Annotated in this window: 200 protein-coding genes, 3 tRNA genes and 3 pseudogenes (2 of these 206 cut by a window edge); 104 read left to right on the top strand and 102 right to left on the bottom strand. The window is 67.7% G+C overall.

Annotation, left to right across the window (positions count from 1 at the left end; translation table 11 throughout):
* On the bottom strand, positions 1-293 hold the start of the coding sequence (locus tag ACMGFE_RS06960; protein ID WP_436924347.1) for a DUF7504 family protein. The gene continues 379 nt to the left of window position 1, outside the view; only the first 293 of its 672 coding nucleotides appear in the window; its start codon is at positions 291-293; its stop codon lies off the left edge, out of view.
* Positions 294-561: 268 nt separating this feature from the next.
* Between ACMGFE_RS06960 and ACMGFE_RS06955 the strand changes: the two genes are divergently transcribed.
* Positions 562-1,125, top strand: a complete 564-nt coding sequence (locus ACMGFE_RS06955) for an NUDIX hydrolase (protein WP_436924346.1) — start codon at positions 562-564, stop codon at positions 1,123-1,125.
* Positions 1,126-1,179: 54 nt separating this feature from the next.
* Here the strand turns inward: ACMGFE_RS06955 and ACMGFE_RS06950 are convergent, their stop codons facing one another.
* The 4 genes from ACMGFE_RS06950 to pyrB form a co-directional block, all read right to left on the bottom strand.
* Positions 1,180-2,007 carry an alpha-amylase family protein gene (locus tag ACMGFE_RS06950; RefSeq protein ID WP_436924345.1) on the bottom strand — a complete coding sequence of 276 codons (828 nt, stop codon included), beginning with the start codon at positions 2,005-2,007 and terminating at the stop codon, positions 1,180-1,182.
* 283 nt (positions 2,008-2,290) lie between these two features.
* Entirely contained in the window at positions 2,291-3,121 is an 831-nt protein-coding gene (locus ACMGFE_RS06945; protein WP_436924344.1) for a manganese catalase family protein, read from the bottom strand.
* A 109-nt stretch (positions 3,122-3,230) separates the two neighbouring features.
* Positions 3,231-3,692, bottom strand: a complete 462-nt coding sequence (gene pyrI / locus ACMGFE_RS06940; RefSeq protein ID WP_436924343.1) for an aspartate carbamoyltransferase regulatory subunit — start codon at positions 3,690-3,692, stop codon at positions 3,231-3,233.
* A complete protein-coding gene (gene pyrB / locus ACMGFE_RS06935) occupies positions 3,689-4,603 on the bottom strand; it encodes an aspartate carbamoyltransferase (RefSeq protein ID WP_436924342.1) in 915 nt (304 codons plus the stop codon). Before pyrB ends, pyrI begins: the two co-directional genes overlap by 4 nt.
* A gap of 561 nt (positions 4,604-5,164) precedes the next feature.
* On the opposite strand from pyrB, the gene ACMGFE_RS06930 reads away from it, so the two are divergent.
* Positions 5,165-6,688, top strand: coding sequence for a hypothetical protein (locus ACMGFE_RS06930; protein WP_436924341.1), 1,524 nt, complete (start codon positions 5,165-5,167; stop codon positions 6,686-6,688).
* A 562-nt stretch (positions 6,689-7,250) separates the two neighbouring features.
* Here ACMGFE_RS06930 and ACMGFE_RS06925 read toward each other — a convergent pair.
* Positions 7,251-7,391, bottom strand: a complete 141-nt coding sequence (locus ACMGFE_RS06925; protein ID WP_436924340.1) for a hypothetical protein — start codon at positions 7,389-7,391, stop codon at positions 7,251-7,253.
* 202 nt (positions 7,392-7,593) lie between these two features.
* Complete coding sequence (locus ACMGFE_RS06920; RefSeq protein WP_436924339.1) at positions 7,594-8,364, bottom strand: DUF7537 family lipoprotein; 771 nt, start codon at positions 8,362-8,364, stop codon at positions 7,594-7,596.
* Between the two features lie 385 nt (positions 8,365-8,749).
* On the opposite strand from ACMGFE_RS06920, the gene ACMGFE_RS06915 reads away from it, so the two are divergent.
* Positions 8,750-9,394, top strand: coding sequence for a MinD/ParA family ATP-binding protein (locus ACMGFE_RS06915; RefSeq protein WP_436924338.1), 645 nt, complete (start codon positions 8,750-8,752; stop codon positions 9,392-9,394).
* Between the two features lie 28 nt (positions 9,395-9,422).
* On the top strand, positions 9,423-10,052 hold the full coding sequence (locus ACMGFE_RS06910) for an RAD55 family ATPase (protein ID WP_436924337.1): 630 nt from the start codon (positions 9,423-9,425) through the stop codon (positions 10,050-10,052).
* 677 nt (positions 10,053-10,729) lie between these two features.
* On the opposite strand, the gene ACMGFE_RS06905 is transcribed toward ACMGFE_RS06910, so the two are convergent.
* Complete coding sequence (locus ACMGFE_RS06905) at positions 10,730-11,248, bottom strand: NUDIX hydrolase (RefSeq protein WP_436924336.1); 519 nt, start codon at positions 11,246-11,248, stop codon at positions 10,730-10,732.
* A 126-nt stretch (positions 11,249-11,374) separates the two neighbouring features.
* Here ACMGFE_RS06905 and ACMGFE_RS06900 point away from each other — a divergent pair, with 126 nt between their 5' ends.
* A complete protein-coding gene (locus tag ACMGFE_RS06900) occupies positions 11,375-11,773 on the top strand; it encodes a DUF7522 family protein (protein ID WP_436924335.1) in 399 nt (132 codons plus the stop codon).
* Positions 11,774-11,795: 22 nt separating this feature from the next.
* On the opposite strand, the gene ACMGFE_RS06895 is transcribed toward ACMGFE_RS06900, so the two are convergent.
* Positions 11,796-12,815, bottom strand: a complete 1,020-nt coding sequence (locus tag ACMGFE_RS06895) for an FKBP-type peptidyl-prolyl cis-trans isomerase (RefSeq protein WP_436924334.1) — start codon at positions 12,813-12,815, stop codon at positions 11,796-11,798.
* Between the two features lie 90 nt (positions 12,816-12,905).
* Here ACMGFE_RS06895 and ACMGFE_RS06890 point away from each other — a divergent pair, with 90 nt between their 5' ends.
* Positions 12,906-13,913, top strand: a complete 1,008-nt coding sequence (locus tag ACMGFE_RS06890) for a TIGR03557 family F420-dependent LLM class oxidoreductase (RefSeq protein WP_436924333.1) — start codon at positions 12,906-12,908, stop codon at positions 13,911-13,913.
* A 58-nt stretch (positions 13,914-13,971) separates the two neighbouring features.
* On the opposite strand, the gene ACMGFE_RS06885 is transcribed toward ACMGFE_RS06890, so the two are convergent.
* The 4 genes from ACMGFE_RS06885 to ACMGFE_RS06870 all read right to left on the bottom strand — a co-directional run bounded on the left by ACMGFE_RS06885 (position 13,972) and on the right by ACMGFE_RS06870 (position 17,479).
* Positions 13,972-14,547: a flavodoxin domain-containing protein gene (locus ACMGFE_RS06885; RefSeq protein ID WP_436924332.1), complete on the bottom strand. Its 576-nt coding sequence runs from the start codon at positions 14,545-14,547 to the stop codon at positions 13,972-13,974.
* A gap of 102 nt (positions 14,548-14,649) precedes the next feature.
* Positions 14,650-15,576 carry an SMP-30/gluconolactonase/LRE family protein gene (locus ACMGFE_RS06880; RefSeq protein ID WP_436924331.1) on the bottom strand — a complete coding sequence of 309 codons (927 nt, stop codon included), beginning with the start codon at positions 15,574-15,576 and terminating at the stop codon, positions 14,650-14,652.
* Between the two features lie 3 nt (positions 15,577-15,579).
* Complete coding sequence (locus ACMGFE_RS06875; protein WP_436924330.1) at positions 15,580-16,545, bottom strand: mannonate dehydratase; 966 nt, start codon at positions 16,543-16,545, stop codon at positions 15,580-15,582.
* A gap of 67 nt (positions 16,546-16,612) precedes the next feature.
* On the bottom strand, positions 16,613-17,479 hold the full coding sequence (locus tag ACMGFE_RS06870) for a CAP domain-containing protein (RefSeq protein ID WP_436924329.1): 867 nt from the start codon (positions 17,477-17,479) through the stop codon (positions 16,613-16,615).
* A gap of 183 nt (positions 17,480-17,662) precedes the next feature.
* Here ACMGFE_RS06870 and ACMGFE_RS06865 point away from each other — a divergent pair, with 183 nt between their 5' ends.
* From ACMGFE_RS06865 to ACMGFE_RS06825, 9 genes are all read left to right on the top strand, one after another.
* On the top strand, positions 17,663-18,688 hold the full coding sequence (locus ACMGFE_RS06865; protein WP_436925153.1) for an SGNH/GDSL hydrolase family protein: 1,026 nt from the start codon (positions 17,663-17,665) through the stop codon (positions 18,686-18,688).
* 51 nt (positions 18,689-18,739) lie between these two features.
* A complete protein-coding gene (gene cyaB / locus ACMGFE_RS06860; RefSeq protein WP_436924328.1) occupies positions 18,740-19,336 on the top strand; it encodes a class IV adenylate cyclase in 597 nt (198 codons plus the stop codon).
* A 66-nt stretch (positions 19,337-19,402) separates the two neighbouring features.
* Entirely contained in the window at positions 19,403-20,605 is a 1,203-nt protein-coding gene (locus ACMGFE_RS06855) for a methionine adenosyltransferase (RefSeq protein WP_436924327.1), read from the top strand.
* A 118-nt stretch (positions 20,606-20,723) separates the two neighbouring features.
* Positions 20,724-21,941, top strand: coding sequence for a tRNA sulfurtransferase (locus ACMGFE_RS06850; protein ID WP_436924326.1), 1,218 nt, complete (start codon positions 20,724-20,726; stop codon positions 21,939-21,941).
* A 24-nt stretch (positions 21,942-21,965) separates the two neighbouring features.
* Complete coding sequence (locus tag ACMGFE_RS06845; RefSeq protein ID WP_436924325.1) at positions 21,966-22,595, top strand: DUF5804 family protein; 630 nt, start codon at positions 21,966-21,968, stop codon at positions 22,593-22,595.
* An 82-nt stretch (positions 22,596-22,677) separates the two neighbouring features.
* Entirely contained in the window at positions 22,678-24,249 is a 1,572-nt protein-coding gene (locus ACMGFE_RS06840; protein WP_436924324.1) for a M61 metallopeptidase family protein, read from the top strand.
* Between the two features lie 85 nt (positions 24,250-24,334).
* Entirely contained in the window at positions 24,335-25,093 is a 759-nt protein-coding gene (locus ACMGFE_RS06835; RefSeq protein ID WP_436924323.1) for a hypothetical protein, read from the top strand.
* Positions 25,094-25,137: 44 nt separating this feature from the next.
* Positions 25,138-25,221 (top strand) — tRNA-Ser (locus ACMGFE_RS06830).
* Positions 25,222-25,890: 669 nt separating this feature from the next.
* On the top strand, positions 25,891-27,057 hold the full coding sequence (locus tag ACMGFE_RS06825; protein ID WP_436924322.1) for a hypothetical protein: 1,167 nt from the start codon (positions 25,891-25,893) through the stop codon (positions 27,055-27,057).
* 63 nt (positions 27,058-27,120) lie between these two features.
* On the opposite strand, the gene ACMGFE_RS06820 is transcribed toward ACMGFE_RS06825, so the two are convergent.
* The 4 genes from ACMGFE_RS06820 to ACMGFE_RS06805 form a co-directional block, all read right to left on the bottom strand.
* Entirely contained in the window at positions 27,121-27,468 is a 348-nt protein-coding gene (locus ACMGFE_RS06820) for a hypothetical protein (RefSeq protein WP_436924321.1), read from the bottom strand.
* Between the two features lie 69 nt (positions 27,469-27,537).
* Complete coding sequence (locus tag ACMGFE_RS06815; protein WP_436924320.1) at positions 27,538-28,293, bottom strand: metallophosphoesterase; 756 nt, start codon at positions 28,291-28,293, stop codon at positions 27,538-27,540.
* Positions 28,293-29,987 carry an RPA family protein gene (locus tag ACMGFE_RS06810; RefSeq protein WP_436924319.1) on the bottom strand — a complete coding sequence of 565 codons (1,695 nt, stop codon included), beginning with the start codon at positions 29,985-29,987 and terminating at the stop codon, positions 28,293-28,295. The genes ACMGFE_RS06815 and ACMGFE_RS06810 overlap by 1 nt, the downstream gene beginning before the upstream one ends.
* The gene (locus ACMGFE_RS06805) at positions 29,984-31,255 is read right to left on the bottom strand and encodes a Single-stranded DNA binding protein (protein WP_436924318.1); all 1,272 of its coding nucleotides are present in this window, start codon (positions 31,253-31,255) and stop codon (positions 29,984-29,986) included. The genes ACMGFE_RS06810 and ACMGFE_RS06805 overlap by 4 nt, the downstream gene beginning before the upstream one ends.
* 168 nt (positions 31,256-31,423) lie before the next feature.
* Here ACMGFE_RS06805 and ACMGFE_RS06800 point away from each other — a divergent pair, with 168 nt between their 5' ends.
* The 4 genes from ACMGFE_RS06800 to ACMGFE_RS06785 all read left to right on the top strand — a co-directional run bounded on the left by ACMGFE_RS06800 (position 31,424) and on the right by ACMGFE_RS06785 (position 33,960).
* Positions 31,424-31,879 carry a hypothetical protein gene (locus ACMGFE_RS06800; protein WP_436924317.1) on the top strand — a complete coding sequence of 152 codons (456 nt, stop codon included), beginning with the start codon at positions 31,424-31,426 and terminating at the stop codon, positions 31,877-31,879.
* A gap of 61 nt (positions 31,880-31,940) precedes the next feature.
* Positions 31,941-32,603 (top strand): 2,5-diamino-6-(ribosylamino)-4(3H)-pyrimidinone 5'-phosphate reductase, encoded by a 663-nt coding sequence (locus ACMGFE_RS06795; protein ID WP_436924316.1) that lies wholly within the window; start codon positions 31,941-31,943, stop codon positions 32,601-32,603.
* Between the two features lie 140 nt (positions 32,604-32,743).
* Entirely contained in the window at positions 32,744-33,541 is a 798-nt protein-coding gene (locus ACMGFE_RS06790) for a helix-turn-helix transcriptional regulator (RefSeq protein WP_436924315.1), read from the top strand.
* Between the two features lie 239 nt (positions 33,542-33,780).
* Complete coding sequence (locus ACMGFE_RS06785) at positions 33,781-33,960, top strand: hypothetical protein (RefSeq protein ID WP_436924314.1); 180 nt, start codon at positions 33,781-33,783, stop codon at positions 33,958-33,960.
* A gap of 73 nt (positions 33,961-34,033) precedes the next feature.
* Here ACMGFE_RS06785 and ACMGFE_RS06780 read toward each other — a convergent pair whose 3' ends face one another.
* From ACMGFE_RS06780 to ACMGFE_RS06770, 3 genes are all read right to left on the bottom strand, one after another.
* Entirely contained in the window at positions 34,034-34,324 is a 291-nt protein-coding gene (locus tag ACMGFE_RS06780; RefSeq protein WP_436924313.1) for a DUF7545 family protein, read from the bottom strand.
* A 170-nt stretch (positions 34,325-34,494) separates the two neighbouring features.
* Positions 34,495-35,553, bottom strand: coding sequence for an NAD(P)/FAD-dependent oxidoreductase (locus tag ACMGFE_RS06775; protein ID WP_436924312.1), 1,059 nt, complete (start codon positions 35,551-35,553; stop codon positions 34,495-34,497).
* Positions 35,554-35,695: 142 nt separating this feature from the next.
* On the bottom strand, positions 35,696-36,400 hold the full coding sequence (locus tag ACMGFE_RS06770; RefSeq protein ID WP_436924311.1) for a DUF2270 domain-containing protein: 705 nt from the start codon (positions 36,398-36,400) through the stop codon (positions 35,696-35,698).
* Between the two features lie 159 nt (positions 36,401-36,559).
* On the opposite strand from ACMGFE_RS06770, the gene ACMGFE_RS06765 reads away from it, so the two are divergent.
* From ACMGFE_RS06765 to ACMGFE_RS06740, 6 genes are all read left to right on the top strand, one after another.
* Complete coding sequence (locus ACMGFE_RS06765; RefSeq protein WP_415382142.1) at positions 36,560-36,844, top strand: DUF357 domain-containing protein; 285 nt, start codon at positions 36,560-36,562, stop codon at positions 36,842-36,844.
* A gap of 132 nt (positions 36,845-36,976) precedes the next feature.
* On the top strand, positions 36,977-38,608 hold the full coding sequence (locus ACMGFE_RS06760; protein WP_436924310.1) for a type II/IV secretion system ATPase subunit: 1,632 nt from the start codon (positions 36,977-36,979) through the stop codon (positions 38,606-38,608).
* A complete protein-coding gene (locus ACMGFE_RS06755; RefSeq protein ID WP_436924309.1) occupies positions 38,605-41,073 on the top strand; it encodes a type II secretion system F family protein in 2,469 nt (822 codons plus the stop codon). The genes ACMGFE_RS06760 and ACMGFE_RS06755 overlap by 4 nt, the downstream gene beginning before the upstream one ends.
* 70 nt (positions 41,074-41,143) lie before the next feature.
* A complete protein-coding gene (ligA, locus tag ACMGFE_RS06750) occupies positions 41,144-42,865 on the top strand; it encodes an ATP-dependent DNA ligase LigA (RefSeq protein ID WP_436924308.1) in 1,722 nt (573 codons plus the stop codon).
* Positions 42,866-42,981: 116 nt separating this feature from the next.
* Positions 42,982-43,728 (top strand): MBL fold metallo-hydrolase, encoded by a 747-nt coding sequence (locus ACMGFE_RS06745; protein WP_436924307.1) that lies wholly within the window; start codon positions 42,982-42,984, stop codon positions 43,726-43,728.
* A gap of 129 nt (positions 43,729-43,857) precedes the next feature.
* Positions 43,858-44,598, top strand: coding sequence for a CPBP family intramembrane glutamic endopeptidase (locus ACMGFE_RS06740; RefSeq protein WP_436924306.1), 741 nt, complete (start codon positions 43,858-43,860; stop codon positions 44,596-44,598).
* 37 nt (positions 44,599-44,635) lie between these two features.
* On the opposite strand, the gene ACMGFE_RS06735 is transcribed toward ACMGFE_RS06740, so the two are convergent.
* On the bottom strand, positions 44,636-45,727 hold the full coding sequence (locus ACMGFE_RS06735; RefSeq protein ID WP_436924305.1) for a DNA topoisomerase IV subunit A: 1,092 nt from the start codon (positions 45,725-45,727) through the stop codon (positions 44,636-44,638).
* A 2-nt stretch (positions 45,728-45,729) separates the two neighbouring features.
* Positions 45,730-48,159 (bottom strand): DNA topoisomerase VI subunit B, encoded by a 2,430-nt coding sequence (locus ACMGFE_RS06730; RefSeq protein WP_436924304.1) that lies wholly within the window; start codon positions 48,157-48,159, stop codon positions 45,730-45,732.
* Between the two features lie 256 nt (positions 48,160-48,415).
* Here ACMGFE_RS06730 and gyrB point away from each other — a divergent pair, with 256 nt between their 5' ends.
* The 3 genes from gyrB to ACMGFE_RS06715 all read left to right on the top strand — a co-directional run bounded on the left by gyrB (position 48,416) and on the right by ACMGFE_RS06715 (position 55,274).
* Positions 48,416-50,335, top strand: coding sequence for a DNA topoisomerase (ATP-hydrolyzing) subunit B (gene gyrB, locus ACMGFE_RS06725; RefSeq protein ID WP_436924303.1), 1,920 nt, complete (start codon positions 48,416-48,418; stop codon positions 50,333-50,335).
* A 76-nt stretch (positions 50,336-50,411) separates the two neighbouring features.
* Positions 50,412-52,970 (top strand): DNA gyrase subunit A, encoded by a 2,559-nt coding sequence (gyrA, locus tag ACMGFE_RS06720; RefSeq protein WP_436924302.1) that lies wholly within the window; start codon positions 50,412-50,414, stop codon positions 52,968-52,970.
* 135 nt (positions 52,971-53,105) lie between these two features.
* Complete coding sequence (locus tag ACMGFE_RS06715; RefSeq protein ID WP_436924301.1) at positions 53,106-55,274, top strand: DUF7282 domain-containing protein; 2,169 nt, start codon at positions 53,106-53,108, stop codon at positions 55,272-55,274.
* A 35-nt stretch (positions 55,275-55,309) separates the two neighbouring features.
* Here ACMGFE_RS06715 and rocF read toward each other — a convergent pair whose 3' ends face one another.
* On the bottom strand, positions 55,310-56,224 hold the full coding sequence (rocF, locus tag ACMGFE_RS06710; RefSeq protein WP_436924300.1) for an arginase: 915 nt from the start codon (positions 56,222-56,224) through the stop codon (positions 55,310-55,312).
* 97 nt (positions 56,225-56,321) lie between these two features.
* Positions 56,322-57,242 (bottom strand): NAD-dependent epimerase/dehydratase family protein, encoded by a 921-nt coding sequence (locus tag ACMGFE_RS06705; protein WP_436924299.1) that lies wholly within the window; start codon positions 57,240-57,242, stop codon positions 56,322-56,324.
* Between the two features lie 178 nt (positions 57,243-57,420).
* On the opposite strand from ACMGFE_RS06705, the gene ACMGFE_RS06700 reads away from it, so the two are divergent.
* From ACMGFE_RS06700 to ACMGFE_RS06690, 3 genes are all read left to right on the top strand, one after another.
* On the top strand, positions 57,421-57,954 hold the full coding sequence (locus tag ACMGFE_RS06700; protein ID WP_436924298.1) for an HTH domain-containing protein: 534 nt from the start codon (positions 57,421-57,423) through the stop codon (positions 57,952-57,954).
* Positions 57,955-58,126: 172 nt separating this feature from the next.
* Complete coding sequence (locus ACMGFE_RS06695; RefSeq protein WP_436924297.1) at positions 58,127-59,290, top strand: NAD(P)/FAD-dependent oxidoreductase; 1,164 nt, start codon at positions 58,127-58,129, stop codon at positions 59,288-59,290.
* A gap of 728 nt (positions 59,291-60,018) precedes the next feature.
* A complete protein-coding gene (locus ACMGFE_RS06690) occupies positions 60,019-61,395 on the top strand; it encodes a hemolysin family protein (RefSeq protein ID WP_436924296.1) in 1,377 nt (458 codons plus the stop codon).
* Positions 61,396-61,425: 30 nt separating this feature from the next.
* Here ACMGFE_RS06690 and ACMGFE_RS06685 read toward each other — a convergent pair whose 3' ends face one another.
* The 5 genes from ACMGFE_RS06685 to ACMGFE_RS06665 all read right to left on the bottom strand — a co-directional run bounded on the left by ACMGFE_RS06685 (position 61,426) and on the right by ACMGFE_RS06665 (position 65,466).
* Positions 61,426-62,307 (bottom strand): nucleoside phosphorylase, encoded by an 882-nt coding sequence (locus tag ACMGFE_RS06685; RefSeq protein WP_436924295.1) that lies wholly within the window; start codon positions 62,305-62,307, stop codon positions 61,426-61,428.
* Positions 62,304-62,693: a cytidine deaminase gene (gene cdd / locus ACMGFE_RS06680; RefSeq protein ID WP_436924294.1), complete on the bottom strand. Its 390-nt coding sequence runs from the start codon at positions 62,691-62,693 to the stop codon at positions 62,304-62,306. The genes ACMGFE_RS06685 and cdd overlap by 4 nt, the downstream gene beginning before the upstream one ends.
* Positions 62,694-62,786: 93 nt before the next feature.
* The gene (locus tag ACMGFE_RS06675) at positions 62,787-64,139 is read right to left on the bottom strand and encodes a phosphopentomutase/phosphoglucosamine mutase (protein ID WP_436924293.1); all 1,353 of its coding nucleotides are present in this window, start codon (positions 64,137-64,139) and stop codon (positions 62,787-62,789) included.
* 172 nt (positions 64,140-64,311) lie between these two features.
* On the bottom strand, positions 64,312-65,043 hold the full coding sequence (gene psmB / locus ACMGFE_RS06670) for an archaeal proteasome endopeptidase complex subunit beta (protein ID WP_436924292.1): 732 nt from the start codon (positions 65,041-65,043) through the stop codon (positions 64,312-64,314).
* Between the two features lie 126 nt (positions 65,044-65,169).
* Positions 65,170-65,466: a hypothetical protein gene (locus tag ACMGFE_RS06665; protein ID WP_436924291.1), complete on the bottom strand. Its 297-nt coding sequence runs from the start codon at positions 65,464-65,466 to the stop codon at positions 65,170-65,172.
* A 216-nt stretch (positions 65,467-65,682) separates the two neighbouring features.
* On the opposite strand from ACMGFE_RS06665, the gene ACMGFE_RS06660 reads away from it, so the two are divergent.
* Positions 65,683-66,042 (top strand): DUF555 domain-containing protein, encoded by a 360-nt coding sequence (locus ACMGFE_RS06660; RefSeq protein ID WP_436924290.1) that lies wholly within the window; start codon positions 65,683-65,685, stop codon positions 66,040-66,042.
* A gap of 21 nt (positions 66,043-66,063) precedes the next feature.
* Here ACMGFE_RS06660 and ACMGFE_RS06655 read toward each other — a convergent pair whose 3' ends face one another.
* From ACMGFE_RS06655 to ACMGFE_RS06625, 7 genes and pseudogenes are all read right to left on the bottom strand, one after another.
* Positions 66,064-66,966, bottom strand: coding sequence for a phosphoribosyltransferase HisG-related protein (locus ACMGFE_RS06655; RefSeq protein WP_436924289.1), 903 nt, complete (start codon positions 66,964-66,966; stop codon positions 66,064-66,066).
* Between the two features lie 82 nt (positions 66,967-67,048).
* A complete protein-coding gene (locus ACMGFE_RS06650; protein ID WP_436924288.1) occupies positions 67,049-68,242 on the bottom strand; it encodes a hypothetical protein in 1,194 nt (397 codons plus the stop codon).
* A 141-nt stretch (positions 68,243-68,383) separates the two neighbouring features.
* The gene (locus ACMGFE_RS06645; RefSeq protein ID WP_436924287.1) at positions 68,384-69,238 is read right to left on the bottom strand and encodes an MBL fold metallo-hydrolase; all 855 of its coding nucleotides are present in this window, start codon (positions 69,236-69,238) and stop codon (positions 68,384-68,386) included.
* Positions 69,239-69,339: 101 nt separating this feature from the next.
* Positions 69,340-69,456: pseudogene (locus tag ACMGFE_RS06640) on the bottom strand (YlbF/YmcA family competence regulator); the annotation flags it as partial.
* Between the two features lie 212 nt (positions 69,457-69,668).
* A complete protein-coding gene (locus ACMGFE_RS06635) occupies positions 69,669-70,067 on the bottom strand; it encodes a YlbF/YmcA family competence regulator (protein ID WP_436924286.1) in 399 nt (132 codons plus the stop codon).
* 79 nt (positions 70,068-70,146) lie between these two features.
* Complete coding sequence (locus tag ACMGFE_RS06630) at positions 70,147-70,578, bottom strand: hypothetical protein (RefSeq protein ID WP_436924285.1); 432 nt, start codon at positions 70,576-70,578, stop codon at positions 70,147-70,149.
* 99 nt (positions 70,579-70,677) lie between these two features.
* Complete coding sequence (locus ACMGFE_RS06625) at positions 70,678-70,956, bottom strand: hypothetical protein (protein WP_436924284.1); 279 nt, start codon at positions 70,954-70,956, stop codon at positions 70,678-70,680.
* Between the two features lie 144 nt (positions 70,957-71,100).
* Between ACMGFE_RS06625 and ACMGFE_RS06620 the strand changes: the two genes are divergently transcribed.
* From ACMGFE_RS06620 to ACMGFE_RS06610, 3 genes are all read left to right on the top strand, one after another.
* On the top strand, positions 71,101-71,235 hold the full coding sequence (locus ACMGFE_RS06620) for a hypothetical protein (RefSeq protein ID WP_274322857.1): 135 nt from the start codon (positions 71,101-71,103) through the stop codon (positions 71,233-71,235).
* Between the two features lie 133 nt (positions 71,236-71,368).
* Positions 71,369-72,424, top strand: coding sequence for a diphthamide biosynthesis enzyme Dph2 (dph2, locus tag ACMGFE_RS06615; protein ID WP_436924283.1), 1,056 nt, complete (start codon positions 71,369-71,371; stop codon positions 72,422-72,424).
* Positions 72,425-72,562: 138 nt separating this feature from the next.
* A complete protein-coding gene (locus tag ACMGFE_RS06610) occupies positions 72,563-73,192 on the top strand; it encodes an METTL5 family protein (protein WP_436924282.1) in 630 nt (209 codons plus the stop codon).
* An 85-nt stretch (positions 73,193-73,277) separates the two neighbouring features.
* Here ACMGFE_RS06610 and ACMGFE_RS06605 read toward each other — a convergent pair whose 3' ends face one another.
* On the bottom strand, positions 73,278-74,972 hold the full coding sequence (locus tag ACMGFE_RS06605) for a rhomboid family intramembrane serine protease (protein WP_436924281.1): 1,695 nt from the start codon (positions 74,970-74,972) through the stop codon (positions 73,278-73,280).
* Positions 74,973-75,253: 281 nt separating this feature from the next.
* Here ACMGFE_RS06605 and ACMGFE_RS06600 point away from each other — a divergent pair, with 281 nt between their 5' ends.
* Positions 75,254-75,583: a DUF5789 family protein gene (locus ACMGFE_RS06600; RefSeq protein WP_436924280.1), complete on the top strand. Its 330-nt coding sequence runs from the start codon at positions 75,254-75,256 to the stop codon at positions 75,581-75,583.
* A gap of 44 nt (positions 75,584-75,627) precedes the next feature.
* Here the strand turns inward: ACMGFE_RS06600 and aglJ are convergent, their stop codons facing one another.
* Positions 75,628-76,692 (bottom strand): S-layer glycoprotein N-glycosyltransferase AglJ, encoded by a 1,065-nt coding sequence (aglJ, locus tag ACMGFE_RS06595; protein ID WP_436924279.1) that lies wholly within the window; start codon positions 76,690-76,692, stop codon positions 75,628-75,630.
* 113 nt (positions 76,693-76,805) lie between these two features.
* Entirely contained in the window at positions 76,806-76,979 is a 174-nt protein-coding gene (locus ACMGFE_RS06590; RefSeq protein WP_436924278.1) for a DUF8595 family protein, read from the bottom strand.
* Between the two features lie 86 nt (positions 76,980-77,065).
* On the opposite strand from ACMGFE_RS06590, the gene ACMGFE_RS06585 reads away from it, so the two are divergent.
* From ACMGFE_RS06585 to ACMGFE_RS06575, 3 genes are all read left to right on the top strand, one after another.
* Positions 77,066-77,929, top strand: a complete 864-nt coding sequence (locus tag ACMGFE_RS06585) for a TrmB family transcriptional regulator (protein WP_436924277.1) — start codon at positions 77,066-77,068, stop codon at positions 77,927-77,929.
* A gap of 203 nt (positions 77,930-78,132) precedes the next feature.
* Positions 78,133-79,275: a glycosyltransferase family 4 protein gene (locus tag ACMGFE_RS06580; RefSeq protein WP_436924276.1), complete on the top strand. Its 1,143-nt coding sequence runs from the start codon at positions 78,133-78,135 to the stop codon at positions 79,273-79,275.
* 105 nt (positions 79,276-79,380) lie between these two features.
* On the top strand, positions 79,381-80,247 hold the full coding sequence (locus tag ACMGFE_RS06575; protein WP_436924275.1) for a hypothetical protein: 867 nt from the start codon (positions 79,381-79,383) through the stop codon (positions 80,245-80,247).
* A gap of 34 nt (positions 80,248-80,281) precedes the next feature.
* Here the strand turns inward: ACMGFE_RS06575 and ACMGFE_RS06570 are convergent, their stop codons facing one another.
* From ACMGFE_RS06570 to ACMGFE_RS06560, 3 genes are read right to left on the bottom strand one after another with little or no spacing between them, the layout of a single operon-like run.
* Positions 80,282-81,007 (bottom strand): DUF2334 domain-containing protein, encoded by a 726-nt coding sequence (locus ACMGFE_RS06570; protein ID WP_436924274.1) that lies wholly within the window; start codon positions 81,005-81,007, stop codon positions 80,282-80,284.
* On the bottom strand, positions 81,007-82,533 hold the full coding sequence (locus tag ACMGFE_RS06565; protein ID WP_436924273.1) for a sulfatase: 1,527 nt from the start codon (positions 82,531-82,533) through the stop codon (positions 81,007-81,009). Before ACMGFE_RS06565 ends, ACMGFE_RS06570 begins: the two co-directional genes overlap by 1 nt.
* Complete coding sequence (locus tag ACMGFE_RS06560; RefSeq protein ID WP_436924272.1) at positions 82,533-83,507, bottom strand: alkaline phosphatase family protein; 975 nt, start codon at positions 83,505-83,507, stop codon at positions 82,533-82,535. The genes ACMGFE_RS06565 and ACMGFE_RS06560 overlap by 1 nt, the downstream gene beginning before the upstream one ends.
* Positions 83,508-83,746: 239 nt before the next feature.
* On the opposite strand from ACMGFE_RS06560, the gene ACMGFE_RS06555 reads away from it, so the two are divergent.
* From ACMGFE_RS06555 to ACMGFE_RS06540, 4 genes are all read left to right on the top strand, one after another.
* Positions 83,747-85,186, top strand: a complete 1,440-nt coding sequence (locus tag ACMGFE_RS06555; protein ID WP_436924271.1) for a lipopolysaccharide biosynthesis protein — start codon at positions 83,747-83,749, stop codon at positions 85,184-85,186.
* 111 nt (positions 85,187-85,297) lie between these two features.
* Complete coding sequence (locus tag ACMGFE_RS06550) at positions 85,298-87,160, top strand: ArnT family glycosyltransferase (protein ID WP_436924270.1); 1,863 nt, start codon at positions 85,298-85,300, stop codon at positions 87,158-87,160.
* Positions 87,161-87,165: 5 nt separating this feature from the next.
* Positions 87,166-88,272, top strand: a complete 1,107-nt coding sequence (locus ACMGFE_RS06545) for a sulfatase-like hydrolase/transferase (RefSeq protein WP_436924269.1) — start codon at positions 87,166-87,168, stop codon at positions 88,270-88,272.
* A gap of 76 nt (positions 88,273-88,348) precedes the next feature.
* Positions 88,349-90,142: a carbamoyltransferase family protein gene (locus ACMGFE_RS06540; RefSeq protein ID WP_436924268.1), complete on the top strand. Its 1,794-nt coding sequence runs from the start codon at positions 88,349-88,351 to the stop codon at positions 90,140-90,142.
* A gap of 37 nt (positions 90,143-90,179) precedes the next feature.
* Here the strand turns inward: ACMGFE_RS06540 and ACMGFE_RS06535 are convergent, their stop codons facing one another.
* Positions 90,180-91,253: a DUF2304 family protein gene (locus tag ACMGFE_RS06535; RefSeq protein ID WP_436924267.1), complete on the bottom strand. Its 1,074-nt coding sequence runs from the start codon at positions 91,251-91,253 to the stop codon at positions 90,180-90,182.
* A 213-nt stretch (positions 91,254-91,466) separates the two neighbouring features.
* Here ACMGFE_RS06535 and ACMGFE_RS06530 point away from each other — a divergent pair, with 213 nt between their 5' ends.
* The 4 genes from ACMGFE_RS06530 to ACMGFE_RS06515 all read left to right on the top strand — a co-directional run bounded on the left by ACMGFE_RS06530 (position 91,467) and on the right by ACMGFE_RS06515 (position 95,964).
* Complete coding sequence (locus ACMGFE_RS06530) at positions 91,467-92,363, top strand: polysaccharide deacetylase family protein (protein WP_436924266.1); 897 nt, start codon at positions 91,467-91,469, stop codon at positions 92,361-92,363.
* On the top strand, positions 92,360-93,484 hold the full coding sequence (locus ACMGFE_RS06525; protein ID WP_436924265.1) for a lysylphosphatidylglycerol synthase transmembrane domain-containing protein: 1,125 nt from the start codon (positions 92,360-92,362) through the stop codon (positions 93,482-93,484). The genes ACMGFE_RS06530 and ACMGFE_RS06525 overlap by 4 nt, the downstream gene beginning before the upstream one ends.
* Positions 93,485-93,598: 114 nt before the next feature.
* On the top strand, positions 93,599-95,146 hold the full coding sequence (locus ACMGFE_RS06520; RefSeq protein WP_436924264.1) for an alkaline phosphatase family protein: 1,548 nt from the start codon (positions 93,599-93,601) through the stop codon (positions 95,144-95,146).
* A gap of 53 nt (positions 95,147-95,199) precedes the next feature.
* Positions 95,200-95,964, top strand: a complete 765-nt coding sequence (locus ACMGFE_RS06515) for a YqjF family protein (protein WP_436924263.1) — start codon at positions 95,200-95,202, stop codon at positions 95,962-95,964.
* Positions 95,965-95,997: 33 nt separating this feature from the next.
* On the opposite strand, the gene ACMGFE_RS06510 is transcribed toward ACMGFE_RS06515, so the two are convergent.
* Together ACMGFE_RS06510 and aglG are read right to left on the bottom strand one after the other, a co-directional pair.
* Entirely contained in the window at positions 95,998-97,149 is a 1,152-nt protein-coding gene (locus ACMGFE_RS06510) for a glycosyltransferase family 4 protein (RefSeq protein WP_436924262.1), read from the bottom strand.
* A gap of 81 nt (positions 97,150-97,230) precedes the next feature.
* Positions 97,231-98,160 (bottom strand): glucosyl-dolichyl phosphate glucuronosyltransferase, encoded by a 930-nt coding sequence (gene aglG, locus ACMGFE_RS06505; protein WP_436924261.1) that lies wholly within the window; start codon positions 98,158-98,160, stop codon positions 97,231-97,233.
* A gap of 203 nt (positions 98,161-98,363) precedes the next feature.
* Between aglG and ACMGFE_RS06500 the strand changes: the two genes are divergently transcribed.
* The 10 genes from ACMGFE_RS06500 (at position 98,364) to ACMGFE_RS06455 (ending at position 112,459) form a co-directional block, all read left to right on the top strand.
* The gene (locus ACMGFE_RS06500; RefSeq protein ID WP_436924260.1) at positions 98,364-101,495 is read left to right on the top strand and encodes an oligosaccharyl transferase, archaeosortase A system-associated; all 3,132 of its coding nucleotides are present in this window, start codon (positions 98,364-98,366) and stop codon (positions 101,493-101,495) included.
* A gap of 231 nt (positions 101,496-101,726) precedes the next feature.
* Positions 101,727-102,785 carry a DUF7973 family transport facilitator gene (locus tag ACMGFE_RS06495; protein ID WP_436924259.1) on the top strand — a complete coding sequence of 353 codons (1,059 nt, stop codon included), beginning with the start codon at positions 101,727-101,729 and terminating at the stop codon, positions 102,783-102,785.
* An 86-nt stretch (positions 102,786-102,871) separates the two neighbouring features.
* A complete protein-coding gene (locus ACMGFE_RS06490; protein ID WP_436924258.1) occupies positions 102,872-103,477 on the top strand; it encodes a helix-turn-helix transcriptional regulator in 606 nt (201 codons plus the stop codon).
* A gap of 88 nt (positions 103,478-103,565) precedes the next feature.
* Positions 103,566-103,640 (top strand) — tRNA-Glu (locus tag ACMGFE_RS06485).
* A gap of 214 nt (positions 103,641-103,854) precedes the next feature.
* Entirely contained in the window at positions 103,855-104,721 is an 867-nt protein-coding gene (locus tag ACMGFE_RS06480) for an amidohydrolase family protein (protein WP_436924257.1), read from the top strand.
* A 150-nt stretch (positions 104,722-104,871) separates the two neighbouring features.
* Positions 104,872-107,130: an NADP-dependent malic enzyme gene (locus tag ACMGFE_RS06475; protein ID WP_436924256.1), complete on the top strand. Its 2,259-nt coding sequence runs from the start codon at positions 104,872-104,874 to the stop codon at positions 107,128-107,130.
* Positions 107,131-107,525: 395 nt separating this feature from the next.
* On the top strand, positions 107,526-108,410 hold the full coding sequence (locus ACMGFE_RS06470) for an NAD(P)-dependent oxidoreductase (RefSeq protein ID WP_436924255.1): 885 nt from the start codon (positions 107,526-107,528) through the stop codon (positions 108,408-108,410).
* Between the two features lie 117 nt (positions 108,411-108,527).
* Positions 108,528-109,517, top strand: coding sequence for a hydroxyacid dehydrogenase (locus ACMGFE_RS06465; protein WP_436924254.1), 990 nt, complete (start codon positions 108,528-108,530; stop codon positions 109,515-109,517).
* A 152-nt stretch (positions 109,518-109,669) separates the two neighbouring features.
* A complete protein-coding gene (locus ACMGFE_RS06460; RefSeq protein ID WP_436924253.1) occupies positions 109,670-110,332 on the top strand; it encodes a helix-turn-helix domain-containing protein in 663 nt (220 codons plus the stop codon).
* Positions 110,333-110,575: 243 nt separating this feature from the next.
* On the top strand, positions 110,576-112,459 hold the full coding sequence (locus ACMGFE_RS06455) for a PAS domain-containing sensor histidine kinase (protein ID WP_436924252.1): 1,884 nt from the start codon (positions 110,576-110,578) through the stop codon (positions 112,457-112,459).
* A gap of 142 nt (positions 112,460-112,601) precedes the next feature.
* Here the strand turns inward: ACMGFE_RS06455 and ACMGFE_RS06450 are convergent, their stop codons facing one another.
* The 6 genes from ACMGFE_RS06450 to ACMGFE_RS06425 all read right to left on the bottom strand — a co-directional run bounded on the left by ACMGFE_RS06450 (position 112,602) and on the right by ACMGFE_RS06425 (position 119,339).
* A complete protein-coding gene (locus ACMGFE_RS06450; protein ID WP_436924251.1) occupies positions 112,602-113,534 on the bottom strand; it encodes an ABC transporter permease in 933 nt (310 codons plus the stop codon).
* Positions 113,531-114,442 (bottom strand): ABC transporter ATP-binding protein, encoded by a 912-nt coding sequence (locus ACMGFE_RS06445; RefSeq protein WP_436924250.1) that lies wholly within the window; start codon positions 114,440-114,442, stop codon positions 113,531-113,533. The genes ACMGFE_RS06450 and ACMGFE_RS06445 overlap by 4 nt, the downstream gene beginning before the upstream one ends.
* Positions 114,426-115,823: a nitrous oxide reductase family maturation protein NosD gene (gene nosD / locus ACMGFE_RS06440; RefSeq protein WP_436924249.1), complete on the bottom strand. Its 1,398-nt coding sequence runs from the start codon at positions 115,821-115,823 to the stop codon at positions 114,426-114,428. The genes ACMGFE_RS06445 and nosD overlap by 17 nt, the downstream gene beginning before the upstream one ends.
* 3 nt (positions 115,824-115,826) lie before the next feature.
* A complete protein-coding gene (locus ACMGFE_RS06435; RefSeq protein WP_436924248.1) occupies positions 115,827-116,663 on the bottom strand; it encodes a hypothetical protein in 837 nt (278 codons plus the stop codon).
* Positions 116,664-116,793: 130 nt separating this feature from the next.
* Positions 116,794-118,788 carry a TAT-dependent nitrous-oxide reductase gene (gene nosZ / locus ACMGFE_RS06430; RefSeq protein WP_436924247.1) on the bottom strand — a complete coding sequence of 665 codons (1,995 nt, stop codon included), beginning with the start codon at positions 118,786-118,788 and terminating at the stop codon, positions 116,794-116,796.
* 2 nt (positions 118,789-118,790) lie between these two features.
* Positions 118,791-119,339, bottom strand: coding sequence for a plastocyanin/azurin family copper-binding protein (locus ACMGFE_RS06425; RefSeq protein WP_436924246.1), 549 nt, complete (start codon positions 119,337-119,339; stop codon positions 118,791-118,793).
* Between the two features lie 201 nt (positions 119,340-119,540).
* On the opposite strand from ACMGFE_RS06425, the gene ACMGFE_RS06420 reads away from it, so the two are divergent.
* Positions 119,541-119,615: transfer RNA gene (locus ACMGFE_RS06420), tRNA-Glu, on the top strand.
* Between the two features lie 265 nt (positions 119,616-119,880).
* Here ACMGFE_RS06420 and ACMGFE_RS06415 read toward each other — a convergent pair.
* Positions 119,881-121,425, bottom strand: coding sequence for a DUF1508 domain-containing protein (locus tag ACMGFE_RS06415; protein ID WP_436924245.1), 1,545 nt, complete (start codon positions 121,423-121,425; stop codon positions 119,881-119,883).
* Between the two features lie 193 nt (positions 121,426-121,618).
* Between ACMGFE_RS06415 and ACMGFE_RS06410 the strand changes: the two genes are divergently transcribed.
* The 5 genes from ACMGFE_RS06410 to ACMGFE_RS06390 all read left to right on the top strand — a co-directional run bounded on the left by ACMGFE_RS06410 (position 121,619) and on the right by ACMGFE_RS06390 (position 125,982).
* Positions 121,619-122,695, top strand: a complete 1,077-nt coding sequence (locus tag ACMGFE_RS06410) for an aminotransferase class I/II-fold pyridoxal phosphate-dependent enzyme (protein ID WP_436924244.1) — start codon at positions 121,619-121,621, stop codon at positions 122,693-122,695.
* 175 nt (positions 122,696-122,870) lie between these two features.
* Positions 122,871-123,245 (top strand): translation initiation factor IF-5A, encoded by a 375-nt coding sequence (locus tag ACMGFE_RS06405; protein WP_415382035.1) that lies wholly within the window; start codon positions 122,871-122,873, stop codon positions 123,243-123,245.
* 1 nt (position 123,246) lies between these two features.
* A complete protein-coding gene (gene speB / locus ACMGFE_RS06400) occupies positions 123,247-124,053 on the top strand; it encodes an agmatinase (RefSeq protein WP_436924243.1) in 807 nt (268 codons plus the stop codon).
* Positions 124,054-124,151: 98 nt separating this feature from the next.
* The gene (locus ACMGFE_RS06395; protein WP_436924242.1) at positions 124,152-125,132 is read left to right on the top strand and encodes a DUF8528 domain-containing protein; all 981 of its coding nucleotides are present in this window, start codon (positions 124,152-124,154) and stop codon (positions 125,130-125,132) included.
* Positions 125,133-125,214: 82 nt separating this feature from the next.
* Complete coding sequence (locus tag ACMGFE_RS06390) at positions 125,215-125,982, top strand: Nif3-like dinuclear metal center hexameric protein (protein WP_436924241.1); 768 nt, start codon at positions 125,215-125,217, stop codon at positions 125,980-125,982.
* A gap of 11 nt (positions 125,983-125,993) precedes the next feature.
* Here the strand turns inward: ACMGFE_RS06390 and ACMGFE_RS06385 are convergent, their stop codons facing one another.
* A complete protein-coding gene (locus ACMGFE_RS06385) occupies positions 125,994-126,317 on the bottom strand; it encodes a tRNA-binding protein (RefSeq protein WP_436924240.1) in 324 nt (107 codons plus the stop codon).
* A gap of 195 nt (positions 126,318-126,512) precedes the next feature.
* Between ACMGFE_RS06385 and ACMGFE_RS06380 the strand changes: the two genes are divergently transcribed.
* Both ACMGFE_RS06380 and ACMGFE_RS06375 read left to right on the top strand, forming a co-directional pair.
* Positions 126,513-127,700, top strand: coding sequence for a redox-regulated ATPase YchF (locus ACMGFE_RS06380; protein WP_436924239.1), 1,188 nt, complete (start codon positions 126,513-126,515; stop codon positions 127,698-127,700).
* 83 nt (positions 127,701-127,783) lie between these two features.
* Positions 127,784-128,359, top strand: coding sequence for a SprT-like domain-containing protein (locus tag ACMGFE_RS06375; RefSeq protein ID WP_436924238.1), 576 nt, complete (start codon positions 127,784-127,786; stop codon positions 128,357-128,359).
* 56 nt (positions 128,360-128,415) lie between these two features.
* Here the strand turns inward: ACMGFE_RS06375 and ACMGFE_RS06370 are convergent, their stop codons facing one another.
* On the bottom strand, positions 128,416-129,492 hold the full coding sequence (locus ACMGFE_RS06370) for an SDR family oxidoreductase (protein WP_436924237.1): 1,077 nt from the start codon (positions 129,490-129,492) through the stop codon (positions 128,416-128,418).
* A 2-nt stretch (positions 129,493-129,494) separates the two neighbouring features.
* Entirely contained in the window at positions 129,495-131,075 is a 1,581-nt protein-coding gene (locus ACMGFE_RS06365) for a succinic semialdehyde dehydrogenase (protein ID WP_436924236.1), read from the bottom strand.
* 110 nt (positions 131,076-131,185) lie between these two features.
* On the opposite strand from ACMGFE_RS06365, the gene ACMGFE_RS06360 reads away from it, so the two are divergent.
* Together ACMGFE_RS06360 and ACMGFE_RS06355 are read left to right on the top strand one after the other, a co-directional pair.
* The gene (locus tag ACMGFE_RS06360) at positions 131,186-132,226 is read left to right on the top strand and encodes a deoxyhypusine synthase (protein ID WP_436924235.1); all 1,041 of its coding nucleotides are present in this window, start codon (positions 131,186-131,188) and stop codon (positions 132,224-132,226) included.
* 136 nt (positions 132,227-132,362) lie between these two features.
* Positions 132,363-133,871: a phosphoenolpyruvate carboxykinase (ATP) gene (locus ACMGFE_RS06355; RefSeq protein WP_436924234.1), complete on the top strand. Its 1,509-nt coding sequence runs from the start codon at positions 132,363-132,365 to the stop codon at positions 133,869-133,871.
* A gap of 206 nt (positions 133,872-134,077) precedes the next feature.
* Here ACMGFE_RS06355 and ACMGFE_RS06350 read toward each other — a convergent pair.
* The 3 genes and pseudogenes from ACMGFE_RS06350 to ACMGFE_RS06340 all read right to left on the bottom strand — a co-directional run.
* Positions 134,078-134,193 (bottom strand): annotated as a pseudogene (locus ACMGFE_RS06350) (ABC transporter ATP-binding protein); the annotation flags it as partial.
* 44 nt (positions 134,194-134,237) lie between these two features.
* Positions 134,238-135,251 carry an RNA 3'-terminal phosphate cyclase gene (rtcA, locus tag ACMGFE_RS06345; protein WP_436924233.1) on the bottom strand — a complete coding sequence of 338 codons (1,014 nt, stop codon included), beginning with the start codon at positions 135,249-135,251 and terminating at the stop codon, positions 134,238-134,240.
* A gap of 239 nt (positions 135,252-135,490) precedes the next feature.
* On the bottom strand, positions 135,491-135,775 hold the full coding sequence (locus ACMGFE_RS06340) for a hypothetical protein (RefSeq protein WP_436924232.1): 285 nt from the start codon (positions 135,773-135,775) through the stop codon (positions 135,491-135,493).
* A gap of 491 nt (positions 135,776-136,266) precedes the next feature.
* Here ACMGFE_RS06340 and ACMGFE_RS06335 point away from each other — a divergent pair, with 491 nt between their 5' ends.
* Positions 136,267-137,685, top strand: coding sequence for an FAD-dependent oxidoreductase (locus ACMGFE_RS06335; protein ID WP_436924231.1), 1,419 nt, complete (start codon positions 136,267-136,269; stop codon positions 137,683-137,685).
* Between the two features lie 10 nt (positions 137,686-137,695).
* On the opposite strand, the gene ACMGFE_RS06330 is transcribed toward ACMGFE_RS06335, so the two are convergent.
* Positions 137,696-138,325 (bottom strand): class I SAM-dependent methyltransferase, encoded by a 630-nt coding sequence (locus ACMGFE_RS06330; protein ID WP_436924230.1) that lies wholly within the window; start codon positions 138,323-138,325, stop codon positions 137,696-137,698.
* A gap of 268 nt (positions 138,326-138,593) precedes the next feature.
* Between ACMGFE_RS06330 and ACMGFE_RS06325 the strand changes: the two genes are divergently transcribed.
* Both ACMGFE_RS06325 and ACMGFE_RS06320 read left to right on the top strand, forming a co-directional pair.
* Complete coding sequence (locus ACMGFE_RS06325; RefSeq protein ID WP_436924229.1) at positions 138,594-138,788, top strand: cold-shock protein; 195 nt, start codon at positions 138,594-138,596, stop codon at positions 138,786-138,788.
* Between the two features lie 147 nt (positions 138,789-138,935).
* Complete coding sequence (locus ACMGFE_RS06320; protein WP_436924228.1) at positions 138,936-139,775, top strand: ion transporter; 840 nt, start codon at positions 138,936-138,938, stop codon at positions 139,773-139,775.
* A 9-nt stretch (positions 139,776-139,784) separates the two neighbouring features.
* Here ACMGFE_RS06320 and ACMGFE_RS06315 read toward each other — a convergent pair whose 3' ends face one another.
* The 3 genes from ACMGFE_RS06315 to ACMGFE_RS06305 form a co-directional block, all read right to left on the bottom strand.
* On the bottom strand, positions 139,785-140,093 hold the full coding sequence (locus ACMGFE_RS06315) for a hypothetical protein (protein WP_436924227.1): 309 nt from the start codon (positions 140,091-140,093) through the stop codon (positions 139,785-139,787).
* Positions 140,094-140,579: 486 nt separating this feature from the next.
* On the bottom strand, positions 140,580-141,566 hold the full coding sequence (locus ACMGFE_RS06310; RefSeq protein WP_436924226.1) for an LLM class flavin-dependent oxidoreductase: 987 nt from the start codon (positions 141,564-141,566) through the stop codon (positions 140,580-140,582).
* A gap of 78 nt (positions 141,567-141,644) precedes the next feature.
* Positions 141,645-142,682, bottom strand: a complete 1,038-nt coding sequence (locus ACMGFE_RS06305) for an alpha/beta hydrolase family protein (protein ID WP_436924225.1) — start codon at positions 142,680-142,682, stop codon at positions 141,645-141,647.
* Positions 142,683-142,854: 172 nt separating this feature from the next.
* Here ACMGFE_RS06305 and ACMGFE_RS06300 point away from each other — a divergent pair, with 172 nt between their 5' ends.
* The gene (locus ACMGFE_RS06300) at positions 142,855-143,889 is read left to right on the top strand and encodes an SGNH/GDSL hydrolase family protein (RefSeq protein ID WP_436924224.1); all 1,035 of its coding nucleotides are present in this window, start codon (positions 142,855-142,857) and stop codon (positions 143,887-143,889) included.
* A gap of 57 nt (positions 143,890-143,946) precedes the next feature.
* Positions 143,947-144,720 (top strand): IclR family transcriptional regulator, encoded by a 774-nt coding sequence (locus ACMGFE_RS06295; RefSeq protein ID WP_436924223.1) that lies wholly within the window; start codon positions 143,947-143,949, stop codon positions 144,718-144,720.
* 36 nt (positions 144,721-144,756) lie between these two features.
* Here the strand turns inward: ACMGFE_RS06295 and ACMGFE_RS06290 are convergent, their stop codons facing one another.
* Entirely contained in the window at positions 144,757-146,661 is a 1,905-nt protein-coding gene (locus ACMGFE_RS06290) for a DUF8034 domain-containing protein (RefSeq protein ID WP_436924222.1), read from the bottom strand.
* A 107-nt stretch (positions 146,662-146,768) separates the two neighbouring features.
* Here ACMGFE_RS06290 and dgoD point away from each other — a divergent pair, with 107 nt between their 5' ends.
* Both dgoD and ACMGFE_RS06280 read left to right on the top strand, forming a co-directional pair.
* Positions 146,769-147,944 carry a galactonate dehydratase gene (gene dgoD, locus ACMGFE_RS06285; protein WP_436924221.1) on the top strand — a complete coding sequence of 392 codons (1,176 nt, stop codon included), beginning with the start codon at positions 146,769-146,771 and terminating at the stop codon, positions 147,942-147,944.
* A gap of 117 nt (positions 147,945-148,061) precedes the next feature.
* The gene (locus ACMGFE_RS06280; protein WP_436924220.1) at positions 148,062-149,186 is read left to right on the top strand and encodes an enolase C-terminal domain-like protein; all 1,125 of its coding nucleotides are present in this window, start codon (positions 148,062-148,064) and stop codon (positions 149,184-149,186) included.
* 97 nt (positions 149,187-149,283) lie between these two features.
* On the opposite strand, the gene ACMGFE_RS06275 is transcribed toward ACMGFE_RS06280, so the two are convergent.
* The 3 genes from ACMGFE_RS06275 to ACMGFE_RS06265 form a co-directional block, all read right to left on the bottom strand.
* Positions 149,284-151,440, bottom strand: coding sequence for a hypothetical protein (locus tag ACMGFE_RS06275; RefSeq protein WP_436924219.1), 2,157 nt, complete (start codon positions 151,438-151,440; stop codon positions 149,284-149,286).
* 170 nt (positions 151,441-151,610) lie between these two features.
* A complete protein-coding gene (locus tag ACMGFE_RS06270) occupies positions 151,611-152,330 on the bottom strand; it encodes a ThuA domain-containing protein (RefSeq protein ID WP_436924218.1) in 720 nt (239 codons plus the stop codon).
* A 170-nt stretch (positions 152,331-152,500) separates the two neighbouring features.
* Positions 152,501-152,806, bottom strand: a complete 306-nt coding sequence (locus ACMGFE_RS06265) for a HalOD1 output domain-containing protein (RefSeq protein ID WP_436924217.1) — start codon at positions 152,804-152,806, stop codon at positions 152,501-152,503.
* Between the two features lie 719 nt (positions 152,807-153,525).
* On the opposite strand from ACMGFE_RS06265, the gene ACMGFE_RS06260 reads away from it, so the two are divergent.
* Positions 153,526-154,767: a mandelate racemase/muconate lactonizing enzyme family protein gene (locus ACMGFE_RS06260; RefSeq protein ID WP_436924216.1), complete on the top strand. Its 1,242-nt coding sequence runs from the start codon at positions 153,526-153,528 to the stop codon at positions 154,765-154,767.
* A 157-nt stretch (positions 154,768-154,924) separates the two neighbouring features.
* On the opposite strand, the gene ACMGFE_RS06255 is transcribed toward ACMGFE_RS06260, so the two are convergent.
* On the bottom strand, positions 154,925-155,869 hold the full coding sequence (locus tag ACMGFE_RS06255) for a dihydrodipicolinate synthase family protein (RefSeq protein ID WP_436924215.1): 945 nt from the start codon (positions 155,867-155,869) through the stop codon (positions 154,925-154,927).
* Between the two features lie 47 nt (positions 155,870-155,916).
* Positions 155,917-156,861, bottom strand: a complete 945-nt coding sequence (locus ACMGFE_RS06250; RefSeq protein WP_436924214.1) for a dihydrodipicolinate synthase family protein — start codon at positions 156,859-156,861, stop codon at positions 155,917-155,919.
* 184 nt (positions 156,862-157,045) lie between these two features.
* Here ACMGFE_RS06250 and ACMGFE_RS06245 point away from each other — a divergent pair, with 184 nt between their 5' ends.
* From ACMGFE_RS06245 to ACMGFE_RS06230, 4 genes are all read left to right on the top strand, one after another.
* Positions 157,046-158,182, top strand: a complete 1,137-nt coding sequence (locus ACMGFE_RS06245) for a mandelate racemase/muconate lactonizing enzyme family protein (protein ID WP_436924213.1) — start codon at positions 157,046-157,048, stop codon at positions 158,180-158,182.
* Between the two features lie 78 nt (positions 158,183-158,260).
* A complete protein-coding gene (locus tag ACMGFE_RS06240) occupies positions 158,261-159,487 on the top strand; it encodes a pectinesterase family protein (RefSeq protein WP_436924212.1) in 1,227 nt (408 codons plus the stop codon).
* Positions 159,488-159,552: 65 nt separating this feature from the next.
* Entirely contained in the window at positions 159,553-160,392 is an 840-nt protein-coding gene (locus tag ACMGFE_RS06235) for an NAD-dependent epimerase/dehydratase family protein (protein WP_436924211.1), read from the top strand.
* Positions 160,393-160,732: 340 nt separating this feature from the next.
* On the top strand, positions 160,733-160,996 hold the full coding sequence (locus ACMGFE_RS06230; RefSeq protein WP_436924210.1) for a hypothetical protein: 264 nt from the start codon (positions 160,733-160,735) through the stop codon (positions 160,994-160,996).
* Between the two features lie 18 nt (positions 160,997-161,014).
* On the opposite strand, the gene ACMGFE_RS06225 is transcribed toward ACMGFE_RS06230, so the two are convergent.
* Both ACMGFE_RS06225 and ACMGFE_RS06220 read right to left on the bottom strand, forming a co-directional pair.
* The gene (locus tag ACMGFE_RS06225; RefSeq protein WP_436924209.1) at positions 161,015-161,449 is read right to left on the bottom strand and encodes a PPC domain-containing DNA-binding protein; all 435 of its coding nucleotides are present in this window, start codon (positions 161,447-161,449) and stop codon (positions 161,015-161,017) included.
* Positions 161,450-161,508: 59 nt separating this feature from the next.
* Positions 161,509-162,564 carry a lactonase family protein gene (locus tag ACMGFE_RS06220; RefSeq protein ID WP_436924208.1) on the bottom strand — a complete coding sequence of 352 codons (1,056 nt, stop codon included), beginning with the start codon at positions 162,562-162,564 and terminating at the stop codon, positions 161,509-161,511.
* A gap of 135 nt (positions 162,565-162,699) precedes the next feature.
* On the opposite strand from ACMGFE_RS06220, the gene ACMGFE_RS06215 reads away from it, so the two are divergent.
* Positions 162,700-163,590 (top strand): hypothetical protein, encoded by an 891-nt coding sequence (locus ACMGFE_RS06215; protein WP_436924207.1) that lies wholly within the window; start codon positions 162,700-162,702, stop codon positions 163,588-163,590.
* A 132-nt stretch (positions 163,591-163,722) separates the two neighbouring features.
* Here the strand turns inward: ACMGFE_RS06215 and ACMGFE_RS06210 are convergent, their stop codons facing one another.
* The 5 genes from ACMGFE_RS06210 to ACMGFE_RS06190 all read right to left on the bottom strand — a co-directional run bounded on the left by ACMGFE_RS06210 (position 163,723) and on the right by ACMGFE_RS06190 (position 170,719).
* A complete protein-coding gene (locus ACMGFE_RS06210; RefSeq protein WP_436924206.1) occupies positions 163,723-165,963 on the bottom strand; it encodes an ABC transporter ATP-binding protein in 2,241 nt (746 codons plus the stop codon).
* Position 165,964: 1 nt separating this feature from the next.
* Entirely contained in the window at positions 165,965-167,095 is a 1,131-nt protein-coding gene (locus ACMGFE_RS06205; protein ID WP_436924205.1) for an ABC transporter permease, read from the bottom strand.
* Positions 167,096-167,248: 153 nt separating this feature from the next.
* Positions 167,249-168,253, bottom strand: coding sequence for an ABC transporter permease (locus tag ACMGFE_RS06200; protein WP_436924204.1), 1,005 nt, complete (start codon positions 168,251-168,253; stop codon positions 167,249-167,251).
* A gap of 119 nt (positions 168,254-168,372) precedes the next feature.
* Positions 168,373-168,567 (bottom strand): hypothetical protein, encoded by a 195-nt coding sequence (locus ACMGFE_RS06195; RefSeq protein WP_436924203.1) that lies wholly within the window; start codon positions 168,565-168,567, stop codon positions 168,373-168,375.
* 217 nt (positions 168,568-168,784) lie between these two features.
* Positions 168,785-170,719 carry an ABC transporter substrate-binding protein gene (locus tag ACMGFE_RS06190; protein WP_436924202.1) on the bottom strand — a complete coding sequence of 645 codons (1,935 nt, stop codon included), beginning with the start codon at positions 170,717-170,719 and terminating at the stop codon, positions 168,785-168,787.
* Positions 170,720-170,879: 160 nt separating this feature from the next.
* Between ACMGFE_RS06190 and ACMGFE_RS06185 the strand changes: the two genes are divergently transcribed.
* Positions 170,880-172,340 (top strand): pectate lyase family protein, encoded by a 1,461-nt coding sequence (locus ACMGFE_RS06185; RefSeq protein ID WP_436924201.1) that lies wholly within the window; start codon positions 170,880-170,882, stop codon positions 172,338-172,340.
* Between the two features lie 214 nt (positions 172,341-172,554).
* Here the strand turns inward: ACMGFE_RS06185 and ACMGFE_RS06180 are convergent, their stop codons facing one another.
* Both ACMGFE_RS06180 and ACMGFE_RS06175 read right to left on the bottom strand, forming a co-directional pair.
* Positions 172,555-175,200 carry a DUF7282 domain-containing protein gene (locus ACMGFE_RS06180; protein ID WP_436924200.1) on the bottom strand — a complete coding sequence of 882 codons (2,646 nt, stop codon included), beginning with the start codon at positions 175,198-175,200 and terminating at the stop codon, positions 172,555-172,557.
* A gap of 134 nt (positions 175,201-175,334) precedes the next feature.
* Positions 175,335-176,381, bottom strand: coding sequence for a Gfo/Idh/MocA family protein (locus ACMGFE_RS06175; protein WP_436924199.1), 1,047 nt, complete (start codon positions 176,379-176,381; stop codon positions 175,335-175,337).
* A gap of 806 nt (positions 176,382-177,187) precedes the next feature.
* Between ACMGFE_RS06175 and ACMGFE_RS06170 the strand changes: the two genes are divergently transcribed.
* Together ACMGFE_RS06170 and ACMGFE_RS06165 are read left to right on the top strand one after the other, a co-directional pair.
* Positions 177,188-179,419, top strand: coding sequence for a pectate lyase family protein (locus tag ACMGFE_RS06170; RefSeq protein WP_436924198.1), 2,232 nt, complete (start codon positions 177,188-177,190; stop codon positions 179,417-179,419).
* Positions 179,420-179,598: 179 nt separating this feature from the next.
* A complete protein-coding gene (locus ACMGFE_RS06165; RefSeq protein WP_436924197.1) occupies positions 179,599-181,836 on the top strand; it encodes a pectate lyase in 2,238 nt (745 codons plus the stop codon).
* A 100-nt stretch (positions 181,837-181,936) separates the two neighbouring features.
* Here ACMGFE_RS06165 and ACMGFE_RS06160 read toward each other — a convergent pair whose 3' ends face one another.
* From ACMGFE_RS06160 to ACMGFE_RS06140, 5 genes are all read right to left on the bottom strand, one after another.
* Positions 181,937-183,484 (bottom strand): glycoside hydrolase family 28 protein, encoded by a 1,548-nt coding sequence (locus ACMGFE_RS06160; RefSeq protein WP_436924196.1) that lies wholly within the window; start codon positions 183,482-183,484, stop codon positions 181,937-181,939.
* 624 nt (positions 183,485-184,108) lie between these two features.
* Entirely contained in the window at positions 184,109-184,399 is a 291-nt protein-coding gene (locus ACMGFE_RS06155) for a translation initiation factor eIF-1A (RefSeq protein ID WP_135362923.1), read from the bottom strand.
* 112 nt (positions 184,400-184,511) lie between these two features.
* A complete protein-coding gene (locus ACMGFE_RS06150) occupies positions 184,512-185,717 on the bottom strand; it encodes an NAD(P)/FAD-dependent oxidoreductase (protein ID WP_436924195.1) in 1,206 nt (401 codons plus the stop codon).
* A 57-nt stretch (positions 185,718-185,774) separates the two neighbouring features.
* Entirely contained in the window at positions 185,775-186,821 is a 1,047-nt protein-coding gene (locus ACMGFE_RS06145; protein ID WP_436924194.1) for a phytoene/squalene synthase family protein, read from the bottom strand.
* Between the two features lie 130 nt (positions 186,822-186,951).
* Positions 186,952-188,172 carry an FAD-dependent oxidoreductase gene (locus tag ACMGFE_RS06140; protein ID WP_436924193.1) on the bottom strand — a complete coding sequence of 407 codons (1,221 nt, stop codon included), beginning with the start codon at positions 188,170-188,172 and terminating at the stop codon, positions 186,952-186,954.
* 171 nt (positions 188,173-188,343) lie between these two features.
* On the opposite strand from ACMGFE_RS06140, the gene leuS reads away from it, so the two are divergent.
* From leuS to ACMGFE_RS06125, 3 genes are all read left to right on the top strand, one after another.
* On the top strand, positions 188,344-191,034 hold the full coding sequence (leuS, locus tag ACMGFE_RS06135; RefSeq protein ID WP_436924192.1) for a leucine--tRNA ligase: 2,691 nt from the start codon (positions 188,344-188,346) through the stop codon (positions 191,032-191,034).
* A gap of 28 nt (positions 191,035-191,062) precedes the next feature.
* Positions 191,063-192,196 (top strand): CapA family protein, encoded by a 1,134-nt coding sequence (locus ACMGFE_RS06130; protein WP_436924191.1) that lies wholly within the window; start codon positions 191,063-191,065, stop codon positions 192,194-192,196.
* Between the two features lie 81 nt (positions 192,197-192,277).
* Entirely contained in the window at positions 192,278-193,315 is a 1,038-nt protein-coding gene (locus ACMGFE_RS06125; protein WP_436924190.1) for an NAD(P)/FAD-dependent oxidoreductase, read from the top strand.
* Position 193,316: 1 nt separating this feature from the next.
* Here the strand turns inward: ACMGFE_RS06125 and ACMGFE_RS06120 are convergent, their stop codons facing one another.
* The 6 genes from ACMGFE_RS06120 to ACMGFE_RS06095 all read right to left on the bottom strand — a co-directional run bounded on the left by ACMGFE_RS06120 (position 193,317) and on the right by ACMGFE_RS06095 (position 197,725).
* A complete protein-coding gene (locus tag ACMGFE_RS06120) occupies positions 193,317-193,958 on the bottom strand; it encodes a phosphoesterase (protein ID WP_436924189.1) in 642 nt (213 codons plus the stop codon).
* Positions 193,959-194,040: 82 nt separating this feature from the next.
* Positions 194,041-194,886 carry a phosphatase PAP2 family protein gene (locus ACMGFE_RS06115; protein WP_436924188.1) on the bottom strand — a complete coding sequence of 282 codons (846 nt, stop codon included), beginning with the start codon at positions 194,884-194,886 and terminating at the stop codon, positions 194,041-194,043.
* A gap of 86 nt (positions 194,887-194,972) precedes the next feature.
* Positions 194,973-195,629 (bottom strand): DUF2238 domain-containing protein, encoded by a 657-nt coding sequence (locus ACMGFE_RS06110; protein WP_436924187.1) that lies wholly within the window; start codon positions 195,627-195,629, stop codon positions 194,973-194,975.
* Positions 195,626-196,213 (bottom strand): hypothetical protein, encoded by a 588-nt coding sequence (locus ACMGFE_RS06105; RefSeq protein WP_436924186.1) that lies wholly within the window; start codon positions 196,211-196,213, stop codon positions 195,626-195,628. Before ACMGFE_RS06105 ends, ACMGFE_RS06110 begins: the two co-directional genes overlap by 4 nt.
* Positions 196,214-196,258: 45 nt before the next feature.
* Positions 196,259-197,128, bottom strand: coding sequence for a hypothetical protein (locus ACMGFE_RS06100; RefSeq protein WP_436924185.1), 870 nt, complete (start codon positions 197,126-197,128; stop codon positions 196,259-196,261).
* Between the two features lie 120 nt (positions 197,129-197,248).
* Entirely contained in the window at positions 197,249-197,725 is a 477-nt protein-coding gene (locus ACMGFE_RS06095; protein WP_436924184.1) for a hypothetical protein, read from the bottom strand.
* A 455-nt stretch (positions 197,726-198,180) separates the two neighbouring features.
* Here ACMGFE_RS06095 and ACMGFE_RS06090 point away from each other — a divergent pair, with 455 nt between their 5' ends.
* On the top strand, positions 198,181-198,333 hold the full coding sequence (locus ACMGFE_RS06090) for a hypothetical protein (RefSeq protein ID WP_436924183.1): 153 nt from the start codon (positions 198,181-198,183) through the stop codon (positions 198,331-198,333).
* Positions 198,334-198,479: 146 nt separating this feature from the next.
* Here the strand turns inward: ACMGFE_RS06090 and ACMGFE_RS06085 are convergent, their stop codons facing one another.
* Positions 198,480-199,829: a TIGR00341 family protein gene (locus ACMGFE_RS06085; protein WP_436924182.1), complete on the bottom strand. Its 1,350-nt coding sequence runs from the start codon at positions 199,827-199,829 to the stop codon at positions 198,480-198,482.
* 148 nt (positions 199,830-199,977) lie between these two features.
* On the opposite strand from ACMGFE_RS06085, the gene ACMGFE_RS06080 reads away from it, so the two are divergent.
* From ACMGFE_RS06080 to ACMGFE_RS06065, 4 genes are all read left to right on the top strand, one after another.
* On the top strand, positions 199,978-200,985 hold the full coding sequence (locus ACMGFE_RS06080; protein ID WP_436924181.1) for an aldo/keto reductase: 1,008 nt from the start codon (positions 199,978-199,980) through the stop codon (positions 200,983-200,985).
* 71 nt (positions 200,986-201,056) lie between these two features.
* Entirely contained in the window at positions 201,057-201,527 is a 471-nt protein-coding gene (locus tag ACMGFE_RS06075; RefSeq protein WP_436924180.1) for an FKBP-type peptidyl-prolyl cis-trans isomerase, read from the top strand.
* Positions 201,528-201,675: 148 nt separating this feature from the next.
* Entirely contained in the window at positions 201,676-201,846 is a 171-nt protein-coding gene (locus ACMGFE_RS06070; RefSeq protein ID WP_436924179.1) for a DUF7837 family putative zinc-binding protein, read from the top strand.
* A 5-nt stretch (positions 201,847-201,851) separates the two neighbouring features.
* On the top strand, positions 201,852-201,992 hold the full coding sequence (locus tag ACMGFE_RS06065; protein WP_436924178.1) for a hypothetical protein: 141 nt from the start codon (positions 201,852-201,854) through the stop codon (positions 201,990-201,992).
* A gap of 78 nt (positions 201,993-202,070) precedes the next feature.
* On the opposite strand, the gene ACMGFE_RS06060 is transcribed toward ACMGFE_RS06065, so the two are convergent.
* Positions 202,071-203,075, bottom strand: a complete 1,005-nt coding sequence (locus ACMGFE_RS06060; protein ID WP_436924177.1) for an NAD-dependent epimerase/dehydratase family protein — start codon at positions 203,073-203,075, stop codon at positions 202,071-202,073.
* A 123-nt stretch (positions 203,076-203,198) separates the two neighbouring features.
* On the opposite strand from ACMGFE_RS06060, the gene ACMGFE_RS06055 reads away from it, so the two are divergent.
* The 5 genes from ACMGFE_RS06055 to ACMGFE_RS06035 all read left to right on the top strand — a co-directional run bounded on the left by ACMGFE_RS06055 (position 203,199) and on the right by ACMGFE_RS06035 (position 206,249).
* A complete protein-coding gene (locus ACMGFE_RS06055; protein WP_436924176.1) occupies positions 203,199-203,951 on the top strand; it encodes a sugar phosphate isomerase/epimerase family protein in 753 nt (250 codons plus the stop codon).
* A gap of 174 nt (positions 203,952-204,125) precedes the next feature.
* Entirely contained in the window at positions 204,126-204,407 is a 282-nt protein-coding gene (locus tag ACMGFE_RS06050; protein WP_436924175.1) for a hypothetical protein, read from the top strand.
* 111 nt (positions 204,408-204,518) lie between these two features.
* Entirely contained in the window at positions 204,519-204,848 is a 330-nt protein-coding gene (locus ACMGFE_RS06045; protein WP_436924174.1) for a ribbon-helix-helix protein, read from the top strand.
* Between the two features lie 433 nt (positions 204,849-205,281).
* The gene (locus tag ACMGFE_RS06040) at positions 205,282-205,680 is read left to right on the top strand and encodes a response regulator (protein WP_436924173.1); all 399 of its coding nucleotides are present in this window, start codon (positions 205,282-205,284) and stop codon (positions 205,678-205,680) included.
* Positions 205,681-205,922: 242 nt separating this feature from the next.
* Positions 205,923-206,249 carry a HalOD1 output domain-containing protein gene (locus ACMGFE_RS06035; RefSeq protein WP_436925152.1) on the top strand — a complete coding sequence of 109 codons (327 nt, stop codon included), beginning with the start codon at positions 205,923-205,925 and terminating at the stop codon, positions 206,247-206,249.
* 282 nt (positions 206,250-206,531) lie between these two features.
* Here the strand turns inward: ACMGFE_RS06035 and ACMGFE_RS06030 are convergent, their stop codons facing one another.
* The 3 genes from ACMGFE_RS06030 to ACMGFE_RS06020 all read right to left on the bottom strand — a co-directional run bounded on the left by ACMGFE_RS06030 (position 206,532) and on the right by ACMGFE_RS06020 (position 209,734).
* Entirely contained in the window at positions 206,532-206,834 is a 303-nt protein-coding gene (locus ACMGFE_RS06030) for a hypothetical protein (protein WP_436924172.1), read from the bottom strand.
* 165 nt (positions 206,835-206,999) lie between these two features.
* Positions 207,000-208,337 (bottom strand): aminotransferase class III-fold pyridoxal phosphate-dependent enzyme, encoded by a 1,338-nt coding sequence (locus ACMGFE_RS06025; RefSeq protein ID WP_436924171.1) that lies wholly within the window; start codon positions 208,335-208,337, stop codon positions 207,000-207,002.
* 125 nt (positions 208,338-208,462) lie between these two features.
* On the bottom strand, positions 208,463-209,734 hold the full coding sequence (locus tag ACMGFE_RS06020) for an MgtC/SapB family protein (protein WP_436924170.1): 1,272 nt from the start codon (positions 209,732-209,734) through the stop codon (positions 208,463-208,465).
* Between the two features lie 138 nt (positions 209,735-209,872).
* Here ACMGFE_RS06020 and ACMGFE_RS06015 point away from each other — a divergent pair, with 138 nt between their 5' ends.
* Positions 209,873-211,201, top strand: a complete 1,329-nt coding sequence (locus ACMGFE_RS06015; RefSeq protein ID WP_436924169.1) for an AI-2E family transporter — start codon at positions 209,873-209,875, stop codon at positions 211,199-211,201.
* Between the two features lie 81 nt (positions 211,202-211,282).
* On the opposite strand, the gene ACMGFE_RS06010 is transcribed toward ACMGFE_RS06015, so the two are convergent.
* Complete coding sequence (locus tag ACMGFE_RS06010; protein WP_436924168.1) at positions 211,283-211,558, bottom strand: PadR family transcriptional regulator; 276 nt, start codon at positions 211,556-211,558, stop codon at positions 211,283-211,285.
* A 255-nt stretch (positions 211,559-211,813) separates the two neighbouring features.
* Between ACMGFE_RS06010 and ACMGFE_RS06005 the strand changes: the two genes are divergently transcribed.
* Together ACMGFE_RS06005 and ACMGFE_RS06000 are read left to right on the top strand one after the other, a co-directional pair.
* Positions 211,814-212,086 carry an amphi-Trp domain-containing protein gene (locus ACMGFE_RS06005; protein ID WP_436924167.1) on the top strand — a complete coding sequence of 91 codons (273 nt, stop codon included), beginning with the start codon at positions 211,814-211,816 and terminating at the stop codon, positions 212,084-212,086.
* A gap of 459 nt (positions 212,087-212,545) precedes the next feature.
* A complete protein-coding gene (locus tag ACMGFE_RS06000; protein ID WP_436924166.1) occupies positions 212,546-213,265 on the top strand; it encodes a DUF7117 family protein in 720 nt (239 codons plus the stop codon).
* A gap of 28 nt (positions 213,266-213,293) precedes the next feature.
* Here the strand turns inward: ACMGFE_RS06000 and ACMGFE_RS05995 are convergent, their stop codons facing one another.
* Positions 213,294-214,184, bottom strand: coding sequence for a bifunctional methylenetetrahydrofolate dehydrogenase/methenyltetrahydrofolate cyclohydrolase (locus ACMGFE_RS05995; RefSeq protein ID WP_436924165.1), 891 nt, complete (start codon positions 214,182-214,184; stop codon positions 213,294-213,296).
* Positions 214,185-214,371: 187 nt separating this feature from the next.
* Positions 214,372-216,264 (bottom strand): HAMP domain-containing protein, encoded by a 1,893-nt coding sequence (locus tag ACMGFE_RS05990; protein WP_436924164.1) that lies wholly within the window; start codon positions 216,262-216,264, stop codon positions 214,372-214,374.
* A 302-nt stretch (positions 216,265-216,566) separates the two neighbouring features.
* Here ACMGFE_RS05990 and ACMGFE_RS05985 point away from each other — a divergent pair, with 302 nt between their 5' ends.
* The 3 genes and pseudogenes from ACMGFE_RS05985 to ACMGFE_RS05975 all read left to right on the top strand — a co-directional run bounded on the left by ACMGFE_RS05985 (position 216,567) and on the right by ACMGFE_RS05975 (position 218,589).
* The gene (locus ACMGFE_RS05985; protein WP_436924163.1) at positions 216,567-217,667 is read left to right on the top strand and encodes an mRNA surveillance protein pelota; all 1,101 of its coding nucleotides are present in this window, start codon (positions 216,567-216,569) and stop codon (positions 217,665-217,667) included.
* A gap of 107 nt (positions 217,668-217,774) precedes the next feature.
* Positions 217,775-218,014, top strand: a pseudogene (locus ACMGFE_RS05980) (sensor histidine kinase); the annotation flags it as partial.
* Between the two features lie 122 nt (positions 218,015-218,136).
* On the top strand, positions 218,137-218,589 hold the full coding sequence (locus ACMGFE_RS05975; RefSeq protein ID WP_436924162.1) for a pyridoxamine 5'-phosphate oxidase family protein: 453 nt from the start codon (positions 218,137-218,139) through the stop codon (positions 218,587-218,589).
* Positions 218,590-218,744: 155 nt separating this feature from the next.
* On the opposite strand, the gene ACMGFE_RS05970 is transcribed toward ACMGFE_RS05975, so the two are convergent.
* The 5 genes from ACMGFE_RS05970 to ACMGFE_RS05950 form a co-directional block, all read right to left on the bottom strand.
* Positions 218,745-219,179: a hypothetical protein gene (locus ACMGFE_RS05970; RefSeq protein WP_436924161.1), complete on the bottom strand. Its 435-nt coding sequence runs from the start codon at positions 219,177-219,179 to the stop codon at positions 218,745-218,747.
* An 80-nt stretch (positions 219,180-219,259) separates the two neighbouring features.
* The gene (locus ACMGFE_RS05965) at positions 219,260-222,055 is read right to left on the bottom strand and encodes a PAS domain-containing sensor histidine kinase (RefSeq protein ID WP_436924160.1); all 2,796 of its coding nucleotides are present in this window, start codon (positions 222,053-222,055) and stop codon (positions 219,260-219,262) included.
* A gap of 167 nt (positions 222,056-222,222) precedes the next feature.
* Positions 222,223-222,597: a DUF7344 domain-containing protein gene (locus tag ACMGFE_RS05960; protein WP_436924159.1), complete on the bottom strand. Its 375-nt coding sequence runs from the start codon at positions 222,595-222,597 to the stop codon at positions 222,223-222,225.
* Positions 222,598-223,042: 445 nt separating this feature from the next.
* Entirely contained in the window at positions 223,043-223,846 is an 804-nt protein-coding gene (locus tag ACMGFE_RS05955; RefSeq protein ID WP_436924158.1) for an MBL fold metallo-hydrolase, read from the bottom strand.
* A 76-nt stretch (positions 223,847-223,922) separates the two neighbouring features.
* The gene (locus tag ACMGFE_RS05950; RefSeq protein WP_436924157.1) at positions 223,923-224,822 is read right to left on the bottom strand and encodes a dihydrodipicolinate synthase family protein; all 900 of its coding nucleotides are present in this window, start codon (positions 224,820-224,822) and stop codon (positions 223,923-223,925) included.
* A 113-nt stretch (positions 224,823-224,935) separates the two neighbouring features.
* Between ACMGFE_RS05950 and ACMGFE_RS05945 the strand changes: the two genes are divergently transcribed.
* Together ACMGFE_RS05945 and ACMGFE_RS05940 are read left to right on the top strand one after the other, a co-directional pair.
* Positions 224,936-225,142, top strand: coding sequence for a hypothetical protein (locus tag ACMGFE_RS05945; RefSeq protein ID WP_436924156.1), 207 nt, complete (start codon positions 224,936-224,938; stop codon positions 225,140-225,142).
* 68 nt (positions 225,143-225,210) lie between these two features.
* A complete protein-coding gene (locus ACMGFE_RS05940; protein WP_436924155.1) occupies positions 225,211-227,958 on the top strand; it encodes an ATP-dependent helicase in 2,748 nt (915 codons plus the stop codon).
* Positions 227,959-228,004: 46 nt separating this feature from the next.
* Here the strand turns inward: ACMGFE_RS05940 and ACMGFE_RS05935 are convergent, their stop codons facing one another.
* Positions 228,005-228,234, bottom strand: partial view of a hypothetical protein gene (locus ACMGFE_RS05935; RefSeq protein ID WP_436924154.1) — the end only. 241 nt of this gene lie beyond the right edge of the window; only the last 230 of its 471 coding nucleotides appear in the window; the start codon falls outside the window, past its right edge — the gene reads right to left on this strand; it ends in the stop codon at positions 228,005-228,007.

The raw sequence follows: 228,234 nt of genomic DNA, 5'->3' as shown, positions 1-228,234 counted from the left end.
GCGATGCCGACGCCCGTGAGGTCAGTCGGGTCCGAGACCACCCGGAGGCCGCCGGAATCTACCGCTCCGCAGTTCTCGGCCACAGGGCCGACTCCGACTATCGCGGCGGAGGAGAGCTGCTCGCGACGGTCACGCAGCGCCGCCGTCCACCGCTCGACGTCACCGCGATAGAGGATCGCGAGGACGCTCGTGCGGTCGTCTCCGTCCACACAGCGGGCGAGTTGGCCGCGTGCATCGGTCGCGAAGGCCGATTCACAGACGAGCGTGATCCGGCCTGCGGTCTCCTCAGGCACGCGTCCTCACCCTCCGGCGACGTATCGGTCGGTGGCGGCGCGGACGCGGCGTCGCTCGTTCGCTCGTCGGTCGGGTCATGGATACGGAGTCTCTCGACATCTCCCTTAAGCCCCCGTCAGACGGTCGGCTTGCGCTCGGCGGCGAGCAGAGGGTGCCAGGTCGAAAACTTATGCCGATGTCCCCCGAACAGGGGGCCATGATCGACTTCATTCGCGCTATCGTGCGTCGGCGGGGACGGACAGATCGCCGGTTCGAACGACCCTCCAGATGACCGCCGTCGACAATCTCTGGTTTCTCGCGAGCGAGGCGCGCCAGGAGGCCGAACAGGTGTATCACCGCCTGGCAGACGACCACGAGGGCTACGTCGAGTTCGAGACGACTCGCACGGTCTCCCGCGACCGCTTCCGGACCGTCGCCGAGCGGATCGAGGCGCAGGGACTTCCCTACGGCGCGCACACGCTCGCTTACCGGCCATCGGGTGAGTTACTGCTCGTCAAGCAGGAGGCGATCGACACCTGGGTGCTCCCCGGCGGAGAAGTCGAACCCGACGAATCCGTCCGCGAGGGTGCCCGCCGCGAACTCGACGAGGAGGCCGGGATCGACGTGACCTACGACGGACTCGGCGTTCTCGGCGAAGTGCGGTTCCTGAGCGACGGCCACGAGACCTGGGGCGTCCTGCCCGTCTTCGAGGGCGAGGCGAACTCGACCGATCTGTCGGTGCGGGACCCCGACGACGAGATCACCGACGCGCAGTGGTTCGCGGAGTTACCGGAGAACACGCGCGACCGGGCCGTCCTTCGAGAGTGGCGTCGCGAGCGGTTCGGTGAGTGAGTGCGGATCGCGAGCGGTTCGGCGAGTGAGACCGGATCGGGGCCACGGAGGCGCTCACTGCGGGCCGAACTGCTCGCCGTCGCGGGCGTCGGCTTCCAGCCGGCGGATCGTCGCGCGGGCGTTGCTGGCGTCGTACCCGAACAGCACCGACTCGGCGTACTCGCTGGCGACCTCCGTCGCGTGGACGAGGTTGTCGATGTCGACGTCGACGGCGTAGAGTTCGATGCTGAACGGCGTCTCCAGTGCGTCGACGAACCCCCTGGCGATGATCTCCAGCCAGTACGTCGTGGTGTAGGCCATGTCGTAGATGGGGACGACGAACTCGTCGACGTACTCGGCGAGCGCCTCCGGGTCGGTGCCGGCGCGGTCGTGGATGTGGCCCGGGTACGGGTCGGGATAGAGCGTCAGCGAGAGGTCACCGGGGACCCGCTCGCGGGCCTCGGCGACGAACTCGGTGATGACGTCCGCGCGCCAGGCCCCCCAGTCGTCGACGTCGCTCTCGGCGAAGGCGGCCTCGCAACGGTCGCAGTGGCAGTACTCCTCGCGGGGGAAGCCCACGTCGTCGAGGCGCACGTCCGGGTTGACCTCGGCGGCGTCCTCGATGATCTCCAGCAGGCCCTCCCGATAGCGCTCGTGGGTGGGGCAGACGTACGCCCAGTCGAAGTAGGGGCGGTCGCGCGTCGCCGGTTCGCCCTCGTCGCTGACGGGGACGAGGTCGGGGTTGTCGGCGGCGGCCTTGTTGTCGCCGAAACAGGAGACCATGTTGACGGCGTTTGCGACGGGCTCGGCCGCGCGGCCGGTCACGTCCTTGACCTCGTAGAACCCGCGGTCGAACTCGGCCCACTCCAGCTCCGGCTCGTTCCGCGTCACGACGCCGTACATACCCGAGCCTACGCGGCCGGCGGTGTAAGTCGTTCGAAAAAGCGGTCGGAAATCGATACCTCACCCCCCGTCACCGGCGGCGAAACCGGCGACCGACGGGACCAGCGCGGTCGCCGCTGCCGGCGTTACTCGCCGAGGGCGGTCTTGTAGACCACGGCGATCGCGAGCAGGGCGACCAGCAGGAGCACTGATTTCTTGGGCATCCATCGATCGTTCGTGGCAATAGAATAAAGTGTTTCTGGTAGAGACACGAGGGCCGACGGTGGCTGTCGGTCCTCAGCCGTCACTTCGTCTCGTTGTGCGTGTTCGGGTCGGCCTTCGAGATCGACCGTTCCGCGCCCTCCAAGTCGAGTTCGCTAAGGAACGAGAACTCCTCGTTCCCGTCGACGGACGGCCCCTGCGTCCACGGCGCCTCGTACTCCTCGCCGTCGCGGGTCGTCGACATGAACGAGTAGTCGAACTCGTCGGGCATCTCCTCCTCGGGGAAGGTGTTCGGCACCGGCAGGTGGTCGAACGGGTCGTCGGCGTCACCGAGGGAGTGCAGCGCCTCCAGCCACTGGTTCTGGTGCATCGCGTCCCGGGCCACCAGGTACGAGAGCATGTCCTTCATGCCCGGGTCGTCGGTCATCTCCCAGAGTCGCGCGGCAAGCAGCCGACCCGTCGATTCGGCCATCACGTTCGCGTACATGTCCGCCGCGAGGTTGCCGCTGGCGACGACGTAACTGGCGTTGAAGGGTGCGCCGTTCGCATCGACGGGCATCGCGTTCAATCCGGAGGAGAGGTACTGCCGCGGCATCATGCCCGACATCGCAGCGTTCACGGCGCCGTCCTGGCTCATCTGGTCGCGCAACTCCGTCGGCGCGCCTTCCAGGTTCTTGGCGACGGCGGTCGCGAGCATCTCGATGTGACCGATCTCTTCGACCGCGGTCTCCATCAGGAGCTTCCGGTACTCCTCGTGCTCGTCCGGCACGCCGAACGCCTGGAACATGTACTGCAGGCAGACGCGCATCTCGCCCTCGACGCCGCCGATGGCTTCCTGCAGCATCTTCGCGAATAGCGGGTCCGGTTCCTCGACTTCGACTGGGTACTGGAGCTTGTCGTCGTGGTAGAACATTGGAGGTCCCGACGTGTTACACGCCCGGGTTTTCAATAGACGAGTGGCCTTCGCTGGCAAGCACTACTCGTGATGCATTTCACAACAACGTAGAAAAGCGGGCGCGCACTCAAGCGACGTCGATCTGCTCGGCGATGCTGTCGCGGACGATGGTGTCGCAGTACTGACAGCGGATGCCGTCGTCGAGCACGTCGAACCGCGACTGGACGGGTTCGTCTTCCGTCGTGATGCAGTGGCGGTTCGGACACGAGAGGACGCCGACGACTTCCGAGGGGCGTTCGACCCTGTGTTTCTCGACGACGTCGAACTCCCGGACGATGTTGATCGTCGCGGCGGGGGCGATGAGCGAGAGCACGTCGACCTCGTCCTGGCTCAACTCGCGGCCCTCGACCTTGACGATGTCCTTCGATCCGAGGCGGTCGCTGGGGACGCGGATCCCGATGCTGACGGTCTCGCCGCTCTCGGTGTCTATTCCGAGGATCGCGAGGACGTTCAGCGCCTGGCCGGCGGTGATGTGATCGACGACCGTGCCGTTCCGGATCTTGCTGACGCGCAGTTCACGGTCGCTCATCGTTCTCCCTCCAGGACGAGGTCCAGCAGCGCCATCCTGACCGGGACGCCGTTGTGGGCCTGCTGGAAGTAGTGGGCGTGGTCGGTCCCGTCGATGTCGTGGGCGATCTCGTCGACGCGCGGGAGCGGGTGCATGACTGTCAGGTCGTCGCGGGCCGCTTCCAGCGTCTCGGCGTCGATCTGGTACTCGCCGGCCACCGCGCGGTACTCGCTCTCGTCGGGGAATCGCTCGGCCTGGATCCGCGTGACGTAGAGGACGTCGAGTTCGGGCAGGACCGGTTCGAGTTCCGTGTGTTCGCGGATCGTCGCGCCCTCCTCGTGGAGGTCGTAGCGGACGCTCCGCGGGAGCTTGAGGCTCTCCGGGCTGATGAAGTGCTGGTCGGCCTCGACGGTCGTTAGCGCGTGCGCGAGGGAGTGGACCGTCCGCCCGTACTTCAGGTCGCCCATGATCCCGATGGTGAGGTCGTCGAAGCCCGCCGCCTCCCGGATCGTGTAGAGATCGAGCAGGGTCTGGGTCGGGTGCTGTCCGGCCCCGTCGCCGGCGTTGATGAGCGGGACGTCGACGAACTCGCTCGCCATCTGGGCCGACCCCTCGCTGGGGTGGCGAAGCACCAGCGCGTCGGCGTACCCCTCGACCACCCGGACCGTGTCGGCGAGGCTCTCGCCCTTCTTGACGCTGGAAGACTCGACCGTGCCCATGTCCACCACGTCGCCGCCCAGTCGCTTGACGGCGGCGGTGAAGCTCATCTTCGTCCGCGTGCTCGGCTCGAAGAAGAGCAGCCCGAGCAGGGCGTTCTCGTGGCGGTCGGCGAAGGCCTCCGGGTCCGCGGCCACCTCCGCGGCCCGGTCGAGCACCTCCTCGATGTCCGCCCGCGAGAGTTGTTTCGCACTGATAATGTGGTCGTGACGCATCGAATAGAGTCGCGCTCTCGACTCTCTTGAATCTCCCGACACGGGACCGTCCGCGGTCTCGGAGCCGGTGGACTCGCCGTCCGGGAATCGCCGGATTCGCGTCCCCAGTACCACTGCACTCGCCGACCGAGCGCTCCCCGAAAATTCGGTCTCGTCGAATCCCGCAGCAACTGATTGGAACCGCGTGCTGAATACAGAGCGTGTATTCAGCAAGAGCGGGTCTCTGTGTGACAACCAGTTGTTTCCTGCCTACCAGCGGTGGGTGACTTGCACCGACTTGCGTATATCAAGAGCGACGCTGGTGTACTCGTCGGATGGAAAATCTACCTCAAATAGAGAAGGGGTACTTAAGACCGTATATTTATATGTGTGAAACGTAACAGATTTTACAACCTGGGTGTGTGGGTGATTCGACGGCACTGATTCGGTCCTGAGGCCCCCGAACGGTTGACGGCCGACAGACGAACGCCAAATGTCGTCGGCTGCCACCGTCAGCGCCCAGATACGGTTTCCCACGTGCGCGAGGGGTGATCGAGCACGTCGGGGGACGAGCGATCACCAATGAATCCACCGACTGACAACGAGACGGGCGAGCATAACTATCCTGACCGACTGGCGAACCGTGGCCCGACAGGCAGCGACTGGCTCCATGGGCTCGTTTTGCTGACGCTCGTCGCTCTCGCCGTGGTCGGCGCGACCACGGCCCAGGGTGCGGGCGCGCCGACCGACACGCTCGATGGCGGTGAGGTGGGGGCGTCGCTCCCGGCCGCCACGAGTAGCCACCCGGTCGCCAAGTGTTCGGTCTCGGATAAGAGCGTCAGGACCGGTGAATCGGTGACGCTCGATGCCTCAGCGTCGGAGAATGCCGACGACTACCAATACGATAAGTTCGGTGGCAATTCGTTCGGTGGGTTCACCACCCAGAGTTCGCGGACGGTCTCGTACGCCGAGCCGGGCACCTACGACCCGCGGGTGAAGGTGTGGTCCTACAGCGATGGCGAGGACAGCGACAGCGCGACCTGTGGCACGGTCACCGTGAGCGACCCGACACCCACGCCCACACCGACGCCGACGGCTACTTCAACTCCGGCACCGACTGCAGTCGCTCGATGTACGGTGTCGGACACGAGCGTCCAGACCGGTGAATCGGTGACGCTCGATGCCTCAGAGTCGGAGAATGCCGACAACTACCAGTACGATAAGTTCGGTGGCAGTTCGTTCGGCGAATTCACCACCCAGAGTTCGCGGACGGTCTCGTACGCCGAGCCGGGCACCTACGACCCACGGGTGAAGGTGTGGTCCTACAGCGGTGGCGAGGACAGCGACATCGCGACCTGCGGCACGGTCACCGTGAGTGACCCGACGCCGACGGCCACTCCAACTCCGGCACCGACTGCAGTCGCTCGATGTACGGTGTCGGACACGAGCGTCCAGACCGGTGAATCGGTGACGCTCGACGCCTCGGAATCGGAGAACGCCGAGGATTACCAGTACGATGCGTACGGTGGCAGTTCGTTCGGCGAATTCACCACCCAGAGTTCGCGGACGGTCTCGTATGCCGAGCCGGGCACCTACGACCCCCGCGTGAAGGTGTGGTCCTACAGCGGTGGCGAGGACAGCGACATCGCCACCTGTGGCACGGTCACCGTGAGTGACCCGACGCCGACACCGACGCCAGCGCCGACGGTCACTCCCACTCCAACACCGACGGTCACTCCCACTCCAACACCGATGGTCACTCCCACCCCAACACCGGCGGTCACTCCCACTCCAACACTGACGCCAACACCGGCGGTCACTCCCACCCCAACACTGACGCCAACACCGGCGGTCACTCCCACCCCAACACTGACGCCAACACCGGCGGTCACTCCCACCCCAACACTGACGCCAACACCGGCGGTCACTCCCACCCCAACACCGATGCCGACGACAACACGAACACCGACGGCAACTCCGAGACCGGATTCGCTTTCAGATCCGACGGCACCCACGACGGGGAGCGACGGTCCTGGATTCGGGGCCATGGAACTCTCGCTGGCGCTCGTCCTGATGACATTGGTCGCGATTCGGAGGAGAAGCTAAGAGGCCCGTACACGACTGAGATTCGCCCATCTGCCAGTGGTAGACGAAGACAATGTACCACCTTCCGTTCGACTCGGTCAATCCGAACGCCTACTTTGCTGCATAAGCGCCCTGTATCTTGCACGCGAGTCCTGACAAGACTTGGATAGACAAAGCGTGCGAAGCGTTCTATGACACGCTCTATGGTAAATACCCTTCCAGTTTACCCAGTCGAGAGCGACAGGACCTGGCAGAGAGGCGTACCAATAAAAGGCAGATAGCCATACGATAAGACATCACAGTATGACCGAGCGACCACGTCAGTGTCCTCACACCCGCCGCGCAGCACCGCCGTGGCGGCGTTGAGCAGGCCTTCGGCTCGGTGTAGTCCTCGGCAGCAGCGTCGATAGCACGGCCGACGAGCACCCGGAGGTCGCCGTGAATGGAGGCGTCGTTGAGGCGGTCGCGGCGGTCCAGTCGGCAGTTTCGTCGTCATCCTCAGTGAGGTTGCGGTTCGCGTCAATCGCATAGGGGACGACGGCGTGACGTCGCCGTCGAGCCAGGCACGGACGAGTTCGTCGCGCTACAGCTCGTCTCGGTGGTCGAGTAGGTCGGTCGTATCGGCGACGCAGTCGTCGAGACAGCCGGCCAGCCATCGAGCGTGTTGGACGACGCCATCGCCGAACCCGCGGGTGTCGGCGTCGCCGGGAAGCCGGTCGTACACGACGACGCGGTCATCAACGCGCAGGTCGCCGCTGACGCGATGGGGCTGAGTGCGGGCGCCGCTGACGTGCGCACGGGCAGGGTGAGCGACGAGGAGGGCGACCGGTCGGTCGGGGTCAGTCGCGCGATCCCGGGCGGGCCCGTCGACTGGCCCCCGTGGATGACGGGTTCGCCTCGTGTCACCCCCGCGTGGTCACGTTTCGTCACTCCGGCGTCGTCGTTCCGTTCCACTGCGCCTCGACCCAGTCCGGTCGTTCGACGGTCGTCTCACTGACGTCGTCATAGGCGAACGAGCGCGTGACAGTCGCTGGACCGGTCCCCCCGGTTCTGACGTAGGACGCGTTCATCGACCGGACCAGTCCGGTGGGTTCGACGACTGCGCGAATACTCACGTTCCGGATCCGCTCCATCTCAGGGTGGGTGGAGTAGTTCCCCCGAATGACGAAGGCGGGTCGGCCGTCGACTGTCGTCTCGAAGACGACAGCGTCGCCGATTTGGAGGAACTGACGACTCAGGCGGACAGTCCGTGACTCCGGCGGACGGGTGTTGTCCAGCCGATCATACCGCGTGATACCGGCGTACGCTGTCCGCACGTAGATCGAGGGGCCGCTCGCGTACTGGGTGACGTTCCCGTCGTTTCCGCCGAGCACGTCGTGGCTGTAGTACCGCGTCGGCGTCTCGACGCGGACGAGTCGCGTGTAGAGACTCTCGTCTACGCGGAGTCGCACCCGGAGCGTGTACGATTGCGTCCCGAGAAGCGACTGGTGGGCGTCCAGCAGTGCGTCGACGTCCCTGATGCCGCTGTCGGTCACGCCGGGCGGCAGCGGGACCGGTGTCTCGGTCACCTGGGGCACCGGCGCGGGCGTCAGCGTCTCGGTCGACGCGTCCTCATTTAAACCAATATCGCCGTCAAGAACCGACCCACACCCCGCGAGGACGACGATGGAGACGACGCTCACAAGACGCCAGTTCATATTCTCTCTTGGTTCGCGGCTGTATAGTTCTCCACGTCTTTATCGCGGAGATCCACCGGCCGCCTTACCTGACTCGACGGTATCTAACGCCCTTATTCCGGGTCTTCCCGTCGGAGGTGGCCTTACGGACTTACGGCACTTCTAGCTATGCGGGCGGGGACTTTGTTATCGACTCACAAATCTCCATACATTGGCGTTATAGCCCTGGGAGCTTCGAGTTAACCGAGATAATTTCCCGTTGAATTGATCTAATCAGTCTGACAGTCTGAAAGAAATCCCGTGCGCGATACGGGCCCGTATTCAGCACGACCGCCGAAACCTACCACCGACGACGGGCTTCAACCAGACCGAGAATTCAAGTCGGAGAGCGCGACCACCCTCGCCCATGCTCGCAATCGCCGGTGGGAAGGGTGGCTGTGGGAAGACGACGACCGCGCTCGGGCTCGCGGCGGCGCTCGCGCGCGACGGGCAGCCACCGCTCGTCGTCGACGCCGACTGCGACATGCCTAACCTCCACACCATGGCCGAGACTCCCCGCCACCCCGGCCTCGACGCCGTCGACGACGGAGAATCGATCGGCATCGCCACGCATCGGTCCGACGTCGTCCCCGGCGTCGACGTGCTCCCGGCCGGAAGCGCATCGGGACCGATCGGGGAAACGGCGCTCCGCCGACTCGCTCGTGCGCCCCAGCAGGTCATCGTCGACTCCCCGGCGGGCGCGACCGACGCGGCCGCCGCGCCGCTCAGGGGCGCCGACGCCGCGCTGGTCGTCTCGACACCCGACCGTGCGAGTCTGTCCGACGCCGTCAAGACCACGCGGATGGTCGAGACGCTCGGCGCGACAGTGCTGGGTAGCGTGATAACGCGGTCCCCGTCGCAGTCACCACTCTCGTCCGACGGCGAACCGGCGCGCGTCCTCGATCCGATCCTCGCGACGGTCCCACCGACGGACGGCGCCGTCCTGCGGAGTCGGGTCGGACGGGCGTCGTACGATCGGCTCGCAACGGCGCTAGCGAGGCGGAATATTTAATCTGGTGGGTGTAAAATACCTCGCTACGATGGTCAACCGGCTACACACGGGCATCGACGTCCTCGACCGGAAGCTCGGGGGCGGGATCCCGGAGGGAAGCATCGTCGCCCTCAGCGCCCAGCCGGCCAGCCAGGCGGAGCTGTTCCTCTACGAACTCACCGCCACGCGCGGCACGCTCTACCTCTCGCTCGACCGCACCGCCCAGTCGGTCACCTCCAGCATCGAGCAGTCGCCGGCGACCACTGGCGACCCGACGGTCCGCCACATCTCCGGCGAGGCCCCGCTCGACAACGCCGGCAAGCTCGTCAGCGCTCTCCCCGAGACCTCCAATCTCATCGTCGACCCGCTCGACGTGCTCGAATCCCAGGAGCCCCCGTCGCGGTTCCGCTCGTTCATGAACGACCTCCAGAACCACATCGTCAACACCGGCAGCCTCGGCATCGTCCACTGCCTCGACGGCCGGTCGGTGCCGCCCCTGCGCGACACCACCGAGCACTTCGCCGACGTCATCTTCCAGCTCGAGACCACGACGACCAACGACGAAGTGGAGAACCGTCTCGCCATCCCCAAGTTCCGCGGCGGCCGCGCCCCCACGGACATCATCAAACTCGACCTCGTCGAGCAGGTCTCCATCGACACCAGCCGCGACATCGCCTAACCATCTTTTTCCCGGCCGGGTTTCCTCGGCGCGCTCCGCGCGCCTGCGGGAACCCGGCCGGCAAAAACATGGGTGAAAAAGGCCGCATCTCGGCCTTCGGCCTCGATGCGGTGAATCGCGCTCACTTCGTTCGCGCGAATGCTCAGTACAGTCTGTAGACTTACTGATCGCGGTGGCGCGCGCTGTCGTCTCGGAATCGCTTGCGATTCCGATGGGCCGTCAGAGCTTGCTCTGACGTTGGCGGCCTCCGTGCCGCGACAAAGCCGTGCGAGGGATGAGCGAGGGAACGGAGTGACTGAGCGAATCGGCTGGGGAGGTGTGAGGTACTGTGCTGTACGCTTGCGGTGCCGCCTTCCTGGCGGACTGAAAAGGCGAGGCGGGCTCGCGTTCATGTAGTCGTCTGCGTCGGCTCTATCCGAGCGAAGCGAGGATATCCGACGCAGCGACCGCGAGCGCGTCGAGGGCTTTCAACTCTCAGCATTCGCTGCGGTCGCTTCTCCTGCTAGCGGGCGCGCCGAGGGCTTTCATCGCTTGCCGTCACCTGCGGTCGCTTCATTCCAACTTCTGTTCACGACCGTGGGGCCTTCAACCACTGTTACACTCACAAGTCGAATCGAACAGACAGTTCGCCGCAGCGGACGAAGAAAAACGACCGAACCCGTCACACCGCCAGGATCTCACCCGCTGTGCTCGCACCGCTCGTACACCGGTTCGAACAGATCGGGGTTGTACACGTCGTCCGGAAGCCCGTCGAACCACCGCGCGTCGGTTATCTCCTCGCCGTCGAGTCCGAGATCCGCTTCCAGTTCGGCCGACTCGGCGACCGCCTCGAAGACGACCAGCGTCCACCCGGCCGTCTCGTCCGTTTCCTCGTTCACGAACGCGAACTCGTCGACGCCGCGCGGGGCGATCGGATCGATGTCGACACCGGTCTCCTCCCGGAGTTCCCTGGTGGCGCCGTCCGCGAGCGATTCGCCCGGTTTGAGGGCGCCGCCCGGACAGATCCAGCCGTCCGCCCACGGCTGTTCGATGAGCAACACCCGCCCGCGGTCGTCGAAGGTGAACGCCGTGACCACCCATCCCGCCGTCACCGCCTCCGAATCGGCGACTTCCTCGAAGTCTTCGGGGGGAACTGTCGCGCGACTCTCCCCGACGTAGAGGTCGTCGGTGCGCTCGCGGGGGTCCGTCACCTGCATACGCGGCCGTTGTGGCCGACCCGTAAAATACGTTCTCGTTCGGTGATAGGTCGTCGGCCGGTGCGCGAGGGTCCTCGCACACGACGGGCCAACACGCCTAAACGGTTCTATCACGATAGCGGTGGTATGCCCGCGAACCGCTATCAGCCCCTCCTCCAGCTGGTCCACAATCGAGCCGGCGACGCGTTCCGGGGTTCGATCCAGTACGACGCTGACGAGTGGACCGTGCTCTACCTCCGCGACGACGTCGCGACCGAACACCTCAAGGATTCGATGGACGCTATCGTCGACCGCGCGCGCACTGCCGAACCCGTCGTCCCCGACGCGGAGTACGACCGCCTCGGCGGGACGCAGGCGACGGTCGAACTCCACGACCGCGCGGCCCTGCTCCACTTCTACGAGGCGCCGACGGCGGGAATCCTCGTCTCGCTCGACCGCGACGTGGCCAAGGGGCTGGGGCAGTTCGTCAGCAGCTGTAACGCTGTGCTCGACGAGCGCGGAGAACCCGGCGGCTCGAACGGCTGAGAACGGCGAGAAGCGGACCGGCTTACTCTTCGGCGCCTTCGAGTTCCTCGACGATCTCCTCGGCGTCGATGTCCTCGTCTTCGAGCGCTTCTTCGAGTTCGGCACCGCCGCCGCCCATGCCGCCCATCATACCGCCCATGCCGCCCATCATGCCCATGCCGCCGAGCTCCTCCTGGACGATGATACGGTCGATGTCGAGCAGCTGGGTGAGCTGCTGGGCGATCTGCTGTTTGCCCATCATCCACTGCTGGTTCATCGTCAGCTGCGGCGTCGCCTCGATATAGAGCGTCTCCTTCTCGACCTCGACGGTCTCGTACTCCGGCTCGCTCTCTTCCTCGTCGTCCTCGTCTTCGTCGTCTTCGTCGGACTCGACGAGCTGCTCTTCCTCGACGGTGTCGGTCTCGAACCAGACCTCGAGATCCATGTCGAGGAAGACGTCGAGCAGCGCGCCGGCGCGCGCTTCGCGGTCGGTGACCTCGTCGAGAACCTCCCACTCGTACTCGATGTCCTCGCCGGCGAGCGGGTGGTTGAAGTCGACGCGGGCGCGGCCGCCGATGATCGTGTTGATGTGGCCGTGCTCGCCGTCGATGTCGACGTGTGCACCGGGGTAGCGGTCGTCCTCGGGGATCCGGTCGGCGCTGATCGTCCGGACCTGGTCGTCGTCGAACTCGCCGAAAGCCTCTTCGGCCGGGACGGTCACGGTGCCGCTGTCGCCGACCTCGCTCCCGATGATGTCCTCCTCGACCTCGCCGAAGACGTGGCCCTCGCCGAGGACGATGGTCCGGGGCGAGAACTCCTGGTCCTCGCCGACGCCTTCTTCCTCGGCGACCTCGGGGTCGGTCGTGTCGACCAGGTCGCCGCCCTCGACGGTGCGCGCGGTGTAGTCGAGTTCGATGAAGTCGCCGTTCTGGAGACCGGTGGCTTCCTCGGTCTCTTCGGTCTCGGCCTCGGCCTCGTCGGCGTCGGGCGTCTCGTCGACGTCCGCGGCTGTCTCGTCGGCTGCGTCCTGCTCGGCCTCGTCGGCCTCGGACTCGTTACTCATACAACCAACGACTGGCGTTGCACTCTTAAGAACAACGTTTCGGGCCCGGTCGGCCCGAGGGGTTAAGCCCGAGACGGCCCCTACGCCTGTATGGTCGAGTTCGGCTACTTCGCGTCGCTAGAGGAGTTCTCGCCCGCCTCGTGCCTCGATCAGGTCGAGCGCGCCGAGCGCGCGGGATTCGACAGCGCGTGGGTCAACGACCACTTCCACCCGTGGTTCGACCGGCTCGCCGACGGCTCGCCCGCCAACGGCGGCAACTGCTGGGAGTGGCTGCCCGCCGCGCTCGAACGCACCGACGAGATCCGGATCGGGACCGGCGTGACCTCCGTAATCAACCGCTACCACCCGGCCAACGTCGCCCACCGCCTCGCGACGCTCGCCGAGTTGTACCCCGACCGCGTGTTCCTCGGTCTCGGCACCGGCGAGGCGCTCAACGAGAGCCCGCTCGGCTTCGAGTGGCCCGACTACGGCGAGCGCGCCCGACGCACCGCCGAGGCGATCCGTATCGTCCGCCGGCTGTTCACCGAGGAGTTCGTCGACTACGACGGCGACTTCTGGACGCTCGACGGGGCGAACCTCTACACCGGTCCCGACGAGGCACCTCCGATCCACGTCGCCGGCAACGGCGCGACCGCCGCGCGGATGGCCGGCGACCTGGGTGACGGGTTCGTCACCGTCTACGAGTCGCCGGACTCGGCCGCGAACGACCTCTTCCCGGCCGTCGAGCGCGGCGTCGAGAAGTCCGAGCGCAACGACTCGCTGGCCGACGTGCAGAAGACCATCCACCTGCACGTCTCCTACGCCGACAGCGAGGAGGCGGCGCTGGAACCCTGTCTCCCGTGGCGGCTGACCCTGAAATCGGAGGTGTTCGCCGAGGATCTGGCCGACCCGCGGGAACTTCAGGAGTACGGCCAGGACGTGACCGAGGAGGAACTCCGCGAGGCGTTCGTCGTCACGACCGATCCGCAGGACCTCGTCGACGCGGCCGCCGGCTACGTCGACGCCGGCTTCGACGAGGTCGTCTTCCAGAGTTCGAGTCCTGACCAGGACGCGTTCTGCGACGTGTTCGAGCGGGACGTCGCGCCGTCGTTCGAGTGATCGCGGTCCGTCGCTGGAGTGATCTCGGCCCGTCGTCCGAGTGATTTCGATCCGGTGCTCACTCCTCGACCGTGGGGGGCTCGACGCCGAGGCGGCCCTCGACGAACGCGGCGAAGTCGTCCGCGAACGCCTCGACTTCCGCCCAGTCGGTGTACTCGTAGTCCCGCGAGGTGTCCGTGTCGCCGGTCGCCTCGCGCGCGATCCGCTTCATCATCAGCCGTTTCAGGAACCCGTACTGCGAGAAGCGGAGCGCGCCGCCGAAGCGCGCGACGCGGTCGGGGTGCCACCCGGTCGCGTCGAGGAACTCCTCGACGTACCGGGCCGCCTCCGCGCGACGGTCCGCATCGTCGCTGACCGAGGAGAGCGACACCTGGAAGAACGCGGTTGGCAGTTCTCCCAGCGCGTCGACGGTGGCCGAGACGAACGAGCGCACCGACTCCTGGTGTTTCCCGACGTGGATCGACGACCCGACGACGACCGCGTCGAACCCCGAGAGGTCGAAGTCTGCGTCGATCTTACTGGCGTCCACGGCGGTCGACTCGTGTCCGCGGTCGCGAAGTCGCTGGACGATCCGATCGGCGATTTTGGCGGTCTGTCCCTCACTGGAGCCGTACAGAACGGCGACGTCGACCATGCAGAGAGCCCGTCCCACTGCCTGGAAAATCCAGCGGCGGTTCGCGCCCGGTAGGCACCGGTTGTCGCCGGTAGGGGGTGACAACCGCGCCGGGTCGCCGTCTCACTCGCCGACGGACGAGCGGAACTCGGGAACGCCACCGACGCCCAGGTCGACTTCGAACAGCGCGCCGGCGCCGTCGCCTTCCTCGTCACGTGTGTCGGCCGAGCCCTCCCCGGGGCCGAGCGCCGTCGTGACGTACGCCGTCTCGCAGTCGGGGCCGCCGAAGGTGACCGCCGATACCTTCTTCGCCGGGAACGCCACCCGGCGTTCTTCTTGACCGTCCGGTGTGTAGCGAGCGATTCGACCGCCGTCCCAGAACGCCGACCAGACGTGGCCCTCGGCGTCGACGGTCATCCCGTCGGGGAAGCCCTCGACGTCGCTCGCGTCGACGACCGTCTCGCGGTCGGAGAGGTCGCCCGTCGCCCGGTCGTAGCTGTACCGGTAGATCGCATGGGCCTCGGTCTCCGTGAAGTACATCGCCTCGCGGTCGGGCGTGAACCCCATCCCGTTGGGGATCTGGACGTCGGTTTCGAGCGTCGTCAGCGACCCGTCGGTGTCGAGCCGGTAGAGGCGCCCGCCGCTCTCGGCGGTCGGCATCGTCCCGCAGTAGACCCGCCCCTCGGGGTCGGCGATGACGTCGTTGAAGCGCGACTCGCGCTCCTCCGGGATCTCGTCGACGACCGGGTCGCCGAGCCCCGAGTCGCGACTCCAGGGTCGGATCGTCCCGCGGTCGCAGAACAGCAGCAGGTCGCCCGACTCCTGGATCGTGTACCCCCCGATCTTGCCGTCGTAATCGAGGACGCGCTCGTACTCGCCGACGCCGGACTCGCCCGCGGCGGACCCGCCCTCGTACCGGAACAGGTCACCCGCAGGGATGTCCAGCCAGTAGAGCGCTTCCTCGTCGGGGTGGTAGATCGGGCCCTCACCCGTGTGACAGCGCGTGTCGGCGATTCGTCGGATCTCGTCTGTGCTATTTTCGTCTGTCATCGTTCAGGCACCTCCCTCGGCGGATTCGAGCAGCCCGCGCATATATCCGATGGCGAACAGGCGTCCCATGGTGTGGTAGCCGGGGTTGGAGTTGTCCTCGCCTGCCATCGTGGGTACGTGGTCCGGTCGCATCGGCCCGTCGAAGCCGACGTCGACGAACGCGTCCATCGCGGCCTGCATGTCGGTCGGGCCGTCGTCGTGCCACGTCTCGACGAAGCGGTCGGCGTCCCCCTCCACGTCGCGGAAGTGCGCGAAGTTGATCTTCTCGCCGAAGTGGCGGATGGTCTCGGGGACGTCGACGCCCATCGCCGTGAAGTTGCCCTGGCAGAACGTCACGCCGTTGTGCTCGCTGTCGTAGACGTCGAGGATGCGGTCGTAGTTCTCGACGCTGTTCGCGATGCGGGGGATCCCCCGAACCCGTTCGCGGGGCGGGTCGTCCGGGTGGAGCCCGAGTTTGACGCCCGCTTCCTCGGCGACCGGAACGACCTCGGTCAGGAAGTACTCGATGGCCTCCCACAGCTGGTCGCGGGTCACGTCGCCGGCGGCGGACTCGGGGCCGTCGCGCATCTTCGCGTTGTCGTAGCCCGTCGTGACGGAGCCGCCCCGTGACTCGACGTGGGCTTCGGTTCGCGCCCAGCGCACGCCCGCCATCCAGTCGTAACAGACCACGGGGATCCCCAGGTCGCCGCAGTTCCGGACGAACTGCTTGAACTCGGCGATGTCCTCGTCGCGGCCGTCCAGCCCGAGGCGGACGCGGTCGGTCAGCGGGACGCTCCCTTCGAGGACGGAGAAGCGCAGGCCGGCGTCTTCGAGCCAGTTTTTCGTCCCGAGGAGGTCGTCGTACGACCAGTGGGTCTTCCCGTCGCCGACTTCGAGTGGGTGGATGACGGCGTCGGTCACGCCCATCTGTTTGGCGAGTTGCCAGCGTTCGTCGGGCTGGCGGGGAAGTACCAGCGATAACTGAACCATAGTCGGCAGTTGCACGCCTCTCCGTAATCGGCGTTCCGATCGCGGAGGTGGAGACGGGAGCGACGACTTACTTGTTCTTCTTGCCGGACTCGCAGATGTTTCCGGTCACCCAGACTTCGTTGTCCTCGGTGAGCTCGATCCCGATCCCGATCCTGTTGATCTCGGGGTAGTTAAGCACGTCCTTGTAGACGTAGTTCGAGGTCCACTCCTCGAAGATGTCGCGGGCGACCGCCGTCTCGTTCTCGTGGTACACCGTCTCACCGCCGTCCTGGTAGTTGCGCCCCGCGTAGGTCCTGTGGAGGACCTCGAACTGGTAGGCGTCGTTGGTCGGATGGACGATGTACTGGGCGTCCTCCTTCTTGAACTTGCAGCGCTCGGCGAGTTCGAAGGCCTGGTACCGCTCGCCCGTCGAGAGGTTGTTCGACTCGTGGACCAGCCTGCCCTTCTCGGACATCGCGACGCTGTGGTTCGTCGCCATCCGGTTTACCTGGGTCACGAGACTCCCGTTGGCGTTCGTGAACGGCTGGAGGCCCTTGTCCTCGCGCCAGTCGTTCAGCATCCGACGGAGCTCGTGTTCGATCTTCTCCTCACTGAACCGACGGGGTAGCATCGGCGTCCGCGTCGGGACCTCCGTCGGCGTCGGTGCGACAGTCGGCGTCCCTGTCGGGGTCGGAACGGACGTCGGCGTGACCGTCGGGAACGGCGTCTCTCCGGGGGTCGCGGTGCCGTTCGTGGCCGTCCCGTTTCCGGCGGTCGTCTGTGCTTGCGTCGGCGTCGCCGCCGATCCCCCTCCGCCGTCGGATCCGTCGGTAGCGTCAGCCTCGGTGTCGTCTCCGCCGCCACCGCCGCCGAGCAGCATGGCTCCCGCGATTCCCCCGATCAGGACCACGCCGACGGCGACGGCGACGACGACCACCACCTTCCGGTCGACCATGTGTTTCCGGAACCGGACTCGGGACTTAAATCTTGGCAATAACTCGGCATCTAATCGACAAGTCCGGCTGCGGTGGCAGGCCGACGGGCCAGGAGACGTGCTCCCCGACCGACGGCGCTCACGGAGCGACGAGACCGGAACGGTAACGTTGCCGATGGCCGCACGTCCCGTACGAACGTCGCTATCATGTCCGACTCGTACCCCGCAGTGACGCTCCACAACGTCGCCGAACTCGCCGACCCGGCGTGGACCGACGGGGGCTCCGAACTCCGTCGGGTCCCGAACGCCGTCGCCGACGAACTCAACGTCGCCGCACGCGACAGGATCCGCCACCCCGCGGGAATCGAGGTCCGGTTCGTTCCCGAGCGAGGCGAGACCGTTCGCGTGACGCTCTCGGCGGGCGGCGAGACGGTCGTCTGCGAGTTCTGGGGCTCGTTCCAGCGAGCGGACGTCCACGAACTCGGCCCGGAGCCGGTGACGCTCGAACTCGCCCGGCCAGACGCGCTTGCCGCACTCGACCCGGAGGCCGCCCCCGACGCCGGCGACGCCTTCGATCCGCGAGTGTGCCGCCTGCGGTTCGAACCCTGGGCGCCCGTCGCGATCCACGACGTTCGCGGCGCCTGCCGACCGCCCGATGCGGGGGAGGTCCCCGCGACTCGCTACCTGGCCTACGGCACCTCCATCACCGAAGGCGCGGCGGCCTCGGCGACCCACCTTACCTACGTCTCTCGCGTGGCGCGCGACCTCGGGCTGGACGCGGTGAACCTGGGAATGTCGGGATCAGCCTACTGCGAGCCCGCGGTGGCCCGACACGTCGCCGCCCGCGACGACTGGGACGTAGCGACTCTCGCGCTCTCGGTCAACATGGCCAACCGCGGCTTTACGGTCGACCAGTTCCGCGAGCGCGCCGCGAACCTGGTCGAGACGGTCGCCGGGGCCCACCCCGACGACCCCGTCGCCTGCGTGACGCTCTTCCCCTACCACGCGGACCTGCGGACCGACGGCAACCGGAAACGTGCGCGGGCCTACCGCGAGGCGCTGGAGGACGCCGTCGACGACTGCTCGACCGGGAACGTCGCGCTCGTCGACGGGAGCGAACTGCTGGCGGCGACCGGGCTGTCGACGGACCTCCTGCACCCGGGCGACGCCGGGATGGAAGCCATCGCGGACGGCCTCGGGTCGCGGCTCCGGCCGCTGCTGGCGGAGTGACGATAGTCCGCGAGCGGCGGGCTTTTGACGCCGAGGCGAGTTCGCTCGCCCATGTACGAGGTCGAACTCAAGGTCCGGGCGGAGCACGACGCCGTCGAGCCCGCGCTCGCGGAGGCGGACGCGACGCGCGTCGGCGCCGTAGTGCAGGAGGACACGTACTACGACGCTCCGCACCGGAACTTCGCCGAGACCGACGAGGCGCTCCGGATCCGGCGGGAGTGGGAAACGGGCGAGAGCACCGGCGATGCCGGTGGAGCGGACGCGGACGGCGATGGAGGCGATTCACCGACGACGACCCGGATCACCTACAAGGGGCCGCTCCTGGAGACCGAGTCGAAGTCGCGGGAGGAACACGAGACGGCCGTCGCGGACGCCGAAGCGGCCGTCGGTATCTTCGACGGGCTGGGGTTCGAACCGGCGGCGACCGTCCGGAAGGAGCGCGAGCAGTATCGACTGGACGGCTACGCGGTGACCCTCGACAGGGTCGACGGCCTCGGCGAGTTCGTCGAGGTCGAGACCGAGACGGACGACGACGCCATCGACGCGGCCCGCGACGGCGCCATGGCCGTGCTCGACACACTGGGACTCGACCCGGACGCACAGATCCGGACCTCGTATCTCGGCCTGTTACTCGAACCCGATGCTTGAGAGTTATCGAAATCGCCGTTCTGGTTTCCGCAAGTTATACGAGTAGGGGTGTCCAACCCCGACGTAATGACGAACAGGAACGTCAACGTCCAACCGGCGGCGGGACGCGCCGTCGAGGACCAGGCAGTGGAGATCGTCGAGCGGAAGGGGCTGGGTCACCCGGACTCGATCTGCGACGGCATCGCCGAGAGCGTCTCGCAGGCGCTGGCGCAGACCTATCTCGACCGCGTCGGGAAAGTGCTGCACTACAACACCGACGAGACGCAGCTGGTCGCGGGCGACGCCGCGCCGGCGTTCGGCGGCGGCGAGGTCCAGGAGCCGATCTACCTGCTCATCGTCGGCCGTGCGACCAAGGAGTACGAGGGGACGAAGATCCCCGCCGAGACCATCGCGCTGGAGGCGGCCCGGGACTACCTCCAGGAGAACTTCCCGCACCTCGACGTGGGGACGGACGTGGTCGTCGACGTTCGCCTCGGCGAGGGCAGCGGCGACCTCCAGACCGTCTTCGGCGAGGAGGGCGCCGTGCCGATGGCCAACGACACGAGCTACGGCGTCGGCCACGCCCCGCTGACCGAGACCGAACAGATCGTCCTGAACGTCGAGCGCCGTCTCAACGGCGAGTACAGCGACGAAAACCCCGTCGTCGGCCAGGACATCAAGGTCATGGGCAAACGCGAGGACGACCGGATCGACGTGACCGTCGCCGCCGCCGCGGTCGACGAGTACGTCGCCAACCTCGACGAGTATCAGGACGCCGTCGCGGGGATACGCCAGTACGTCGAGGGCGTCGCCCGCGAGTACACCGACCGCGAGGTGACCGTCCACGTCAACACCGCCGACGACTACGACGACGGCGCCATCTACCTCACGACGACCGGCACCTCCGCCGAGCAGGGCGACGACGGCTCCGTCGGCCGCGGTAACCGCGCGAACGGCCTCATCACTCCCAATCGACCGATGAGCATGGAGGCCACGAGCGGCAAGAACCCCGTCAACCACATCGGGAAGATCTACAACCTCCTCTCCACGGAGATCGCCCAGTCCGTCGTCGCAGACGTCGACGGCATCCGTCAGCTCCAGATCCGCCTGCTGAGCCAGATCGGCAGCCCCATCGACGAGCCCCACGTCGCCGACGCGACCATCGTCACGGAAGACGGTATCTCCGTGTCCGACATCGAGGACGAGGTCGCGGCCGCCATCGACGCCGAACTCGCCGACGTGACCGACATCACCCGCCGCGTCATCGACGGCGAACTCTCCACGTTCTGACTGCGACGACCCCGCCTCGGTTCTTCGCTTTGCTCTCGATCCGGATCCGGCCCGACTACATCGGCCGGTGCGCTCGCTGACGAAGCCTGTTTATACGTGCGGTCGGCAACTGGTAGCCATGCAGCCGCCCGGCGCCGACGTCGTCGTGGTCCGCCACGGGGAGATCGGGACCAAGAGCAACCACGTGGGGACGAAGATGGAGCGCCAGCTCCGCGAGAACCTCGCCGCGATGCTGGCCGACCGGGGCGTCGACGGGGAGGTCGAACAGCGGCGCCTGCGCCTGCTCGTCCACACAGACGACCCCGAGGGCGCCACCGCCGCCGCGGCGGACACCTTCGGCGTCGTCTCCGCCAGCCCGGCCGTTCGCGTCGAACCCACGGTCGACGCCATCTGCGACGGACTGCGCGAGGCGGCGCGCGAACACTACGACGGCGGAACGTTCGCCGTCTCGGCGCGTCGCGCCGGCGAGCAGTCGGCCCACCCGTTCTCCAGCACGGACGTCGAGCGCGACGGCGGAAGCGCGGTGTGGGACGCCGCCGAAGCGGCCGGGGTCGACCCGGAAGTCGACCTCGACGACCCCGACACGGAGTTCTTCGTGGACTGCCGAGAGGACGAAGCGTTCCTCTTTCTCGAAAAGCGACCGGGCCCCGGTGGCCTCCCGCTGGGGACCCAGGATCCCCTGATCACCCTCATGAGCGGCGGCATCGACTCGCCGGTCGCGGCGTGGGAGACCATGAAACGCGGTGCGCCCGTGATCCCGCTGTACGTCGCGCTCGGCGACTTCGGTGGCGTCGACAACCAGGCCCGCGCCGTCTCGACGACGGAGACGCTCGCGGAGTACGCGCCGAACCGGGACGTCCGCCTGCGGATCGCGCCGGGGGGCGACGCGGTCGCGGCCATCGCCGACGCGGTCGAAGTCGGCCGGATGGTCGTCCTCCGGCGGTTCATGTTCATGGTCGCTGAAGCGTTCGCCGCGGACCACGGCGCCGTCGGCATCGTGACCGGGGAGTCGGTCGGCCAGAAGTCCAGCCAGACGACCGCGAACCTCGCCGTGTCGAGCGCGGCCGTCGACCTGCCCGTCCACCGCCCGCTCGTGACCGTCGACAAGACCGACATCACCCAGCGCGCCGACGCCATTGGCACCTTCCACGAGTCGACGATCCCGGCGGGCTGTGATCGGCTCGCGCCGGACTACCCCGAGACTCGCGCCCGCCGCGAGGACATCGAAGACAGGGAACCCGAGGACCTCCGCGAGCGAGCGCGAGCGGTCGCGGCCAGGGCCGAAGCAGTCGCCGGCCCCGCGACCGGTGGCTCCTGGAAAGACGAAACCGCTTAGGGGCGTCCCGTTCACGTCACCACCATGACGCGGGTGTGCCTGGTCGGTTCCGACGACGTGAACCTCCGTTACGAGTTGCTCTCCCGCGAGACGGCCCGCGACGCGCTCGCGACCTACGACCTGCGCGAACCGTTCGAGAACGCGGTGGGCCTCGAAACCGTGAGCCTCGGCGCCGCGGTCGCCCTCCTGAACGACCTCAACTGGTATCTCGTCCGCTTCGCCGACGAGGCGATGGTCCTCGAACCGAGCGTCAGCGAGGACGAGTGGCTCTCCCGCGACCTCGCGGCGGCCATCCGCGACGACGAAGTGGGGCCCGACGAGGCCGCCCGCTTCCTCAAGATCTACGGCCTCGAATCGCCCGGCGAGGCGGACGAAGCCGCAGCGGACGACCGACCGGGTGAATCGACCCCGGAGGACCGACCGAACGGTTCGCCCGGGAGCGACCGAGCGGACGCCGAAGCCCAGTCGCAGGGTCAGGAAGCCGATGCGGACGCCGACGGCGGCGGTCCGCGTAGTCGTCGCTCGGACGGACCTAAGCGGCTCGTCGAACCGATGTTCGTGACGCGGACCGGCGACGCCCTCCCCGACTACGACCTGCGGGACGTCGAGGAGACCGTCGTCGAACGGGTCACCGAGTCGGAGTTCGGCGCCTGACTCGGCCGAATCCCCGTTCCCGGCCAGCCCCCGTCAGGTGCCGCCAGCAGTTTTATGCGGATTTGTGACACACGTCTCTAGCGTGTCATCTCTCCGGTCGGTCGCGGGCGTTGCGCTGGTGTTCGTCCTCGCGGGCACCGTCCCGGGACCGGTCGGTGGCGCGGAGGTCGGGGAAGGCCGCGTGGGTGTCGGTGTGGCCGCTGGCGGTCACGCGGTGCCGGCGCCGTTCGTCCCGGCCGGCGGCGTGGGGGGAGACAACGAAAGCGCGGCGGCAGTCGTCCAGACCGTCACGTATCGCCAGACGCCGGACGAGACGGGGACGATCGACGCGACGCATCGCTACCGCGTCAGCGGCAACGTGTCGGCGCTGGTCGTCTACGGCTACGACGACGCGAAGGTCACCGACGCCAGCGGGTTCGCCAGGCGAGCGAACGGGCGGTGGCTCTGGAACGGGACGACGGCGCGACCGAACCTGACCGTCCGCGTCGACGTCAACCGGTCGAGTCGTCACTTCAGCGGGTTGCGCTGGGTCGACGTGGGGGACTGGTCGCTCGCCAATCCGCGGACCGACTTCGCCTACCGCGACGGGAACCGGAGCCGGTGGGTCTACTCCTGGGAGGAGACCGAGCTGATCGACCAGCGAACGCGCGTCAGTTCCGACAGCAGCGGGTTCGCCGGCCCGTCGGTCGTCTATCTCGGCTCGTACGACGCCCACGAGGCCAACGCGACGAATCAGACGCTCCGGCTGATACGACCGGAGAGCGCCGACATGGCCGACTCGCCCGAGCGGGTCCTCGACACGCTGGGCGAGGCGTCCCGACAGCTCCGCGTCGGCGCCCGCGACGACGTCGTGAACGCCTTCGCGGGGCCGGCCCCGCTCCGGTACGGGGGGACGGCGGCCACCGGCGCCGGCGGTCACCAGGACTTCTGGGCGTCGGCGAGCGCGGACCCGGGGACGCCGCCCAGCATCTGGATCCACGAGTACGTCCACACCCGCCAGTCGATCGTCCTCGGTGCCGAGATGACGTGGTTCCGCGAGGCGAGCGCGAGTTACTACGCGGCCGTCTGTTCGCTCCGGTCGCCGGCCAGCGGACCCGCGGCGTTCGACCGGTTCGTCGACACGCTCCGGCGCGACGACGGCGCGAACGCGACGCTGGCCGACCGGTCGTCGTGGTCGTCGACGTACGTCCCCTACGCGAAGGGACCGCGCGTGCTCGCCGCACTGGACGCCCGGATCCGCAACGCGAGCGACGGCAACCGGTCGCTCCAGGACGTCTTCCGGCGGCTCAACCGACACGACGGACTGGTGACCTACGACGTGTTCGCCGGCGCCGTCGTCGACGTCGGCGGCGAGTCACAGCGCGCGTGGCTGGACGATCACGTCCGGGGCGGCGAGCAGGCGTCGCCGCCGGAATCGCCGTACGCGTACACCGTCCCCGGCGGCGAACACGACACCGACGGGGACGGATTGACGGCCGTCGCCGAGCGCCACAACGGTACTCATCCCTTCGTCGCCGACACGGACGGCGACGGGTTCGACGACGGATCCGAGATCCGCCTCGGCAGCGACCCGACCGACCCGTACTCGACGCCCAAAGCCGGGAACTCCACGGCCGGCGGGTCGACGGGGAGCGACGCGGCGGCCGGATCGTAGGTCGCGAGTCGGCGGCGGGGCGCTGGGAGGACCGTGCGACGAGCGGAACGGCGCTTTCAAGGCGGCGTCGCCCGGTTGTTCGAGTATGACCACCGTCGCCGTGTTCGTCCGGCCGCCGGAGTCCGGGACCGTTCTGCGAAACTGCGTCGACGCCGGAGCGGTGACCGCCGCGGAGGCGGCCGACCTGTACGCCGCGATGGCCCGTGACGTCTGCGCCGCGGTCGAGTCCAGCGGCGCCGAGTTGCTCGTCAACTACCGGCCGGTCAACGCCGACGACCCGACGACCCCGGGGGACGACGAGGAGGCGCTGGAGGCGGTCCGAGACGTCGTCGACGACGCGCTCGAAGACCCCGGTAGCGTCCGCTACGAGGTACAGGTCGGATCGACCTTCTCGGCCCGCGCGGGGAACACGGTCACGCACCTCCTCGAACGCGAGGGGGTCAAAAGCGCCGCCGTCGTGCGCCCGACGGCCGCCCTGCTCGAACGCCGCCACGTCGACAGCGCGGCCATGAAGCTCCGCCAGTCCGAGGTGGTCCTCGGGCCGGCGACGGACGGGCGACTCTCCTACGCGGCGTTCACCGACCCCGTCGACTTCGAGGACGCGTTCACCGCGCCCGAGGTGGAGACGGTGACCGACCGCGCTCGGGACGCCGGACTGGACGTGGACTTCGTCGAGATGCTCCCCGTCGCCGAGACGACGGGCGGGTTCGCGACGCTGATCTCGCAGATCCGGGCGCGCCAGCGCGCCGAACTACGGATTCCGCCGCGGACGAGCGCCGTCCTCGACGACCTCGGGCTGCGCGCAGAGGCGGTCGACGACCGCCTCGCCGTCGGTCGAGACTGACTGATCGACAGGTCTTAGGGCGGACGAGCGGTAGGCAGGGACGCGGTGGGATAGCGAAGTGGCCTAACGCGCCTGCCTTGAGAGCAGGTGTCTTCACGGACTCAGGGGTTCAAATCCCCTTCCCACCGTTTTCTGTCGCGAACCCCTCGGCGAGCACCGCGCAGCGTGTGCTCGCCAGCGTGAGCGACGAACGCGGCGCGGGGATTTGAACCCTGGAAGTCACAGCCCGGAACGGCCCGAAGGGCCGCATGCCCGGACTGTCTTCCTCTGGTTCAAATCCCCTTCCCACCGTATTTTGCTGCGAACAATCCGTGAGCAGCAAATGCGGCGTGGGGATTTGAATCAGGAAGGTAGCAGTCGCCGAGCGGAGCGAGGCGAACGTCTTTCCGTGGTTCAAATCCCCTTCCCACCGTGAGACCGCGCCGCGATTCGCGGCGCGGGCGAACGTTCTAAGGGGATTTGAAGTAGACGAGACGCAGCCCGCGACGCCGAGCGGAGCGAGGCGAGCCGGAACGTCTCGGCGTGGTTCAAATTCCGAGAGACGCGATGCGTCTCTCGACGTTCGCAAACGCTTCGCGTTTGCTCACTCCCCTTCCCACCGCTTTCTGTCGCGAACACCTCGGCGAGCACCGCGCAGCGTGTGCTCGCCAGCGTGAGCAACGAACGCGGCGTCGAGATCTGGTTCAGGTGACGAGCGCTCAGTCAGTTCGAACAGCATCGTTCGCTGACAATCCTGCAACGAACCCGCCGGTGAGCCGAAACAGTACCGAAATGGCAGCCGCGTGTAGCCCGTTCCCATGGCGACAGACACGCGGTTTCGACAGGCCCACGACTACGCGCGTCACTCGGGGTACCTCACGGGGTTCCCGAATTTCCACCAGGCCGACTACGGGCAGGGGGTCGTCTTCGGGACCATGCTCGTCCGAAACGGAACGGCCGAATACAGGGAGGTCCTTCGGTCACAGCTCGGGACGAGCCTCAGTCGGCAGAACGTCCCGGACATGATGAGAGCGGCGACCAGCTACGCCCAGGCCAACGGATACGTCGGGGGACTACCGACGTTCCACGAGGCGAACTACGGCAACGGACTCGTCTACGGCCTCTTCCTGTACGACTCGCCGTCTGCGGAGTTCCGGGACGTTCCGACGACGGAACTCGGCGATCCCGACCTCGCCGACGTCGGAGCCACGTTTCGAGCAGCCCACGATTACGCGATCCGAAAGGGGTACTCGGCCGGGTTCCCGACGTTCCATCGGGCGAACTACGGCGACGGTCGCGGGGCGGTCAGTGGCGTCGTCCTGTTGAAACAGGGCGCCACGGACCCGCTCGACATTCCTCGGTCAGTCCTCGAACGGTACGCTCCGGAGACTGCGCCGCGGCCGTCAGGGAGGCCGAGGACGTCCGACGAGTCGACGAGGTTCAAGCAGATACACCACTACGCGAGACGGAACGGGTTCGTCGGCGGGTTTCCGACGTATCGACAGCGACCACGCTACCAGGTCTTCGTGGAATACGAGTACGAGCTACTGCAAAGTCCCGTCGCCCGACACGACATCCTCCAGGAATCCATGCTGGGCCCGCTTCCACATAACGCCGTCTACAACGCGGGCGGAACGCTTTCACGCGCCGTGTCCGACTACGCCGCGCGGGTGGGTCTCCCGGGTGCGTTCCCCAGTTTCACCGAGGGTGACTTCTATTCCGAGCAGGATTACGGCGTGAATCTCATTAGACAGCGAGTGACCCATAGAGACGTACCGAGCTATATACTGGGGAACGTCCACGTCGACAACGTCCGGAAGATGTACTACGAAGCGAACGAATACGCGGCCCGGCACGGGTTCGCCGCGGCTGTCCCGACCTTCCACCAGGCGAACTACGGCGGCACCGTGGTGTACGGCCTCCTCCTCTTCCACCCTGGCGCGACGGAACGCAGGTGGCTCACGGTCTCTGAACTGAGGTCGTGATGGACCCCGACGAGGGGGTGCCTCGACGTGCTCGGACACGCAACCGGCCAATGCAGTGCCGCCTCACTCGTGTTCGTCCTGCAATTCGCGGATCGCATCCTCTTGTTCCTGTCGGGCGATACCGCCGCTCTCTGCGTGGCGACCGGTGTACTGTGATTCCGGGATCCCGGACCAGACCGAGGACCCGCCGTCGCCGTTCCGGGTCCGCGCGAACCAGACAGCGCAGATTGCCAGATAGAGGAGAACTGCGACGGCGAGACTCGGGAGGTACCCGCTCTCGACGAAGCCCAATCCCTCGACAACGAGATCGAGGAGGGCGGCCACGCCAGCGACGAACCCGCCGCCGATCAGGAGGAACACCGTCACGACGTGCGCCCACCGGGGGACCGAGAGGTCGACCGTTCGGGGCATGTCCGAGCGTTCGCCCGAGCGGGAGAAAGGTCTTCTGGACGACAGTTCTGCGATGGATCGGACCGCGCGTCACACCTGCCGGTAGTCGCCGAGGCGGGTGCCGTCGAGGAGGTACGCCTCGCCGTCGACCAACCCGTCGGGGAGGAACGGCGCGAGGAACTCCTGGCCGGCGACGTTGATCCAGGTGCCCCCGGAGAGGTCGTTGAACGCCGGGCAGACGACGAGTTCCCCGTCGATATCGATATCGGCGTCGTGGAACTCGCGGAACGGGTCGGGGTTCAGGTCGCCGCGGAGCCACACGCGTTCGACGCGGGCGCCGCCGACCTCGTCTTCGAGGCGGACCACGGGGTGTTCGTGGGCGACGCAGACCACGTCGGCGGCCAGGACGTCCGGACTCGGCCACGTGTGGCCGTGCGCGAAGCCGACCTCGCCGATGCGAACGCCGTGGCCCGGCGTGATCTCGACCGACTGGTCGACGCGGTCGAGGAGCGACTCGACGTCGCCGTCGTGGTTGCCCTTGACGAGCGTGACCGGGAGGTCGGCGGGCAGGCCGTCGAAGAGCGCGAGGATCTCCTCGCGTTCGTCGCGACTGGGGTCGCCGATGGCGTTCGAGAGGTCGCCGAGGACGACGAGCCGGTCCGGTCGCTCGGCGCCGACGAGTGCGAGGAGCGACTCGCGACGGTCGGGCCCGTGGTCGGGGAGTTCGACGCCGTCCCTGCGGAGGCCCGCCTCGATGCCGGCGTGGTAGTCGGCGACCACGAGCAACCGCCGGTCCGCGGTCGTCGCGATGGCGGCGGGCTTTCCCGGGATCGGTTCGACGCCCATCAGATCGGTTTGTACACGTCGTCGTCCGGCTCGTAGCAGCGGCCGTCCATCAGCGCGTCCTGGATGGCGTCGCGCACCTCGTCGGCTGGTGCGCCGGTGCGACCCGTCACCGCGTCGACGATGTCGTCCGCGTGTGCGCCGTCGCCGTCGTCGAGGTCGCGCATGGCGTCCATCACCGCGTCCTCGACGTCGACGTCCTCCGCGGGTTCTGGCTCAGACGACGGCTCATCGGATTCGGATTCAGATCCGGCTTCGGCCGACGATTCTGCGGGTTCGGAAGTGTCGGATTCGGCAGCGTCTGCCGCAGCTTCGTCCTCGGCGAGTTCGTCCGGATCCGGCGTCTCGATGCCGGCCTCGCCGGGTTCGCCGACTTCGCTCCCGCTCTGGAACTCGGTCCCGAACTCCTCCTCGATCTCCTCGCGCTCTTCCTCGTCGAGGTCGAACTCGCCGGGGTCGAAGTCGTCGAGGTCGTCCTCGTCCGCGTCCTCGGCGCCGGCACTCGCGGTGGACTCCTCGGGAGCCGATTCGACGGCGGCGTCGGTCTCGCCGGACTCGTCGGCCGCGGTCTCCGTGGATTCCGCCGCGACCGCCGTCTTTCCGCCCGGCTCCGCCGACGCCGATTCGGCAGGTTCGGACGCAGATTCGTCCGTCGACGCCGCTTCGACGGGCTCGGAATCCGCCGTCGTCTCGGTTTCGACGGGCTCCGACGACGGCTCCGTCTCGGATCCGGTCGCTTCAGTCGTCGCGGTCTCCGACGCAGTCTCGGTGGCGGATTCGGTCGCTTCAGTCGTCGTCTCGGACGCTTTAGTCGTCGTCTCGGTCGCACCGGCCGTCCACGACGCCGCGTCGGCGGATCCGGTCTCGTCGGCGGATCCGGGCTCGTCGCCGGTCGCGGCGGTCGATTCGTCGTCGAGGGCGCCGCCGAGGTCCGTGCTCTCGCCGCCGACGTTGGGAGCCACGTCGAGTGCGGCGAGGGTCGCGAGGTCGGCGTCGCCCGACGCGCCCGGCGACGCCGAGTGCGCGTCGACCTCGTCTCGGTCGTTCGTGACGACTTCGAGGGCCTGGACGGCGGTGTCCCGGATCGCGTCCAGGTACGCGGGCGTCGTCCCGTAGTGGTCGATTGCGAGCGGGATACCCGCCGCGAGCCCGGTGTCGACGCCCTCGGCTTCGAGGGCGGTCCGTAGCTCGTCGCCGCGCTCGTCCATCCGGAGGGCGTGGGCCATCGTCCGCACGCGGTCGAGCGTCTGGCGGGCCGTCCCGACGGTCCAGCGGTCGCGCGTCTCCGCGTCGACCTCGTTGACGTTCTCCGGGCGGATCGAAGTGTAGGTCACGTCGGAGTCGTCGGGCTGGAACGTTCGGGCCTTCCCGGTGACGGCGACGAACATCGGGGGCTGGGCGCGCTCGAAGAAGGCCTGTGCGTCGGGCTGGTACTGCCCGGCGTAGATGACGAACGCGCCGGTCGGGTCGACGACGCGCGCCCGGAGCACGTCCTCGCTCGCGTTCTCCACCTCGGTGAGGACGCCGACGACGAACAGGCGGTTGACGCGGCCGCCCGTCGGCGTGACCACGTAGTTGGGTGCGCGCTCCTCGTCGCTCTCGGAGTACGAGAAGTCGGCGTCCTCGAACTCCGCGGCGAACAGTCGGTAGGCGACCTCGCGACGGCCCGCGCCGCCCTGGTCCTCCGACCCGCTCATTGTCGGACCTCCGCCAGCAGGTCGCTGGCGCGTTCGGCGGGGTCGTCCTCCGTCTCGTCGAACGTCCGGGCGTTCAGGTTGGCGCCGTACTCGTCGACCGACAGCGAGCCGCGGACGCGGAACTCGCGGCCGACGATCTCCTCGCGGATGGCGTCCGCGACGGCCTCCTGGTCCATCTCCTCGCGGGCGTGTTCCTTCGCGTCCTCGATGCCGCCGCCGTAGATCTCCTCGGTGAGTCCGTCGCCGAGGATGGCGGTCACGGTGCCGGTCCCGTCGTCGAGGATGGCTTTCACGCGCAGGTCGTCCACGCCGTCGACGGCGCCGTGGGTCCGGCACTGGCCGTTCTGCACGACGCGGCCGCACTCGGGGCAGCGCTCGATGAGGCCGGAGCCGTCGCGGACCGCGATGACGTTCCCGACGATCTCCACGTCGAACAGCCCGCCCGATTCGATCGCGTCCCTGACCGCGAGCGCGGGCGCTTCCTCGGTGGGTTCGACCGTCCGGTCGAGTTCGGCGACGGTCGTGAACTCCGAGACGTTGACCGACGGGGCGCCGCGGAACTCGCGGACGAACACGTCTTCGAGGCGCAGCGACGCGCCCTCGGTGATCGCGTCGTGGGGCTCCCAGTCGGTGAAGGGGAGCCGCGTCGTCTCGTCGGCGAAGATGCCGCTCAGGATGTCCGTCTCGCCGTCGCGGCCGTCGATGGTCTTCGTCTCGACCTCCAGTACGCTGACCTCGACGTTGATACCGCGGTCGCCGGGTTCGAGCTCGGCGAGCGTCGCGTCGCCGCCGACGGGGTAGTCGACCTCGAGGTCCTCGTCGGCCAACTGGATGGTCGTGCTCTCGCCGAGGTTGAGTTCGGGGTCGCCTTCCCACTCGCGGACGCCGGCGTTGCCGGCGGTGATCGTCTGCCCGGCTTCGAGGCCGAAGTCGTCCCACGCGGTGTAGGAGATCTTCCCGCTCTCGTCGGCGATCTCCCCCTCGAAGATGACGTGGTCCGAACCCTGATAGCGGATCGACCGCTTGCCGACCGTCAGCACCTGGCCGGTGACGGTGACGTTCGAGTCGCCGGTCGAGACGTCCGCGATCGATTTGCTCGTCGGGCCGCCGCTGTCGCTCGACCCGTCGCCGTACTTCCGGCGGAGACTGTCCTTCGCTTCCTCGACGGGAACGCTGTACTCGACGAGGTTCTCCAGGTCGCGTTTGACCTCCGTTTTGTCGACGCCGAGGCTGGAGGCGAGGTCCTCGGCATGGTCGTCTAAGCTCATCACCGAGACGTTCGGCTGGGGCCGGTAAAAATCGTTCCCGTCGACCGGCCGCGGCGTGCTGCCACCGGACGGGAAGTCGCCGGACGCCGGACGCCGGACGGTGACGTCGTGTCAGCGGGACACCCGGTCGAGGCAAGTTTTTGGTCGTCCACGTTCGACGTGGGTGTCATGGAACCTCCGACGTTCAGAGGCAAGCCGTCGGAGACGCACGTCGTCTGGAGACGGTCCGGGGCCGAGGAGACGGTTCCCAAGCGCTTCGACGAACAGGAACTGCGCGCGTGGTGTTCGGCCCACGGGTTCGACTTCGAGACCGACAGACGCGTCGACCACGACCGCGCCGAGGAGCCCCGAAAGCAGTACCGGACCGTGTTCGCCTGGGCCGACGAGGAGAGCGAGTCGTTCGGTCTCGGCGACGACGAGTGGGAGATCGAGACCCAGGAGACGCCGCGGACGTTCCTCGAACTCGACGCCAGGGGCGAGGCCCGTCTCAAGACGTGGACCGAGGAGTACGTCTTCGACGTGGAAGAGTTGTGGCTCGACGGACGCTCGTTCGTCTTCCGCGCCGCAGACCTGGACAGCGCGAAGCGACTCGACGCGGGGAAGCTCACCGACCCGCCGGAGTGAGCCTCGTGGAAGGAGCCCCTCGACCGAAAGCGGTATTCCACGGACCGCGTTTTGCTCCCGTATGCACGTCGTCGTCAACGCCGCGATGAGCGCGGACGGGAAGCTCTCGACCCGGGAGCGCGAGCAGGTCGCGATCAGCGGTCCCGCGGACTTCGACCGCGTGGACGCGCTCCGCGCCGAGAGCGACGCAGTCATGGTCGGCGTCGGGACCGTCCTGGCCGACGACCCGTCCCTGACCGTCGACGACGACGCTCGTCGCGAGCGGCGACGCGACGCAGACAAACCCGAGAATCCTGCCCGCATCATCGCCGATTCCCGTATCCGGACGCCGACGGACGCCCGCGTCCTCGACGACCGGGCCGAGACGTACCTCCTGACCAGCGAGGCCGCCCCGCAGGACTTCGTCGCCGAGATCGCCGACGCCGGCGCCGAGGTGATCACCGCCGGCGACCAGCGCGTCGACCTCGCTGCGGCGCTGTCGGAACTGGAGTCCCGTGGGATCGACCGGCTGATGGTCGAGGGCGGAGGCGAACTGATCTTCTCGCTGTTCGAGGCCGGACTCGTCGACGAACTCTCGGTGTACGTCGGCCCGACGGTGATCGGCGGCTGGAAAGCGCCCACCCTGGCCGACGGCGACGGGTTCGTCGGCGACTTCCCCGAGCTCTCGCTGCGCGACGTCGAAGGCGTCGACGACGGCGTCCTGATCCGGTGGGACGTGCAGTGACGGACCGGTCACGTCGGACCGGTCCACCCACGAACTGACCGCGAGAACCGAACGAAGTCGGGCGACGGCCGGTCAGCCGGTCACGTGGACCTCCCCGATGCGAGCTTTTATCACGGGTAACTGACTCTTACGTTCACTTGATGGACGAGTCGCAGGACGCCGTCGGTCAGGTCGCCTTCCTCGCGCGTTCCGAGACGCGAGTTCGCCTTCTCGAACGACTCCGGGAGACCGGACCGTCGACGCAGCGCGAACTCGGGGCCCACCTCGAGGCGTCCCGGTCGACGGTGACGCGCTCGCTGTCGGCGCTCGAAGAGCGGGGCTGGATCGAACGGTCGGCGGGAGCGTACCGGCTGACCGCGGCCGGGGACGTCGTCACCGACGAGTTCCTGTCGCTGCTCGAGTCGATCCGGACGACCGACGAGCTATCGGCGTTTCTGGACTGGTTCCCGTACGCGGAGTTCTCCCTCGACGTCTCGCACCTCCGCGACGCGGAGATGACGTCGGCGGGGCCGCCCGATCCGTACGCTCCCGCGAGAAAACAGACCGAACTCCTCGAACGGACCGACCGCTTCCGTGGTTTCCTCCCCTCGCTGGACATCGAGGGGACGAGAGTCGTCCACGAACAGATCATGGAGCGCGCCCTGGAGGCCGAAATCGTCGTCTCGGGGGACGCCGAGGCGACTATCGAGTCTGGCGAGTACGCCGAACTCTTCCGCGAACAGGTCTCGACGGGGCGATTGACCGTCTCGGTCGTCGAGGAGACACTCCCGTTCTACCTCGGGCTGGCGGACGACGTCGTCCAGATCGGTGTGGAGGACGACGAGGGGTTCCCGAGAGCGCTGCTCGAGACGACGAACGAGTCGGTCCGCGAGTGGGCGGCAGCGGTCTACGAGCGATACCGCGACCGGGCGCGCACCAAACCCGTCGACGAGTTCTGACGCGTCGGCTCCGGTTCGTGCACGGCCTGCACAGATTGCAGGAAGTAACGTGATATTCGACGAACCCATCCGTTTCCGTGGATGGGGCTCAGATACGGACGCGAGAACGGGTGTGGAACGCGAAGCGGTCGCTCCCTACCGGGTCGGCGGTCGCTAGCCGCGACCGGCGACCGACTCGACGAACGCTTCACGTCGTGGGGACCGACACCGAGACCGAGGTTCGCGGACGAGGTGAGAGCGTGACCTGCAGTAACTGCGGAGACGGCGCGCTCACGCGGGAGTACACGCTCCGGTTCGACTTCGACGGGCAGTCGACCAAGGAGCTGGATCTGACGCTCTGTACCGACTGTCTCCGCGAACTCTGTTCGGACTCGTCTGTCGAAGCGGTCGACGGTTCGGACCACCTGCCGGTCGAGTGACCGCGCCCGGCGGGTTTCTGTCGCTCACGGTCGACGCATACAGAGAACGGCCGGGATCGACTGCGAGGGGAGGTCAGTGGGCGTGACCGGTGAGTTCGGCGAACGAGCGGCCGAAGCGCTCCTCGAACAGGTCCAGGGTCAGCTCCTCGGTGTCGGCGACCGTCTCGTCGACGTCGCCCTCGCTGTGGTGGACCGCGCTGTGGATGCGCTGTGCGAGGCCGAACATCGCGATGTCGCCGACGACTTCGGGGGCCGTCTCGTCGCCCTCGGCGAGGAGGTCGAGCAGTTCGGTCGGGACGACGAGTTCGTCCGTCGCACCGTCTTCCGATTCGAGCGTCAGCGTCACCGTCTCGGCGTCTGCCATGGTCTCCGTAAGGACAGCCACCATATGGGTCTGGTGGATGCGTGTGCGAGTGCCGGTCGAGGGGTCCGGACGGAGACGGCAGGAGAGAATGAACGCGTTTTGGCGCCGACTGTCCTCTGTCGTCGGTCTTCGCTCGTCAGTCCCCAGTGTCGAGCTTCGCTCGCCGGTTCTCAGTCGTCGGCTTCCGCGGCGGTCTCGGTTTCGCCCGCGGCGGGCGCCTCGCGTTCGAGGTAGTCGTCGGCGTCCATCGCGGCCTTGCAGCCCATGCCGCCGGCGGTGATCGCCTGCTGGTAGTGGTGGTCGACGACGTCGCCGGCAGCGAACAGCCCGTCGACGCCGGTCGCGGTCTGGTTCGCGCCCTCGCCGCCGCCGCGGCTGCCCTGCGTCATCACGTAGCCCTCCGGGTCCAGTTCGACGCCGGTGTCCTGGAGATAGTCGGTGTTGGGCGTGTGACCGATGGCGACGAAGACTGCGCCCACGTCGAAGTCGAACTCCTCGGTCTCGGGGTCGTCGAGGTTGTCTTTGGGGTAGCCCGACTCGTTCCGCGCGAGCGTCACGTGGTCGACGCCGTCCTCCTGGGAGCCGTGGACTTCCAGCAGTTCGGTGTTGCGCATGATCTCCACGTCGCCGTCCTCGACTTTCTCCATCAGGCGGTCGATCCAGTAGTCCTCGGCGCGGAACTCCTCTCGGCGGTGGGCCAGGTAGACCGTGTCCGCGAAGCGCGTGAGGAAGTCGGCCTCCTCGAAAGCCGCGTCGCCGCCACCGACGACGAGCATGTCCTCGCCGCGGAAGAACGCGCCGTCGCAGGTCGCACACGTCGAGACGCCGAAGCCCATCAGGTCGTCTTCCCCGGGGACGCCGAGCGTCCGCGCGCTCGCGCCGCTGGCGGCGATGAAGGCGTCGGCCGTGTACGTGTCGCCGGTGTTGAGTTCGACCTCGAAGGGCCGAACGTCGTCGTCGACGTCCTCGACGATGCCGTGGGTGATCTCGGCGCCGAACTGGGTGGCCTGCTCTTTCATGTTGTTCACCAGTTCTGTGCCCCCGACACCGTCGGGGAAGCCCGGATAGTTCTCCACGTCAGTGGTCAGCGTGAGCTGTCCGCCCGGCTCGTCCCCCTCGAGGACGAGCGGTTCCAGGTTCGACCGCGCCGCGTAGATGGCCGCTGTCAGTCCGGCGATACCCGAACCCGCGATTATCAGCCGTCGGTGGTCGGCCGTCTCGGAACTCATTGCTCACCGGTAATGCAGGACGGGGTATTTAGCTTGCGCTGTCGGAGCGACCCGTCTCGACGGGCGGCTACGTCGCCGAACGCGCCCGATCCGCTGCGACGCGTGCTCGTTCACCGCCGCGCTCGTCCCCGCGCCCCCCCGATCAGTCTTCTTTCCACTCGCCCAATCGCTCGCCGTAAATTTCGCCCTTGGCCTGGCGGTCGATCGGCCAGACCGCGAGCGCGACGATCGCGAGATAGACCACCCCGAGCGCGGCCGCGACGACGACACCGGGGACGCCCGGGAGTTCGGCCGCCTCGGTCCACTGCCTCTCCGGCGTGAACAGCGTGACCTTCGCCACCCACGCGACGCCGACGACGACGAACAGCAGGCCGTAGATCCGACGGAGCCGTCGCGAGAGCGCTTCGAGGAGGGAGACCTTGAACGTCGGGTAGCGGAGGTCCCGGCCCAGTTCCTCGCGCCACCTGGAGTGTTCCGCGCCCTCCGGCGAGAGCGCGTTGGCGAAGACGTTCTCCTGGACGATCCGGACCCGCGACCGGTACATGTCGTAGAAGCGGTAGCGGCGCACCTCGTAGGAGAGGAAGGCGGCGAGCGCGCCGACGGCGATGAGCAACAGGTACGCCGGCATCGCCGGTGCGGAGAACACGAGCGACAACAGCGCCGCCAGGAGGGTTATCGCCCAGTTCGTCGTGCGGTCGATCCGGTCCTGGGCGCTGTTGGCCTGACTCACCTCGCCCCGGTAGAAGTGCGGGAGTATCTCGAGAAGCGCGTCGGTGTCGCCGGCGATGTCCGCGGCGAACTCCTCGTCGCCGCGGTCGAGTCGGCTGTCGCCGAGATCCTCGTCCATGCCTCCCGTTCGTCCTCGACGACCAATACCCCTCAGAGAACGTGACCATCCGGCCAGTACCCCGAAGCCGACCGATTCGCCGTCCGGGACCGACGCGCAACCGCCCGCCGCGGACCGACGACCGAACGCTTAGGAGCGCGCCCCCACTCCACTCCGAACATGCCCGCCGATCTAGAGGAGAAGACTGACCGCTACGAGGGGTTGCTCGCCGAGGCGCTGGACGCCGCCGAGGTCGCACCGCCGGAGGGGACGCCAATGGCCGACGCCGCCGCCGAGTGCGAGGAGATGGCCCGCTCGTACCTCGAAGACGGCCGCCACTTCCGCGACGACGGCGACCCCGTGAACGCCCTCGCCTCGTTCTCCTACGGCCACGCCTGGCTCGACGCCGGTGCCCGCATCGGCCTGTTCGACGTGCCCGAAGAGGGCCACCTGTTTACGGTGTAACGGCCGCGGAGCCGCGGCCCGGAGGCGGGATCGGCGATCAGCCGCTTCGCCAGTTTCATCCGTGATTACTGGGGGTTCGAGTTTAAGTGAGTCGCCGGGATACCTCGGGTAACACGCGGTCACGGACCTCTCATGTCACGCGAAGCCAGCGACGGAACGGGAGCGGGGGAGGGCCACCTCGAAGCCTTCCAGGAGTGGCTCACCCGGGCCGCCACGGCCCTCACGGGCACCCGGATCCACGTCCCGAACTACGACCCCGCACGCCACGGGCGGCTCGTGGCCGAGCCTCCGGCCACCGGCGAACGCGAGGTCGAGCGATACTGGCTCAACGCCCCCTTCGCCTACGCCACGATCAGCTACGACGACGAGGAGAACGAGCACCGCTACCGCGTCGTCGAACCGTCGCTCGACGAGACGGAACTCGACCTGCTGGAACGGGTCTTCGAGGACGTTCGCGACCCGCTCATCTACCGCGACGACGTGAGCGCCGACCCGGCTGACGCGCTCCGCGAGGAACTGCGCCGGCGCCTGGAGGAGTACGGCGTCGACGTGGCGACCGAGACGTTCTACCGGCTGTTCTACTACCTCCACCGGTCGTTCCTGGGCTACGGCAAACTCGACCCGGTGATGCACGACGCGCACGTCGAGGACATCTCCTGCGACGGCGCGAACCTGCCGGTGTTCGTCTACCACGAGGAGTACACGGACGTGGAGACGAACGTCGTCTTCGAGCGGGACACGCTCGACGACTTCGTCGTCCAGCTCGCACAGCGCTCGGGCAGGCACGTCAGCGTCAGCGACCCCGTCGTCTCGACGACGCTCCCCACCGGGTCGCGCATCGAACTGGCGCTGGGCGACGAGGTGACGCCGCGCGGGTCGGCGTTCACCATCCGGAAGTACGCCGAGGAGCCGCTGACGCCGGTCGACCTGCTGAACTACGGCACCTACGACGACCGGATGCTGGCGTTCCTCTGGCTGTGCATCGAGAACAACAAGAGCCTCATCTTCGCCGGCGGGACCGCGGCGGGGAAGACCACCTCGATGAACGCCGTCTCCATGTTCGTGCCGCCGCGCTCGAAGATGATCACCATCGAGGACACCCGCGAACTGTCGCTGTACCACGAGAACTGGCTGTCGTCGGTCACTCGCGAGCGGATGGACGACGGCGACATCACGATGTACGACCTGCTGCGCTCGTCGCTGCGCCACCGCCCGGAGTACATCGTCGTCGGCGAGGTCCGCGGCGAGGAGGCGATCACCCTCTTCCAGGCGATGAACACCGGGCACACGACGTTCTCGACGCTCCACGCCGACTCCGTGCAGACGGTCATCAACCGGCTGGAGAACGAGCCGATCAACGTCCCGCGGCCGATGGTGCAGTCGCTCGACGTGCTCAGCGTCCAGGTGCTGACCCGATCGGGCGGCGAGCGGGTCCGCCGCGCGAATGCCATCTCCGAGATCGAGGGCATCGACCAGCGGACGGGCGAACTCGACTACTCGAACACCTACTCCTGGGACGGCACGTCGGACACGTTCACGCGGAACAACAGCGAACTGCTGGAGGAGATCCGACAGGAGCAGGGCTGGACGCGCGCCGAACTGATGCGGGAGTTCCGGAACCGGCGGCGGTTCCTCGCGTACCTGCGTGACGAGGGGATCACCGACTTCCGTCGGTTCACCGCGATGGTCAACAAGTACTACGCCGACCCCGGCGAGGTGGTCGACATGATCGACGACGCCGAGGTCACCGTCGGCGACTCATGAGTTCGCTCGTCGGTCTCGTGCCGCTAGTGGTCGGACTCGGACTCCTCGCCCTCGTCCCGCTGGTGCCGGTCCATCGAGGGCTGCGTACGTTCTCGACGCGGGTCGCGCGTCGATACTTCGCCCGATACGTCACCGAAGAGGCGCCAGACCGCCGCCGCCGGCTCAGGGAGGCGTACGTCGACCAGACCTATCGCGCCTACGCCGCCGAGACGTACCTCGTCACCGCGGTCACGGGGGTGGCCGGCGCCATCGTCGGCGTGTATCTCACCGGCGGCGCGCTGCTCATCCTGCCGGCCGTCGGCGAGTTCATCAACCAGCTGCCGAACGCGATGGCGAACGCCCTCGGGCGCCCGGAACTCGAACCGGTACTCGCCCCGACGCAGGTCCTCGCCGTCCTGACCGGCGGCGGCGTGCTGACCGGCCTGGTCGGTGCGGGGTTCACGTACTGGTACCGCTGGGAGCGCCCCCGAAGTCACGCCGAGATGCGCAGACGGGGCATCAACGAGGGGCTCCCGCGGACGGTCGCGTTCGTCTACGCGCTCTCGCGGGGCGGCATGGCGATGCCGGAAGTGATGCGAACGCTGGCACGCAACCGGAACGTGTACGGCCACGGTGCGGACGAGATATCGGTCGCCGTCCGGGAGATGGATCTCTTCGGCCGCGACATCATCACGGCCGTCCGGCGCGCCACGAGGCGGACCCCCAGCGAGGAGTTCAAGACGTTCGGCGAGAACCTCGCGAGCGTCCTCCAGAGCGGCCAGAACCTCCCCGGGTTCCTCAGAGACCAGTACGACCGCTACCAGGAGGAGGCGCTCGACCGCCAGGAGGACGTCCTCGAACTGCTGGCGACCATCGCGGAAGCGTACGTCACCATCCTCGTCGCCGGGACGCTCTTCCTGATGACGATCCTGATCGTCTTCGGGCTGACGACCACGCAGACGATCAACTTCCTGCGGCTGCTCGCGTACGTGATGATCCCGCTGGGGAACCTCCTCTTCGTCGTCTACCTCTCGGGGAAACTCGACCTCCTCGGCGTCGGCGGCGGAGCGAAGACGAGCGGCCTCGCCGAATCGATCCGCGGCCACTCGGGGTTGCCCGACCTGGAGTCGAAGTGGGGCGGCGACCGACAGGCGACCGACGGCGGCTACGCGACGGCGTCGAGCGGCCGGCGGCAACTCGCCGCCTACGACGCGCTCGAACGCGTCCGCGTCCTCTTCGACCGGCCCGTGCGGACGCTGCTGGAGCGACCGACCGCGATCCTCTACGTGACCGTCCCGCTCGCGCTGCTCTCGGTCGCGCTCCGCGCGCCGGGGCTGTTCGCCGGCGACGTCCAGGTCCGCGCGCTCGACGACGTCCTCATCCAGGCGCTGCTGGTCGTGGTCGGTTCCTTCGCCGTTCTCTGGGAGCTCTACCGCCGCCGGATCCGACGGATGGAAGCCGCGCTCCCGGAACTGCTCGACAGGCTGGCGAGCCTCAACGAGGCCGGCATGTCGATCGTCGAGGGGATCGAACGGGTCCGCGAGAGCGACCTCGGCGTCCTCTCGATCGAGGTCGACCGGATCTACCGGGACGTCACCTACGGCGCGAACGTCGACGACGCGCTGCGCCGCTTCGGTCTCCGCGTCCGTACGACGGCGACGACGCGCGTCGTCACGCTGTTGACGAACGCGCTCCGGGCGAGCGGTGACGTCGGGCCGGTCCTGCGGATCGCCGGCCAGCAGGCGTCGGCGGAGCTGAAACTCCGCCGCAAGCGCCGCCAGCAGATGTTCACGTACCTCGTCGTCATCTACGTCTCCTTCGTCGTGTTCCTGATCATCATCGTGGCCGTCCAGGAGGTGCTCGTCCCGAGCCTCCCGAACAACGTCCCGACGCCCGAGAACACGAACCGCCTCGCCATCGACGTCGAGGCGTTCGCCCGCTTCGGTCGGGTGAACAAGGCCGCCTACACGCTCGTGTTCTTCCACACCGCCATCATCCAGGCCGTCCTCTCCGGATTCATCGCGGGTCAGCTCGGGGAAGGGTCGCTCAAGGACGGCGCGAAACACGCCGCGATCATGCTCGCCGTCGCGTACGGCGCGTTCGTCCTCCTCTCCTCGCCGGTCGCACAGGTGACCTTCGCCGACCAGACGATGACCGGCGACACCGTCACGGTCGAGTCCGTCTCGCTGTCCGAAGGCGGATACGTCACGATCCGCGCCAAGTCGGCCGACGGCGAGATCGTCGGCCACAGCGGGTACATCTCGCCCGGCGACGAGGTGGACGTCCGGATCGCGCTCGAATCGACGTACGGCGACGAGATGGAGCTGTACGCGGTCCCGCACCTCGACACCGACGGCGACGAGCGGTTCGGGTACACCGGCGGCTCGGTCGACCGGACGTACCCGACCGAACGGACCCGGATCTACGACGTGGCGCAGGTCGAGCGAAGGGATAGTCCGCAGGCCGAGCGAAGCACCAGTCGGTGAGCGGGCGTCGACGTAACGCGGAGGCGGTTCCGTCGGGTTTTAGGCCGGTGGCAGACCTACCGACGTGGCGATGGAACTGGCCGCCTTCGCCGAGCGGGCCCGAGCGATCGAAGCCGAGAGCGCCGACAGCGCGGTCCGCGAACGGGTCACCGACCTGTTCGAGGCGGCCGGCGAGGACCTGCCGGTCGTCGCACGGTACGTGCAGGGCCGGGTCTTCCCGGCACACGTCTCGACGAAACTCGACATCGGCCCCGCGCTCTGTTACGAGGCCATCGCGAAGGCCGCCGGCCCGAACGTCTCGGCGGACGACGTGGAGTCCCGCGTCGCCGACCTCGGCGACGTCGGCGAGGTCGCCGCGAGCTACGAGTTCGGCGGCCAGCAGGGCCTGGGTGCGTTCGGAGGGGGTGCCGGTAGCGGCGGCGGTCCAGACGGACTCACCGTCGCGGAAGTCGACGCCGACCTCCGCGAACTCGCGGCCACCGATGGGGCGGGAAGTAGAGACACGAAACGCGACATCCTCTTCGGGCTGTTCAACCGGAGCGACGGCGACGAGGCGCGCTACCTCGCGCGGCTCGTGCTCTCCGAGATGCGAATCGGCGTCGGCGAAGGCGCGGTTCGCGACGCGGTCGCCGACGCGTTCGACGTGCCCGTCGACGACGTCGAACGAGCCCTGCAGGTCACCAACGACTACGGCGAAGTCGCGGTCGTCGCCCGCGACGAGGGCGTCGAGGGGCTCGACGCGCTCGGGCTGGAAATCGGGCGGCCGGTCGGCGCGATGCTCGCCCAGGCCGGGACCGTCACCGAGGCGCTGGAGGGGTGGGACGAGGCCGCCGTCGAGTGGAAATACGACGGCGCTCGCGTCCAGGTACACCACGACCCGTCGCGGAGTGACGACGCCGAAGACGACGGGTCCCAAGACGACAGGCCCGAGACGCAACTGTTCTCCCGGAACATGGAGGACGTGACCGACCCGCTCCCGGAGATCGTCGAGTTCGTCGACGAGGCGCTCGACGCGCCGGCCATCCTCGACGGGGAAGTCGTCGCCGTCGCCGACGACGGCTCGCCGCTCCTGTTCCAGGAAGTCCTGCGACGCTTCCGCCGGAAACACGACGTGGCGAAGGCCCGCGAGGACGTGACCGTCGAATTCCGGGCGTTCGACTGCCTGCACGCGGAGGGCGACGACCTCCTCGACGAACCCCTGGTCGAGCGCCACCGACGGCTCGAAGCTCTCCTCGGCGAGGGCGGCGAGTCGGCGCTGTCCGCGCTCGAACTGTCCGACGACCCCGACGAGATCGCCGACGTCGAAGCCCAGTCGCTCGACGCCGGTCACGAGGGGATCATGCTCAAGAACCCCGAATCGACGTACACACCGGGCCGTCGCGGGAAGAACTGGCTGAAGCGCAAGCCCGACGTGGAGACGCTCGACCTCGTGGTCACCGGCGCCGAGTGGGGCGAGGGGCGACGCGCGGAACTGCTCGGGACGTTCCTGCTGTCGGCGCGGACCGACGCCGGGTTCGAGACGCTCGGCAAGGTCGCGACGGGCATCACCGACGAGGAGCTCGAAGCGTTGACCGACCTGCTGGAACCGCACGTCCTGTCCGAAGACGGTACCGACGTGGACATCGACCCCGCCGTCGTCTTCGAGGTCGGCTACGAGGAGATCCAGGCCTCGCCGACCTACTCGTCGGGGTACGCCCTCCGATTCCCGCGCTTCCTCGGGGTCCGCGAGGACAAGGACCCCGACGACGCCGATTCCCTGGAGCGCGTCGAGCGACTGGCCGAGCGGCAGTGACAGAGCAGCGGGCCGAGAGCAGCGGCCGACTGGTGGCCGACCGCGAGCGATCGACGGTATCGGAAGCGTGTACCCAGAGGCGAAGCCTTTTCGCCGTGACACCGGAACGCGAACGTATGACAGTCCGGCACGACGGCCTGACGGTCGACTGGCTCGGCTACGCGACCCTGCGGATCGAGGGCGACGACACCGTCGTCTACTTCGACCCCGGCCGCTACGGCACGCTCACCGGCGAGTGGGAGCCCGACACGCCAGGCGTCGGTCACCCGCCCGCTCAGGAGTACGACGCGCGGGACGGCGACGTCGTCTGCGTCACGCACATCCACCACTACGACAGCGACGGCGTCGAACGGGTCGCGAAAGACGACGCGACCGTCGTCGCCTTCGAGGGCATCGACGTGACCGACAGCGACCGCGACCTGACCCCGATCGACGAACTCCCCTACGAGGTGATCGAGGTCGGCATGGAGGACGAACTCGTCGTCGACGACGTCCCGATCATGACGGTGCCCGCCTACAACGACCCCGACGGGAAGAACGTGAACCCGGACGGCACGCCGATCCACCCCGAGGGCATCGGCTGCGGATTCGTCGCCTCCGTCGACGACACGAGCGTCTTCTGGACGGGCGACTCGGACGCGCTGGACGGCCACGAGGAACTCGACGCCTCGCTGTTCGTCCCCTCGATCTCCCAGTCGTACACGATGGACCGCCACGACGCCGCCGACCTCGCCGAGGCGATGGATCCCGACCTCGTCCTCCCGATCCACTACAACACCTTCGCGGCGCTGGAAGGAGACAGCGGCGCCTTCGCCGAGGACGTCGCCAAGCGGGGCGTGCCCGTCGTGCTCGACGAGCGCTGAGCGGCGTCGCCCTTGAGGGGCCACCGCGGCCGTCTTTCGCCTGATTCTCCCGATATCCGACGATCTACGGCGTCCTGTGGCGAATATTTATTCGTCGACCGGGCGAATCGGTCCACGGGTGACATCACAGTGAGCATTCTGACGGACGAGACAGACGTGGGTGGCGACGTGCGCGGCCGGACGAGCCCGATTCGCGCGGTCGGGTTCGCGGTCCTCCTGACGGTCGGGGCGTTCCTCGCGACGCTCGTGGCCGGCATCGCCTTCCTGATACCGCTGTTCGTCCTGGAAGTCGACGTCCAGAGCACGTTCGCTTTCGTCGGTCTGACGGCGGTCGGTCAGGTCGGCTTCCTCGCGCTGGGGTATCTGGTCGCCAGGCACCGCGGCATGTCGATTCCGATATCCGTCCCGTCCGGCCGTGAAGCGGCCTACGCCGCCGGGGCCACGGTCGCCGCGCTCGCCAGCGCGGTCGTCCTCTCTGTCGTCCTCGAACGCCTGGGGCTCGTCCCGGGATCGGTCATCGGCGACGCGGCCATCACGGACCCGACGCTGTTGCTCTGGCTCGGCGCGCTCTCGGTCGTACTGGTCGCGCCCGCCGAGGAGTTCCTCTTCCGGGGCGTCGTCCAGGGGACGCTCCGCGAGGCGTTCGGCCCCGTCGCCGCCGTCGCCGGTGCCAGCCTCCTGTTCGGGTCGCTGCACCTCGCGAACTACACCGGCGCGGCGAGCGCCGTCGTCGCCGGTGCACTCCTCATCGCCACGACCGGTGCGGTGCTGGGCGCCGTCTACGAACTGACGGACAACCTCGCCGTGCCGATCGCGGCCCACGCCGTGTACAACGTGGTCCTGTTCGTCCTCGCGTACCTGACGATCTGAGTCGACCGGGGCGATAGAGAAGTGAATCCGGCGCCGATTAGAGGATGCCCATCTCGTCGAGGCGTTCCGGCAGGTAGGTGTCGGTCACGAAGTCCAGGCCGTAGGAGGCCAGGCTCTGCTGTTCGGACTTCTTCCCGATGTCGAGCTGGAGTTCGATCTGCTCCTCCCAGTAGTCGGTCTGGAAGCGCGGGTCCTCCAGTTCGCTCTCCAGGGCGTTGACGTCAGAGTCGCTGAGCGGGTCGGTCGGCAGGTCGTACTCGACGATGTCTTCCGGCTGGATGCCGATGTACTGCGCCTCGGGCGTCGCGAGGTACTCCGAGAGGTGCGCGCTCTTGATGGAACCGTAGGCGACGGAGCCGTAGATGCGGTACGACCACGGGTCACCGTCTGCGAAGACCACGACCGGCAGGTCGAGTTCGTCGTGGAGTCGCTTCGTGATCCGCCGGGTCGCCCGCGCAGGCTGGCCGCCGAGGTGGACGACCAGCGCGTCGTACTCGTCGTCGAAGCCGTTCTCGACCAGTCGGTCGCGCATACCACCGGTCTCCACGCAGAGGACGAACTCCGCGTCGTTGTCGAGGAACTCGATGGTGTCGGGGTTGTTCGGGATCTGGTAGCCGCCCTGGCCGACGTCGTCCTGGCAGTGGATCTCCCGGTCGCCGCGGTTGGTCTGCTCGCGGAGCAGCAGCGGGCCCATTATCTTCGCCCCGGACTCCTCCGGGCGCATGTGGAAGTCCTCGCGCTTGACCTCGGAGACGATCTCCAGGTCCTCGATGAGGTTGTTCGACTCGTCCTGCGTGTTGAACTGGGCCTCGTCGAGGTCCCAGGACTCGCTCAGGTAGTAGAGTTCACGCAGGGTGGACGAGCGGTCCTCGTCGAGCTGACCGGCGAGGAAGTCGATGGTGTAGGTCGCCTTGAGCAGTTTCTCGGCGCCGGAGATCGTCTTGGCCGTCCGCGTGCTCTCGCGGTCGCCGTACACCCAGACGTTCTTGTCCTCGTCGTACTCGATGTTGGACTTCGTCCGGGTGGGGATCCGCATCTTCGGCACGTCGCCCTCCTCGAACTGCTCGTAGAACTCCTCGGCCAGGTCGATCAGCTGTTCTCTCGCGTCCGCGTCTGTGTCTGTACTCATTGTTATGCGTCGATAGTGAGCCGCTCCTCTTCGAGACCCTCGACGGAGATCTCGAACTCGGCGTCGTCGCCGACGTCGTACTCGATGGTGGCCTCGTCGCCGCTCGACACCGACGTCGACCACTTGACGAACCACTCGCCGTCCATCTCGACGACGCTCGCGTCGCCGTTTGCCAGCGCGGGCTCGCTCCCCGCCACGATGTCGGTGATGTCCACGTCCGCCGCGCGGTCCGAGTTGTTCTCGATGGTGAGCCGGACCGTGTCGCCGTCGCGTTCGCGCTCGACGAGGACGTTGTTCATGATCCGCGCGAGCGTGTCGTCGATGTCGAGCTCGTCGCTACCGGTCACCTGCGTGAGCTTCTCGGCCATCTCGGGGAGGATCGTCGCGAGCTTGTCCTGCTTCTCGCGGCGCTGTTGCATCGAGCGGCGCTTCTTCAGGAACGACTTCAGCTCGCGGGCCGCCTCCCGCATCGCGAGTTCGATCTCCGATTCGAGCTCGGGGACGTTCGCGACGGCGTCCTTCGACTCGCTGGTGAACGGCACGTTCGTCGAAGCGATGTGGACCATGATGACGACCGGGCCGTTCGGGATGCCCGAGCCGCCGGGCTGGTCGAGGTTGTAGTTGCGCCAGTTGATCGACTTCACCACGTCGGTCGTCGCGCAGGCGCCCCGCTGGTAGACCAGCGGGACTCGGTTGGCGAAGCGCATCACCTCGGCTTTGCCCTCGGCCTCGACGTCGCCACCGTAGGCCAGGCCGGCCTCGACGATGAACGGGTCGCCGCCGTGAACGGACGCGTCGCGGGTCGACGCCGAGTAGAAGTCGGCGTCGTACTCCTTGCGCAGGCCCTCCTCGATGAGGTCGGCGTTGATGGGCGCGAGACAGTCCGTCGGCGGTGCGATGATGTCCGTCTCGCGCATCGCTTCCAGGAGCTGGCTCGACGTGTCGCGGTCGTCGGCGATCTCCGTCACGTTCGGCGGGTCGTCGGGGACCCGCTCGGCGGACTCCCAGACGATCTCGACGACGTTCTCGCGGGCCGTCTCGCCGAAGGTCGCGTCGTCGTACTCCTCGGTCGCGTCCGCGGCGCGCCGGACGAACTCCCGGATCTCGTCGCGAGTGAAGCGGTGGCGACGGTCGTCCGCGTCCCCGAACTTCGGGGCGAGCCTGTCGGCCAGGCCCTGGATCGTCGCGTCGTCTTTCTGCGTGGTCGTCACCTCGTCGATCAGCCCGTAGAGGTCCGACCGGAGGTGGTCGTGCTCCCCGTCGTCACCGTCGGCGACGCCGACGCCGAGCACGGCCTCCCAGCCGGCTTCGACGGCGTTCTCGCGGACCGTCGAGCCGAACGTGGTGTCGTACTTCTCCTCGACGTCGTCGGCCACGTCGTCGACGAGCGCCGCGAGTTCGTGGTGAGAGACGCGCTCGTAGCCGTCCAGCGCGTCCGAGACGCGGTCGGCGAACTCCGCGGTTGCGTCCGCGCCCTTGTTGGCGACGGCGGCGTCAAGCGCGCGGGCCACGTCCGCGTCCTCGTGGGTCTCCGGCGGCTCCCAGGCCATCTCGCGACCGAAGTGGCGGTCGCGGAAGTTGTCGATCACCGAGTCGGCGGTCTTGCCGCCGACGCGGGTGAACTCGCTCTGCAGGAAGCCCGACACCGAGTAGGATTCGGTGGCGTCGAGCATCTTGATGAGCGTCCCGAGTTCGACCCCGTGAGGGTGGGGTCGGATCTCCTCGGTCTCCTCCGGGAGCTGGTCGGTCACTCGCTCGTACTTCATGTGTTCGCTCGGCTCGCGCAGCTCGATGCGGGCGTGGGGGTTGACGACCGCGGTGTGTTTGATGTAGTCGTGGAGCTGGTTGCGGGCGCGCATGTTCGCCTCCATCTCCAGTTCGATGCGCGTGCCGTGCGGCCGCTCCCAGGTAGTGGTCTCCTCGACGTCGATCTCGGGCTCGTTCGTGTCCGTGTCGATGATGAGCTCGAAGTACTCGGCGTCGACCCCGCCTTTCGTCCGAGAGGTGATCTTCGCGGGCTTGCCGGAGGTGAGCTGTGAGTACAGCACCGCCGCGGAGATACCGATCCCCTGCTGCCCGCGGTTCTGCTCGCGCTTGTGGAAGCGCGACCCGTAGAGCAGCTTCCCGAAGACCTTGGGGATCTGCTCTTTGGTGATGCCGGGACCGTTGTCCTCGACGATGAGGCGGTAGTAGTCGCCCGCCTCCTGAATCTCGACGTAGATGTCGGGTGCGATTCCGGCCTCCTCGCAGGCGTCCAGTGCGTTGTCGACCGCCTCTTTCACGGCGGTGACGAGTCCTCGGGCTCCGCTGTCGAACCCGAGCATGTGCTTGTTCTTCTCGAAGAACTCGGCGATGGAGATCGACCGCTGGCTCTCTGCCAGCTCCTCGGCGATCCCCTCACCCTCGCCGAGTTGCGACTGATACGATGTCATCCGTGCGACCCCCTACTGCCGGACGGCTTAAAAGGCGTTCGCCGGCAGAGTGAAAGTGAAACCGTTGCACCCCGCGCGGAGCGAGGCGGGCCAGCCGTGTCTCCCGGATCTCGTCGAAACGGGCCAGGACAGACCAGCGCCGACGGCCGGTATCGGGAGATATCACGGCGGAAACGGTCTCTCGTCGGTCAGTTTTCGCGCTCGCGCGCGTGCGAGAGCTTTAAGGACGGTGGTCTACTACCGGTAGACAGATTATATGTCACGGGAGTCTGACGAGTACGGCGCACAGCAGATCCAGGCCCTGGAAGGGCTGGAGGCTGTGCGCAAACGCCCGGCGATGTACATCGGGTCTACGGACGACAGGGGACTCCACCACCTCGTCTACGAGGTCGTGGACAACTCGATCGACGAGGCGCTGGCGGGATACTGCGACAGTATCTCGGTCACCATCCACGACGACGGGTCGGTCTCCGTCTCCGACGACGGCCGGGGCATCCCGGTCGACACCCACGAAAAGTACGACAAACCGGCCGTCGAGGTCGTGATGACCATCCTCCACGCGGGCGGCAAGTTCGACAACAAGTCCTACCAGGTCTCGGGCGGCCTGCACGGCGTCGGCGTCTCCGTCGTCAACGCCCTCTCGGAGTCGCTGGAGGTCGAGGTCAAGCGAGATGGCGCCGTCTGGCGGGAGTCCTTCGAGAAGGGCCAGCCCCAGGCCGGCGGTCTCGAACGCGTCCGCGACATGGACGACGACGAGGAGACGGGCACGACGATCCACTTCTGGCCGGACACCGGCATCTTCGAGGCCGACGAGTACGACTACTCCACGCTGGAGTCGCGCCTGCGCGAACTCGCCTTCCTCAACTCCGGCGTCGAGATCACCCTCGCCGACGAGCGCGACGGAACGGCCGACACGTTCCGCTACGACGGTGGGATCCGGGAGTTCGTCGAGTATCTCAACGAGACCAAAGAGCCCCTCCACGCGGACGTCATCTACTTCGAGGACGAGGAGCAGGACATCCACGTCGAGCTGGCGATGCAGGGCACCAACGAGCTGCAGGGGTCCATCCACGCCTTCGCGAACAACATCAACACCCGCGAGGGCGGGACCCACCTTACGGGGTTCAAGACCGCACTGACCCGGATCGTCAACGACTACGCCGAACAGAACAACTTGCTCGGCGAGATCGACGGGACCCTCAAGGGCGACGACATCCGCGAGGGCCTCACGGCAGTGATCTCGGTCAAACACCCCGACCCCCAGTTCGAGGGCCAGACGAAGACGAAACTCGGCAATAGCGAGGTCCGGGGCATCGTCGAGTCGACCGTCCACGAGGGCCTCGGGACCTACTTCGAGGAGAACCCCCAGACCGCCGAGGTCATCGTCCGGAAGGCCGTCGAGGCCGCGAAGGCCCGCAAGGCCGCCAAGAAGGCCAAGGAGCTGACCCGCCGCAAGTCCGCGCTGGAATCGACGGCGCTGCCAGGCAAGCTCTCGGACTGCCAGACACGCGACCCCGAGGACGCGGAACTGTTCATCACGGAGGGCGACTCCGCGGGCGGCAGCGCCAAACAGGGCCGCAACCCCGAGTTCCAGGCGATCCTCCCCATCCGCGGGAAGATCCTGAACGTCGAGAAACACCGCCTCGACCGGATCCTGGAGAACAACGAGATCCGGGCGATGATCACGGCCATCGGCACGGGCATCGGCGACGAGTTCGACATCGACGACGCCCGCTACGAGAAGATCATCCTGATGACCGACGCCGACGTCGACGGGGCCCACATCAGGACGCTGCTGCTGACGTTCTTCTACCGACACATGCGGCCGCTACTGGAGGCCGGCTACGTCTACGCCGCCCAACCGCCGCTGTACCGCGTTCGGTACAAGGGCGAGACCTACGACGCGATGACCGAGGCCGAACGAGACAAGATCGTCGAGGAGAAGTGCGACGGCAACCCCACGCAGGTACAGCGCTTCAAGGGCCTGGGCGAGATGAACCCCCAGCAGCTGTGGGACACGACGATGGACCCCGAACAGCGGATCCTCAAGCAGATCACCATCGACGACGCCGCTGCGGCGGACAAGATGTTCTCCGTGCTGATGGGCGACGCCGTCGAACCGCGCAAGCAGTTCATCAAAGATCACGCGCCCGAGGCGGAATGGGTGGACATCTGATGGCACTCCATCGGAACCGTCCGGGCCGCACGCACCCCCCGACTGACACCACCGGAGAAAACACCACGGTGACACAATGAGTTCAGACGTACCCGACGACGTGACGCCGGCCGCGGAAGTCGACCGCGTCCGCGTCGAGAACGAGATGGAGCAGAGCTACATCGACTACGCGATGAGCGTCATCGCCGGCCGCGCCCTCCCCGACGTTCGCGACGGGCTCAAGCCCGTCCACCGACGGATCCTCTACGCGATGCACGAGATGGGCGTGACGAGCAACACCTCCCACCGGAAGTGTTCCTCGATCGTCGGCGAGACGATGGGTGACTACCACCCCCACGGCGACAGCCCCATCTACGACACGCTCGTCCGGATGGCCCAGGACTTCTCGATGCGCTATCCCCTGGTCGACGGCCAGGGGAACTTCGGCTCGATGGACGGCGACCCCGCGGCCGCCATGCGGTACACCGAGGCCCGCATGGCCGACATCGCCGAGGAGATGCTCGCGGACATCGAGAAGGACACCGTCGACTTCCAGTCCAACTACGACGATCGCCTGACCGAGCCGGAAGTCCTGCCCGCGAAGGTCCCGAACCTGCTGATCAACGGCTCCTCGGGCATCGCCGTCGGGATGTCGACCAACATCCCGCCGCACAACCTCAACGAGGTCGTCGACGCCGTCGTCCACCTCATCGACAACCCCGACTGCGACGTGGACGACCTCGTCGACACCCGCGACGAGCGCGGCAACGGCACCGCCGGCCCCATCAAAGGACCCGACTTCCCGACCGGCGGCACCATCGTCGGTCGCGAGGCCGTCTACTCCGCGTACGCGACCGGCCGCGGTCGCGTCACCGTCCGCGCGAAGTACGAACTCCAGCGCGAGGAAGGCCGGATCGTCGTCACGGAGATTCCCTTCCAGGAGAACAAGGCGCGGATGGTCGAGCGCATCGCCGAGGACGTCAACGAGGGGAAGATCGAGGGCGTCTCGGACCTGCGCGACGAGTCCGACCGCAACGGGGTCCGCATCGTCGTCGACCTCAAGCGCGGCGCCAACATCGACCTGGTCGAGAACCAGCTGACCAAACACCACCTCGAATCCACCTTCGGCGTCATCAACCTCGCGCTCGTGGACGGCCAGCCGCGGGTCCTGACGCTCAAGGAGACGCTGAAGGAGTACCTCGACCACCGCAAAGAGGTCGTCCGCCGGCGCTCCGAGTACGAACTCGCCGAGGCCGAGGACCGCGCGCACATCCTCGAGGGCCGGCTGAAGGCCCTGGACCAGGTCGACGCCGTCGTCGACCTCATCCGCAACAGCGAGGACCGCGACCAGGCCAAGGCCGCGCTCCGCGGCGAAGTCGACCTCGCGGAGCTCGACGCGGAGTTCGAGCACCTCGACGAGCAGACGGCCTTCGACTTCTCGGGCGACCAGGCCGACCACATCGTCCGGATGCAGCTCGGGTCGCTCACCTCGATGGAGTCCGCGGAGATCGAGAGCGAGTACGAGGACCTGCAGGCGGAGATCGAGCGCCTGAACACGATCCTCGAAGACGAGACCGAACTCCTCGCGGTCATCAAGGAGGAACTCCAGGAGATCAGAGACGAGTACGGCGACGAGCGCCGGACGAACTTCGTCCAGAGCGACGAGATCACCAACGAGGACCTCATCCCCGAGGAGGACGTCGCGGTCGTCATCACCGAGGACGACTACATCAAGCGGATGCCCATCGACCGCTTCGACCCGCAGGGCCGCGGCGGCAAGGGCATCATCGGCGCCGACCCCAAGGAAGGCGACCGCGTCTCGAAGGTCTTCCGGGCCAACACCCACGACTACCTGCTCTGTTTCACCAACCAGGGGCAGGTCTACAAACTCAAGACCTACGAGATCCCGGAGATGAGCCGGACGGCCCGCGGGAAGTCCGCCGTCAACCTCATCGACTTCGACGACGGCGAGGAGATCACCGCCGTCGTCAACACCGACGAGTTCGAGCCCGAGGAGTCCATCGCGATGGTCACCCGCAACGGGTACGTCAAGCGCACGAACGCGGAGGACTTCGAGAACATCCTCTCGACGGGCATCATCGCCGCGGACCTCGAAGCGGGCGACGAGCTGGTCGACGTGGAGGTCACCGACCGGACGAAGGATCTGGTCATCGCCACGGAACAGGGGATGACCATCCGCTTCGACGAGAGCGAGGCCCGCGAGATGGGCCGCAACGCCCGCGGCGTCCGCGGGATCGAACTGCAGGGCGAGGACCGCGTGGCCGGGATGGTCGCGGCCGACGAGGAAGACGACCGGTGTCTGCTGACCGTCACCCGCAACGGGTACGGCAAGCGGACGCCCCTCTCCGAGTACCGCCGCCAGTCGCGCTACGGGAAGGGTCTCATCGACATCAAGACCGACGAGCGCAACGGCCCCGTCAGCACCGTCAAGGCCGTCGCCGAGGACGACCACCTCCTCATCATGAGCGAGGCCGGCCAGATCATGCGGATCCGCGCCGGGGACGTGAGCGAAGTCGGCCGGAACACGAAAGGCGTCGTCGTGATGCGCGTCGAAGACGGCGACCGGGTCGCCACCGTCGACGTGCTCCCGGCGTCCGTCGAAGACGTCGACGCGGACGGCCAAGACGGCGAATAACGTCCGTCTGAACGGCGAACTTCGATTTCGAATATTTCACCGTCGAGAACCGTCTTCGCCGGTGAAACGTCACAAGACATTTGGTAGCGTCGTGTGCAGTTCCAGACAGTGACGGGGGACCCGTCGGAGTCTACTATGTACGATAGGCGCGCAGTTTCGACGTACGGTGTACTGTTCGTGCTCGCGGTCGCTGCCGTCGGAGCGACGGGGGCACCGGCGTTCGGAGCCGGACCGCCGGGATCGCTCGATGCCGACGCCGGAGCGGCGACCGCCGAGGACCGGTCGACGTGTCCGTCAGCGGCGGGAGTCTCCGCCGCCGGGTCGACCGCGGCAGCCGATGCCGGCGGTTCGGCCGCGCCGGCCGCGAGCGATCATTCGAGAGACAGCTATCCGGACGCGCCGCAGATGGACGTCGCGCGCGGCGACGTGGCGGCCATCGAGACCGGTATCGCGCGGAGCCGGACCGGGACGGTCAGGATCGAATCGGTCGACGAAGAGTTCAACGTGACGCTGACCTTCGCGAACAACGACGGCCGGAAGCCGGCGACGCTCTACGTCAATACCTACCTCGCCGGCAACGAGAGTGCGGTCGCCGGCCTGGCCTACACCGCCGGCGACAACGACCGCGTCGCCGTCGAGGAGCGCGACTCGGTCTCCGGCGCGCCGATGCCGGTCGGCGCCTACGACGTGACCATCGAGAAGCAGTCGGGGACCCAGAGGAAGCGGCTGACCATCGACGACCCCTCCGTGGGCGAGTTGACGCTCCTGCGCGCGCCGGGCGACCGGTTCGAGAACCTCAGTACGGACCGGGACGTCATCCAGGGCCGACAGTCCGGCCTCGTCTCCGACCCGCCGACGACCGACGACGGGCCCGCCGCCGCGCTCGGTGACACGATGGTCTACCGGCTGGAAGCGGGCGGACTCTACGGCCTCATGGCCGCGCAAGGCGGACAGACGGCCGAGGAGAACTTCCTCGCCGTCGCGGGCGACGGTGCGAAGGGGCAGGTGCTGGACCTGACGATCGACGGCCGCGACGGCTGTGCGCCCGTCGTGGACGTGCCCGCCAGCATCGGGGGAGGTACGATGCAGGTGATCCCGGACGCGACCAACGAGACGCTGTACGTCACCGCCGACCTGCGGCGGGTGACGTACGAGAGCGCCGACGGCTGGGGCGATCGATCGGTCGGTCGGGCCAGCGTCTCCGTGTTCGACCGTTCGCATCTGGTGGACTCGAACCAGACCAGCGGGGTCGACTACGGGATCCTGGAGCGCGAGATAACGTACGACCCGGCCGGTCAGGCGCTCCGTCGCGAGGCGGCTTCGGGCCAGACGATCGCGGGCGAGACGACGCTGGCGCCTCACAGCCGGCTCACGTTCGACGTCACGGCCATCGACGACGACTACGGAACCCAGGTGGAGACCACGGTCGACGGTGACGGGTCGTTCGCGACGACGGTCAACCTCTCCGAGGCGCCGGACGGCGCGCGATTGACCCTCTCGACCGCGGAGATCGACGGCTCGAAGACGCTGCTGACGACCGGTGGCGCACCCGAGACCGCAGTCTGGTTCCAGGAGTACGAGAGCCCGAGCACCGAGGAAGCGACCGTCATCGACGGGGTCCGCGCCGCGCTCGAAGACGGCGGGTACGTCGCGGCCTACGCCGTTCCGCCGGACGAACAGGTGACCCACGAGAACCTGGTCGGCCGCTCGACCTATCTGGAGCCGGGCGTCCACAGTACGCAGGTCAGCCTCCGCGAGCCGCTGACCGATAGCCAGACCGTCGTCCTCGCCGTCCACCGCGATTCCGACGGCGACGGGCGGTTCGACTACCCGGCCGACGACAGCCCCTACCGGATCGACGGGGACGCGGTCTACACCGCTGGCCGCGTCCTGCTGTCGGGCGATAGCTCGGATCCGCCGCGGAACCCGCAGTATCTCACCGTCGACCTCAGGCCCGCCGAAGACATCGAAGGAACGGCGGTCCCGACGGCGACGCCGACCGACGAACCGACGCCGACGGCGTCGCCCTCGCCGACACCCGAGTCGGTCGGGACGACGGAACTCCCGCCGCCGACGCTGCGCGGGGACGAGACGCCGACGGCGACGCCCGACCGGTCGGGAACGGTCGGCCCGAACGGCACGGCCGTCGGGACGGCCCCGAACGGGACAGTCGGACCGAACGGGACGACGGCGGGCACCACCGGTGACGGTTCGACCGAGGGGCTGGGTCCCGGCTTCGGGCCGGGCGCGGTTCTCGTCGCCGGGTTCGTGCTGGCGGTCGCTGCGCTCGCTCGGCGGTCCTGATCGGATATCGATCTCATCGCAGCGGCGGGACCGGTTCAGAGAATACGTTTCCCGAGCCCGCTCGCGGCGAGTTCGACGGCGAGTTCGGCGGTCCGGTTGTGGTCGTCGAGGATGGGGTTGACTTCGACGATCTCCGTCGACGCGAGGTCGCTTCCCAGTTTTCGCGAGACGATCTCCATGGCCGTGTGGCCCTCGCGGTAGGAGGCACCGCCGCGGACCGGCGTCCCGACGCCCGGGGCCTCGGTCGGGTCGAGAAAGTCCATGTCCAGGCTGACGTGGACGCCGTCCGTGCCGTCGGTGGCGATCTCGATCGCCTCGCGGGTGACGTTCGGGAGCCCTCGCTGGTCGACGTCGGTCATCGTGAACGCCGTCACGTCGCTCTCGCGGAGCGCGGCGCCCTCCGCGCCGTCCACGTCGCGGAGTCCGACGACGACGACGTTTTCGGGGTCGACGCCGGGCGCCTCGGCCCAGTCGCTGCCGGCAAACGAGCCCCGGCCGAGGATCGCGGCGATGGACATCCCGTGGACGTTCCCACTGGGCGTCGTCGCCGGCGTGTTGAAGTCGGCGTGGGCGTCGAACCAGATGACACCGAGGTCCCGGTCGCGCGCGACGCCGCCGACGGTGCCGATGGCGATGGAGTGGTCGCCGCCGAGGACGAGCGGGACCCGCCCGTCCGCGACGGCGCCCGCGACGTCGTCGGCGAGCCGCTGGCAGACGTTCTCGGTCGCAGCGAGGTACTTCGCGCGCCCCTCGGGAGGACGGCCGGATTCGGGGTCGGTCTGGGACGGACTGGGGACCGCGACGTCGCCGCCGTCTTCGCAGTCGATCCCGAGCGATTCGAGTTCGGCCGTGAGGCCCGCGTAGCGGATCGCCGACGGTCCCATGTCGACGCCGCGCCTGTCCGCACCGAGGTCCATCGGTGCGCCGAACACGCGCACTGGTCGGTCCATACGACGCCTCCGGGTGCGAACGCCAAAACGGTCGGGGACTTCGCCGACCCGGAGCACGAACGGGTCAGGAGCAGGCAGGCCGCCGCGTCGACGGTCGCTACCGATACTGTCGGCAGACTCGCTCGACGCCTTCCTCGAAGGAAATCGCCGGTTCCCAGCCGGTCGCCTCGCGCATCTTCGACGCGTCGGCCATCGTGTCGTGGACGTAGACCTCCTCGGGGATGGGGTTGTCCTCGTAGACCGGGTCGACGTCGGTGCCGAGCGCGTCGTTGAGCGCTTCGACGAGGTGGTCGAAGCTGTACTGCTGGCCGGTGCCGAGGTTGTAGACGCCGGTCAGTTCGTGGTCGGCGGCGAGCTCCAGGCCGCGGACGATGTCGTCGACGTGCGTGAAGTCACGGGTCTGCGTGCCGTCGCCCCAGATTTCGGGGCGACGCCCGTTGGCGATGTCGTCGGCGAACTGCGCGATGAGGTTGGCGTACTCCCCCTTGTGTTCCTCGGCGCCCTCCTCCATGCCCTGGTAGACGGAGAAAAACCGCATGCCCGCCATCGACATGTCGTAGTGGTTGGCGAAGTACTCCGCGTAGCGCTCGCGCGCGAGTTTCGACGCCTCGTAGCCCGTGTTGACCGTCACGTCCATGTCTTCGGGCGACGGCTCCGTCCGGTCGCCGTAGATCGACGAGGTCGACGCGTAGACGACGGTGTCACAGCCGTCCTGGCGCGCCTGGTCGACCGTGTTGACGAAGCCCTCGACGTTGACGCGCGCGCCGCGGGTCGGGTCCTCCTCGTGCATCGCGTACGAGGAGAGCGCGGCGAGGTGAAAGACGACGTCCACGTCCGTCGGGAGGTCCTCGTCGAGGACGCTTCCCTGGACGAACTCCACGGTGTCGTCGAGGTTCTCGGGCGTCCCGAGGTACCCGTCGTCGAGCGCGATGACCTCGTTGTCCTCGGCGAGGGAGTTTGCGAGGTTCGAACCGATGAACCCGGCGCCGCCTGTGACCAGAACGCGGTGTCCTTGCATATGCGCCGGTGTCGTCCGGAGCGTATTAAATAGCCGCCGTCTAATGTCGGTATCGAGATGTTTTACGGACGGGAAAAGCGCCGGACCGCACGAGGGCGCGGAGAAAAGACGGCGAAATTTCCCGCCGTCACGGCCGTCCACCGCCGGCTTTAATAAAATCAATGACCAAATCGAGAGTATGTCATCAATCGAGTTGACGCCCAGCCAGAAAAACATCCTGCAGGAGCTCGTTAATCTCTATCGGGAGTCCGAGAACGCAGTGAAAGGGGAGGACATTGCGGAGAAGGTAGACCGGAACCCCGGCACCATCCGCAACCAGATGCAGAGTCTGAAGGCCCTGCAGCTCGTCGAAGGCGTCCCCGGTCCGAAGGGGGGCTACAAGCCGACCGCCACCGCGTACGACGCGCTGCAGATCCAGGACATGGAACAGGCCGCGGACGTGCCGCTCGCGCACAACGGCGAGGACATCCCCGACGCGAACGTCGAGGAGATCGACCTCACCAGCGTGCACCACCCCGAACTGTGCCGCGCGGAGATCAAGCTCCAGGGCTCGATCGCGGACTTCCACGAGGGAGACACCATCACCGTCGGCCCGACCCCCCTCTCGAAGCTCCAGATCATCGGGACGCTCGAAGGGAAAGACGACACGAACAACAAGCTCATCCTGACCATCGACGACATGCGCGCGCCGGCGGGCGAACCCGAACACTGACGCGCGGGACCGCTTCGACGCCCGCGTTTTCCCTGTCTGTCCCCGAACGTCCGCTCGCAGAGACTCGTCGGCGCCCGTCGATCCTGTATATTCATGACAGACACGTCCGGATTCGGTCGATCCTCGGGACGGTTTCAAAGCCTTTGTATCGGCCGCCCACAGAGTCGGCGGTATGAGCGACAACGTCGTCGTGCTCGGGTCCGGTTACGCGGGCGCGGGTGCGGTCAAGAGCCTCGAGTCCCACCTCGACGGGCGGGCCAACGTCACCTGGATCTCGGACGTGGACTACCACCTCGTCCTCCACGAGTCCCACCGCTGCATCCGCGACCCCAGCGTCCGCGAGAAGATCACCATCCCCGTCGGAGAGATCAAGGACCCGTCGACGACGTTCCGACAGGGGACCGTCGAGGCCGTCGACACCGACGACCGCGTCGTCGAACTCGCCGACGGCGCCGACGTCGAGTACGACTACCTCCTCGTCGGTATCGGTTCGCGCACCGCGTTCTTCGGCATCGACGGCCTGAAGGAGTACGCCTACACCCTCAAGAGCCTCGACGACGCCCTCGCGATCCACGACGCCGTCTCCGAGGCGGCCGCGGCCGCGACCCGCGACGACCCCGCGACGATCGTCGTCGGCGGCGCCGGCCTCTCGGGCATCCAGACCGCCGGAGAGATCGCCGAATACCGCGACGACTACGGCGCGAACGTCGAGATCGAACTCGTCGAGGGGCTGGACCGCATCCTCCCCAACAGCGACCCGCAGCTCCAGGGCGCGCTCCGCAAGCGCCTCGAACAGGCCGACGTGAAGATCCACACCGGCGAGTTCATCGGCGAGGTCGACGAGGAGACCGTCTACATCGGCGACGACGCCGAGATGGACTACGACGTCCTGATCTGGACCGGCGGCATCACCGGCCGCGACGCCGTCGCCGACGCGAACGTCGACAAGGACGAACGCAGCAACCGCATCTTCTCGGAACAGACCTTCGAAACCGACGACGACCGCATCTTCGCCATCGGCGACGCCGCCATCGTCGACCAGCCCGGTGACGACCCCGCCCCGCCGACCGCCCAGGCCGCCTGGCAGGCCGCCGAGGTCGCCGGCGAGAACCTCGCACGCCGCGTCAAGGGCCAGCCGCTCACCGAGTGGACCTTCGACGACAAGGGGACCGTCGTCTCCGTCGGCGAGGAGGCCGTCGCCCACGACGTGAAGTACTTCCCGCTCTCGACGTTCGGCGGCAAGCCCGCCGAGCTCCTCAAGAAGGGCATCGCCGCCCGCTGGATCGCCGACGTCTCCGGCGTCGGCAACGCGCTCGACGCCTGGCCCGACATGTAGGAGCTATCTAGTTACCATCGTTTTCTCCGGAGAGTGTCCTCGCTCACTGCGTTCGCTGCGGGCACCCCATCTACTCACGGGCGGTGGGAGACGGCTTCACCGTCTTCATCGAGGCGGTTGCACCGCCTCGCAGCGCCCGTTCGCATAGTCCGAGGGACCTTCGGTCTTCGGTCTCTCGCTAGCCAAAAACATAGGCGAAAACGGCCGGACGACTCGCTCACTTCGGTCGCTCGCGTCAGGTGAACCGCGCCTCCCTTCGCTCGGTGCGGACGCTCAGTACAGGTAACTAATTTATCGGCTACTTTTCGGCATATAGGAGGGTTCGTCGGCAGTTGGGACAAACGTAAGGAACTGGCGTGAGGATTTCGTCTGCTCGCATACTACTAAGAAATCCGTCGTCTGACGCTTCTGAAACGATAGAGAGCGTTCCCATGACATCGGTTCCTTGTAACTTCATCTGCTCTAGGGATTCCTCGCAGTCTGGACAGATTTTCTCAGAAGGCACGTGTATAGTACGCCCACTACTCTCAAAAACTATTTTGATTTGTACTCACCGTCGGTTTTGGTTGGACGTGTTATCTCGCTGTTCGATGCGCAATCCCCACTGAGCGGACGGGGAGCTATCACTCGCGCCGACCCGTTCAAGCCACCACCGTTAACGGTACCCCCTTCCTACGAGCGGCCATGTACGAACCACGACACCCGCGAGCGTCGGTCCGGAGGGACCGATGGTAGACATCCTGTTCTCGGCGGGGCGGCTGCTCGCCGCGCTGTTCCTGGTCGCACTGAACGGCTTTTTCGTCGCCTCGGAGTTCGCCTACGTCCGCGTTCGCTCGTCGTCCGTCGACCAGATGGTCGCGGAGGGCCGAAGCGGCGCGGAGTTGCTACGGAACGCACTCGACAACCTCGACGACTACCTGGCGGTGACCCAGCTCGGGATCACGCTCGCCTCGCTGAGCCTCGGCTGGATCGGCGAACCGGCCATCGCGGCCCTGATCGAACCGATCCTCGGCGCCGTCCTCCCCGAAAACCTGATCCACCTCGTCGCCATCGGGATCGGATTCTCGATCATCACGTTCCTGCACGTCGTCTTCGGGGAACTCGCGCCGAAGACCATCGCCATCGCGCGGGCCGAGCAGATCGCTCTGTTCGTCTCCCCGCCGATGAAGTTCTTCTACTACATCTTCATCCCCGGACTGGTCGTCCTCAACGGGACGGCGAACTACTTCACGCGACTCATCGGCATCCCGCCCGCCTCCGAGACCGAGGAGACCCTCTCCGAAGAAGAGATCCTGACCGTCCTCACCCGCTCGGGAAGCAAGGGCCACGTCGACGCGAACGAGGTCGAGATGATCGAGCGCGTCTTCGAACTCGACGACATCTCCGTCCGCGAGGCCATGGTCCCTCGGCCGGACGTGGTGAGCGTCTCCTCGGACATGCCGCTCTCTGAACTCCGCACCCAGATCGTCGAAGAGGGACACACGCGCTATCCCGTCCTCGACGCCGACGATCAGGATCAGGTGGTCGGATTCCTCGACGTGAAAGACGTCCTGCGAGCGAGCGAGACCGCAGACCCCGACGCCGCGATCACCGCGGGGGACCTCGTGCGGGAGATGCCGCTGGTCCCGGAGACCGGTGCGGTCGACGACCTCCTGACCGAGTTCCAGACCGAACAGAGCCAGATGGCCGGAGTGATCGACGAGTGGGGCTCCTTCGAGGGCGTCGCGACCGTCGAAGACGTCGTCGAACAGGTCGTCGGCGACATCCGCGACGAGTTCGACGTCGACGAACGCGAACCGACGATCGACCGTGAAGCCGACGGGACCTACAGCATCGACGGAGGCGTCGTCCTCTCTGACGTCGAGGAGTCACTCGACGTCGAGTTCGGCACCGTCGACGTGGGAACGATGGGTGGGTACGTCCTCGACAGCCTGGGACGCGCCCCGGACGTCGGCGACCAGGTGGCCGTCGACGGCTACGAGTTCACCGTCGAAGAGGTCGACGGCGCCCGGATCGACGAAGTAAAAGCGCGGGAGATGGCCCCCGACGAAGTGGCCGAGGCCGACGGGCACGAATCCCCGCCGGCCGACGACGAGGCCGAGTGAGGCGGGAACGCCGACGGGTGACCCGGACGCTCACTCGACGTCCAGACCCACTCCAGGGTGCCACCTGTCGGCACCAGCCTCTTCGGCGGCAGCGTCCATGTCCGCGAGGATCGAGATGGCTTCGCTGGCGACCTTCGCGGCCTTTCGCTCGCCTTCCGTGCGGAACTCGCCGGTGACGCGGTTGGCGTAGACCGTACACACCGCGCCGGCCCGCAGGCCGTAGAGGTTCGCGAGCGTCAGCACGGCGGCGGCCTCCATCTCGAAGTTGAGGACGCCCGCCTCGCGCAGGTTCTCGACGAGTTCGTCGCTCCCGGCGGCCTCGAAACCGTCGAAGCCCGGGCGGCCCTGTCCGGCGTAGAAGCCGTCGGTGCTGGCGGTAACGCCGAGGTGATAGTCGTAGCCCAGACGCTCCGCCGCGGTGACGAGCGCGCCGACGACGCGGTCGTCCGCGCTCGCCGGGTAGTCCTCGCGGACGTACTCCTTGCTCGTCCCCTCCTGGCGGACCGCGCCGGTCGTGATGATCAGGTCGCCGACGGAGGCCTCCTCGCGAATCGCGCCGCAGGACCCCACGCGGAGGAGCGTGTCGGCGCCGACGCGCGCGAGTTCCTCGACGGCGATCGCTGCGGAGGGCGAGCCGATGCCCGTCGAGGTGACCGAGATAGGCGTTTCGTCGTAGGTCCCCGTGGCGGTCCGGTACTCGCGGTGTTCGGCGACGACCTCGTGGTCGTCCCAGCCGTCGGTGATCTTCTCGACGCGCTCGGGATTGCCGGGCAGGAGGACGCTCTCGGCCACGTCGCCCGGCCCGACTTCGAGGTGGTACTGCTCCTCCTGGTTCGGGTCCTCGCTGTCGGGGACGTCGTTCCGGGCGTCTGCGTCGGGCGCACTCTCCGCATCTTCGCCAGCGCCGCTCATCGCTCGACCATCTCCCGGGTGATCGTCTCCGGGATCAACTCGCCGAGTTCGTACTCGACGGGGCCCTCCTCGCCCTCGCAGACGACGACGAACGATTCGTCGCAGAACTCCGCGAGGGACTGGCGGCACATTCCGCAGGGCGTGACACCGTCCTCGGCGGCCGACGAGACGGCGATGCGGTCGAACTCGCGGTGGCCGTCGCGGACCGCCGAGCCGAGCGCGACCTCCTCGGCGTGGAGGCTGTTGCTGTAGTTGGCGATCTCGACGTTACAGCCGGTGTAGACGCTCCCGTCGGCCGTCCGAAGCGCCGCGCCGACGGCGTAGTCGGAGTACGGGGCGAACGCGGCGTCCACCGCGTCGCGGGCCGCGTCCAGTAACTCGCTCATGCCCAGGGAAAGGGCCGGTCGGGACTAATAGCCAGCGGCCGCGGCCGTCGGCCGTCTCACTTTACCGCCTTCGGGGGAGCCTCAGAACTCGGCTCACGCGTCGTCGACGGCGCCGCGGACGACGCCGGTGACGGTCTCGACGAGCGCGGAGACGTCCTCGCTCTCGGCGTAGACGCGGACGTACGGTTCCGTCCCGCTGGGGCGAACGAGCGTCCACGACCCGTCGGGGAGTTCCAGCCTGACGCCGTACTCTGTGTCGACACTCGCGTCCGGGAACTCCCCGGGCAGGCGTTCGGTGACCAGATCCATCGCCGCGTCCTTGCGGTCGTCGGGGCAGTCGACGCTCACTTTCCGGTAGGGACGCTCGTTCACGGGGTCGCGCAGGACGGCGAGACCGGGGCCGGCGACGAGTCGCGCCAGGACCGCGGCGCTCGCGACGCCGTCGATCCACCCGCCCAGCGCGGTGTGGATGTGTTTCCACGGCTCGGCGGCGAAGACGACCGCGGTGTCGTCGGTACCGCTCTCCCGTACCTCGGCGATGCCCTCGTGGAGCGCGCCGAGTCTGACGCGCTCGACCCGGCCGCCGGCGCCGCGGACGCGCTCGTCGATCCGCGCCGAGGCGTTCGGCGTGGTGACGACGACCGGGTCACCGGCCTCGCTCTCGGCGACGTAGTGTTCCGCGAGGATGGCGACGACGGTGTCCTCGTGGACCACCTCGCCGCTGGCGTCGACGACGACGATGCGGTCGCCGTCGCCGTCGTGGCCGAACCCCAGTTCTGCCCCGCCCTCCGCGACGTACGAGCGCAGGTCACGCAGGCTCTCGGCGGTGGGCTTGCTCTCGCGCCCGGGGAAGTGGCCGTCGACGTTGGCGTTGATGGCCGTCACGTCGGCGCCGAGCGCGCGGAGTACCTGCGGCGTGGCGAGGCTGGCCACCCCGTTCCCGCAGTCGACCGCGACGGACAGCCCGTCCAGGGGCTCGCCGTACTCGCGAGCGTACTCCGCGACCGCGTCGCGGTAGGCGCCGAGCACGTCGGCGCGCACGGTTTCGCCCCACTCGTCCCAGGCGACCGGGGACGACCCCTCGTCGACGCGTCGTTCGACCCGCGCTTCGCCGGCGTCGTCGTACTCCTGGCCGTCGGCGAAGAGTTTGATCCCGTTGTCCGCGGGCGGGTTGTGGCTCGCCGTCAGCATGACGCCGCGGCGGTGCTGTGCGGCGTAGGCGACCGTCGGCGTCGGCACCTGGCCGATCCGGGTCACGTCCGCCCCGGCGCTCAGCAGCCCCGCTTCCACGGCGGCGGCCAACCCCTCACCGGTGGTGCGGCCGTCCCGACCGACGACGAACGAGTCGCCGTCGTCGCCCACCGCCCGCCCGACGGCCAGCGCGAGTTCCGGCGTGACCCTCGACTGCGCGTCGCCGCGGATACCCGCCGTCCCGAACAGATCCATACCCGTCCCACGGCGCGGCCCCCATTAATCGTAGCGGCTGACGGTCGCGATTATCGGAGGGAGGGGACTTCGAGTCGTCGAGGCCTGCCCGCATCCCCCAGCGTCGTCGAACACTGCATGGGCTATCCGGCGCAGTCGCTACGCGGCGTGAAAACGAGAGAACTGGGGCGCGTTACTCGACGCCTTCGAAGTTCGGGTAGCCCTCGATCTCGACGCCCTCGCCTGTGACCTCGGCGATGTAGACGCCGTTGCCGGAGCCGGTGTCGCGCTCGGCGGCGGCGCGGACGCCGGCGACTGCGGCGCTGCGAGCCTCCTCCATGCTCATGCCGTCCTCGTAGCGGTCTTCGAGCGTCCCGTAGGCGACGGTGAGCCCGGAGCCGGTGATCGTGTAGTCGTCTTCCATGACGCCGCCGGCGGGGTCGATGGAGTAGACGTGCGAGCCCTCCTCGTCGACGCCGCCGAGGATCGGGTTGATGGCGAAGAAGGGGCCGCCGCGGGCGAAGTTACCCGCGAGCGTCGAGAGCGCCGTCATGCTCATGTCCTCGCCGCGGCGTGCCTCGAAGAGGTCGACCTCGGCGCGGAGCGAGCGGATGAACGACTGGGCGCCGCCGACGGAGCCGACGAGCGTCAGCGCGCCGGTCGGGTGGATCTGCTCGACCTTCTGGACCGTCTTGTTGGAGACGAAGCGGCCTCCGAGCGAGGCGCGCATGTCCGTCGCGATGATGACGCCGTCCTCGGCCGTGATGCCGATGGTAGTCGTCCCGGTCTCGGCGACCTTGCTCTGGTCGCCCTCCGGGGACTCGTCGGGGAACGAACCGATCTGGGGCTCTGTCGGATCGGGGATCCCGGCGTCGTGGCGCTGCAGATTTTGCGAGAACTCCGAACCGGCGGATGGGTCGCGCATGGTAGTCGGGTATCAGTCCTGTGCTGATAAAACCATCTTTTCGGTCGCCCCCGGTCGCTGTCGTCGGATGATCGCAGTCGCTCGGGACGTGCGAAACAACGGTGAAAAGCGGTTCGTCTCGGTCGATCAGGCGGTTCGCGTGTCCATCTCCTCGTACTTGTCGTTGATGCGGCTGACTGCGCGGTGAGCGGGGAGCGTGACCCCGACTTTGCGCATGACGAGCGCCAGCGGCAGCAGCAGGATTCCGGCAAACAGGGTCAACTGGTACAGTGCGAACACGACTGCACGGTTCAGGGTGGACGCCATCGTGATGTAGTCGTCCTCCGGCAGTGCCAGTACATAAGCTTTTCTCCCGAAGCTCGGCAGTTGATAATCGATCGTGAAGGATAACCCCGCCGCGGTCTTGCGATTAGCGGATTGCATCGATCGACAGCGTCGAACCGGACGCGGCGGGTCGAACGGGGTAATGGTCGGCTTGGTACGACCGGCTATCGTCATAAGTTATGACCATCATTCCGGTCACGTGCGCACCGGCGAACGGCGTGCAGTCGCGGCAGCCACTCGACGGCGTTCCCGGTCCAGCGATGGTGTCGAACGCGGATCAAAAACAGGATTACGGAGAAACGCCGAGTGGGGTGTATGAACTACATCGTAGTGATGGAAGCCGCCTGGTTGGTTCACGACGTCGAGAACATCGACGACGCCATCGGCGTCGCCATCAGCGAGGCCGGCAAGCGGCTCAACCAGAAGGACATGGACTACGTCGAGGTGGGCGTCGGCGCGACGAACTGCCCCGCGTGCGGGGAGCCGTTCGACTCGGCGTACATCGCGGCCGACACGGCCCTGGTCGGGCTCGTCCTGGAGATGGACGTGTTCAACGCCGAGAGCGAGGAGCACGCCCAGCGCATCGCGAAGAGCGACGTCGGTGGCGCCCTGCGCGACGTCCCGCTGGACGTCATCGCGACCGAGATGACCGAAGGCGACGACGAAGACGAGTAACGCGCTCCGCGCCGGTGACCGTCACTGCGTGACCAGTCGCGTCCCCGTCTCCGCGGTCACGAGCAGGTCCGCGACGCGCTCGACCGCGTCCGTGACCTCCGGTTCGCTTCTCAGGAGGACAGTTTCGCTCGGGAACAGGTGTTCGCCGACTTCGAGCCCGTGGTCTCGCGCCGTCGACCCCGAGACGGTGAGGTACACGCCGATCCCCGTCTCGGCGATAGCGGCCTCCTCGGACTGACCGTTCTCCGGGTAACAGAACTCGATCCCGTCGGTCGCGCCCGTCCCGAGCACGCCCTCTACCAGTCGCTCGTATCGCGGGGAGATGCAGAGGTCGCCCTCGTAGGCGTCGACGAACGCGCGCGTCAGGTCGGCGTCGTGCTCGCGGGCCACCTCCGGCGTCGCCAGCACGGAGTGCCAGACCGTGTCGCCGAGACCGGCGACCAGGCGGACGTCCGTGTCGCGCGGATCGACGCGCTCGTTCACGTCGCCGAGTTCCGCCAGCGGCTCATCGCGGAGTTCGACCACTTCCTCGAGGAAGAGGTCGGCGCTGTCGAACCCCAGCGGCATCTCGTGTTTCCGGAGCGCGCGGAACGGCTCCTCGCGTCCGACGAGGCGGAGCGTCAGGTCGTCGTCGACCGGGACGGCGACGCTGTCGAAGACGATCCGGCGGGGCATCCCCTGGCGGTCGTCCCTGACGAGCGTGTACTCGGGCGCGTGCGGGTCGGCGTCGTCGCTGTAGGTCGCGAGTCGCTCGTAGACGTCGCCGGTCGCGGACTGGTCGCCCTTCGTGACCGCTTTCTCGTATCTGAGCGTCGAGATCACGTCGTCGGCGAGGCCGGCGACGCCCGTCTCGTCGGCCAGTCGGTCGAGAACGGCTTCGAGCGGTCGTCCCTTCCGCGGCACGGCGACGCTGACGGTCGTCATTGATATTCCGCACGTGAGCGGCCCGTAAAACGAGTCCGATCTCCGCCGGTTCCACTCGGATACGGCGCCCGTCTCGGAAGCGTTAGCTGCCGCCGATGACGGAGGAGAGCTGTTCGCGCCACTCTTTGAGCTCCTCGATCTCGTCGTTGATGTCCTCGATGTCGGCCTTGACGTCCTCGACGTCGATGTCGCCGATCTGCCCTTCGAGGTCGTCGATGTCGCCCTCGACGTCGCCGACCGACTCCTCGACGGACTCGACGTCGTCCTGGACGGCCTCGACCTCCGACAGCACCTCGTCCATGTCCGACTGGAGCGAGTCCATCGACGACTCGACCCCCTCGACGGTGCTCTCGACGCTCGACAGCGACTCTTCGTGGCCCGAGGTCATGTCCCGGACCTCCTCCAGCTCGGACTCGAAGGACTCGACCTCCTCGCGGAACTCCTCGATGATCTCGTCGCCCGTGCCGTTCTCGTCCAGGAACTCCTCCAGCGCGCCCGTGTAGGCGAGCAGGTCCGACACCTCGGTCTGGAGGTGCTGGATGCGCGCGTCGACGCTGCCACCGGAGTCGTCGGCCAGGTCGAACGCCTTCCGGAGCAGTTTGACGTCCTCCGCGTCGACGTTCTGGTTGCGGATCTCGGTCGCGAGCGCGCCCACGAGCGTGTCGACGTCCGCGTCGTCGAGCGCGACGCCGCCGCCCGAGGAGCCGCCGCCCGAGGAGCCACTGGAACCGGAGGAACCGCCGCTGTCGGCGGGCTCGTTCGGGTCTTTCAGGTCGAGGGTCTCGACGTCGTCGCCCTCGTCGCCGTCGTCTGCGTCGTCGAGGCCCGGGACGGCGTCGCTGTCGCCCGAGATGACGTCGCGGACGACGTCGCTGCCCTGTTCGTCGACGACGGCGCCGCCGCCGTCTTCCAGCGGCGGGTCTACCTGTTCGATCCGCGGCTGCGTGAGGAACTGCTCGACGTTGTCGGTCCCGGTCGCGCGGATCCCGTAGACCGTCGTGTACTCGGCGCCCGCCTCGAGTTCGCGCTCGAAGGTGATCTGGTCCTCGTCGATAGTCCAGTACTCGCTCCCGTACTCGGGGTGAAAGCCCAGGTCCTCGACCGCGACGTCCTCGGGCACGTCGTCGACCAGCGTCACCGTCACCGTCTCCGAGCGCGCGGACTGGATCTCGAAGGCGATGGCCGGCACCGGGAACTCGTCTTCCTCGAACCGCTTGTCCACCGTCACCCCGTGGGCGGAGACCGAGACTTTCTCGTATTGCTGTGAATCGCTCATGTGTTGTCCCTCGTTTAGCGACCAACTTAATGATACTTATTGTCCGGGTTCCGTCATTTCAGGCGAGAGTTGAGAACAGGCGGGATTTCCGCCGATAACAGATCGAACGACAGGGGCTGTCCGAGAGCGCCGGTCCGGGGGTTAGAGGTCGAACCGGTCGCCGATCTCGACGATCTCGAGCGTTCCGGGGTACTCGAAGCTCGCAGCGTGGTTGTGCAGGACGGTCGGCTCGGTGGTCATCCCCTTCCACATGTCCCAGTGAGTCGGGACCAGCGTGTCCAGTCGCAGGTGGTTGGCCGCCTCGACGATCATGTTCTCGTTGTTGTACCACTGCGTCCGCACGGGCTCGCCCGTCTCCTTGTCCGGGATGTTGCCGATGGCGCCGAACGCCAGCGCGCCCACGTCGATGTCGTAATCCGCGCCGACCTGTTCGAACTCGCCGGGGCGCGCGTCGCCGCCGTGGAAGAACGTGCCCGCCTCGTGTTCGAACACCAGCGACACGGGGTGTTCGGCGTCGGGGTCGTTCGCCGGCTCGACGTGGACGGTGAACTCGCCGACCTCGACCGTATCGCCCTCCGCAATCTCGTTCAGTTGGTCGTCGCTCACGTCCCAGTTGCCGGTCCAGTCCTCGTCGGCGATCACGTCGTGGCCGGAGTCGGTCGTGTAGTACTCCGCGCCCGTGTTCGCGAGGATCGGCCCCTGACTCGGACCGTGGACGTGGTCGACGTGCTCGTGCGTCCCGAAGATAGCGTCCGCCTCCGCGACGTCCTCCGGGTCGAACGGGACCGGGATCATCCGGATCGTCCGCGGTGGCTTCCCGATACCGACGTACGGGTCGACGAGCACCGTCGTGTCGTCGCTCGCCTTGAGGACGAACCCGTTACAGCCGAGATACCAGATGGCGACGGTGTCCGGCGACGCCTCCTCCACCGCGCGCGGCAGCCAATCGCCCCAGTCGCTGTCCGACGTCTGTCCCCAGTCGGGATCCGTTGTCATACGACATCCTGCGAACGGCCGGGGTTAAGCCTTTACGAACGGGTCATCGGGCACGAAGACAGCGTCTCCGCACGCCGAGAACCGAAAAATCGCCGCCGGTGTCAGTCCTCGCAGCAGCCGCCGGCTTTGCCGCCGAAGTCCACGGACAGGGGATCGGAGATGATCTCGTTGAGCTCCTGCAGGCGCAGTTCCAGTTCGCTCTGGACCTCGAGGTATTCGAGGACCCACCTTTTTCGACGGAGCCTCGTCGCGAGCCGAGGGCTCGCTCCTCGACCCCGTCGAAAAATCTGGACCAAAAAGCCGCGCGCTCACCTCGTTCACGGGTCACTTCGTTCCCCGTTCACGTCGAGGCGCTCCTTGCAGTCGCGCCTCGCACCGTTCGCGCTCGGAGAAACGGCTCGCTTCGCTCGCCGTACGATCGCCGCCGGTGTCAGTCCTCGCAGCAGCCGCCGGCTTTGCCGCCGAAATCCACGGACAGGGGATCGGAGATGATCTCGTTGAGCTCCTGCAGGCGCAGTTCCAGTTCGCTCTGGACCTCGAGGTACTCGGACATCTTCGGTCGCTCGTGGAGTTCCTCCTGGGCGTCCTGGAGGGTGCGGAGGTCCTCGCGGGTGGCCTCGCCCGTCTGGCGCGCGAGCATGAACTCCTCGCGGATCTGCTCGAACTCGCGGATCTCCTCCTGGAGGTCCTCGTCGGCCTCGACTTTCTCTTTGGCCTCCTGGTATCGCTCGTAGAGGGGCATGTCCGCGATCCGTTCGCCGAGTTCGCGGGCCAGCGCGTCGACGTCCTCGCCCGCGTCCGATCGCGCGGCGTCGGTCTCGATGCTCATTCTACTCCTCTTTCGTTCTTCGCAGTTTTCAAGGTGCCGACTCCGGGCGCTTCCGCAGGCTCGGCGACGCCTGGACCCCTCACCGGTCAGTGAGGTCGTCGGCGTCCAGCGGTCGGAATCCGAGGCGGCGCCGCACCCGGTCGCGGAACGCCGCTGCCGTGGCGACCGGATAGGCGACCGCGAGCGCCCCGGCACGGGCGGCGACGGTGGTGGGAAGCGGGACGTCGAGCGAGCGCAGGAGCGCGAGTCCGGCCAGTCCCGCGGCGCCGCTGGCGACGTACAGCGCGACGACGAAGACGGCCAGCCGCCGGTACGACCAGTCGCCGGCGACGAACGGGTAGCTCCCGCCGACGGCGACGACGGCCGCGGCCGTCTGGGGCGGGCCGGCGAACAGCGTCGCCCTGGCGACCAGCGCGTAGACGACAGTGAACGCTGGAACGAGAGCGAGATAGAGCCCCAGCGTCGCGAGGAGGAAGTCGACCGTCGCCGTCGCCCACGATCGGACCGTCATATTGGGTGCTGCGTCCCCGAGCGCCAAAGCTTCGCCGGCCGGCCGGGCGCGACGGCGACGGCCGCACCGGCTACGGCGGGCGACCGCTCCACGGCGGTGCTACCCCACGAGCAGCGGATCCAGCGCACTCATCGCGAGCGCGAACGAGACCCAGAAGGTCACGAACGCCAGGGGCGCGGGGTCGATCCCGTCGGACACCTCGCGGTCGGCCTGGTGCAACGGCCGCCCGTGCCAGGTGTCGGGCACCCGTTCCTGCGTCGAGAAGAAGCGCGTGCGAACGGCAAGTCTGGTGACCGCGAGCGCACAGCCGGCCGCAAACGCCGCCGAGAGGACGAGGACGACCGCCATCCGGAGGGCCGACGCGATGGGGACGTTCATCGGCTGACACTACCCAGACCGGGCGAATAAGTGTGACGCGGTCGAGCGATCTCGGACCCCAGGTCGGTCGACGGCGAGCGGTCGAGACCGGCCCGGTTCGCTGGTGCCAGAGGGCTTTTCCGGCCGGCCCCCGAACGCGTAGATATGGTGTCCGAACTAGTGGTCGGTGGGTTGCTCGCCGTGCTGGTGTTCGGCTTTCTCCGATTCCAGGACCACATCGTCTCCGCGCTGACCCGCTCGGGAAGCGGCGACGACACGCTCTCCATCGAAGACCCCTGATCGGAGTCGTCCGCCCTCCGAACTCGCGTCCTCGCCTTCCTCCAGATCCGTCCGAGCGTCGATGTTGTCACGGCGTCACAGCGCCCAGTCTCGACCGCGGGGGTTTTACCCCGCCAGCGGGTACGAGGGCCCAATGAGCCAGGAATCGCCGGAACGAACCGAGGGAGACCTCACCAAGACGGGGATGTCGCTCCGTCACGACCGCGAGTGGGACTACGAGCTCGACCGGATCGTCGAGGCCGTCGAGGAACGAGACGCGGAGACCGTCGGCCTGCAGTTCCCCGAAGGACTCAAGCGCCGCGGCCCGCGCGTCGCCGACGACCTCCGCTCGGAGCTCCCCGACGGCGTGAACGTCATGATATCCGGACAGCCCTGCTACGGGGCCTGCGACCTGGACACCTACCTGATGCGCCGGACGGACGTGTTCGTCCACTTCGGCCACAGTCCGATGAAGGAGTCGGACAAGATCATCTACGTCCCCCTCTTCTCGAACGTCGACGTCTTCCCGATCATGGAGCGCGCGGTCGACGAGCAGCTCGCGCCGGCCGAGGAAGACCCCGACGTGGGCCTCGTCACGACCGCCCAGCACATGAACAAGTTCGACGAGATGCGCTCGTGGCTCGAAGAGCGAGGCTACACCGTCCACACGCGCAAGGGCGACGAACGCCTCACCCACGAGGGGCAGGTCCTGGGCTGTAACTACGCCAGCGCGGACGTCGACGCCGACCAGATGCTCTACGTCGGCGGCGGCAAGTTCCACCCGCTGGGCCTCGCGATGGAGCATCCCGACAAGAAGGTCGTCATCGCCGACCCCGTCAACAACGCCGTCTCGGTCGCGGACACGGAGAAGTTCATGAAGCAGCGCTACGGCGCCGTCCACCGCGCGATGGACGCCGAGGAGTGGGGCGTCATCTTCTGCACGAAGATCGGCCAGGGCCGCTGGGAGACGGCCCAGGAGATCGTCGAGGAGAACGAGAACGCCTACCTCCTCACGATGGACGAGGTCACCCCCGACCGGCTGACCAACTTCGGACTCGACGCCTACGTCAACACGGGCTGTCCGCGGATCACCACCGACGACGGCCCGCAGTTCAAACAGCCGATGCTCACGCCCCAGGAGTACCGCATCGCCGTCGGCGAGGAACCGCTGGAGGCCCTGGAGTTCGACACCTTCCACGACACCTGGTAGTCGGGTTCCGACGCCGTCCGACCGCACCCGGGAGATTACTGCTGGGCATTCGACAACGTTTTTGCATACGCGGGAGATATTGTTACCGATGACCGACACGGGACGCGCGGGCCGACAGTCGAGTCGCCGGGGGGACCGATGAGCACGAAGACCCGGCTCGCACAGCAGCTGGGAGTCGTCGCGGGCTTCGAGGACCCGCGGGTCGACCTCGAACAGTATCGGACGCCGCCCGACATCGCGGCGCACCTGATCCACACCGCCGACCTGCACGGCGATATCGAGGACAGGATCGTCGTCGATCTGGGGACGGGAACCGGGATGCTGGCGCTCGGCGCGGTCCTTCGGGGACCGAAGTCCGTCGTCGGCCTCGACCTCGACCCCGATCCGCTCGCGACGGCGCGGGCCAACGAGCGCCGCGTCGCCGCTCACGCGGACGTCGAGTGGGTCCGCGGCGACGCGACGGAGGTCCCGCTCGCCCCCGACGGGCCGACGACGGTCGTGATGAACCCGCCGTTCGGCGCCCAGTCCGGCAACGAACACGCCGACCGCGGCTTCCTCGCCACCGCCGCGGCGATCAGCGAGGTCTCCTACTCGATCCACAACGCCGGCAGCGAGGACTTCGTGGAGTCGTTCGCGGCCGACAACGGCGGCACGGTCACCCACGCCTTCGCCGCCGAACTCGATCTCCCCCACCAGTTCGAGTTCCACGACGCCGCCTCACAGACCATCGACGTGGAAGTCTTCCGGATCGTCTGGGACGACGACTGAAACGGTCGGACGTCCCGTCGGGGCCCTTCGCCGTCGGTGCGACGAGCCGCGATCAGTTCCGCGCCGTCCGGACGACGGGACGCGATCAGTCCTGCTGTGCGCGTGGAATTGCTTTCTTCGCCACGCGGACCCGGGTGCGGTTGTGAACGGCGAACAGGTCTCTGCCCTCCCGATCGATCGTCAGCCCGCCGACCCTCGTGGCGTTCGACTGAGCGGGGATGGGCGACCGGCCGCGCACCGTCCCGTTCTCGGTAACGACGACTTCGAACCCCTCGGCCGCCGGGACGATGGACACGTTCCGTCCCGCGATCACGGGCTCCGCGCGGACCCGGTCCGTCGCGTACGCGAGTATGCCGCGTTCGCCCTCTTCGCGGAGTTCGACGGCGTAGGCCGACCCGTTGCCGACCAGCGACCACCCCTCGCGGTGGGCGTACACCGCTTTCCGCCAGCCGAGGCCGCCCACCCTGACCGTCGCTCGCCCGTTGTGGGCGAGCTGGCCCTTCGAGACGGCTTCGATCCAGACCCGGCGCCGCTCGCTGAGGACGACGATCCCGCTGGACCGGATCCCCCTGGACTCGCCGAACAGGTACTCGTTGGCCAGCGAGACGTACTGGTTGGGGACGCCCTCGACGTAGGTGACGGTGTAGTCCCGGACCTCGACGGTCTCGGCGTCCTCGGGGAGGTCGCCGGAGATGGTCGTCAGTCCGAACGGGACCGCCATGGCGCTGAGCAGGACGAGCGCGACGACGAGGGTGCGGACAGCCGTGCCGCGAGTCGGGCGATCGAAACCGGAATCGCCGAGTTGCGGCACCAGCGATCGGTTCGACGCGGACACGCCGGTCGCGATCAGCGCGGCGAACAGGAAGACGATTCCCACACCGACCGCCCGGAAGAGGACGTACGTGTTCGCCCCGAGCGGCGTAAATATCGCCCACAGCGACTGACGGATGCCGAGGACCAGCGCGGCGAACCACAGGTACAGCGGGTTCGGGTAGTCGTCTCGGCGCGCGAGCAGCGCGATCCCGACGACGACACCCAGCAGGATGCCGATCGCGTGACCCTGGATCGCGATGTCCGCCCACCACGGCGAGATGAACCCCGGCCTCGGCTCGCGAGTGACCACCGGGTTCCGAAGCCCGGCGTACACCAGGTCGACGACCCGTTCGGCGACGAGGACGAACACCGTGAGCAGCGGCCGCGTGACCATTCCGAACCCGACGTACGCGTAGACGACACCGGAGAAGCCGATCACCGGGCCCATCGAGAAGAGCCCGGTGAAGATCCCCGCGAAGAACGACCCGACCGGGACGGCCAGCAAGCGGACGAACGGGTTGGTCAGCGGCGTCGCGAACGACTCCGAGCCGCGCTCGTCGGGGTAGTGGCCCACGTAGTACTCGACGATCGGCGCGAACAGGAGCGTCCCCGTCAGGTTTCCGGTGATGTGTCCGACGCCGTTGTGCGCGAACCCGGCAACGAGCGTCCCGAGCGGGTAGAAGTACGACCACGATCGGAACGGGATGACCATCGGGTTCCGCGGGTGCGCCCACCCGCCCTGGACCACCCAGTAGACGAGCAAGACGCCCAGAACCGTCAGCAGCGTCCCCCACGGGACGCCGAGGACCCAGCGCCGCCTGAAACGGTCGCCCCACCGCGGCTCGTTCGGCGTGAGGTATCGGACGACGGCGAGCGACCCGACGACCGCGACGACGAGGAAGGTCGGTTGCCAGGGGACCAGCCCGAGAATCCATCGAGAGACCGACGCAGGCAGCGACTGCAACATAGGCGCCACAAAGCAGGCCGGTAAGTTATCCTTGGTGGCGACGCCGAGGCTGCCATTCCGTAATTCGACTGTCCCGTAATTCGACCGTCCCGTAATTCGACCGTCCCGTAATTCGACCGTCCCGTGATCCGGCCGTCGATGTCGGATCCGGTCGTCCCGTGATTCGGCCGTCCCGCACCTCCGCAGTCTCGTGGCTGGGTCGTCCGACCGGGTGTCTGATCCCCGCTGAACCGCCCCGAGAGGCACAGGATTTTCGGTGTCCGGCACCGTTTGGTCCGCCAATGGGAGTGCGGCCACCGTCGAACGACGTGGACGAGGAACCGGACGTCGTCGAGTTCGGGATCGCGGCCCTCGACGCGCGGGTCGCGGACGCTGACCTTGACTTTCCCGTCTCGGCGACCGAACTCGAAGCGCAGTTCGGGGACACGGCGGTCCCGTACGACGCGGCCGGGAACGAGATGTCGTTCAGCGAGGCGCTCGCCGAGACGGATCGGGAGTCGTTCGACTCCGAAGCCGACCTGCTCAACGCGCTACATCCGGTCTTCGAGCGCAAGCGCCAGGCGGCCTCGACGAGCTTACTGAAACAGCTCCGCGGACTCGTTCCCTTCTAAGTCGGCCCGGTCCCTGCCGTCGGAGGTCCGGTTCGCGGGGTGAATTACCCCTGTTCCGGCTGCGACGGCTCTTCGGGACGGGAGTCGTCGGTCGCGCCGGTCGGTTCTTCGATCGCTCCGGTCGGTCCGTCGGCCGTCTCGCCGCTCGCCGGCCGCGAGACGGCCCCGAACTCGGAGTCGTCGGTGAGCCGCTGGGCGAGGTCTTCGAGCTGGCGGGTCTGCTCGCGATTGACCGTGACGATCATGTCCGAGAGGACGCCGAACATCAGCAGTTGCACGCCGAAGATGATCGCCGACGCGCCGAGGAACGCGAGCACTTCGTGAGACGTCTTGGGGACCGTGATCCACTCGTAGGCGACGTACGCGCCGAGGGCGACGCCGACGAGCGTGCTGACGACGCCGACGCTCCCGAAGTAAAATAGCGGGTTGTTCGTCTTCGCCATCTTGTACAGCGTGAGGATGATGTCGGCGCCGTCGCGGAACGGTCGGAGGTTCGTCTCCGACTCGTCGGGGCGAGCGCAGTAGCGGATCGGGACGACCTCCGTCCGGACGTTGTGTTTGACGCACTCGACGGCCATCTCCGTCTCGATGCCGAAGTGGTCCTCCGTTAGCGAGATGCGGTCGATCGATTCGCGAGTGAGGGCGCGGTACCCGCTGAGGATGTCCTGGTAGTCCCGACCGTGGATGAGCTCGAACGCCCAGTTGATGACCCGGTTGCCGAACTGGTTGAGTCGCGTCATCGCGCCCGCTTCCATGTCGGCGAAGCGGTCGCCGATGACGTGGTCGGCTCGCCCCTCGAAGATGGGTTCCAGCATCGCCCTCGCGTCTTCCGCTCGGTAGGTCTGGTCCCCGTCGAGCATCAGGACGACGGGCGCGTCCGTCATCTCGAACCCCTCCTGGAGCGCCTCGCCCTTCCCCTCGGAGCCGCGCTGCTGGACGACTCGGGCCCCTTTCTCCTCGGCGATCGACTGGGTGCCGTCGGTGGATCCGCCGTCGATCACGAGGATGTTCTCGAACCCCTCCGCGCTGAACGACTCGACGACTGGCCCGATCGTCTCGGACTCGTTGAGCGTGGGCACCAGCACGCAGACGTCGTCGTACTCGACCATCGTCCCCGCTTCGACGTTCCGAGAGAAAAAGGTTCCCCGTTCGGTCCGCCGAATACAGGACCGAGCGCTCGTCGTACTGGCTGGAACGAGACGGCCGAGAACGCGGCGACCGGTCAGTCCTGCGAACGCTGCTCGCTGAGGTGCTCCCAGATCTCGGTGCACCCGCAGCCGTCCTCGACGTTCGCCAGGTGGTCGGTTTCCGAGTGATCGTCGCCGGCGTCGTCGGCGTCGTCGTCAGCGTGGACGTCGTCAACGTGGTCGCCGTCCGCGTGGTTTAGCTCGGCCATAGTTACTCAGTTCGTGAGTAACCATGGTTCCCCGGGTTAAGTAGTTTTCGGCGCCCTTTTGGGACCGGCGGGGCAAGGACTGAGACATGAGTGGCGAGGACACCGGCTGGTTCGACACCCTGGGGTTGACAGAGTACGAGGCGACGGCCCTGCGGAAGCTGTTGACCCTCGGTCGGACGACGGCGCCCAACCTCGCCGAGGCGTCCGACATCCCGAAGGCCCGGATATACGGCGTCCTCGAATCGCTCTCGGACCGCGGGTTCATCAAGATCATCCCCGGTCGCCCGAAGGAGTACCAGCCAAAGCCACCGGAGGCGATCCTCGACCGCGCCGTCGAGAACCGCCGCCAGGACTACGAGCAGTTCGCCGCCACCGTCGACGACTTCCGCGAGGACTTCCTGGCGGAGTTCCGACCCCGCTACGAGCAAGCCAGCGAGGACATCACGCCGACCGAAGAGCTGTTCCACGTCGTCGACGTCGGCGAACCGAGCGAGCGCGAGACCCGCCAGCTCTACCACGACGCCGAGGAGCGGGTCTGCGTCGTCACCAAGAGTTTCGAATACTTCGACTCCGTCGAACCGGCGTTCGCGGACGCGCTGGATCGCGGCGTCGACATCTCGATCCTCATGCTCGTCCCCGAGTTCCTCTCGACTGACCCGCGCGACGAACCGGCGATCCAGCGGAGTATCGTCGAACGCATCCGCGCCGACTACCCCTCCGTGGAGATCCGGTTCTCGACGGGCAAACTCCCGTTCCGCGGCAACGTCGCCGACCCGAGCCTCGACTACGAGACCGGCGCGGCCATCCTGCTCGTCGAGGAAGAGGACGTGCCGAACCACATGCGCCAGGCAGCCATCACCGGCAACGGCGCCTTCGTCGCCGGGCTGAAGCGCTACTTCGACCTCATCTGGGAGCACGAGAGCCGCGAAGCCTATCCGGAGGACGACTGAGCGAGCGCCGCCGTCCGGGTACGGCCGCCTACCCTCGGCCGTCCGGGCCTGGCTGTCCGAGCACGGCCGTCCGGGCAGGGCTGTCCAAGCACGTCCGTACAGGCAGGACTGTCCAGGCAAGGCAGTCCGGGCCTTCCCGAGTCGTTCACGGCGTCGACCGCGAGCGGCCAACTACTAATACGCCCGGTGGGATAGGTCGCCGCGTGAAGGTCGCGTATCTGACGACGTACTACAACGGCGCGGTCGACGGGCGGTTCGGGCGCTTCCACGACTGGGTGCACGCGCTCCGGGACATGGACGACCCGCCCTTCGACTTCGAGGTGGTCGCGCTGACGGCGAGCAACGCCGACGAGACGCTCTCCTCGCCGCCCCACGGCGTTCTCGGTGACGCGACCGACCTCTGGGGGTCGCCGGCCAACACGGCCGAGTTCGCGCTCAACGCGCCCCGGGCCGTCCGCGACCTCTGGCGGGCCGACCCCGACGTCGTCCACGTCCTCACGCTCGACACCGTCGCCTATCCCGTCGCGCTCGCGATGTCCGGCCGTTCGCCCGTTCTCGGTCCCGACGTGCAGGGCTACTTCCCCGGCCGCGAGGGCGACCGCTGGGCCCAGGAGGGCGCCGCCGGCCGGAAAGACCGGCTGCGCTATCGCCTCCGTCGGGGCCTCCTGAAACTCGCGAAGGACCCGACGGTCGTCGCGCTCAGCCGCTACCACGCCGACAACGTCCGGAAACTCGGGGCGCGGACCGTCGAGACCATCCCGCCCGGCGTCTCGTCTGCGTTCCAGCCCGGTCGACGCGCTCGCCCGGAGGACCGCGACCCGGACCGGCCCACCCGGCTACTCTATCTCGGCGACCTCTCCGCGTACAAGGGCTACGACATCTTCCTCGACGCCCTCTCACAGATCCCCAACGACATCGACTTCCGCGCGACCGTCGTCGGCACCGGCGACGCCCAGCGCGACCGGATCGTCAACGCCGGACTCGCCAACCGCGTCGAGGTCGAGGGGTTCGTCCCCCGCTCGGAACTCCCGAAATACTACCAGCAGGCCGACTGCTACGTGATGCCCTCCGTCGACGAACACGGCCCGAACACCATCGTCGAGGCGCTGGCCTGCGGGACGCCCGTCGTCGCCACCGACAAACTCGGCATCAACGAGTACGCCGGCGAGGACATCGCGGTCTACGTCGACCGCTCGCCGTCGGGCGTCCGCCGCGGCATCGAGCAGTTCCACCGAAGCCGGGAGAAGTACATCCGCAACGCCGTCGAGCGAGCGCCCGAGTACCAGGCGGAGCGGACGGTCGAAGCGCTCGCCGAGCTCTACGAGGAACACGTCGAGCGGCGCTGAGTCGGGTCGGAATCTCCGTCTGGAACTATCCACCACGTGGAGCTTCGACCGCACTACCGGCCGCACACCGAACGGTTTATCGACGGGCCGGAAAAACGCGGAGCCATGACGGCGGAACCGCTGGCCTATCGAGCGCGCAAGTGGGCGCTCCAGCACATCACCTCGGTGACGAAGCGGCCGGACCAGCACGACCGCCTCGAAGACACCGACTGGGACGTGCTCGTCGTCCTCGACGCCTGTCGATACGACGCCCTCCAGCGGGTGACCCACTGGCCGGTCGAGCGCTGTCGCTCCCCCGGGAGCGCCACCGGCCACTGGCTCGAAGAGTGCGGGCGCTCCGGCGTCCTCGAAGGCAGCTACGTCGCCACCGGGAACGTCAACTACGCCAACTTCGACGTCGGCGCCGCCGAAGTCGACCACGTCTGGGAGGACCACTGGGACGACCGCCTGGGGAACGTCCTGCCCGAACCGGTGCTCGACGCCGCAGACGACTTCCTCGCCGACGGTAACCGACCCGTCGTCGCGCACCTACTGCCGCCCCACGCCCCCTACGTCGCCGCGGTCGGCGACACCTGGATCCCCGCGTTCCCCGACGTGGACGTGTGGCGGCGCAACCCCGGCCGCGAGGACGAGGACAAGCTCTCGCCGCAGGTCGCGATGGCCTCGGGCCACGTCGACATGGAGCGGGCCGTCGCCGGCTACCACGCCTCCGTCGAGGCGACGTGGGAGGCGATCCTCCCGACGATCGGCGAGTGGGTCGACCGCGACCTGACCGTCGTCGTCACCGCCGACCACGGCGAGACGTTCGGCCGCTGGCGCGACTGGAAGCTCTACGGTCACCCCAACCGCGTCCACGTCCGCCCGCTCGTCGAAGTCCCGTGGGTCGTCTTCGAACAGGCCCAGCCGATGGCCGACGACGGCGCCGCCGAGGGCGTCCAGGAGAAGCTCGAAGCCCTCGGCTACGTGGAGTGAACGTCGAGACCGCACGGGATCTCTCCGCGGTCGCTCAGTGCGAGTACAGCGAGTAGAGCGGCTCGGCCGCGTCGACGAGTCGACCCGTCTTCGAGCGATTCCGCCACCAGTCGACGACTTCTGACGGCGTCCGAATCCTGTCTTCGTACCCCGCCACGGCGTCGGCGTTCTTCATCGGGTAGTCCTCCAGTTGCGGATGAGAGACCATCGTCACGACGCCGGCGCCGACCATGTACGGCGTGATCGCCGGGACGTGCGTCGGGACGAGGGTGATCCCCTCGACCGTGCGCGGGACCGGCCACCGGCCCTCGTTGATGCAGTCGAAGCCGTTGGCCGCCAGCGCGCGGGCGGTCGTCCGGTCGTACTCGTGCCACGGTGGGATGAACGTCGTCGGCTCGATACCGTGCGTTTCGAGGATGTCCCGACCCGCGCCGATCCGCCTGTTCTGCTCGTCGTAGTCCAGTCCGGCGAACTCGCTGCGGTCGTCGTAGAGCGGGCCGCCCCGGCCTTCGCCGACGTTCTCGTGCTCGTAGCCGTGCTGAGCGAGTTCCCAGCCGTTCGCCTCCAGATCGTGCAGGAACTCGACCACGTCGGCGCTCAGTCGTTCGCCCTCGAACTTCGGACAGACGGCGACGACGCCGCGGAGGCCCCGCTCGTCGTACCGCGAGAGCACGTCGACCCACGTCTCGTTGTCGACGTCCTGGTGGTAGTCGTCGAAGCGCAGGCAGACCAGCGACAGGCGCGTCACGCCGGGCCACATCACAGGTAGCCGAGGTCTTTGAGCTGTTCTTCGAGCTCTTCGTCGTCGGGCGCCTCGAACTCGCCGGCGTCGTCCAGCGGTTCGAGCGTGTCGCGCATGACGCCCAGCAACTCGTCGGCGACGTCGGTCCGCTCGCCGAGGAGGTCGCGGTCCTCGCCGGGGTCCTCGCGCCAGGCGTACAGTTCCCGGTCGTGTTCGCCGTCCAGTGCGCCGGTGACGATGAGCTTGTGCTCGTCGTCGCGGACCGCCTGCAGCGGACGGGCGAAGCGGGTCGCGTCGAACTCGGGGTACTTGCGCTGGAGCCGCTCGATGGGGCCGTCGAAGCCCGCGTACTCGGCGAACGTGTAGTGGTGGTAGCGCCGATCCTCGAAGTCCAGCAGACTCTCGGTGAGGTCGTAGTCGGGCGGCGTCTCCCCGGCCGCTTCGAGGAACGTCGGGTGCAGGTCGACCAGCGACACCTGGTTGTCGATACGCTTCCCGGCGGGCGCGGCGTCGCCGGCCACGCTGTCCCCAGCCACGGACCCAGACCCGGATCCGGACCGCGGCGGTTTGATCACGAGCGGGACGTGCAGGAGCGTATCGTACAGCGAGAAGATGTGGCTCGTGAGCCCGCCGTGGTCGCCGAAGTTGTCGCCGTGGTCCGAGGTGACGACGACCATCGTGTCCTCGTAGACGTCCTTCGACTCCAGGAACGCCATCAGCTCGCCGATGAGGTCGTCGAGGTAGCGGACGGCGCCGTCGTACCACGCCTCGATGACGGCCCACTCCTCGTCGCTCATCTCGACCTCGCCGGCGAAGACGCCGTCGCCGCCGCTGTGGGACACCTGCCTGAGCTTCTCGATGTCGTGGCCGGGGAGGTCCTGGGGCTGTTTGCCGAGCGCTTCCATCGCGCGTTCGATGATTTCCCAGCGGGGCCGTTCCAGCCCGTCTGTGAACATCCGTTTGTACGGCCGGGGCGGGTTGAACGGCTGATGGGCCGTCTTGGCGTTGATGAATCCGAAGAAGGGGTCGCCGTCGTCCGCGGCGTCGTCGACGAACCGCTCCAGCCGGTCGTACTTGTAACGGGTCTTGTCGTCGGGGCCCCGCGTGAGCGTGAACCCGACCTGCTTGGCGAACGAGCGGTCGCCGAGCACCTTCCCTGCGAAGTCGAGATCAGCGCCGATGCGGCGGGTCTCGACGTAGTCGTCGACCCCGCGGGCGTACCCGCGACTCTTCCGGATGTGCGCCCCGGCGCTGGCGGCGAAGGTCCGGTATCCCTGGCGCTTGAGCGCCTCGGGCAGCGTCTCCAGGTCGTCGGGGATCCCCAGCGAGTTGCCGTAGATGCCGGTGTGGGAGGGGTACTTGCCGGTGAATATCGCGCCGTGGACGGTCGGCGTCCAGATCGACGGCGCGAACGCGTGGTCGTAGCGGACACCCTCCTCGGCCAGCCTCGTCATCGTCGGCGTCGTCTCGCGCTCGTAGCCGTAGGTCGAGCAGTGGTCGATACGTAGCGCGTCGATAACCAGGAAGAGGACGTTCGGTTGCATCACATGTACCCCAGGTCTTCGAGCTGTCCCTTGACCTCCGCGGCACCGGCCTCCGAGAACGACCCCTCCTCGCGGTCGCCCCGGTGGTCGCCGCCGCGCAGTTCCGACTCGATCGCCGCTCGCACATCGAGGACGCTGCCGATGGCCTCGACCATCGCCTCGTCGGTGCCGGCCACCATCGCCTCGTCGGTGTGGACGCCGTCCTGCAGGCCGTGGTCGCTGACGAGCAGGAGTTCGTCCCCGTCGGCGAGGTCGTCGCGGAGCTCGCCGACGAACTCGTCGAGTTCGTCGTAGGCCGACCGCTGGAGGGCGGGCAGGTCGTAGGTGACGTGGCCGACCAGGTCGAGCCCGCTCGTGTAGGCGAAGACGAGTTCGTGGCGGCCGCCCCGGAGGCCCCGGCGGGCGCGGGCGATGCGGACCATCGCCATCTCCAGGCACTGCTCGTAGAACTCGTAGGGGTCGGCCGAGGTGTGGCCGCCGGTCGCGTCGGGGTCCCGCTCGAAGAGGTCGCCCAGCGACCGGCGGAGGTTGTGCTCGCGGTCCTCGCTGTCGGGGTCGACGACGTAGTTTGGCACGCCGATCGCCGTCGCCTCGCGGCCGTCGAACAGCGTCTCGATGTCGTTCTCTTCGTAATACGTCGCGGGCGTGCGGAAAGCGTCGGCTCCGGTGTTGGTCAGCAGCCAGGCGCCGATGCGGGTCTGGAGGGCGTCGGGCAGGACGAAGTCGGCGACGGTGCTGCCGAGTTCGAGGAGCGGGTTGCCCCAGGCGACGCCGTCGTCGTCGAGCGTGAGACCGTGTTCCTCCGGGCGGAGCCCGGTGATTATCGTCGGCCAGAGCTCGTGGGTGCTCGGCTCGCCCGCGACGCTCTCGATGGTCTCGATGGAGCGGTGGGCGGCGAGGGTGAGGTTCGGGTGGGCGTCCGGATCGACGAGCTCCGGGTCCAGCGCGTCGATGCCCAGCACGACGACTGTCATCTACTTCGAGCGAGGACGACGCGGCCCAAATACCTTGTCGTTCCGCGGGTCCCGGCCGGGCTGACCCGCCACCGGTCACATCCCGCCGGAGAGCGCCAGAGCACAAGGGTTTCAAAGGCCCCCGGAGAACGCCCGGTCGTGTCGTACGAGGGTCGTCTGCCGACCGGTCGCTCACTGCGGACACGAGGGTCACGCTCGCCGCGAGCCCGGGGACCGCACTCGTCGCGGGGTGGTCGCCCGTGAGTACCCGGCCGGGCAAGACGACGATCGTCTACTTCCTCTCGCAGGTCGGGACGACCCTCGCGGGCGGGATCGCGACCTGGTACATCAACAACGAACTCGGCCCCGGGGCGTTCGGCGAGTACTCGATCGCGGTCGCGTTCCTCTTCTGGCTGAACATCCCCGCGAGCGCGCTCGGTGACGCCGTCAAGAAACGCGTCAGCGAGGGCACCGAACAGGGGTCGTTCCTGACTGCCGGCCACGCGCTCAACCTCGGCGTCCACGCCGTCATGGTCGCCGGGATCCTCGCCTTCCGGGGGCAAGTCAACGTCCTCGTCGGTCTGGAGGTCGCCCGCTATTTCGCCGCGCTTGTCGCCGCACGGGCGCTGTTCGACCTCGCGCTCTCCTCGCTCCGGGGCTACAAACAGGTCGGGACCTCCGGCGGACTGAAGACGTTCGAACAGGTCATCCGGTCGAGCATCCACATCGGGACCCTCTTCTTCCTCGGCGTCGGGGTCGGCGGCCTCGTCCTCGGCCACGCGACGGCAATGTTCCTCGCGGCGGCCGTCGGCCTCGCGCTCCTCGACGGCCACCCCTCGCGGCCCAGGGCGCGCCACTTCACTGGACTGCTGGAGTACGCGCGCTACGCCTGGCTCGGCACGCTCAAGACGCGGGCGTTCGCCTGGACCGACGTACTCGTGATGCGCGGCCTGAGCCTCTCTATCGTCGGCCTTGCTGCCGTCTCGAAGAGCGAGATCGGGATCTACAAGGTGGCCTGGACGGTCGCGTCCGTCCTCGCGCTCGTGAGCATCGCGATCAAGCAGACGCTGTTTCCTGAGTTCTCCGAACTCGGCGTCGACGAGGACTACGAACGGGTCCATCACTTCCTCAACGAGGGGCTCACCTACACGGGCATCTTCGCGATCCCCGGCATCTTCGGAGCGGTCGCGGTCGGCGGCAAGCTCCTCACGATCTTCGGTCCCGAGTACGCCCGGGGCGGGACGATCCTCGTCATCCTCATCGCGTCGCGCCTGCTGGCCGCCTACGGCGAGCAGTTCCTCAACACGATCAACGCTATCGACCGACCCGACGTCGCGTTCCGCGTGAACCTCGCGTACGTCGGCGCGAACGTCTCGCTGAACCTCGTACTGGTCTCGCTGTTCGGCTGGTACGGCGCCGCCTTCGCGACCGCGCTCGCGGCACTGACGAGCCTCGTCCTCGGTGCGTACGCGCTGACGACTATCATCGGGTCTCCGGACGTCCCGTACGTCGAACTCGGGATCCAGGTCCTCGCGGCGGTGGTCATGCTCGGCGCCGTCCTCGGACTCCAGCGGACTCTCCCGGCGACCCTGGCCTGGACGCTCGTCGTCATCGCCGGCGGCGCCACGGTATACGGCGTCCTGCTCGCCGGCCTCTCGCCGCGCATCAGGGAGAAAGCGACCGGGTTCCTCCCGGGCTGATCCGGACACCGTCGGTCTGCCGGCGGACCCGTGACCGGGCAGGGGCCGAACGATCCGGGCGCCGGAGGGGAGATAGGAACCTTTTCGAGTCGGACCCGACAACCCGCGTGCATGGTCGCTGTCCGTTCCGCCCTCGGGGACGCTATCGATCGCGTCCTCGCCCCCGTGCGTTCGGACTTCGAAGCCGATCCGTCACTCCGCTACGTTCTCCTCCTCGCTGTCGCGACGTGCGGGTTCGGCGTCTGGTTTCGCCTCCCGAACTTCGCGGCACCGGACGAGTACTCCCGGCTCATCCAGCCGATGAAGGTCGCCGGCGAGTTCGTCTCCGACCCGGGGTTCGACTCGATCCGCAGCGGCATCACCGACGGACGGGCGCTCGGTGCAACCTTCTACCTCTACGCAGTCGTGCTGTTGCCCGTCTTCCTGCTGGTGCTCGCCAGCGGGCAACTCGGCGAGTTCGCGAGTCTGGGGACGATCCAGTCGCGCTGGGACCTGTGGCACGCGGCGCCGGCCTGGTTCTGGACGCTCTCGCTCGTCCTCGGACGGCTGGTCAGCGTCGCGCTCGGCGTGGGCTGCGTGTACCTGACTTACCGGCTCGGCGTCCGGCTGGAGAGTCGTTTCGCCGGTCGACTGGCCGCGGTGCTGCTCGCGCTCTCGGTGGGGTTCTTCTCGCAAGCGCACCTCGTGGGCGAGGACCTGCCGATGCTGTTCCTGCTCCTCTCGACGGTCCTCCTCGCGGACCGCTACGTCGAGACCGGCGACGCCGCGACGTTCCTGGCCGGGTCGCTCACCGGCGGGCTCGCTATCGCGTTCAAGCTCTCGGGCGGCGTGGCGGCGATCGTCCTCGGCGTCGCCCTGTTCGTTCGCGCGGCCCGCAGCGACGACCCAGTCGCCGCGCTGACCCGCCCGCGGGTGATCCTCGGCGGACTCGCCGTCGGCGCCGTCTCCGTCTGGGTCGGGATCCCGAGCGTCCTGGTCGGCGGCCTCCCGGAGCTGATCGAGCGGATGACGGGGAGCATGAGTGCGAAGACAGGCAAGACGGGCGGATTCGTCGCCCCGATCTGGTACTGGTTCGTCTACCAGTACGTCACCGGACTGGGGATCCCGCTGTTCGCCGCCGTCGTCGTCGGAGCGGCCGCGACCGGCTGGCGACTCCTCGCTCACAGGCGCCGCGACGCGAACCCGCTCTACTGGCTGCTGGCGGTCTCCGTCGTCGTCTTCCTGGCTGTGTACTCCCGCTGGGAGTTCGTCAGACTCCGCCACCTCGTGCCGACGTTTCCGGTGTTGCTCGTCGTGTTCGCCGCGGAAGTCGACCGGTGGCGCGAGCGCGAACGGGTCTGGCGCGTTCTCCGCCTCGGACTCGCGGTGGTGCTCGTGACCACGGCGCTGTTCGCCGGCGCCGCCGAGTACCAGTACGCGACCGACCCGCGGGACGAGGCCACGGCGTGGATCGCCGCGAACGTCGAGGACGGCGCCACGATGGAGGTCTACGAGAATTCGATCGCGGACGTGGCGACCCCGCACGGGCGCGAGACGAGCCACTACGACTACCCCGAGGAGGAAGCGACGAACACGTCTTCCCTGGTGTTGAACGAGTCGCGCTACACCGCGTGGATGCTCGACGCGCCCGAGCGAAGTCCCGAGTACATCCAGTTGACGGACGGCGAACTCGCCTACGTCGACCCCGACAGCGCCGATTCGAGCACGTACCCGAAGCGGAGCGAGTTCGTCCGCGGTCTCCTCTCCGGCGAGTACGACTATCGCATCGCCGCCTCGTTCGGAACGGAGAGCGAACCGGCGGACGTCACGCCCCTCGGCCGGGTCCTCCGGGCGGGCGTGAGCCCGGACGTGGAAGGGCGAGCCGACCGCATCGTGATCCTCGAGCGGGCAGACGGGTCGGGCGTCCTCGCGGACAGGCGTTCGCGCGTCGGTGTTCGGGATCCGAACATATATCCTGTTCACGGGAATCCGTGAGCATAATGGAAGACATCGTCCTCGTCACGGCGGACTCGATCCGTCGGGACCACGCCGAGGTGCTGGACTTTCTCGGCGAGTTCCCGGTCCACACCGGCGTCACCGGGAGCCACTACACCCGGCCGAGTCTGGCGAGTCTCCTGTCGTCCAGCTACCGGGCGGCGGTGACGACGGAACCCGTCAACCCGACGCTCGCGGACGTCCTGTCGGAGGCGGGCTACACGTGTCTCGGGTACTCCCCGACCCCGAACACCGACGCCCGCTTCGGCTTCGGCAGCGGCTTCGACGACTACGACACGTTCGTCGAACCCGGCAACCGCGGGAGCAAACTCCGGCAGTACCTCGGGGGCATCGACGCGCTCCGGTGGATCTATTACAAGATCTACCCGCCGCAGGCGAAAAGCGAGAACCGCCCACGCGACCACGAGGTCGTCGACCGCGCGATCCGCGAGTTCAACGCCGCCGAGCCGCCGCGGTTCCTCTGGCTTCACCTCATGGAGACCCACCGCCCGTACGGCGTCGGCGACGAGGCGATCTCCAAGCGCCTCGACCAGAAGGCGTACTTCAAGCCCGACAAGCTGACCGACGACGAAGAGGCCACCATCCGAAAGAAGTACCGCGACTCGATCGAACGGGCCGACGCGAACGTCGAACGGCTGCTGACGGAGATCGACGCCGACCCCATCCTCGCGTTCACGGCCGACCACGGCGAGGGGTTCGGCGACGAGGGCTTTTACTTCCACCAGGGCCAGCGCCGGTCCGTGGCGGACTTCCTGACGAAGGTGCCCGTCGTGTTCGACGGCGTCGACGTCGAGGGGCCGCTGAGCCTCCTCGACATCCCACCGACGCTGGTAGAAGCCGTCGGTGTCGACGCACCCGACGCGTGGCACGGGGCGAACCTGCTGGAGGGGCCCTCCGAGTACGCCATCACGATCGCGCCGTGGCACGACAAGGCGACGCTCGCCTGGCAGGACTACGAGCGGAAGGTGATAGCGCGCGACGCCGACGTGAGTTTCGAAGAGGGGTCTACGCAGACCGACGTCGAGCGCGCCGACGTGGACGACGAACTGGAGTCGCAGTTGCAGGACCTCGGCTACCTGGACGCCGGCTGACCCCGCGGCCGGAGTCTCTCCGTCGGTCACCGCGAGACAGGAAAAGGTTGAAGAGCGATATCCATCCACATAGGGTATGCACATCTTGGGTGTCTATCCGTCCCACGACAGTGGGGCAGCTGTCATCGACGGCGATGGGGAGATACTCGCCGCGATAAACGAGGGACGGGTCGTCGGCGACAAACTCTACTGGGGGTTCCCGACGCAGAGCATCGGGACGGCCCTCTCCATCGCCGGCCTCGACCCCGGTGACATCGACGCGGTCGCGTTCGGTGGCCGGAATCCGGCCATCGGCAAGCGCGAGGCGTTCGACGAGATCCCTCCGAAAAAGCGCCTGATGGAACTGTTCTCGCACGCCCCCGGAACCGGGAGCAAGGCCTTCTCCTCCATTGGCCGTTCGCTGTTCGCTCGACTCCGCGACGACGCCGACTTCGAATCGCGACTGGAGCGACAGGGCATCGACGCGCCCGTCACGTACTACGACCACCACCACTGCCACGCCACGGCCGCCTACTACACGTCGCCGTTCGACGAGGACACGCTGATAGCCACCGTCGACGCTCAGGGCGACTTCCGCTCCGCCGGCATCTACACCGTCGACGAGGACGGCCTCGTCACCAGGGAGGCGTGGACGCCGTTCTACCACTCGCTCGGCAAGTACTGGTCGTACGTCACGTTCAACCTGGGATTCACGCCGATGCGCCACGAGGGGAAGATATCCGGGCTCGCGGCCCACGGCGACCCGGACGTCTGCATCGACGTGTTCAGGAAGTACATGGCGGTCGACACGGACGACCTGCGCCTGGTGTCCTCGATCGGCTGCTGGAACAACCCGGCCGCGGCGCGCCTCCACGAGGCGCTCCGGGGCGTCCACCGGGAGGACATCGCAGCCGCGCTCCAGCAGCGCACCGAGGAGGTCGTCGGACAGCTCGTCGACGCCGCGATGCGACGCTACGACTGCTCGAAGCTGGCCCTCGCGGGGGGCGTCTTCGCCAACGTCGGGCTCAACCAGCACCTGCTCGAACTCGATAGCGTCGACGACGTGTTCATCCACCCGCACATGGGGGACGGCGGGCTCGGGGTCGGCGCGGCGTACGCCCACTGGGCCGAACAGCGCGCCGACGTGGGCGAGGAGCCCGACCCGCGGTTCATCGAGACGGTCTACTACGGCACCGAGAGCACGGACGACGAGATCGAGTCGGCGCTGCAATCGGCCGACCTCGCCTACGAATCGCCCGACGACCCCGACGCGTACGCGGGCGAACTCCTCGCCGAGGGCTACGTCGTCGGCCGGTACGCCGGCCGACTGGAGTACGGGCCGCGCGCGCTCGGCAACCGGAGCATCCTCGCGATGCCGACGGACCCGAGCTGTCAGGACTGGCTCAACGAACGCCTCGACCGCACCGAGTTCATGCCGTTCGCGCCCTCCATCCTCGCGTCCCACGCCGAGGACTACTTCGTCGACACCTCCGCCGGCGCCGCGGCTGGCAAGTTCATGACCCTCACCTTCGACGTGACCGACCTCGCGCGGGAGACGGCGCCCGCGACCGTTCACATCGACGGTACTGCCCGCCCACAGATCGTCGAGCGTGCCGACAACCCGGGCTACCACCGCGTCCTCGAACGCTACGAGCAGCTGTCCGGTCACCCGATCGTCCTCAACACGTCGTTCAACGCCCACGGACAGCCGATCGTCAACGAGCCGGAACAGGCGATCCGCGCCTACCGGAGCGGGATGATCGACGCGCTCGCGATCGGCGACCACGTCGTCTGTGAGGACGACCGAACGCCGTCCATCGACGCCACGCCGCGCTCCGAGATGCTCGACGGCAGTCCCGAAGAGGCGAGGACGGTCCAGCACCGCTCGTAAGGACACGCTCCAGAAACGGACGACCGCCTTCTCCCCGCTATCTGATCCAGGTGACGAAGATGGTCCGCGCGAGTCCGACCGCGTAGCCGAGCTTCGGTTTCTTCGTCTCGCCGGCCTCGCGCTCGTGGATGGTGACGGGCACCTCGACGATGCGAAGGCCGTTCTTGCGCGACTCGATGATGAGCTCCGGGGCGGAGAAGCGTTCCTCTGTGAGCGTCAGCTCTTCGAGGCGCGAGCCCCGGATGGCGCGGAAGCCGTTCGTACAGTCGGTGATGTCGGTCTTCGCGAGGCGATTGATCAGCCACGTGAAGGTGCGGATGCCGCCCCGTCGGGTGATGGAGTTCCCGGAGTTGTCCTCGCCGCGGTAGCGCGAGCCGAGCACGTAGTCCGCTTCGTCGTCGGCGATGGGACGGACGAGTTCGTCGAGCTGGTCGACCGGGTGCTGTCCGTCGGCGTCCATGGTGACGACGATGTCGGCGCCGTGCTGGCGCGCGATGTCGAAGCCGGTCTTGAGCGCGCCGCCCTGGCCCTGGTTGATGGGGTGTTCGACGACGATGGCGTCGTACCGGTCGGCGGCGCGTCGGGTCGCGTCGTCGGACCCGTCGGACACGACGACCGGCTGGACGACGTGGCCCTGGATGCGCTCGGGGAGGTCTGCGAGCACGTCGCCGATCGTGTCGGCCTCGTTGTACGCCGGGATGACGACGTAGAGAGTCCGGTCCTCGTAATCGGCGTCCGCGGTGGCCTGCTGGACCGTCAGGCTCCGGGTGAGGTCGCTGACGACCCGCTTGCTCGTGTTGAGCTGGGAGACGAGGTAGAAGATCAGGACCAGGAAGGCGATGTTCGCGAATATCTGGATGAGGAGGAAACGGCTCTCGAGGTTGAGCAGGCCCGCGATCGAGCCATAGAGGCCGGGCGCGAAGGCGACGGTCAGCAGGCCCAGCGCGACGGCGACCGCGAGGCCGAACTCCATCCGCGAGAACGTGGTGCGGTAGCGCTCGAATCCCCACAGGACCGTCACGACGGCCAGCCCGAGGAACAGCAACGTCAGCGCTTCGTTGCTCAGCCCCGGCAGGACGGCCAGCGGGATCGAAGAGGAAGTCGACGGCATCTGTTCATGTCGTTGCACAGACTCGGGCGATTTGTATCTGCCGGTCGCGGACCTGCGCCGGCGGATCGAGACACCTGAGGTGCAGACGGAACAACCCGTGCCGGACGACCTGACTGGCCCCCGGACGCCACGCTCTGCTTCGAGCGGCGGCCGTCGGCGAAGCGCATCGCCCAAGTAGGCCGGGAGTGTACCGGACGACAGGTCGACCCGTCGATGTCCACGCCACAGGCCGCACTCACCGTCGACTTCGAGTACTTCACACACCTGCCGGCCTACCGCGGCGCCCGCGGCACGACCGACCTGTCCGCGGTCGGACTCGACGGCGTTACGAGTCTGCTGGACGCCTTCGACCGGACGGAGGCGACGGGAACGTTCTTCATCGTCGGTGAAATCGCGGACGCGAACCCTTCCGTCGTGCGGCGGATCGCCGACGCCGGTCACGAGGTCGGGTCGCACACGCAAACCCACCGACACCTCTCGGAGCTCTCCGAGTCCGAGCGCCGCGACGAACTCGCCACGTCGAAAGACCGCCTGGAAGCCGTCGCCGGGAGCGACGTCGTCGGCTTCCGCGCGCCGTCGTTCGACACGGGTCCCGACCACTTCCGGACGCTCGCCGACGAAGGGTACGAATACGACTCCAGCGTCGTCTCCTGCCGGTCGATCCCGGGCTGGTACGGCGGCGAACACGAGACGGAACTGCCGTCGCCGGCCAGCGAGGTCGACCCGACGGCGCCCGACGAAATCGCCGAAGTGCCGGTCTCGGTGATGCCGGGGCTGCGGCTGCCGCTGACGGGCACGTGGATCCGGTTTTTCGGCGTTCACTACACGATCCTCGGGATGCGCCTGCTCGCCCGCCGCGGGATACCGCCCGTGCTGTACGTCCACCCGTGGGAACTCGTGGACCTGCCGGCTGTCGAGGGCGTCCCGAAGCGAGTGTACGTCCGGACCGGTGGGTACATGCGCAGGGCCGTCCGCCGGATCCTGGCCGAACCGTTCGAGTTCGTCACGACGGGTGACCTCGCGGCGCAGGTCGGATCGTCTCGGACGGACGCCTCGACGCCAGGGGGCGGGCCGGGGGGCGCCTCTCAGCCGGGGAGTGAGCGAAAGTGAACGGGACGGACGAGGGAAACAGCGGCCAGGTCTCGGACGACGGGGAGAGCGGACGCGCCCCGACCGCGGCCGCGGATCCGTCGGCCGGTCGCGACTGGCGGAGAACCGCGGTCACGGCCGTCCAGTGGGCCGTGGCGCTCGGTGCCTTCTGGTACGTAGCGCGCCAGGTCGACTGGGAGGCGACGCTCGCGGAACTGGTCACGCTCAGTCCGCTCGTCGTCGGCGGCGTCCTGGCTATCACTGCGCTGGAGTTCGGGTCGCGCTTCTCGATGTGGTACGCGCTGTTGAACGGCCGCGAACGGACGACGCTCGGGACGACGGCTCGCGTCGATCTCGTCATCAAGTTCGTCAATCACGTCGTCCCGTCGAAGGCGTCGGGCCACTCGGTCGCGCCGCTGGTCCTGCGGTACTACACCGACGCGGACTGGACCGAGGCGGTCAGCATCGCCGGCCTCAACACGGGCCTGTACGCCGCCCTCTACGGCCTCACGGCGCTGGTCGGACTCGCCGTCTTCGCGACGCGCCTCGCGAGCGGGTGGCTCCTCGTCATCCTCCTGTCGACCGGGATCTACCTCGCCGCGGGCGCACTCGTCCTGCTCGCGGGCCGGCGGATGGACGTCGCCGGTCGGCTGGCGAGCAGGCTGGAGGGACTGCTCGGGGGCGTCCCGCGCGTCGGCGACCGCCTCGCCGGCGTCGCCGGGGCGCTCCCGACCTTCACCGCCGATTCGGCGGGCGTCTTCCGCGCGCTGTCGACCCGTCCGTCGGTCGTCGTCCCCTACGCGCTGGGCTGGGCTGGGACGCTGATGGTGTTCCCGGCGCTGCGCGTCTGGCTCGTGCTCACCGCGCTCGGTGGCGAGTTCTCGCCGGCGGTCCTCCTGCCGGTCGTCCTCGTGATGGCCTACAGCGTGACCGTCCTGCCGCTGACGCCGGGCGGGGTCGGCGTCGCGGAAGCCTCGGCGACCGCCGTGTTCGTCAGTCTGGGCGTCGCCCCGGAACTCGCGCCGGTCGTGATCCTCGTCGACCGGTCGTTCGGCGTCTACCTGCCCGCGCTGCTCGGGTGGCTCCCCGCGGCGAACGTCGACATGGCCGACGTGCTCGCCCGACGTGGGGACGAGGGGTGAATCGATGGACGCGCCGGCGTTCGGCCACGGAACCGCCGCTTTCGGGCCCGTAGCCGGCACCTACTGCCCGCACGAACGAAACGTATTTCCGGCGCCCTCGCGGGGTTTTCGACAATGACGCGGACCTTCGTTGTCGGACTCGACGGCGCCAGCTGGCTCCTGACCGAGCCCTGGATCGACGACGGGCTCCTCCCCAACCTCGAGACGCTCCGCGAGACCGGTACCTACGCCACGAGCCGGAGCTGTCTCCCGCCGGTGACCTACCCCAACTGGAAGTGCTACGCGTCGGGGAAGAACCCCGGCAAGCACAGCGTCTTCTGGTGGGAACGCATCGACCTCGCCGACGAACGCATCGACATCATGAGCGGCAGCGACTACAAGACCGCCGAGCTGTGGGACTACCTCAACGCCGACGGCCAGCGCGCCGGCGTCGTCAACATGCCCTCCATGTACCCGCCCCGGGAGATAGACGGCTACGTCGTCTCGGGAGGTCCGGACGCCGTCGAGGGCGAGTACCGCTCGCTCGACACCGGGTACACCCACCCCCCGGAGTTCGAGGCCGAACTCGCCGAACGCTACGACTACCAGGTTCACCCCGACCCGCTGCTGTCCTCGAACGAAGAGCGCGGCGCCGAAGTCGACGAGATCCTCCGCCTGCTGGAACTCCGCCTCGACGTCGCCCGCGACCTGTTCCTCGAAGAAGATCTCGAGTTCACCCACGTCACCCTGTTCTACCTGAACGTCCTGCACCACTTCTTCTGGGACGACGAGCCGACGAAGCGCGCCTGGCAACTCGTCGACCAGTGGCTGGGCGAACTCGCCGAACTGGAGGACACCAACCTCGTCGTCATGTCCGACCACGGCGCGGCCGCGACGACCACCGAGTTCTACATCAACGAGTGGCTCGCCGAGAACGGGTACCTCACCCGCGCGAGCGGCGTCGAGGACTACTTCCAGCGAGTGGGACTCACCCGCGAGACCGCCCTCGGGGTCGCCAAGCGGTTCGGGCTCGTCGATTTCCTCGCGAAGACGGTCCCCCAGAGCGTCCAGGCGCTCGTCCCACAGAGCGCCGGCGCCAAACGCGAGCGGAAGATGGAACTGATCGTCCCCTCGGAGACGAAGGCGCTCGCCAGCGGCCAGGGCCCGATCTACGTCAATCCCCGGTTCGACGTGGAATCCGTCCGCGAACAGCTGATCGCGGATCTCGAGGGCGTCACCGACGAGAACGGCGAGCCGCTGTTCGCCGGCGTCCACCGCGCCGAGGACGTCTACGACGGCCCCTACGTCGACATCGGGCCGGACGTCGTGCTCGACCAGCGGCCGGGCGTCCACGTCAACGACGGCATGGGCGGCGACGAGACCCAGACGAAGCCGGACCGCTGGGCCGCCGAGAACACCCCGACGGGCATCTTCGTGGCGAACGGACCGTCGTTCGAGAACCGTGGCGAGATCCCCGAGATCGACATCCGCGACATCGCGCCGACGATCCTCGCGAACCACGGCGTCGACGTGCCGACCGACGTGGACGGCGAGGTGCTCGATATCTTCGTCGACGACCCCGACGTGGGAACCCAGGCCCCCATCGACCACGAGGAGGCCCGCGCCGGCGGGCCGTCCGACGAGGTCGCCGACCGGCTGACCGAACTCGGCTACATGGAGTGAGGACGCGGAGTCCCCGGAGTAATAGGCGACCGGACCGTACGTTCGGGTGTCAGATGTCGCTCCGCTCACTGGTTTCCCTCCCGATCGACATGGGGTGGCGTCACGTCCTGTTCGCCAACTGGCCTGTCGACCCGGACCTCGTCGACGCACACCTCCCCGAGTCCCTCACCGTCGACACGTACGAGGGGCGGGCGTGGCTCTCCGTCGTCCCGTTCACCAACGTCGCGGTCCGTCCGCACGGGCTGCCCGCGTGGACCGGGTTCAGGCTCCCGGAACTGAACCTCCGGACGTACGTCACTCACGAGGGGGAGGCCGCCCGCGCCGACGGCGACACCGGTCCCCGCGACGACGCGCCGGCCGCCGACCGCGGCGTCTACTTCTTCAACCTCGACGCCGACGGGGTCCTCGGTGTGACCGGCGCTCGGGTGTTTCACCACCTCCCCTACTACTTCGCGAACATGTCCCTGACGACGGCGGGATCGCGGGTCGCATTCACGAGCGAACGCTGGCACCCCGGCGCACGCCCGTGTGACTTCGACGCTCGATACGAGCCCGTCGGGGACCGGTTCCGCTTCGAACCGGGCTCGCTCGACGAGTTCCTGACCGAGCGGTACCGGTACTACACGGAGACGCCGGGGGGCGAACTCCGATACGCACAGATTCGCCACCCGCCGTGGCCGCTGTACGAAGCCACCGTCGACGTCGGCGAGAACGAGGTGTTCGAGGCCAACGGCTTCGCGACGCCCGACAGCGAGCCCGTCTTCCGCTACAGTCCCGGCGTCGACGTGACTGCCTCCGGCAGTCGGCCGGTCGAGTAGTGACTCACCGCTATCCCCGTTTCCCGCGGTCGGCTACCGTCGACGCCGTCGACCGACCCGCTGCAGGATGTCGCGATAGCGCCGCGTCGCCGCGTCGAAACTGTACTCGTCTTCGATCAGCGCGCGCCCGTTCTCGCTGATCGCGGGCAGGTCCTCGCGGTCGAGGATCGCTAGCAGTTCCCGGCGGATGTCGTCGGGTTCCGTACTCTCCATCAGGAACCCCGTCTCGCCGTCGCGGACGACGTCGGGGACGCCCGAGACCGGCGTCGCGTACACCGGCGTCCCGCAGGCGAGTGCCTCGAGGATCGTTGTCGGTAGTCCCTCCGTCGCCTCCGAAGGGAGGATGACGAGTCGGAGGCGGTCGAGTTCCGCGGGGACGTCGTCGTGGTCGACCCAGCCGCGCATCTCGACCTGCCCGTCTTCGATCTCGTCGGCGAGTTCCGTCTCCAGCCACTCGCGCAGGCCGCCGTCGCCGATGAAAGTGAACGTCACGTCGTCGGGCAACTCGCGCGCGACCGCGGCGAGTTCGCGGACGTTCTTCTCCTCGTCCAGCCGGCCGAGAAAACCGACGCGGCGCTCGCGCGCTTCGAGCGGCGTCCGCACGTCGAAGTCGTCGATGCGGACGTACCGCGCGCCCGTCGGGTACACTTCGGGGGCGTCCGGATCGAGGTCGAGCTGGCTCGCCATGGCCGGCGTGTAGGTGACGACGCCGTGTGCAGCCGCGAAGCCCGCGCGTTCGAGCGCGCGGACGAGCCCGGCCAGGGTCCGCGCGACCGGGTTCGGAAGCGACTCCTCCCAGGCGATGCGGAGCGTGAGCGGCACGTCGCCGCGCGGCTCGACGAGGACGGTCTTGCCGATGGCCCGGGCGAACAGAATCGGGAGCAGATACGACGTGGCTCCGTAGAACAGGACGACCTCCTCGTCGCGCGTCCCGACGACGCGGCACATCCGGAGCTGGTTGAGCAGGAAGCGGGCGGCCGCGACGGGTACCGAGTCCCCGGCGCTCTTGCGGGTGAGCTCGACGAGTTCGTGGCGGTCCCGGATCTCCGAGTCGGCGGGGAGATCCGCGGTCACCAGGGCGACGCCGGTGACCGCCGAGAGGATGTCGAGGAGGCTCCGCGTGGCGTTCTCACCGGCCGCCGCCAGCGGGTGCGTGACGACGCAGACGTCGGGCAGGTCCGCCATTATCGCTCCGTGGCGGCGGCGGCCGCTTAACCCTGCCGGGACTCGTCGGATGCGGATCGGCCGGCGGACGAACGGCCCTGGTCACCCCCACTTCACGACGCCGTAGAGATACCCCAGACCGACGACGCCGGTCAGGAGGACGAGCCAGACGAGCTGTTTGGCGGCGGTCACGTCGGGGTCGCTGACGAGGTTGCGGAGCCGCTGCGGAACGAACTCCCCGAGGATCTTCCCGAGGAAGTCCCCCTCTTCTTCCGCCGAGCCGGGGACGAACTGCTGCATGCCGCGCTTGGAGTACCCCTGCCAGAACGCCCGGTCGAGCAACCACTTCGGCTCCGTGCGGTAGGCGAACACCTTGTGGCCGACTTCGGCGTCGGGGACGTACCGGACGCCGCGGCCGTATTCCGCCTGCATCCGGGCACACAGCTCCGTCTCGCCGCCCTGGAGGTTTTTGTCCCCCTTGCGGCCACCGATCTCGTCGTCGAACCCGCCGAGGTCGAGGAAGACGTCGCGGCGGAAGGAGATGTTCGACCCGTTCGTGTTGCGGACCTCGGCGGGAACCGTTCGCCCCTCGCCGAACCCGCGGTAGGTCGCGCCGATCAGGTAGTAGTGTTCCTCGGGGAGAAATCGGGGCTCGCCGTCGACCCAGATCGGGTCCATCCGACCGCCGGCGGCGATGGCGTCGTACTCGTCGTACGCGGCGACGAGTCGCTCGATCCACGCCGGGTGGGCCACGGCGTCGTCGTCGATGAACGCGACCACGTCGCCGCTGGCGACCTCCGCGCCGTTGTTGCGGCTGACGAGCAGGCCGCGGTTCTCGTCGTTGCAGTGAGTGACGACGTTCTCCCGGTCGCCGAAGTCGGCCTCGAACCGTTCCAGGACGTCGGGGTTCCCGTCGCTGACGAAGACGAGTTCGACGTCCTCGTGGGTCTGGTCGAGGACGCTCCGGGCGGCCTCGGTGACCGCGTCGTAGCGGTCGAGCGTGTGCTCGCAGAGGACGACGGAGACGCGCATGCCCGGCCATGGACCGTGGGCCGGGATAGGTTTTCCGTCTGGCGGGCCGCGATGCGGGCGCTCGGGGCGGTGAGAGCGCGCCCTTCCCGGAGCACTGTTGGAGCGGCTGATCGCCCGGCTGCGGCCGTATCCGTCCCCGACGCGGGGACTGATTTACGCCGAGATGACAAGGCTTATGCGCGCGATGCAACTGGTTCCGTCCAATGAGTCAGTGGCGTGGCCGAATAAAGGACATCGACGAACCCGAAGACGTCGTCGACGTGGTGGGGGAGTACTACCACATTCCGACGATCGTCGCCCTCCTCGGGTTCATGCTGTGGAGCCGGACCAGGCACTGGCGCCAGTTCCTGGTCGATGGAACCGTCTACTTCAGCGGGTTCGACCCGTGGTACCACTACCGGATGGTGAAGTTCACCGTCCGGAACTGGCCCGCGACGAGCCCGTTCGACCCATGGACGCAGTTCCCCTACGGGACCCACTCCAGCCAGTTCGGGACCGTCATGGACCAGCTCGTCGCGACGGCGGCGCTGGTCGTGGGCCTCGGGAACCCGAGCGACCACACGGTCCGGCTGGTCGTCCTGTTCGCCCCCGCGGTCTTCGGGGTCCTCGCCGCGATCCCCGTCTACTACATCGGCAAGCGCGTCGCCGGGCGCTTCGCCGGTGTCGTCGCCGTCGCGACGCTGGCACTTGCCGGGAGTACGTTCGCCCAGCGCGGGACCGTCGGTTTCTACGACCACCACATCGCCGAGGTGCTCTTCCAGTCGGTCGCCATCCTCGCGACGATGGTCGCCGTCTCCGTCGCCGAGGAGGAGAAGCCGGTCTGGGAACTGTTTCAGGCCCGTGACGTCGACGCGCTCCGCCGACCGGTCGGCTGGTCGCTCGTCGCGGGTGCCACTATCGCGCTCTATCTCTGGACGTGGGCGCCCGGCGTCTTCCTCGTCGGTATCCTCGGCGTCTACTTCCTCGTCGAACTCTCCTCGCAGTACGCTCACGGCGAGAGTCCCGAACACGTCGCCATCGCCGGCGCGATCACGCTCTCGACGGCCGGCGTCCTGAGCCTCGCGGTGATGGAAGAGATCGGTCTCAGTGCGACGAGCTACAACCTCGTCCAGCCGCTCCTGGCGTTCGGTGTCGCGGCCGGGTGCGTCTTCCTCGCGTGGCTCGCCCGCGAGTGGGAGTCACGCGAACTCCCGAACGTCCAGTACCCCGTCGCAGTCGCGGGGATCATCCTGCTGCTCGCCGGTGCCGTCGCCGTACTCCTGCCCGACCTCTGGGGATTCCTCGTCAACCAGACGACGCGTGTCATCGGTCTCTCCACGTCCGACACGGCCGGCACCGTCGGCGAAGCGCAGTCGATGCCCTTCGAGGGCCTGTTCCCTCGGTACCGGTTCACGCTCTTCATCGCCCTGATCGGCGTCGCGTACGTCGTGGGTCGTCACTTCCTGAACCGACCGCGGGCGGAACTAACGCTGCTCGCGGTCTGGACGGTCTTCATGCTGCTCGCGACGCTGACCCAGCGCCGCTTCGACTACTACTTCGGCGTCACCGTCGCGGTGATGACGGCGCTCGTCATCGGCGAGCTCGCCAACTTCGCCGGGCTGTCGAAACCGGATACCGACATCGAGACCTATCAGATCCTGACCATCATCGCGGTCGTGCTGATCGTCTTCGCCCCGCTGGTGTACCCGTCTGCGATCGCGATGCAGGTGACGAGCGCTCAGGGCGGCGGAGGGCCGGCGGCCACGGCGTGGAACGAGAGCCTCGGCTGGATGCAGGGCAACACGCCGGAAGAGGGCAATTACGGGGGTGCTGGTAACGCCGAGGAAGTCCCCTACTACGGCACCTTCGAACGGACGGACGACTTCGACTACCCCGAGGGATACTACGGCGTCATGTCGTGGTGGGACTACGGGCACTACATCACCGTGATGGGCGAGCGGATACCGGTCGCCAACCCCTTCCAGCAGGGCGCCACCGAGGCGGCGGACTTCCTGCTGTCGCAAAACGAAGCCCAGGCCAACGAGGTAATCCAGGACGTGAGCGAACCGGACGCCGAGACGCGGTTCGTCATGGTCGACTGGAAGATGACGGAGACGACGCAGTTCTACCAGCGGCCGGGCGGCGGGTCCCTGCAGATCGGCGGGAAGTACTTCGCGCCCTTCCAGTTCACCGACCGGAACATCTCCCAGAGCGAGTACTACACGACGGGCGGGAACTGGATCTACTACCAGACCAGCCAGCAGGGCGGGTATCAGTTCTTCCGGCTCCAGCACCAGCCCTACTACAACTCGACGGCCGTTCGACTGTACAACTTCCACGGGAGCGCCGTCGAGCCGGAACCGATCGTCGTGGACTGGACGATCGAGAACGTCCAGGGCAACCAGATCCGGATGAGTAACGGGACGCGGCAGTTCGACACGATGGAAGAAGCGCGCGAGTACGTCCGGAGTGACCCCACATCCCAGATCGGTGGCGTCGGGCAGTTCCCCGAGGAACGCGTGCCCGCACTCGAACACTACCGGATGGTGGGCGGCAGCGAATCCAAGTCGATCGACTCGACCCGCTATCAGCTCGGACTCCGGAAGGAGGCCCAGGGCGCCTTGCAGACCTCGCTCCGAACGCCTGGCGTCGCGAACGCGCTCCAGCCGAAGTCCTCCAACTGGGTGAAGTCGTTCGAACGCGTGCCGGGCGCGACCATCGAGGGCGAAGCGCCCGCGAACTCGAACGTCACCGCGGCCGTGCAGATGGAAGTCCCGTCGACGAACTCCACGTTCGTCTACCGCCAGCAGGCGACGACCGGCGACGACGGGACGTTCACGATGACAGTCCCCTACTCCACGACGGGCTACGACGAGTGGGGCACGAAAGAGGGCTACACGGACCCGAGCGTCCGCGCGACCGGCCCGTACCAGCTTCGGACCGACGTCAAGTCCAACGAGACCCACTCGTTCCGCTACGGCGGGACCGTCAACGTCACCGAGGGGCAGGTCATCGGCGAGGACGACAGCCCCGCAACGGTGACCCTGGAGAAAGGCGCGGCGCAGTCGACCCAGGAACCCAACACGATCGGGACTAACGGGACGGCCGGCGACGAGACGGCCGGCGACGGTGCCTCGGGCGACGAGACGACCACCGACGCGCCGTCCGAGACCGCCACGCCCGCAGACGGCGAGAGCTCCACCGCGACCCCGGCGGCCGGGACGAGCACGGCCACCGACGCCGACGGCTCGAACGGAACGGCACTGGTCGCGCCCTCGGCCGCGGCGCCCGCGACGCTCGCCGCGCTGGTCGGCGCCGGACTCTTGTCGCTCCTCGGACTCTCGATGCGGGACTGAGCCACTCGACCCACGTTCGCGATTCTCCGTACTCGACCCCGACTGCTTTTCGCGTATCGATTCCACGCTGACCGCTTCGCCGGTACCGACTTGCCGTCAGGAGTCGGACCGCAGACCGTCAGCCGCGCCCATCCGTCAGTACTAACTTCCGGCTCCGACTCTCGTCGCGTATGACACGTCGGAGCGACCACGCTGGCCGCCGCGACCGGGCGACGTCGAGGGGTGGTTCAGATGGCAGTTGACGGCGGATTGCTCGCTGTCGAACTACTGGCGGTCGCCGTCGCCGGCGGCGCAATCGGCGCGACGGTCGGCGGCTACACGGCCTACGGGCTCGCGGGGCTGATCGTTACTATCGGCGAGATCGCCCGCGTCACGACGGGCGCGGGCGGGACGCCGCTCGTGGCCGAATCGTCGGACCTCGGCGCGGCCGGCGTGACGGGCCTCGTCGGGTACGGTCCCGCGTTCGGGCCCCACGTGGCCTTCGCGGGCGCCGCGGCGGCCGCGGCCTACGCGGGACGAAAGGGGCACCTCGACACCGACTTCCCCTACCACGAGGCGAAACACCTGTCGACGCCGCTCGGTCCGCGACCCGCGGCGATCGCGGTCGGCGGCGCCTTCGGCCTGCTCGGCTACTGGCTGGCACAGCTGTCGCTCCGCCTCTCGCTCCCGTGGGATCCCGTCGCGGCTAGCGTCGTCGTCTCCGCGGTCCTCCACCGGGCCGTCTTCGGATATCCGCTCGTCGGCCGACTGGGGACGGACGTCCTCGACATGTCGCCGTACGACGACGGCGATCGACGGATGGCGACCGACGGCGACGGCGGCGGCGCCCAGTCACTGGTCGGTCGGTACGTCGTCGAGCCGTGGCTCCCCTACCAGTCCGAGTGGTGGACGGTCACGGTCCTCGGTCTCGTCGTCGGCGTCTTCGGCGGCTTCCTCGCCGTCGCCACCGGGAGTTACTTCCTCGCCTTCGGCATTACCGCGACCGGCATGCTGTTCCTCGCCGCCGGCGTCGAACGGTTCCCCGTCACCCACCACATGGCGCTCCCGGCCGGTATCGCCGCGCTCGCCCTCCCGAGCGCGGGGCCGGCGGTCGCCGTGCTCGTCGGTGGCGTCTTCGGCGTCCTCGGTGGGGTCCTCGGTGAACTCGCCCAGCGAGTATTCTACGCGCACGGCGACACGCACTTCGATCCCCCCTCGGCGTCTATCGTCGCGACGACCCTGCTCATCGCCGTCCTCGACCTCGTCGGGCTGTTCCAGCAGACCGCGGTGCCGACGGTCGGCCTCGTCTGACCGGTCCCGGTCGCCTCCGGCGATCAGCGCGTTCGAAACGTGGGTATTCACAGCGTTTTTATACCGACCTCGGCATGTTATGATAGATGCAGCAGTGGCTGGTCGCCGACGCGGTCGGGGGTACGCAGTCGCTCGGCGTCGGGGTCGATGGCACGACGGAGAGGGGCCCGTGGCTGTCCATCTCGACCGCCGAAGAGCAACTGCACGCCCTCCTCACGACGCCGGCGTCGGGCGACGTCGGCGGGATGCTCATGGCGGCCGTCGTCTTACTGGTTCTCGGCCTCGGCGGCGTCGCCGTCTGGCACTCGAACATCCCGGCCTTGCTCTCGGGAACCCGAACGAGCGAGTCCGAATCGCGCGACACCGCTACGGACAGCCCGCAGACGACCGAGAGCCCACCGGAACCGGGGACGGCGGAGAGCCCCGCGGCGGACGCCGGGGGGAAGAGCGCCGAACCCGCCCAGCGGACCGACCAGGAGCTCATCGTGGACATCCTCGAATCGAACGAGGGGAGGATGAAACAGGCGATGATCGTCGACGAGACGGGCTGGTCGAAGTCGAAGGTGAGCATGCTGCTCTCGGAGATGGAGGACGACGGCGACATCAGCAAACTGCGAGTCGGCCGCGAGAACATCATCAGCCTGAGCGGCAACGAGCCAGAAGCCGCGGGCTCGCCGTTCGACGACGAGTGACCGTGCGACGGAGTGGCGAAAGCGAGCCAAAGCGCAACCGTTAAACCCATCTCCTCGCAAGGATTGAGTACGCACAGAGGGCGTGTGCGCTCCGTTGGTGTAGTCCGGCCAATCATCTTGCCCTCTCACGGCAAGGACCAGGGTTCGAATCCCTGACGGAGCATTCCAGCGACCGAGTTTTGCGAGGGAGTGAAACGCGCACGAAGGGATTCGAAGTAGACGATTCACAGCCCGCACAGGTCGCATCGCGACCGAGCAGGAATGTCTCGACGTAGTTCGAATCCCTGACGGAGCATTCGACTTCTATCGCTCTTGCGATTCGACGGAGTACACCGCCATGAGGTATCCTTATCATCGGGCGGTACCGACGTGACGTAATGCGACTCGTCGACACTCACACGCACGCCTGGGGCATGGATACGGACGATCTACCCTGGTACAGCGCCGACCTGCCGCCGGAGTGGTCCGGCCCGTATCAGCACGAGACCCTCGTCTCGGACATGGCCGACGCCGACGTCGACGAGGGGGTGTTATTGCCGACGTCGATATACGGGCGGGGCGAACGGGCGAACGAGTACACGCTCCGGGCCGTCGAGGCGCACCCGGACCGCCTCTGGGGCGTCGGGGTCGCGGAGTACGACGCCGACGAGGACACCCTCCGCGAGAACGTCCGGCGAGTCACCGGCCACGAGCGGATGCTCGGCCTGCGGTTCCACGCCTGCTTCGAGTACGGACCGACGCCGGGCGACCTCGACCCGACCGGCGACTGGGTCGCGGCCGAGGGACTCGACCCGCTCTACGACGAGCTGGCCGCCCAGGAGGCCGCGGCGTTCGTCCTCGCCAAGCCAGACCAGCTCTCGATGCTCGCGTCGCTGGCCGACCGGCATCCCGACGTACCGTTCGTCGTGGAGCACATGGGCTTCCCCGACGAGGACACGTCCCCGAGCGAGTCGCCGTGGACCGACTTCGCCGCGCTGGCCGAACGCGACAACGCGTACGTCAAGGTGAGTTCGATCCCGCGGACCTCCGGGCAACCGTGGCCCTACGAGAACGTCGAATCGTACGTCAGGCCGCTGCTGGAGTGGTTCGGGCCGGAGCGACTGCTGCTGGGGTCGGACTACCCCTGGCTCGACGACTGGGCGACCTACCGGGAGTGTCTCACCTGGCCCGAACAGGCGGACTATCTCTCCGCTCGCGACCTGTCGTATCTCTCCTACCGGACCTTCGACGATCTTCTGGGCTGACGAGGCGGGGGTCTGGCCGTCGGTGGCGAGCCGCCGTCGGTGGACGCTACGACGACGTCGGCCGCGGCGAAACGCCCGCCGGGAACCGCCTTATACAGTTTTCAGACCCTATATCCCACATCTTTACCGTTCCGCTGGCGAACTCGGCCTATGACGCTCGAAGAGGACTCGCTGGAGTATCACCGGGAGGACCCGCCCGGGAAGATCGAGATACGGACGACGAAGTCGACGAGCACGCAGCGCGATCTGAGCCTGGCGTACTCGCCGGGAGTGGCCGGTCCGTGTCGCGCGATCGACGAGAATCCCGACGCCGCCTACCAGTACACGGCGAAGGGGAACCTCGTCGGGGTGATCTCCGACGGGAGCGCCGTGCTCGGGCTGGGCGACATCGGTCCGCAGGCCTCCAAGCCGGTCATGGAGGGGAAGGGGGTGCTGTTCAAGCGCTTCGCGGACATCGACGTCTTCGACATCGAGGTGGACCACACCGACCCGGCCGACTTCGTCGACTGCGTCGCCGGGATGGAGTCGACCTTCGGCGGGATCAACCTCGAAGACATCGCGGCGCCGAAGTGCTTCGTGATCGAGGAGCGCCTTCGCGAGCGGATGGACGTTCCCGTCTTCCACGACGACCAGCATGGCACGGCCATCATCAGCGGCGCCGCCCTGTTGAACGCGGTCGAGATCAGCGGGAAGGAACTCGCCGACCTGAAAGTCACGTTCGCCGGCGCCGGGGCGGCGGCGATCGCGACGGCGCGCTTCTATCTCTCTCTGGGCGTCAGCCGCGAGAACGTCACGATGGTCGACGTCGACGGGATCTTGACGACAGAGCGCGCCGAGGCGGGCGACCTGAACGAGTACAACCGCGAATTCGCCCGCGACGTCCCCGCGGGCGACCTCGCGGACGCGATGGAGGGTGCGGACATGCTCGTCGGCCTCTCCGCGGGCGGCATCGTCGACCAGGAGATGGTCCGGTCGATGGCGGCCGACCCGATCATCTTCGCGATGGCGAACCCCGACCCGGAGATCGGCTACGAGGAGGCGAAGGCGGCCCGCGACGACACCGTCATCATGGCGACGGGGCGGTCTGACAACCCCAACCAGGTCAACAACGTGCTCGGGTTCCCGTTCCTGTTCCGGGGAGCGCTCGACGTCCGCGCCCGGGAGATCGACGAGTCGATGAAGGTCGCGGCCGCCGAGGCGCTGGCGGACCTGGCGAAACGGGACGTCCCCGACGCGGTCCGCAAGGCCTACGGCGACCAGCCCCTGCAGTTCGGCCCGGAGTACATCATCCCGAAACCGCTGGACACGCGGGTGCTCTTCGAGGTGGCACCGGCGGTCGCCGCGGCGGCGATGGAGAGCGGCGCCGCCCGCGAAGCGGTCGATCTGGCCGAGTACCGCGAGCGGCTCGAAGCCCGCCTCGGCAAGTCCCGCGAGATGATGCGGATCGTCCTCAACAAGGCGCAGACAGACCCGAAGCGTCTCGCGCTCGCCGAGGGGGCCAACGAGAAGATCATCCGCGCGGCCTACCAGCTCGACGAGGAGGGCATCGCGGAGCCGGTCCTGATCGGCAACCGAACGACGATCGAGCGGAAGATCGACGGGCTGGGGCTGGCGTTCGACCCGGACGTGGTCGATCCGGCGGGAGACGACTACGACGCGTACGTCGACCGGCTCTACGAGCTCAGACAGCGCAAGGGGATCACCCGGAAAGAGGCGGCGGAGACGGTCCGCGACGGCGACTACTTCGCGTCGGTGATGGTCGAACGCGGCGACGCCGACGCGATGCTGACGGGGCTCACCCACCACTACCCCTCTGCGCTCCGCCCGCCACTGGAGGTCATCGGCACCGAGGACGGCGTCGAGCACGCCGCGGGCGTGTACATGTTGACGTTCAAGAACCGGGTCGTCTTCGTCGCGGACGCGACGGTCAACCAGGACCCGGACGACGAGACGCTCGCGGAAGTGACTCGCCACGCGGCCGGGGTCGCCCGACGGTTCGACGTCGAGCCGCGCGCGGCGCTACTCTCGTACTCGGACTTCGGGAGCGTCGACAACGAGGGCACGCGCAAGCCTCGCCGCGCGGCGAGGCGACTCCGCGAGGACCCGGACGTCGACTTCCCGGTCGACGGGGAGATGCAGGCCGACACCGCCGTCGTCGAGGATCTGCTGGTCGGCGACTACGAGTTCGCCGAGATCGACGAACCGGCGAACGTGCTCGTGTTGCCGAACCTCGAAGCGGGGAACATCGTCTACAAGCTCCTCCAGCGCCTCGGCGGCGCGGACGCCGTCGGGCCGATGCTGACCGGGATGGCCGAGCCGGTCCACGTCCTCCAGCGCGACGACGAGGTCAAAGACATCGTGAACCTCGCCGCCGTCGCGACTATCGACGCGCAGGGATCGTCCGAGTGACGTAGCATCCGCGCGCCGCAGGCGCGCGGTTCACCGCCCGAACGCAGTGAGGGCGGCTTTTTGCCCCATCTTTTTCGACGAGTGGTTCCCGCAGCGGGCGCGAGGCTCGAACGGAGTGAGAGCCTCGATGCGAACGGGGTCCTGTCGAACGAAGTGAGACAGGGCTCGGGAGACGAGCGGAGCGATTCTCCCGGTGAGCGAAGCGACCCGTGAGCGAACGGAGTGAGCGAGGAAACCCGAGGAGAAAAAGGTGGTAACGACATCGTGAACCTCGCCGCCGTCGCGACTATCGACGCGCAGCAGCCGGACGGTCGAGATAGCCGGTAGCGGCTACGCTGCCGGACGACCCGACGCCGACTCGAACGTTTATACTCGCACCGGGAGAGACGTGGGACATGCCAACAGTCGGCCTCATCGGCGTCGGCTACATCGGGAAGACGTTCCTCGACAGGCTCGCCGAAACGAAGTACGAAGTCGTCGCGTACGACGTGGACCCGACGCAGATAGACGCCGCAGCGGAGCAGGGGGCGACGCCGGCGGAGAGTCCCGCCGACGCGACCGGACGGTCGGAGTTCGTCGTCCTCGCGCTTCCCGGGACGCCGGAAGTCGAGGCGGTGATGGAGAGCGCCGACGGGATTCTGCGCGCACTCGCGGACGGGCAGACGGTGGTCGATGTGACGACGACCCACCCCGACACCTCGCGGGACTGCGAGGCGTGGTGCGAGGAACGCGGCGCGTCGTTCGTCGAGGCGCCGATCACCCGGGCGGCACCGAGGGACGGGGCGCACATGATGGTCGGTGGGTCCGACCAGAGCTACGAGTCGGCCCGCGACCTGATAGACGTACTCAGCGACGACCACCTGCACGTCGGCGAGGCCGGGTCGGCGACGGTCCTCAAGCTGGCGCTCCAGATGCGCTACGCGGGACAGAACGCGCTCGACGCCGAGATCGTCGAGTTCACGCGCGACAACGGCGTCGATCCCGCCCACCTGCGTGACTTCTTCGGCATGGACGTCTGGGAGCAGTACCTCGACCGCGAGTTCGGACAGGACATCGAGGGCCTCGGCGGCCTCGCCATCTGGCACAAGGACATCGGCTACGCCCGCGAGGTGGCGCGGGAGAACGACACAGCGCTCCCGATCAACGCCGCCGTCCACGAGGCCTACAAGGCGACCGTCCGTCGCGCCGGCCCCGACGAGGGGCACGCGGCGACGCTCCTGCGCTACTGGGAACTGCTCAACGACGCCGCGGACCGGGATTTCCAGCCCGCGACCGACTAACCAGGAGGGATCCCCTCGTTCGCGGGGGTCGCGTGGGACCACCACGACGCCGTCGCCGTCGGTGACCGCGACGACGTTGCGACCCCTTTTATGAAATCCCGTACCGGAGACCGCTGTATGAACGTCCTCGTCACCCTCCCGGACGGTGAGTTCCGGGAGACGTTCTTCCCGACCGACCTGCGCGACCGACTCGAATCGCTGGGTACCGTCGAGTGGAACCCGAATTCCGAGAATTTCACCGAGCCCGAGCTCCGCGAGCGCATCGACGGCGTCGACGTGCTCGTGACCGGCTGGGGGAGTCCGCGCGTCACCGCGGACGTGGTCTCGGCGGCCGACGACCTCGAACTCGTCGCGCACACGGGTGGCAGCGTCGCGTCGCTCGTCTCGGAGTCGGTCTACGACGCCGAGATACCTGTCGTCAGCGCGAACGACGTGATGGCCGACCACACTGCCGAGCACACGCTCGCGCTGTTGCTCGCGCAATTGCGCGCCGTTCCGACGCTCGACCGGGAGATGGCCGACGGCGCGTGGGACGCCTCAGACACCGATATCCGGACGCTCCACGGGGCCGAAGTCGGGCTCGTCGGACTCGGTACGATCGGCCGGAAACTACTCGACCACCTCGCCGCGTTCGACCCCTCGGTCTCGGTCTACGACCCCTACGTCGACGCCGAGGACCTGGACGCGTGGCCGTCCGCCTCGCTGGCAGGACTGGACGAAGCGCTGGACTCGCAGGTCGTCTCGATCCACGCCGCCCGCACCGAGGAGACGGTCGGGATGGTGGACGCCGAGCGCCTGTCGCAGATACCAGACGGAGCGCTGCTGGTCAACACCGCGCGGGCCGAGATCGTCGAGGAAGAACCGCTCCTCGAAGCGCTCCGCACCGGTCGCATCTCGGCGGCGCTGGACGTCTACCACGAGGAGCCGCTACCCGCCGACCACGACCTCCGTTCGCTGGACGACGTCGTCGTCACGCCGCACGTCGGGGGCTCGGAGATCCGCCCACCGCTGACCGCGGCCGTGCTGGACGACGTCGAACGACTCGCGGCCGGCGAGCCGCTCGAACACCGGATCCCGCGCGGCCAGTGGGCCACGATGACGCGATAGTGCGAACGAGTCCCTGCAGTGGGACGGACCGGTCCAGCGTGGATCTGCCGGCCGCTACCCCGAACAATGTTCGGCTCTCGACGACGACGAGTCGAATATATGCGAACATGTTCGGGAACACTGATAGTCGTCGGGGCCCGTAGGATCTACGTATGCCGCGGGCCAAACTGGAGATCACCGTGCCGGACTCGGTCTGGATCGGTGATCTCTCACGCAACAATCCGGACGCACAGTTCGAGATCCTGACCGTGTTCCCGAAGGGCGAGGGCGGCGTCGCGCTGACCGAGATCACGGCGGACGCCGTCGAGGAGGTCGTCCTCGACATGGACGAGTACGACGCCGTGACGAACACGGACTTCCTCCAGCGGACCGACGAGACCGCGCTGGTCCAGTTCGAGACGTCCAACCCAGTGCTCCTCCTGCCGGTCCGTAACGCCGGGACGCCGCTAGAGTTGCCCTTCACCGTCGTCGACGGGTCGGTCACGTGGGAGGTCACGGCGCCGCGGGACCGCCTCTCCACGCTGGGCGACCAGCTCCGGCAGTTCGGCATCGACTTCGAGGTGCTCGCCGTCCGCCAGGAGATGGAGACCGAGCAGCTACTCACGCCGAAACAGCACCGGCTCGTCCGCACCGCCGTCGAGGAGGGGTACTACGACACGCCCCGCGAGTGCACGCTGACCGAACTCGCCGAGGAGGCCGACATCGCAAAGTCGACGTGCAGCGAGACGCTCCACCGCGCCGAGGAGAAGATCGTCAAGGAGTTCACCGACGACGCCGACCTTTCCGGCGAACGCGCTCCGACCATGCGGGCCTAGAGAACCGACTGTCCCGTGCGGATACAGACAACCCACTGTTCCGTGCGGGTGTGAGCACCGCGAACGACCGACTGGAGCGAACGACGGAATAGATCGGTTCGATACGGCCCACGGACGAGTCGAGAACTGTGCGCGAACGACAGACCGACCGCGACCAGATAGACGACGGACCCGTCCGACGGATTGTCCTCCGCCCCCTTTCCATAATGTTTAAACACCTCTGTTCGTTCCAGATGGTATCGAATGGACGAAGATCTATCTGTCCACGAACGGACGGCGTCGGATATCTTGGATACGTCGCCCGACGCGATATTTCTCGTCGATTCTACCGGCCGAATCTCCTACGTGAACGACCGCGTGAACGACCTCTTCGGATACGAACCCGACGAACTCCTCGGCGAGGCGATAGAGGAAGTGGTCCCGGAAGCGATCAGAGATTCCCACGCTGCCGATCGGGACTCGTACATAGAAGATCCGACGACACGGCCGATGGGTTCCGGCCTCGACCTCGCCGCTCGTCGGAAAGACGGGTCCACGTTTCCAGTCAATATCTCGTTGAGCCCCATCGAGATCGACGAGAGCACCTACGTCATCTCGGTCGTCCGCGACGTCACCGATCAGGAAGCCCTTAGAGCGAAGTACAAGACGATCCTCGAGGCGGTCCCGGACCCGGTCGTCGTCGCCGACGCCGCGACCGGAAAGATCGTCGAGTCGAACGAACAGGTCATCGATCTGCTGGGCTACGAACCCGCGGAACTCCGTGGAGAGGCACAGACGTTCCTCCATCCGTCGGGAGAGGCGGACCGCTATCGCAACCTCTTCGAGCGTCACGTCGCCCGCGACCAGGCGATTTTCACGCAGTTCCCGGACGGGTCGGACCTCTACCTCGAAACCGAGGACGGCGAGCGGGTTCCCGTCGAGATCAACGCGAAAATCTTCGAACTCGGCGACCGGTCACTGATCGTTGGGGTGTTTCGCGACATCACGAGGAGGAAGAAACGCGAAGATGCCCTGGAGCGGCTTCACACGGCCACGCGCGACCTGATGACAGCGACGAGTACTGAAACCGTGGCTTCGATCGCGTCAGAGACGGCCAGTCAGATCCTCGATCTCCCCGTCAACGGAGTCCACCTGTACGATCCCACTCGCGACGCGCTCGTCCCCGTCGCGTGGTCGGACCCGCTGGAGACGATGTTCGACGGAGCGCCACCGGCCATCCAGAGGGGCGACGGACTGGCCTGGGAAGCGTTCGAGGGCGGTGAATCGGAAATATACCCCGACCTGCGCGAAGCTGACGACGTGCTGAGTGCCGAGACGGAATTTCTGAGCGAACTGCACCTTCCGCTCGGCGAGCACGGCGTGATGCTGATCAGTTCCACTACAGCCAGTGATTTCGAGGCGACCGACGAAGCGCTCGCACAGGTGTTAGCGGACAACGTCGAAGCGGCGCTCGACCGGGTCGAACGCGAGAGAGAACTCGAGACGCAAAACGAGAAGCTCGAAGAGTTCGCGCGCGTCGTCAGCCACGACCTCCGCAATCCGCTGAACGTCGCCAGCGGTCGGCTGGACCTGCTTCGAGCGGAGAGCGAGAGCCCTCATCTGGACCCGATCGTGGACGCGCTCGACCGGATGGAACGCATCGTCGGTGACGTGCTGTGGCTCGCCCGAGAGGGTCGAGACCTCGGGTCGACGGAGTTCGTCGAACTCCGCAGCGTTCTCGAGTCATCGTGGACGATGGCGGCAGACGGCCGAAGGGAGTCGGAGCTAGTTGTAGCCGACGACGGCGGGGACGGACACTGGGCCGTACGGGCCGACTACGAACGGCTGTGTCAACTCTTCGAGAATCTGTTTCGGAACGCGCTCGATCACGGCAACGACGCGGTGACGGTCACCGTCGGCGAACTCGAGACTGGTTTTTTCGTCGAAGACGACGGACCGGGCATCCCGGCGGACGAGCGCGAACGCGTGTTCGAGTCGGGATACACCACCTCGCGGGAAGGCACCGGGTTCGGCCTCTCCATCGTCGAGCAAGTAGTCGACGCACACGGATGGGACGTCCGTCTCACCGAGGGCGTCGACGGCGGTGCACGGTTCGAAATCACCGGCGTCGAGCCCTCCCCGGACTAGATCTCACGCCGGCCCGTCCCGTTCACTTCCCGGGTTACGGGAGGACCGTCGCCGACCGCGCGCCTGAACGCAGGACGGTGCTCGACGGCTCCCGCGAGTTTCACGACCTCTCTGGGGAGACCACGCGAACGCTGAGACCCGCTCAGGCGCGCCGGGCCAGCAGTCGACCGCCGACAGCGAGCGGGACGACGACCCAGAGCGCGAGCGAGGCGAGCAGCGCGGGCGTCGAGACGGTCGTGGTCGCGATCACGGCACCGATGCCACCGCCGGCCGTCGGGACCAGCGAGAGGACGACCAGCCTGAGGACGTCCGCGGGGTTCGCAACGGCGAGCGCGGTGAGGACCCAGCCCGGCGGATCGAAGGCGACGACGACGCCGAGCGCCACGAGGTCGTAGACGAGGACGAACAGGACCCACGCGAGCAGGGCGCCGCCGAGCGCACGGGCCTTCTCGGTCGCGGCCGCGGAGATGCACACGCCGAGCGCGAGGAAGGCCACGCCGACGCTCACGGCGGTCAGCGTGTAGTGGAGGTACGCGGGGACCGTTGCCGCCCCGAAGCGCAGGGCCAAGACGACCGCACCGGTGCTCAGACCGACGGTCATCCCGACCGCCAGTGTCGCCGCGCGGCCGAGGAACTTGCCGACCAGCAGTGCAGTCCGGCCGAGCGGGACCGCCAGTAACAGCTCCAGCGTGCCGCGCTCGTCGGCGCCGACGACGGTCCCGTAGCCGAGCGCGAGCGCGGCCAGCGGGACCAGGTAGACCGACAGCTCGGCGAGTGTCACCAGCAGCGCGCCGACGCTCGTGGGGCCGGTCGCCGAGCCCGTGAGCCCGACCACGGCCAGCGAGAAGGCGCCGAACAGGAGCGCCAGCCCGTACGTCCACCGGGCCCGCGAGAGGACGCGGTACTCCCTGCGGGCGACGCCGAGTACCTGCCGGGCAGTGGCGACGGAGAGTTCCTCCGTGGACGCCACGCTCGCGTGTGCAGTGGCGCCGCCGTCGGGGCGCGCTTCGGCGCGTTCGCCGGCCCGCCCCGAGTCCCGGCGCGTGTCGGCCCGCTCCGAGTCGGGGTCGCTCACGCCGGCTCACCCCCCGAGACGGAGTCGCGAACGGCGCTCTCCAGCCCGGGTTCGTCGACGCTCACCGACTCCGGGTCGGTCTCGACGACCGCCCCGAGCGCGTCGATGACGCGGTCGCCGTCGACGGCGAGTTCGAGTTCGCTCGTTCCGGCGGTCAGCGTCGCCTCCGGGACTGCGGCCCGGATCGCCTCGGTGGCGGCGGCCGCCGCGTCGCCGTCGGCGTATCGGGCCGTGACGGTGACCTGCTCGCCGGCCGCGCGGACGATTTCGTCGACGGCACCGACCGTTCGGAGCCGTCCGTCGTCCAGCACCGCGACGCGGTCGCAGAGCGCTTCCACCTCGGAGAGGTTATGCGTCGAGAGCACGACGGTCACGTCGCGCTCCTCCCGCACTCGCTCGACGACCCGGTTGAACGCCCCGACACCGTTTGGGTCGAGCCCGGCGGTCGGTTCGTCGAGCAAGAGGACGTCGGGGTCGCCCAGGAGTGCGGTCGCGAGTCCCAGTCGGCGGTTCATCCCGTTCGAGTAGCCGCCGACCGCGCGGTCGCCGGCGTCTCCGAGACCGACGACCGACAGCAGCGTGTCGATCCGCGGCGCGTCGACGCCGCGCATGTCGGCGTAGTAGCCGAGGACTTCCGCGCCGGTCAGCGCGGGCTGGAAACCGGCCTGTTCGGGCAGGTACCCGACGAGCTCGCGGACGCGCGTGCCGTCGGTGGGGTCGACCCCGGCGACGCGCACAGTACCGGAATCGGGCGTCTCGTGGCCGACGAGCAGGCGGAACAGCGTCGTCTTGCCCGCGCCGTTCGTGCCGACCAGTCCGAGCGATGCACCGTCGGGGACGGACAGCGAGACGTCGTCTACCGCGACGACGTCGCCGTACCGTTTCGTGACGTCAGTTACTTCGATCATAGTAGTCCCTCCAGTCGTGGGGCGGGTCGACGAGCGGTCTGTGGTCGACGACGCCGGGCGCCTCGACGACGGGGAGCGTGCGCTCGGCGAGCCTGACCACCTCGAACGCCGGGCTACCGGTGAAGACGCTGGCCTTCGGGTGTTCGCGGGTCAGGTGTTCGACCATCCCCGCGGGCCGGTATCGCGTCTCGCTGACGCCGTCGTCGTTCACGTCGCGGGCGCCGGCGCCCGCCCAGTAGTTGCCGACCGACTCGTTCCAGACGACCTGCTGGCCGACGTCCGCGAGGACCTGCAACCGGTTCCGCGCGAACGTGTTGCGGTGGACTTCAGAGCGGACGCTCCCCGCGGAGACGTGGACGCCGACGTCGTTGCCGGCGACCAGGTTCCGGGAGATCTCGTTGTCCAGCGCGTTGTAGACGAACAGGCCGTTGCCGTTGCCGACGACGTGGTTCCCGCTGATCGTGGAGTGGTCGATGCCCTTGACCATGATGCCGTGACCGCTCTGGCCTGTGTTGTTCACCGCGGTGTTGTTCAGGATCGACAGCCCCTCCGAGAGCATCAGCGCGTAGCCGGCGTCGTTGTCGACTGCGGTGTTGTCGACGAGCGTGCAGTCGTTCGAGTACATGTAGTGGACGCCGTAGCGCAGGTCCCACAGCGTGTTGTTGCGCGCCTCGACGCCCTCGGCCCACGAGTAGTAGATGCCGTCGCGGGCGTCCGTGATCCGGTTGTCCGCCACGTACGCGTCGACCGCCTCGTAGAGCTGGATGCCGTTCCCGCGGTCGGTCCGCGGGTGGACCTCGTCGCGACCGACGATGGTGTTGCCGACCAGGCGCACGTCGGCAGCACCGTCGACCCACACGCCGAACGTAGCGTCGGTCACCCGGCTGTCCCGAACGGTGGCGCCCTCGCCGTCGATCCAGACGGCGGCGTCGTTGCCTTCGGTCATGTAACCGGAGTTGCGTACCCACAGCCCGTCGACCGTGACGGCGGACGCGTTGAGCACGAGCACGTCGCCCTCCCCCGGTCCGTCGACGACGGGGCGGGCGGTGGTGGCGTCGTCGGCGCGCTCTAGCGTCACGTTCGGCGTCTCGACGACGACGGCGCTCTCGGGGTCGAACCGGCCGCGGAGCGCCACGGTCTGGCCGGGTTCGACGGCGTCGAGCGCCGCGTCGAGCGACTCGTAGTCCTCGCCGTCGACGGTGGCGACGCCGGGTTCGTCGGTCGCGTCGAAGTCGAACGAGTCGGGGACGCCGGCGTCGAACGCGACCTCGTCGCCGGTGGGGGTCGCGCCCGTCGGGACCGCGACGACCGTTCCGACAGAGGCGACCAGCAGCACCGCCGCGACCGCGGCGAAGACGCCGTCGGCGGACGGTCGTCGCACGGGTTAGTCACCCCCGCTACGGTCGGGTTTCGACGGTGCCTCGCTGTCCGAGCGAGCGGCCCGGACGCCCTCCTCGTCGTCGCCCTCGTGCAACTCACGGTCCTCGGCCCACTCGTCGTCGCCGACGGTGTTGTCCTCGAACCACTCGCGGGCCCGCTCGATGCGGCCGCCGACGCGGTCGGGCAGGTCACCGAGCGTCGCCGGCGAGTCGCGGTAGTAAAACGCCACGACGAGCAGTCCGATGGCGAACGCGGTCACGTAGGCGCCGATCCCGATCCGGGAGTAGCTGGTGATGTTCGCCACCTCGTATTTCCCCCACAGCGGCGGGGTGAATCCCTCGACGCCCATCACCGGCGCGTCCGGGTCGAGCGTGTGGCCGGCCTGGTAGAGCCGGTACTGGATGTCGACCAGCATCACCGTCAGCACGGTGATCGAGCCGCCGAGCTGGTACTTGAGGCCGCGTCTCAATCGGTCGCCGTCCGGCGCGAGCGCGACGAACAGGCCGGCGAGGGCGAGCGCGACGAACGCGAACGGACCGAACGACCACTCGGGCACCTTGATCGCGTTCGGGTGGGGCTCGTAGTTCGGCTGCCAGAACACCGGGTCCGGGTAGTAGAACCCGATGTACTTGTTGAGCGAGTGCATCTCCTCGTAGTCGCCGCCGATGAACGGGTACGCGTGCAGGTGCAGGCGGAGCGTCGTGTCCGGGTACTGCACGGCGTCGACGACGATGTGCCACATGGGCAGGATCGGGGCGAGGAGCAACAGCGCCGCCGCTGCGACCGGCAGGGCGCGTCGGAGCTGCGTGAACTCGCCGAGGTCAGGTGGGTCGTATTGCATGAGTGTCACCGCAATGCTGTGGGTCGTTTGGGCTGTCGTGAGGCGGTCAGCGAACGATTCGTCTGTCGCGAAAAGCCGCGGGGCGGTGAAACCCGCGCGGCTCAGGGGGTCGCTGGTCGGTCCCGTCCGGTCACTCGCGCGGTTCGACGATCATCCGCGAGCGCATCTCCAGGTGGAGCGCGCTGCAGAAGTACGTACAGTAGATCCAGTAGACGCCGGGGTCGTCCGCCGTGAACGTCACCTCGCGGGTGTCCTGCGGGGCGATGGCGAGGTTCACGTCGTGTTCGGGGATGGCGACGCCGTGGATGATGTCGCGCACGCCCTCGACGTTCGTCATCGTCAGGCGGACCTCGTCGCCCTCCTTGACGGTGAAGTCGAACATCCCGTACTCCGAGCGCTTCGAGGACGCCTTGACGTGGACCGACCGCTCGCCCGTGCGCTCGACGCCCGAGTCCTCCTCGGTGACGAACGGCTTCTCGCCCTCGTAGTCGGCCTTGTCCCACGTCGTCGCCGGGCTGATCTTGTCCTTGTGGGCGAAGATGCAGTCGTGGGGTTCGGGGTAGGCCGGGTGGTCCGCGACCAGTTCCATCTCCTTCTCGCCGTCACCGATGTGGATGAGCTGGTCGTTGTCGGGGTGGATCGGCCCGACCGGGAGGAACCGGTCCTTCGAGAGCTTGTTCAGCGAGACGAGCCACTCGCCGTCCGGGTCGGTCGTCATCGCTTCCAGCGCCTGGATGTGCCCGGGGTTGTAGTGGACGTCTATCTTCTCGATGACGGGGTCGGACGAACCGAGTTCGGCGTTCGCCGCCTCCTCGATGTCCCACTTGGCGACCTGCGAGTCGATGAACAGGCTCGTGTAGGCGTGGCCGTTGCCGTCGAAGGTGGTGTGCAGCGGCCCGAGACCGACCTTCGGTCGACCGGCGACTGCGTCCGTCGGGTCGTCGACCTCGCCGATCTTGTCGAGGTCGAGCATCGTCACCGTCGGCGAGAGCTTGCCCGCGATGAACGCGTACTTGCCGTCCGGACCGACCTCGACGCAGTGGGGCGACTTCGGCGTCGAGACGTAGCGGACGAGCGGGTCGTCGCCCTGGTTCAGATCGCTGTCGCGGGTCCCGTCGACGATGGGGACGCCGTTGATCTCCTCGTAGTCGCCGTTGTCGACGGCCTCCTCGATGGCTGGGATGTCGAAGACCTTCGCGTAGTCGCGGTCGTCGTGGGTCATCCCCTGGATCTCGACCGCTTCCTCGCTGTTGTAACAGGAGGCGATGGCCCAGCGGCCCTCCTTGCCGGTGTCGACGATGTCGAGGTTGCCGTCGACTTTCACCTGCCAGGCCGTCTCCATCGACTCTGGGTCGACGGCGGAGAACAGCGCGGTGTACTTGTCGGGGTCGTTGACGTGGCGGCCGTCGTTGGGCAGCGGCGTCCGGAACTCGCCGTTCCCGAGGATGTACTTCGTGTCGGGCGAGAGGACCGTACACCCGTGGACCGACTGGACGTTGGGCACGTCCACGATGGCGTCCGTCTCGAAGTACTTGAGGTTCACCCGCGCGATGCGGCCGTTTGCCTTGTCGTTGACGTAGAGGTACTCGCCGTCGTAGTCGCCGTCCGTCTCGGAGAGGTTCGGGTGGTGGTTGTCACCCCAGGTGTAGCCGCCGCCCTCGTTCTCCAGCATCTCCGTCGACTGGTCGTCGTAGCCGTACCCGCGGGCGCACTCCGTGTTGAACACGGGGATGCGCTGGAGTTCGCGCATCGACGGGATGCCGATGACGCGGATCTCCCCGGAGTGACCGCCCGACCAGAAGCCGTAGTACTCGTCTTTCTCGCCCGGTGCGACCACGTGGCTGTGGGCGGCCGACGAGCCCTGCGACCCGCCGCTGTCGCTGGGCGTCGCGCTGTCCGGCAGCGCCGTCTGACACCCGGCGAACGCGCCGGCCGCGCTCGCCACACCCGCCGCGGCGCCCGCTTTCATGAAGTCGCGCCGACCGAGTTCGAGACCCCCGAGTTGCATCGAGAACCCGTCGTCGTCGTCGACGGCCGCCGGGTCCTCGACGTCCTGGAGGAGGTCGTTGATCTGTCGCTCGTGTTCCTCGACGAATCGTTCCGTATCGTTGTTGTCGTCACTCATGATTAGACCACCTTGACCGAACCGACCATCCCGTTCAGCTCGTGGGGGATACAGTAGTACTCGTACGTGCCGGTCGTCTCGAGCGTGACCTCGTAGGACTCGCCGGAGGGGATGTTCCCCGCCTGCTCGCTACTGTAGGCCTCCGAGGCGGCGTCCTGGGAGTCGAAATCGCCCGACGCGAAGTACGTCGCGCCGTCGGGAATTTTGTCCTCGTAGGCCGTGACGGTGTGGCCGATGCTGCCGACGTTCTCGAAGGTGACCGTCGTCCCGGCCTCGACCTGGATCTGCTTGGGCTCGAACCCGAGCTCGTCGGTCATCTTGACCGTGCTCGCCTCGGTCCACTCCCCGCCCGAACCGCCGTCGCCGGACGGTTCCGGTGTGTCGTCGGCACTCCCGTCGCCGTCGGATCCGCCGTCGGCGCCCGATCCGCCGTCACCGCCCGAGTCCGACGACTCACCCGGCGCGGCCGAACACCCGGCGACCGCACCGCCGGCGATAGCCGCGCCCGTGACCCGTAACAGCTTCCGTCTGGATGGATCGATGCTGGTCATCTACACCCGTAACTGGACGGGTCTCACACATATACCGGCCAGCGCGTTCCCGGCCGACCGGAACCGTCGCGAATATGTTCGCCACCCCCTGGTGACCCGCCGAGCATTCGGTCCACGGGAGTCGTCCGCACACGCGACCGAGAGAGACGAGTTTTTATACCACCGGTTCAATCTCCAAAATACGACGTCGACGCGTCGTGGGCTCCGTTGGTGTAGTCCGGCCAATCATTTCGGCCTTTCGAGCCGATGACCTGGGTTCAAATCCCAGACGGAGCATCTTTCTTCGTCACTTCGTTCCGCAGAAAGACGCGCACGGCTGGGATTCGAACTACGGCAGACCGAACGAGGTGAGGTCTGGCATCGAGTTCAAATCCCAGACGGAGCATCCTCTTCCCATCCCGTTCGCTCAGGAGTCGCCAGCGGCGACCCCAGAATCAAAAACGTGGTCCTGCTGAGCGGGACGCCGTTCGGTGGTGAATGGGCGGGCTCGGCTTCGCCTCGCCCGCGTGAACTGCGCTGGGTTCGCCTCCCAGCGAGAGGCTTACTCGTCCAGGTCGGCGTTCGGCGCGTTGCGCTTGACGCTCTCGACGCCGTCGCGAGCGCCGGACCGGTCGGCGTAGCCCTGGCCGCTGTCCATCAGGATGTTGCCGTTGCGGTGGCGGAGCCGCCAGCGGTGCTCGCCGCCGCGGTCCTCGTAGATCTCGAACGCCGCGCGACCGATGTCGAGGACGTCCGCGTCGGGCGCGTACTCGCGCACCCGGTCGACCGCGACGTTCGCCTCGTCACGGGAACTGTAGCCCTCGCCGCTGTCGGCGACGATCTGGCCGTTCGCACCGTGGAGCCGCCAGCGGGTCTCGCCTGCCCTGTCGTCGTAGACCTCGAATTCGAGGTCCTCGACGTTCTCGCGGATGCGGTCGACGGCGCGGTTGGCGTCGTTGCGCCGGGTGTAGCCCTCGCCGCTGTCTGCGAGGACGTTGCCGTTGCGGTGGACGAGCCGCCAGCGCCACTCGTCGGCCGCGTCGCGATACACCTCGAAGCCGGTCGGGTCGAACCAGAGGTAGTCGGCCGGACCGGCGTACTCGCGCACGCGGCCGATCGCCCGCCGAGCGTTACTACGCGAGGCGTACCCCTCGCCGCCGTCGCCGAGGACGTTCCCGTTGTCGTGGCGCAATCGCCAGCGGTACTCGCCGGCGCTGTCTTCTTCGAGTTCGAACGCGGCCCGGCTCTTCTGCTCCTCGACGGGTTCGAAGTCCTCGTCTTCGTCGGGGAGTTCGGCCTCGCGCTCGTACAGGAGCGTCGTCGCGCCGAGGGCGTTCCGCCGGACGCTGGCCATTCCCTTCTGGGCGTTGTGTTTGCGCGTGTACCCCTGGCTGCTGTCCGCGACGATGTTGCCGTTGCGGTGGCGGAGCCGCCAGCGCCACTGCTCGCTGGCGTCCTCGTACAGTTCGAACCGGGCCTGGCTCGTCCGCATCGAATCGACCGTCGCCTGCAGTTCGGACTGCGCGGCCGCGCCGGCGTCGGCCTCGCTGCGGGTCTCGTCGAGGTCGTTCTCCAGCCGGTCGCGTTCCTCGCGGACCGCGGCCAGTTCGGCTTCGAGTTCCTCCGTCCGGTCCTCGCTGGTTGCGAAGTCGTCGTGCGTCCCGCTACTGAGCAGCGGGGCGACGAGGCCGACGAGCGTGATGATCGCCATCCCGAGGGCGTAGAGGACGATCACCGGCTGATTCCCGGTTTCGACGCTCCAGCCCGCGGGGAACACCAGCACGAACCAGGCAGCTGCCGCGAAACAGACGGCCTGTCCGAGGTAGGCCGCGTAGTTGGCCCACGGCTGGAGCGGCAGTCTGATGACCGGTCCCGCGACGAGCATCGCAAGCCCGACCGCCGCGACGAAGACGCTCACCTCGCGGAGGGTGAGCCCGGAACTTCCGACCGCCGACGTGCTCGGCAGGAACAGGACGATGCCGAGCGTCCCCAGGACGAGTCCCGTCAGGAACACCCAGTACCCCCGAACCTCGTCGTGCGTCGTCGGTTCACCGACCCGCTTCCGATACACCCCGTACAGTATCCCGTCGTTTGTCTCCGAAGACATGTTTCCATAGTATAAATACACGGTAACTATTTAAGTAATTCCACGGTACTTCCAGGCTTCCAACCGCTCTGTGCCGGCTGAACCTGCCTGATTCGCGGTCGAAGTGGGCGCTACGGCCGCGTCTGTAGCACACTGGACAGGTCCGTGGCGTTCGGACGGGATCCTTAACCGTCGAACGGCCGCAGTGTCCGACATGGACATCGAGCCGTTCGCGCTGGAGCGCTGGCTGGCCGAACACGAGCACGAGGCGCCGGTCAACCTCGGCGACAGCGGCGTCAGGCCCCTCGAAGCAGCCCGCTTCGACACTGACCCGGGACGACTCGGGTACGTGATCCCGACGAACGGCGACCCGGACCTGCGAGCGAGCGTGGCCGACCGGTACGACCGCGGCGCGGACGAACTCCTCTTCACCTGCGGGACCCAGGAGGCGAACCTGCTGGCCGTCCTCGCGACGCTGGAACGGGACAGCCACGCCGTCTGCGTGACGCCGACCTACCAGTCGCTGCACTCGCTGCCGGCCGCCGTCGCCGAGGTGACGCGCGTCGAACTCGCCGCGCCGGAGTGGAGGCTCGACCCCGACGACGTCGCCGAGGCGATCCGTTCGGACACAGACCTCGTCGTCCTCAACAACCCGAACAATCCCACGGGCAGGATCCACCCGCAGGAGACGGTCGACGCCGTCTACGACCTGGCGGCCGCCGCGGACGCGTATCTCCTCTCCGACGAGGTGTACCGGCCGCTCGCCGAATCGGACGAACGGGTCGAACCCGTCGCCTCCATGGGACCGCACGGCCTCAGCACCTGCGGGCTCTCGAAGGGGTGGGGCCTACCTGGACTGCGCTTCGGCTGGCTCGCCGGCCCCGAGGAGGTCGTCACCGCCGCCTGGGAGTGGAAGGACTACACGACCATCTCGCCCTCCGCGTTCGGTCAGCACGTCGGCCGGCAGGCCATCGAGCGCGAGGACGAACTCCTGGCGGAGAACCGGGCGCACGTCCGCAGGAACCGCGACCTGCTCGACGCGTTCGTCGACGAGTACGGCCTCGACTGGCACCTCCCAGCGGGCGCGACGGGCTTTCTGACCGTCCCCGAGGCGTTCGAGTCGAGCGAGGACTTCTGTCGAGCGCTCGCCGACGAGGGCGTCGTCGTCGCCCCGGGCGAGACGTTCGACCGTCCCGAGTACGTCCGAGTCGGATTCGGGGCCGACCGGGCGACGCTGAGCGATGGACTCGACCGGATGGGGCGCGTCGTCGAGGACCGCCGCTCTGGGTGACCGAGCCGGCAGTGTGCCGTCCGGCGCTCCGTCGGTCGGTCTCGCGCGGGGGTCGTCGTCCTGGGTCCTCGCTGCTGTGGGATCCGGAGGCACTGCGCTGGGACGGCCTGTCGGGGTTTCCGGGCCGGAGACGCGTTCCAAACCGTTTATACCGGTCGCTCGTTTACGGCGCGGTATGGCAACGAAGCAGGTCGAGGTTCGCGATCTGGACGAAGGAAGCTACGTCATGATTGACGACGCTCCCTGCAAGATCAACGCCTACAGCACGGCGAAACCCGGCAAACACGGCAGCGCGAAGGCCCGCGTCGAGGCCGAGGGCGTCTTCGACGGCAAGAAGCGCAGCCTCTCCCAGCCGGTCGACGCGAAGATCCGCGTCCCGATCATCAACCGCAAGCAGGGCCAGGTCGTCTCGACCTCCGGCGACGAGGCCCAGGTCATGGACCTGGAGACCTTCGACACGTTCACGCTCGCACTCCCGGACGGCGTCTCGATGGAGCCCGACGACGAGATCGAGTACCTCGAGATGGAAGAGCAGCGCAAGATCGTCTAGGATGTTCCCCGGCGCGGACGCCCGGCGCGAGGACGCCGACTACGCGCTCGTCGGCGCGCCGCTCGACGCATCGACGTCGTTCGAGCCCGGCGCCCGCTTCGGCCCCCGCCGCGTCCGCCACTTCGCGGAACACTTCGACGACTACGACCACCACACCGAACAGCGGTTCTCTTCGCTCTCGGTCTACGACCACGGCGACGTCGGCCCCACCGCCGACGTCGACGAGTACCTCACCTTCCTCCGCGGCGCGCTCTCGGACTTCCGCGAGGAGGGCGCGGTCCCACTGGTCGTCGGCGGGGAACACACGGTGACCGTCGCCGGCGTCCGCGCGGTCGAGCCCGACGTGTTCGTCTGCGTCGACGCCCACCTGGACCTCCGGGACTCGTACGCGGGCGACCCGCTCAGTCACGCGACGGTGACTCGCCACGCCCTCGACGTCGCCGACCGGGCCGTGATCCTCGGCGCCCGCACCGGAAGCGAGGCCGAGTGGGACCGTGCGAACGAGTCGGACGTGACCGTCGTCCCGCCCGCCGACGTGAGCGACTGGCGGCCTGACCTCGCGGACGACGAATCGGCGTATCTGAGCGTCGATATCGACGGGTTCGATCCCGGCTACGCGCCCGGGACCGGGACGATGGAACCGTTCGGCCTCGCGCCGCGCGAGGGGCGCCGGATCGTCCGAGAACTTGCGCCCGCGGTCGACGGGTTCGACGTGGTCGAAGTGAACGACCGCGACGACGGCCAGTCGGCAGTGCTCGCGGCGAAACTGCTCCGGGCGTTCGTCTACGCGCACGCGTCGGATCGATAGCCGAGGCCGCGACAGGTCATGGCGGAATCGGCGGTCGGGTGCGAGTCGGGGCGGCCGGCACCGACCGTTTTACGTCCGCCGGGGTGTAGGGTGCAGACATGGACCGACTCTCGTCGTGTTACTTCTGTGGCGCGGCCCTCGACGCCACGCTCGAAGAGCGCCCCGTGGTCCCCTCGTCGCTCCACCCCAGCACCGACTCCCAGCAGACCGTCGTCCTCTGTGTCACCTGCAAGCGAAAACTCGACGCCGTCCTCGGGACCGTCCTCGACGCCGTCGAGGCCGGTGAGGTCGCGGCCGACGACCGATCCGGCGGGACCGCCTCCCAGTCCACGGGAGCCGAAGCGTCCGGTGACGAGCTCGAGTCGACGCTCGGCGACGACGAGGACATCCTGACGCCGGTCGGCGACGACGCCGACGACGACCCGGCGGACGCTGCGGACGCGTCCGAGATGCAGTTCGGTGACGATCGCGACGCGACCGACGACGACTCCGGATCGACGGCCGAGGGCGCCGGTGCCGACTCGGGCGACGACTCGAACGACGACTCGGAGGACCCCTCGAAGAAGCCGAAGTACACGAACTCGCGCGGTGCGGGCTTCCGTCGCGAGGACGAGGGCCCCGTCGACACCGGGTCGCTCACCGGCGGCGCCTTCTCCGACGGCGACGATGACGACGAGTCGGACGCGGGATCGCTCACCGGCGACGCGTTCGCGGACGACGGCACGGGCGCGTCCGCGAGCGGAGGTGGTGATTCGTCGAACACACAGTCCGGGGCCGACGGCGCGTCGGGATCCGCCGCCGACAGCGGGTCGGCGTCGTCGGACGACGACGGGAGCGGTTCGACCGACGGCGATGCGAGCGGCCGACAACGCGACGTGTCGCTGACGCGCCTGGAGAACACGAAGGTGATGCGCCTGCTGGAGAACAGGGAGTTCCCCGTCGACAGGGACGAGTTCGTCACCGTCGCGGCCAACGCCTACCAGGTCTCCCGCGACGACTGCGACAAGGTGATCGACCTCGCCGTCGAGCACGGCCTGCTCCGCGAGGAGAGCGGCCAGCTGTACGGCGGCGACGCCTAGTTCGCCGACCCGGCAGCCCCCCGGTTCCCACTCGCCGAGAGCAGCCGCAACCACTACGGTCCCGTCCGGCGAACCGCGAGCCATGGACCTCTCGACGCTGTGCGAGCGGTACGGCGACCGATTGGCGCTCGACGACTACGCCGACGTGGACACCAGTCCCAACGGCCTGCAGGTCGGCCCCGACGAGAAACCGGTCGAGACCGTCGCGTTCGCGGTCGACGCCGTCGAGGCGACGATCGAGGCCGCCGCCGACCGCGGCGCGGACGTACTCGTCGTCCACCACGGCGTCTCCTGGGGCGGCATCGAGCGGGTGACCGGCACGGAGTACGGCCGCATCGCGGCCCTGATCGACAACGACATCGCGCTCTACGCCGCTCACTTGCCTCTCGACGGGCACCCGGAACTCGGGAACGCCGCCGGCGTCGCGGACACGCTGGGTCTCGTCGACAGGAAGCCGTTCGGCGAACTCGGCCCCGTCAGGATCGGCCAGCGTGGGCGACTCGAGACGCCCGTCGAGCGGGGAGACCTCGCCGAGACGCTGATGCGCGAACTGGACACCGGTGGTCGTCCCGTTCCCGTGCTCGACTTCGGCCCCGAAACGGTCGAGGACGTGGCCGTCGTGACCGGCGCCGGCGCGGACTGGCTCGACGAGGCCGCAGCCGCCGACGCGGACGCGTTCGTCGTCGGCGAAGGGAAACACCGCGTCTATCACGAGGCACGCGAGACAGGCCTCAACGTCTACCTCGCGGGCCACTACGCCACGGAGACCTTCGGCGTCCGGTCGCTGCAGGAACTCGCCGAGGAGTGGGGGCTGGAGACCACCTACGTCGACCACCCGACCGGGCTGTAACGGCAGCGCCGTCAGTACAGTTCGCCGCCGAGCGGGACCTCCTCGTCCGGCGTGACGAGGACCGGATTGCCGTCGTCGCCGGGAACGCCGACCGTGAGCGCTTCCGATTCGAACCCCGCGATGCGGACCGTGCCGAGGTCCGTCGCGGCCAGTACCTGTCGACCTTCGAGTTCGTCCGCGTCGTGGTGGTACCCGAGCTGGGCGGCGGATTGTCGCGTCTCCTCGCTCAGGTCGAGCCAGAGTTTGACCATCTCGGGTTTGTTCGCCTCGGGGAACGGCTCGGCGCGGGCGACTTCGGCGACCTGGATCGTCACGTCGAACGGGCTCTCGGGCATGGCAGCCCGATCGACCGATATCGGGTTAACGGTTTCTCCGACCGTCCCCCGTCCCGCGGACCGCCCGGTTGACACTGTTTCGCATCCGACGATTCGCTTGGGAACCCGTATCACGGCGTTCGAGCGTGCCGGAAACGGCCGATCCGACGTATCCGATTGGAAACGCTTTAGCCGCGCGTCCGGATACTGGGGGCAATGAGTTACCGCATCGGACTCGTCGGCAAGCCCTCCGTGGGCAAGTCGACGCTGTTCAACGCCGCGACGATGAACGACGTGCCCGAGGGGGCCTACCCGTTCACGACCATCGACCCGAGCGTCGGCGAGGCGTACGTCCGCGTCGACTGCGCCGCGCCGGAGTTCGACCACTCGTGCACGCCGAACACGGGCTACTGCGAGGAGGGCGTCCGCTTCGTCCCGACGAAACTGGTCGACGTGGCCGGGCTCGTCCCCGGCGCACACGAGGGGCGCGGTCTGGGCAACCAGTTCCTCTCGGACCTCAACGAGACGGACGTGCTCGTCCACGTCGTCGACTTCTCCGGCGAGACCGACATCGAGGGCGAGGCGACCGAGGACCACGACCCCCGCGAGGACATCGACTTCCTGGAAGAAGAGCTCGACATGTGGTACCTCGACATCCTGGAGAAGGGTATCGAACGCTACCGCTCGGGCTACCACGGCGAGGAGCGCGACGTCGAGGTCGACCTGGCCGAGCAGATGAGCGCATTCGGCATCGGCGAGGACGAGATGAAACAGGTCATCCTCTCCCGGGGGCTCGAACTCGACCCCGACGAGTGGACGGATACCGACAGGGAAGCGCTCGCCCGCGAGATCCGCCTGCGGACGAAGCCCATGGTCGTCGCCGCGAACAAGATGGACAAGCCCGCTGCCCAGGAGAACTTCGCCGAGATCACCGAAGAGGAGGCGTACGACCACCTCACCTTCGTCCCGGTCTCGGCCCACGCGGAGAAGGCGCTCAAGTCCGCCGACGAGCAGGGCGTCGTCGACTACCGACCCGGCGACGCCGAGTTCGAGATCGTCGGCGACGTGAGCGCGGATCAGGAAGCGGGCCTCGAATCCATCCGCGAGTTCGTCACCGAGTACGAGGGGACGGGCGTCCAGCGCGCCCTGGAGACCGCGCTCTTCGACGTGCTCGACGCCATCGCCGTGTTCCCCGGCGCGGAGAAACCCCAGGAGGACGGCACCTTCCTCCAGGACTGTTTCGTCCTGCCGGACGGCTCGACCGCCGAGGACTTCGCGTACTTCCTGCACACGGACATCGGCGAGGGGTTCCTGCACGCGATGGACGTCCGTTCGGGCCGGCAGGTCGGCGCGGACACGCAACTCGACCACCGCGACGTGGTCGAGATCACGACGACGAACTGAGAGCGGCGCCGCCGGGGGGAGGACCGGCGCCGCCCTCCGCGAGCGAGCGATTCAAGAGACCGCACGTTCTTGTCGAGGGTATCGTGACGGCGCCGGCGTACGACGAGATCGCGACCCACGAGGACCTCGTGGGGTGGTCGCGCGACTACTGCAAGGACGTCCGCCGCGAGTGGCTGGTCGACGTCCGCTTCGACCTCGTCGAGTGGGAAGTCTCGACGCGAGCCAAGCGCCGGGCGGCCGCGCTCAAGCGACCGAAGATCCCCGAGGCCGAGGTCGGCACGCCCATCGACTGGGAGTCGACGACCGCGGCGGGTGGTCGCCGGGCCGACGGGCGCCCGTTCCCGGCGACGCTGTCGCTGACCTGGGACGCCTTCGACGCCTTCGACCGCGAGCAGTGGGAGTCGACGCTCCGCCACGAACTCGTCCATCTCGAACAGTACCAGCACTGTGGCACCACCGACCACGGATCCGCGTTCAAAGCCCGCGCCCGCGAGCTCGACACCGAGGTCCACTGCGAGACGTTCTCGGACCCGAAGTACGTCCTCCGCTGCGCGGAGTGCGACGCGCTCGTCGCCCGGCGGTACAAGGACTGCAAGCTCGTCCGCCGGGCCGAGGAGTACCGGTCGTCGTGCTGTCAGGCGGCGCTCGCGGTGGAGTAACGAGTATTCTCACGGATCGCCCCGCCGTCCGCTCAGGTCATCGCACAGTCGTCTCCTCAGGTCATCGCCCCCGCGCCCTCGTCGAGGTGCTCGCGAGCGTACGCGACGAGGACGTCCGCGTAGGACGAGAACAGCGGACACCGCACGTCAGTGTCGGCGAGGGCGGCCCGAGTGTTCGCGTCCGTGTACGTCGTCGGCTGGGAGAGGTACGGGAGCGCGGCGGGTTCGATCCCCAGTTCGTTGGCGACTCCCGGGATGCGCTCGGTCGCGACCCGCGCGAGCCCGGTCGTCCCCCTGACGGGGAGGACCCATCGTCCGGCGGCTCGCCCCAGTACTCGCACGAGACGCCGGATCGTCGGTGGATGCGGGTTACAGAGCTGATAGACCTCGCCGACAGAGTCGTCGCGCGCCGATATCGCGGCCATCGCGTCGACGACGAAGTCACGGGGGACGACGTTCAACCGGGTCGCGGACGGCCGGAGCGGAAGCGGGACTGCGGCGACGGGCCACTGCCGGAGCATCAGCTTGAGCAGGTAGTACGGCCCGTCGAACTTCTGGGTCTCCCCCGTCTGGCTGTCCCCCACCGCGATCGCCGGCCGGTACACCGTCGCCGGGAACCCCTCCCTCATCCGGCCCCGGACGAGCCGCTCCGCTTCGAACTTGGTTGCCTCGTAGTGGTTGTGGAACGACTGGCCGACGTCGAGGTCTTCGTGCGTGAAGGTCCCTCCGTACCGGCCGCTGACGTAACACGTGCTGACGTAGTGGAACCGGTCGACGTCCGCACCGACCGCGAAGTCGAGCACGTTCCGGGTGCCGTCGACGTTCACCCGGTCGGCCAGCGGTCGCGCGACGCCGAGGTCGTACACCGCCGCGAGGTGATAGACGACGCGCGCGTCTCGCCGGAGCGCGTCGTAGTCGTCGACCGCGAGTCGGGGGTCGGTGATGTCGCCCTCGACGAGCCGAACCCGATCGCGGTCGACCCCGGCCTCGTCGGTCAGCGTCGCGGCCCGCTCTTCCGCTCGCTCCCGGTAGTGGGGCTGGACGAGACAGACGAGGCGCTCGTCCGTGCGCGCGAGCAATCGCGACAGCAGCGCCGACCCGAGGAATCCCGGGAACCCGGTGAGCAACTGCATCGTCACTCACCCAGCGGCGAACGCTCGCGAAGCCAGCGGAGCGCGCGGACGCCCGCCGTCGTGGCCGCTGCGGCGGTGCGGTCGGGAACGGCGTCCGGGAACGCCAGCGGGTGGCCGCGCTGGGTCGTCACGGTCTGCGATTCGGTGTAATCGAGGACCCCCTCACGCCCGTGGCGGCGGCCGATCCCCGAGTCGCCGACGCCGCCCATCGGTGCGTCCGTCGACAGCCACATCGCCCGGTAACCGTCGTTTATCGAGACGGTCCCGGTGTCGAGCCGACGGGCGACGCGCTCGCCGCGGTCGGCGTCGCCGGTCCAGACGCTCGCGTGGAGGCCGTAGTCGGTGTCGTTGGCCCGCTCGACGGCTTCGTCGACGCCGTCGACCGGCACTATCGAGACGACCGGACCGAACGTCTCCTGGCTCGCGGCCGTCGCCTCGGCCGGCAGGTCCGTGAGGACCGTCGGTTCGTACACCCACGGACCCACGTCTTCACGCCGCTGGCCCCCCGTCTCGACCGTCGCACCCCGCTCGCGGGCGTCATCGACGTGCGATTCGACCGTTTCCAGCTGTTCGGCGCCGATCAGCGACCCGACGTCGGGGCCGTAGTCGAACCCCAGGCCGAGGTCCTGTCGTTCGGTCGCGTCGACGAACAGCTCGCGGAGTTCGTCGTACACCGGCCGCTCGACGTAGACGCGCTCGGTCGCGATGCAGAGCTGGCCGGCGTTCGCGTAACAGCCGTTGATCAGCCCGCGGACGGTCGTCTCGACGTCGGCGTCGTCGAGCACGAGCGCGGCGTTCTTCCCGCCGAGTTCCAGCGAGGCGTCGACGAGGTGTTCGCCCGCGAGGGCGGCGACCTCGCGACCGACCGCGGTGCTCCCGGTGAACCGCAGGTGGTCGACTCGCGAGATCAGCGGCTCGCCCAGTCGCTCGCCGTCGCCGGTCACGATCTGGAAGAGGTCGGTCGGCAGCCCCGCGGATTCGAGGAGGTCGACCGCGACGAGCGCGGAAAACGGCGTCTGCTCGGCGGGCTTCAGGACGGCACCGTTGCCGGCAAGCACTGCGGGCAGCAGGTCCGAGACGGCGAGCGTGAGCGGGTAGTTCCACGGCGAGATACAACCGACGACGCCGACGGGTTCCGCGTGCTCGACCGTTCGCGTGAGCCCCGGAATCGCGCCGGAGCGGCGCGCTGATTCGAGATGGGCCGGGCCGCGTCGGGCGTAGTACTCGGCGGTGGCGACGACGTCGAGCACTTCTTCGAGCGCGTCGAAGCGCGCTTTGCCTGTCTCTAGCTGGACGACGTCGAGCAGGTCGCTCCGGTTCGCGGTCACCGCGTCGGCGAACCGGCGGAGCACGTCGGCCCGCTCGGAGACGGGTCGAGCGGCCCAGTCTGCCTGGGCGGCCCGCGCTCGCTCGACCGCACCGGCCGCGTCCTCGGGCGCACAGGCCGGAACCGACCCGAACCGCTCGCCGGTCAGCGGCGTCCTGACCGACGCCGACTCCCTGTCGCCGACGGTCGTGACGCCTCTGCAGAGGCGCTCCCGGTCGCGTTTCGACAGCGCGGAATCCGCGCGAGACGTTACCATGCGCACTGTCAGGGTACCTGGCTATTTCGGTGTTTCCCGTCGACGGGATCCGCCGCCGCGCTCGGGGCGAACCGCGGGCTTGAAGCGCGCGGGCGGCCGACGGGCGAGCAATGAGCGACGAGACGCCACGCGAGACGTTCGAACACGACCCCATCGGCCACGCGGAGGCCCGGGCGGGCATGACCGTCGGCGAACTCGCCGAGGAGTACGGGAACGCCGGCATCGGCGCCAGCGCCCTCCACGAGGCGGTCGACGTCTACGCCGAGATGCTCGACGACGACGTGACCAACTTCTTCGGCCTCGCCGGCGCGATGGTCCCGACGGGGATGCGACGCATCGTCGCCGACCTGATCCGCGACGGGCACGTCGACGCGCTGGTCACGACCGGCGCGAACCTCACCCACGACGCGATCGAGGCAATCGGCGGCAAACACCACCACGGGCAGGTCCACGAGGAAGGCAAGACCGAGCGCGAGCACGACGAGCGCCTGCGCGACGAGGGCGTCGACCGCATCTACAACGTCTACCTCCCCCAGGAGCACTTCGCGCTGTTCGAGGACCACCTCCGCAGCGAGGTGTTCCCGACGCTCGAAGCCGAGTGCCAGGAGGGCGGTGGAGACGGCGGAGGCGGCGCCGTTAGCATCCAGCGCTTCACGGAGGAACTCGGCCGAGCGAACGCCGCGGTCAACGACCGCGAGGACGTCGAAGAGGGCGCGGGCGTCGCGGCCGCCGCGTACGAGCACGACGTACCGATCTACTGTCCGGCCGTGCAGGATTCCGTGCTGGGCCTCCAGGCGTGGATGTACTCGCAGACGAGCGAGTTCACGCTCGACGCGCTGGCGGACATGACGACGATCACCGACCAGGCGTTCGAGGCGGAGGAGGCGGGCGCGATGGTCGTCGGTGGCGGCGTGCCGAAGAACTACACGCTCCAGACGATGCTGGTGGCGCCGGACGCCTACGACTACGCCGTCCAGTTGACGATGGACACTCCCGAGACCGGCGGACTCTCGGGCGCGACGCTGGACGAGGCGCGCTCGTGGGGCAAACTGGAGAAAGCGGCGCGCAACGCGTCGGTGTACGCCGACGCGACCATCACGCTCCCCCTCGTGGTGGCGGCCGCCCGCGAGCGTGTCGAGAACCGCGACTGAGCAGTTCCTGCCAGAAAGACCTGCGACCCGCCCAACGATTTACTCGGGTTTTAAAAATTAATTCTATGGAAGCAATTATCAAACGATCGGTTGTCAAACTACCTTTATCACGGTCGGATGTGAACGAATGGGTACGATGTCACAATACGGGACACCGATAGAGTCCCCGGCCGCGGCGCTCGCAGACCCCCGGACAGCGGACAACGTCGTGTACGACCCGACGCTCTCGGAGCTGCGCGAGTTCGCGCGAGAGAAGGAGACGACGACGGAGTACGGTTCGCCGTCGTACGTGAGCGAACACCAGTCGCGTAACGCCGACCTGACGGAGAACGCGCTCGGCGCCGACTTCGGCGCCGCCGACTACGAGCACGTCGAGACGGCCCTCGACGCTGCCGGGGACCGCGAGATGGTCTGTCTGGACCGCCAGCTCGGCCGCTACCCCGAGAACAGCTACGTCTGCCGCTACTACGTCCCGAAAGAGTTCAGCCGGATCGCGCTGTCGTGGGCCAACCTCCTCGAACCCGCGCCGGAGGGGGCCAACCCCGACTTCACGACCGTGCAGGTCCCCGACGCCGACGACGTGGCTATCCGCGTGCTCCCCGACGAGGGATTCACCGCCGTCCTCGGCACCGACTACTCCGGCGAGGCCAAGAAGTCGTTCCTGCGGCTGTTCATGCTCGACGCCAAGCGCCAGGGCGGCCTCGGCCTCCACGCCGGCACCAAGCGCGTCCGCCTCGAAACCGACGACGGCGACCTGGAGACGGTCGGCCAGGTCTTCCTCGGCCTCTCGGGCACCGGCAAGTCGACGCTCACCGCCCACGGTCTGGGACTCGAGGCCCCGGAAGATGCGACGATGCTCCAGGACGACGTCTGCGCCCTGCGTGAGGACGGCACTGTCGCCGGGAGCGAGGGCGAGGGGCTGTACATCAAGACGATCGGGCTCAGCCCCGAGGAACAGCCGGACCTCTACGAGGCCGCGACCACCGAGTCGGCGGTCCTGGAGAACGTCGACGTCGCCGACGACGGGACGGTCGACTTCGACAGCGACGCCCACACCGCCAACGCCCGCGCCATCGTCCGGCGCGAGCACCTCCCCTCGGCCGACGAGGACATCGACCTCCCCGCCGTCGACCAGGTGTTCTTCATCACGCGCAACCCCGCGATGCCGCCCATCGCGAAGCTCTCGCCCGAGGAGGCCGCCGTCGCGTTCATGCTCGGCGAGTCCGTCCAGACCAGCGCCGGCGACCCCGACAGCGCGGGCGAGGCCATCCGCGTCGTCGGGACCAACCCCTTCATCGTCGGCTCGGAGGGCGAGGAGGGCAACCGCTTCCGCGGCCTCGTCGCCGACCTCGACGTAGAGGCGTACCTCCTCAACACCGGGACCGTCGGCGACCGCGACGTCGGCGTCGACGACACCGTGACGCTGCTCCGCGAGGTCAGTCGCGGCCGCGTCGAGTGGACCGACGACCCGACGACGGGGCTGACCGTTCCCGACGTCGTCCCGGAACTGGACGTGAGCCGCTTCGACGTCGGTGACGCGCTGGCGGACGCCGACGATCGGATCGCGGACCTGCGCGAGGAGCGCCGCGAGTACCTCGACGAGTTCGAGGATCTGGACGAAGCGATTCGAACGGCCGTCTACTGACGGATTGGTTCACTGCCGAGCGACCCTCGTTTCAGGCGTTCTCGGGCCGCTCTCGACACTTCGCAGATCAGCAGTCCGCGTCCTCGAGGTGCGCGTAACGGGAAACCGGTCTTAGACGTCCCCGCGCGTCCTGCCGACGAATTCGTCCAGCAGGTCGTCGATTTCGCCCGCCTGGACGGCCAGAGGTTGGCGTAGAGGCCGTCTTCTCAGAGCAGTTCCTGATGCGTGCCGCGCTCGACGACCCGGCCTCCTTCCATCACCAGGTCGAGTCGGCGTCGGTCACCGTCGAGAGCCGGTGGGCGATGACGAAGGTGATACGGTCGGCCGTCAGGCGGTCGAGCGCGACTCGAGCGGAAAACGTGTCAGTTACCGATCAGCGACGAGCGCCGGCGTCCGACCGGACTCGTCGACGGTCACCTCGCGGCCGAAGGCGGCGAGCAGATCGCGGTTCGAGGACACGTGATCGGTGACACGTGGGATCGAGATCCGACCGCCCGCGATGGCGAGAAAGACCAGCAGCTGGTCGGCGAGGTAGGCGTCGACGGCCGCCCCGGACTCCCTCCATCGACGGATCGCGTCTGTCGCCTCCCGCGCCACGTCCTCGGCCGATTTCGTGGGGGCCCCGTACGCGTCGAACCCGACCGGCGAGCCGCCGGCGTCCACGTGGATCGTCACGACCGAACCCGAGCTCTCGGCCGCCGCGTACGTCGTGTGGTGGTGAACCACTTCGATGCCGAGGCCAGCGACCGCGTCGGTCGCGGCGTCCGCCTGGCGCTCGGCGACGTCCCCGTCGGCGAGATCCGCGGACGCTTTCGAATAGACGCGAGCCGTCATCGGTCGTCCCGGTTCGACGAGATCGAGCGGTGAGAGCGTCGACGGCCAGAGTCGGAGCGTCGCGCGGCCGCCACCAGCCGGATAGAACCCTGTCCGGTCGCATTCGACGGTGGCGGCGATGCCCAGCCGGCGAAGGAGCGGAATCTTGACCTGACGGTAGTACGCGAGCGGGGGCGACCACTTCACGTCGGTCCCGCCGGTCGCGGTGATCGTCAGCGGTTCGTCGATCCGGGTCGCCAGCGGCAGGAACGTGTCGAACAGGAGCGTGAGGCTCCCGGCGGTCCCGATCTCGGTCTCGTAGCGGCCGCCGGAAGGCGCTTCGGGCTCGAATTGCACCGTCTCCGAACCCTGCTCGGCGCCCTCGACGTCGGCGTCGCAGACCGCCGCTGCCATCTCGACCGCCGCCCGGTGCTGCGGTTTGAGTCCCGGTGTCGAGCGCCGTCCGCGAACGTCAGCTATCTGGACGCCCTCGCCATCGAGCATCGAGAGCGCGAGCGCAGTCCGAACCAGTTGTCCCCCGCCCTCGCCCCCGTCGACCTCCAACATGGCGGGCGCTTGCCCGCGGTCCGGTATATGCTTCCCGGTGATCGCTCGGAACTGGAAAACGAGATCCTCCCCGTCGAGTCGACCCACTGGGTCGGTACGAGCCGGTCGGGCCGCCGTCGCGAAACGCTACCCGAGCGGCGTTAGGCCGTCGCTGGCGGGATTTCGGTGAAGGGCGGACTCGCCGCTCGTGACTCGGTACTGCGACCGCGAGGAAGGGGGAACGGGCTGCGTCGCGGTCCTCACTCGGTCCGGCTCTGGACCATCCGCTCGACGCGGCCGACGAGGGTGTCGCGACCGGTTGCGCGTCTGACCATGTCGCTCATCTTCGTCTGCTCGAAGTAGCTGGCGAACGCGAGGATCGTCGGCGGCCAGAGGCCCACGAAGATCCCCTGTTCTTTGTCACCCCGGGCGTAGAAGAAAAACCACGACAGCGCCACTGACCCGGCCGCGAGGATCACCGCGGGATCCGTTCCTGTTTCTTCCGCCGCTCGCATCGCTTCTTGCTGTTGACCTTGTGACTCCATGCACCCGTCCTTTGGCCGGAACCGGTTTAGTTAGCCACTGAGTAGCCGAGACAACCCGTGGTTATCGCCCGACGGAGCTGAACAACCCGAACTTACGCACGGAAACGCCCGGTTACTCGACACGTGACCGGGCCAGCGACGCCGCCAGCGAGCTTCCGTGAAGGGCGATGTGGAAACCGACTTGCCGGCCGACGACGTAGCGCCGCCCGGCCAATGACGATCCGCGCGACAGAGCCGGCCTGACGACCCGGCCGTGACGACCCCTATGAGTTCCGAGGCCACCGATTTTCGACCAGTAGCTGCCCGCTAGTCTGCCCGATCGGTCCGCGCTATCGAGCGCAGACCCGGCCGCGAGCCGTCCGGAACCACAGATACCGGCCCGACCGCAGATCGTCGATGAGCGGTTCGCTGCCCGTCGAAAACGACGGCGAAGAATATGAGTTATCAGTCTGGAACGCACGCCGCAACATAGCGACCGCGAACGCACAACAATGTCTGGCAAATACGACCTGGTTATCGTCGGCGGCGGGATCAGTGGGGCATCGCTCCTGTACACGACCGCGAAGTTCACGGACATCGGATCGATCGCGTTGATCGAGAAGGAGTCGGAGATCGCGGCGATAAACTCCCATCGGACGAACAACTCGCAGACACTCCACTTCGGGGACATCGAGACGAACTACACGCTCGAGAAAGCCGAAGAGGTCAAGGAGGGCGCGGAGCTGCTCGCGGGCTACCTGGAGCACTACGACCCGGACCGCGAGATGCACGCAAAGCGGAGCAAGATGGTACTCGGCGTGGGCGACGAGGAGGTCGAGTCGCTCGAACGCCGGTACCACGACGAGGGTTTCGGCGACCTCTTCCCGAAACTCCGGCCGATCGAACGCGAGGAGATCGCCGAGGTCGAACCAAACGTCGTAGAGGGACGCGACCCCGGCGTCGACATGCTCGCGCTCCAGACGCCGGACGGGTACGTCGTCGACTACGGCCAGACGACGAAGTCGTTCGTCGAGCGAGCGGCCGAAGAGTCGAACGTCGACGTGTTCACCGGGACCGAGGTCACGGACATCACGCCGACGCTGGACGGCTACACCATCGAGACGACCGCCGGCCGCTTCGACTGCGACGCCACCGTCGTCGCCGCCGGTTCCCACAGCCTCCAGATCGCGAATGAACTCGGCTACGGCGAGGACAAGGTGTTACTCCCCGTCGCGGGGAGCTTCTTCCTCGCTGACGACCTGCTGAACGGGAAGGTGTACACCCTCCAGATGAAGAAACTGCCCTTCGCCGCCGTCCACGGCGACGCCGACGTCCACGACCCGAGCATCACGCGGTTCGGGCCGACGGCGAAACTCGTCCCGACGCTCGAACGGGGTCGGATCTCGACGGTCGAGGACTTCCTCGATGTGTTCGGCCTCAACGCGGCGGCGTTCCTGAGCTACGCCAACATCCTCTCGGACAAGGTGTTGCTCCCGTACGTCCTCCGGAACCTCGTCTACGACGTCCCGGAGGTCGGGCCGCGACAGTTCCTCCCGCACGTCCAGAAGGTCGTCCCGAGCGTCGAACTCGACGACATCGAGCGCGCGAAGGGGTACGGTGGCGTCCGCCCGCAGATCGTCGACACCAAGAACAAGTCGCTGGACATGGGCGAGGCGAAGATCGTCGGCGACGACGTCATCTTCAACATCACGCCGTCGCCCGGCGCCTCGACGTGTCTGAAGAACGCGATGCGGGACACCCGAACGCTGATCGGCTTCCTCGGTGACGACTACGAGTTCGACGAGGCGGCCTTCCGCGCGGACACGATCGACAACTTCCCGCGCGGCGAGCCCGCCGACGGCTCGGTCGACTTCGACACCGCCGACGCGGCCGGGAGCGCCGACGCCGCCGACACCGCGACCGACGACTGACGCCGTCGACTCACCGGGCGCGAAACGCCCGGACCGTGTCTCGCTTGCCGTCGCGTCGGTCGACCTGCTCGAAGCCGAGGTCGGCGAAGATGTCCTTCCAGTTTCGATAGTAGAGCGGGAATTCGTCGCGGACGTAGTTCACGTCCGGGTCGTCCTCGTTTTCCACTCGGTCGGCGTCCGCGGCGGCCGATTCGATCTCCACGGTGACGAGCAGTTCGTCGGTGATCCGGGCGATCTCCTCGAAGACCCACTCGGCGTCCGGGTGGATGTGCTGGAGCGTCTGGACGGAGTAGACCGCGTCGAAGCGGTCGGTCGCGAAGTCGTCCACGAGGGCTTCGATGGAATCCGCGTAGAACGTACCGGTGTCCCAGAGGTCGGGATACTGTTCGGCCATCACGTCGAAGGCCTCCTCGTTGAGTTCGATGCCGGAGAGATCCTCGAATCCGCCGTCGAGGAGGTGCGCGAGGTGACGCCCGGAGCTACAGCCGAGTTCGAGCACTGACGCCTCGTGCGCGACGTGCTGGGTCAACAGATCGAGAACCGACTCGCTCGTCTCGTCGGGACCGTAGTAGGCGTAATACTCCGGCGAGTACTCGCCCGAACGGCCCTCCCACTGGCGCCGGACGTCGTTAGAATCCACACCGAAACGCCGCGCGGAAGACGTATAGTCTCGTCGGCCGACGCCAGACCCGCTACCTACGTCGACACGTACCACACGCCCTGAAACTGTGGATATCGGCGGAGGTGCCGTTCGATGTGCGGGTTCAGTCACTTTACCGACGCGTTTTCTGGAAATGCTGACGATCGTCCACCTTGCAACAATTTTTAGAAAATCCTCCCTGTAATTTTCTCGATTTCGGTAAGAATGCGGAATACTTATACGTGTACCCGGCATTCGTTAAATTGTAATGGCAAACGGTAAGGTTGATTTCTTCAACGACACAGGCGGTTACGGTTTCATCGACACCGAGGATGCTGACGACGACGTATTCTTCCACATGGAGGACGTTGGCGGCGAGGATCTGACGGAAGGGACCGAGATCGAATTCGAAATCGAGGACGCCCCCAAGGGCCCGCGCGCGACGAACGTCGTCCGCGCCTAACTGAGGTTCGCACCGTCGCCTGACGGCGACCGAACGCACCTTGTTTTACTGGACGCTACCCCGACGAGCGACGGCCTCCTCGCAGCGACAGAGGAAGTCGCGACAGCGACCGGTGGGATTCTATAGCGCGACACACACCAACAGTGTATGGCGAGCGCCGCGTCGACGCCGCCGGAGGAACTCCGCGAGCGGGTCCGGTTCTACCTGCTGGATCACCGGACGCTCGCGGGCAAGGTCATCGACATCGCGTTGCTCGTGTTAAATCTGGTGTTCGTCGCGGTCTTCGTCGCGCAGACATACGTCGTCGACCCGACGGCGGAGGCGCGCCTGTGGACGCTCGAAGTATCCATCGCCGCCGTCTTCGCCGCCGAGTACGTGCTCCGCCTCTACGGCGCGCGGGACCGACTGGCGGAGTTCGCCAATCCCTACACGATGGTCGACCTGCTGTCGGTGCTCCCGACGGTCGCCGTGCTCGTCGCCCCGGTCTCGGCGGCCATCCTGAACGTGGGGTTCCTGCGCGTCCTGCGAGTGGTCCGCGTCCTGCGATTCTACCGGTTCACGCAGGACGAAGAGTTCTTCTTCGGGACTGTCTCGGCGGGCGCCCTGCGCGCGATGAAACTCCTGTTGACGGTACTGGTCGTCCTGTTCGTCTCGGCGGGACTCTTCTACAGCGTCGAGCACCGGGCGAACCCCGGGGTGTCGAACTTCGGCGACGCGTTCTACTACGTCGTCGTCACCCTTTCGACGGTCGGGTTCGGCGACATCGTCCCCGTGACCCGGGCGGGACGGTGGGTCACCGTGGCGAGCATCCTCGGGGCGATCATCCTCATCCCCTGGCAGGCCGGGAAGATCGTTCGAGCCTGGACCAGCGACGACGAGATTCAGGTCACCTGTCCGCAGTGCGGGCTCACCGGCCACGACCCGGACGCCTCTCACTGCAAGGCGTGTGGACACGTCATCTACCAGGAGTACGACTCGCCGGAGTGACGGCCCCGCTCAGCTGTCCGCGCGTTCGTCGGCCGCTCGCACGTGCTCGCGGGCTTCCTCTGGCGTCATGCCGCGGACGCCACAGGAGCACGAGCGCAGTTCGGGGTCGGTCAGATCGTCCACCTGCTCGACGCGGTCGCGTTCGAGCCGGCCCGAATCGAGATCGTACTCGAAGTAGACCCGATGGTTGACCTGAACGACGCCCTCGATCCGATGGTCTTCCTCGGGGTCCGGGTTGGCGATGGCCTCCGCGTGTTCGGCCTGCATCGCGTCTTTCCACTCGTCGAGGGACGCTTCTGGGTCACGATCGTCGGTCATGGCGAACCGAATTAGCCGGCGAGCAAAAAAGCCGACGGCCGCCGATCACGGCACCAGAGCCCACCGAGGTCCCGAAAATGACATATTTCAATTGTACAAATCCCTCTGTTATGTTTGGGAGATTATGACTTATCACCGATCGCGGCCCTCGCCGTCTCGGACGAGATCGAGACTGCGTAATTCAGCATACCAAGACCCCTCTGCCTCATTCTGTCCGAGTTTGGTTGGTCGTCTCCCGCGACGGAAGTTCGGTCCAGATTCGCGAAGGATCTCCGCGGGACGCATAAATTATGGATAGTAGTGGTCCTTGGACCCTAATTACCGGAAACACGATGTCGGTGTGTGCTTCGTGGCCCCGATTCCGGTAAATGCCTAACTTTTGGATCGTGTTTCCAGTCATTACAATATTCTTATGTATAAGACGAGGTCCGACAGAGAGAGCGGCGTCGCGGTGCCGTAGCCGCTGTGTTCGAGCAGTTCGATTCGTCAGTTGAACTCGGGGATGACTTCGTCGCCGAAGAGGCGGATCTGGTCTTCGACGAGGTCTTTGGGCATGCCGGAGTGGTGGAATCGCAGGGCGAGCTGGTTTAGTTCGAAGCGCTCTTGCATGGCTTCGATCTGCTCGACGATCTGCTCGGGCGTGCCGTAGATGAAGCGGTCGTCGGCCAGTTCCTCGAAGTCCTCGACCGAGTCGGCGTTCATCAGCGGGTGGGAGAACTCGCCACCGTACTCGTCGACGTAGGTGGTGTGGAGGTACTCCTTGCGCTCCATGACTTCTTCTTCAGTTTCGGCGATGACCGCCTCGCGCATCAGCGGGTGGTCCATCGACTCCCAGTCCTGGTCGGTCTCCTCGACGTGCTCGCGCTGCTGGTTCTTGCGGTCCTCGACGATGCCGAGGTCCGCGACGACGCCCGGGACCCAGGCGTCGGAGAACTGCACGGAGCGACGAATCTGCTTGGGCCCCCACCCGCCGATCCACAGCGAGGGGCGCGGCTCCTGGATCGTCTTGGGGAGCGGTTGCCAGTCTTCGACCTCGAAGAACGGACACTCGTAGCTGATAGGCTCTTCCGACGAGAGGAACTCGTCGATGAACTGGATGCCCTCGATCATCCGGCCGGCGCGCTCGTCCATCGGCACGCCGAAGGCCTCGAACTCCTCTTCGACGTACCCGAGGCCGACCCCCAGGGTCAGGCGACCGCCGGAGATGTTGTCGAGCATCGCCGCGCGCTGGGCGACGTGCAGCGGGTGGTACAGCGGCAGGATCAGCACCGACGTCACTAATTCCAGTTCTTCGGTGCCCTGAGCGATGCTCGTCAGTCGCGTCAGCGGCGACGGCCAGTAGTTGTCGCCCTCGGTGGCCTGGTGGTCGTTGACCCAGCAGGTTTCGAAACCGACGTCCTCGGCGACCTGGCACTGCTCGACGACACCCTCCCAGGTGTCACCGCCCTCTATCGGGAAAATACCGAATTTCATCGTGGTTCGATCGCTTCTGGGGTTGGCCCCTACATACTTCTTACGAGAGGTCGGCGCGCGCGGGCCGAGCGTCGGCACTCAGAGGTGCTGGGACACGAAGGGCCAGACGCCGTCGGCGTAGTAGCGGTGCCCTTCCGGACCGACGACGAGTTCGCACCGGTCCAGCGCGCCAGCGGCCTCGTAGATCTCCGTCAGACGGTCGAAGGCGCGGAAGACGCCGTCGACGGGGAAGATGTCGTCCTCGCGCCCGGCGACGGCGACGAACGGCCGCGGCGCGACGAGGCCGGCGACGTCCCACATCTCCCCGAGTCCGAGCACGCCGGGGAGGTAGTTACACTCGCAGTGGTCGACCGACGCGATGGAGTCCTCGAACGTGCAGAAGTACGACGACGGCGCGGCGACGTCGATGCGGTCGTCGATCGCCGCCGCGAACAGGGTGACGGCCCCGCCGCCCGAATGGCCGGTGAGCCCGATCCGGCCGTCGTCCAGGTCGTCACGGTCCTCGACGAAGTCGATCAGGCGAGTCACGTCCCAGACGCGGTCGCCGACGAGCGAGCGACCGAACAGTTGCGCGTGTAACTGCATGGTGTGACAGGTGCGGTAGCCGCGCTCCTCGTCGGCGGGGTTGGTCAGCTCGCCCATGCCACGCATGTCCGGGGCGAGCGCCGCGTATCCCCGTTCGACCGCCTGGACGGCGATGTCACGCTCGTCCGCTTCGATCTGTCGCCACTGCTCGTCGGTCTCGGCGCGGCCGACCGCGAGTTCTTTCGCACCATCACCGTGGCCGTGAGCGACGATGACGGTGGGATACGGCGGGTCGGGGTCGTCGGGCAAGAGGAGGTAAAAGGGGAGTCGCAATCCGGTCTCGGTCTGTATCGTCCACCGCTGGCGCTCGTAGCCGTCGAGCGACTCGCTGTCGGTCCGGGCCGGCGCGAGCGACGGGACGCCGGCGTCCGCAATCACGTCCTGGCCCAGGACCGACCGAAGGTCCTCCCGGAACGCCGCCTGCCAGGAGCGGAGCGCGTCGCCGGACTCCCCGTCGTAGGCGTGCCGGCGCTCGTGATCGCGGAAGAGCCGCGCCGTCCACGCGTCCGGGTCGAACTGCGGGTCGTCCATCGTGTCTCCCCGTGGTACGGGAAGCGAGATAAAACCCGCTCTCCGCCGGCGGATCCGTTTCGGACCTCGACGCGCCGTCGGTCCCGATTCGGTCGCGACGACGACCCTCCGTCCCTCCGGCTGGTTCCGCCGAAGTCCGTACATTAAAGCAGCCGGGAACCCGGGTCGAACTATGCACGTAGACGGGATGCAGTTCCACAACGTGGGCGAGCTCCGCCCGGCCGAGGACGGCGACGGACGGTTGATCCAGCGCGTCCCCGAGACGGTCAGAGACGGCCTCAACGAGGGCGCCCAGTCGCGGATGCGCCACCCGGCCGGCGTCGAGCTCCGGTTCGTTCCCGACGACGGCGAGGCAGTGGAACTCACGCTCTCGATCCGTCCAGGCGGAAGCGCCGACACCGGGACCGTGCGCGTGTTCTGGGGGCCGATCCAGGGCTACGACGAGTTCGAGATCGGTCCCGAGCCCACCACGGTGTCGGTCTCGATGCCCGAGAAGCTGACACGGCTGAAGGAATCCGCGGTCGAGGACCTGGCGTTCGACCCGCGCGTCTGCCGCGTCTGTCTCCCGGGCGAACACCGCGGCGGGTACACGCTGTACCACGGTGCGTCGGGCGAGCGCCGCCCGCCGACCGAGGACGAACTCCCCGACCGCCGGTATCTCGCGTACGGCACGTCGATCACCGAGGGAGAGGCGCCCCTGGGCGAACACCTGACGTACGTGAGCCAGACCGCCCGCCGACTCGACGCGGACCTGATCAACCTGGGTTCGTGCGGCACCGCCTACTGCGACGAGGCGATGGCCGACCACATCGCGGACCGGGACGACTGGGACGTGGCCACCCTGTCGCTCTCGGTGAACATGGTCGGGACGTTCTCCGCCGAGACGTTCCGCGAGCGCGCCGAGCACTTCGTCGACACCGTCGCGAGCGCTCACCCGGAAAAGCCCGTCGCTTGCATCACCATCTTCCGGAGCTCCTACGACGTGGTCGAGGGCCACGGGGAGGCAGACGAATGCGAACGATTTCGTGAGGAACTCCGCGAGGTCGTCGCCGAGTCGCCTCACGACAACGTCCACCTCCTCGAAGGCCCCGAGTTGCTCCCCGCTATCGACGGCCTCACGACCGACCTCGTCCACCCCGGCGACGGCGCCATGACGACGATGGCGGAGCACCTGGCCGACGAGCTTCACCCCCTGCTTGCGAACTGATCACGCAGTTCCCCAGAGGCGAACAGTTTAAGTCCCTCCTGGTTCCTATGTGAGAGTATGGCAAATGCGGCGCGCGGCGACCGGGGACGCACCATCCGTTCGGTGGAGATAGCGTTCAACATCATCGACGTTCTCCAGGAGAAGGGTGGAGCGGGTGTGACGGAACTGGCCGAGGAACTCGACCACTCGAAGAGCACGATCCACAGTCACCTGCGGACGCTCGAAGACCGCGAGATTCTCGTCCGCGAAGGCGACGGCTACCGCCTGAGCCTCCGCATCCTCGACATGGCGACCCACGTCCGGGACCAGGTGGGCAACTACGACGTGATCCGTAGCGAGGTCGACACGCTGGCCGAAGAGACCGGCGAGATCGCCCAGTTCGGGATCGAGGAGCACGGCAAGGTCTCCTATCTCTACAAGACGACCGGCGAGCGCGGCGTCGAGACAGCCTCGCGCGTCGGCACCCAGCAGCCGATGTACTCCACGTCGCTCGGCAAGACGATCCTCGCGTACCTCCCCGAGGACCGCACCGAGGAGATCGTCCAGGCGCAGGCCTACGAGGCGCTGACGCCGATGACGATCACGAGCGCCGAAGAGCTCTACGAGGATCTGGAGGCCATCCGCGAGCGGGGCTACGGCATCGACGACGAGGAGAACTTCGAGGGCCTGCGCTGCGTGGCCGCACCGGTCAAAAACGAGGAGACCGTCCTGGGCGCCGTGAGCATCACTGGCCCCTCCAGCCGGTTCACCGTCGACCGCATCCACGACGAACTCTCGGACCAGGTCCAGCGGGCCGCCAACGTCATCGAACTCAACACGAAGTTCGCGTAGCGACGGAAACGACTCTTTCTCGCGCCGTTCGCCGGTTCAGTCCCAGGGGAACGCGTAACTGGGGTCGTCGACGAACCGATCCATCCCGGCCGACAGCGACACGCGCGTCCCGCTCGGCAGCGAGACGCGGAGCGCGTCCGATCCCGATCCGTCGCGGTCGCTGCTCACGTCCACCGGCTCGCCGTCTGACTCGATCCCGGTGAACGCGTGCTCGCCGTAGGCGCCGGCCTGGGTGATGACCTCGCGGTCCCGGCTCCCGCCGTTGACGAGCGTCAGGTCGAGACCATCCGAGTCGATCCTTTCGACGAGCGCGCTGACGCCCTCGGGGAGCCCGGGCCGCTCGCGCTCGGGGTCGAAGTGGCGGACCTGCGCCATCACCATCCCGCCGTAGTAGACGGGCTGGGGGGCGCCCATCGTGAGGTTGAGCAGGCCGCGGTGGAAGACGGGGTTGCGGTCGCGGAGGTAGTCCTCGTTGAGCACGTCGGGTTCGCGGCCCTCCTCGCGCATCACGTCGAGCAGTTCCTGAGCGTGGGTCCGGTTGGCCTTCAGGACGCGCTCGGGGAACTCGGGGAACTCCCCCTCCAGGTAGGCGAGCCAGGGCCACTCGTTACCGGCGCCGTGTTTCGAGGAGGGGCGCATGTCGACCTGTTTCCACTCGCGGGACCCCCAGTCGCGCAGCCGCTCGACGCGCTCGCGGTCGGCCTCGTCCAGGGACATGTACCAGAGGTGGAAGAGGTACGGGTCGTCGCGGTGGGACTTGAACTCGTACCAGCCGTCGCGCCACGTGATCTCGCCGTCGTCCTCGCGCAGTCCCGACCCGTTGTAGTGATAGTCGCCCTCGCCGCCGTACTTGTGCGGGACGTAGAGCGTGTCGCCCCGCTCGATCCCGTTGTCGATCAGGGTGTCGAGCTGCTGGCGGTGGAAGTCGAGATGGTCGCGGTCGCCCGTCAGGAGGGTCGCGTTCTCGGCCGCGGTGGTCGTCCCGACGCCGACGTAGTGCCAGCCGCCCCACGACCAGCCGTACATGCCGCCGTACCACTCGCCGTTCGTGTACTCGCCGATCTCGCCGGAGAGCCCGACGTTGTCGGGGATGATCCCGTCGTTTCGCTCGACGCGGTCGCGCCAGGCGTCGAGGTACTCCGTGACCCACTCCCGGTAGTCCTCGTCGCCGGTGTGGAGGTACGCGTTGGTCATCAAGCTGGAGATGGCGAGGTTCAGCGGGACGTCGCCCTTCGAACACCGCTCGTCGTAGATCTCGAAGAGGCGCTCCTCGTTGTCGGGATCCAGAAGCTCGGTCGCGTTGTCGAACTCCAGGTCCCGCCAGGGGAGGCCGTGGCTCGCCCAGCGGTAGTCGGCACCGTACCCGCCGAAGGTCGACTGGGCGCCGAACGCCGAGAGGTCGCTGTACTCCGGCCCCGCGCTGCCGGTCATCGGCGCGCGGACGAGGCGCTCGTCGGGATCGTAGTTGTCCAGGTCGGAGTCCCCGAGGTACATGTCGGCGAACTTCGTCGCGCGCTCGCGGACGACGTCGTCGTCCGGCGCCGCCAGGCCCATGTTGTAGGTGTAGAGGTTGCCCTCGCCGAGGTGGAACCAGTCGCGGCACTGCTCGAACTCGTCGACGACCATCGGGTGGCCGTGGGGCGTGTCCGTCCGCTCGAACCGGTTTAGCGCGCCCTCGTAGGCGTCTCGGGCGTGTTCGAGGAGGGACTCGTCGCCACCCATGGCGTAGACGAGCGGCCAGTTGTAAAAGCCCTCGACGACGTCGTCGTATCCGTCGACGCCGACGTGGTCCTCGGGCGGCCAGAACGGTTCGCCGTCGTCGTCGAGGTAGTCCGCGACGAACTCGTCGACCGCGCTCTCGAACAGGTCGAACAGCGCTCGCTGGCGCATCGCCCAGTCCGGTGGGTCGGCGACCGAGCGACGCGCCGCTAGCTCGAACATACCGGAGTCACGGTCCCACGCGGTGATGAACATTTGGGTCGTGGCGGGCTGGACCGGTTGTGCTGGCGCCCGAAGATTCACCACCTCCCCGGGAGAGAGTCAGGCCGATGCGTGTCACCGACTACGAGCTGTACGAAGTGCCGCCGCGCTGGCAGTTCCTGAAACTGGAGACCAGCGACGGATCCGTCGGCTGGGGCGAACCGTACGCCAAGTGGCACTACCAGGGCGAGGCGCCCTCGGCGACGCCCGCGGCGGTCGACCAGATGATGGAGAAGTACGTCCTCGGCGAGGATCCGCGGCGCATCGAGGACCACTGGCAAGCGATGTACCGGAGCAGCTTCTACCGCGGCGGACCGATACACATGAGCGCCATCGCCGGCATCGACCAGGCGCTGTGGGACCTGAAGGGCAAGCGCTTCGGCGCGCCGGTGTACGAACTGCTCGGCGGGCCTGCTCGCGACCGCGTCCGCGCCTATCAGCACGTCTCGGTCCCCGGTGTCGACGAGGCCGACGACCCCGCGGCGGCCGCGGGGCGCGAGGCCGAGGAACACGTCGCCGACGGCTTCCGGGCGCTGAAGCTCGTCCCGACACCGGGTCTCGAACTCGTCGACTCGCCGGCGAGCGTCGACGCGGCGAGCGAGATCGTCGGGGCTGTCCGCGAGGCTGTCGGTCCCGAGGTCGACGTCGCGGTCGACTTCCACGGCCGCGCCTCGAAGACGATGGCCCGCCAGCTCGCCGCCGCGCTCGAACCGCACGATCCGATGTTCGTCGAGGAGCCCGTCACGCCCGAACACGACCACGCGCTCCCCCGGATCGCCGAGTCGACGCGGCTCCCCATCGCGACCGGCGAGCGCCTCTACACCCGGTCGGACTTCCGCCCGCTCTTCGAGGCCGACGCCGTCGACGTCGTCCAGCCGGACGTCTCGAACGCCGGCGGCATCACCGAGACGAAGAAGATCGCCGACATGGCCGAGACCTACGACGTGTCCATCGCGCCCCACTGCCCGATGGGACCACTCTGTACTGCCGCCTCGCTGCAGATCGACGCCGCTGTCCCGAACGCGCTCGTCCAGGAGCAGGTCCTCCACAAGGTCGAGGGGGCGTTCCGATACGTCGACAACCCCGGAATGTTCGACGTGGTCGACGGCTTCATCGACGTCCCCGAGGGACCCGGCCTCGGCGTCGAGATCGACGAGGCTGCGGTCGAGGAGTGGGACGGTCGCGACCTCTCGTTCACGCGACCCCTGGGCCGGCGGGCCGACGGGAGCGTCGGCGAACGCTGACTACCGGGGGCCGAATGCCGAGGCAGTCGGCGAATGCGCACTCCAGTCCCTCCGCCTGGCCGCGATTCCGGCGACCCGCCCGAGCGTTTATTGCACTGTGCTCTCAACCCTCACGGAATGCGCGTCACCGACGTCGAGACGATCAGGTTCACCTACGAGTCACACAGGACGGCGGACGAGAAGGGCCACGGCCACCCCGGCGAACCGCACGAGGCGACGAAGACGCTCACGAAGATTGCCGTCGAGGGCGGCCCGGACGGCTACTGTTTCGGTGGGTCCGAAGACGCGAACGACATCGCCGCCGACTACCTCGTCGGGGAGAATCCGCTCCACCGCGAGCCGCTATGGAACCAGCTCCTCCGCACTCAGCGGCTCAACAAGGGGACGCTCGACACGGCATCGCTCGCGGCGATCGACTGCGCGCTGTACGACGTCGCGGGGAAAGCCGCGGACGTACCCGTCTACGAACTGCTCGGCGGCGGCCGCGAGGAAGTGCCCGTCTACGCGAGCACGATGGTCGGCGACGACGACCCGGACGGCCTCGGGACGGTCGAGGCGTACGTCGACTTCGCCGAGGATCTGGTCGACCGGGGGTTCCCCGCGATCAAGTTCCACTCGTGGATGCCGCCGTACGACGCCGACCCCGACCGCGTCGTCGAACTCTGTCGCGCCGTCCGCGAGGCCGTCGGCCCGGAGATCGACCTGATGCTCGATTCGCACCACTACTACACCCGGACGGAAGCCAAACGGATCGGCGACGCGCTCGGCGACCTGGACTTTCGCTGGTTCGAGGAGCCGATGGACGAGTACTCGATGTCCGCCTACGAGTGGCTGTCCGCGGAGGTCGACGTGCCGATCATGGGCCCCGAGACGGCCGAGGGGAAACACAGGACCCGCGCGGAGTGGGCGAAACACGGCGTCGCTGATATCGGCCGCGTCGGCGTGTTCGACGTCGGCGGCATCACGCCGGCGCGGAAGGTGGCGGCGCTGTACGAGTCGTTCTACATGGAGTGTGAACCCCACGGCGACAGCGTCCCGGAACTGCACCACCTCTGCTCGATGGCCACGCCGGGGACCTACTTCGAACACGGGCTGCTCCACCCGAAGTACGACTTCGAGGCCCACTCGCGACCGTGGTTGCGGAACTACCCCGTCCCCGAAGACGGCGTCATCGAGGTGCCCGACGAACCGGGGCTGGGCTACGACATCGACTGGGACCTGATCGAGTCCAATCGGGTCTGATTGCGGGTGGGAAGAACGACGGAAACGGTTCGCCGCTCGGTGACCGTACCGGGCGGGAGCGGTTCGTCTCACCGACCGAGGCGACCCCGAGTCCGAATCAGGGCGGACTCGCGTTCGGGTCCTCCACGGACAGCGCCCACTGGTCGATCCAGTCGCGCAGGCCGCTACTGGGTACGTTCAGCGAGTGCGTGTTCTCGGGGAGCTGCGGATAGCCGCCGACCTCCTCGTGGTCGGCGATCCAGTAGTCGTACGGCGAGTCGGTGTAGTCGTCGCCGGCCCGGTTCTGGATCTCCGAGACGATGCGCGAGTCGTTGCTGGTGCGGTCGGCCGGTCGCGCGCCGGCGTAGTTCAGGTTGTGACTCTCCACGTCGCCGGAGGCCATCGCCGAGAGTCCACTGGGCCACAGTGGCCGCGAGGACAGCTCCGAGGTCCCCCCGGTCAGCGGTGTCGAACTCGGATCCGTCACGTTGTCCTCGAGGTAGGCGTTCCCGTCCTCGATTGCAGTGTCCTCGAGGTCCTGCGGAATGTAGACGTTCCCGACGATGGACGCCTCGGTGTCGCCGTCCATGTTCGTCGCCTCGTTGAAGAAGTACATGACGTTGTTCGCCAAGGTCGACCGGGTCCCTCCCTTGAGCCGCGGGACCCGGCCGCGGGTCTTCGCCCAGACGTTGCCCAGGAGTGCGACGTTGTCGGCGCCGTCGCCGACGAGCGTCGCGTAGTTGTGGTCCGAGCCGTCGCCGTAGGGGTCGTACAGCCCCTCGTAGACGAGGCAGTTCGAGAGCGTGGTGTCTGTCGTGTCGTAGCCGACGGACATGCACTCGTCGACGCCCCACGACGCGGTACAGTGGTCGAAGATGTTGTTCGACGTGCCGTCGGCGCTGTTGAACGAGTCGTTGCCCTGGATGTTGCCGCTGTCGCCCGGGCCGACCCGCGAGCGGATGTGCTGGACGACGCAGTCGTTCGCGTTCACCTGGAACAGTCCCTGGGTGAGCGTGATGCCGGGCGATGGCGCGGTCTGGCCGGCGATCCAGCACTGGTCGGCGGTGACTTCGAGCTCGTTCCCGCCGAGATCGATCGTCCCGGAGGTCTCGAAGACGACCAGCCGGTGGCTGCTCCCCTGGACGGCGTCTTCGAGGGCGCTGCGGGTCGCCTCCGTGACGCGGTGGACCGTAACGCTGTCGTCGAACCAGTCCGGACTCGCGAACCCGTCCGACAGGTCGAAGTACGCCCCGTCGCCGGACGTGCCGCCGTTGCCGCCGTCGCTCGACGTGGCGAACGAATTCGTCGACCCGACGGCGGCGTCGCCGTCGCTCGCGTCCGCGACCGCCCGGAACTCGTGGTCGGTGTCCGCCGACAGCCCGGAGACCGTCTGGCTGTACGAACTCGTCGACGAGAGCGACTGACTCCCCGTTGCGGTCCACGAACTGGCGCCCGACTCCCGCCACTCGAAGTACGCGTCCACCGACGACGCGCCGCCGAGGTCGTCCAGGCTCCCGCTGAGCGTCGCCGACGAGGTGCCGACGCTGGACGCAGAACCGGTCGAGACGACCGGATCCGTGTCGCCGCCGCCACCGCCCCCGCCGCTGTCGGTAGAGACGCTGCCGCCGACCTCGACGCTCCCGATGTCCTGATTGCTCCCGGGCGACAGGCCCGAGAGGTTCGAGAACTCGGCGGTCGTGAGCGTCCCCTCGTTGTGGCTACAGACGGCGAGACCGACGTACGCGCTCCCCGCGAAGTCGATCTCTCCGGGCGAGATGTCGGCGATCAGCGTCCAGTTCGACCCGTCCGTCGAGCCGTAGGCCTCGATCGTGTCGCCCGAGCGGACGAGCCGTTGCCAGGTCGCCGACATCGTCCCGCCGGAGACTTCCGCTTCACCGGTCCCCCCCGACGTCGTGCTCTCGGCGTCGTTGCCGTCGTCCGAGCGCCACTGGAACGACGTCTCGTTGCCCGGCGTCTTGCGGATCATCGCGTGCTCGGCGTCGTCGTTCAGCGTCTGCCTGACCATCAGCCCGGCGCGCGCCCAGTCGTCCGTGTCTTCGAGACTGTCGACCCGGACAGTGACGTCGAAGTCGCCGTCGACTTCGGTGTAGTAGTAGTGGAACTCGTCGCGGGCGTTCCAGATGTCGTAGCCCGCTCCTTCCATCGTGATCGTCGTCGCAGCCGAGACGGCGTCGGCCGCGTAGTTCGATGCCAGTACCCCCGTCGTTCCGAGCCCGACGGCCCGGAGGAACGTACGCCTGTCGTGGTGTGTCATCGGTGCCACCAACGTACTCCACAAATGGATGTATGATAAACATTTTCTAGATATAATAACATAATATGTAATCCAAAAATGGTTGCCAGTCGGCTACCATCGAACGAACTCGTCGCTACTCGGGTCGATCGGGCGACGAAAAACGCGATAACTGCAGAGCGAACCGCCGACTACTCGGGGGATTCGGCGGGCTCGACTTCGCCCCAGACGGCCTCGCTGCCCTCGGTCGGTGCGGCCCACTCGACGGCGTTGGCGATCACCTGCTGGACCTCCTCCTGATAGAGGATGGGGTACTCCTCGTGACCGGGACGGAAGGCGAAGATCCGGCCACGACCGCGTCGGTAGCAGACCCCCGATCGGAACACCTCGCCGCCCTCGAACCACGAGATGAACACCGTGCGGTCGGGTTCGGGGATGTCGTACGGTTCGCCGTACATCTCGGTCGACGGGATCTCGAAGGATTCGGGGAGTCCGTCGGCGATGGGGTGGCCGGGGTCGGCGACCCAGACGCGTTCGGTCTCGCCGCCGTGGCGGTACTTGATGTTACAGGTGGTGCCCATCAGCCGCTTGAACGGCTTGGAGTTCTTCCCGGAGTGCAGCGGCACGAAGCCCATCCCCTCGTGGACGGCGTCGACGACGCGGTCGGCGACCTCGTCGCTGACCTCGCCGTTTGCGCAGTGGGACCACCAGACGAGGACGTCAGTCTCGTCGAGCACCTCCGCTGTGAGGCCGTGTTCCGGGTCCTGTAGCGTCGCCGTCCGCGTCTCGAACCCGCGTTCGGCGAGTGCGTCCGCGACGGCACCGTGGATACCGTCGGGGTACCGCTCGGCTACCTCCGGCTCTTCCTGTTCGTGAACGTTCTCGTTCCACACGGTGACCTGAAGCGTCATTACGCCCATCTGCTCCGGCGAACGGAATAAGTCCTTCCGTCACGTCTGTCGGCAGCCGGCCCAGTCTGCGGCCCGTCCCGATTCGGAGCCAGTCCCATCAGTCGACGGTCCCGTCTACGGCACGTCCCGGCGTCGACCCGTCACCGAGGCAACCCGGTACAGGGAAAAACTCACTCGGCCAGCGGTTCGTCGGTCCGTGGGAGCGACGCCCCGGCCGACCCGCTCAACGTCGGTGCCCAGGGCTCGTCAGTGTCGAGGAGTACGCGCCGGTCGGAGGTGATCGTCACTTCGTGGCCGGCGTACGGAAACGTGAACCGCGTGGGCGCGGGCTGTCGGCCGCTCGGGTCGAACAGCGCGTTGAGCGCGTCCGGATCGACCGCGTCCGACAGCGGCGGGAGTTCGAACGTGTCGGTCCGGTCCGCGGCCGCGACGGCTTCGAGTATCGACAGCACGATGGTGGGATTTTCTTCGGACACGTCCGTGAGGATTCCCCTGGAAAATAAAGCCCTATTCGCGAGTTGCTTGCGATCACGTCCGTATATGCTTCACCCACGTCCCGGATCCGTGCCGACCGCGCACGACAGGCTAGCGGTCGGTCCACCCTCCGCCCTTCGAACCCGCGGAAACTGCTCGGACCGCGGATTCCCCAGCCGCGAACAATTACGTTTGTAGGGCTGTAATAGCAGGCTCGGTTTTCCGGGATTTTCCGCCCGAGAACAGGGACACGGACCGATCGCTCTCTTTGAAAACGCCCCTCTCTCGGCGATCGTGGCCTGTATGCGCCAGATTCGCCACTCCCGAACGATGACATTCGTCCAGCAACCGTCTCGCACAACGACACAATATCCGGTCGGTCCGGAGAATACCTGTGACGGACCCCGTCTCCGGCCGCACGAGACAGGTGTCGGGACCATCGAGTAACAGGGCCCGTTGTACGCGCAGTGATTCGACCGCCCAGGGACGGTTTCTGACCCCATCTATGTTCCCTTGTCGGGAACAATTTGGGGCCGCTGTGAACGGCATCCGGCACACACAACCGCTCTCTGTATCGAAAACTCCGATCACAGGGCGAAAGTGGCCAGATACCAGTCGGATACGTACGCTCGGTCGAGGCAGAGCCGTTCCCGCAGAGAGAACAGATGGGCGCCTCGACGGTCTCCCATGATTTAAGCGGTCCCGGGCGAGTGGTTTTCTCATGGACATCGCAGCCATCGACAGCTACGCGCTCTCCTCCCCGATCGAGCCGCCGCAGGATCGCGGGTTCCACGGCGGGACCCGACGGTTACTGAAACGTGACGTGGTACTCGTCGTCGTCGAGACGACCGACGGCAGGCGGGGGTTCGCGACGGCCGGCGCGAGCAGTTCCGCGATGACCGAGTACTTCGAGGGCGAATCGCAGGGCACGTTCGCGGACATCGTAACGGGGCCCGTCGCCGACGCGCTCGAAGGCGAGCACATCGACGAGATCACCGACGCCCACGACCTGATACGTGGGTCAGACGTCCCCGCTGGCGACGTGACCGAGGCGATCTCGGCGATCGACGTCGCGCTGTACGACCTCCGCGGGAAGGAACACGGCGTCCCGATCTACGAGCTGTTGGCCGAGGAGTACGACACCGACCCGACGCTCGACCTCCCGCTGTACGCGAGTGCCGGCATGTACATGGAGCCCGAGGGGTTCGCCGAACAGGCCGAAGTGATCGAGGACCTGGGCTTTTTCGGGTACAAGTACCGGCCGGGGATCGGTCCGGACGGCGACCGGCGAACCGTCGACTTGCTCGCCGAGACCCTCGACGAGACGGAGTTCATGCTCGACACCCACACGTGGTGGAAACTCGGCGAGGCCTACGGCCGTGACACGGTTCGCGAACTCGTCGAGTACGCGGGCGAGCAGGGCGCCTACTGGGTCGAGGAACCGGTCGAACCGGACGACTACCAGGGGTACATCGACCTCGCCGAGACGGGGACGCCGCTGGCCGGCGGCGAGAGCGAGGAGTCCCCCCAGGGGCTCGTGGAACTCGGCGAGACGGGCGCCGTCTCCTTCCTCCAGGGCGACGTGCGCCACCACGAGGGGTTCACAGGCTGTCGCGACGCGGTGGAGTTCTGCCGCGGGCGCGACGTGGAGTTCGTCCCGCACAACTTCGGCACCTGGATCGGCCTCGCCGCGAACGCCCACCTCGTCGCTGCCGGGCCCGAGGTCCGCCTCCTCGAGTATCCGGTCTTCGAGAACGACCCCGCCCTCGACGCGGGTACCGTCGCGGGAATGTACCCCTTCGAACTCGCGTTCGACATCCTCGAAGGAGAACCCGACGTTCAGAACGGTGTCCTCTCCGTGCCGGAGGGTCCGGGCCTCGGCGTCGAAGTCGACCTGGACGTGATCGAGGAGTATCCCTTCGTCGAGGGGCCCTGGACCGAGTTCCACTACGACGAGGAGTGAACGGCGACGGCCGTCGAGTGGGACGCGAGGAGATTTCACGGCGACCCGCGGCTGCAGACGGGGCGATTTTGCTACGGAGCGGCGTTCGGAGAACGGAGAGCAGAGAGAAACCCGCGTGTTTCTCAGCGGCAGCGACGCGAGCGCACGGGCCACAGATTCATTCGATGAGGCGGTTGATATCGTCGTCGAGCTGGTCGTAGAGTTCTGCGGCGTAGTCCTTCTGGTCGTCGGTGAGCGGTCGGATCGGTTCTCGGACGTTGCCGTCACCGCCGTGGAGCCCCGCGAGTTCCAGCCCCTGCTTGACGGCGGCGACGCTCGACGCCCCGGGGAGCGTGTTGTTCTGGCCGGTTTCGTCGCGAAACTCCTGGTACGGCAGACAGATGTTGCGCAGTTCGCGGGCGCGCTCCCAGTTTTCGTGTTCGAGCGCGTCGAACAGCGCGAGGCCGACTTCCGGACGGAAGTTGCTGACCCCGGCGGAGAAGCCTTCGACGCCCTCGGCCCAGAAGGAGACGGCGTAGGGTTCGGCGAGGCCGTCGACCCAGACGACGTCGTCGGTGCCGGCGGCGATGCCCGCGCCGAGTTTCACCGGGTCTTCCAGGGCGTATTTGATGCCGATGACGCCGTCGACGCGAGTGAGGCCGGCGAGGTAGTCCACCGACGGGTCGAACCCGCGAACGTAGGGGACGAGCGGTCGGTCGCTGGCGGCGTCGAGCTCTCGATAGTAGTCCAGAAGCCCCCGTTCGTGGAGGTACGTGTGGTCCGGAGGCATGATCATCATCGCGTCCACCCCGTGACGGTCGTACGCCTGGACGAGTTCGGTGGCGTCCGCAGTACTGCCGCCGACGCCGCCGAGCACGCAGGCGTCGTCGGGGAGCGCCTCGACGCTCGCCTTCGCGATGGAGATCCGTTCGTCCTGGGAGAGCGAGTGATATTCGCTGATATTCGCAGTCGCCAGAAACGTCCGTATTCCCTCGTCGTAGAGCGCCTGCGCGTTGTCGGCGAGTTTGTCGTATTCGATTTCCAGGGAGTCGTCGAAGGGTGTCAGGAGACCGACAGCCACCCCTCTGAGACGCTCCCGTATCTGGCCGTCTGACAAACGCATGGTGTGTAGATCTGTGTCGTCTCTTATAAACCCATCGTCTACCCCGGTCAATCCGACACGTCCGGTGAGCGCGAGGGCGTCCAGGTTTGCAGGCGCTCGTAGTGCGATTCGAGCCGTTCGCGGTCGGTCGCACCGAGGTCGGCGAGTGGCGGTCGGACGCTGCCGCCGGTGTACCCGGCGAGGTCGAGGCCGTGTTTGACTACCGGCACGTTGTTCCCGTTCGGGAGTGCGCTGCCCTCACCGGGTTCGTCCCGGAGGTCTTCGAGGGGGCGAAGCGCCCGCTGGATCCGACGGGCGCGGTCCCACTGGCCCTTCTCGACGGCCTCGAACAGCGCCAGCGTCACCCGCGGGACGAAGTTCCCGACGCCCGTCGTGTACCCCGACGCCCCCTCGATGGCGAAGGGGATCGCGTAGCGCTCGGCGATCCCGTTGATCCACGTCACCTCGCCGTCGGCGTCCTCGACCGTCTGGGCGAACTCCCGGACGTCCGCCACCGCGAACTTCACGGCGACCACCTCCTCCAGTTCCGTCAGGTCGACGAGTACGTCCCGGGTGATCTCCGGCCCCCGCTTGTAGACGACCACTCCGAGATCCGTCCCGTCGCAGATCGCCTCGTAGTACGAACGCAGCCCGCGCTCGTGAACGTAGGTGTGGTCCGGGTGCATCACCATCACGGCGTCGGCGCCGGCCTCACGGTAGCGCGCCGCGAGGTCGAGGACCTCCCGTTCGTTACCGGCGGCCCCGGCCGCGACGGTCGCCTCGTCGCCGGTCGCCTCGACGTGTGTCTCGACGACGGCGGCGCGTTCCTCGTCCGTCAGTGCGTAGTACTCGCCGGTGTTCCCGCAGGGGACGAACAGCCGTGCGCCGGCTTCGTATACCCCTGCGACGTTCTCGGCCAGTGCTCCGTGGTCGACCTCCCCCTCGCGGTCGAACGGCACTGGCGTGGTAAACGCGACGGTCTCGAAGCTACTTCGGAGTCTCCCTCCGTCCATGTCTCTTCCTTCGCCCAGCACGCTCTTAAACGTTGACTGGATTCCCGTCACGCGATTCTCGCGGGCGCGACCCGAGTACGTCGGCATCTTCGGTCCGTCCGTTCGGCCCTCGGCCGGGCGTCCGCCCTCCGGGTCCCCGTCGCCCAGCACAAGCTATATGCGCCGGCGGGTATCGCACTGAGACATGGAGATAACCGACCTCGACGTCTACGGACTCTCGCACAGGTTACCCGACGGCGAGGGCCTCGGCGACGCGCGCGGCTTCGGCCACGACCGAGCGACGACGCTCCTGCGCCTGGAGACCGACGACGGTACCGTCGGCTGGGGCGAGGCGTTCGTCCCCGGACCGATCGTCGAAGCGACCGTCGACGAACTGTTCCGCGACGAGGTCGTCGGGATGGACCCCTTCGATTCGGCGTCCCTCGCGACCCGGTCGTACACCGACCCGTACCACTTCGGCGGGAGCGTGTTCGTCCAGAGCGTCGTCAGCGCCGTCGACGTGGCCTGCTGGGACATCCGCGGCAAGGCCGTCGGCCGGCCGGTCCATCGCCTGTTCGGCGGGACCGAGTGTGAGGAGTTGCTGCCCTACGCCTCGACGATGTACTACACGGAACGCGACCGCCCCATCGCGGAGCCGATCCGCGAGGCTGTCAGCGAGGGCTTCGAGGCGGCGAAGATCAAGATCGGTGCCGACCCGGAGACCGACGTCGAGCGCGTCCGTACTGCCCGGGAGATCCTCGGCGACGACGCTCGACTGATGGTCGACATGAACGGTAACTACCGCCCCGACCAGGCGATCCGGTCGATCCGGGGAATTGAGGAGTACGACATCACGTGGGTCGAGGAGCCGGTACCGCCGGAGAACCTCTCGGGCTACCGCGAACTGAAACAGCGGACGGACGTGCCGCTGGCGGCGGGCGAGGCCCACTACGGCCGCTTCGAGTTCAAGCGGCTGATCGACGACCGCCTCGTCGACGTGGTCCAGCCGAACCTCGCCCGCTGCGGCGGCCTCTCGGAGGCCCGCCGCATCGCGGACCTCGCGTCGACGGAGAACGTCGCCGTCCGGCCGCACATCTGGAACAGTGCCGTCGGTCTCGCCGCGGCGGTCCAGTTCGCCGCCAGCGTCGGCGACTATCCCCACACCCGCAACGTCCCCGATCCCATGATGGTCGAGTTCGACCGCAGTCCCAATCCCCTGCGCGACGACATCCTGGAGACGGCGTTCGACCCGAGCGGCGGCCGCCTGTCCGTCCCGCAGGAGCCCGGCCTGGGGATCACCGTCGACGAGGACGCGATCGACCGGTACAGCGGATCTGAATAGACGTTCGCCGATACTGGACGGCCGGTAGAGCGGTCGAAGTACAGCAGGTTTTTGTGTCGGTTCGCCAACTATGCGGGTATGTCCGACGAGCGCGATAGCGACGACCAGCGTCGGGGCTCGGACCGTCCATCCCGGCGACAGTTGCTGGCCACGACGGGGACCGCGGTCCTGGGATCGATCGCCGGCTGTAGCGGCGACGATGGCGACCCCGGATCCTCCGATCCCGAGACGCCGACCGACACGGCCGCGCCGACGCCGACCGCGACGGCCACCGCGACCGACACGCCGACCGCGACGGACACGCCGTCGCCGTCGCCGACGGAGACCCAGAGCGTGGAAGAACTGATCGCGAAGTACGGCTGTCCCGAGGACAGCGGCGAGTACGACGCCGTCGTCGCGAAAGACGGCTCGGGCGACTTCGAGTCCGTCCAGGCGGCCATCGACGCGATCGACCCGGGGACCTTCGACGGGTTCCGCGTCTTCATCGAGCCCGGGCGGTACAAGGAGAAGATCCGTCTGCCGCCCAACCGCACGGACGTGACCTTCGTCGGCGAGAACGCGACCGAGACGGTGCTCACCTACGACGACCACGCGGACAAGACCGGCGACAACGGCGAGGAGCTCGGCACCTCCCAGTCGTCGAGCTTCTTCGCCGACGGACTGGACTTCACCGCGCGGAACATCACCTTCGAGAACGCCGCGCCGGACGTGGCCCAGGCCGTCGCCATGCGGATCAGCGGCGACCGCGCCTTCTTCGACAACTGCCGGTTCGTCGGCAACCAGGACACCCTCTACAACTACGGCCGGGGCACTCGCCAGTACTTCCGGAACTGCTACGTCGAGGGCGACGTCGACTTCATCTTCGGGCTGGCGACCGCCGTCTTCGACAACTGCAAGATCAACTGCAAGGACGAGGGGTACATCGCGGCCCCCGCCACGCCCGAGAAACAGGATCACGGCTACGTCTTCCGGAACTGCGAGATCACCGGCGACGCGCCAGAGCAGTCGGTGTACCTCGGCCGGCCCTGGGAACCGTACGGCCAGGCCGTCTTCGTGAACTGCTACCTCGGCGACGTAATCCGGCCCCGGGGCTGGGAGCCCTGGGACGAGCCAGAACACGACGACAAGACGAAGACGGCGTTCCTTGCCGAGTACAACAACGAGGGGCCGGGAGCGGCGCCCGACCAGCGCGTCGACTGGGCGCACCAGCTCAGCGACGCCGAGGCCGAGGAGTACCAGTCGCTGGAGAGCGTCTTCGACGGCTGGGCGATCGAAGCGTGCCTCTCCGAGAGCGGGAGCGCGTAGGGACGGCGTCGGAACAGCGATGCGGGATCCGACATTTTCATAGGGGGACGAACCCGGTATCAGGTATGGACGTTCTGGTTACCGGCGCGTACGGACGCTGCGGGACGGCGCTGATCGACCACCTGCACGACGACGACGCCTACGACTTCACGTACTACAACCGGTCGGACAGACCGGACGACCACCCCTACGGCGGCTACGACACCATCGTCGGTAACGTCACCGACCGCGAGAAGCTCCGGGCGGCCTCCGAGGGCCGCGACGCGATGGTCCACATGGCCGCCTACCCCTACACGGACGGCGACTGGACCGACGTGCTCGAACCGAACATCGTGGGGGCGTACAACGCCCTCGAAGCCGCCCGCGAGGAGGAGCTAGAGACCTTCGTCTTCCTCTCGACCAACCACGTAGTGGGGAAGTACGAAATCGAACACGCGCCGGAGCTGTACACCCGCGACTACAGCCTCCTCGTCGACCACACGGACCCAGTCCGGCCGGACTCGTACTACGGCGCCTCCAAGAGCTTCGGCGAGGACCTGGCCCGCTACTACGTCGAGGAGTTCGAGTACCCCAAGCACGTCTACTCGCTGCGCGTCGGGACCGTCAACATGCCCGAGTACGACCACCCCTACGGCAACGCCGAGTCCGGCGTCGACGACGGCGACTTCGAGCGCGGGAGTCCGGAGTACGAACGCGCGGTCGCGCGGATGAAGTGCACCTGGCAGTCCCGCCGGGACTTCGCGCATCAGGTTGAGTGCTGTCTCGAAGACGACAACGTGGAGTACGGCACCTTCTACGGCGTCAGCGACAATCAGCGCCGGTGGTTCGACCTCGAACACGCGCGGTCGCTGATCGACTACAACCCGCAGGACGACGGCGACGAGTGGGACGCGCCGCCCGCCTGAACGCGGACCGCACGACGAGTCGAGCCGCTGCTGTCTTCTGAAACGACGAAGAGAGATGCCTCGCGAACGGGACCAGTCGCCGAGTCATGGCAGGGTGGAACTGCGAGCCCGGAAGTGGTCCCGTCGGCGATCGCAGACAGCAGGTCTGACAGTGGATTTGCGGAGTGGTTTCGGGGGATCGGTCGAATGTCGGTGCGTTGTCCCGCGTGGGGTTCGGGACAGATACCGCTTGGGAAGTCGAATATATATGCTTTCTCCTTCATATACGATTACAGATACGTCCGGCGCGAGCGCGGTCCGACCCAAACCGATTTATACGAGTGTACCGCAAATACCGGTAATGGCGACCAGCAACAACGCGAGCGGCGCGAACAGGCTCACGGCGCGAGCGACGTCGGAACTCAGGGACTCGGTACTGGTGCGAGTCGCGACGATGGGCGTCGCACTGATCTTCCTCGCGGTCGCGATCGAGGCCGCGATCCAGTCGGGATTCCTGGTACGAGGAATCTCGGGCGTCTGGGCGACTATCTTCCTGCTCTGGGGGGTCGCCCTCACGACGGCCGGGACGCTCGGGCGAACGCTGATCTGGTGGCGCCGCCGATAACGACGACCGCGTCAGTCGCTACCGTTCGGTGAGCTGCGAGACGTTGTGTTTTCCGGGTTCCCGCGTCAGCGAGAGTCCCTCGAACTTCCGGATCGTGAACTCCCCGAGGACGTTCACCTCACAGCCTTCCTCCAGGTGACCGCCCACGGTCCGCTCGCCGTTGAACGCGGTGACGTGGAGGTGGGGTTCGCCGTCTGCGATGGCGCCGCCGACGTTCGTGACCTCCCAGGACCCCTCCAGTTCGAGGGCGACGTTCCGGTCCGCCTGGTCCTCCGGGAGGTCCGTCCGGTCGACGTAGTGGATGTTGAGGTTGCTGAACGTGCCGATGCCCGACACCACAGCGCCGGTGTCGACGTCGTGTTCGTCGCAGGCCGCCGCTATCGACTCGAGTGCCATATCGCCGCGGTCGAGACGGACGACGACGTGCCCGTCCGCTGATTCGAAGGTTTCCATACACCGTATCGGTCGGCCGCACGGAGAATAAATCTGCCCCTACCGGGACCGACGGGGAGTCACGCTAGTCGAACGAACGCGAGGCAGGTCGGCTTCGGCACGGCGCGGCGGGCGCGTTCGTCGAGTCCACCGTCGTCCGCGACGGCGAACGTGACGACGGTGAAGTCGTCGCGGTTCTCGGCGAGCAGGAAGCGACCGGACGGGTCGAGCGCGAAGTCCCGGGGGTTCGCCCCGCCGGTCGGAGTGTGCCCCAGCGGGGAGAGCGTCCCGTCGTCGCCGACCGCGAACCCGGCGATGCTCCGGTGGCCGCGATTGGAGACGTACACCCGGCCGACCGGGTGGACGTGGACGTCGGACGGCGAGTTGTCCGCTGGCGAGACGTCGTCTGGGGTCGTGTTCGCCGTTCCGACGGGACTCAGCGCACCCGACTCGGCGTCGCGGGCGAGCGTCGTCACCGTCGAGTCCAGCTCCCCGACGAGATAACCGTACGCGCCCTCCGGACCGAACGCGAGGTGGCGCGGCCCCGTCCCCGGTGGGAGCGCCGCGCTCGCCTGCTCGACAGGGCGGAGGCGGTCCGCGGCGGCGTCGATCCGGTACGCTTCGACGCGATCCGTCCCGAGGTCCGGGACGTAGAGGAACTCGCCGTCGGGACCGGGAACGGCGGCGTGAGGGTGGGCTTGTGCCTGTCGGTCGGGATTCGCGCCGCTGCCCTCGTGGGTAACGACGTCGCAGGCGGGGCCGAGTCCGCCGTCGTCGCTCAGGGGATACATCGCCGCGGTCCCGCCCCCGTAGTTCGCCACGAACGCGTACCGACCGGTCGGGTCCACGCTCACGTAACACGGGCCGACGCCCTCGCTGGACCTGTCGACGATGCGGCGCAGCGACCCGTCGGACCGGTCGACGGAACACTCGCTCACCACGCCGCCGTCGGTGCGATTCGCGACGTAGACCGTGTCGCCGTCGGGGTGCACGGCGAGGTACATCGGGTGCTCGACGGACGTCGACGAGGTTTCGGACAGCGTCCCGTCTGCCGCGTCGAACGCGTACGCGTGGACGCCGGCGTCGTCGCCACCGGCCGTCGAACAGACGAGCGCCAGGTGCTCCGGGTCGGTCATCGGCCCCAACTTCGCCCGGTGTCACCTTCATTCGACCGGTCGTCGGCTCGCTGGCACAGCGGCGAGCGAAGCAGCGAACGCCGCCAGCGGGACGGTCACCGAAACACCCTTACTGTGAGACCGAAACACAGAGATATGAATCGCCGCGCGTTTCTCGCGACAGCAGCCGCAGTGACGGCCGGGTGCGGCCAGACGGACAGTTCGGCCACCGACACCCCCTCCTCCGAGACCGATCCAGCGAGCGGGACGCAGTCTGGCGACGACCCGACACCCACGGACACGCCGACGGCGACCGAGACGGCCGCACCCGCGTCCGTCGCGGTCACCGACGTGTCCGTCCCCTCGACGATCGAGATCGGGACCGCTGGGACGCTCTCGGTGACGCTGGAGAACTCCGGCGGGCAGTCGGGGTCGTTCACCTCGGCCGTCGAAGCGAAGGTCGGCACGAGCGAGTGGGCCGCGACCGAGGCGAGCGTCGAGGCGACCGTTCCGGCCGGCGAAACGGTCACCGAGACAGTCGACCTCCCGCCCAGCGACTACGTCGAGCCCTCGTCGTACCGACTCGCGGACGCCGACCCCGTCGCTCGGACGCGGTTCGTCGCCAGGGAACTCCCGCTCGGGGAGCGATACCTCCTCCCCAACGGCGTCGCGCTGTCGTTCCACGACGTCGAGTTCGGGGAGACCTACACCTACGAGGGGGAGGACGGCGAGAAGACGATCGAGCCGACCGACGGCGACAAGTGGGCCGTCGGCACGGTCCGCGCCGAGAACACGACCGACGAGCCGGCCAGAGCGCCGCTCGTCTCCGACATCGGCTTCTTCCGCGGCGAAGAGGAGTACTCCTTCCAGCACATCTCGGACAACCGCGACCGGTATCGCGGCGGGGAACTCGACGCCGGGGCCGTCGACGAGGGTGACCTGCCCGCGAACGTTCCCGTCGATTCCGAGCGGGCGGACCTCAGAGTCGAGTACAGCGAACGGCTCGACGAAGGACAGATCACGATCTACTGGACGCTCGCCGAGTGACGGGGTAACACGGGAGTAGCGGTCTTCGCTGGCGGTTTTCTCGACGGATTACGTCGAACAGGATCTGCGTCGTCGAACGCGTCGGACGGCGCGGAACGCGCAGAAAAGTTGCGAGCCCGCGAACGGGGCCGGTCAGTCGTCGGACGGCGCGGCGCCGGCGGAGCCGTCCGCGCCGGTTCCGAACTCGTCCGCGTCCTCGTCGACGATGGACTCGCTCTGCCAGTACTCGTGGTCCTCGACCATCCGGAAACAGCGGCCGCGGTGGAACGCGTTGTCCGTGTCGGCGGCGTACGACTCGGGCGTCTGCTCGGCGCACACCTCGCGGGCCTCCGGACAGCGGGTGTGGTACCGGCAGCCGCTCGGCGGGTTCGTCGGGTCCGGAATGTCGATCTCGCGGATCGGCGACTCCTCCGCACGCTCTTCCTCGGGATCGAGTTCCGGCGTCGCCCAGCGGAGCGCCTGCGTGTAGGGGTGCTGGGGGTTGTTGATGACCTGCTCCGGCGGCCCGATCTCCACCAGCTCGCCGAGGTAGAGGACGCCGATGCGGCCGCCGGTCCGCTCGGCGATGTACCGGGCGTTCGCGAGGTCGTGGGAGATGAACAGGTACGACGTGTCGAACATGTCCTGCAGTTCGATCAGGAGGTCCATCATCTCCACGCGCAGGCTCACGTCGAGCGCGCTGACCGGCTCGTCGGCCAGGATGACCTCGGGGTTCATCAGCATCGCGCGGATGAGCGCGACGCGCTGCTGTTCCCCGCCGGAGAGCTGGTGGGGGTACCGCTCGTAGTAGTCCTCCGGGGGCGTCATCCCGACGTGTTCGAGCATGCTCATGACGCGCTGGCGGCGGTCGTTCCCGTCGAGGTCCTTGTGCCAGCGCTTGAGCGGCGCTTCGAGGATCTTGCTGTTGCGGCGATGGGGATTGAGCGCGCTCCCCGGGTCCTGGTGGACGATCTGGAGCGACCTGCGGATCTCGCTCCAGGAGACCGAGCCGTCACCTCCGCCGTCACGGACGTCCCAGATGTCGTTGCCGCGGTAGTTCACGCTCCCGCCGGTCGGCCGCTGGAGGCCGACGGCGGTCTTGCCGAGCGTCGTCTTTCCGCAGCCGGACTCGCCGACCAGCACGACCACGTCGTTCTCGTAGATGTCCAGCGAGATGCCGTCGACGGCCTTGACCGCCGGCGGGTCCGAGAAGAAGTCCATGAAGCCTGCCTCTTTCTCGAAGTGGACCTCGACGTCGTCCATGGAGAGGACGGGGTCTTCGTCCCCGCGGTCTGTCGTCGCTCTCGTCGTTCGCTTCTTCGTCCCGTCCTCGGCGAGAGCCGCCGTGTCCGAGTCCTCCGTCATCGGGATCTCCTCGGCGGAGTGCTCCCAGTGGTGACAGTGAACGAACCGGCCCTCGCCCGCGTCGTACGGGCCGGGATCGACGTCGATGCACTCCTCGTCGGCCAGCGGGCAACGCGGGTGGAACGAACAGCCCTCCGGGACGTTCACCGGGTCCGGGGCGGACCCCTCGACAGGGCGCATGTTCTCGATGGGCGATTCGAGGTTCGGCGTCGACTTCAGCAGCATGCGCGTGTAGGGGTGCGCGGCGTCTTCGAGGATCTCGTCGGTCGGCCCGAGTTCGACGAACTCGAAGGCGTAGAGGACGCCGACGCGGTCAGCGATGTCGGCGACCAGCGGCAGGTCGTGCGTGATGAAGACGATGGTGAGGTCGTAGCGCGTCTTGAGGTTCTCCAGCAGGGAGATGATCGACCGCTGCATGAGCAGGTCCAGCGCGGCGGTCGGCTCGTCCATCACGAGCACTTCCGGTTCGAGGACGAGCGAGAGCGCGATCAGCGCGCGCTGTTTCATCCCGCCGGAGAGCTCGTGCGGATACGAGTCGAGCACCCGTTCGGCGTCGAGGTACAGGTCGGCGAGCAGCTGGCGCGCCCGCTCCATGCCCTCGTTCACGTCGTAGTCGTGGGCCTCCAGCGTCTCGACGAAGTGCGTCTCGATGTCCCGGACGGGGTTGAACGAACTCATCGCGCCCTGGAACACCATCGACACCTCCTCCCAGCGGTACTGCTTCCGCTCCTGCTTGCTCAGTTCGAGGACGTCGATCGACTCGCCGTCGCCGGGGTTGTAGGTGATGTTCCCGTCGAGGTAGCCCGGGTCGACGACCGCGTCGAGCAGGGCCGAGGCAAACATCGACTTGCCCGACCCCGACTCGCCGACGACGCCGAGCACTTCGTTGCGCTCGATGTCCATGTCGACGTTGTCGAGGACGCGCGATTCGCCCCGCTCCATGTCGAACGAGACCGTCGTGTCCCGCATCTGGAGGATCGGGTCGCTGTGCGCCACCGTCCGTTCGTAGTCTGTCTCCGAAACTGTCATCTCAGACACCTCCGACCATGCTTTCGCCGCTCATCTCGTCGTCTTCGCCGCTCGTCTCGCCGCCCTCGGAGCGCTTCTCGTGGCGGGCGCGGACACGCGGGTTGAAGACGCGGTCCAGGGACTGTCCGAGGAGGATCAGGCCGATAGAGAAGACGATGATCGCGATCATCGGCACCAGGAACCAGTGGAGCGCGCCGGGTCTGTAGTGGGCTCCGCTCTGGTAGGCCTGGTTGAGCGTGATCCCCCAGTTGAGTTTCTCGAAGGGCAGGATGCCCAGGTAGTACAGGCCGACCGCCGAGAAGATGACCCGGCGAGCGGCGTTGGTGAGGTTGATCACGACGAACGGCATCAGGTGCGGGACGATCTCCTTGAAGATGATGTCCCGGTTGGGGATGCCCATCGCTCGCGACGCCTCGACGAACGACTCCGAGCGCAGCGTGAGCATCTGCGAGCGGATCGCCCGCGCGAGTCCGCCCCACGCGGCGATGCTCAGCAGAATCCCGATGACGTAAGGGTTGCCTCCGATGGGGAGCAGGAGCGCGAGCACCATCACCGTCGGGAACCCGGGCAGGTTGATGAAGATGTCCGTGATCGAACTCAGGACGGTGTCGGCCCAGCCGCCCTTGTAGCCGGCGATGGCACCGACGAGCGTCCCGACGCCGACGGTCGCGAGCGCCCCCGAAGTCACCATCTTCAGGATCTCCGTGGTCGAGAAGACCACCTGCGAGAGCAGGTCCCGACCCATCTGGTCGGTACCGAGCGGGTAGTCCCAGTTCTGGAACGGTTTCGCGAGCGCACCGGCCTCGCCGACCTCGGTGGGTTCGATGATGTGCGGTCCCACGATGCCCATGAACAGGTACGCGAAGACGATCGTGAACCCGATTCGGGCGCGCCAGTCCGTCCAGACGATGAGAAACGGCGCGCGGACGTAGGCGTCGTAGATCTTCCGTAGCCTGTCGAGGCGCGTCTCCTCGACGGAGGAGACGACCTCGAACGGCGAGTCGACCCCCACGTTCCCGCCGTCGGTCCGCGCGACGCGGTCGTCGGCGTCGGTCGACCCGTCGCGTCCCGGAATGGCCTCGAGCGCGTCGGCGTGGTCCTTCCGGTCGGGTCCGTCGTTCGAATCACTCATCGCTCGATCCCTCCGCTGGTACTGATCGCTCGGTGAATTCCATGTCTCTGTGTGTCTCGATCGTCAGTGACGGGACGGTCCCGTCGCCGCTGTCGCGCCCCGGCGCCACCTGCGCCGGCCGTTCGCGGGACGGGAGCGCCCGTCCGCTCGGTCTCAGTACGACTCACTTTCCTGCCCTCGTGCTCGCGGGTCCAGATAGCCGTACGTCAGGTCGGCGATCAGCAACGCGGTGACGACCGCGAGTGTGATGATCACGAACCCGCCCATCATCAGCGGGTAGTCGCGCTGATAGGTCGCCGACAGCATGTACCACCCGATGCCGCGGTACTGGAACACCTGTTCGAGGATGACGGACCCACCGAACATCTCGCCGATGCTGATGAGCAGCGTCGTGTACATCGGGAGGATGGCGTTGCGGGCGACGTACTGCGTCGAGATAGTCACGTCAGAGAGGCCGCGGAGGCGAGCGACCCGCAGATAGTCCTCACCGAGCACCCGGATCGCGTTGCCACGCATCCCAAGCGAGGCGACCCCCGAGGCGACGATCATCGACAGTATCGGTAACGCGGCGTGCCGTATCACCCCCGAGATGAACGGCCACGTCAGCCCGGCTTCGACGCCGGTTGCCCGTTTGCCGCCGGTCGGGAAGAGGCCCCATCGGTACGACATGAAGATGAGCAACATGATTGCCAGCACGTAGAACGGGATCGACCCCATCAAGATCGCCCACGAGGTCAGCCCCACGTCGAGTTTCCCGCCTTCCCAGTACGCCATCAGCGCGCCGACGGAGATGCCGATAAAGAAACTGATGAACGTCGCCCAGCTCAGGACGAACAGCGTCCAGGGGAGCGACTGGGCGATGATGTCGGTAACCGCCTCCTGATAGTACACCGACTGGCCCAGATTCCCCTGGGCCATGTTCGCCATGTACTCGACGTACGCCGCCGGTATCGGTTTCGTCGGGTCGACGCTCAGTCGGAGTTCGACCAGTTCACGCGCCCGCACCGGATCCATCCCACGCCGTTCGAGCTGCCGAATCATCGCCCCCATCGGATTGCCCGGCATCATCCGGACGATCACGAACGAGAGCGTGATGACGGCCCACGAGGTGAACGCTGTCTGCCCTAGCCTGCGCAGACGCCAGTCTATGTTTACCATGATCCTACTACTTGAAGGGTAGTGATTCCGAAGGCCTTGAATGTATCCCTATACGCGCGCGCACACGATGGCCGTCGGTCAGGTGTCACACCCGCCGGTCCGGCGTCACCGCCGCGGTGTCAGAACGGTTCCCACTCGGTGCGGATGACGATGGCACTGGCGACGAACGTCAGGATCGTCGGGACGAGCGTTAACTGTGCGACGACGTACGGGGCGGTACCGGGCTCCAGGTAGTAGAAACTGAACGCCAGCAGCAGGAAAAAGAGGATGTCGACCCCGAGGATCACTTTCGCGGCGGACTTGAGCAGGCCCATACCCCCCGAGTGACGCCGGCGAGATATAAGCGTTCGCTCGGACGGTCGCGACCGTCGGGGAGACGGCGGGCAGGGAACCCGGACGAGAGCGTGACGGTGGCGACGCTACGTCGGCAGCGTGACTTCACCAGCGTGACGGCGCCAGTGCGATGGCTCCACGCGGAGTGTATCGGCAAAAAACGGGGTGAATCGGGGCCGTCGACGGTGTCTCGCCCGGTCAGTTACCGGTGTAGCTGATTCCGTCGCCGACTTTCGTCGCGATGAACAGCGCGTCGTCGATCCCTTCGGTGACCTCCGAGGGGGCGTTGAGCGACCAGTTCGCCGTGTTGAACGCGCCCGCGTCGGGCTCGTACATGTTCTCGTGCTCGGGGACGTACTGGTTCCACCACCACATCAGCTCCTTGTGGTACTGGGAGTCGCCGGTCGTCTGCCAGCTCTGGATGTGCTCGGCGACGTTGATCTGCTTGGTGCCGCTGGACCCTTCGGGGTCGCCGATGGGCATCGGGATCTCCGCGTCGAGCGAGAACTGCGCGAGGCTGGAGAGCCAGTCGACGACCAGACCCGGCGCCCACATCGCGGTGATGCCGTTCGCCGAGGAGCCGTCGGGGATCATCTCGTACTCGCCGTTCTGGCGACGTTCGTCGAAGGTCGCGGAGTCGACGGAGTTCTGGGTCACGCTGACGCCGAACGCCTCGAGGTTCTTCTGGAGCACCTGGAAGTCCACGCGCTCGGTCGCGTTCAGGAACTCGAGCTCGAACTGCTCGCCGTCCGGCGTGATCCAGTTGCCGTTGCTGTCCTGCTCGAAGTCGGCTTTGCGCAGGTACTCGGCGGCGCGCTCGGTGTCGTTCTGCCCGTACACCTCGAAGTCCTCGACCCACTCGGTGGCCTCGTGTTCACCGAGTTCCATGATCCGGCCGGGGACGCGGCACGGCGCCCACTCGAAGCGGCGCTTGACGCCCTGGAGCAGGTTGTCGACGCCCTTCCGGTTGAACACGTGACAGATAGCCTTCCGGACGTTCCGGTCGTTGACCGGCGTGTCGTAGTCGTTGTTGGCGCCGCAGTTGAACGTGAACAGGCTGTTGGCCGACCGCGCCTCGCGGTACAGCGAGTGCGTGTCCGGCAGCTGTCCCTTCAGGTCGTCCTGGACCGGGAAGCCGCCCGCGGTCGCGTCGATCTGGTCGTTCGCGTACGGCTGGATCGGCTGGTTCGTGTTCGGGAAGTTCCGCATCGCGAACTCCCGGAAGTTGATGTTCTCGGCGTTGGGGTGGTCCTCGTAGAGCTCGCAGACGATGACGTTGTCACCGACGTTCGCGATCTGGAAGGGGCCGTGGCCGATGGCGTTGTCGCCGCTGATCTTCGGATAGTTCGACGTCGTGATCTCCTCGATGACGGCCGTCTTGTCGTCGCCCGAGGTGTTGCGGAGGCGCTCGTGCCAGTCGCTCCATTTGTCGTCGTCGTGCTTCGTGAAGACCCCGCGTGCGAGGTTGCCGTGGTAGTCCGCGATGGTGTTCTGCATCGCGAACTTCGGCGCGTACGGCGTGTGGAGGTTGACGCGGACGAGCTGGTCGTCGACCGCCTCGATGCTCTCCATCGCGACGTGGGCGTTCTCGCCGTCCTCGGCCTGCGCCTTGAGGATCTCCAGTTCGATCTGCTGCTCCATCACGTAGTCCTGGGCGACGAACTGGTCACCGTTGTGCCACGTGTAGTCGTCGCGGAACGTGGCCTCGAGGGTGGTGTCGTCCGTCATCTCCCAGTCGTCGATCATCACGGGGATGATCTCGTCCGCCGAGGGGCTGTAGGCCGCCGGGCGGTCCATGATCGCCGCACCTGGCCACCAGCAGCCAGTCTGCGCCGGGTTCCACGGATTCAGGTGGCGCTCGGGCGGGGCCGCGTCGGCGTGGTCGAAGAGACGGAATCGGGCGTCGTTGACGCCGGACATACCATCGCCGCCGTCTCCGCCGTCGCCTCCGTCGCCGCCGTCGCCGCCGTCGCCGCCATCTCCGCCGTCGCCTCCGTCGCTCCCGTCACCGGGCGTCGGGGTCCCGTCGTTCCCCGAGCAACCGGCGAGCAGGATGACGCTTCCGGCGGCACCGGCCCTGATAAAGTCACGTCTCGTACTCCCGTCTGTCCGCCAGTTGTCAAAGTCTGGCATACCCCGACGTTGCACATGACTGTATATATACTTAACTATCTTTGGGCCACGTATCGACGTCGACACCGTCGCCGTCCCGCGACTGGCTCGTCGCCCCGGCGCCGGGGCTGGAGCGATGGTCTCCGGCAACTTTAACGGAGGGTGACCCATGGAGTCGGGTATGACTGACGAACGCGGACCAGACAGCGACAGTGACGGGGCCCGCAGATCGGCGATTTCGCGGCGACGACTCCTCGCGATCAGCGGCGTCGCCGCGGCGAGCGCGATGGCAGGGTGTAACGCCTTTGGCGGCGACTCGTCGCCGTCCGACACCGGACCGACGGCCGAGCCGACCGACTCGCCCACACCGACGCCCGCGGCGACGCCGACCCCGGACGCCACGCAGACGGCGGCGGAGACGCCGACAGCGACGGAGACCCCCGACCAGACGACTATCGCGTCTGGCTTCGACGCCGGAACCCTGGGCGAGTCGCCGAGTTCGCACGTCGCGCCCACGGACGGCTTCGCAGACGCGACGTGGCTGTCGGGCGCGCTCCCCGACGTGGTCAAGGTCACCAATCTCGACGCTTCTGGCGAGGGGTCACTGCGGTGGGCACTCGGCCGGCCCGGGGCGCGGATCGTCGTCTTCGAGGTCGGCGGGGTGATCGACCTCGACGGGGACACCCTGACCGTCTCCCGGCCGAACGTCTTCGTCGCCGGCCAGACCGCGCCCTCACCCGGGATCACGATACTCCGGGGTGGCCTCCACGTGAACGCGGACAACGTGATCCTCCAGCACCTGCGCGTCCGCCCGGGCGACGAACTCTCGGGCCCGATCGACGCGATCGGTAACGACGGCGGGTCCAACGTCGTCATCGATCACTGCACGGCGACCTGGGGGACCGACGAGACCATCTCGACGAACTCCCCGGACGCCCCCGACGTGACGATCAGCAACAACCTCATCGCCGAGTGCCTCGTCGACTCTATCCACCCGAAAGGCGACCACTCGATGGGGACCCTCGTGATGAACAACAGCGACAACGTCACCATCGCGGGGAATCTCTGGGCGCACAACGTCGGCCGACACCCGCGGCTGAAAGGCGGGACGAGTTCCGCCGTCGTGAACAACGTGATGTACAATTTCGACCGCGGGACGAACCTCGGCGGCGGCGTCTCCGACGAGACGACGGCCTCGATCGTCGGGAACTACTACCGCGCCGGGACGATCACCGACGAGTCGGACCCGGTTATCGGCGCGACCTTCACCGACGCGGACGGCCCCGTGCGAGCGTATATCGCGTACAACGAGACGGACCCCTCCATGCCCGTCGTCGACCAGGGAGCACCCATCGAGGCGCTCTCCGAGCGCCCGGTCTGGCCCGACGGACTCACGACGCGGCGGGGGAGCGACGCCTACGAGAGCGTACTCGCGGGCGTCGGTGCGCGGCCCGCCGACCGCACCGACCACGACCGACGCATCGTCGCCGACGTCCGGGACCGCTCCGGATCCCCGATCGACAGCCAGGACGACGTGGGTGGCTACCCCGAACTGGCGCCGACGACCCGCGAACTGTCCGTTCCCGACGAGAATCTCGCCGAGTGGATCCGCGAGTTCACCGTCACTGTCGAGTCCGTCTGACCGGCGCTCCGCGTCCCGGGGCGTCGGCGTAGCCATATCCTCGAAGTCCACCGCCGACGAGTGCCTTCAGTTGGTCGCGATCGACGACCTGCCGGCGTCTTCTCTCGTGATCGATCGCCGTCGCTGTCGTTCGTCAGTAATTGCCGATCCAGCCGATCGCGAGCGGCGGTGCTATCGGGCGTAGCGCGTCGAAAAATGGGGAATCGCGTTCGGTTCAGTCGCGGCGGCGGCCGAGCAGCACGGCGGCCAGCAGCGCGACGAGTGCGGCGGCGACGCCGAAGCCGGGGCCGTCACCGGCCGTCGTCTCGGGCGGTTCCTCCGTCGGCGTCGGCTCGTCACCGTCGTCCGGAGCGTCCGTCGGGGTCGCGGTGGCGGTCGCGGTCGCGGTCGGCGTCGGCGACGGCGTGGCGGTGGCCGTAGCCGTCTGGGTCGCTTCGACCGTGTACGCGACGCTGCCGGTGACCGGCTCGCCGGCGTCGGTCACGTACGCGCCGTCCTCGGCCGGGAAGTCGAACTCCTCGTTGAAGTTCGTGTCCTGGTGGACCAGCACGTACAGCTCCGTGTCCTCGTCGGCCGGCTCGGAGAGCTCGACCTCGAGACCGTCGTGGCTTCCGGGTTCGAGGTAGTCGGTCTCGCCGATGGTCGGTCCCTGCGGGCTGCCGGTGTGAACCGAGACGAAGCCGCCGTCGCTCAGCTCGACGCTGTCGACGGTGACCGTCTCGCCCGACCCGGACTGGTCGCTGACCGAGACGCTCCCGGTCGGCTGTGCCCGGATCTCTCCGCTGATCTCCTGGACGACGAGCGGCGTCTCGTAGGCGTCCGGGAGGTCTGCGACGACCGAGGCGTAGGCGGTGACGTCCGTGCCCACGGGCAGGTCGCTCGTGTCGAACGTCGCCGAGATGGTACCCCACGGTGCGGTCGACGGGCCGTCACAGCAGATCTGCGGGCCCAGGCCGCTCAGGCCCATCTCGCCCGTGCTCTCGTCCATGATGACGGTCCCGTTGTCCGCGGTAGCGACGAGCCTGATGCCCATCGCCGTCCCGCGGGCCAGCGTCGAGTTGAACTGGACCTGGGCCTCCTCGGACTGCTGGAGGCGGATCTCGTCGCCGGGCGTGACCGCGACGGTCTTGCCCTCGACGATGCGGAACGTGGTGGTCTCGGTCTTCTCGCCCTGTTCGGTGTCGATGGTGAGCGTCGCCTCGAACTCGTCACCGACGTCCGGCTGGGTCGGCTCGCCGTCCTCGTAGAACGCCATCTCGTTGAGCTTGAACGAGAAGAACAGCCCGGTCTGCTCGCTGGAGTTGTAGATGCGCGGGTCCGAGGAGCTGTTGTCGGGCACCACGTAGACGCCCGAGGAGTTCTCGGAGAGGTCAAGGCGGAGCGGCGTGCCGTCCTCGGCGTTCGTCTGGGTGACGTTCAGCGAGAGCGGCGAGCTCTGGAACTTCTCGACCGAGTCGCGGCCCGGCGAGAGGTCGATCGCCTCGAAGATCTCCGTGCTCGTCTCGTAGTGGAGCCACATCTCGTCGTAGTACGAGTTGTTGACGTTCGTGTTGTAGGCGATCGTCGAGTCGCCGGAGGCGTGGCCGTCGCCGATCTGGGTGCCGATCCCTTCCGGCGTGTCGTGGTCCGGGTTCGTGTACGCGATGGTCATCGTCTTCGAATCCCGGATGGTGGCGTTCTCGATCGTGTAGTCCGGCTGGAGCACGTCGCGGACCGTGCCCGAACCGTTCGCGATCTCGATGCGGTACTCGTCTTCGAGCAGGACGTCCTGGTCGCGGAAGTCGCTCGTCATCGTCTCGTTGGTGTACCCCGGTGCGTAGAGGTGCACGTCGAACGACTCGTCGGCCATCCCGCTGAAGTCGAACTTGCCGGTGAGGAAGCCGTAGGGGATCGTCCCTTTGTCGTCCTCGTCGAGGTTGATGTTACCCTCGGTCTCGATGGTCGCGGTCTGGTTCTCCCGCGTCTCGTTGTCGGGGACGAGGACCATCTTCGCGCGCGATCCGGTCATCAGGGTCGTGTTCGCGGTGATCCCCTGATTGAAGGAGTTCGCGGGCGCGTAGCTGTCGTTCATCGTGGCGCCGCCGTCGACCATCTCGAATGAGACCGTCTCGGTCTGGCCCTCGATGTCGAAGGTCGCCTCGTACTCCTCGCCCGTCTCGAAGCTGGCGTTCTCGCCGTCGGCGCTCAGCTTGGCGCGGTTGGGGTCGACCCAGACGTACAGGCCTGTGTCGGGCTCGTCGCCCCGCGTGATGTCACCCTCGACCTCTTCGGTGTCGGCGAAGACCATCACCGGCGGGATGTCGGCCTCGGTCGGCTGGCTGAGTTCGGGCTCGGCGTAGTCCTCCTGGTTCGCCGCGATGTCGAGCGTCTTCTCGCCGTCGACCTGTTCGACGGTCAGGTCCCAGCTCTCGTTCTCGATGAACGCCTGCGTGACCAGGCCCTTGTCACCGCCCTCCGCGGGCGGGTTCAGGGCTTCGAGCCCGTCGGTCTCGACGTGGAGCGCGAGCATATCCCACTTACCGTTGGGGTTTCGCGCGGTCGAGTTGTCGACGATGAGCTCGCGGTCGCCCTCCGCGTTCGTGAACATCTCGATGCCTTCCGATTCGTTGCCGTCGTACTCGTTCGGCGGCACCGGGTACGGCCCGTTAGCCTCGCCCGGATCGCGGAACCACGAGATCGTCAGCGCCTTCGCGCTCCCGTTGTCGAGCGTCGCCAGCGCCGCTTCGCTGTCGACGGCCGACTGATCGCCGCTGTCTGTACCCGTCTGTGCTCCCGCGACGGCGACCGTCCCCGCCACCACGGAGAGGACCATCACTGTCGCGAAGAATACGGCTCCGATCGTGTTGGATCGTGCTGTCATATCTGAACCACTGGAATATACGTCCCAAACGTTAACGCACCACCTTATATATGTTTGTGATCTTTCGGCACGATCTGGCCAGTCGCCGATCGGTACGTGGCGATTCGACGAGATTTACGTGCGTATCGGCCGACTCAGTCGAAGACGCCGTCGAGGAACGGGAACTCCGCTGCAAGCGAAAGCCGCTCGTTCCGGCGACCCGACTCGTAGGCGGCCATCGTCACGACCACCGCCTTCAGTCCGTCGAGCGCGGTGGCCGGCGGTTCCTCGCCCGTCTCGACTGCGTCGAGGAACGCTCGCCCCTTGCTCAATCGCCGGTCGTAGCCGTTGTACGGGTCGTGCTCGGTGCCGTCGGCGTCGATAGTCGTGCCCGTCCGGTCGTCCCATTCGCGGCCTTCCAGATACACCGCGCCCTCCTCGTCCCAGATGTGGACGTGCTCGCGCGTCCGCGCGACCACGCCCGTGTCCGAGACGTTCGCCATCGCGCCCTCTTCGAACTCGATTATCGTCGAGGACTGCTTGTCGAATATCTGGTCCTCGTCGTGGAAATCGACGTAGGCGTTGACGTGCGTCGGCGTCAGTCCCGTCGTCCAGAGGATGGCGTCGACGACGTGCGTGCCGACGTTGAGGAGGTGCCCGCCGCCGCTCAGGTCGGGGTCCATCCGCCAGTCCTCCATGTGTTCGTAGTACGACTGCCAGTCGTGCGTGATCTCGCCCGTGATAAATCGGGGTTCGCGGTCGCCGAGCGCCCACCGCTCGCGCGCCAGGTCGTAGGCCGGGTTGAAGTGGCGCTGGTAGCCGACCATGAACGTGCGCTCGCTCGCCTCGGCGCGCTCCCAGAGATCGTGGGCGTCCTCGACGCTTGTCGCGAGGGGCTTCTCGCAGAGTACGTGCAGGTCTCGATCGAGCGCCGCCGACGCCTGCCGGTAGTGGAGCCCGTTCGGGGTCGCGATCCCCACCGCGTCGAGCGGTTCCTCGTCCAGCATCGTCTCGTAATCGAGATACTGCGAGGACGCCGGGACGGACAGTTCCTCACCCGCGTCCGCGAGACTCTCCTCGCTGACGTCCGCGAGCGCGACGAGTTCGGAGTCGGGGAGCTCCTCGAACTGGCGCGCCAGCCGGATCCCGAGGCTCCCGACGCCGGCGATACCGACGGTTACCGCATCGGATCGATCGACCATAACGAGTTTCTGTTGACGGAATTCGCCAATAACTGTTTCCCTCGGGGCCGATCGACCACACGGTCGCTTTCGGACCAGACCCCGGATACGGGCCGCAATCGCGCGATGCGATATCGGATTCTGTTCCCCAGGAGAGAACTTTCAAACGCGGAATTCGGGGCCGTATTCTCCCTTAACAGCTGTGTAGCCGGTACACGAGCCGCCTCACGATGTATTCGGGACACAGGAACGTCGAGAAAGCAGGTCGTTTACAATTACTTGCTCTCAGGAGGTCAGATAGGGACATTCCAGCGATAGCAACGTAATCCGGCGGAACCCTCCGCCGTACAGAATAATTACAGTATTACCAGTGTAATACGTGCCCCAGTCCAGTCGAGAGCGAGACACTGGAACGCTTCGTGACCAGAGCGGGTGATTTCAGCCGACGTGAGAGTCGCTGGTCGGCCGTCGCATCGGTGACGAAGCCGCGATCGAACTTTCGGGGCCACCCCGTTCTTCGCTTGGGAACAGGAGTCTCCGTGCATGGAACGACTAGATCGCGTCGTTCCGTCGGGAAACCGCTCGATATCGGGGCAGAATCGATCGTAGAGCGGGAACGAACGAGATGGGACCCCTTACTTCCGTTCCCGAGAGGAAAACGTCCCGGGAGCGGCTCGAAATGTCCCTCTCACGGCGGTTTCGCCGATCACGACCTTCCAGGAGGCACGAATTCGGGAACTCGCCGCCCCGGACTGCCGAGGCGGTGCCGCTGTCGCCCGTCCAAAAGGATTAATATTGTTCATTCGAACCGGTTAAGACAGACGACAATGAATCCCGATAGACGAACATTTATCCGAACGCTGGGGGCCGGCTCCATCGCTGGCCTCGCCGGTTGTTCCGCGTTGTCGGGCGACGACGACACGGACACGCCGGAGGGCGACACGGAACCGACGGACGGCGAGGAGACGCCGACCGCCACTTCCACGCCCGAATCGACCGATACCGACACCGACACCCAGACGGACACCGGCGGAGGCGGCGAGACGGAGGGCCCCACGATCATCACGCTCAAGGCGGCCGGAGCGGACATCTGGAACACGACCGACCTCGGTCACATCTATTTCGCCGAAGTGAGCGGTGACTTCGACGCGCGAGTGGAAGTTACGTCCCTCGAGAACACGAACCCCCACGCCAAGGCAGGGCTGATGGCCCGGGCTGCGCTCGACCCCGGATCGCGAAACGTGATGGTCCGCAAACGCGCGGGCTACGGGCTCTCTCCCCAGTGGCGTCCGCAGGACGGCGCCTCGACGACGAGTACCACCTCCGAAGCGGGCGCCCCGCTCAGCCGGGTCGAAGGCGGCATGATGGAGAACGCGACCTGGCAGCGCCTGGAGCGGGTCGGCGACAAGATCCGCGCGTACGGCTCCGAGAACGGCGAGGACTGGACGCTCATGGTCGAGCTCACCACCGACCAGATCGAGCTTCCCGACACGGTCGTCCTCGGACTCGCCGCGACGAGCCACGACAACGCCAACGCGACGACGGCCAAGTTCCGGAACCTCTCCGGGGTCGAGCCGACGGAGAACCAGGACCTCGGGAATCCCATCATCTCCGGGAGCGTCTCGGTCGCGCAGGCTGCCGTCGTCTCCGACCTCGGCGCCGACGCCTCGCCGGAGTCGGCGACGTTGCAGGGGACGCTCACGAGCATGGGCGGCGCGGATAGCGTCGACGTGCGATACGAGTACCGCGAGGCGACGACCGAAGAGTGGACCGAAACAGACGCGACGACGCTCTCCGAGTCCGGTCCGGCCGAGGTCGATATCTCCGGTCTCACCCCGCGCCGGTACTACGAGTTCCGCGCGATCGCCGATACGGGCGACAACGAGTTCAGTACCGTCGCACAGCTGTTCTCGACCCCGAGCGGCTCCGACGGCAGTTCCGAGGAGGGACCGGCCAGCAGTTCGAACGTCGACCCCGCCGACGGCTTCGCCGACCTCGCCCCGTGGGTGGACGACGACACGCCGCTCGTTGTCGTCGACGAGCCCACTCGCGAGTCCCTGGCGGCCGCGACGAGCATCCCCGGCCCCCGCATCGTCGTCTTCGAGACGAGCGGGACGATCGACCTCGGTGCCGAGGACCTCAACGTCCGGAACGACAAGTGCTGGATCGCCGGTCAGACCGCGCCGTCGCCCGGGATCACCCTGATCCGCGGCGGTCTGTGGGTGTACGGGAACGACTGCGCCGTCCAGCACATCCGCGTGCGGCCCGGCACTGCCGGCCAGGACGAGGGCTGGCAGCCCGACGCCATCGAGGTGGCCGACGACACGAGCGGGAACGTCGTCGACCACTGTACGGGCACGTGGGGCGTCGACGAGAACATCAACGTCGGGTACGACACGAACAACTCGACGATGACGAACTGTCTCGTCGCCGAACCGCTCAACGACGCCACCCACGTCAAGGGCGAGCACGGCTACAACTCGATCATCGGCGACCGGGCGAAGAACGTCACGCTCTCGGGTAACATCTGGGCGCTCGGGACCGACCGCAACCCCCGTCTCAAGCAGGGCACCGAGACCGTCGTCGTCAACAACTTCGTCCACCACTACAGCGACGGCATGTGGGCCGACCCGGAGACCAAACACAGCATCGTCGGCAACGTCTTCGAAGATCCGCAGACCGACCAGCCCAACATCTTCGGCGAGGGCAGCGTCTACGCCGAGGACAACGTCCAGCGGGACGACGCCGACGTGCCGATGATCGGCGACGGGATCAGCCAACTCGACTCCCGCCCGCTCTGGCCGGAGGCGCTCGAACCCGTCTCCTCGTCGGACGTGCGCTCGCACAACCTGGAGCACGCCGGCGCGCGACCGACCGACCGCACCGAGACCGACGAACGGATCGTCGCGAACATCCGCAACGGCGAGGGCGGCGTCATCGACAGCCAAGACGACGTCGGCGGCTACCCCGAACTCGCCGAGAACACGCAGTCGCTCGACGTCCCGACCTCGGGACTGCGCGCCTGGCTTCGCAAGCAGGCCGCGGCCGTCGAACCGTAACGGCCCGCTACCACGCGTCCCTTTTCGTCCTGTTTTCCTTGCCCAGCCCGTTTTCGTGGCCGGTTTTGTTTCCGTTCTCACGCACTGTCCCGCTATCCGCAGGCATCCGGACTGGTTCTCTATTCTATATTACACAAAATATAAATGTCATGGATAACACCTGGTAGTCGTTGTCACTCATGGAGAAAGATAGACGCACGTTCCTCCGAGCCATCGGCCTGGGCACGGCCGGCGGACTGGCCGGTTGTTCCGCGCTCTCGGGAGACGGGACCCCGGGTTCGACGGAGACGCCGGCCGACGGATCGACGGACGCACCGACAGAGACACCGACCGACGCCGACACGGCGACGGCGACGGCGACCGGGACGCCGGAGCCGACCGAACAGGCCCCGGAGGCCGCGGGCGGTAAGACTCTCGTGACGGTGAAAGGCGGGGGCGAAGACATCTGGGACAGCAACGACTTCGGGCACTTCTACTACGAGACGCTGACGGGCGACTTCGACGTCCGGACGGAGGTCGTCTCCGTCCAGAACACGGACACCTACGCGAAGGCCGGGCTGATGGCTCGCGCGAGTCTCGACAGCGGGTCGCGCAACGTGTTCATGCGAAAGCGGCCGGGCGACCTCCCGGTCTCGCCGCAGTGGCGGCCGGAAGACGGGACCGCGTCGGCCAGCGTCACCTCCGACGCCGGGAAGGACCTCGCTCGCAACGGCGGCGTCTTCGAGGGGACCTGGCAGCGTATCGAACGCGTCGGCGACACCATCCGTACCTACGGCTCCGCGGACGGCGAGAACTGGACGCTCCTGCTCGAACTCGGACCGAACACGATCGAACTCCCGGACGAGGTGCTCGTCGGCCTGGCCGTCACGAGCCACGACAGGGCCTCCGTGTGCGCGGCCCGGTTCCGCAACCTCGACGGGTTCACCCCCGACCAGAACAGCGACATCGGTGGACCGATCATGAGCGGGGAGGTCTCCGTCGTCGAGGACGTCCCGGTCGTCGAGGCCGGCGACGTCTCCGACACGTCGGCTACGGAGGCCACGCTCGCTGGCAACGTGACCAGTCTCGGCGCCGCGGACTCTGCGGAGCTGACGTTCGAGTACCGCGAGATCCCAGACCAAGAGTGGTCCGAAGCGGGCGCGACCACTGCCTCGTCGACCGGCGAGACGACGGTCACGGCGTCGGCGCTCACGCCGCGACGCTACTACGAGTACCGGGTGACGATCGACAACGGCGAGGCGTCTACCACGAGCCCTCACGGTCTGTTCTCGACGGCGGGACCGGGAAGCGGCGACGGGAGCGACGGGCCGAGGTCCGCGTCGGCGGTCGACCCGTCGGACGGCTTCACGGAGCTCGCGCCGTGGCTCGACGACGACACGCCGCTCATCGTGATCGACGAACCGTCGGCCGCGAAGCTCAAGACGGCGCTCAACATCAACGGGCCGCGGGTCGTCACGTTCGCGACCAGCGGGACGATCGACCTCGACGCGACCCACCTGGCGATCCCCTACGACGAGTGCTGGATCGCCGGCCAGACGGCCCCGTCGCCCGGGATCACCCTCGTCCGCGGCGGCCTCCAGATCAACGGCGACGACTGCGTCGTCCAGCACCTCCACGTGCGACCGGGTGACGCCGGCCTCGACCGGGAGTGGCAGAACGACCCGATCCGGACCGGCGACGGGACGGAGAACAACGTCGTCGACCACTGTTCGACGACCTGGTCGACCGACGAGAACCTCTCTGTGGGATACGACACGGACGGGACGACGGTGACGAACTGCCTCGTCGCCGAGCCGCTCCACGATTCGCTCCACCCCAAGGGGCCCCACGGCTACAACTCCCTCATCGGGAACAACGCGAAGAACGTCACGCTCGCCGGCAACGTCTGGGCGTTCGTCAAAGATCGCAATCCGCGTCTCAAGCAGGGCACGGAGACCGCGGTCGTCAACAACTTCGTCCACCACCACAGCGACGGGATGTGGGCCGACCCGGAGACCAAACACAGCATCGTCGGCAACGTCTTCGAAGAACCCCAGAGCGAGAAGGCCAACGTCTTCGGCGAGGGCGAGGTCTACGCCGAGGACAACGTCCAGAACGACGACGCCGACGTGTCGATGATCGGGAGCGGGATCACGCGACTGGAGTCGCGCCCGCTGTTCCCCAGCGGCCTGGAATCGTTCGCCTCTGGTGAGACGAAGGCGCACAACCTGAAACACGCCGGCGCCCGCCCGGCCGACCGCACCGAGCACGACGAGCGCATCGTCGCGAACATCCGCAACGGCGAGGGCGGCGTCATCGACAGCCAAGACGACGTCGGCGGCTATCCCGACCTCCCGGAGAACACCCACGAGATCTCCGTGCCCGACACCGGCCTGCGCACGTGGCTGCGCGAACGGGCCGTCGCCGTCGAGCCGTAGCGGCCCGGACAGTCCCCTTCTCCCGCTCGCTCCGCAGTGACCGGGAGCGATTGCTGGTCTCTGAGTTCCGATAGAAGGACCAGCGGTCCCTCGGCCAGGTTCAGTCGGCGTCGACCGAGAAGTCGTCCGCGTCGGGCGCGTCGACGTGGTCGGTCAGGTCGCCGTGGTTGCCCGTGAACGAGACCCGGCCGGGGTCCTCGCCGCGGACGCGGAGGAACGCGCCCGAACCCTGCCAGTCACATCCGCTGACGAGCGTCTCGTCGACGTCGAGCAGTTCGAGAACCGGGGGTTCCTGGTCGGCGTCGACGTGGAGCCCGTCGATCGAGACGCGACCGGTCTCCTCGAACGCGAGGGCGGGCGCCTCGTCGGTCCGGATCCGCACGTTGGAGAAGGAGACGTCGTCGATGGACTTGCAGAACAGGCCGTGACGCTGGTCGAACCCGTCGGCCATCGCCGGCGAGAGGTCCGTCGAGTCGAGCGGGCGCGTCGCGTCGATCTCGACGTTCGAGAAGGAGATGTTCTCGAAACGCTGCTCGGGGAGGCCGGCGAAGAACCCGGCCGTCTCGACGTTCCGGGCGGTGACGTTCGAGTACGCGATATTGCGGACCATCGGCGTCGACTCGTCGACGGGGATCGGCTCGCTGTCGATGTCCATGAAGTAGTAGCCGTTGATAGTGAACGGGCAGGCCACCCGCCGCATGACGATGTTGTCGAAGCGGCAGTCCTCGACGACGCCGCCGCGGCCCCGCTGTGTCTTGATCCGGACGCCGCGGTCGGTGTCCGTGAACGTACAGTTGCTGACGGTCACGTCTCGCACGTCGCCGGACATCTCCGACCCGATGACGACGCCGCCGTGGCCCGCTTCGACCGTGCAGTTCGTGACGGTGATCTGCGAGGCCGGGCGGCCGATCCGTCGACCCTCCTCGTCCTTCCCGGACTTGATACAGATAGCGTCGTCGCCAGCGTTGAGATAGCAGTCGCTGATCCGGACGTACTGCGAGGAGTCGATGTCCATCCCGTCGCCGTTCGGTGCGTCGTGAGGGTTCTCGACGTTCACGTCGTGGAACGTGACGTTGTCGGAGAAGACGACGTGGGTGTTCCAGAACGGCGAGTTCCGGAGCGTGATCCCCGAGACGGAGACGTTCTCGGAGTCGTCGATCTGGAACAGCGGCGGCCGGAGCGTGAAGCTGCTCACGTCGTCGGCCTTGTCGTTGGCCGCCCGGAACTCCTCCAGTCGCTCGACGAGGTGGTCGGGCAGGTCCGCGTCGTCCACTCCGTAGAACTGCCACCAGTAGTCGCCCTGGCCGTCGATCGTGCCGCGGCCCGTGATCTCGACGTTCTCCGCATCCTCGATCAGCAGGCAGGGGTGGAAGCCGGTCTGGTTCCAGCCCTCCCAGCGGCTCTCTTTCGACGGGAACGCCTCGTGGTCCCGCACGAACTCGAGCGTCGCACCGGCCTGCAGCTCCAGCGTGGTCTGACTGCCGACCGTGAGCGGCGCGGTGAGGTACGTTCCCGGGGGGACGACGACCGTCCCACCGGTCTCGGCGCACTCGTCCAGGGCCGACTGGAGCGCGTCGGTGTCGCGTTGCTCGCCCGTGCCCGACGCACCGAAGTCTCTCACGTCGCGTCTGCAGTCGCTGGCTAACATGATTCGTCTATCACCGACGCCGTCGATAAAGCTTCCCCTCCCCGCCGCCGTTCCGCGGGGAAGCGGAGACTCCGGGCACCGCCGTTCGATCGGAGAGTTTCACAGCTCTCAAAATTAACCATAATCTGATGCTATTCGAATTCACCAACTATTTGGAGAGGTCTGTCGACGGATCGGGACCAGACCGGTCTCACGGGACAGTCGCTCCGGAGTTTCCCGACGCAACACCGCCAGAGACGCCACGATTCGGCCCGTATCCGGTTCAGACCCATCATCTGTGGCCCTGTTCGGCCGCGACCCCGTCGACAGGCGCCAGTGCGTTCGATCAGCCACCGTTCGAGTGTCGAACCGAGTACAATCGAGGACAGTTTGACGAGGATCAGCCTGCTGCCTTCCGAGAGCCCAGATTCTCGGACACAAGGAGGCGATACTGCCCGACTCTGCCAGCGGATCGGGGGAACCAGAATCGATAGGAAACAGTACTATAACAAAACATATATAAGAATTGTTCCTATATAAGGGGTAGTACATAATCGCAAGCTATCAGGCGTTCGATGGGGACGCGTCGCTCGCGGTGAATCGGCGCGCGGCGCTGTCGCTAGCGTTCGGCGCTCCTGAAAATAATCAGTCGATGTGGCCTTCGTCGCGCAGCTGGTCCGCGTCCTGCTCGGAGTAGCGCCACTCGATGTTGGCCTTCTCGTCCTGCCAGTCCCACGGTTCGACGAGGACGACGTCGCCCTCGCTGATCCACGTGCGGTACTTCATGCGGCCGGGGATCCGACCCATGCGGTCGACCCCGTCCTCGCACTGGACGCGGACGTGGTTGCCGCCGTTGTGCTGTGTTACTACCGCGAACAGTTCGTCGTCCGAGGGCATCCGGAGGTTCCGACGCCCGCTGTTGTCGCTCTCGCTCACAGGTTAGGTACGGGCTCCCCACGTTTAAATCACCTGAGTATCGCGCTACCACGTGACACGACGGCGACAGACGACGGATCCGTCGATTTCCCTACCATCCGCGCCGACCGGCTCAGACGTGGCGTGCGAGCGCCGGGAGTTTCCCGAGGTCGCTCCGGTCGAACGGATACAGGTCGAGGTAGTCGCGGACGGTCAGGTCGTAGGCCTGCAGGCGCTCGACCTGCGCGTCGTTCAGGCGGCCGGCACTGGTGACGAACCGGCGCTGCTGGCCGGGCGTGAAGTCGTACAGCAGTTCGCAGACGATCCGCTGGATCCGCCACTGGATCCCCTTCTCCTCGTTCCACCTGTCCTCGTAGACGCGGAGTCGCTCGCGGGAGGTGTCGCCGCGGTCGAGCGCCGCGAGCGCGACGTTCGCTGCCATCTCCGCGGACTGCATCCCCGGACGGATCCCCTCGCCGAACAGGGGGTTGATGCTTGACACCGCGTCGCCGACGGCGACCAGTCCGTCCATCGCGCGCTGGTTGATGGAGTTGTTCGAGACCGCGTCACCCGCGTGGACGGCGCGCACCTCCTGGGCCTCCCACCGCGGGTCGGCGGCCACCCACGACTCGACGTAGTCGTCGATGGTCCCGTCGTCCGGGAGGCTGTGTCGCTCGTAGAAGTCCTCTATCCAGCAGACGCCGGCCTTGAACGCGTCGTCGCCGGCGGGGAACGTCCAGGCGTAACCGCCCGGCGCGACCTCGTGGTCGAAGCGGAACAGCATCGAATCGAGGTCGTACCGACCGGTCACCTCGTACTCTTTGCCGATGCCCCGCTGTGCGGAATCGGGATCGAACATCCCCAGTTGCTTCGCGAGAACGGCTCTGGGACCAGTCGCGTCGACAACGAGGTCCGCGTCGACCCGGCGCTTCTCGCCGTCGGCCCAGTACCGGACGCCGACGACGCGCCCGTTTTCCACGACGGGGTCGGCGACTCGCGCGCCGGTCCGGACCTCCGCCCCGTGGGCGGTGGCGTCCTCGCCGAGGAACTCCAGGAACGCGGGGAAATCGAGAACGTAGCCGGGGATCGAGAGCGTCGAACTCGCGCCGGGCGCCTCGAAGACGACGTCCTCGTTCTCGGCCATCACCACGTCGTCGGGAACGTCGTAGCGCTCGATAACCTGGTCGAAGGTCCCACCGGTGGACTTGTCGTTGTCCGAGAGCGAGCCGTTGGCTTCGAGCACGAGGACCCCGTACTCGGATCGGGTCGCGACCTCCCGCGCGAACTGGAGGCCGGCCGGCCCACCACCCGCGACGACGACGTCTACGTCTGCCGACATACACGGGGAGGTACCGACGAGTCCGACTAATCCGTTGCGATGTCCGAAACGGGGCTGTCAGTACTCGTCGAGGGGACGCTGGCGAATCTTCGAGCGGAGTTCCGCGAGCGAGGGGTCCTCCTCGCGGGCGAAGGTGGCGAAGATCGTGGTAACCTCCGAGCGCGACACCTTGACGTTGCCCTCCTCGATCACGTCCTCGGGGCGCTCCTCGAGTTCGCGGATGGTCCCGACGGCGAGCAGGAAGGGGATGGCCCACGCCGAGAGGGTGTTGCCGCGGATCTCTGGCATCGCCTCGAGCCACGTCTGGGCGCCGTCGAGGTACCCTTCGGCGCGGTCGACCACCCGGCGGATGACGGGGACGAACGCTTCGCTGTTGTCCTCGTCGGGGATGTCCGCGGTGTCGAGTTCCTCCGCGTCGAGCAACTCCTGGGGGATGTAGACGTTGTTCTCCTCCTCGAAGTCCGTGGCGACGTCCTTCGAGACGTTCACCAGCTGGAGGAGCATCGCGAACGAGCGGGCGTTGTTCTGGAGGGTCTCGCGGACGGAGTCGTCGACGTTGCGCGAGAGCAGGCCGGTGACGAGCGTCCCCACGGTCCCGGCGGCGTACCAGCAGTACTCTTCGAGTTCGCCGAACGTCTGGAGGCGCAGGCCGCCCTGCTCGGCGTAGCGCTCGACGAACATCGCCATCCCGCTGACGAGTTCGCGAACCGGCGGGCGGATAGCCGCCCGCGAGTCCTCGTCGAGCCCCTCGAACGTTCGAAACACCCGCTCGCACTCGGCGACCACTTCCCAGTCGTCGTTCGAGTCGGCCGGGATCCACTCGTCGATGGCCCTCCGGAACGCCTCGATCGTCTCGTCGTCGTCCGGATCCAGTACCCTGTTGTACTGGTCCAGGAGGGCGCGCTGCTCTGTCGGGGGGATATGCCCAGCGTCCTCGATCGTATCAGCGATACGACAGAGGAGGTATCCGACACAGATGTCGCGCGACATCGGCTCGTCGAGCTCCGCAACCGTCAGGGCGAACGTGCGTGAGACGTCTTCGACGGCCTCGTAACAGTAGTCGAGGTCGTCCTGAAACACCTGTTCGGTCTGGTTTCGTGACATTCCCGATACAGTCCCTTAACCCTTCCACAAGTAAAAAGTTCGCCTACTGGCCGCGCCGCGCGATTTCCCGGGACCGGGCTCCGGTCCGGTGGTTCCTGTCTCCGTTCCGGCAGTTCCCGTTCCCGTGCCGTCACTCGCCGACCACGTCGCTGTCCGACGGGCCGGGACCGCCCAGTTCGGCCACGAGCTCGTCGAGGCGGTCCGGGTCCTCGGCACCGGGCAGCACCGCCTCGGCGGTCCGACAGGGTTCGTCGACGCCGAGACGGTCGGAGACTTCGTCCGCCGCCGCCTCGGCCATCAGCCGATAGGTCGTCAGTTTCCCGCCGACGACCGAGAGGAAGTTCTCGACGCCCTCCTCGGCGTGGTCGATCAGGAAGAACCCCCGCGAGATGCCGCGGCCGCCGCGTTCGGCCTCGTCGGGTTCGTACAGCGGCCGCACGCCCCACCACTCGCGCACCTGCGCCGCGTCGCCGACGGATGGGTACATCGCGGCGCACTCCTCGCGCACGCGCTCGCGCTCCCAGTCGGCCCGTTCGAACTCGTCGGGGTCGTCGACGGTCACGCTCGTCGTCCCCAGCACCGCCTCGCGCTCGTGCGGGACGATGATGTCGCCGTCGCCCGGTTCGCGACTCCGGTTGAGCACCGTTCCCAGGCCCGCGTGGTCCACGGAGACCATCAGCCCGCGGGTCGGCCGCATCTCGACGGTCGCGCCGGCCATCGCCGCGAGTTCGCCCGCCCACGCGCCGGTCGCGTTGACGACGACCTCCGGGCGGATCGTCTCGTCGACCCCACCGCCTACGGCGACCCCGACGACCTCGTTGCCGTCCACCTGCACGCCCTCGACGGGCGCGTTCGAGTGGACGACCGCACCCTGTTTTGCCGCGGCGTCGACGTTTGCCGCGACGAGACGAGAGGGGGAAACGACGGCGTCGGGAACCCGCATCGCGCGTTCGACGTCCTCGGACAGCCCGGGGACGACCGCTCGCGCGTCGTCGCCGTCGACCACGTCGGCGGGGATTCCGACGTCCTCGCAGGCGCGCCGCTTGGCGTCGAAGTATGCGGGGTCGTCCTCGGCTAACTGGACGAACAGGCCACCGGTCTCGCGGACGCACGCGCCGGCGATCTCCGTGAGTATCCGGTTCTCCGCGATGCACTCCTCGGCGCCGGTCTCGTCGGCCCCGGCGTAGCGCGCGCCGCTGTGGAGCAACCCGTGCGAGCGTGCCGTCGTCCCGTGAGCGAGGCCGTCCCGGTCGACGAGGGCCACGTCACAGCCCCGGAGCGCGAGGTCCCGGGCGGTCCCGGCGCCGGTCGCGCCGCCGCCGACCACGAGGACGTCCGTTTCGAGTGCCATGTCCGGCCTTCGGCCCGGAGACGTATGTGGGTGCTGACGACGGCGTCCCCGGCCGGAACGACGGCGGAGACGACGATGCGACAGCGCGTGAAGCGGGGTCAGTCACCCGTCACCGCCCCGCCGCGGCCAGAACAATGATTACCACGGCCGACGCAGGTCAGCCAACGGTCGATGACACGGTACAATCACGCGAGGGTGCAGGAGTACTGGCAGTACGTGTGGGACGCGGAAGGCGTCTACGAGGTGCCCGACGACGCCCAGGACCCCACCTACGTCCTCGGGATGTTCCCCTACACCTCCGGCACGCTCCACATGGGCCACGTCCGCAACTACGCGATCACGGACGCCTACGCCCGCTACCGCGCGCTGCGGGGCGACGACGTCCTCCAGCCGATGGGCTGGGACGCGTTCGGCCTCCCCGCCGAGAACGCCGCCTACGAGCGGAACACGGACCCGGAGTCGTGGACCCGCTCGTGCATCGAGCAGATGCGCGAGGAGCTCGAGACCATGGGCTTCGGCTACGACTGGTCCCGCGAGATCACCACCTGCGACCCCGAGTACTACCGCTGGAACCAGTGGCTGTTCAAGCGGTTCCACGAGGAGGACCTGGTCGAGTACACCGGCGCGCGAGTCAACTGGTGTCCCGACTGCGAGACGGTGCTCGCCGACGCGCAGGTCGAACAGCCGGCGGCGCCGGACGAGCCCGCCGACGCCGACGGCGGCGCGGTCGACCACGCCCACGCCGCGGGGGTCTGCTGGCGCTGCGAGACGCCCGTCGAGCGCCGGGAACTCGACCAGTGGTTCTTCACGATCACCGACTACGCCGAGGAACTCGACGCCGGGCTCGACGACCTCGACGGGTGGCCGGACAGCGTCCGCGACATCCAGCGCAACTGGATCGGTCGCCAGGAGGGCGCGCACGTCACGTTCGACGTCGACGACCCCGAGGGCGACGTCGGGGTCGAGGGCGTCGACGTGTTCACGACGCGACTCGACACCGTCTACGGCGCGACGTTCGTCGCGCTCTCGCCGGGCCACGACCTGGCGAGAGCCGTCGCCGATCGCGACGACGACGTGGCCGAGTACGTCGACGACGTGACCAGCGCGGGCGCGGAGGCGAGGGGGACCAGCGGCGTCGACACCGGACTCACCGCGACCCACCCGATCACCGGCGAGGAGTTGCCAGTCTACGTCGCCGCGTACGTCCTCGACGACGTGGGGACCGGGGCCGTGATGGGCGTTCCCGCGCACAACGAGCGCGACCACGCCTTCGCGCGGGCCAACGACCTCCCCGTCGAGCAGGTCGTCGAACCCGTCGACGGCAGCCCGACCGACCTGCCCGACGCGCCGTACACCGACGACGGGATGCTCACCGGCAGCGGCGAGTACGACGGCCTCGCCAGTTCCGCGGCCCGCGAGCGACTGCTCGGCGCCGACGGCGTCAAGTCGGCCACCGAGTACCGCCTTCGCGACTGGCTCATCTCCCGCCAGCGCTACTGGGGTACCCCGATCCCGATGATCCACTGCGACGACTGCGGCAGGGTGCCGGTCCCCGACGAGGACCTGCCCGTCGAACTCCCGCCGTACGTCCGCACCGCGGGCAACCCCCTCGAAGAGAGCGAGGAGTGGAAGTCCGTCGAGTGCCCCGACTGCGGCGGCCCCGCAGAGCGCGAGACGGACACGATGGACACCTTCGTCGACTCCTCGTGGTACTTCCTGCGGTTCCTCTCACCGGACCTGGACACCGCGCCGTTCGACACCGACCGCGCCAACGACTGGCTCCCGGTCGACGTGTACGTCGGCGGCGAGGAGCACGCCATCCTCCACCTGCTGTACATCCGCTTTTTCACCCGCGCGCTGGCCGACCTGGGCCTGCTCGACACCCGCGAACCCGTCGAGCGCCTGATTAACCAGGGCACGGTGCTGTACGACGGCGAGAAGATGTCCTCCTCGAAGGGCAACGCCATCGCGCCCCACGAGTACGGCGCGGAGACGACTCGCCTGTTCCTGCTCTCGGCGGCCCACCCGGCGCAGGACTTCGAGTGGACCGTCAAGTCCGTCGGCGACGTGTACGACTTCCAGCAGCGCCTGTTCTCGATGGTCGCCGACCGCGACGAGGTGGCGACGCGCGAGGAGCGGGCGCCACAGGACGACTACCTCCAGCGGGAGATCGACCGCACGATCACCGCCGTCGCCGAGGAGTACGAGCGGTTCCGCTTCCACCAGGTCGTCAGCGAGACGCAGGGCTTCGCCCGCCTCCTTCGCCGGTACCGCGAGTACGGCCCGGTCGACGAGGCGACCTACCGCCGTGGGCTGCGCGCGCTGACCCGCTTCGTCGCGCCGCTGGCGCCGTACCTCGGCGAGGAGCTGTGGAACCTCCTCGACACCGAGGGGATGGTCGTCGAGGCCGACTGGCCCGCGGTCCGCGACCCCGTCGAGGACTATGGGCTCGAACGGCGCCTCGTCGAGACGACGCTCGACGACGTGCGCGACATCACCGAGGTCGTCGACATCACCGAGCCAGAGACGATCGAGATCGTCGCCGCCGAGCCCTGGAAGTACCGCGCCTACGAACACGTCCGCGCGGCCGATCCGGGCGACGCCGTCGTCGGATCGGCGCTGGACGACGACGAGATCGGTGACCACGGCGACCGCGCCGCCGAGTACCTCGGCGACCTGGCCGCACGCGCGGGGGCGCTCGAACCGGTGCTCGACGCCGAGCGCGAACTCGCCGTGCTCGAGGAGGCGGCGTGGCTGTTCGCCGACGAGTTCGGGGCCGAGGTCGAGGTGCGCCGCGCCGGCGCCGACGACGACCTCGCGGCCAAGGCAGAGCCGTCGAAGCCCGCGATCCACATCGACTGATGCGCTCGATCGACGGGGCCGGGTGACGATGGCGCCGACCCGGCGGGCGGTCCTGGCTGCGGCCGCGGGGGGCGTCGCCGGCGCGGCCGCGCTCGGCGGGGCCGTCCGCCGTCGGACGCGCCGTACGGTCCCTCCGACCGTTTCCGGCGACGGCGACGCGCGGATCGGCTTCGTCGGCGACGTGATGCTCGGCCGGAACGTGAACGATCGCTGGTCCGGCGGGGCCGACTCCCAGTCGGACGCCGATCCGGCCGGCGTCTGGGGGTCGACTCTCGATTCCCTCCAGTCGCTCGACGGGCTCTTTCTGAACCTGGAGGGCTGTCTCTCGACTCGCGGCGAGCGCCGGCCCGACCGGACCTACTACTTCCGGGCGGATCCAGCGTGGGCGATCCCCGCGCTCGACGCGGCCGGAACTGCGTACGCCTCGCTCGCGAACAACCACCTCCTCGACTACGGCCCGGTCGCGCTCGGCGACACCGTCGACCACCTCACGGACGCCGGTATCGCCCACGCCGGTGCAGGGAACGACCGCGCGGCGGCGACCGAACCCGCGGTCGCGACCGTCGGCGACCTCGACGTGGGCGTCGTCGCGTTCACCGACCAGTCCCGCTCGTACGGGGCCGGTCCCGGCAGGCCCGGGACTGCCTGGACGCCGCTGGACCCCCGAAATCCCGTGACCCGCGAGCGCGTCGGCGGTGCCCTCCGGCAGGTCAGCCGGCGCGACCCCGACCTGGTCGTCGCCTCGCTCCACTGGGGACCGAACTGGGAGGTCCGCCCGTCAGGGACCCAGCGGCGGTTCGCCCGCTGGCTGGTCGACGCCGGCGTCGACGTGGTCCACGGCCACAGCGCCCACGTGATCCAGGGCGTCGAGGTGTACCGCGGCCGTCCTATCGTCTACGACGCCGGCGACTACGTCGACGATTACGTGATCAAGCCCGACCTCCACAACGACCGGAGCGTCCGCGTCGAACTCGCGATCGAAGACGGACGCCTCGACCGCCTGCACGTCGCACCGGTCGAGATCGTCGACGAGCGGGTCGAGACTGCGGCCGGCGACGTGGCGGCGTGGGTCCGCGACCGGATGCGGACGCTCTCCGAAGCGTTCGGGACGACCGTCGAACGCGACGGCCGCGGACTGTCGATCCCGCTGGCGACCGACTGAGCGGGAGGGCGTGCCGAACCCCGAGGGCGGAACCTGTCGTGAGATGCGACCCGTTTTGTCGGACGAGGCCGAACGGCCGCCATGACACGGATCGGAGTCGTCGGCGCGGGCGCGGCGGCCGCGGCCGCGACGTACGTCGTCGACAGCGCGCTCCCGTCGGCCGAGGTCACCGTGCTGGAGAAATCGCACGGCGTCTGCGGTCGCGCGGCGACGCGCCGCCGGGGCGACGTGACCTACGACTACGGCGCGAACTACGTCACGAGCGACGACGAGCGGGTCGTCGAGTTGCTCACCGAGACGCTCGATTCCGATGGCCTCGTCGAGGTGACCGAGCCGATACACACCTTCGACGCCGACGGCAACGTCTCCGAGGGCCGGGACGCCGACGGCCGCAAGTGGACGTATCGCGCGGGCCTGACGCAGATCGCGAAGCGCCTCCTGGGCGAGACGGACGCCGCGGTCCACACCGAGACGCGCGTCGAGACGCTCGTCCGCGACGACGAGCGGTGGCGCGTGGTCGACGCCGACGGCGGTGAGTGGGGGCCGTTCGACGCGCTCCTCCTGAACCCGCCCGCGCCGCAGTCGGCCGAGTTGGTCCGCGACGCGGAATGGGACTCGCCAGCGCGGACTGCACTCGCCGACGCGACCGAGGAGGTTCCCTATCGGACGGTCTGGACGGGAGTCCTGGGCTACGAGTTCGAACTCGACCGGCCGTACTACGCGCTGATCAACCCCGACGGGGGGCACGACGTCGGCTGGTTCGCCCGCGAGGAGTGCAAGGAGGGGCACGTCCCGGACGGCCAGTCGGCGCTCGTCGCGCAGGCAAGCCCCCGGTGGTCGGTCGAGCACTACGACGAGGACCCGACCGAGAACGTCGCCGAACTCGCCGAACTTGCCGCGGACGTCCTCGGCGACGGACGGCTCGCGGACCCGGACTGGACCGACCACCAGGGGTGGCGCTACGCCCTCCCCGACGAGGGGGTCCGCAATGGCGCCGTCGACGACGCCGCGGGGGAGGACCTCTACGCGGTCGGCGACTGGGTCGCGGGAGAGGCTCGCCTCCACGCGGCGCTCCGAAACGGGCTGGACACCGGCGAGCGGATCGCTCACTCGCTGTGAGTCAGGAGGGCGTCGACCCGCTGGACCGCTCGGCCCGCGGTCGCGTGCGGAGGTAGTAGAGGCTGAGAGTTATCACCGCCGCGACGACGAACCCGGCGATCGACTGGCCCCACGTGTGCGCGTTCACGGCAACGCGATTCGGAACCATCAACACCGGGATCGCGAGCAGCGGAAGGTATCGCCAGTCGAGCAGCGCGAGGTACAGAAGCGGCATCAGCGCGATGAGGACGTGGCCGGAGATGTCCCAGAACGGCGAGAGGAGCGCGTAGGGGACGATCACGACGGCCAGCGTCACCATCGCGTCCGGGACGACGGCGCCCCAGTCGTAGCGCTTCCAGAGGTACCACGTCGTCCCGGCGGCGATCAGCACGCCGCTCGCGACCATCTCGTCGAGCTGCCAGCTGCTCCCCCCGAGGGCCGAGGAGAGCCCGCTCCGCCCCACCAGGAAGAACGCGGCCGTCGGGACGAACGCGAGGACGCCCGCCGCGATGAAGGCGCCGAGGCGCGGCCAGAGCGCCGACCGGTCGGCCGACTGCTCGCGCCACTCGTAGTGGATCAGTAGCAGGATGCCGAGCGCGAGGACGGTGCTCGGGTGGAAGACGTACGGGTACAGCTCGTTCGCTCGCTGGAGCGCCCCAGGCACGTCCGGACGTAGGGCGTCGAGACGGATAGGCGGACGGGCGGCAGACTCCGGGCCGCCCGATCCACAGCGGCTCCGCGCGGCGTCAGGCCGGTTCGGCGCCGTCGGTCCGGTCGAACGCGCCCGCCGCGACCGGTGCGCCGATCAGCCCGGCGCCGAGGGCGGCCGAGGCCGCGAAGATGACGACCGGGGGCGGCACGAGTTCGATGGCGACGTACCCCAGTCCCGCCAGAACCGGCAGCACGCCGACGACGAGGGCCGCACGGGCGGGCGTCCCCTCGACGGTCGACCCCGGCCCCGTCGCTTCCCAGACGGCAGCGGCGCCGACGGCCGCGCCGAAGAGCGTGATGCCGTCGGTGCTGAAGTCGCTGACGAGGAGCGCGACGGTCGCGACCACGACTGCGAGTGCGAGTCCCGCCCGCGGGTCGTCGTCGGTCAGCCCGAACGCGACGACGAGGAAGCCGACACCGAAGACGATCCCGGCGAAGACGTCCCGGACGAAGTGGACGCCGAGGACGACCCGGGAGAGAGCGATCAGGCCGACGAGCACGGCGACGGCACCGAACCGCACGTAGTCCGGAAACCGGTCGTGGACGGCGGCGAGCGCCCCGTAACCGATGGTCGCACCGGTCGCGTGCCCGCTCGGGAAGCTGAATCCGTCGATCGGGATCACGTTCACCTCCGCCGGCGGGCGCGGGACCGCGAAGAAGTACTTGAGCGCGGTTATCAGCGCCATCCCGCCGATGACGATGCCGATGGCGTGGGCGCCGCGCTCGCGGTCGACGAACCAGTAGTCGAGCGTGAACACGACGAGGAAGACGCCGACGTTGCCCAGGCGAGTGACCCCGAGGAAGAAGGGCACCATCCACTCCGGCACGACCGCGCGGACGGCGTCCCCGAGCGTCTGCATGACGAGGAAGGTCCCGGACATCGTGGGGGGTTGGGGCTTGCGACACTTGGACGTGGCGTCGACATTCGCGGGGACCGACGCCGACCGGTGGCCCGGCGCGCCGTCGGTCAGTCGCCGAAGACGCCACGGGCGAAGGCCGCCGCCATCCCGTCGAAGTACCCGGTGCCCCACAGCGCGACGGCGGCGGCCGCGATCGTGTTGAACGTGAGATCGGCGACGATGTCGGTGACGCCGTACTGGACGAGCACCTCGGTGCCGGTCAGCGTCGCCCCGACCGCGCCGGCGGAGAACTCCCCGATCTCCCAGAGGACGCCGAAGGCCATCACGATCGCGAGCGTGAAGGCGAACCGGAACTCCCCGGGGAACTGCGCGCGTTCCGAGCTCTCGTCGACCGCCTCGACTACCGCGTAGCCGACGCCGGCGACGAAGGCACCGGAGACGGCGTGGGCGACCTGGTCGTAGAACGCCAGGAGTCCGGACTGCTGGTCGTACGGGCCGAGGAACCCGCCCACGTGTATCGCCGCCGCGACGGCGATCCACAGCGAGAGCCGCGGGTCGAACGCGTGGTCGTACCGCCAGGCGAGCAGCGCCGGAACGAGCGTGACGCCCAGCGCGAGGACGCCGTTGACGGCCACGCCGACCCGCCCGCCGATAGCCCCGTACGCTGTCATGGCGACGATGACGAGTTGCAACAGCCTCGTCCCGACGGACGGCAGGCTGCCGACGGTCGGCAGGCGCTCGGTGAACCCGGTGCGGGACGTCACCGGAGGTCCCTCCAGCGGGTGCGCTCGATCCCGTGTCCGGGGCTCACTCGGCGGACGTACACCTCGAAGACGACCCCGGCGACCACCCCGATCGCCGTCGCGAGGATCAGTTCCCACATGAGCGGCGTCTGGTCCGGGAGCAGGTCGGTCCCGAACGCCGCGTCGTAGGCGTACCGGACGACGACCCAGAGGCCGGCCACGGCCATCGTGAGGACGACGACGAACCCGACCGCGAAGTCCGGCGTCATCTCCACGTCGGTGAACGCGTCGAGTTCGACGGCCAGCAGGAGCGCCAGCGCGGCGACGACGACGTAGGCGGCCCACTCCGGGCCGACGCCGACGGACGGCGCGGCGACCGGAACGGCCGCCACGGCGAGCGCTTCCCAGGCGACCATCTCCTTCGGGTCGCGGGCGAGCACTGGGGGCACGAGCGCGGCGAACGCGGTCACCGCCGCGACGCCGACCCATCGCTCTGCGCCGGTGAGCGCGCGCTCGACGGCGACGAGGGCGAGGCCGACGACGATCAGCCACCCGACCACCGCGTTCGTCCCCTCGTAGTCGAGGAGGTCAGACGGTGTTCGCATCGTAAAGTGTGACTCGGGCGTCGATCGATGGCCCTTCGAGCGCCATCAGTACTCCGAGTGGGTCCCGTCCGTCTCCCGGCCGTCGTCGGGACCGTACGCTTCGCGGTTCACCTGCCGGTGTTCGTCGCGCTCGGGCGGGGCGAGGTGCCGCCGGTGCCATCGGGTCAGGAGGTCCTCGGTGTCGGCGACCCACGCGGTCTCGCCTGGTTCGACGTCGAGCGCGAGGTCGTACTCCCGTTCGTCGACGAGGTCCGCGTCGCCGGCACGAGACTCCTCCCGTGGTTCTTCAGCGACGAGGTACCGCTCCTCGACGTGCACGTCGACCCGGTCCGCGGCGTCGTCGGCCCTGACGCCGAACTCCCGTTCGAGGACGTGGACCCGGTCGGTCTCGTCCGCGAAGGTGTGCGATCCCCAGAAGGCGGCGTCGACGTCGGAGGACTCCGCGACGTTGCGCCGCTGGAACTCGGTGAACTCGTGGTCGAACCCGGGCGGGAGCAGGTGGCCCGACGTCGGGCGGTCGGCGTCGTGTTCGGGGGTATCGAGGTGTTCGCGGGCGAACGAGGACAGCCAGTGCCAGTCGTGGTCCTCGCCGATGTCGACGAGGTGGTCGCCCAGCGACTCCTCCTCGTCGACGGCGCGCTCGTCCTCGTCGACGACGATCCGGTCGGCGACCGCGTCGTATCGCCCGCGGTGGACCGTCTCCTCCTGGGGCGCGTAGAGATACGGGTTTCCGCCGACGCCTGGGCCGCCGACGCCGACCCATTCGACGTCCTCCAGGCGTTCGTTCTCCGCGTCACCCGGGGTCTCGCGCTCGACCGTCAGGTCGTCGTCGGCGTCGTATCGCCGGACGGGCCAGTTGTCGAACCGCGGGTCCGTCACCGGTTCGGACTCCGCGTCGTGGTCTGGGTCGGGCATAGCGTCCCGTACGGCGTTCGCGGGCAAAGGAAAGAGCCGCCTACGGACGCCGAACGGCGATGAGAGCGTCGTCGGAGCGGGTATTTCGGCCTTACCGACGCGGCGTGGCGGACGCCACGCTCAGACCGTGCCGTCGGTCGTCGTCTCGGCCGTCGGGACCTCGACGGTGGAGTCCTCGGCCGTCGACTGGACGGCGCGGTCGGCGTACCACAGCACCGAGAAGTCCTGCGGGCTCGGCAGCGCGCAGGCCATCCAGCCGAGCACGGCGAAGCGCGCGATCCCCTCGGTCGCGAACGGGTCGGCGACGACGCCCGCCGGGACGAGCGCGAGCGGCGCGACCAGTGCCAGCGGCATCATCGCGGAGACGCGGAGCAGCCAGGCCGGCGTCTCCGTGCCGGGCCGCGGCCGCACGGCCGCCCACTTCCCGCGCAGTCCGGCCTGCAGGAGTCCACCGTCCTTCCCGGGGAACCAGTCGATCACGTGCGGGACGCTTGCCGCGCGCAGCACGGCCGCGTGGGCCAGTTCGTGCGCGACGAGGCCGACGCTGACGGCGACGGCGAGCGCCACGATCGCGGCGAGAATCTCGATAGGCGTCATCTACTTCGCGTACGTTAGTCTTACCCGACCGGCTGGTAGTTATCAATCTGTCGGTCGGGGTCGATCCGTCGTCTGCCACGTAGGCCGACGGCCGGTAATCCCCGATGACCCGGCGTCGGCGCGACAGCCGGCCGGTCCCGCCGGGAGAACGGCCCGGGAAGCGTTCCGAGACCTCGGCACGCTGGAAGAAAGCGGGCCGAGCACCTGGCAGACGTCGCAGCCTCGCTCGACGAGTCCGGCCGCGCTCGACGGGTTCGACCCTACCGTGTCCCGCCCGCTGTATACGCACGATCACATCGGATACAGGATCGAACTCGTGACTGACGGGAGTGCTTTTCCCGATACCCGTCCGACGCCAGCGTCGAGTGATCGCCCGACCGACGTTCACTGCGTCGGCCCGCCTTCCTGGCTATCGCAAGTCGGCGCCTTTTGCGGGTGAGGCGCGTATCGAACCCATGGCAGAAGACGAGTCCGACGACGAGCAAGGGGACCAGGAGGAGAACCAGTACGGCGGCGGCGACCAGGACATCGACGCCGTCGAACAGACGGAGATGATGACCGACGAGGACGAGGAAGACGACGAAGACGACGAAGACGACGACGAGTAACAACGAGTCCGACCGGCGAAACAACGGGTCCGGCCGGCGACCGACGGGCCGCTCGGTCGTCCCGGCGATCGCCGGTCGGCGCCGGCCGGAGACGGGGTACCGGCCAGGCACGGTCCTCGTCGAAGGGCAGCCAACGAGGTGACCGATTATCCCCGTTCGACCGCGGCCGCGAGCGAACTACTGCTGCCCGTCTCGTTCGCCCGGTTCTCGTTGTCACCCGAGGTGACGAAGTCGACGTACCGAACCCGGACAGTGACGTTCTCGCCGGTCCGCTCGGTTATCCGTCGATCGAGGACTCCCGGGAGGTCGGGGTACGACTGTTCGTTCGTCCGGCTCAACGCGATAGTCACGGTCGACGGGTCGCCGAACGGACCGACCGTCGTGTACTCCGTCGACACCTGCGTGATCCCCAGGTTCTCGTACTCGGACTGCTGCAGGACCTCGGTCGCGGCGTCGTTGACCGTCCGCTCGAAGGAGGTGTGTCCGTAGGAGCCGATACCGACCGCGACGACGATGGCGACGACGACGAGCGCCGTCCCGCCGACGACGAGCGCCTCTCGGCCGCCCGGGACGGCGAAGAGCCCCTCGTCCACCTCGTCGGGGCGGTAACCGAGATACCGGAGCATCAGGTAGCCGCCGACGTTGACCGCGATCATCGTGAGGACGAGCAGGGTGAGCGAACCGACAGCGGTGATAGCCCGCCCCCAGGCGACGCCGATACCGGTGACCGCGGCCACCGGAATCAGTGCGGCGGCGATCATGACGCCGACGATCGACACCGAGCCCTTCGTCGCGAGCCCGTAGGCGCCCGCGGCGCCCGCGGCGAGCCCGATGACCACCGAGAGGATGCTCGGTGCGACCCGACCGGCCACGAGTTCCATCGACGTGATGTCGAGCGTCGTGGGGACGGCGAAGAACTGTTTGACGAGCAGGCTGAACAGCGACGCCGCGACCACGGCGGTCCCGAGTCCGATGAGCTGCTGGTGGACGCTGTCGAGGACCATCGCGCGGTCGTCGCGGACCGCGCCGACGCTCGCGGTCAGCATCGGACTGACGATGGGCGCGATGATCATCGAGCCCACGACGACGGCCGGCGAGCCGACGAGCAACCCGGAGACGGCGACGACGGCGCTCAGGACCATCATCCAGAGGTACGACCGCGTGTTCAGCCGCATGTCTTTGGACTTCGAGCGCAGCGTGTTCGGCGAGATCTTGTTCGGCGTCTTCGCCCACTGTTCCTGCACGTCGTCGATGCGCTCGAACTCCGCGAATTCGGTGGCGAGAGACACCGTGTACGTGCTCCTGTCGTATCCCTCCGCTTCCAGGTCGTTGAGGACGTGTTCCACCGCGTCCGCGGGCGTGACGAACGTGACGAGGTCGTGACCCTCCTTCGCGCCGTCGTCCTCGCCGATCGTGTACCCGAAGTCGTACTCGTCGAGGACGCCGACCACCCCCGAACGCTGGTCCGGAGGGACCGACAACTGGACTAACCGCATACCGCCGATAGGGCCAGTACGCGGAAAAGACTGGCCCGCTCAGGGTCAAGGGTGCCCAATTCATCCGCGCTCGCGCACCCCGGCTCGCGGCCGGCACGAGCGCCCGGACTGAACAACGACTAAGCACCCGGAATCCGTGTGTCCCCGCATGGAGTACAGACGACTCGGCGAGACAGGACTGCAGGTCTCACCCATCTGTTTCGGGACGTGGCGATTCGGCAAGGAAAGCGACGGCGTGGTCGAGACCGATCGCGAGGACGCGCACGAACTCCTCGACGCCTACGCAGAACGCGGGGGCAACTTCATCGACACGGCCAACGGCTACGGCGGCGGCGACTCCGAGCGCTGGATCGGCGATTGGCTGGAAGACGAGGACCGCGAGGACTACGTGATCGCCTCGAAGTGCTTCTGGTCCACAGTGTCGCGGTTCCAGGAGAACCTCTCGAAGAAGAACGTCAAAGCGGAGGTCGAGGGCTCGCTCGACCGCCTCGGGACCGACTACCTCGACGTCCTCTACCTGCACCGCTTCGACGACGAGACGCCCATCGAACACACGTTGCGGGCCGTGGACGACCTCGTCAGCGAGGGGAAGGTCCACTACGTCGGCATCTCGACGTGTGACGCCTGGAAGCTCACGAAGGGGCTCTGGAAGGCCGACGTGAACAACTACGAGGCCTTCTCGGTCACCCAGCCGCTCTTCCACGCCGCCTACTACGAGGACGTGCGCGAGTACCTCGACGTCTGTGCGGACCAGAACCTCGCGGTCTGCCCGTACTCGCCGCTGGCCGGCGGGTTCCTCACCGGCAAGTACGAACGCGTCGGCGACGGGACCTACGACCTGGACGTCGACGAGGGGACGCGCGCGGACCTCGACCCGATGTTCGAGGACTGGTACGTCTCCGAGCGCGGCTGGCACGTCCTCGACGCGGTGCGCGAGGTGGCCGACGAGGTCCACGCCTCGCCCGCACAGGTGGCGCTCCGGTGGCTCATCGACCAGCCGGACTTCGACTGCGTGCCGATCGTCGGCGCGCGGACCGTCGACCAGCTCGACGAGAACATGGCCGCCGTGGACGTGTCCATCTCCGACGAGCAGTTCGACCGCATCTTCGAGGCTCGCTACGACGAGGACGGATCGCTCTACCAGACCAACGCCTGAAACCCGCGGTTCCGGCCGAATCCGCCGCTCCGAGACCGCACGCTTATCCGTGTGCCGGCGATTCGACCTGTATGGCTATTTCCACCGGCGACACGGTCACCATCGAGTACACCGGACGACTGGACGACGGCGAGGTCTTCGACACGTCGCTTGAATCGGTCGCGACAGAGGAAGGGCTCGCGGACGACCAGCCCGAACGCGACTATCAGCCGCTGACAGTCGAGATCGGCGCGGGCCGCATCATCGAGGGGCTCGAAGACGCCCTCGTCGGCATGGAGACCGGCGACGAGGACACCGTCACCATCGAACCCGAACAGGCCTACGGCGAGCGCACCGACGACCGCGTCGTCGAGTACGACACCGACGAGTTCACGGAGATGCTCGGCGGTCGCGACCCCGTCGAGGGCATGGAGATCCAGACCGAACAGGGGATGCCGGGCCGGGTCGCCGAGGCCGGCGAGGAGACGGTCCGCGTCGACTTCAACCACGAACTCGCCGGCGAGACGCTCGAGTTCGAGGTCGAGGTCGTCTCCGTCGAGTGAATTCGCGCCACGTCGTCTGACCCCGATGCCGATCGCGGGACGGCGACGGCCGGCTCGGTCGCGCCCACCCCGTATAGAACGCATAAAGCACGGCATTCCTCGCGTTATACGGGACATAACAACGAGGTAAGGTGTCCTCTCGGAAGACATGTCCGGGACAGACGAAGGGGGGATCCAGGACCAACCGCTCGGTCGGTGTCCGAGCTGCGGGGAGATGATACCCGCGGCGAACCTCCTCATCCGCTACGAGTCCGAGGGGAACTGGCCGAAACTGTTCGCCGAGTGCTCGGCGTGCGACGACCCGGTCCATCCGGAGTGATCGAGATGGGGCTCATCGCTTCACTCGTTCCCGACCGCGACACGGTCGTCGTCGAGTGCCGCCGCTGCGGCACTACCGTCGACCGCGGCACTTCCGTCTGTTCGGTCTGTGACTCCGAGGACATCGCCGAGTACACGATCAACTGATCGCCCAACCGAGCGACGATCCGCCCGTCCCGGCTGACGCCCACCGTCTCTCCCACTTGATCCGACGATCTCGTCGACTCACTCACGGAGCGCAGCCGCGAACGAGTCCGTCGACTCCCGCCAGGCCGCGATAATCTCGTCGTCGTTCTCGCTGTCCCATTCGTCGATTGCCTCGCGCCGTTCGAGGTCGTCGATCGTCCGCTCGACGCCCTCGCGGAAGGATATCGTGTACTCGAAGCCCAGATCCCGTTTCGCCTTCCCGTTGTCGAACACCGTCGAGTACTGGAAGTGGTCGACCAGCGGACCGGTCCGGTCCGGCACCGCCTCGACGAGTCGCTCGGTGGGAATATAGACCATCTCCGGGTCGGGCGCGTCCATCGCGTCGGCGACGTACTCGTGGTACTGGTTCCAGGAGATGACCTCCTCGCTGGTGACGTGATACGCCTCGCCGTAGGCCGTCTCGGTACCGATGGCACCGACGAACGCGCCGGCCACGTCGTCGCGATGGCACGGCCCCCACAGCGTGGCGCCGTCCCCGTGGACGATGATCGGTTCCCCTTTCCGGACCCGGTCGAGGTAGTAGGTCCCCCAGCCCATCGTGTGGATGACGGGCCCGCCCTCGCCGTAGGTGCTCCACGGCCGGATCACCGTCGTCTGGAACGCGTCGCCGTGGGCGTCCATGAACACGTCCTCGCACTCGGCCTTGTCCGCGCCGTAGTCGCTGACCGGTGGCTGCCTGGCGGCGTCCTCCGTGGCGGGGTTTCGGTCCAGCGGTCGGTGGTAGACGTCGACGGTCGAGCAGAAGACGAACTGCTCGACGCCGGCGAATGCCTCGACGGCGCGATCGGCCTGTTCCGGCGAGAAACAGACCATGTCGATCACGACCTCCGGGTCCACTTCGTCTGCAACCTCGACGAGTCGATCGTCGTCGTCTCGGTCGCCGTGGACGTGCGACACCGCCTCGGGCAGGTCGGCGTCGGTCTCGCCGCGGTGGAACGCGGTCACGTCGTGGCCGGCCTCGACCGCCTGTCTGGCGATGCCGGTGCTGATCAGCCCCGTCCCGCCGATGATGAGGACGTTCATGGGCGAGGGAGGGTCACCACCCGGATAAAACGTCGCCCCCCGGAAGCCCGCGCCGGGAGGTGTGGTCTCGGTCGGTCCCCCTCCGTCCGAACGCTTTTGCCCCCGTCGCGCTTCAGCACGTCCATGTCTCGCGACTACGATATCGGCGTCCAGAGCGTCGTCTTCAAGGACTTCTCGCTCGCCGAGTTGCTCGACGAACTCGACGACGCGCCGGTGACCCACCTGGAACTCTGGGGCCATCACCTCTCGCCCGAGCACGACGAGCCGACGGTCGCCGCGGGACTCGACGCCGTCGAAGCGTCCGACGTGTCCGTCTGCGGCTACGGCGTCGTCGACCTCGAAACGCCCGACGAGGCGCGCGAGCACTTCCGGTTCGCCGACCGACTCGGCGCGAGCTACGTCACCGTCAACTACCCGCCGGCCGCGGACGCGATCACCGAGGAACTGGTCGACCTCGCCGACGAGTTCGGCCTCGACGTCGGTATCCACAACTACTCGTCGGTCCACCACGACGACCTCTCGCGGGTCTTCTCGACCATCGACGACGCCCGCTCGGTGCTGGACCGCTACGAGCACGACCGTCTCGGGCTGTGCATCGACACCGGCCACTTCCTCGTCGAGGACGTCGTCCCCGAGGACGTGGTCCGCGACCTGGGCGACCGGATCAACAGCTGCCACCTCAAGGACACCTCCGAGGCGGAGATCGAGGACGTCCCCGGCGCCGGCCAACTCGACGTCGCCTCGTTCGTCGGCCTCCTGGACGAGCACGCCGACCTCGACGCGCCGCTGGTCGTCGAGTACGAACTCCCGCAAGACCGTGCGCCCGACGCCCTCCGGGAGGCCGTCGCCACTGTTCGAGACGCGCTCGACGAGTGATTCGCCGTCCGCCGTCCCGCGAGGCCCGCTCGACGACCGTTCCGCGAAGCCCGCTCGACGACCGTTCCACCGGCCACCCCCCGACCGCAGTCCCGCGATTAAATCTGCGAAACTCGGCCAAAAACGGACTCACGGAGACGCTGATTTACGGTGGTCGCTCCCGCAGGGCGAGCCATGGCTGCGCCCGAACAGGTCCCCGACGACCTCCCCGTCGCCCGTACCGCCATCGAAGCCGACGAAGAGGCCACCGACGCCCTCATCCGTGCGGCTAAACGCGCCCACGTCGACCTCGACGGCCCCGACTCCCGTCTCTACGACCAGACCGACGCGGGCGCGCTCGACGCGCTCGCGGCTCACCACCGCTCGCGTGAGGACACCGGCGACTTCGTCTTCGTCGCGACCCTCTGGGAACGCACGTTCGTCGTCACGCCGGAGGCCGTCCAGGTGTATCCCTGACGGCGCATCGGTGGCTCGACGCCCCCGGCGGTCTCACGCCGGCCTCGTCGGCCTCACGGCCACCGCGGGCGGAACGTAAGGTGTTTGCGAGCGCCCCGCCCACTCCGTGGTATGAGCCTCGACGACCTGCAAGACCGCGTCCAGTCCGAGTACGGCGACCTCGACGAGGAACTGTCCGTCGACACCGACCGCGAGACCCGCAACGAACTCGCCATGCTGCTGGCCGCCTTCGACACCGACGACCCCGACGAACTCGTCCGCCGCGGTGTCCACCTGCTGTTCCAGTCCGCCGTCGAGACCGGCAACCTCGACTTCCACCTCCGCAGCGAGTACGATGTCACCTACGACGAGTACCTCTCCGGCATGACCTTCGACGAGATGACCGGCGCCGACCAGTTCCCCCAGTCCGGCGACCCCGACGACCGCCGGTATCAGTTCTAGACAATCGTTTTCTCCGGGTAGTGTCCTCGCTCACTGCGTTCGCTGCCGGCACCCCCGTCTGCTTACCGGCGGCGGGAGACGGCTTTGCCGCCTCCATCGAAGCGGTTGCACCGTCTCGCAGCGCCCGTTCGCGTGGTCCGAGGGACCGACGGTCCCTCGCTACCCCCAAATCACGGTCTCGGCGAGGGGAGCGAGGCTCGGAAGTCGCAGTCCGCGTGGTGAGCGAAGCGAACGAGCGGAACCGTCCTCCGGTGGTGAAAACGGCCGGACGACTCACTCACCTCGTTCGCTCGCGTCCGGTGAACCGCGTCTCGCTTCGCCCGGTACGGATGCTCAGTGCAGATCAGATAGATACAATTCTGTTACCGGCTACCCTGCCACCCGAGAGTATCTGACGCAACCCTTATTTTTAGCTGGATCCTGCGATTACAAGATGGAATGCCCAAACACTTTTGACGATATTCTTTTAGTGGAGGATAATCCGGGGGACGTTCGGCTAACCAAAGAGATGCTGAAAGAGACCAATCTTGATCCCACTGTCCACGTCGTCGCTGATGGGGCAGAAGCGCTAAAATTCCTCAATCAGAAAGGCGAGTATTTTGACGCGCCTTGGCCAGACGTCATCTTTCTCGATCTGCATCTTTCTCGAATGGACGGAGAGGAGGTTTTAGCGGAGATGGAGGAGGAAATGAGAGAGATTCCGATAATCGCTATCTCAGGATCTCAACAAGGCGCCGCCCTCAAGCTAGATGATCTCGAAGACGAAGTAGATGCCTGCCTCGAGAAGCCGATTCAGCCAGACGAGTTTGAAGAACTGGCACGCTCTCTGTAAGCTCGTCTATCGGCCTACAGAGGCAGTGAGGGATTGGAACTGTGGAGCCGATACCGGGTCCGAAGCTCGAACTGAGCGGGTGACCCTCCGAGTAGTCGGCTGAAATTTCCGTCCGGTTCTCCTCGCAGAGTCGGATCTGCTCAGTACAGACCACGTAGTGACCGAAACACCTCTCCAACCACCATCTTGCTAAGGATTCTCATGGAAGATTCAAGTAACAGCGTATAGTGAAGAAACGTGTGATGGACAACACTGCTTGCTGTCACTGCACGCCAGTGGTCGGAACTCGGTTCGACGGCGATCGCGAGCGGGCACCATCAACGGCCGTCATCGAAGCGGTTGCAGCCGCTGAAGGTGTGGCCCCCACAGAACTGGACCCAATTTACGACGCGATCGATCCAGAAGCGATTGACAGGCTTCTCGCGGACCAGAACGACGCGTCGACATGCGTTCGGTTCGCTATCAATGGGTGGACTGTCTTTGTTCGTGGAGACGGTGCCCTCCGGGTGTGCGATCCTGATAAGCAAACTGACCCAGTGTCAGTATTTAACAAGTCACTTGCCGATTAATCCACCCGTCCACTGAGCAGTTGATTCAGCAAGTATCTCCCTGAAATTAGTGTCCGCTTGTCATCCCAGTGTCGGATCTGCTCGGTACGGGTCAATGATTGCCCAATGCAGCCTCTCCTTGGTACAGGACGTAGAGTAAACAGACGATCACACCGAGCACCACCAGTATCACTCCAGGATCATCGGATCCCGAATCTGTTCCTTCCATCTGCGAGGGGGGTGAAGCAGCGCCACCGCCACCTCCGTCGCTTCCGCCGCCGAGACCGCCCATAACCGGACCATTCAGTTTCGCATCAAAGGTCCTCTGGGGCCGTAGTCCATTGTCGTTCGCTGTGGATTGACCGATAGTTCGAATGCCAGCGAGACGACGAGCGAGCCGCCGCCGACCGCGAGCAGCCCCGCCTGCCACCTGCGCTCGGGGGCGAACCAGATGCCGACACCCGAGCCGACCACGAGCGAGAGCGCGGAGAAGCCGGCGTAGAACCACGGGTTCGAGCGCAGTCCGCCCTGGCCCGACTGTAACGTGACGAATCCTGTGAAGCCGAACGCGCCGACGTCCTGTGCCCGACAGGCGGCCGATATCACGGTTGCACGTCTCTCTCGACGGGGATATCTACTCGGCCGCTACTCGCGGTAATTGCTGGTATCACCGAAGTCCTGACGTGTCGGAACCCTCGATAAACGCGCGTCTGCGTCGGTCAGGACACGTGCGCGACGGCACTCGTCAGGCCGCATCTGCGACCGCACTCGTCAGGAAACGTCCGCGATCGCGTCGGTCAGCAGGTCGACGCCGAGGTCGATCTCCCGTTCGGTCACGTCCATCGGCGGGAGGACCCGGAGCACGTCGTGGCCGCATCCGAGCGTCAGGAGCCCGCGCTGCATCGCCGCCTCTTGCACGTCGTCACGGCGCTCCTTCGTATCGAACTCGACGGCGAGCATGAGGCCCTTGCCGCGCACGTCGACGACCGGGTCGAGATCGGCGTCGCGCATCGACTCCGTGAACTGCCGACCGCGGACGACGGCGTTGTCCATGAGGTCGTAGTCGTCGATGACGTCGAGCGTGAGCGCCCCCTGCAGCGCGGCGACGATGTCACCACCGCCCCACGTCGAGGAGAGGCGGCTCTTCTGCTCCGGGAACACCTCCTCGCGGGAGATGGTCGCCCCGACGCGCAGGCCCTTGGCGCTCGCGATGACGTCAGGTTCGAACGGGTAGTGGTCCGAGGCCCAGAACTCGCCGGTCCGCCCGACGCCGGACTGGATCTCGTCGGCCACGAGCGTCAGGTCGTGTTCGTCGCACAGATCGGCGATCTCCTCCGCGAAGGCGTCGCTGGGGAAGCGATACCCGCCCTCGCCCTGCACCGGTTCGATGATCAGGTACGCGACGTCGGCGGGATCGATCGCGCCGCGCTGGGGGTGCAGCAGTTTCCGGAGCTGTGACCCCTCGCCGGTGAAGAAGCCGCACGTGCAGGACTGCGCGTCGCAGGCGCGGTCGTCGCAGAAGGGCACGCCGTGGATCTTCGATATTTCGGGGAACCCGCGGCGGTAGACGGACTTCGACCGATTGAGCGAGAGCGCGCCGAGGGTGCGCCCGTGGAAGCCGCCGCGGAACGTGATGCCGTAGTCGGCGCCCGTGTGGTCGTAGGATATCTTGATCGCGTTCTCGACGGCCTCGGCGCCGCTGTTCGAGAGGAAGACGGTGTCCATTCCGTACTGCGCGCTCCGGTCGGTCAGCCGGTCCATGAGGTCGGCGGGCGTGGGGAACGGGTGGTCGTCCAGATCGCCGCTGGCGACGTAGAAGTCCTGGCCGGCGATCTTCAGCGGGTCGACGAGGTCGAACTCCTCCATGCGCTCCATCAGCTTCGGGTTGTCGTACCCCAGCGGCGCGGCGGCGACGTGGCTGGTGAAGTCCATGAGGACGTTGCCGTCGACGTCGGTGCAGAACGGACCCTCGGCCGGTTCGGTGTAGTCCCACACGAAGTCGTAGACGTACGTGCTCGTGGCGGCCGACTCGTGGTGATAGTCGACCCACTCGCGCGCTCGCTCGCCCGGCAGCGACGTCACTGTCGGTTCGGCCGTGTCCCGGTTCATGTCGGGACGAGGGGCAGTTACCAGTTAAAGGATGTGACTATCGCGGGCGGACCCTCCTCGGGTCTCCACGTTTGTCGCGCACAACTGGACGAGCGTGGGTCCGGTTCGTCGACGCGCGGCCAGGTTCACATCGTCGCGACGGCGGTCACGACGCTGGCGGCGACGAGGAGGACCGTGCTGGTCGTCGCCGTCTTGACGGCGAACTCGCGGCTGGGGCCTGCGAACGTCAGACCGGCCTTGACGAGGATGCTGGATGCGGTGGCGAGCAGGATGGCGAAGACGGCGGCGTCCGCGGAGAGGCCGCCGCCGCGATAGAGGATCACCGCCGAGGTGGTCGCGCCGGCGCTGGAGACCAGTCCGGTGAGCGCCGCCGTGACGTAGAACCCGAGGCGACCGAACTGCGCGGCCGCGAGGCCGCCCGCGACGACGACGAGCAGGAACAGGCCACCGAACCCGAGGACCTTGCGTAGCGAGAACGGGCTCTCCAGGTCCATCTCGAGGTTCTCGGACCAGTCGGCGGTGACGGCGGCGATGGCGAAACTCCCGAGGACGACGCCGCCGAGCGGGACGATCGCCCCGAGGAGCAGCCCCGTCTCGAAGGTGAACAGCAGGGCGATAGTGAGGTTGCGGGCGGCCATCGCCGCGTCGGCGAGCAGGATGGCCGCGACCGCGTAGGAGCTGACCGCCGGCCGCTGCTCGACGTGGTCGAGCATCGCGCCGACCACCGCCGTCGAGGACGCCAGCCCGCCGAAGAATCCCGTCACGGCGATGCCGCGGCTGCCGTAGGTCTGGACGATGGCGTAGTTGACGATACCGATCGCGGCGACGGTGACGACCATCAGCCAGATGACGCGCGGTTCGACCTCCACGATCAGGTTCCCGGCCCCCACGTCGTAGCTCCGGGCGGGCAACAGCGGGTAGATGACGAACGCGAGGATCGCGAACTCCGCAGCCGATCGCAGCTCCGTCCGGGTCATCCCCCAGGCGAACGAGTGGAGCTCCCGCTTGAGCACGAGCAACAGCGCCGAGAAGACGGTGACGGTCACCGCTTCGAGGGTGAAGCCGGAGGCGACGAGCGTGCCGACGCCGTAGGCGACGAGCATCGACATCGACGTCGTCAGCGAGAGGCCCTCCTCCTCGCCGTCGATGAGGCCGCGGACCGCCAGGAGCGTCCCCTGGACGATGACGAGGACGCCGCCGACGACCACCAGCGGGACCGACCCCAGCACGGTGAACGCCGCGCCGAGGATGCCGATGAGCGAGAACGTTCGCACGCCGGCCGACTTGTGTGACCACTCGCGCTCCAGTCCCAGGAACAGCCCCAGGACGCCGGCGAGCGTTATCTGGAGCACCTCGGTATCCAGCGGGATCGACGCGAACTGCGCGACTCCGTACACTCCCCCAGGTAGACGGCTGACGCTAATAAATATCGGGCCGATAACCCCGATCGAGACCCCCAGTTCGCCCCCGGACAGGCCGGTCGCAGGTGCCGTCGCTACCGGCATTTATGGATCACCCGGGTGATAGCGCTGACGATGGTCGAGTTCGAGTTCAATCCGAACTGGGGGCGGATCGGCTGGGTCACGCTCGGTGCGGTCCTCGGGATCGTGGTCCTGTGGGTGTTCTACTCGTTCGTCGGTACCTTCGTGTTCGCGCTGTTCATCTACTACTCGACCCGACGGGTCAACGGGCACATCCGCGACCGCGTCGGCCAGCGGTCGGTCTCGGCGGCCCTGGCGCTGATCGCGCTCGCGCTTCCCGCCGTGTTGCTCTTGCTCTACGCGACGGCTATCGGCGCACAGGAGCTCCAGGAGTTCGCCGGCACCACCGACCTGGACCGCTACATCGAGATCGCCGGCCCGTACGTCAACGTGACAGAGGCCGTCGAGAACCCGCGCGACGTCTTCGAGGGCGCGGGTGGGATGGACCTGATCCAGACGGCGCTGAACCGGGGCACCAGCTACCTGGGATTACTCGCGACCGGGCTGCTCCACCTGTTCATCATGTTCGCGGTCGCGTTCTACCTGCTCCGCGACGACCACAAACTGGCCGACTGGGTGGCCAACTTCGACGGGGACGGCCCGACCGTGTTCGAGGAGTTCGCCCGCGAGGTCGACGACAGCCTGGAACTGATCTTCGCCGGCAACATCCTCAACGCCATCGTCACGGCGACGGTCGGCGCCATCACGTACAGCATTTTGAACATCTTCGCACCGCCCGAAGTCGCCATCCCCTACGCCGCGCTCGTCGGTCTACTCACCGGCATCGCGAGCCTGATCCCGGTCGTCGGGATGAAACTCGTCTACGTCCCGATGACCGGCTACCTCGCGGCCACGGCCTTCTCCGAGGGGTCGGGCTGGGGCTTCGTCGTCGCCTTCGCGGCCATCTCGTTCGTCATCGTCGACGTCATCCCGGACCTGCTCGTCCGCCCGTACGTCACCGGCGGGACCCTCCACACGGGCAGCGTCATGTTCGCGTACATCCTCGGGTCGCTCCTGTTCGGCTGGTACGGGCTGTTCCTCGGCCCGATGGTCCTCGTCTTCGTCACGCACTTCGCCAAAGTCGTCGTCCCGGAACTGTTCGGGATGAACGACGACGACGGGGCGCAACCAGCCCCATCGACGGCGGATCGGAGCGCAGCCGAGACGCCCCCCGACGGCGTCGACGAAGAGACCGCGGCGTCGGCCGCTGCCGCGGAAGGCGATCCGGTCGCAGATCGGCCTTCGGACGGGGACCGCGATTCCGTCCCGGACAGCGATCGTTCGGCCGATTCGGCTCCGGACGGAACGACTCACGACCGAGACGGCGGAGGAACAGGTGAAAGCGACGACGGGGAGCCCACGGGCGGTTCGCGGACGGACTGACCGGCAGACCGCTCCCCCGTGCGGTCGACCCGTGAGCGCGTGTCCGCGAACGGGCTCGAGATCGTCGAGCGTGCGGCCCGGTCAGAGGTCGACGTACTGCGCTTCCCAGTCGCGGCGCGCTTCGATCTCGCGGCGGCCGCGGCGAGTCAGACTGTAGAAATTCGTCCGCCGGTCGCGCTGGCCCTTCTCGACGAGCCCCTTGTCGACGAGCGTGTCCAGATTCGGATAGAGACGGCCGTGGTGGATCTCCTTCTCGTAGTACTCCTCGAGTTCCTCCTTGATCGCGAGCCCGTGTGGCTCCTCTTTCCCAGCGATGACGTACAGCAGGTCTCGCTGGAATCCTGTCAGGTCGTACATCGGTAATGTCCGTGTGAACGTTACTGTCGGATATGCATAAATATGTCGACTGATGATCCGGATACATCTCCGAACGTCGGGATTAGTCCGCTGTTACTCCCCATTGGATAGGTAAATCGGTTGATGATATCGGAGTAACGCTCGTATTCGCTCGGTTTCAGGTATCGACTTCGAAACGTTCTGGCGGGCCCGATTCCGCAACGGTCCGCGTCGGCGTTCGATGACACTTATCCCCTCGGCGAGCGTAGTGTCCCTATGCCCGAAGAAGTCATCTTCGAGGACGAGCGGAACCTGACCCGGACCGACGTGGCGTCGTACCTCAGAACCGTCGCCGACCGACTGGACGCCGGCGACTCGCTGACGCTCGAGACCGGTTCCGATTCGGTCACCGTCGACGTCCCCCGCGACGTCGAGTTCGAAGTGAAAGTCGAACGCGAGGGGCCGACGGGCGGTCCCGGCGAGCTGGGCCTCGAACTCGAACTCGAGTGGGACGAGGACGCCACCGACGACTCCCTCTCGATCCAGTAGCGTCCGCGCACTTCCACGCGTCGACGAGATAGCACGCCCCCGTCCGCCCTGCGGCGACAGTACCACTGGACGAGGTCCGTCCATCCGTGAGCGTTCTCACCGCGTGCCTACCGCTCGCAGAGACGATCACAGTAACGTGGGGTTACTCTGCAAATGGGTGACGGCACCACCGCTGTTCGTTCGTAGTTCCGGAAAGGAATGGAAAGCGAACGCGTGGGTGAAAAACCCACGCGAACGCTTGCCGCCCTGAATTGGTCCCCGCTGACGCTTCGGCCCTCCAAGCGAAGCGTCATTTGATGTTCTGGCCGGCAATCACATAAAAGTACCGGCACCGGCCACCGGCGCCGCCCGTCGATCCGTCGGTGGGTCGCCGGCTCCGAACGGCAACCCGACCGACGCGGCGGTCACCGCTCGGGAACGACCGGGCGGATTTTAGTCGCCCGGCCGGTACGAACGCGTATGAAGATCCGCGGCGAGCGCGAGTGCCAGTCCTGCGGGACCCGGTGGTCGTACTACGAGACGGGGAGCGTGGTCTGTCCGGAGTGCGGGAGCCTCCGCAGCGTCGGTCTCGACGACCCCACCGAACACACCGCCAGTCCCGCGGCCCTGGAGTTGAGCGCGATCAGGAACCTCGTGGACGAACAGTCGCTGGCGGACGTCGCCGAGACCACTGCCGAGACCTGCCGGGAGTACGTCCGCAAGCGCGGTTTCATCCGCGGAGGCGACCTCCAGCCGCTGGACGACACGTACCTCGCCGCCGCCGAACTCCGGATGGCCGCCGAGGAACTCACCCACGTCATGCGCGTCAGCGACGACGAGGAGTACTACTTCCTGGAACTGCTGCGCGGCGCGGACCGCGGCGAACGACCGCCGGCCGACGACGTGCCCGTATCGCTGCGCACCGTCCGCGGCCTCGCGTACGCCCGGACCGTCGACGCCTACCGCTCGGACGTGCGCCGCTACCTGGACGAACACCCCGACGAGACCGTCCGGGCGCTCCTCGCGACCCTGCGCGACCAGCAGAAACGCGTCGAGGCGCTCGACGGCGACGTGTCCCCGCGGACCGCCGGCGAACTCGTCTACGTCGCCCGCGCGATCGGTCGCGCCCTGATCGACGACGACGAGACCGCGCTCGCCGAAGCACAGCGCCGGCTCGACGAGTTCGAGGTCGACCTCTGAGAAGTGAGCGACCGATCCCCGTCGCGCGCTACAGCGTGCTCTCGACGCCGGACTGCAGGGCGGCCGCGTTGACGGTGTTGTACAGCAGCATGGCGCGCGTCATCGGCCCGACGCCGCCGGGGACGGGCGTGATGGCAGCCGCTTTCTCCTTCGCGCTCTCGAACTCGACGTCGCCGACCAGCTCGTAGCCCTTCTCGTTGTCGGCGTCGACCTGGTTGATGCCGACGTCGACGACGACGCTCCCCTCGCCGACCATCGAGCCGTCGATCATCTCCGGCACGCCCGCGGCGGCGACGAGGATGTCCGCGTTCCGCGTCTTCTCGCCGAGGTTCCGCGTTCGCGAGTGACAGACCGTCGTCGTGGCGTTCCCGCCCTCGCCGTACTGGATGAACAGGTTCGCCATCGGCTTGCCCACCAGCCGCGAACGGCCCACGACGACCGCGTCTTTCCCCTCGGTCTCGACGTCCGCGGCGGCGAGCAGGCGCTGGATGCCGTGGGGCGTGCAGGGCTTGTAGCGCGCGTCGCCGGCGACGAGCCGACCGATGTTCTCCGGGTGGAGCCCGTCGACGTCCTTCTCGGGGTCGATGCTGCGCAGGACGCGCCGGTCGTCGACGTGGTCCGGCACCGGCATCTGCACGAGGATGCCGTTCACGTCGTCGTCGGCGTTCAGTTCGTCGATGGTGTCGTACAGCTCCTCTGCGGGCGCGTCGGAGTCGAGTTCGACGTCCACGGTGTCGATGCCGACCTCCTCGCAGTCGTTCTGCTTCATCGAGACGTACGTCTCGCTGGCGGGATCCTCGCTCATCAGCACCGTCGCGAGCGTCGGCGTGACGCCCTCGTCGGCGAGTTCGTCCACCGCGTCGCTGACCTCGCTCCGCACGTCCTCGGCCACGGCGTTGCCGTCGATGATCTCGGTCATACTCGAACGGCCGAGTCGCGACGGTATGAAGCTCCCGGAAACAGGGGCGCGACAGTCGACACAGTCGACACAGTAGCGACGACGAGTCCCCCGGGCAATCACTTCGGCCGGGACGAACCGGGCGGAGGGCCCCGCTCCACGAATCGACGGTTCATCGACAGCGCGTGACCGACCGGGGGCTCCGTCCTCAGTCCCCGCTCGGCTCGGGACCGTCTTCGGGGCCGCCCGCGCCGGTCTGGAAGACGAACTCGTGTTCTTCCTCGGTTTCGAAGTTGTTCAGGCCGTCGCCGAGGTACTGCGCGTAGCGGACCAGTTCCTCGGCGCGCGAGGACACCTCGGTGAGTTCGGCCGCCTGCTCTTCGGCCGCGCCGGCGACGTTCTCGCTCTCGGCCATCATCTCCTCGCCGAGGTCCACCGCGGTGTCGACCAGATCCGCGACTTCCCTGACCATGCGGAGCGACTCGCCGAAGTCGACGGCCTCGCCGTCGGCCTCGGACGATTCGATGGCGTCGGCCACCGCGTCGATGTCCTCCGAGATGCGCTGGAGTCGCTCCTTCTGGTCGTACGCGTCGTCGGAGATCTTCTGGATCGACTCGGCGACCTGTTCGCTGGCGTCGCGGACCGTCTCCGCGCTCTGCTGGACGGACTGGCCGCCTTCCTCCACCTGGACGGCGAAGCTCTTGAGCTGGCCGGTCGTCATCTCCAGTTCGGTGATCATCTCGTTGAAGTCGTCGGCGATCTGGTCCATCGCCTCGTTCTCGCCTTCCGTCTCCATCCGCTGGGTGAGGTCACCGCGCGCGCCCGCTTGCATGATCGCGGAGTACTCCTCGGCTCTCTCCTGGAGGTAGTTGCTCATCTCCATCGCCTCGGCCCGCGAGACCTCCGCTTCCTTGCGGGCCTGTTCGGCCTCGCGGATCTGCTCGCGCAAGGCGTCGCGCATCGACCCGAAGGCGCCGTACAGTCGGCCGATGTTGTCGACCCGCCCGGTCTCGATCTCGACGTCGAGGTTGCCCTGCTCCATCTGTTCGGCCTTGCCCGTGAGTCGGTCGATGGTGGTCGACGTGTTGTAGCCGAGCGCGGCGCCGATGGCGCCCATCAACAGGACCGCGAGGCCGGTCGCGACGAGACCCAGGTCGGAGACGGTCTGGACGAACCCGAACACTTCGCCGGTCGGCGCGTGCACGAGCACGACCCATTCGTCGGGACCGTTAGTGATCGGGACCGGCGCGTACCCGACGGCGTACTCCTCGTCGAGGACGCCCGAGTGAGCCGGCATCTCGGCGCTGACCCCGCTGGATCCGGCCGAGAGGTCGAGCGCGTCCCTGATCGGCTGCTGGGCGCGCTGGTCGCCGTAGGTCGAAAAGAGCGCCGCGGGCTCCGCGCCGGACACCTCCGTGCGCTCGTCGATCAGGACGTTCCCGTCGCCGTCGACGACCTGGGTGAACCCGCCGTCGGCGCGCTCGGCGCCCTGGAACCGGTTCGCGAGCGCGGTCACCGACGACTCCAGGACGAGGTACCGGTCCCCGTCACCGACCGGGCTCACGAAGCCGACGACGGCTTCGTCCCCGGTGTCGTACACGGTCGAACTCTTGACCTGGCCGATGCTGCTGAAGGACATCTCGGCGAGCCACTCGCGGCTCGTCCCCTCGAACGTCGCGCTCGTGTCGAACCGGGTGCTCGCGACGATGTCGAGGTGTTCGCTGGAGGCGTTCACCAGGTGGAGCCCCGAGATGTCCGTCGAGTCGCTCTTCAGGTTCCGCGCGGCCCGTTCCATGGCCGAGGCGTCGTCAGACGTCCAGACGTCGTTGTTCGACGCGAGCCGGACTCCCTGGCGGTTCCGTTCGACCCACTGCTCGATGATCGTGGCCTCCTGGCTCGCGATACCGCTGTACTCGCTCTCGACCCGATCGCGGGTCTCGTCCGTGATCTGTGCGGTCGCGAAGACGCCCACCGATCCGATCGCGAGCCCCATCACCGACAGCACGATCAGGAACTTGAGGGCGTAGCGTCGCCTGACGAAGTTTGGAGTGAGCGTCCGTACCAGCCCCAGGAGCGGTCCGGCACCTCCGTCGTCGCTCACAGCCGATCACCCCGTTCCCGCGCCGACCGCCACGGCGAACCACCCAGTCGTTGGCCCCGAAGGGACCGCTCGTTCGTCCCGTTTGCGCCCGATTCGTTGTCGCGCCCGAACTGCCTGAGTGCACCCGGCTCCATAACGAAAGTAAATGTAATATACAGTTACATCAAGGCTTCGCCCTGCACGCGACAGCTGGGCGGCCCACGATCTGTCGTCCACCGGGGACCGACCGGGGCATCTCGCCCCGGCCCTCGCGACCGCGGCGGAATAACAGCACACTTGCCGCCGGACGGAGAGATCCGAGTATGCAGATCAACGATCGCCACCCGACGACCGAGGGGCGCGAGCGCGTGACGCTCGTCCCCGAGAGTCTGGACGATCTGTGGCATCTCACCTACGTCGTCGAGCCGGGGGACCTGGTGGCCGGCGACACCACGCGGCGGATCCAGCGCAACGACGACGACATGCGCGACACCGGCGGCGAGCGCGAGCCCATGTGGATCGAGATCGAGGTCGACGACGTGGAGTTCGCGAAGTTCGCCAACCGCCTGCGCGTCGGCGGCGTCATCGTCGACTGCTCCCGTGAGGACCAGCTCGACTTCCACCACACGCTCAACGTCGAACCGCTCACCGAGATCGAGGTCGAGAAGGTCTGGAAGCCCGACCAGAACGAGCGCCTCGCCGAAGCCGTCGAGGCCACCGAGAACCCCGACGTGGCCATCGCCACCGTCGAGGAAGGCCAGGCGTACGTCCACACCGTCGCCCAGTACGGGACGGAGGAGCGGGCGAGCCTCACGGGGTCGAGCGGCAAGGGCCAGTCCACGCTCACCGGCTCGATGGGGTCGAGTGGAGGCGGGAGTTCGCGCGAGGACCTCTACGAGGAACTCATGGAGGTGCTCGGTCGGATGGACGTCGACGCGGTCATCCTCGCGGGCCCGGGGTTCACGAAACAGCAGGCGCTCGACTACGTCGAGGAGAACGACCCCGACCTGGCGAGTCTGATCACGACCGTCGACACGGCCGGCGTCGGCGACCGCGGCGTCCACGAGGTGCTCAAGCGCGGCGCCGTCGACGAGGTGCAGACCCAGACGCGGATCTCCAAGGAGGCCGACCTCGTCGACGAGCTGACCGAGCGCATCGCGAAAGGGACCGAAGTCGCCTACGGCCCGGAGCGAGTCGCGGAAGCCGCCGAGTTCGGCGCCATCGAGACGCTCCTGATCCTCGACGAGCGGCTCCGCGCCGAACGCGGCGACGAGGGCGAGTGGGCGATCGACGTCGACGACGTCATCGAGACGGCCGAACAGAAAGGCGGCGAGGTGGTCGTCTTCTCCGGCGAGTTCGACCCCGGCCAGCAGCTCCGGAACCTCGGTGGGATCGCCGCGCTGTTGCGCTATCGCATCGACTGATCGACCGGAAGCACGCCCACTCGACTGTCCCACCCCCGGGATCTCACCGCCGAAACGACTTTCAGGCCGGTATCAGAATCCGCATCAATACCCATTCGGGGGAGCTGATGGGATTCGAACAACGACAGGACTTCGCCCGGCAAGTGGCCGATCTCACCAAGTACGGACACGCCCTCAACCAGTGCGAGACGGTCGACGAGGTGGTCTCGCTGACGATGGAAGCGATAACCATCCTGTTCGACCTGACCGACGTGACCGTGATCGAGGTCCGCGGTGGCGAGGGCGAAATCGACGGCGACCTCCGCGTGGCCGGGAGCACGAACCCGGGTGGCGCGACCCCCAGCGACGCCGGCGGCGCGGAGTTCCAGATCGCGCTGGAACGCGTCTGACACCGCGGCTCGGTCGGGCCCATCCAGTCGCAACCGACGTTTATGTCCGCGGCGGCCGACACTTCGAACGAGACTGCCCCATGAAGCGCGTCACTGGCGACTGGACCCGCGAGCGGACCGAACAGTTCCTCGACGAGCAGACCGTTCCGGTCAGACTCGCGATGCACAGGCCCGACGGCGGGCTCTGGATGCTCTCGCTGTGGTACCGCTACCGCGACGGCCGCCTGGAGTGTGCAACCGGCGCGGGCGCCGAGGTCGTCCGCTACCTCCGGAAGGACCCGGAGGTCGCCTTCGAAATATCGACCAACGATCCACCCTACCGCGGCGTCCGCGGCGCCGGCTCGGCGTCGATAGCGCCCGACGAGGACAAGGAGGTCCTGCGCGCGCTCGTCGATCGGTACCTGGGCGACCGGGACAGCGGGCTGGTGGACTCGCTGTTGTCGCCCGAGCGCGACGAGGTTCGCATCGGAATCGACGTCGACCGCGCGTACACGTGGGACTTCTCCGCCCGGATGCGGCCTCGCGAGGACTGAGCGGTCACGTCGCCCGCCAGCGGGAGGAGCGCCTGGACGGAGCGGTCACGTCGCCCGTCAGCGGGAGGAGCGCCTGGACCTACGCAGTGGCAGTGCGGTCGGTCGTGACCGAGATATTCAGCGACGGATCGACCGTGTCGCTCTCGGCCTCCGTCTCACCGGAGCGCGGACGGGGGCGTCCCGAGACTGGCCGTCAACTGCTCGTGAGTCCGCAGGCCCGTGCGGAAGCGTTCGACGATCGCCGACTGGTGGGTCGGACAGGCGGTGACGACGACCGCTCCCTCCTGGACGGGGATCAAGGGATGGGACGGGTCGTACCGGGCGTTGCGACAGCCGGGACAGCAGATCCCGCCGGCCGGTCGGTGTTCGAGGAGGTCGGCCGAGCCCTCGGTTGTCAGTCCGCAGACCGAAGTGAATTCCCGGAGGTGGTCGTCGCAGGCGAGCACCGGGATCGTGAGCTGATCGAGGAGGAGGAACGAGACCGTCTGTTCGCTCCCGGATCGGAGCGCCGACTGACACGCCTCGCAGTGGACGTCCGGCGGGCGCTCGTCACCGGTCGACTGCGAGCGCTCGGGTTCTGTCGACGGCATCTATCTACGTTGGCAGGCTCCCACACGGGTAAGTGATCGGGTCCCGGGAGTCGAGCGGCGGGCTCGGCCGTCCGCGACGGTCACTCGTCCCCGGCCTCGTCGGCGGGGAGCGTGAACAGGAACGTCGCGCCCGCGCCGGTATCCGACTCCACCCAGATCTCCCCGCCGTGTCGGTCGACGATGCGGCGGCACAGCGCCAGCCCGATGCCCGTCCCCGAGTGGTCTTCGTGGCTGTGGAGGCGCTGGAACACCTCGAAGATGCGATCCTCGTCCTCGGGGTCGACGCCGATCCCCTCGTCGCTGACCGAGAGCACCCACTGGTCGCCGTCACGTTCAGCGTCGATCTCGATCCGCGGCGGCTCGTCGCCGCTGTACTCGATCGCGTTGTCCAGCAGGTTCTGGAAGACCTGTCGAAGCTGATCCGCGTCCCCGTGGACCACGGGCAGCGACTCGACCGAGATCTCGGCGTCGCTCTCCCGGATCTGCAACTGGAGGTCCTCGCGCACGTCGGCCAGGACGGCGTCGAGGTCGACCGGCTCGAACGGGTCGCCCCGCGTCTCGACGCGCGAGTACTCGAGCAGCCCCTCGATCATCGCGCGCATCCGCTCGGCGCCGTCGACGGCGAAGTCGATGAACTCCCGCCCGTCGGCGTCGAGTTCGTCGCCGTAGCGGTCCTCGACCAGTTGCAGGTAGCTCGACACCATCCGGAGCGGTTCCTGCAGGTCGTGCGAGGCGGCGTAGGCGAACTGCTGGAGGCGTTCGTTCGACGCTTCGAGTTGCCGCTCGTACTCCTTTCGCTCGGTGATGTCCTGGACGACGAGCATCCCCCTCCGGTCCCCTCCGGTAGATTTGATCGGCAGCGTGTGCGCCCGCAGGTGTCGGTCGTAGGCCGTCACCTCGAACGAGTTCGCCTCGCCGTCGAGCGCCGCCTCGAAGTACGGTTCGACCTCCGCGAGGAGGTCGTCCGGGTACCGGTCGTGGATCGTCTCGCCGACGACGTCCTCGCGTTCGATGCCGAGTTCGCCGACGAGTTCGCCCCCGGCGGCCACGTACCGGAGGTCCTCGTCGAACAGCGCGACGATGCCGTTGGGGAAGTTCTCGGCGAGCGTCCGGTAGCGCCGCTCGCTCTCCTCGATCTTCCGTTCGTACTCCTTCCGGTCGGAGATGTCCCGGACGACGCCCACCTGCTCCGTCTCGCCGTCCCCGGTCTCTATCGTCGCGAACGTCCCCTCCGTCGGCACGCGGTCGCCGTCCGCCCGCTCGATCATCGCTTCCATCGTCGGGTCGGTGTCGTCGTCGCTCAGCGCCTTCTTTCGCTTTTTCGCCTCCTGGATGGTTGCCTCGTCGACGACGAGCGACGCGTTCGCGCCGACGAGTTCCTCGCGGTCGTAGCCCGTCAGTTCCGCGTAGGCCTCGTTGACCATCGTAAATCGACCGTCCTCGTCTTTCACGTAGATGCCGTCCTCGACGGTCTCGACGATCGTCTCGTACTTCGCCAGCTCGCGCTCGCGCTGTTTCCGCTCGGTGACGTCCCTGAAGTAGATCGAGAGACCAGACTCGGACGGGTAGACGTTGAACTCCAGCCACGCGTCGTGACCCTCGGCGTAGACCTCGAACGTCGCGGGCTCCTGGGAGGCCATCGCCCGCTCGAAGTGCTCCCGGTAGATCCCGGACTGGTCGGGGACCACGTCCCAGATCACCTGGCCGAGCAACTCGTCCCGCGGCCGTTGCATGATGTCCGCGGCCCGTTCGTTGAGGTGCGTGAGTCGCCACTCGTCGTCGAGCGCGTAGAACGCGTCGGAGATCCGGCCGAGAATCTCGCTCAGTTCCGTCTCGAGCTCCGTCTTGCGTCGTTCGAGCTGCTGTTCGCGTCCCTTCCGGTCGGTGATGTCGTCGACGGCGACGACGATCCGCGAACCGTCCTCCGCCTCGCCGTCGAGCGGCGCGGCGTTGATCGAAAGCCACCGATGGTCCCCGTCCTGGGATTCGATCCGGTACTCGAAGTCGTGTACCGGTTCCCCGCTCTCGACGACCCGGGCTAACGGCCACTCCTCCGCCGCGAGCAAGTCGCCGTCGGCGTCGCTCGCCCCCGGGGACGGGCGTTCGGAATCAGCGAGGGCGGGTCGGTCGATCTCGCGACGCTCCAGCAAGCGCTGGTTCGCCCGAACGAACGTCCCCTCGGCGTCCAGCACGCCGATACCGACCGGAACGGTGTCGAGGATCTGCTCGACGAGGTCGCGTTTCTCGCGCAGTTCCTGTTCGTACTCCCGCCGTTCGGTCATGTCCCGGGTGACCTTCGTGAACCCCTGCAGTTCGCCGTCGTCGTCGCGCACGGCGGTGATCACGACGTTCGCCCAGAAGCGAGACCCGTCCTTCCGGACCCGCCAGCCCTCGTCCTCGACGCGGCCGTTCCGCGTGGCGGCGTCGAGGTTCTGTTCGGGGACGCCGTCGTCGACGTCCGCCTCGGTGTAGAAGGTCGAGAAGTGCTCGCCGACGATGTCTGATTCGTGGTACCCCTTGATCCGCTCGGCGCCGTCGTTCCAGTTCGCGACCGTCCCGTCAGTGTCGAGCATGAAGATCGCGTAGTCCTTGACCGCGCTGACGAACGCGCTGAACTCCGTCGACGCCGTCTCCTGGACGGCTCCGTCGTCCGCGCCAGGCCGCCACCAGACCCGGCCCGACCCGTTCACCCGCTTCACCCGAACTTCGCCGCGGTCGGCGAGTTCTTCGAGGGCGCGGCGCGCGACGTCCTCCCGACAGTCGAGTCTCTCGGTGACGTCACCGACGGTCAGTGGCGTGGAGGGCTCGTCCAGTTCCGAAAAAACGACCAGAACGTCCTCCGGAGTGACGTCCGAAGACGAGCCTGAAGTTCCCATGGGGCCAGCAGAAGTCAGGGGCGTATAAACGCTTGGCGTTGGCGGGGGGGACACGACAACGAGGGTGAATAGTCGGAAGTGGCGTTCCCGGGGACGTTCGGAGGACGAGGGGGTGGCGCTCGGCGAAACTGGCGGCCCGCGACCAGTCTCTCGCCTCGGAGGCCGGCCTATCTCAGCGAAGCGACGGAGTCACTCGCGGGGCGCTCCGTCCGCTGTTCGTCCAGCAGTTCGAGGATCGGAACCAGCTCGTCGAACCGTTCGCCCTTCGCGACGAGGTTGTCCGTTCGCTCCCACTCGACGAACCCGTACGTGGCCAGTTTCGGCAGGTGAACGCAGTGCATGCGCACGAGCGCCTCGTCCGCTGACGGCAGCTCCCGCGAACTGCGGAGGTGCTCGCGGAGGAGCGTCTCGTCCGCGTCGGCTAACTCCCGTGAGACGCCCGACAGCGGGGCGACGAGGAAGAGCTCGCGGTGGGCGAGACCGAGCAGTAACTGGCGGCGTTGCTCGTCCGCGAGCGCTTCAAACACATCGTCGTAACTCATGGCCCACCCCGAGACGCGCGACGCTCCCGTCCCCGGGACAGCGTGAGCGCGGTCTCCACCTCGTCCACTCGCTCGGTTCCGTCGCGGGGACAGCGCTTCGTATCCCAGAACGACGATACTGCCGGGACCGAGCGCTCGCTCTCGCGGGCGTTCGCCCCCGACACCTGTGGCGTTCCGCGGCGGAACCGACCGACAGTGGTCGTCGCTGGACGACGTCTCCCACCTGTGCTCCGGCGTCGAACGAATACATGTCACCCGTGTGCTGCATACGTCGCCTTCGTTTCCGAACGGGTTAAATTCGCAACAATTTCGAGTTCGCTAGACGTTTGATTAAACGGGTGACACCACTGCCGGCCAGTTCCCGGCGGCGCCGAAGCGGCGTCAGTTCTCGTCGGCTCGCGGCTGTCGAAAGAACGAGCGAGTACGCTCTCGACGGCCTGACGGCTCACTCGATGTCGAGCGAGAGCCCGTCGGACGCGAATCGGACGTCGCCGTCGTACCGCTCGGCGATCGACGCCAGCATCCCCTCGTGTTCGCCGTCGGTGTGCGGGTAGAGGTGCGTCAGGTAGACGCGCCCCACGGTGGCGTCGGCGGCTGCGAGCGCCCGTCCGAGTTCGTCGGGCGTCGGGTGGTTGTCCACGTCGACGGCGTCGGGGAACGAGCAGTCGTGCGCCAGGACGGCCGCGCCGTCGGCGAACTCGATCAGTTCGGTGAACGCCTCGGTGTCGCCGCTGAAGACGAAGGCGGGCGCCTCGCCGTCGGTCGGATCGGGAGCGTCCGTCGAACCGGATGCCTCGGCGGCACTGGCCGCCTCGAATCGATAGGCGAGACAGTACATCGAGTGATGGACTTCCAGTGCGGACACGTCGAACCCGGCGAGCGAGAACGACCCCGGTTCGACCTCCCGGAACCGCAGGTCCATGCGGTCCTGCATGTAGTCGTGGACCTCCAGTAGATCGGTAACCAGTTGTTCGGTCCCGGGGGGACCGGCGATGGTGAACTCGGTCGCGCCGGCCAGCCAGCGGGCCTTCAGCAGGGGAAGCAGGTCCGAGACGTGGTCGAGGTGGTGGTGGGTCAGTAACACCGCGTCGATGCCCTCGTAGCCGACGCTCGTCCGCTGGAGGCCGTGGAGGACGCCGCTGCCGCAGTCGACGAGCAGGTCGCCGTCCGCGGACTCAAGCAAGAGCCCGGTCTGGAACCGCTCGCCGGTCGGCATCGCGCTGCCCGTGCCCAGGAAGGTGACGCGCATACCGCGACGTTCGTCCTCCGGGGGAATAGACCTTCCTCGGCTGGCACCGGAGCGGGACGGCTGCCGACGTCCTGACTCACTCCGTCGCGCGGTCGGCGACGCGGTCGACCGTCGACTGGATCTCCTCGCGCTCGTCGGGGTCGGGGAGTTCGAGCGGCGGGCGCACTTCGGGGTCGTCGATCACGCCCTCGTGGGCGAGCATGACCTTCGTCGCGCCGGAGAAGCCGTACGCGGACCCGCAGCGAAACAGCGGGTCGACGACGTGGCGCTGGAGGTCGCGGGCGCGGCCGTGGTCGTCGGCGCGGACGGCTTCGACGGCCGAGGTGACCGCCTCGGGGACGACGTGCGATGTCGCGTTGACGCCCGCGTCCATGCCCATGTAGAGACCGGGGACGAGCTGGCCGTCGAACCCCTGGAGCACCTCGAAGTCGTCGGGGACCCGATCGAGTACGTCCGTCACGTGGGTCAGGTCGCCGCTGGTGTCCTTGAGCCCGACGACCGACTCGCGCTCGGCCAGCGCCTCGACCGTCTCCGGCGCGATCTCGTCGTCGACGACCGAGGGGATGTTGTAGAGGTAGATGGGGATCGGGCTGTCGTCGACCACCCGCTCGAAGAAGGCCTGGTTGCTCGACGGCTCCGACGGGGTGACGTAGTACGGCGAGACGGTCAGCGCCGCGTCGGCGCCTGCCGCGGCCACGTCGGAGATCCGCTGGCGGACCGTCTCGACGGCGGTGCCCGCGGCGCCGGCGACGACGGGTGCGCCGTCTGGCGCGGCGTCGACCGTGGTCTCGACGACCGCGGTGCGTTCGTCCTGGGTCAGGCTGGCGAACTCGCCGGTGGTCCCGCAGGGGACGAACCCGTCGACGCCGCGGTCCGCCAGACGTTCAACCACGTCCGCGAGCGCGTCGTGGTCCACGGCACCGTCCTCGAATGGTGTCACGAGCGGACAGAGGACCCGCGTATCGTTCGAGAGCACGTGAACCGTTGGGTCGCGATCCCCTTGGGCCTGTCCGCCGGCCCGTCGAGTCCGGCCTCGGCCCAACCTGTCGGCGCACAAGGTATTTGTCCCCCACGCGACGACGTGATCGCATGGGATTCCGCATCGACTCCCCGCTCTCGAAGGTGGCAGGCCTGCTGTTCGCCACAGTCGCGCTCGGGTACGTGGTCATTCCGGAGGCCTGGGGGTTCCGTCTCGACGCGTTCGGCGGTGGCACGGCCGGGACCGCGCTGGCCGTCCTCGCAGTTCTGGTCCTCGCAGTCCTCATGATCACCACCGACAACGCCTTCGAACGGTGAAGACCACTTTCACTCCGCTGTCCAAACCCACTTGACGGCTCGGCCCTAACGGAAGCCACGAAGCCCGAATGGGAGGACGCGAGTTGCTCGACGCGGCGGAGGTGGGTGTCGACCCGGCCGGCGTCGAGATCGACGACGGCGACGTGTTAGACCTGCTGGAGCCGCCGGTCCGCGAGTGGTGGGTCGAGCAATTCGGCGCGTACGTCCCCGAGAACGGCGGCTTCTTCACGCCGCCGCAGAAGGAGGCCGTCCCGCTCATCCACGAGGGCGACAACGCCCTGATCGCGGCGCCGACCGGGTCCGGCAAGACGCTCGCCTCCTTCACGAGCATCATCAACGAGCTGTTCCGGCGCGACCGCGCCGAGGGGCTCGAAAACTCCGTTTACTGCCTGTACGTCTCCCCGCTCAAGTCCCTCGCAAACGACATCCACCGGAACCTGGAGGTGCCGCTCGACGGCATCACCGAGAAGCTCGACGACCGCGGCGAGGACGTCGAGATCCGCCACGCCATCCGCCACGGCGACACCAGTGACGCCGACAGGCAGAAGATGCTCTCGGAGACGCCCCACATCCTCAACACGACGCCGGAGACGCTCGCCATCCTCCTCAACTCGCCGAAGTTCCGGGAGAAGCTCCGCACCGTGGAGTACGTCGTCGTCGACGAGATCCACAGCCTCGCCGAGAACAAGCGGGGCACGCACCTCTCGGTCTCGCTCGAACGGCTCGAGGCGCTGGCCCACGACTCGCCGACGCGCATCGGCTGTTCGGCGACGGTCGAGCCGCTCGACGCGATGGCCGAGTACCTCGTCGGACAGGAATCGCCCGGGGGCGAACCGCGCGACTACGAGATCGTCGACGCCCGATTCGCCCGCGAGTTCGACATGGAACTCGTCTGTCCGACCGACGACCTGGTGAACACGCCTCCGGACGTCGTGAACGACCGGTTCTACCGGGACCTGCACGACCTGATCCAGGATCACACGAACACACTCGTGTTCACGAACACCCGGTCGGGCGCCGAGCGCGTGCTCCACAACCTGCGCGAGCGCAACGACGAGTACGACGAGGAAAACTCCGGCTGCCACCACGGCAGCCTCTCGAAGGACCGCCGCCAGGCGATCGAGGAACGACTGAAATCAGGCGACCTCGACGTGGTCACGACGTCGACGAGCCTGGAACTCGGTATCGACATGCCACACATCGACCTCGTGGTGCAGGTCGGCTCGCCGAAGTCCGTCGCGTCGCTGCTCCAGCGGGTCGGCCGCGCCGGTCACCAGCTCGGCGAGACGGTGACGGGACGGGTCGTCGCGCTCGACCGCGACGAACTCGTCGAGTGCGCGGTGATGCTGAAGAAGGCGACCGAGGGGTTCGTCGACCGGGTGTTCGTCCCGGAGAACGCCCAGGACGTGGCCGCCCAGCACGTCTACGGCATGGCCATCGCCGAGATCCGGCCGGAGGCCGAGATCCGCGGTATCCTCGAACGCGCCTATCCCTACCGGAACTACGGCGACGCCGAGTGGGAGTCGCTGCTGCGGTACCTCACGGCGGACTACGACGGGATGGAGGACCGGCACGTCTACGCGAAGGTCTGGCGCGACACGAACGACGCGCCCGACGGGGAGCACCACTACGAGGAGTACCCCGTCGGCGAGCACCTGCTGGGCAAGCGCGGCCGCCTCGCGCGAGTCATCTACATGACCAACATCGGGACGATCCCCGACTCGTTCACCTGCGACGTGTTCACCCGCTCGGGCGACGACTGGGTGGGGCAACTGGACGAGTCCTACCTCGACACGCTGGACTCGGGCGACGTGTTCGTGCTCGGGGGCGACCGCTTCGAGTACCGCTACCGGCGCGGGTCGAAGGTGTACGCGGACCCGACGAACGCCCGACCGACGGTACCGTCGTGGTTCTCCGAGCGGCTGCCCCTCTCGTACGACCTCGGCCGGGAGATCCTCGCCTTCCAGCGGGACCTCCTCGACAGGCTCGACCGCGGCGGCGCCGGCGCGGTGCGCCACTGGCTTCGAGAGTATCCGCTCGACGAGAACAGCGTTCGCGCGGTCACGCGCATGTTCGAGGAGCAGGTCAAGTTCGCGGGGTTCGAGAGCGTGAGCACCGACGAGCGCCTCGTCGTCGAGGAGGAACTCGACCGCGAGGAGTACGAGCGCCGGTACTACGTCCACTCGAACTACGGCCGGCGGTTCAACGACGGGTTCTCCCGGCTGCTGGCCTACCGGGTCGCCCAGGAGGCCGACGCCAACGTGCAGGTGGCCGTGGCCGACAACGGCTTCACGCTCTCGATGCCGCTCAACCGGAAGGTCGACGTGACGGGCGTCCTCGCCGACCTCGTCCCGTCCGACGTCCGCCCGGACCTCCGGGCGAGCCTCGACGGCACGGACCTGCTCCAGCGGTACTTCCGGATCAACGCCACCCGGGCGCTGATGATCCTCAAGCGCTACAAGGGCTACGAGAAGTCCGCGAGCGAGCAGCAGATGAACTCCGAGATGCTGCTCGGGTTCGCGGAGGACCTCGAAGAGTTCGCGGTCATCGAGGAGACATACCGTGAGATCCTCGAAGACAAGTTGAACGTCGGCGCCATCGAGGACGTGGTCGGCGCGATCCGTGACGGCGGGGTCACGGTCGAACACCACCGCGTCGACACGCCGTCGCCGCGGGCCTTCGGTCTCGCGACCCTGATGGCCTCGGACGTGGTACTCGCCGAGGACGAGAGCGAGGTGCTCCAGCGCTTCCACGAGCGCGTCATGGCCGAGATCGACGACGACGGGCCTCCCGAGCGCGAACTCGGGACGAACTGAAGGCTCCGACGGCCGCTACTGCTGGTCCACAGCGAGCGACGAGTGCCTACATCCCGTCGTCCGTCTCGGTCGACTCGCCCATCGTCTCGTCGCCGCCCATCCCGTCGTCCATGCCACTGTCCGTCTCGTTCATGGCGCCCATTCCGGTGTCCGTCTCTTCCATTCCGCCCATGCCATCGTCGGTCTCGGTCGTGTCTCCCATTCCATCGTCCATCCCCTCCGTCGCTGTGTCCATCCCGTCGTCCATGCCGCTCTCGGTGCCGTCCATAGACCCGC

Origin of the sequence: Halosimplex amylolyticum, from assembly GCF_051414035.1 — an archaeon.
In the GTDB taxonomy this organism is placed as follows: domain Archaea; phylum Halobacteriota; class Halobacteria; order Halobacteriales; family Haloarculaceae; genus Halosimplex; species Halosimplex amylolyticum.
The sequence above is the reverse complement of the archived record's forward strand: the minus strand, read 5'-3'. Positions and strand labels throughout refer to the sequence as shown.

Bases quoted from the DNA above. Each gene is read 5' to 3' on its own strand.
- ACMGFE_RS06560 (WP_436924272.1), bottom strand. From the start codon at position 83,507: ATGACAGTCGTCGTGCTGGGCATCGACGCGCTGGACCCGGAGCTCGTC.
- ACMGFE_RS06275 (WP_436924219.1), bottom strand. From the start codon at position 151,440: ATGACACACCACGACAGGCGTACGTTCCTCCGGGCCGTCGGGCTCGGA.
- ACMGFE_RS06445 (WP_436924250.1), bottom strand. From the start codon at position 114,442: ATGATCGAAGTAACTGACGTCACGAAACGGTACGGCGACGTCGTCGCG.
- ACMGFE_RS06075 (WP_436924180.1), top strand. From the start codon at position 201,057: ATGGCTATTTCCACCGGCGACACGGTCACCATCGAGTACACCGGACGA.
- ACMGFE_RS06235 (WP_436924211.1), top strand. From the start codon at position 159,553: ATGGACGTTCTGGTTACCGGCGCGTACGGACGCTGCGGGACGGCGCTG.
- ACMGFE_RS06200 (WP_436924204.1), bottom strand. From the start codon at position 168,253: ATGGTAAACATAGACTGGCGTCTGCGCAGGCTAGGGCAGACAGCGTTC.
- ACMGFE_RS06470 (WP_436924255.1), top strand. From the start codon at position 107,526: ATGCCAACAGTCGGCCTCATCGGCGTCGGCTACATCGGGAAGACGTTC.
- ACMGFE_RS06425 (WP_436924246.1), bottom strand. From the start codon at position 119,339: ATGACCAGCATCGATCCATCCAGACGGAAGCTGTTACGGGTCACGGGC.
- ACMGFE_RS06890 (WP_436924333.1), top strand. From the start codon at position 12,906: ATGGTCGAGTTCGGCTACTTCGCGTCGCTAGAGGAGTTCTCGCCCGCC.
- gyrB (WP_436924303.1), top strand. From the start codon at position 48,416: ATGTCACGGGAGTCTGACGAGTACGGCGCACAGCAGATCCAGGCCCTG.
- ACMGFE_RS06955 (WP_436924346.1), top strand. From the start codon at position 562: ATGACCGCCGTCGACAATCTCTGGTTTCTCGCGAGCGAGGCGCGCCAG.
- ACMGFE_RS06800 (WP_436924317.1), top strand. From the start codon at position 31,424: ATGGAACCTCCGACGTTCAGAGGCAAGCCGTCGGAGACGCACGTCGTC.
- ACMGFE_RS06280 (WP_436924220.1), top strand. From the start codon at position 148,062: ATGCGCGTCACCGACGTCGAGACGATCAGGTTCACCTACGAGTCACAC.
- ACMGFE_RS05995 (WP_436924165.1), bottom strand. From the start codon at position 214,184: ATGACCGAGATCATCGACGGCAACGCCGTGGCCGAGGACGTGCGGAGC.
- ACMGFE_RS06260 (WP_436924216.1), top strand. From the start codon at position 153,526: ATGGACATCGCAGCCATCGACAGCTACGCGCTCTCCTCCCCGATCGAG.
- ACMGFE_RS06625 (WP_436924284.1), bottom strand. From the start codon at position 70,956: ATGAACGTCCCCATCGCGTCGGCCCTCCGGATGGCGGTCGTCCTCGTC.
- ACMGFE_RS06255 (WP_436924215.1), bottom strand. From the start codon at position 155,869: ATGCGTTTGTCAGACGGCCAGATACGGGAGCGTCTCAGAGGGGTGGCT.
- ACMGFE_RS06225 (WP_436924209.1), bottom strand. From the start codon at position 161,449: ATGGAAACCTTCGAATCAGCGGACGGGCACGTCGTCGTCCGTCTCGAC.
- ACMGFE_RS06415 (WP_436924245.1), bottom strand. From the start codon at position 121,425: ATGTCTTCGGAGACAAACGACGGGATACTGTACGGGGTGTATCGGAAG.
- ACMGFE_RS06035 (WP_436925152.1), top strand. From the start codon at position 205,923: ATGGACAACACTGCTTGCTGTCACTGCACGCCAGTGGTCGGAACTCGG.
- ACMGFE_RS06310 (WP_436924226.1), bottom strand. From the start codon at position 141,566: ATGAAATTCGGTATTTTCCCGATAGAGGGCGGTGACACCTGGGAGGGT.
- ACMGFE_RS06635 (WP_436924286.1), bottom strand. From the start codon at position 70,067: ATGAGCATCGAGACCGACGCCGCGCGATCGGACGCGGGCGAGGACGTC.
- ACMGFE_RS06735 (WP_436924305.1), bottom strand. From the start codon at position 45,727: ATGAGTACAGACACAGACGCGGACGCGAGAGAACAGCTGATCGACCTG.
- ACMGFE_RS06715 (WP_436924301.1), top strand. From the start codon at position 53,106: ATGTACGATAGGCGCGCAGTTTCGACGTACGGTGTACTGTTCGTGCTC.
- ACMGFE_RS06835 (WP_436924323.1), top strand. From the start codon at position 24,335: ATGACCACCGTCGCCGTGTTCGTCCGGCCGCCGGAGTCCGGGACCGTT.
- ACMGFE_RS05975 (WP_436924162.1), top strand. From the start codon at position 218,137: ATGAAGCGCGTCACTGGCGACTGGACCCGCGAGCGGACCGAACAGTTC.
- ACMGFE_RS06530 (WP_436924266.1), top strand. From the start codon at position 91,467: ATGTCCACGCCACAGGCCGCACTCACCGTCGACTTCGAGTACTTCACA.
- ACMGFE_RS06150 (WP_436924195.1), bottom strand. From the start codon at position 185,717: ATGTCGGCAGACGTAGACGTCGTCGTCGCGGGTGGTGGGCCGGCCGGC.
- ACMGFE_RS06870 (WP_436924329.1), bottom strand. From the start codon at position 17,479: ATGGTCGACCGGAAGGTGGTGGTCGTCGTCGCCGTCGCCGTCGGCGTG.
- ACMGFE_RS06175 (WP_436924199.1), bottom strand. From the start codon at position 176,381: ATGGTCGATCGATCCGATGCGGTAACCGTCGGTATCGCCGGCGTCGGG.
- ACMGFE_RS05940 (WP_436924155.1), top strand. From the start codon at position 225,211: ATGGGAGGACGCGAGTTGCTCGACGCGGCGGAGGTGGGTGTCGACCCG.
- speB (WP_436924243.1), top strand. From the start codon at position 123,247: ATGTTCCCCGGCGCGGACGCCCGGCGCGAGGACGCCGACTACGCGCTC.
- dgoD (WP_436924221.1), top strand. From the start codon at position 146,769: ATGCGTGTCACCGACTACGAGCTGTACGAAGTGCCGCCGCGCTGGCAG.
- ACMGFE_RS05965 (WP_436924160.1), bottom strand. From the start codon at position 222,055: ATGGGAACTTCAGGCTCGTCTTCGGACGTCACTCCGGAGGACGTTCTG.
- aglJ (WP_436924279.1), bottom strand. From the start codon at position 76,692: ATGGTCGAGTACGACGACGTCTGCGTGCTGGTGCCCACGCTCAACGAG.
- ACMGFE_RS06920 (WP_436924339.1), bottom strand. From the start codon at position 8,364: ATGAACTGGCGTCTTGTGAGCGTCGTCTCCATCGTCGTCCTCGCGGGG.
- ACMGFE_RS06850 (WP_436924326.1), top strand. From the start codon at position 20,724: ATGCAGCCGCCCGGCGCCGACGTCGTCGTGGTCCGCCACGGGGAGATC.
- ACMGFE_RS06010 (WP_436924168.1), bottom strand. From the start codon at position 211,558: ATGTACGACCTGACAGGATTCCAGCGAGACCTGCTGTACGTCATCGCT.
- ACMGFE_RS06370 (WP_436924237.1), bottom strand. From the start codon at position 129,492: ATGCAGTTGCTCACCGGGTTCCCGGGATTCCTCGGGTCGGCGCTGCTG.
- ACMGFE_RS06355 (WP_436924234.1), top strand. From the start codon at position 132,363: ATGTCACAATACGGGACACCGATAGAGTCCCCGGCCGCGGCGCTCGCA.
- rtcA (WP_436924233.1), bottom strand. From the start codon at position 135,251: ATGTTGGAGGTCGACGGGGGCGAGGGCGGGGGACAACTGGTTCGGACT.
- ACMGFE_RS06165 (WP_436924197.1), top strand. From the start codon at position 179,599: ATGGAGAAAGATAGACGCACGTTCCTCCGAGCCATCGGCCTGGGCACG.
- ACMGFE_RS06380 (WP_436924239.1), top strand. From the start codon at position 126,513: ATGAGTTACCGCATCGGACTCGTCGGCAAGCCCTCCGTGGGCAAGTCG.
- ACMGFE_RS06775 (WP_436924312.1), bottom strand. From the start codon at position 35,553: ATGAGTTCCGAGACGGCCGACCACCGACGGCTGATAATCGCGGGTTCG.
- ACMGFE_RS06090 (WP_436924183.1), top strand. From the start codon at position 198,181: ATGGCAGAAGACGAGTCCGACGACGAGCAAGGGGACCAGGAGGAGAAC.
- ACMGFE_RS06295 (WP_436924223.1), top strand. From the start codon at position 143,947: ATGGCAAATGCGGCGCGCGGCGACCGGGGACGCACCATCCGTTCGGTG.
- ACMGFE_RS06845 (WP_436924325.1), top strand. From the start codon at position 21,966: ATGACGCGGGTGTGCCTGGTCGGTTCCGACGACGTGAACCTCCGTTAC.
- nosZ (WP_436924247.1), bottom strand. From the start codon at position 118,788: ATGAGTGACGACAACAACGATACGGAACGATTCGTCGAGGAACACGAG.
- ACMGFE_RS06005 (WP_436924167.1), top strand. From the start codon at position 211,814: ATGCCCGAAGAAGTCATCTTCGAGGACGAGCGGAACCTGACCCGGACC.
- ACMGFE_RS06745 (WP_436924307.1), top strand. From the start codon at position 42,982: ATGACAGTCCGGCACGACGGCCTGACGGTCGACTGGCTCGGCTACGCG.
- ligA (WP_436924308.1), top strand. From the start codon at position 41,144: ATGGAACTGGCCGCCTTCGCCGAGCGGGCCCGAGCGATCGAAGCCGAG.
- ACMGFE_RS06930 (WP_436924341.1), top strand. From the start codon at position 5,165: ATGAATCCACCGACTGACAACGAGACGGGCGAGCATAACTATCCTGAC.
- ACMGFE_RS06050 (WP_436924175.1), top strand. From the start codon at position 204,126: ATGGCTGCGCCCGAACAGGTCCCCGACGACCTCCCCGTCGCCCGTACC.
- ACMGFE_RS06360 (WP_436924235.1), top strand. From the start codon at position 131,186: ATGAGCGACGAGACGCCACGCGAGACGTTCGAACACGACCCCATCGGC.
- ACMGFE_RS06895 (WP_436924334.1), bottom strand. From the start codon at position 12,815: ATGAGTAACGAGTCCGAGGCCGACGAGGCCGAGCAGGACGCAGCCGAC.
- ACMGFE_RS06065 (WP_436924178.1), top strand. From the start codon at position 201,852: ATGGGGCTCATCGCTTCACTCGTTCCCGACCGCGACACGGTCGTCGTC.
- ACMGFE_RS06385 (WP_436924240.1), bottom strand. From the start codon at position 126,317: ATGCCCGAGAGCCCGTTCGACGTGACGATCCAGGTCGCCGAAGTCGCC.
- ACMGFE_RS06270 (WP_436924218.1), bottom strand. From the start codon at position 152,330: ATGACGCTTCAGGTCACCGTGTGGAACGAGAACGTTCACGAACAGGAA.
- ACMGFE_RS06825 (WP_436924322.1), top strand. From the start codon at position 25,891: ATGGCGACAGACACGCGGTTTCGACAGGCCCACGACTACGCGCGTCAC.
- ACMGFE_RS06730 (WP_436924304.1), bottom strand. From the start codon at position 48,159: ATGACATCGTATCAGTCGCAACTCGGCGAGGGTGAGGGGATCGCCGAG.
- ACMGFE_RS06335 (WP_436924231.1), top strand. From the start codon at position 136,267: ATGTCTGGCAAATACGACCTGGTTATCGTCGGCGGCGGGATCAGTGGG.
- ACMGFE_RS06125 (WP_436924190.1), top strand. From the start codon at position 192,278: ATGACACGGATCGGAGTCGTCGGCGCGGGCGCGGCGGCCGCGGCCGCG.
- ACMGFE_RS06545 (WP_436924269.1), top strand. From the start codon at position 87,166: ATGGAAGACATCGTCCTCGTCACGGCGGACTCGATCCGTCGGGACCAC.
- ACMGFE_RS06390 (WP_436924241.1), top strand. From the start codon at position 125,215: ATGGACCTCTCGACGCTGTGCGAGCGGTACGGCGACCGATTGGCGCTC.
- ACMGFE_RS06630 (WP_436924285.1), bottom strand. From the start codon at position 70,578: ATGACGGTCCGATCGTGGGCGACGGCGACGGTCGACTTCCTCCTCGCG.
- ACMGFE_RS06570 (WP_436924274.1), bottom strand. From the start codon at position 81,007: ATGTGGCCCGGCGTGACGCGCCTGTCGCTGGTCTGCCTGCGCTTCGAC.
- ACMGFE_RS06620 (WP_274322857.1), top strand. From the start codon at position 71,101: ATGGTGTCCGAACTAGTGGTCGGTGGGTTGCTCGCCGTGCTGGTGTTC.
- dph2 (WP_436924283.1), top strand. From the start codon at position 71,369: ATGAGCCAGGAATCGCCGGAACGAACCGAGGGAGACCTCACCAAGACG.
- ACMGFE_RS06290 (WP_436924222.1), bottom strand. From the start codon at position 146,661: ATGTTCGAGCTAGCGGCGCGTCGCTCGGTCGCCGACCCACCGGACTGG.
- ACMGFE_RS06305 (WP_436924225.1), bottom strand. From the start codon at position 142,682: ATGGACGACCCGCAGTTCGACCCGGACGCGTGGACGGCGCGGCTCTTC.
- ACMGFE_RS06460 (WP_436924253.1), top strand. From the start codon at position 109,670: ATGCCGCGGGCCAAACTGGAGATCACCGTGCCGGACTCGGTCTGGATC.
- gyrA (WP_436924302.1), top strand. From the start codon at position 50,412: ATGAGTTCAGACGTACCCGACGACGTGACGCCGGCCGCGGAAGTCGAC.
- ACMGFE_RS06765 (WP_415382142.1), top strand. From the start codon at position 36,560: ATGCCCGCCGATCTAGAGGAGAAGACTGACCGCTACGAGGGGTTGCTC.
- ACMGFE_RS06455 (WP_436924252.1), top strand. From the start codon at position 110,576: ATGGACGAAGATCTATCTGTCCACGAACGGACGGCGTCGGATATCTTG.
- cyaB (WP_436924328.1), top strand. From the start codon at position 18,740: ATGTACGAGGTCGAACTCAAGGTCCGGGCGGAGCACGACGCCGTCGAG.
- ACMGFE_RS06780 (WP_436924313.1), bottom strand. From the start codon at position 34,324: ATGGCAGACGCCGAGACGGTGACGCTGACGCTCGAATCGGAAGACGGT.
- ACMGFE_RS06000 (WP_436924166.1), top strand. From the start codon at position 212,546: ATGAAGATCCGCGGCGAGCGCGAGTGCCAGTCCTGCGGGACCCGGTGG.
- ACMGFE_RS06600 (WP_436924280.1), top strand. From the start codon at position 75,254: ATGGGAGTGCGGCCACCGTCGAACGACGTGGACGAGGAACCGGACGTC.
- rocF (WP_436924300.1), bottom strand. From the start codon at position 56,224: ATGGACCGACCAGTGCGCGTGTTCGGCGCACCGATGGACCTCGGTGCG.
- ACMGFE_RS06610 (WP_436924282.1), top strand. From the start codon at position 72,563: ATGAGCACGAAGACCCGGCTCGCACAGCAGCTGGGAGTCGTCGCGGGC.
- ACMGFE_RS05985 (WP_436924163.1), top strand. From the start codon at position 216,567: ATGCAGATCAACGATCGCCACCCGACGACCGAGGGGCGCGAGCGCGTG.
- pyrB (WP_436924342.1), bottom strand. From the start codon at position 4,603: ATGCGTCACGACCACATTATCAGTGCGAAACAACTCTCGCGGGCGGAC.
- ACMGFE_RS06025 (WP_436924171.1), bottom strand. From the start codon at position 208,337: ATGAACCGGGACACGGCCGAACCGACAGTGACGTCGCTGCCGGGCGAG.
- ACMGFE_RS06055 (WP_436924176.1), top strand. From the start codon at position 203,199: ATGTCTCGCGACTACGATATCGGCGTCCAGAGCGTCGTCTTCAAGGAC.
- ACMGFE_RS06520 (WP_436924264.1), top strand. From the start codon at position 93,599: ATGACGCGGACCTTCGTTGTCGGACTCGACGGCGCCAGCTGGCTCCTG.
- ACMGFE_RS06435 (WP_436924248.1), bottom strand. From the start codon at position 116,663: ATGCAATACGACCCACCTGACCTCGGCGAGTTCACGCAGCTCCGACGC.
- ACMGFE_RS06105 (WP_436924186.1), bottom strand. From the start codon at position 196,213: ATGCGAACACCGTCTGACCTCCTCGACTACGAGGGGACGAACGCGGTG.
- ACMGFE_RS06550 (WP_436924270.1), top strand. From the start codon at position 85,298: ATGGTCGCTGTCCGTTCCGCCCTCGGGGACGCTATCGATCGCGTCCTC.
- ACMGFE_RS06885 (WP_436924332.1), bottom strand. From the start codon at position 14,547: ATGGTCGACGTCGCCGTTCTGTACGGCTCCAGTGAGGGACAGACCGCC.
- ACMGFE_RS06705 (WP_436924299.1), bottom strand. From the start codon at position 57,242: ATGCAAGGACACCGCGTTCTGGTCACAGGCGGCGCCGGGTTCATCGGT.
- leuS (WP_436924192.1), top strand. From the start codon at position 188,344: ATGACACGGTACAATCACGCGAGGGTGCAGGAGTACTGGCAGTACGTG.
- ACMGFE_RS05955 (WP_436924158.1), bottom strand. From the start codon at position 223,846: ATGCGCGTCACCTTCCTGGGCACGGGCAGCGCGATGCCGACCGGCGAG.
- ACMGFE_RS06675 (WP_436924293.1), bottom strand. From the start codon at position 64,139: ATGGATCTGTTCGGGACGGCGGGTATCCGCGGCGACGCGCAGTCGAGG.
- ACMGFE_RS06245 (WP_436924213.1), top strand. From the start codon at position 157,046: ATGGAGATAACCGACCTCGACGTCTACGGACTCTCGCACAGGTTACCC.
- ACMGFE_RS06540 (WP_436924268.1), top strand. From the start codon at position 88,349: ATGCACATCTTGGGTGTCTATCCGTCCCACGACAGTGGGGCAGCTGTC.
- ACMGFE_RS06795 (WP_436924316.1), top strand. From the start codon at position 31,941: ATGCACGTCGTCGTCAACGCCGCGATGAGCGCGGACGGGAAGCTCTCG.
- aglG (WP_436924261.1), bottom strand. From the start codon at position 98,160: ATGCGCGTCTCCGTCGTCCTCTGCGAGCACACGCTCGACCGCTACGAC.
- ACMGFE_RS06395 (WP_436924242.1), top strand. From the start codon at position 124,152: ATGGACCGACTCTCGTCGTGTTACTTCTGTGGCGCGGCCCTCGACGCC.
- ACMGFE_RS05960 (WP_436924159.1), bottom strand. From the start codon at position 222,597: ATGAGTTACGACGATGTGTTTGAAGCGCTCGCGGACGAGCAACGCCGC.
- ACMGFE_RS06915 (WP_436924338.1), top strand. From the start codon at position 8,750: ATGCTCGCAATCGCCGGTGGGAAGGGTGGCTGTGGGAAGACGACGACC.
- ACMGFE_RS06645 (WP_436924287.1), bottom strand. From the start codon at position 69,238: ATGACAACGGATCCCGACTGGGGACAGACGTCGGACAGCGACTGGGGC.
- ACMGFE_RS06015 (WP_436924169.1), top strand. From the start codon at position 209,873: ATGGTCGAGTTCGAGTTCAATCCGAACTGGGGGCGGATCGGCTGGGTC.
- ACMGFE_RS06535 (WP_436924267.1), bottom strand. From the start codon at position 91,253: ATGCCGTCGACTTCCTCTTCGATCCCGCTGGCCGTCCTGCCGGGGCTG.
- ACMGFE_RS06945 (WP_436924344.1), bottom strand. From the start codon at position 3,121: ATGTTCTACCACGACGACAAGCTCCAGTACCCAGTCGAAGTCGAGGAA.
- ACMGFE_RS06340 (WP_436924232.1), bottom strand. From the start codon at position 135,775: ATGGAGTCACAAGGTCAACAGCAAGAAGCGATGCGAGCGGCGGAAGAA.
- ACMGFE_RS06575 (WP_436924275.1), top strand. From the start codon at position 79,381: ATGACGGCGGAACCGCTGGCCTATCGAGCGCGCAAGTGGGCGCTCCAG.
- ACMGFE_RS06215 (WP_436924207.1), top strand. From the start codon at position 162,700: ATGAATCGCCGCGCGTTTCTCGCGACAGCAGCCGCAGTGACGGCCGGG.
- ACMGFE_RS06605 (WP_436924281.1), bottom strand. From the start codon at position 74,972: ATGTTGCAGTCGCTGCCTGCGTCGGTCTCTCGATGGATTCTCGGGCTG.
- ACMGFE_RS06205 (WP_436924205.1), bottom strand. From the start codon at position 167,095: ATGAGTGATTCGAACGACGGACCCGACCGGAAGGACCACGCCGACGCG.
- ACMGFE_RS06760 (WP_436924310.1), top strand. From the start codon at position 36,977: ATGTCACGCGAAGCCAGCGACGGAACGGGAGCGGGGGAGGGCCACCTC.
- ACMGFE_RS06500 (WP_436924260.1), top strand. From the start codon at position 98,364: ATGAGTCAGTGGCGTGGCCGAATAAAGGACATCGACGAACCCGAAGAC.
- ACMGFE_RS06950 (WP_436924345.1), bottom strand. From the start codon at position 2,007: ATGTACGGCGTCGTGACGCGGAACGAGCCGGAGCTGGAGTGGGCCGAG.
- ACMGFE_RS06465 (WP_436924254.1), top strand. From the start codon at position 108,528: ATGAACGTCCTCGTCACCCTCCCGGACGGTGAGTTCCGGGAGACGTTC.
- ACMGFE_RS06185 (WP_436924201.1), top strand. From the start codon at position 170,880: ATGACTGACGAACGCGGACCAGACAGCGACAGTGACGGGGCCCGCAGA.
- ACMGFE_RS06690 (WP_436924296.1), top strand. From the start codon at position 60,019: ATGGTAGACATCCTGTTCTCGGCGGGGCGGCTGCTCGCCGCGCTGTTC.
- ACMGFE_RS06070 (WP_436924179.1), top strand. From the start codon at position 201,676: ATGTCCGGGACAGACGAAGGGGGGATCCAGGACCAACCGCTCGGTCGG.
- ACMGFE_RS06695 (WP_436924297.1), top strand. From the start codon at position 58,127: ATGAGCGACAACGTCGTCGTGCTCGGGTCCGGTTACGCGGGCGCGGGT.
- ACMGFE_RS06515 (WP_436924263.1), top strand. From the start codon at position 95,200: ATGTCGCTCCGCTCACTGGTTTCCCTCCCGATCGACATGGGGTGGCGT.
- ACMGFE_RS06085 (WP_436924182.1), bottom strand. From the start codon at position 199,829: ATGCGGTTAGTCCAGTTGTCGGTCCCTCCGGACCAGCGTTCGGGGGTG.
- ACMGFE_RS06190 (WP_436924202.1), bottom strand. From the start codon at position 170,719: ATGCCAGACTTTGACAACTGGCGGACAGACGGGAGTACGAGACGTGAC.
- ACMGFE_RS06700 (WP_436924298.1), top strand. From the start codon at position 57,421: ATGTCATCAATCGAGTTGACGCCCAGCCAGAAAAACATCCTGCAGGAG.
- ACMGFE_RS06660 (WP_436924290.1), top strand. From the start codon at position 65,683: ATGAACTACATCGTAGTGATGGAAGCCGCCTGGTTGGTTCACGACGTC.
- ACMGFE_RS06130 (WP_436924191.1), top strand. From the start codon at position 191,063: ATGGCGCCGACCCGGCGGGCGGTCCTGGCTGCGGCCGCGGGGGGCGTC.
- ACMGFE_RS06095 (WP_436924184.1), bottom strand. From the start codon at position 197,725: ATGACGCCTATCGAGATTCTCGCCGCGATCGTGGCGCTCGCCGTCGCC.
- ACMGFE_RS06195 (WP_436924203.1), bottom strand. From the start codon at position 168,567: ATGGGCCTGCTCAAGTCCGCCGCGAAAGTGATCCTCGGGGTCGACATC.
- ACMGFE_RS06475 (WP_436924256.1), top strand. From the start codon at position 104,872: ATGACGCTCGAAGAGGACTCGCTGGAGTATCACCGGGAGGACCCGCCC.
- ACMGFE_RS05945 (WP_436924156.1), top strand. From the start codon at position 224,936: ATGGGATTCCGCATCGACTCCCCGCTCTCGAAGGTGGCAGGCCTGCTG.
- ACMGFE_RS06820 (WP_436924321.1), bottom strand. From the start codon at position 27,468: ATGCCCCGAACGGTCGACCTCTCGGTCCCCCGGTGGGCGCACGTCGTG.
- ACMGFE_RS06650 (WP_436924288.1), bottom strand. From the start codon at position 68,242: ATGAGCGATTCACAGCAATACGAGAAAGTCTCGGTCTCCGCCCACGGG.
- ACMGFE_RS06170 (WP_436924198.1), top strand. From the start codon at position 177,188: ATGAATCCCGATAGACGAACATTTATCCGAACGCTGGGGGCCGGCTCC.
- ACMGFE_RS06495 (WP_436924259.1), top strand. From the start codon at position 101,727: ATGGCAGTTGACGGCGGATTGCTCGCTGTCGAACTACTGGCGGTCGCC.
- ACMGFE_RS06790 (WP_436924315.1), top strand. From the start codon at position 32,744: ATGGACGAGTCGCAGGACGCCGTCGGTCAGGTCGCCTTCCTCGCGCGT.
- ACMGFE_RS06145 (WP_436924194.1), bottom strand. From the start codon at position 186,821: ATGTCACGAAACCAGACCGAACAGGTGTTTCAGGACGACCTCGACTAC.
- ACMGFE_RS06100 (WP_436924185.1), bottom strand. From the start codon at position 197,128: ATGCCCGACCCAGACCACGACGCGGAGTCCGAACCGGTGACGGACCCG.
- ACMGFE_RS06140 (WP_436924193.1), bottom strand. From the start codon at position 188,172: ATGGCACTCGAAACGGACGTCCTCGTGGTCGGCGGCGGCGCGACCGGC.
- ACMGFE_RS06180 (WP_436924200.1), bottom strand. From the start codon at position 175,200: ATGACAGCACGATCCAACACGATCGGAGCCGTATTCTTCGCGACAGTG.
- ACMGFE_RS06405 (WP_415382035.1), top strand. From the start codon at position 122,871: ATGGCAACGAAGCAGGTCGAGGTTCGCGATCTGGACGAAGGAAGCTAC.
- ACMGFE_RS06160 (WP_436924196.1), bottom strand. From the start codon at position 183,484: ATGTTAGCCAGCGACTGCAGACGCGACGTGAGAGACTTCGGTGCGTCG.
- ACMGFE_RS06060 (WP_436924177.1), bottom strand. From the start codon at position 203,075: ATGAACGTCCTCATCATCGGCGGGACGGGGCTGATCAGCACCGGCATC.
- ACMGFE_RS06300 (WP_436924224.1), top strand. From the start codon at position 142,855: ATGCACGTAGACGGGATGCAGTTCCACAACGTGGGCGAGCTCCGCCCG.
- ACMGFE_RS06325 (WP_436924229.1), top strand. From the start codon at position 138,594: ATGGCAAACGGTAAGGTTGATTTCTTCAACGACACAGGCGGTTACGGT.
- ACMGFE_RS06115 (WP_436924188.1), bottom strand. From the start codon at position 194,886: ATGTCCGGGACCTTCCTCGTCATGCAGACGCTCGGGGACGCCGTCCGC.
- ACMGFE_RS06240 (WP_436924212.1), top strand. From the start codon at position 158,261: ATGTCCGACGAGCGCGATAGCGACGACCAGCGTCGGGGCTCGGACCGT.
- ACMGFE_RS06210 (WP_436924206.1), bottom strand. From the start codon at position 165,963: ATGACAGTTTCGGAGACAGACTACGAACGGACGGTGGCGCACAGCGAC.
- ACMGFE_RS06410 (WP_436924244.1), top strand. From the start codon at position 121,619: ATGGACATCGAGCCGTTCGCGCTGGAGCGCTGGCTGGCCGAACACGAG.
- ACMGFE_RS06875 (WP_436924330.1), bottom strand. From the start codon at position 16,545: ATGGTTCAGTTATCGCTGGTACTTCCCCGCCAGCCCGACGAACGCTGG.
- ACMGFE_RS06585 (WP_436924277.1), top strand. From the start codon at position 77,066: ATGAGTGGCGAGGACACCGGCTGGTTCGACACCCTGGGGTTGACAGAG.
- ACMGFE_RS06080 (WP_436924181.1), top strand. From the start codon at position 199,978: ATGGAGTACAGACGACTCGGCGAGACAGGACTGCAGGTCTCACCCATC.
- ACMGFE_RS06910 (WP_436924337.1), top strand. From the start codon at position 9,423: ATGGTCAACCGGCTACACACGGGCATCGACGTCCTCGACCGGAAGCTC.
- ACMGFE_RS06880 (WP_436924331.1), bottom strand. From the start codon at position 15,576: ATGACAGACGAAAATAGCACAGACGAGATCCGACGAATCGCCGACACG.
- ACMGFE_RS06855 (WP_436924327.1), top strand. From the start codon at position 19,403: ATGACGAACAGGAACGTCAACGTCCAACCGGCGGCGGGACGCGCCGTC.
- ACMGFE_RS06220 (WP_436924208.1), bottom strand. From the start codon at position 162,564: ATGACCGACCCGGAGCACCTGGCGCTCGTCTGTTCGACGGCCGGTGGC.
- ACMGFE_RS06510 (WP_436924262.1), bottom strand. From the start codon at position 97,149: ATGGCGGACCTGCCCGACGTCTGCGTCGTCACGCACCCGCTGGCGGCG.
- ACMGFE_RS05970 (WP_436924161.1), bottom strand. From the start codon at position 219,179: ATGCCGTCGACAGAACCCGAGCGCTCGCAGTCGACCGGTGACGAGCGC.
- ACMGFE_RS06905 (WP_436924336.1), bottom strand. From the start codon at position 11,248: ATGCAGGTGACGGACCCCCGCGAGCGCACCGACGACCTCTACGTCGGG.
- ACMGFE_RS06900 (WP_436924335.1), top strand. From the start codon at position 11,375: ATGCCCGCGAACCGCTATCAGCCCCTCCTCCAGCTGGTCCACAATCGA.
- ACMGFE_RS06805 (WP_436924318.1), bottom strand. From the start codon at position 31,255: ATGAGCTTAGACGACCATGCCGAGGACCTCGCCTCCAGCCTCGGCGTC.
- ACMGFE_RS06315 (WP_436924227.1), bottom strand. From the start codon at position 140,093: ATGACCGACGATCGTGACCCAGAAGCGTCCCTCGACGAGTGGAAAGAC.
- cdd (WP_436924294.1), bottom strand. From the start codon at position 62,693: ATGAGCGAGTTACTGGACGCGGCCCGCGACGCGGTGGACGCCGCGTTC.
- psmB (WP_436924292.1), bottom strand. From the start codon at position 65,043: ATGCGCGACCCATCCGCCGGTTCGGAGTTCTCGCAAAATCTGCAGCGC.
- ACMGFE_RS06655 (WP_436924289.1), bottom strand. From the start codon at position 66,966: ATGACGACCGTCAGCGTCGCCGTGCCGCGGAAGGGACGACCGCTCGAA.
- ACMGFE_RS06230 (WP_436924210.1), top strand. From the start codon at position 160,733: ATGGCGACCAGCAACAACGCGAGCGGCGCGAACAGGCTCACGGCGCGA.
- ACMGFE_RS06770 (WP_436924311.1), bottom strand. From the start codon at position 36,400: ATGGACGAGGATCTCGGCGACAGCCGACTCGACCGCGGCGACGAGGAG.
- ACMGFE_RS06480 (WP_436924257.1), top strand. From the start codon at position 103,855: ATGCGACTCGTCGACACTCACACGCACGCCTGGGGCATGGATACGGAC.
- ACMGFE_RS06590 (WP_436924278.1), bottom strand. From the start codon at position 76,979: ATGGCCGAGCTAAACCACGCGGACGGCGACCACGTTGACGACGTCCAC.
- ACMGFE_RS06815 (WP_436924320.1), bottom strand. From the start codon at position 28,293: ATGGGCGTCGAACCGATCCCGGGAAAGCCCGCCGCCATCGCGACGACC.
- pyrI (WP_436924343.1), bottom strand. From the start codon at position 3,692: ATGAGCGACCGTGAACTGCGCGTCAGCAAGATCCGGAACGGCACGGTC.
- ACMGFE_RS06565 (WP_436924273.1), bottom strand. From the start codon at position 82,533: ATGCAACCGAACGTCCTCTTCCTGGTTATCGACGCGCTACGTATCGAC.
- ACMGFE_RS06810 (WP_436924319.1), bottom strand. From the start codon at position 29,987: ATGAGCGGGTCGGAGGACCAGGGCGGCGCGGGCCGTCGCGAGGTCGCC.
- ACMGFE_RS06365 (WP_436924236.1), bottom strand. From the start codon at position 131,075: ATGGTAACGTCTCGCGCGGATTCCGCGCTGTCGAAACGCGACCGGGAG.
- ACMGFE_RS06045 (WP_436924174.1), top strand. From the start codon at position 204,519: ATGAGCCTCGACGACCTGCAAGACCGCGTCCAGTCCGAGTACGGCGAC.
- ACMGFE_RS06250 (WP_436924214.1), bottom strand. From the start codon at position 156,861: ATGGACGGAGGGAGACTCCGAAGTAGCTTCGAGACCGTCGCGTTTACC.
- ACMGFE_RS06755 (WP_436924309.1), top strand. From the start codon at position 38,605: ATGAGTTCGCTCGTCGGTCTCGTGCCGCTAGTGGTCGGACTCGGACTC.
- ACMGFE_RS06665 (WP_436924291.1), bottom strand. From the start codon at position 65,466: ATGCAATCCGCTAATCGCAAGACCGCGGCGGGGTTATCCTTCACGATC.
- ACMGFE_RS06490 (WP_436924258.1), top strand. From the start codon at position 102,872: ATGCAGCAGTGGCTGGTCGCCGACGCGGTCGGGGGTACGCAGTCGCTC.
- ACMGFE_RS06320 (WP_436924228.1), top strand. From the start codon at position 138,936: ATGGCGAGCGCCGCGTCGACGCCGCCGGAGGAACTCCGCGAGCGGGTC.
- ACMGFE_RS06685 (WP_436924295.1), bottom strand. From the start codon at position 62,307: ATGAGCGGCGCTGGCGAAGATGCGGAGAGTGCGCCCGACGCAGACGCC.
- ACMGFE_RS06040 (WP_436924173.1), top strand. From the start codon at position 205,282: ATGGAATGCCCAAACACTTTTGACGATATTCTTTTAGTGGAGGATAAT.